This is a genomic window from Nocardia sp. Tas62D01 (genome assembly GCF_055232035.1).
This window is the reverse complement of the sequence record NZ_JBUYUZ010000001.1, coordinates 1,198,628-1,429,313: the sequence shown is the minus strand read 5'-3', so window position 1 is coordinate 1,429,313 and position 230,686 is coordinate 1,198,628. Positions and strand designations below refer to the sequence as shown.

The window sequence follows — 230,686 nt, the reverse complement described above, 5'->3', positions numbered from 1 at the left end:
GATCACGTCCACCGACAGCAACGTCCGGTTGCTTCCCGTGAGACCACGGATACGGTCCCGTGCGTGCTGCATCGCCTTGTCCGAGGGCCAACGAGCGAGGAATTCCACACCCTTGCCGCCGGTGCGTCCTTTCGCGCGCACCCATCGGTGATGAAACCCGAGAAAATCGAAGCCGTCACCACCCACCTCGAGGCGCACGATCCTCGTCTTGGCTTCCTTCGGTTCCAGCCCGAGTTCAGCCAACAGCTCCCGCAGCCGCTCCAGGGCGGCTTCGGCCTGCTGACGAGTCCGACACATCACAACAGCGTCGTCGGCGAAACGGACCAGCACCCCATGCTCGCGCACATCCCACACCCGATCGACCCGGTGCAGGAACACGTTGCACATCAGCGGTGAAATCACACCACCCTGTGGGGTTCCGGTCACCTCACGCCGCACCACACCCCCACTCATCACCCCCGCACGCAGCATCGCACGCAGCAGCTTGAGCACAGCATGGTCACTGACGCGTTCCTCGACCGCTTGTATCAACTTCTCGTGCGGAATCGCCGAAAAGCAGTTGGCGATATCCGTTTCGACCACCCACCTGCGACCGCGCCACGCCTCATCGACGAGGACTTGCAGCGCGTCGTGCTGACCGCGTTTCGGACGGAACCCGAACGAACACGGTAGGAAATCGGCTTCGAAGATCGGCTCGAGCACGATCTTGCACGCCGCCTGCACGATCCGGTCCCGCACAGCGGGAATCGACAACGGCCGCTGTTCCTTCGAGCCAGGCTTGGGAATCCACACCCGACGCGTCGGCAACGGCCGATACGTTCCATCCCGCAATTGCGCAGCCAACTCATCGAGCAGTCGCTCGATCCCGTACTGCTCGACCTCGGCCAGAGTGGTTTTGTCGACACCCGGTGCACCATTGTTGGCGCGCACCGCGACCCACGCCCGCCACAGGATGTCTCTGCGAAAGACCTTGTCCCGCAACGAATGAAACCGTCGCCCGGGATCGGCCTTGGCCGCCCGGTACAGCGCATGCTGAAGATCTCGAACCGGGTCCAACCCGGACCCCACCGTGGCGGAACTAGCCATGACCGGCACTCACCAGGCCCCTCTCAACGAACACGACACATCGACGAAGCAGCGGCCCTTCCCTCACCGACGGTTCTGTTGTCCGTTCGGCTCGATCGGTACTACGACCGCCTCCGACTCCCTCCCGACAGGCCACCCATTTCCCGAGGTCATCGGTTATAGGGCACCACCCTCCAGCGACATATTTCCGCAGGTCGCCGGGCCGGGGAGGGCCTCACCAGTTCCCGCCGTCACTATCCGAACGTTCCGCACCCCATACGCCGGGGAGTTCTTCGACGCCTGCACATTCAGGTCTTCAGCGTCTTCCATGGCCTTCACCGTGATGCTGGCGGCTCGGCACTCCCTTTGCCCACCCGAAGACGGGTAGTTAACGACGCCGCAGGCTTCGCTTAATGCTACGGACCGCTCGGTTGCTCCCCCAATAGGGCTTTCGACACTGGGCTTCGACCCCGCAGGTTTCCCCACGAAGCCGCCAGTCTGCTACCGGGCCTCCTGACAGCTACCCGGACCGGACTCACACCGGCAAGCGACGACGAGCTTACGAACACAGGTCACCTACACAAGGTCACCTCCGTTCCCTGGTCGCGCAACAAAGTACTACTAGTACTCCAGCCGTAGATCGTTATAGCCGACCAGCGGGTATGAACGTACCGATCGGGATGACCCGCATGCTGTGCCTGCCCGCCCGGTCGGCCATCGGCCCGAGCGGATGAAAGTGTAAGCAGTGCAACACTATTGACGCGGCACGGCCTCGATGTGGAGCGGCCAGCACGTGGTTATGTCGGGTTTGTGTTGAACTCAACAGAATTAGTGGTGGCCGCGGGTTACAGAGTAGCGGCACAGCGGTGGAGCGCGGGCCTCGAGGAGGTGGTCGGTCGCGTCGCGGCGCGTTTCGGGCGGGCCGAGACACGCAACACGGCCCGAAAGATGGTGGAGGGACTGGCCTGCGAACTGCCGAGGAAGAGCTGTTGGACGCTGTCCGAACACGCCGGCGACGAAACACCCAACGCGATGCAGAACCTGCTGGCCCGAGCGAGCTGGGACGAGGAGGCGGTGCGGGAAGACCTGCGCGACTACGTCGTGGAACACCTCGGCACCGAGGAGCCGATCCTCATGGTTGATGAGACCGGCGACGTCAAGAAGGGCACCCACACCGTCGGCACACAACGCCAATACACCGGCACCGCCGGCAGGATCGAAAACTCGCAGGTCGCCGTGTATTTGACGTACTCGACCAGCCGGGGACACACCCTCATCGACCGGACCCTGTACCTCCCGAAATCCTGGACCACCGACCCCGAGCGGTGCGCCGGGGTCGGGATACCCGACACCGTGAAATTCACGACCAAACCAGCCCAAGCTACGAAGATGATCACCGAGGCTCTCGACGCGGGTGTCCCGCGAACTGGGTCACCGGCGACGAAGTTTACGGAGCCGACCCAACCCTGCGAGCGATGCTCGAGGCCCGCGGGATCGGATACGTCCTGGCCATCGGCTGTAATCGGGTCCTCGACGACTGGTCCTAGATCGATATCAACGCCGGCAACGACATCCCCGGTCACCGATGGCTGCTCATCCGCCGCAACAGCGACAGCGGCGAACTGGCCTTCTACCGCTGCTACCGCACCCACCCGGTCCCCCTGACCGTCTTGGTCTCCGTCGCCGGGCGACGCTGGGGTGTCGAGGAAGACTTCCAATCAGGCAAAGGCCTCGCCGGGCTCGACGAACACCAGGTGCGGCGCTGGAACTCCTGGCACCGCTGGACGGTGCTGTGCATGCTCGCCCTCGCATTCCTCACCGTCCTGGCCATCAACGAACACGGCACCCAAACAGACGCACCGGGCTTGGTCCCGCTGACCCGCAACGAGATCAGGCACCTCTTCACCGCCCTGGTTGTCGAACCCATCCGCGACATCTGGTACTCGATACGCCGATCCATCTGGCGACGACGACACCAATACCGCGCCAAGATCAGCCACTACAAGCGCAGATCAGAGCAAACCTAGCGGAATGTCACGATCTACGGCTGGAGTACTAGTACTCCAGTTGTAGATCGTTACCGTGCCGAGTGGTCTGTTTCGGGGTGATGATTTGCAGGGCAGGGGGATTCGCGTGGCCGAGTTGGACGAGGGCGGCCACCGCGTGTTCGTGTTGACTGTGTGTGCAATACAACCGAATCGGCGGTGGCCGCTGCCTGCAGCATAGACCCTGCGCGGTGGGACGAGGGTTTGGACGGGTTGATGGCGCGGATCGCGGGCTGTTTCCGCCGCGTGGAACCTCGCAAGACCGCGCGAGCGATGGTGGCGGGGCTGGCAGCGAAGCTTCCGAACAAGAACTGCTGGACTTTGTCCGAACACACAGGTCACGAAACCCCTTATGCCATGCAGCATTTGCTGTCGCGGGCGAAGTGGGATGAAGATGCGGTCCGCGACGACCTGCGTGATCATGTTGTGGACCATCTCGGTACCGATCAGGTGATCGCGGTGATCGACGAGACCGGTGACCTGAAGAAGGGCGCCATGACCGCCGGTGTGCAGCGGCAGTACACCGGCACTGCCGGACGCATCGAAAACGCCCAAGTCGCAGTGTATTTGACCTACTCCACCACACGAGGGCACACGCTCATCGACCGCGAGTTGTATCTGCCGAAATCCTGGACCGACGCCCCGGACCGGTGCACCGAGGCCGGTATCCCCGCCGGCGAGGCGGTGCTGGTGACCAAACCCGCCCTGGCGCAGCGGATGATCACCCGAACCCTCGACGCCGGCGTAGCGCTGGGCTGGGTCGCCGGTGACGAGGTCTACGGCGCCGACCCGAAATTGCGGGCAGAACTCGAAATCCGCGGTGTCGGTTACGTTCTCGCGATCGGTGCCAACCGCCGCGTGCACACCGCTGCCGGGGACCTGCGCGCCGACACCGCCGCTGCGGCACTACCATGCAGCGCCCGGCAGTGCCTCTCGGCCGGTGACGGCGCGAAAGGCGCCCGCCTGTACCACTGGGCATGGATGGACATCGACGCCGACCCCGACGCCTCAGGTCACCGATGGCTGCTGGTCCGACACAACCGGGCGACCGGGGAAATGGCGTACTACCGGTGCTGGGCCCCGCAACCGGTGACTCTGCCCCAACTCGTCACCGTCGCCGGTCGCAGGTGGACCGTGGAGGAAGATTTCCAATCCGGAAAAGGGCTGGCCGGCCTGGACGAGCACCAGGTCACCTCGTGGACTTCCTGGCGGCGCTGGACCATCCTGGCCATGCTCGCACTGGCATTCCTGACTATCACCGCGATCACCGAAAACACCACCCACCCTGCCGCGCCAGACCTGATCGCGTTGATCCGCAACGAAATCCAAGCTCTCTTGCCGAGGAACCCGCTCACCGCCGTCGCCGACCTCGCCTTCCGGATACGCCGATCAATCTGGCGTCGACGACACCAACACCGAGCCAAACAATGCCACTACCAGCGACGATCACAACAGACCTGACGGTACGTCACGAACTACGACTGGAGTACTAGGCGATATTGGGTCCACAGTAGGGTCTGCGCATTGCGGTGACCCTGCGTGTCAGGCTGAGTTGAGTCCACCGGCTCATAGCCAATCGGCCTGACGCAGGGCGAGATACGGATCGACATTTCATGACCAGCACGAGGGCCTCGAGGATCGGGGGCCACAATGGGCGGATGGGTTCACAGGGTCCGCGCGGTGACGAGCCGAAGCGGCGTCGCGCGTTCAGCGCCTCGGACAAGCTCGCGCACCTGGAGGCCTACGAACAGGCGGTCGCACACGGTGATAGTGGCGGGTATCTGCGGCGGGAGGGCCTGTACTCGTCGTTGATCAGCGAGTGGCGCAAGCAACGCGACGCGGGTGTGCTGGCCGGTAAGAAGCCGGGCGAGAAGGTCGGCAAACTCACCGCCGAGCAAGCCGAGATCGCGCGGCTGCAGCGGGAGAACGAGCGTCTGAACAAGCGGTTGGCCACCACCGAGACCGCGCTGGACATCATGGGAAAAGCACACGCTCTCTTGGAAACTCTGTCCGAGAGAGCGGATTCCGACGAGCAGCGCAAGAAGCGTTGACCGCAGCGTATGCGTCGTTGACCGCTGGTGGTGTGTCCACCAGGCAGGCAGCGGTGTTGACGGGGCTGGTGCGCTCCACCGCGCTGCGCCGACACCGGGCCGCCGCAGCAACCACCCCGGCGGTGCCGGTGGCGCCGGGGCCGGATCCGGTCAACAAGCTCCGAGCTGGAACGACGCCGAATCCTGGACACGCTCAACAGTGCCCGGTTCGTCGACCTCGCGCCGTTGCAGGTCTATGCCCAGTTGCTCGATGAGGGCACCTACCTGTGTTCGGTGTCCACGATGTATCGGGTGCTTCGGGACAACAGGCAAGTCAGCGAACGGCGTCGGCTGGCGCGGCACCCGGCGAAAGTGTGTCCGGAGCTGGTCGCGACCGCCGGGGTGGTGCTGCGATCGAAAATCCCCGACGGGTGATCCAAGAAGTCTACGGACACCTCTTAGTGCACTACGCGAACAGAACTCTAATGTATTCGGCCGCAATGGCTTCCGGTCAAGACCCCGATCGGTTGTCGTTCACCCGCACGCTCCGTGCCGCTCGCCGCACCACCGCGAGCCACCCCGGCTTTCCCCCTGACACCCGACATGACGCAGACCGACGCGTCACCGCCGAGATCCTGCACGAACCACTCCCACCACGACGAGCCCGCACCAACGCCCGCGTGGTCAAACGCAAGATGTCGGTATTCCACGTTCAAACACCCTCATCACCGCAACGCACCCTGCATCGACGGCACAACAGTTATCCGGACAGACACCACCACGAAAACCGCTGGTCGGCGGGGAAAACCCGGGCGGACGGCGAGGTACGGACTGATGTCCGCCCCGACCTGTCCGTACCTATCTTCCACCGTCGGCAGCGCTGGACGCACTTCCCCGGTCGGACAGTTGGCTTGGAAAGTCGCACAACGGGGAGTCGCTGTAGAAAGGAAGAAGCTGTCGGTGTTCTCGGATACGCTTGGTTCGGCAAGACCGGAACTCAGGTAGGGGCGGAATGCAGCACGAGAACGACATCCACTATTACTTCAAACAAGCTGCCGATGTCATGGCGCACGAGTACCGAAGAATTAGTGCGAGAGCTTCCGGCGACCCAGGAACTGCCGGTGACGAAGGGGAGGAAAACTGGGCTCACATTCTGCGCGAGTGGCTGCCAAATGGACTCCATGTTGTAACCAAGGGGCGCATACTCTGGCCATCGGGGGATCCCAGCCCTCAGGTTGATGTTCTGATACTTTCGGAAAATTACCCCAAGGGGCTCCTGAACAAACACATGTATCTTTCCGCCGGGTATTAGCAGCCTTCGAATGCAAGAATACCCTCAAGAGGGTTCACATCGAGAAGGCCGCAAACACCTGCGCTCACATTCGACGCCGCTCAAAGCAGTACCACGGATCCAATCAAATCGCCTACGGTCTCCTTGCTCATTCGCACTCGTGGAGGGAGGAGACAGGAAAGGTACTCAAACGAGTTCAAGACATCCTGGAGCGTTATTCATAAGCCTCCGCGAAAAAGTGCAGTGCGACTATCGTTTTCAGGGCAGAGGGGAATTTGTGGACTGGCGCGCGGTAGCGGCCGCCTTCCTCGCTGAGCATGCGCCAGGTCTTCAGGTGAGCGACGGCTCGCTCCACCGCGGCCCGGATTCCGGAGAGTGCGGTATTGAACGCGGCCTGGCTCTCGTGCAGTTCGCGGCCCGGAGGTTTCTTGTAGGGCACCAGATCGATTCCGTCGACACCGACGTAACCGGAATCGGCGACAGTGTCGATCTCGGCGAGAAGGTCGGCGAGTCCGGAGGCGGCGTATGCGTGCGCGTCGTGTCGGGCGCCGTGCACGATCGTCATGCCGACCGCGACGAGCCTGCCGTCGAGGTCGGCGGCGATCTGGATGTTGAACCCCGGATACTGGGTTTTTCCGGAGAACAGGTCCGGGATCGCCGACCAGTCCCAGGTCGGGCAGATTGTGCCGTCCACCAGCACGGACCCGACTCCGATGACGTCGCGGGGGTTGGGAACGAACTCTTCGAGTACGTCAGCGATCACCGGTCGCAGCAGATCCCAGCGGCGGCTCACCGTGGACTGACTGATCCCGAAGAACGCGCCCGCGACATCCTGGACGAGGTTTCTGCGCATCAACGACACCACCAAAGCGACAGACCTGAACAAGCTCAACGCGTAAGGGCGACCGGCCGACTCGAACCCGCCGACGGTCTCGTGTACCCGGGCAGTCAGTTCCGTCAGTTGCCCATCGGTCAGCCCCGTAATAGCCTTGTACCGCAACGGCCCTCGTTCTCGCTCGTAGACTTCGTAACTCCACGAACTGAGATACATGAGGGCCGTTGCCAATTCGGCTGCGACGCGCCGACGTATCAAGCAGTGCGATCACCGTCTCACCGGCCACACAGGCCACGAGAGTTGCTATGCCACAGCCGATTGCGGGACAGGCTTATGAATAAGCCTCCTGGTTGAGTCCGACTCGGTCAGCGCTGAGCAGCCCGAGGAAAGACTCGACCTGCTTTGTGTATCAAACCTCGCGACCTGGCGTTTGGATTCCCTTCATCGTGCAATATTCGAGGCTCCGTACATTCCAGAGTCCGCACGCGCGATAGATTCCGATCCCGGAGTATCCAGTGAATACTTCGGATCCTTCGATTCTCCCGTTGAACTTGTAGGCACAAGCGATGGGATCGCGATCGGAAATATGCTAATTGCCGTCACCTCGTCTATTTCCAAAGAAGATACCGATCTAAGAAGCCTAAGCCAGTATCTAAACTACGCCTTCTACCCCCAAAGGTTCTGTCTGTGCGGCTGTAGAAAATGGGATCCGGCAGCCGATGGCAGCTACATAGAGAAACCCCCCGAAAGTGAATGGCAAGCTATATATTTCGATGTACACAAAGGTCCAAGTTCAATTGCGATTGAGGTAACTTGGCGCCACAATAATCATCCGCATGTCAACGATTATGTGCTAACCCTGGAACCACCGAAGCGATGAACTTTGCGAGCGGTCCTTGATCACCGGGCGGCACTCCCGTCCGCGGTTCGTCCGCAGCAGCTTCGGAAAGGCTCAGACAACGCCAACACCCTCGATCGACGGAACACACTGCTGAGCAGTAGATCCAACGCTTCCAACTTTCGCCAATATCAGACAAACGCCCCCGACCTGTCGTTCGCGTCGAGAAGGTCAGGCAGCGGGCCGGCCGACTTACCCCTCCGTAGCCCGTGCGCACCTTCAGCGACATTCGATTCTTGGGTTGAGCCGTCGGAGACGATGCGTGCCCGCAACCGGCCCGCAGTAGCCTCCGACGCAACCAATCTCACCTACACAACCAGCAACAGAATCGCCTGGTCGCGGGGCAAGCTGGGGCGGTCTTTAGGGGCGGATAGCAAACTCCCCCGCAGTCGCTGCATATCACTTCTCCAGGGCAAGAGCACGATGTAGATCGAGGAGACGGTCGAGTTCGGACTCGCCGAGACCGAGCGCGCTTCCAAGGCGACTACCGACAAGTTCAGCGCGCTGTCTTGGCGTCAGGCGCTGAGCCGGAGATCCTGATAGTCAATCCCGCGTTCCGCGTAATTCCGGTCGTCTGGAGTAGCGATTTGTGCCCTGACGTGCGTGGGCATAGGTGAACGCGCCTCGAGGCCGTGTCTCTAGGCGGGGGTATCGGCGCTGGTCAGGAGGCCGGGGTGAGTTCGATGATCTGCTTGGGTGTGGGGATGTCGAGGCGGGCGAGCAGGTCGCGTTGCGCCTTGGTGAGTTCGGTGGTCCGGCGGAAGGTGCCGGCAGGGCCGGTGAAGGTGCCCATGTGCAGGCGGCCGAGCTCACGTCCGATAGTGGGCCAGGTTGTGCCGGTGCGGGTTTCGGCAATTGCAGTAATTTCCGGACCGTTGGGATCTCATTGGTCTTCGAGGCGACCGCCAACTGGCCCAGGACCAGGCGGGTGTGGTGGGCGAACATCGACACCAGGTGCGGTGCCCGGCCACCACCCAACCGTGCACCTCTCACGGTCTTGCCGTCCAGCGCGACGGCCATCAGCTCCGTAGTGGTGTCGACCGTGGCGGCTATGCCGGCGAAGTAGTCGCCCAACCGTTGGTCCAGGTCGGCGGCGTCGAGGCGGGCCATAATCGTGCGCAACGTCTTCTCGCTCGGGCGTCGGACCCGGATGCCCAACTGCGTCAACACTTCCGTCGGCGCGGTACGGGTCCAACTGGCGATCCCGGCCACCGACCGCATCCCGGCCGCGGTGGCCAGGATCATGATCGCCAACAACGCGGTCAACGGGTAGCGGACCCCGCGTGGATCGCGGGGGTCGGGCACCGTCCCCAACATCTGTAGCAAACACGGCGCGATCACCCGGTCCTGCGGTAGCGGCGACGGTGCCGGTTCGACGCGCCGACGGGTCAACACCTCCACCACGGGCTCGGCAAGCGATACTGGACCAGCGGACATGACCGGTCCCCGATGACGGAACCACCCGGTTTTAGAGCCAGGTTGTTTTCGATCCGTATTCAGTTGATGCCGCAGGCCACCGGGTGGTGGCTGTGGCTGCAGCGGGCAGCGTACTCGGCCGGGGTCAGATAGCCCAGCGCCGAATGTCGATGTCGTCGGTTGTGGTCTACCTTGTAGTCGCCGATGACGACGCGGGCTTCGAGCAGGCTTGTCCAGTGGTTCCGGTCGAGGCATTCTTTGCGCAGCCGACGGTTGAACGATTCGACGAATCCGTTATTCCACGGCGTGCCCGGTGGGATGTAGATGATCCCGACCCGGTTTGCGCAAAACTGTTGCAGCGCATGGGAAATCATTTCCGGCCCGTTGTCCATCCGCAACACCGTCGGCGACCCACCATGAGTGGTGAAGACCTTCTCGAGCTCGGTGACGAGCCGCTCGGCGGTGATCGAGCGTTCAACCAGATGCAATAGTGATTCACGGGTGTGTTCATCGACCATCGACGCGATCTTCACCGCTCTGCCGTCGATGGTGGAATCGAACTGAAAATCCAACGCCCACACCACCTTCGGTGCATCCGCATCGACCGGCGGCATCGACGAAACGCCGGCCCGTTTACGCGGCTGGTGCTCACGCACCTGCAGCCCTTCCTCCCGCCAGAGCCGATGCACCTTCTTCTTGTTCACCGAGCTGCCCTCGTCGAACCGCAACCGCGCCCACGCCCGCCGGAACCCGTGACACGGGTTCTTCGTAGCATACGAGCGCAGCCAGGCCCGCAAACCGGCGTCCGGATCATCCGGGGTCTGCGCGAGGGGCAGCCGCCGATACGTCGAACGAGCAAGCCCAACGACCTTGCACGCGAACCGTTCCGACACGCCCTTCACTGCTGTGAGCATGTCGACGGCACGGCGCTTGGACGCTGGGCTCAGAATTTTCCCCGGCTGATCTCCCGCAGGGCGTCCTTTTCCAGCTCCGCCTCGGCCAGCAGCCGCTTGAGCCGGGAATTCTGCTCCCGCAGCTCCTTGAGCTCCTTCGCCGCATCGGTATCCATACCGCCGTAAGAGCGGCGCCAGTTGTACAACGTCGCCGCCGACACTTCCAGCTCTGCGGCGATCTCCTCGCCCGACTTACCGGCCGCGGCCAGCTCATCGGCACGGCGCAGCTTCCGCACGATCTCCTCCGCGGAATGCCGCTTCCGTCCTCCAGCCATGATCCCAATCGTCCCTTCTGGCCCCTACCAGGGCCAACAGGACTCTAATACCGAGCGGTCTCATTCATTGGGGACGGGCCAGACACGGGCGACTCCGGAAATCGATTCAGGCGTAGGAACCTTCATCGTCACCGAGAAGCCCGTGTCCGCCTCGCATCCCGAACCGGCGTGTCGCGCAACCGGTTTCCGCAGCTCATGACCTAGACCCCGACAACGCCGGAGCCCTGCGGGGGAGGTCTGCGACCTCGCGGACCGGGTTGCGGTCGATGGCGCCGTGGCGGACAGCCGTGCTCATCATCTCCGACAAAATGACCCGCCTGCCGCCGCGCTTCTCCCAGTGTCCGTTGAGAACAATCCGCTTCAGCTGCACATTGATGCGGGAAGTGGTGGCCTCCTCATTGTTGATTGTTGGTTCGCCTGAGGCGGGGCGACGAATGCGGGTGTCCTCGTACTGGTGCGGTCCGTGGCACCATCTGGCTGCACCGCCAGGGGTCGCCTTTATCAGGGACGGCGTCAACTCTTGGAGCGAGGTTACTGAACTTCGTCGCTATCTTCGTAACCTTCCGTCCAATAGTTCCTGTCTATCTCATAGCCTTGAATGACGAAACTATCGGGATAGTCGGAGAATCCCGGCTGAACTCGAAGTCGGTCGATAGCATTCTGGGCGTCTTCTTTCGACGCGTATATGCCGACGCGCTTGCGTTCGTCTGTGTCATCGCCGGCTCGATAAACATGTTCGAGTAGAAAGACTGAAACCATCGAATCTCCTTGGTTTTCATGTGCCCGAGGTGAAGAATCCCTCTGTCCAGTGATCTTTTCCTATTGTATATCGTTCGATATGAAAACTGTCAGGGCGATCGCGAAAGCCCGGCAGGTCCTTCATGTGCTCCGCAGCCTGTTCAGCTTTCGACTCGGTTGAATACATGCCTAATGTTCTGACGATTTCGGCACCATTGTCTAATTCGTACCAATGGTCCAGCACGAAGATATCGCGCATCAGCACTCCATCATCTATTCTCTAGTTCGGATTTTGCCAGGCGCGGTCGCCGTATTTCTTGATCTTACTGAACTCACTACCGGGTCCGGTGCCTTCCCAGTTCCCAGGTCCGTAGTGCTCATCCAGCAGTCGGCGCGCGTACGCTTTGCCGCTTTCGCCAACGTAGGGCGGCCTGCCTTTAGCCCAGCTCGGCGCATCGGTGGCGTTCTCCTTGCCGGAGCCGCCCGATTTGGGAACCTTCGTGGGCCGGTCAGTACCTCCAGCGACCGCCTCGTCGCTATCGACGTAGACCTTCATGGCGATGATGGTCGCCAAGGCCTGGATGCCATCGCTCAGGCTGGGGACTTTGTCGAAGGCGTCGATTACGCCGACGGTGACGCTGACAGCCAGGGTGATCTTGAGGATCTGGAATAGCCGCCTGGTGGTGTAGAGACCGCGGATCGCGGTGATGGTGTCGGTAGCGGCGTCGCCGACGCCGACGCCGGCGACTGCGATGGAGCCTCCGAAGCTGAACAGGGCACCCAGGGCGGCCCCGGCGACAAGTAGTCCGACCGCCCACGCGAATCCCGTCATAAATGATTTGATCGCGTCGCCGACCTCGTTCATCGAACTGTGGTAATCCGCAACAGGTGCGGCGACATTGAGGGAGGATGCGACAAGGCTATCGGCTCCGGCTTTGAGGGTGCCGAAGCTATCTTGGATCAGTTGCCGATTCTGAGCCTCGTCCATGCCATCGAATAAGGCTGAGATCGCGGAGATCTTGGCGCTCGCGCCGGTGATTGTTTCATTGTCGGCGAAGGTCTTCCACGTGGCGGCGGCCTTCGAAAGCTTGTCGACATCACCATTGGCGAGCTTTTCGAAGGTGCTGACGATCTTGGCGACAAGTTCGCTGAAGAACTCTTCCACACCGCCGTTGTGTTTGACACCATTGCCGTTGTCGTGAACCGAGGTCGGGATGGTGACCTTGTACTCCAAGACCTGCTGGATAGTCGGCACCTGCGGTGCCGGGTTGCTTTCGTTGGCTATCCCGTAGTTGTAGCCGCTGGCGTAGAGCACATTCCCGAAGTTGGTGAGCGCGTCGGCCAGATGCGTGCACGTTTGCATTGTTTCCTGCGCGACACGGTCGTAGGTTTCGCCCCACTGTTTACATCCGGGAGCGTCACCAGCCATGCCTGCGCACTCACCCTTGACAGCATCGTGTACCCAGGGCTCCGGCGTTGTCGCCTAACTAGCCTGCGACCAAGGGTTTTGGGTGTTCGTCAGCAGGTGGAGGCCTCTGTTCGGTGAGAAGGCTGTCGTCCGGCAGGCCTCGGCGATGTTGGCGGCACCATCGATGCGGTGAAGGCTTATCGCCGTGTTTCGGAGCGTCGCGGCGACTTGCGGAGCGGTGCCGGTCCGCAGGGTGCTGCGGTCTTCGTCGTAGGTCACATCACGGACCCAGTGGATCGCATTCTCGATTCCCCAATGGTTTCGCAACCATTCGGCTAACTGTCGGGGTTTGGCTTGCTCGAAGGTGACACTGCAGATGGCGTATACGGTCTCGACCGTCAGTTTCCCGGTGGTGACCTGGACGCGTTCGCGGGTGATCTGCATGATCTGGCGGGCGTAGGGAAACCCGATCCCGCGCGGCACGCTCAGCACCTTCATGGTGCGGGTCTCGATCCTGCCGTGCGATGGCTTGGCGTCGGCGTCACGGTGGGCGATGGGGACCTCGGCCCACGGCTGGGCGATAATGCGAGCCAACAGCTTGGGCTGATTCGCCTTCACCGTCATCAAATAGTGCGACTTGAGCTGCCCGCAGATCAGTTTCGCCGTGGCGACCTGCGTGTGCATCGCATCGATCGTGGCGATGAGCCCGGTCCGGTTCATTGCCTTCAGAAGCTTTCGCACCGTGGGGATTTCGTTGGACTTCGCGGCGACTGCCAGCTGGCCGAGGACCAATCGCGCGTGGTGGGCGAAGATCGACACCAGGTGCGGTGCGCGGCCCCCGCCCAGGCGCGCCCCGCGCACGGTTTTGCCATCCAGGGCCACCGCCATCAGTCCGCCGGAGTCCGCGGCAGCGGCCACGGCGGCGAAATAGTCACCCAACCGGCGATCCAGATCCGCGGCGTCGAGTCTGGCGATGAGGGTTCGCAACGTCTTCTCGCTCGGGCGACGCACTCGGATGCCCAGTTCTGCCAACACTTCCGGTGGCGCGGTACGCACCCAGGTGGCGAACCCGGCCACCGACTGCATCCCCGCCGCCGTGGCCAGGATCATGATCGCCAGCAACCCCACCAACGGGTACCGGATTCCACGGGGATCACGCGGGTCGGGAACCGTCTTCAGCACCTCCAGCAAACACGGTGCGACCGTGTGGGTTTCCGGTTCGACGCGCCGTCGATCCAACACCTCCACAACGGGCTCGACAAGGGATACTGAACAGACGGACACGGGCGACTCCGGGGAAGATTCTGGCCTAAGGAACCTTCATCCTCCTCGAGCCACCCGTGTCCGCCTCGCATCCGAAACGGCGTGTCGCACAGCTAATTACCGCAGCTCACCGGCTTGCAGACCGACAACGCCGGAGCCCTGATCGTGTACCGGCTTGTCGGCGCGGTGCAACTCGGCGGCGAGGTCATGGCATTTCTTGGCTGCGTCGTAGTAGGTTTCCCAGTTGACAAGCACTGCTCACCCCCCTTTGAGCATCTTTAGATTCACTTCGATCGCCCGGCTGTAGCTTGTGTGAGCTTTGCGGGCGGCGTCACTCATGTCCTGGATGCCCTCGGTGAATTCCCTTGCACCCGTAGCCCATTCACGGTGTGCATCGGAATAAGCTTGGGCAGCAACACTTTCCCAGCCAGTATTTGTGAGTGTGGCTACCTTGTCGTCTATCTCGTCAAGGTGCTCGGAGATGAAGCCGGCCAGCCCCGTTAGCCTTGCCACGATCTCGTCGAGATGGTCAAGATCAACCTGAAATTCTGAACTCACGGTAGGTCCAAACTGGAGGTATTCAGCCCGGAGGCCTTGTTTTCGTCGCGAGCTTGGTAAGTATCGGCGGTGACGCCAAGTTTCTCGGCCATTTCCGAAAGTGCGGCGATGATCTGACCGCCGCCGTCTCGGACGTCGGTCCAGCCGTCGGCGAATTTGGTTGCCAAGTCGCCAGTCCACGTTCCGTTGGCCAGCGTATCGACGTCCTTAGCAGCAGAATCCAAGGCGGTGCGTAGCGTCTCGGCCAGTTCGTAGACGTACTTGCCGACTTCACGCACCTTCTCGGGAACCACCGAGAGGTGCTGTCCAGAGGCTGGAATCCCCCCATCACTCATGGAGATCGACGCTACCGGACACGAGGCTGCCGCGGCAACGGCGATCGAACGCTGGCGACTGCGTGAATTGCCAAGGGTGAGTGAGGAGTACATCGTCTGCTTCGATGAAGCCGACTGCTCGCGTGGGTGGAATGGGGTCGTGGATGTCTTCTGCTGCGGACTTCCGCCCGATGGCGGCACCACAAGGTTGCCTTGTCACACGTCGCCGTGAATCGGCCGCCCGATCCTGGCGACGATGTTTTCTGCGAGACGGTAGATCGCATGCGATCCGTCGCGAATTGCTTCGGCCCCTCGGGCATCGACGCCGCTGAGCTCGGCTGCGTTGGCCAGTACCTCGCCAGTCGAGGTACTGGCTCCTGTCGAACTCATTGCAGGCAACGGGGGCAGTACTGGCGATGGCTTCCCGCAGTTCGGCCACTTCGGTCATCCGGCGCCGCGGTGCTGCGGCCATCGCGAGTGATGGAGCTCGTTGTGGATGCGCTGCGAGTGATAGGCGGTGGACTGCTGGGTCCCTGCGTGCCGGTGGCTGTCGCTTCGTGGGAATCGCCCAATTGCATTGTCAGGGTAGCTGGCTGCCGGGCGAGCACGTAGAACTCGGGGCGATCTGCAGATCGATGAACGTCGCCGTCGGCGTCCACCTCGCGAAGCCGAAGCCGAAGCCGGGTCGGGTCGGTGTTCGGTGATGCCGCCTACGGGGCAGGTGGGTTGCTGAAACGGGTTGGACGACAACGGGATTGGTAACTGGATCAAGGTGCAGCCCTCGCCGTCGGTGAAGGGCCATTTCCCCAAGGATCGCTTCATCATCGACCTGGACGCGCGGACGGTGAGGTGCCCGGCCGGGGTCACCGCGGCGATCGGCGCCCGTACTGGGCGTGCCACCGGTACTGCCTGTTTCGGTGTCGCCTGCACCGAGTGCCCGCTGCGGGCCCAGTGCACCAGTGCGGCCGGTGGCCGCACGATCAAGGTCGGCGCTTTCGAGAAATACCTGGTCACCGGCCGTGAGCGTCAGCATGACCGGGTCTGGAGGGCCGAGTACCGCTCGACCCGGCCCAAGGTGGAACGCAAGATCGGCCACCTGATGCGCCGCCGCCACGGCGGACGCCGCGCCCGCATCCGCGGGCAAGTCAAGATCGGCGCCGATTTCGGTCTTCTCGCTGCCGCAGTCAACCTCGCCCGCCTCGCCGTCCTCGGGATCAGCCACACCACCGGCGGCTGGACCACCGCCAGCGTCTGATACCCATTCACCAAGCCGTCATGACCGACCAGGACACCCCGAACATCGACGGACACACCCGGATTCGGTCGGCCACCGACACACGCCCCCACACCGGCCAGCTGAAGAGCGCGCACCGGCCAGACCTCGTCACCACCGGAACATGCCCGTTCAACACCAGTCACCTAGCAGCAAGGTGGTCCCACAACGGTGGCAAACGACAAGCATCGAGAGTGACAACCTCAAAACCGCTCCACCGACAAGAATCTCCGCATCCGCGGTCAATACCGTCTCGGCTGCTGACGAGCACGGCCGACGACACATCTGACGACAATGGAGCATCACCACACCATCGCCACCGCGGTGACCAAGGCTCAGTTTTCCCGGATCGGGTAACTCGCCCGTGCCTGGCAGTGTGGTGACGGGCTCCGCGTGCCTCAACGGAATCGAACTACTCGCCAGGAAGTCTCCACTATGTGGGCAGTCGTCGCGGTTGCGTGCAGTTGTCCTAGGTTGCTCAAGACAGTTCGTCGTGCGTGTATCGCATTGGGCAACAATGACTTTGACGTAGTTCTGGATTGTCTTGGGTCGCCTGTGATAGCCCGCAGTTCTGCTAGTCGGCAGGTTTCTGGTTCGAGTCCAGATGGGGGAGCTGTGACCAGGGCGAACGCATCAGTTCGACCCTGGTTTTATCCGTTTCAGGGGTCGAACGACACGGAAACGATACGTTTTCAGCCCGCGAGGCTTCCCAAGGCCGCAGTGAAGTCGGTCGCTTCGGTGGGTTGGTCGATGTAGTGGCGTTTGGTGATGGAGTCGTTGACGTGGCCGAGTTGCTGGGCCGCGGCCTAGGGTTTGAATGCGGCGGTGGCTGAACGGCCCCTTCCACGCTGATCCCGTACAACCCCTGCCTGGGAATCCGGCTGCCCCGCCACCGAGTTGTGCATGCTTAGCGGCGGGCACCGTGACCACGCCCGCCCGCGGTTACGCGCGGCGCTGGGCCCGAAACCTGTTGAACGCAACGGAAACCGCTTCCTCCTGTGTATTCGGAGAAGGTGATCGAGGCGTTGCGGAAGGGGTGGGCGGTGCTCCTGCCGCGCACCGGGCGTGGGTGGTCGTTCGACCCGGACTTCATGGCCACGATGGATCATGCTGTCACTGGCAGGACGGATGAGCGGTTCGGGAAGATCACATCGGGTACACCGGGTGTTTGCGCGGGTTGAACTCCGGCTTGACCGGCGGCTTGTCGCGCAACAGGCGCAGTGCGCGCCGGATCTCCAGACGGGTGTGCGCCGGTTCGATGACCGCGTCGATGTAGCCGCGTTCGGCGGCGATCCACGGGGTGGCGATCGTCTCGTTGTACTGGTTGATCATGAACTCGCGCGCCGCTGCCCGATGCTCCTCCGGCACCGCCGCCAATTGCCGCTTGCCGATGAGGTCGACCGCGCTGTCGGCGCCGATCACCGCGATCCGGGCCGTCGGCCAGGCGAAACTGATATCGGCACCCACCTGCCGGGCTGCCATCATGCCGTAGGCGCCACCGTAGGACTTGCGCACGACCAGGTTGATGATCGGGACCGTCGCCTCGATGATCGCGCGCGGGACCCGGCCGCCGCGGATGATCACACCATTGGCTTCCTGCTCGAGGCCCGGCAGCACGCCCGGGGTGTCGGCGACGAACACCAGCGGGATATTGAACGCGTCGCATAGCCGGATGAAGTAGGTCGACTTGTCCGAGCAGGCGGCGTCGATGGAACCACCCAACACCAACGGCTGGTTGGCGATCACACCGACCGGATATCCGTCGACCCGGGCAAACCCGGTGATCAGATTCGGGGCGAACGCGGCGCGGATCTCGTGAAATTCACCGTCGTCAAAGATTCGTAGCAGGATCTCATGCATGTCATAACCGGCGCGATCGGAATCCGGGATGATCGTATCGAGCTCCCGATCGGCAGCAGTGATCTCCGGCTCCAGACCGGGGTTCACGATCGGCGGCTGCTCGAGACAGCTCGTCGGCATGTAGCTCAGGTAGTTGCGGGCCCAGTCGTAGGCTTGCTGCTCGGTGTCGGCCACGTGATGCAGGGTGCCGCGTTTGGCCTGTACCTCGGCGCCACCGAGCTCCTCGGCGGTGATGTCCTCACCGTTGACGGCTTTGATCACCTCCGGCCCAGTGACAAACATGTAGGAATCCCTGGTGCCGATGAGCACGTCGGTGTTGATCGGCCCGTACACCGAACCTGCGGCGCACTTGCCGAGAATGATCGACACCTGCGGCACATACCCGGACAGTTTCTCCAACACCCGGGAAATATCACCGAACGAAGCGATCGAACCCACCGCGTCCTGGATACGCGCACCGCCGGAATCATTGATCGTCACCACCGGGCACGCGTTGTCGAACGCGAATTGCAGCGCCCGCATGAACTTGCGGGCGGACGTGATACCGACCGACCCGCCGTACACGGTCTGATCGTGGGCGATCACCACCACCGGACGGCCCCCGATCAGCCCGCGACCGGTGACCAGCCCGTCACCGTAGAGAGCATCCGGTTGGCCGGGCTGACGAGCCAACGCACCGGTCTCGATGAACGTCCCGCGGTCGAGCAGCATGTCCACACGCTGGCGAACGCTCGGAACGTCCTTCTTCTCCCGCTTGGCGACACCGGCCTCACCTGCCGGTTCCGCAGCGATCGTCAGGATCTTGACCAGTTCATCGATCTTCGCCTGGGTACCTGCCACGCTCGCTGCCACCTTCCAAACCAACTGTTGTGCCGTCGCGACGTTAAGCGGTATCGACACGGAACGTGTCATTGAAGCGAATATACGGGATAAACCACAGTCGAGGCCGGAGCACACACCTCGATTTTTCGTGGGGGTGCGGGTTGGTGTTCGCCGGGCGGCGATGGCCGCTTCGGCGGGTGTGGGGACGGCCGGGGTCGCCGCGTGTCGCCTGCGGTGACGCCCGGTTTCCACGGTTCCGGGTGGGTGTTCTCCTGCTCCTTCCTGGGGTTGCTGGGTCAGGTTCTGGTGGTCAGGTGATGGCTTTCACCCTGGTGAACGCGTTAGCGAGTTGTGTTGCCCCTGGCCAGGTTTCGGGGATGCGGATGATGGTTTTGCGGGCGTGTCGCACGAGTCGGGCGGCGGTGTGGGGCAGGTGGTAGCGCAGGGTTTTCGGTTCCGCTGCTGCGAGTAGTCCGTCGAGGAGTAGCAGCCGGGTCCAGGCCAGCAGGTCGACCGCGATCGCGACCGCGGTCAGCCAGCCGGCGTTGATCGCCGCGGAGGCCGACGGCCATTTCGCGAAACCGGTCGCTTTGGCACAGCGGATGAACCCTTCCACCCTGGCGTGAACTCTGTGACGGGCCTCGAGGCGTTGGGGCACACCACCTTTGGTGTTGGTCGCGAACGGCTGATACCGGTAGCCGTTGTGCTGTTCGAATAGCGTCAACTGGGTACCGGATTCGATCTTCTCCCGCCGCACCAGCACCCGCATGTCTTTCGGCCAGCCTTTCAACCAGTCACCGCCGGGGTCTTCGCGCAGCAGTCCGGTGAGTTCGGCGACCTGGGCGTCATCGCGGGGATCGCCGCCCGGTTTCAACGCGGCCTCCCATGCCGTTTCGGGCAGCAGCGCCAGCGCGGATCGGACGCGGGCGTCGAAGTCGAACCCGACCGAGTACTCCACGACCAGGTCTTCACGCTGGTTCAACGCGGTGAGGTGGTCGATGACCTCGTGGGACAAGCCAGCGCCGTCGATGGTGAACAGCAGGTGTTTGCGGTGCTTGTGAGGGATGGCGGCGACCGAGTCGTCGATGACTTCGATGTGGTCGGCGGCGGTATTACTGCCCGCGTTCCCGGGTCTGGGTTTCAAGACCAGGTTGTCGCCGGTGTTGTCGCACCAGGAGGTCAGCGAGTGGTGGCCGTAGGTGTGTTTGAAGGTGCCGGCCGCGTCTTGTTTATCGGAGTGGCTGATGGTGATCGAGGCGTCGATGCGGATTCCGATCACGCCATCGATGTCGCCGTAGGCGGTGCGGATCGGTGGGATCGCGCCGTGGCGGGCGACGATGAGGTCCCACACTTTGGCGCGGGTTTTGTTACGCACCACCGTGATTCGCTTCAACTCGGTGTCGCTGATCTCGCCGAGGGCCCGCCAGTACGTGACCGGTGCCGCGAGGGGGCCGAACAAGCGTTGCTGGTCGGACAGGGCGCGGATATCGCTGAGGTGTTCGGCGCCGTCAGCGACGGCCACCGACATATCCCGCAGCATCGCCCCGCGATCGTGCACCAGGCCGTCGCGATTCAACACTTCCGACAACTCACTGGTCAGTCCGGTGTTGTCGGCAAGCATGCGGGTCAGCACGCATCCGGCGTGGGACACGACGTCGTCGCCGCGGACCTCCACGGCGAGGTTACGGGACCATTCTGCGGTAGCCTGCATCTGATTGGTGCGCCTGTCCTCGTCGGAATCGTTGTCTCAGCAACTCCGATTCTCGTTGAGACAGCGCACCTTTCGCTATCTAGAGACCAAATAGCAACCAACCCAGATGAACTATTGAGGCACATCACATCCCACCCAACAAGTTCGAACACAGTCAGAGGTATGCCTATCGCTGACCACCTCGAGAGAGTCGTTCGAGCGGCGGCAGGATGCCACCCCGCCGGCCAACCTCTCTTATCGCAGGCTGCCAACCCGATGCCGCACACATGAGCCAGTCGGCCAGCCGATATCGGCGCGGCCGTGCCGGTGCGGACGATGCGGTCTATGAACGTCGTGCACCTGGTAGCCCAGGTTGTGTTGCATGAGGTAGCGCGGTTGCGCGTCCAGGCCATCGACCAAGATGGCGCGGTCGGGAAGATCTCTTCAGGTTGTGATCAGTGGGCGGCGGCCATGACGAGATCGCGGTAGGGCAGGCCGACGACGGGGTGATCGGCTATGCCGAGTTCGGCTTCATCCTCTCCGAGGTGGATGGTTGCGGCGTCCGTGTCGGCGGCGTCGATGCACTCGTCGGAACCGGGCTGTGCGGGCTTTTGTGCACGGCCCTGCGAGTGGGCGAGCGCGAGCAACGCCACGGTGGCTTGGGTCATCGAGCCTTCGATGATCAGTGGCCACAGCCATGCTTCGCTGTCGGGGACTCCAGCGAGCAGAGCCAGTGCGCGCAGGGCAGTGAACGACAGCTTGAAGGCGGCGGCCGCGATCAGCAGGGTCATGACGGTGGCGATTGCGCGGGTGAGGCTCGCGGTGAAGTGCGCGTGGACAAGGACGGCGACGCCGTGCACCGCGGCGAGCAGGGCGACCGGCGGCACGATGGGCACCGCAGCTGCGATCGCCGGCAGGGCGGGCGCGTGCAGGACCGCATGGGTGGCGTTGCCTGTGACGCTCACCGTCGCGGCGGTGATGAGGACGCATCAGAAGAAGGTATGTGCTCTCGGCTGTCCGTCGCCCGTTGCGGGAGGTGGTGGGGAGCACGCAGGTTCGAGGGTCCTATGGGATAACCCTGGTGTAGTCGAGAATTCGCGAGTGGGGCCCAGCCGCCGACACCGCCGTTGAGCGCGGACCATGTCCGATGTGGCCCGATCGACAATCACCGCTCGCCCGGCATGATGTGGGTGCGATCAGTCCCTGCGCCGCTGTGCTTTGCCTCACCTCGACCGAAGAGAACCTCCCGCATTCCACCGTTATTCAATTCGATCGATGATGTGAGAAATCAGACAGTACCGATCAGTTTTGTTGCCCGATCGACTGTCTGTCGGATAGCCCCTCAATTGTTCCGGCGTACCGTTTCCATAGATATGGATTCCACTGATTTTGATTTCTTTCATTGTTTGAAACGACTCGTCGAAGCCCGGCAGGTTCGACTGCAGACGGCTCACCGGTCGCGTCGGGCTGCACCGTGGAGGTACCAATCGAGCATGCGTCCGATATCACGAGCCGGTATACTCGCGACCGTAGTGGCAGCGATACTTTTCTCGGTGAACATCCCCGCGATCGCGGACAACGACCTGGCCGGTCCAGCGCATACCGAGATCGATGAGGCACAGTTTCTGCCCGATCCGACCGGAGACCCCTATCTCGATCAGAAATTCCCTGTGACGAATGCGATGCCGAACGGCACCATTCTTTCGTCTCGTCCGATCAATGCCGATATCAGTGTCCCGCTTCCCGGTGGCGGTGGCGGTGGCGGCGACGTCCGGGCGTGGCAGGCGTGGTACAAGACCACCGCGGGCGACGGCTCCCCGTCTGCCACCATCGTCACCGTGCTGAAGCCGGCGCGCTGGAACGGTGGGATCATCGCCAACAACTTCGCGATCGACGGTCTCGGCACGAGGTGTAATCCGTCCTATCAGATGACCCACGGCGACTTCACCGAGATTCCTCCGGTCGGCCCAACCCTGCTGAGCCGTGGATACGCCCTGGTGATCAGCAATTACGAGGGCCCGCGGATGGCCTACGCACACGGCCCGACCGAGGGGCGCGCCGTCCTGGACGGAATTCGCGCGGCACTGCGTCTGCCGGCTGCGAATCTGTCGGGCCCGGTTGCGTTGCTGGGCTACAGCGGCGGCGGGATCGCCACGGTGTGGGCGGCGCAACTCGCGCCGACCTACGCACCGGACCTGCATCTGATCGGCGCCGCGCCCGGCGGCGCGCCGACCGACCTGGACCAGCTGCGGCCGCCGATGGACGGAAAATTCGGCGCCAGTGGCTTCTATCTGTTCGGCGCGCTCGGCCTGGCGCGTGCCACCCCCGGCGGGCTACAGCAGCTGAACCCGATCGGCGCCGAGCTGGCCAGGCAATTCAGGAATTCTTGTGTATATGTGGCTATGGCGGCGGGCGTCGTACCCATAAAACTGACTGCCCTTACCGACGGCTCGCTCTACAAAACCGATCTCGCCGACCGGATCTTCCAGGACACCACGCCAGGACAATTGACACCGAACATCCCGATTTTCTTCTGGCACGGCGCGGAGGACGAATTCATACCGATCAGCGGCGTCGAGAAACTCTCCGCCGAATGGGCGGCCAGAGGCGTGAACAGCACGGTCGACGTTCTACACTGCGGCGAGCATGTGACCTGCGCCATGGCGCCCGAGGGCATGCAGGCCATCGACCGATGGATGGCCGCGGCCGGTATCTCTACGACCCGATAGCGCAGCGCGGCGCAGCCTCTGGACCTCCTCTGGACCGCATGACATCGCGGGCATGGGCGGTGTGCGCGCCGTGGCGTGCGGGGAGGGGCCACGATGGCCACAGTCGACGACAGCACGCAGCCGGGCAGGGCACGCCGTTCAGCGCCGAGGCTGCCCTGCACGCCCGCAGGATCGCAGCCCGCAGGCGACGGCTGGCCTGACCAGCCCCGCGCGCTGGAGGAGCTGCTGGCCCGCTGGGACCAGGGCATCGTCGCAGGGCGCCGCGAGCGCAGGATGGCAGTCCGGCTGGCCGCGCTGCCCGCAGTCCGCGGGGCCTACCCGGGACCGCTGCCCGGCGGCGGGAACCCGGAGGCCGGGGGCGAGCCCGGGCCAGGGCACCAGCCCGGCGACGGCGCAGGGCCGCCAGCCGCAGGCGGGGATGACGATGACCCGGCCGAGATCTTCGACGAGCCCTGCTGACCAACCATCTCCGCCTTGTCACCTGTTCGTTGGCGACATTGTCCCTGACGAACAGGGCCCGGTCAGCAGTCCATGACCGCGAATGGCTCGAGATAACGATCGCCGACCTTCTTGCCGTTGTCCCATCCACGCGATCGGGTGGGCACGGTGTCGGCGCCGCGCACCGATTGGGAGTCGATGATCGCCGCCGTCGGTGTGGATTTGCGGCCCGCGCGGATCCGAACCCGGTCGCGCAGTATGTCGTTGATCTGTTGCCACACACCGGCTTTCGTCCATCGACGGAAGGCGTCGTACACCGTTGTTGGGGGCGGTAAGTCGTTGGGCAGCGCCCGCCAGGCGATCCCGCCGCGCACCACGTAGAACATGGCGTCCAGGACGAGGCGGCGGGGATGTTTCTCTGCGCGTCCGCCCTTGCCGCCGGTGTTGCCCGCCGGCGGGAGCAACGGCTCGAGCAGTGCCCACTGCTCATCGCTGCAGGAAGACGGGTATGCCGGGCACGGCTGGACCTGAGTGGGCGACTCGTCGCTGTGGGACGGGCATGACGAACACAGGCAGGTAGGCAATACTGGCACACGAACTCCTGGCGATCTCCGGTCTTCGACAACCGCTGACTACCAGGAGTTCTTCATGTTCAGGGTGCGCCACGCCAGACATGAAATCACTTTGGCTACAAGTGAATTCGACACCCGCTTCTAACCTTGCCATCCGCAGCCCGACACGACCGCCACGGTCGGTTCCCGACCACCGGCATCAGATCCACCGAGTTTCCGGATGCTCACTCAGACACGTTCTGAGCTTGAAGTCGAAAGCTCGACGTCAACGGCGATGAGGCCTACGTGCAGCATTGCCATCGTGCTCGCCTCACCCGCGCCACCGTCTACACCGCAACCGGTCACCCCCACACCATCGAGCACACCGCCGCGCACCCCCTCTCCACCGTCCGCATCGGCGCGCCCGGCCCCGCCCAACAGCGTGACACATTCGCAGATGTCGAAACCCTGCGGAATACCGTCTCGCCCCGCACGGCACGGAGCACGGGCTCAGCCACGCACACGGGTTGTGAGGATTTCCAGGGTCCGGAACGCGGGATGCGGCGCCGCGATTGGGGCTAGCTTTGTTCCGGCGGGGTATCCGGCGCCGTCGAACCCGGCAGCGCGCCCGGCGCGGACGCACCCGTTCACCGGCTGGCGCGACCCACCGGGGCCGGGCCACCCCCACCGCGCCAGAATCCCGACACCACTAGCCGGACAACCGATTTCACCCGCTGCCAAACGGACTCGACCCGGACTGGAGCCCGGTGCTTGATGCCGGTCCGGCGGTGGGAACCGGCCCGAGGGATAAGGTAGGGAGCCGAAGGTTACGCCCGCTGTCAGCCGTTCGATACGGAGAAAAGAGGCGTCATGGAGCTGAGTCTGCACTATTGGAACTTCTCGACTCCGGCGGATCCGGCGCGGATCGCGGTCACGCTGGGGGCGTGCGCGCGGATCGCGGAACAGGCCGGGTTCGTCGAATTCAGCGTGATGGACCACTACTTCCAGATGGAGCTCCGGGGCACCGCCGACGAGCCGATGCTCGAGGCGTACACCGCCCTGGGGTATGTGGCGGGCCAGACCGCGCGGATGCGGCTGGCTGTGCTGGTGACCGGTGTGATGTACCGGCATCCGGGGCTGCTTGCCAAGATCGTGACCACCCTTGACGTGTTGTCCGGCGGGCGTGCACAGCTGGGCATCGGCGCGTCCTGGTACGAACGCGAGCAGATCGGTCTCGGCGTGCCGGTGGTGCCGGTGGCCGAGCGGTTCGAGCGGTTGGAGGAGACGCTGCAGATCTGCCTGCAGATGTGGAGCCACGACAACGGCCCGTACCGGGGTAGGCACTACCAGCTGGCCGAGACGCTGTGCATGCCCGCGCCGCTGACCCGGCCGCGGCCGCCGATCCTCATCGGCGGTAGCGGAGAGCGCAAGACGTTGCTGCTGGTGGCGCGCTACGGCGATGCCTGCAACCTGTTCGCATCCAGTGTCGACGAGGTGGCCCACAAGCTCGACGTGCTGCGTTCGCACTGCGAGGCCGAGGGCCGCGACTACGACGCCATCCGCAAGACCGCCCTCTACGTCGGGTCCGTCCTCGACGATCCGGACGCGTTCGTGAAGGACGCGGAACGGTATGCGGCGCTGGGGATCACGCTGTTCGATGTGATGCCGGACCGGGATCCGGTCGAGTACACCGAACGGGTCGCGGAGCTGGTGCCGCGACTAGCCTCGCTGTAGACCGGACCACCGCCGGTACAACCACCGCCGGTGACAAATATTCAGCGTGGGTAGCTGTGGACGCCGCGCTCACCGTCGTCGCCGGTGAGCGCGGCGTTCGGCATTTTCCGCGATCCGGCTGGTTACCGTCGCTCCGGTATTCCCTTGACGATATACCCCTACGAGGTATATCGCGGTGCGATGGTGCGGTGCGCCATCGCCGCGGACGCCTTTTCGGCGTCGGCTTGGGCTGGCTCGGCGAAGTCGACGACCACTTGTTGTGGCGGTCGAGCGACGCCGCGAAAAAAACGATGCCGATTGCATAATCTCGTTGGCACGCTTAAGTTCTCGGTTCTCAGCGCGCAGCCGCCGCAGCTCCTCGGCGGTGTCAGGCGTCACGCCGGGCCGCTGCCCGGCATCGACCTGCCCCCTTGCTGATCCAGGCTCGCACCGTCTCCAGCCGATCCGATCCCGAGCTTGCCTGCCACCGACGAGATCGCCGCCCACTCCGACTCCTAATCGTCGCGGACCTCGCCGACCATCCGCACCGCCCGCTCACGCAACTCCGGCGGATACCTCTTCAGCGAACCTGACATGGACTCCAACCTTCCTCGAGGAATGAAGTCTCTCGACATACCAGGAGATTCATTCAAAGTGCTGCTGGAGGCTTGGGAGGTGACGTTGTCGGTATGCGGCTGCTCGAACTGCAGGGGCAAGGTGCGCATATGCCCGCGTGGCCAGGGGAGGGGGCACGCGCGTGCCTGCACCGTCGATGCGACTGTGGTTGCGGCTGAGGTGGTGGGCCCGTATAGGCCGGATGCGTAATGATGGTGTCTCGTGGTGGATTACATGATGGTCTTCGACCGGGTCCGGGGTTCTCTGCTGGGTGGGGCGGTCGGTGATGCGCTCGGGTGGCCTATCGAATTCCTGCAGCTGAGGCAGATTCGCGAGCGGTATGGGCCCGAAGGTGTGACGGGATTTCTACCGCAGTACGACGAGGGTGCGCCGCAGCAGATTACCGATGACACTCAGATGACGCTGTTTACCGCGGAGGGGTTGTTGCGGTCGGTGCTGGGCGCTGACCCGGTGCCTGCGCTGCGGCGGGCGTATCTGCGCTGGTTGCAGACTCAGCGACAGGCCGGTCCCGGCCCTCGAATCGATGGCTGGCTGGCAGGTCTGCCGTTTCTGTATGCGGCGCGTGCGCCGGGGAATGCGTGCATGTCCGGGCTGGGTCAGCAGGCGCGGGGATATCTCGCGCCGGGGCCGTTCGGCGCAGCCGGTCCGGTGAATCCGGGGTCGAAGGGATGCGGCACGGTGATGCGGTCGGCGCCGTTCGGATTGGCCGGTGTCGGGCCTGACCTCGCATTCACCACGGCCGCGCGGGGTGCGCAGCTGACCCATGGGCATCCCACGGGATATCTCGCAGCGGGTGCGTTCGCGGCACTGGTCGATCGCATGGTGAGCGGTGTCGAACTGCCGATTGCGTTGCAGCAGACCATTACTCAGCTCGCGGCATTCCCGGCAGGTGCGGAAATAGTGGCGGCACTGACTCGAGCTGTCGAACTGTCCGAGGGTGTGGCGACCGCTGAAAAGGTCGAGCAGGTCGGCGCGGGGTGGATCGCTGAGGAGTGTCTGGCTATCGCGGTGTACTGCGCTCTGTACGCGGCCCGGACCGGCGATACGCGCGGCGCGCTGCTGTTGTCGGTGAACCACTCCGGTGATTCTGATTCCACGGGTGCGGTCGCCGGGAACCTGATCGGCGCCGCCCATGGTGTGTCTGGGCTGCCGATGGATTGGGCATCCGAGGTCGAGGGACGCGACGTGCTGGTCCAGGTCGCCGATGACCTCGTCATGAACTATTTTGTCGGCGACCGGTCCGCACTGGACGCCCGATACCAGTTCGACGAGGGACTGTAAGTGGTCGCTAGCCGTCGGCTCCTGGAACGGATCATGACACCAACACCAGCGGGACCTTCACCGACGTCAATCTGGAGACGCGCCGGCCCCGACCGGCCGGTACCGCCCCGGTCGGGGCGGTTGCGCATCTGCTGGCCACCGCTCATCGAGGAGGGCCGGGACCTGTCCTCGATGAGCGGCATCCTGGCCGACAGACTCCGAATCAGCCTGGCCGGCGCCAACGACAAACTCGCCCAGATCGACCGCCACACATCGGCCGTCGTCGACCTTCCGGCCCCCACATTCGGGTGTGGTGGAGGCGATTACAGGCTGACCGAACCATCCGCGACAGAACCTGTCATGCCTGCGGAGAGCTCGCGTCGGTCCTGGCCGAACGCCACGCCTGTATAGGTGACCACTGGGGTTCAAATAGACGAAAGCTGCTGCAGGGTAACGTGATTAGCGATGTTCCACAGTTCGATCCGACCAATGGTGATCCTGACGAGCACATCATCACCCGGACCGATCTCCAACACCATCGGCTGGGGACCGGGCGCACTTGCGGGCGCCGGAATACGGCCGACCTCGGTCGCTGGGGTGGCGCCGCCGCTCACCCGATACAAGGCGTCGCACGAACCGAAGCGGCGACAGCCCATGCGGCCAACTACGCAAGATGCCTGGCAGCCCGCCGGTGATCAAATGCGCGTCAATGCTCTCAGCCGCGTCGAGTCCGAGAGCGCGATCGACTTCGGCAGGGTTCAGAATCGCAACAGCAACACCCTGCAGGACTCCGCGACACGCTGCAAGCGAGTCCGCAGAAGTCCCAGCTCGGTATTTCGGCCGCGCGGCGGCAGTCCTTGCGGATGTCAGTTCCGAAGTTTGCGTGGGTCGGGAAACCCTAGGGAGGTGTATCCGGGCGCGCGTTTCGGCAGCGAGGATGCGATGACCGGGGTCAGTACGTCGTGGTAGTCATGGACGGTGGCGGCGGTCTTGCCGGGGTGGGGTCGGGTGATGCGTCCGACGTATTGGACGAGGCGGCCTTTGAACGACACTGGAGCTGCGAGGAACAGGGTGTCGAGCGCGGGGCAGTCGAAGCCTTCGCCGATGAACGAGCCTGTGCCCACCAGCATTAGAGGCGACTGGTCGGCTGTGCGAGTCGCAACCTTTTCCGCGAGTGCTTGGCGGTCGCGGACTTTCATGCCACCGCGGAGCACGATGATGTCCTCGCAGCCAGCGGCGGTGAGGCGGTCTGTGAGCGTTTCGACGTGATTCACCCAGGTGGTGAGGACCAGGATGTTGGCGCCAGCGCGGTGCGCGGCCAGTACGTCGGTGACGATCTGCTGCAGACGGCCTTCGTCTGCAATGAGCATTCGGTAGATCTCGGCGATTCCGCCAGGTTGGGTGGGGTCGGCGTCGCCGTCGTAGGCGAACTCGGTTGGGTGCACGTGCAGAACGGGGTGAGGGGCCGGCGCATCACCGTTGATCGGCAGGCTGCCCGGTTCTGGTGCGTCGATGGTGTGGGTTCGTGAGCCGAGCTGGTGGTAGATCAGGTCATCGAGTTGGTCGCGCCGGTATGGGGTGGCGGTGAGACCGAGCCAGTATTTCGCAGGGATCTGATTGAGCACCGCAGTGAAGGCGGAGGCCGCTATGTGGTGGCATTCGTCGACGATGACGAATCCATAGCCGCTGCTGAGCTCCTCGACGTTCGCTCGGCGGGCGAGGGTGGGAAGCAAGGCGATGTCGATGATGCCGGTGGTCTTGGACCGTCCGCCGCCGATCTGCCCGCACTTGACGCCGAGGTGGTCGGCAATTCGGGCCCGCCATTGGTCTGCGAGGGCTTTGCGGTCAACGAGGATAAGCGTCGAGGTGGCGCGCAAAGCGATTGCTGCACAGGCGATGACGGTCTTCCCGGTTCCAGGCGGAGCGACCAACACGCAGGCGTTATCGGTTTCGATGTCGCGTAAAGCGGTGCCCTGTTCGGGCCGTAGCTCCGTTGAACAGGTGAATTGCTGAGGGCTGCCGTCGATCCGGTTGTCGTCGATGTGCAGTGTGCTGCCAGCGGATTCGACGAGGGTCGTCAGCAGCGACAGCAGTCCGCGCGGCAGGATCAGGTCGCCGTCGAGGGTTTCGTCGTAGCTGTGCAGGAATCGTGGTGTGTCCCAGGTGCTTCGGCGGGCGCGCTGGCGGCTGTAGAACTCCGGGTTCGGGATGGACGCGGCGTGTTTGACCGCCGAGATCATGGCGGGGACCAGGTCCGCCGATGTCAGCTGGATGCGGGCTCCGAACGCTGCCCGCACCAAGGCCGCCGGCCGCGGCACGATTTTCGAGGCGGTCGGCAGTTGCAGGCGCCGGACTTCGTGTCCGACTTTCGGGGCCGGGACTGTGGCCGTGAGTGAGGTGATCTGTTTGGACGACAGTCGCGGGATGCTGGACAGGTATGCCCATTGGTCATTGAAGGGTTCGAGGGTGGCCGGATCCAGGAAGAGCGTGGTGCCGTGTTCGCGTCGCGTTCCGTTCAAGGGCGCGGCGATGAGATTGCCCATCCCGCGGCCGGTGTGGGTGTCCTGGGACGGGAAGAGCCGGTCGTAGCTGGACAGGTTCATATTGCCGCGCAATTGGATTGCCTCGGCAAGCAGCCCGGTTGCGATGCGGCGTGCTGACAACGCGGGAGTTGCTTGGGCGAAGAAAATCCACACGTGCGCGCCCCGGCCTGATTGGGAGACCTCGAGGGCGGCGGGAATGTCTTTGGCGCGGGCGGCTTTCAGGTAGGCCAGCGCGTCGAGCATCGCGGTGTCCTTGTCGAAGTCTGCTGCCACCCACCAGCAGGTGTCATCGTCGGCGAGTGGATACAGGCCGACGTGGTGTTTCCCGCGCAAGTGGGTGGCGATGACATCGTTGGTCAGCGGCAAGTAGGGCACCTCGGATCGGGACATCCCTTTGCGCCATCGCCCCTGGATCGCTGGCATCCAGCCCGAGCGGCCATCCTGTCGGTTCTCCCAGCGGATTGCGTAAATATCATGGCGACACCGGAACAATTCGAGGTAGAACCGCACCTTGTCTTCCGGGCTGGAGCGCATGTCGACCGGTGTCCCGGCCGCAGTCTGATCCGGATCGGCTGCGCGCGCTTGTCGTTCGGTGAGGTCGAGTAGCCGGCGCAGCCGGGTGTTGTCCGTGCGCAGGGTCTCCAATTCGCCGGGGTAGTGTTCCACGGCCAACCAGTGTGCCTTGAAAAGGACCGTGTCGTCGACGGCGCGGATTCGGCAACCAGGCGTCGGGCGCGGAACGGGCGTCCTGCGGTCCGCGCTACCGCGTAGACCATTCGGCAGTTTGCTGATTCGTAGCTGAATGCGTGAAAGCTCCGGCGTGTCATTTTGAAACATGCCGGAGGCTGCTTCTTCGAAGAGCGGCGACGACGACGCTCCTATCGCCTCGGGTCACTCGACGAACGACGCGGAAACGACACGCTTTCAGCGGGAATTGACCGGATTCAACAGGATTCGTTGGAATCCCACTGTCTGGCATCCGTGCAGCTCATGGGCAGTTTTGAGAACTGTCGAGAAGTTAGAAACACTGCCGACTCACAATCGGCAGGTTTCTGGCTCGAGTCCAGATTAGGGAGCCGTGACCAGGGCGAACGTATCAGGCCCTGGTTTTTCCGTTTAATGCCCGTGAACGACACGCTTTCAACCCGCGAGCCGGCCCAGCGTGGTCGTGAAATCGGGTGCCTCGGTCGGCTGCTCGATGTAGTGCCGCTTGGTGACGGAGTCGTTCGTGTGGTCCAGTTGTCGGGCGGCTGCTTGCCTTGCTGGTCGGCGATCGGCGATGCGACGATCTTGCGGAAGGTCTTCGGGGTGACCCATGCGGGCTTGTCACCCCGGGCTCGTCGCCACAGCCGGTTGAAGTCATGGGGGTCCCAGAGGCCGCCGTCGCGGTTGCGGAAGATCAGATCCAGCTCGTTGTCGAATTGCCTCGGCTTTGACCCATCGGAGGTGTCGACGACGAACTGGGGGACAACGATGGTCCGGTAGCCGGAGTCGGTCTTGGTCCAGTCCTGGCCGATGAGTCCTGTGCCCTCGAGTCGAACGATGTTGCCGGAGAATGTGATTCGAGGCCGTTGTGCCTCCAGGTCGGCCACCGCGCCCACGGCCGTGGCCGGCCATTTCGACCACGTCCGTTTCGGCGGCTGGGGCCGTCGCGGCGGCGGGGGCTGGGACCCGGGCTGGGGTGGAGGCTGGGGCACCGGTAGCTCTTCAATGACCGTGCGGTGGCTGCGTTACCTGACACAGTCGGTCCGGCAGGACCTGTACGTCTCAAACCCTGGGCTTCCCGGGAGCAGCAGTGATCGAGGAGGGTGTCTCCCTGCGGCACGGCGAAGCCTGACAGGGGCCGCCGTCGCGCCCGCAGGCACACCCACCCTTACTGTCGAACCCCCGCGCACAACCACCCCGGAGGACGCGCGCTGCAAGGAGAGTGAACTATAGAGCTAGCCGACGTAACGTCGGAATCAAATAAAACGACTATTTTGTTTGGAGGCTAGCCATGACGGTGAGACCGGTCACGTCGATCACCCTGGCTCACGCGCGCGTCATCGTTGACGCGGCACTGGAGTACGCACACGGCAACGCCTTTCCCCCGATGACCATCGCGGTGCTGGACACCGCAGGCCAGCTCGTGGCCTTCGTCCGGGACGACGGCTCCAGCCTGCTGCGCGAACGCATCGCCCGAGGTAAAGCCCACGGGGCGTTGAATATGGGGGTCGGCAGCCGCAGCCTGGCCGCACTCGCGTCCGCTCGCCCCGCGTTCGTCGACTCCGTCATCTCACTCGCCGACGGCAATCTCGTGCCCGGCCCCGGCGGGGTGCTCATCCACGACGAGCACGACCACCTCATCGGCGCGGTCGGGGTGAGCGGCCACCTGCCCGATGACGACGAAGTATGCGCGATCCACGGCATCACTGCCGCTGGCCTGCGCGCCGATCCCGGCGTTTGATCCCGGTCCCGTCAACCAGCGGAGCGCACCGCGTTCGACACCGACAATTGACTGCTCGCCCTGCCCGACCATGACTGCTCTCGGCGGCGTCCTCAAACTCGTCGCCGATTTCGGCGACGAGCAATTGAGAGTGAGCTAACAGCCACCCCGGCGGCGGTTCCAGCGTCTACCCGGCGGTCGGAGTTCCGGCTCGGATGGTGCGAAACGCGGCGCGCACCGCTCGGATCGACCACCCGCTCCAGGGCCCGCAGGTCGGCCTCCAGCGCCCGGAACACCATGTACGCGGCCACGAACGCGATGATGCCGCCGACGCAGACCACGCGGACGGCGACGATCACCGCCGGAATATCCATCGGCGGAACGAAAGTCGCGCCGGTCACCGCAAGCAACGGCACGGAAGCGGCGATCGCGAGGTAACCGGTGCACCGCCGGTCCAGCCGACGCATTCGTCGGGCATCCTCGGCGCTGATGTCACCGTGTCGGAGGAACACCGGATAGATGCAGTGCACCACGTAGAACGTCACCAGGAAGAACGGGTACGCCACCGCGATGGCGCCGCACGCTATCAGCGACACCAGGAAGTGCACGACCGCGCTCGCCGGGAGATTGCCGGCCACCAGTTGCAGGGTGATCGGGAAGGTGATGCCGGACAGCAGCCACAGCGCGAACACCACGAACACAATCCGTTCGCTCAGCGCCAGCGCATCGACGCGGGCTCGCTGGAGCGTTTGTGGATCGTAACTTCTGCCCTTCCGCAGTCCCCGCGAAACCGAGATCACATGCCGGGCCAGATAGATGATCACCGCTGCGCCCAGGGGAAAGAAGACCGCATTGATCACCGCGGTGGCGACCGTGAACGTGTGCTGCGCCTCGTCGGTGAGCCGGCTGATGATCAGCGACTGGTTATGATGGATGTTGTACAGCGAGGCAAGGGCATTCGGCAGCGCGATAGCCAGTATCAGCACCGGAATCAGCCACGGCCGCAGTCGCAGTCGCCAACTGTGGGCGGGCGGGTCGACCAGGTCGCGCGCCCGTTCGTCCAGGCACAGCTCCAGCTGTTTGGCCAGTAGCGCGCCGCTGTCCCAGCGCGATTCGCGCTCCGACGCCAGACAGGTCAGCAGCACCCGGCGCAGCGCGGCCGGGCAGTCCGGCGGTACCCGCTCGAGCGCCCCGGCCTCCACCCCGCCGCGCCGGCGCGCCAACATCGCTTCCAACGTGGTCTCGTCGCTGTGGCTGCCCGCGCCGGCGGTACTGTCGTCGAACGGCTTAGCGCCTGTGAGCAACTCCCACAGCACCACGCCCAGTGAGTAGATGTCGGCGCGCGTGTCCAGGTCGGCGGCGTCGCGGTCGTATCCCGGATGGCAGGCCTCCAGCTGTTCCGGCGACATGTACGACAGCGAACCGCCGAAATACGCAACGGGGCTGGTGTCCTCCAGATCTCGGCTGAAACTGATGTTGAAATCGGCCAGCTTCGGCACCGCCTCGGCGGTGAGCAGCACGTTCGCCGGTTTCACATCGCGGTGCAGTACCCCGTGCGCGTCGGCGTAGTCGAGCGCGTCGGCGAGCCGGCGGCCCAGCCATGCGACGGTTTCCGGCCAGCTGAGTTCCGCGATCTCGGCGCGCACGCTGGAATCGGTCGGCCGGATCTCGCCCTTCTCCTCCATCGCGGCGTCGACCGCATCCAGCAGCAGCTGCCCGCTGCGCTCGGACGGCGGTGTGGAACGCACCCAGCGCAGCACGCCGAGTAGGGTGCCACCGGGCAGGAACTGCATGTACAGCAGCCGAAGCCGGCGGGTCGAACCCCCGAGCAGGGTAGCGTCGGCCAGCAGCCGCTGATCGAAGACGCGCACGATGTAGTCGTGGTCGAGCTGGGCGAGGGTCTGCGGTTCCGTGCCGCGGTCGGCGGAGATCTTCACTGCCACCAGGCGCTGTAGGGATCGCTGGCGCGCCAGGAAGACCCGGGCGAACGCGCCGCTGCCCAGTTTCGTCAGCAGATCGAAATCGTCGATCTGCTGGCCGATCTTGATCCGGTCGAGCGCCTCATCGGTCGTCTGCGCGCTGCCGGGGAGTTGGGTGCCGATACCGGTGGTGAGGTCGGCGGTGGTCCGGGTTTCGTCCATGCCGGGGGTTACGTCGACGTCCGCGAGGCGGCGGGGGTGTCCGGCCGGCGTCCGCGTGGAGTCGTCGAATACCGCGCGACGGGTGCTCTGATCCTCGTCGTCCGCGTTGAGCAACTCGCGCAACTCGGCCGCCTGGTAGGGCCATTCGTGCAGACAGGTCTGCGGATCCACGCGCTCGCCGACGTGCCGGCGGATTACGAACTCCTCGTACACCAGGCCGGCCGGTATGTTGTGCTCGTGGAGTTCGGGGAACTCGGCGCTGTATTCGGTCAGCCGCTTGCGCAGTACGGGCCGATTGCCCACAGGCAACGCCTGCGATGTCCGGCGCAGCCAGCGATGCCGCAGATCCACCCGGATCAGTTCGATCAGCGCGGCCACCCGCATGCTCCGCGCATCCGGCAGATATTCGGCAATCTCGGGCGGATCCGCGCTGGCCTTCCACGCAGCGGCGAAGGCGGCCACCGAGCCGTGTTCGATTCCGGTAGTCGGCTGGTCGAAGCCGCTACCGGTGCTGGAACTGGTATCGGAACTGGAGCTCATATCCGTACCCCCTATCGGGCTCGGCACGGATGCCGAGGAATCCGCACCGGTCGGTTGACGGGGCGGAGCGGACAGAATCCGCCGCACCCCACTCCATCATCGAGCAATCGCGGGAGACGATAGCTTGCAGGTCCGCCACGGAGCGGGAAGCCTACGATCGGCGGACATCAGCGTGTCCACCCACAATAAGCATCATGAGACCTTTCAGGTCGAAAAATTCCGGAGAACGAGAAGTTATATGCAACGATTTTCAGGGAAGACGGGTCCGTGGCCGCCTGGTTTTGACCGGCGAAAAAGTGACAGGGCACGGGCCGCTGGTCCGGGGACTAGTGGAGTCCTTGGACAGTCCACGCGCGGGCGCTGAGCGGGATCGCGCCGTCATGCTGTGTAGGCAGCCGTCGACGGAGCAGCTCGCGGATGGCAATCCTGCGCTCCTCGGCCAACGATGCGATGTATCCGGGGGCCGGCCCCGCCCAAGAATGGAACTCGGTAATCGTCGAAGTCGTGGAAGACCGGCAGCAGGACAGCCGACCGATGACAAAGCCGAAATTCAGGCCGCCGACGATGAATTCTTACCGGTTGCCTCGGTTCGTTCTTGTGGCAGTGTGGCGGCGTGGGACTCCGACACTGGAAGATAACTGCCATGGTCTGCGCGTGGGGCATTCTGCTCGGTGCATGTGCGCATGATCCGGTGCGTTCGCAGTCGAGCACGACGACCTCCGGCGGGGCGTCCTCGTCGGCGGCCGGGCCCTCGTCCGCGTCGGTGGTTCCGGTTGCCGATGGACGCGTTGTGGTGCTGGATCCCGGGCACAACGGTGGCAATGCCGGGCACCCGGAGGCGATCAATCAGCCGGTTCCGGATGGGCGGGGCAGAACCAAGCCGTGCAACACCACCGGAACCTCGGCCGACGACGGATACACCGAACACGAGTTCAACTGGGACGTAGCAACATTGGTGCGTGACGCACTCACCGCACGCGGAATCCGTGTCGTGATGACGCGGCCCGACGATGCCGGTGTCGGCCCCTGTGTGGATGAACGCGCCGCCATCGGAAACCGCAGTGGCGCAGCGGCTGTCGTAGCGATCCATGCCGATGGCGCAGCGGCGGGCGCGCACGGTTTCCACGTCGCATACTCGTCCCCGCCGCTGAATGACGCGCAAAGTGAGCCGTCGGTGCGCCTGGCGACGACATTGCGCGACGTCATGGTCCAGTCCGGCTTCGCCACGTCGAGCTACATCGGATCCAACGGGATGAATCCCCGCGCGGACCTGGCGGGCCTCAACCTCTCAGAACGTCCGGTGGCGCTGGTGGAGTGCGGGAACATGCGCGATCCCGGCGATGCCGCGCTGCTCGAATCACCGGACGGGCGTGCGAAATTCGCCGCCGCCATTGCCGGAGCGATCGCCGCGTTTCTCGGGTAGCGCCGCCGCGTTTCTCGGGTAGCGCAGATCAGCGCAGCGCGTCGGCAGCCGCCGCGGCGATCGCTGCGGCGATGCCCCTGAGTGTGGGGGAGTCGAGCCGCCACTGCTGCCAGTACAGCGGGACATCGATGAAGGCGTCGCGGTCGATCGTCACCAAGTGACCCGCGGCCTGATCGCCGCTGGTCTGCAGATCTGGCAGCATGCCCCAACCGAGCCCGAGCCGGACCGCCTCGGCGAAGCCTGCCGAGGACGGGACATAGTGCCGCGGCGGATCGAGCGGCTGTCGACTCCGCTGTCGCAGCTGCCGGTCTTGCAGGTCGTCCTTGCGATCGAACAGCACCACCGGGGCGGCCGCGTAAGCCTTGGCGGTGGCGCCGTCGCCGAACCAGGTCCGTGCGAACCGCGGGCTGGCCATCGGCCGATATCGCATGGCCCCGAGCTTGTCGACCTTGCAACCCTGCACCGGCGCGGCGGTGGAGGTGATCGCCGCCATCACCGTGCCGTCGCGGAGCAGCCGGGTGGTGTGTTCCTCGTCCTCGCGGTGGATCTCGAAGCACACTCCCGGCGGCACCCGGGACAACGCGGGCATCACCCAACTCTCCAGCGAATCGGCGTTGACCGCGATGGGCACCCGGATCTGGGCGGTATCACCCAACTCCCGCACCGTGTCCCCGGCGAGTAGTTCGATCTGTCGAGCCAACCGCAGCACTGCCAGTCCGGATTCGGTGGCGCGCACGGGTTTTGTGCGTTGCAGCAGGATGCGGCCCGCCGAATCCTCCAGCGCCTTGATCCGCTGGCTGATCGCCGAGGGGGTCACGCGCAGGCTGCGGGCGGCGGCATCGAAGGTGCCCTCGGTGACCGCCGCGTTGAGCGCCCGGAGTTGGTCAAGCTGTAGATCCATTAAGAAATCGTAAAGGCCCATCAGAATCTTTAGCTGGTCTTGTGTCTGAAACCCGCCTAACGTCGGCGGACGTGACGGCTTCATCGGCGGCTCTGGCGGCCATTTCGGGATTGGGTTTCGGACTCTCGCTCATTGTGGCGATCGGCGCGCAGAACGCCTTTGTGCTGCGACAGGGCCTGCGTGGCCAGCATGTTTTCGCGGTCGTCGCGGTGTGCGCGGTGTCCGATGTGGTGCTGATCGCCGCCGGAATCGGCGGCTTCGGGATGGTTGTCACCTCCGTCCCCGCGGTGCTGGTGATCGCGCGCTACGGTGGTGCGGCATTTCTGGCCGGATACGCCGTACTCGCGGCGCGCCGGGCACTGTCGACCGGGGCGCTGACCGCGGCTTCCACCGGCGCTTCGGTCGCGCTCGGCGCCACCGTCGCCACCTGCTTGGCGCTGACCTGGCTCAACCCGCATGTCTATCTGGACACCGTGGTCCTGCTCGGTTCCTTCGCCAGTACCTATGCGAGTCCGGACCGCTGGTTCCTCGGTGTCGGTGCGATGCTCGGCAGCATTGTCTGGTTCACCGCACTCGGCTACGGCGCCCGGTTGCTCGGACCGTTGTTCGCCCGCCCGATCGCGTGGCGGATCTTGGATTCGGTGATCGCGCTCGTGATGGTCGGCCTGGCCTTGGGGTTGGTGCTCACCGGGTGACGCGTGCGGCGACCCGACGGGTGAAGGTTCCGTGAGGTCAAGCCCGGTATAGCTCCTGTAGTTGCCGCTTGTAGATCTTGCCGGAGTCGTCGCGCGGCAGTGTGCTGACGATGCGCAGCCGGGCGGGGACTTTGTAGGCGGCGATCTGTCGGGTCAGTTCCGCGCGGACAGCGTCCTCGGTGATGGCGGCCCCGGGGCGGGCAACGATATGAGCGGCGACGGCCTCGCCGAGGTCGCCGGTATGCGGAATGCCGAAGACGGCAACGTCTTCCACGTCGTCGAGCGCCATGATGGCGGCCTCGATCTCGGCGGGATAGATATTGACCCCGCCGGAGATGATGATCTCGCTGGAGCGGCCGGTCAGGTAGAGGTAGCCCTCGTCGTCGAGGTAACCGGTATCGCCGACGGTGAGGAAGCCTGGCACGGGACTGCTCGGGCCGTTGCCCTGGTTGAGGTAGGTGAAGCTGGGCCAGTAGCCGGCGCCGCGGACGAACACCTGCCCGATTTCGCCTGCGGGGAGCCGGGTTCCGTCCTCGGCGGCCACCACCACGCCCGAGCCGTCGACGCCGCGGCCGACACTGCCGGGATGCCCCAGCCATTCGGAGGCGGTGATCCAGGTGATGGTGCCTGCCTCGGTGCAGCCGTAGAACTCGATCAGGGCGTCGCCGAACCAGTCGATCGCCGCCCGTTTGACGGCTGGTGGGCACGGCGCGGCGGAATGGATGAGGTGGGTGAGGCTGGTGACGTCGTAACGGTAGCGCACGTCGGCGGGCAGCGAAAGCAGCCTGGACAGCATGGTCGGCACGACCTTGGCCTGCGTGATGCGGCGTTCGTCGACGAGTTGGAGGAATCGCTCGGCATGCCAGCGGGGCATGATCGTGATGTTGGTGCCCATTCGGAGCGCGAGCACGGCGACCGCGTTGGGGCTGGTGTGATACAGCGGTCCGGCTATCAGCATCTGTCCGCCGGGCGCCAGACCCATGCGCTGTGCGGTGGCGCCCGCGATCGACAGCAGTTGGTGCGGTGTCATGCGTTCGCGGAGAACGCCTTTCGGTGACCCGGTGGTGCCGGAGGTGTAGATGAGGCCCATCGAATCCGCGATGGCGCCCTCGAGATAGCCGAGCGATTCGGGATGGTCCTGGATCAACTGTTCGAGGCTGGGGTGGCGGTGGGTGAGTTCCGCAGGGGCCCAATCAATTCCGGCCTCGTCTAGCAACTCGGCGGGCATCGCCACCTCGATGATCAGCGGGTCCACCTGCGCCTGGGCGATCGCTGCTTCGATGACGTCGATGAACGCGGTGTGGGCGATGATCAGGCGAACGCCGCTGTCGGCGAGCACGTGGGCGACCTCGCGGCCCTGCCACCGGGTGTTGATGGGCACCGGATTCGCCCCGCATGTGGCAATGGCCAGCGAGACCTCGAGGAACTCGATCGCATTGCGCAGCATGACCGCAATGCGATCGCCACGGGTGACGCCGGCGGCGGCCAGCGCGGCCGCGAGGCATCCGGCGCGCTGATGCGAGTCCGGCTGATTCCGCACCCGGGCGCCGCAGGTAATGGTGGGGACTGTTGAACCGGCCGAAGCGTCGTTCATAACCCGCAGTCTGCCACGCGGATTCGGCTCGGGTCGGTGCGGATGGGTGGCGTGATCGGCGGCCGCGGGCGCGCCGGGAAGCATCGGACCCGGCATAACGTGTATCACCGATCCGATATCGGGCGACCCTGGTCAAACTGAGTTAACGGCATTACGCTAACTGCGTTAACTCGACGGCAGCCGAACAAGGGGAGTCGCTCATGCTCGTCCGGATCGCGCACCTGGCCACCCGGCATCCGCGCACCATCCTGCTCGCCGCATTGGCGCTTGCAGTGTTGTGCGGGGCGTTCGGCGCCTCGGTGACCTCACACATGAAGACCGGCGGCTTCACCTCCGACGACGCCGAATCGACGCGGGTATCGCGGCTGATCGCCGACAACTTCGGCGGCTCCGAGCCCAACCTCATCCTGCTGGTCCGCGCGGACGCGGGCGCGGACAGTCCGGCTGCGAAGGCGGCCGGTGCGCGGGTGGTCGACACCTTGCGTGCCCGCGGCGACGTGATCGGTATCCAGTCCTACTGGAACGCTCCGCAGCCGCTCGCCACCGCATTGCGCAGCAAGGACAGTAAGAGCGCCTTGGTGCTCGGCTACATCACCGGCGAGGAGACCGCGGCCCAGAAGGTGGCCGGTGACATCGCCAAGCAGGTCGCCGGCACCAGCGATGGCGTCACCGTCGAACAGGGCGGCCTGAGTTCCGTCTACCACGATGTCAACGAACAGATCACCCACGATCTCGCGGTCGCCGAGGGAGTCGCGATCCCACTGTCGTTCATCGTGCTGGTCCTGGTGTTCGGCAGCCTGGTGGCGGCGCTGCTGCCGCTGGCGGTCGGCATCTTTGCGATCCTCACCACGCTGGCGATCCTGCGCACGCTGACGGTGTTCGCCGATGTGTCGATCTTCGCGCTGAACATGACGACTGCACTCGGGCTCGCACTCGCGATCGACTACAGCCTGTTCATCGTCAGCCGCTACCGCGAGGAGCTCGCCAACGGCCTCGATGTCGAAGCGGCGGTGGTGCGGGCGGTGCAGACGGCCGGGCGCACGGTGCTCTATTCGGCGCTGACCGTCGCACTGTCGGTGGCGGCGCTCGGCGTGTTCAACCTGTACTTCCTGAAATCCTTTGCCTACGCGGGCGTCGCGGTCGTCATCGCGGCCGCCGCGGCCTCGATCGTGATCCTGCCTGCCGTCTTGATGCTGCTCGGACCGCGGGTGAACGCCGCCGATCTGCGAAAGCCATTGGGGCGGTTGCTCGGTCGGGCTCCGCGCGCCGATCTCGCACCCGAGCAGACGTTCTGGTACCGGACGGTGAGCCGGGTGATGCGCCACGCCGCCCCGGTTGCCATCGTGATCATCGTGCTGATGCTCGCCATCGGATCCCCGTTCCTGTCGGTGAAATTCGGCTACCCGGACGACCGGGTGCTCAACGCCAACGCGGGCGCAACCAGTCGCGAGGTCGGCGACGCGCTGCGAAACGACTTCTCCGCCAATGCGGCCACCAACGTCAGCATCGTGCTGGACGGGTACCACGACAGTGCCACCGCAGTCGGCGACTACGGCGCCGCGCTGTCGAAGGTGGAGGGCGTGGCCGGGGTGCTCTCCGGTGTCGGTATCTACTCCGGCGGTATGAAGGTTTCCGCGGGCCCGCCCGCGATGTCGAATGACACCGGCGCATTCCTCACGGTCGCAACGACAGTCGATCCGTTCTTGCCGGCGGGCAAGACGCAGTTGGAGCAGCTGCGCGCCGTACCCAGCCCGGGGCCCGCGCTGTTCGGCGGCGCCGCCGCGACCAATGTCGACGCGCTCGACGCGCTCGGTGCTCGGCTCCCGCTGGCGGGCGCGCTGATCGTGCTAGCCACCTTCGTGGTGCTGTTCCTGTTCACCGGAAGTGTGCTGCTGCCACTGAAAGCGCTTGCCCTCAACACGCTTTCGCTGACCGCGGCGTTCGGTGCGATGGTCTGGATCTTCCAGGAGGGGCACCTGTCGAGCCTGCTCGGCAGCTCTGCGACCGGCTATCTGGTACCGACGATGCCGATTCTCATGTTCTGCCTCGCCTTCGGAATGTCGATGGACTACGAGGTATTCCTGCTGTCCCGAATCCGTGAGGAATGGCTGGCCTCCGGACGCACCGCGGCCGACAACACCCATGCGGTCGCGATCGGCATAGCCCGCACCGGCCGAATCTTCACCGCGGCCGCGTTGTTGATGGCAATCGTGATGGCCGCGATGGTCACCTCGAAGGTATCGTTCATCCAGATGATGGGTCTCGGGCTGACTTTGACGGTGCTCGCGGACGCCACGCTGATCCGCGGTCTGCTCGCGCCAGCACTGATGCGGTTGATGGGAACCTGGAACTGGTGGGCGCCCGCCCCGCTGGCCCGGCTGCACGCCAAGATCGGGTTGCAGGACGAGCCGACTACACCCGGCGCCGACCAACCTGCACTGGCCGGGCGCCGATGACCTTTGCCCGCAGACAACGGTCGGCACGCGGCTCCGGTGAGGAGCTGCGTACCGAAATCCTCAACGCCACCAAGGAATTGCTGGCGCGCACCGGCCGTGTCGATGCGGTGTCGATCCGCGAAATCAGCAAGATGGTCGGCATCAGCGCGCCCTCCATCTACCGGCATTTCTCGGACAAGGACGAGCTCATCGAGGCCGTGGTCGTGCAGGTCTTCGAGGACCTGGAAGCGGTGATGCGGGCCGCCACCGACCCAACGGAATCACCGATGGATCGGCTGCGCCAGCAGGGCCTTGCCTACGTCCGCTTCGCCATCGAGCACCCTGAGCAGTACCGGCTGGCCACCGCACCCGGCGAGACCGCCGGTGCGGTCGATCAACTGCTCGGCAGCGGCGCATTCACGCATTTCGCCGCCGCGGTGAGTGAATGCATGGCAGCGGGATTGATCCAACCGGGTGATCCGGTGCCGGTGGTGCTGGAGCTGTGGGCGAGCGCACACGGTATCGCCTCACTGCTGATCGCGAAACCCTATCTGCCGTGGGGCGATCTGGAGACCATGACCAATCGGGTGCTGCGCGCCGCCTGTGTCGGGCGGGTTGTCATCGACAACGTCCTCGGCGACGACGCGACACCCGAGGACCTCACCCGCTGGGTGATCGAACAGCGTCAGCAGGGCTGAGGTCCGGTGCTCAGTGCCTCGGCGGCCGTGGACACCCGCCCCGACGCGATAGCCGCGAGGAGGGCTTTGCGCCGCGTTATCGGGCAACGCCCTGTCAGGGCACCGGCCCACTAGCGGTGAGCGCCGGGATTGGCGACCTCGTCCGGGATCGACGGGTTCGGGGTGACCTTGCGGCCGTCCGAGCCGAGAGTGTAGGTGATGACCACCGGACCGCCCGAAGGGCAGCAGTTGGCATCGTTGCCGGTCAGCCAGCGATAGCGCACCTGGACACTGCGGTCGGAGGAGCCGACCACGCTCGTGTACGACGTCGCCTTCAGCGTCGCGGTGCCGAGATACCCGTCGTGGTTGAAGAACAGCACATGGTAGGGCGAGCTGGCCGTGCCGCGCGGCGTTGCCGTAAGCACCCAGAGCAGCTGCGGGCAGGAGCCGACCGGCGCGTCGGTGGCGCTGTCGATGATGTACGGGGCACCGCCCACCGAGGGGCCGATCGATGTGATCGCGCTGTTGACCACGCCCGAGTTCAGATCGACGCACCTGCCTTTACCTGCGGTGGCAGGGGCGTCATCGGCCTGCGTGCGAGTCGTCACCGGCGGCCGCTGCGCCGGTGTGTCCTGCGTCGAGTCCGAACCAGGCGGTGCGGCGGTGGCGGACGCGGTGGCCGGGCCCGATGTGCCGGGCGTCGGCTGTCCGGTCGCCGATGGCGTCGCGGTGCTCTGGCATCCCGCGACCGCACCGGTCACCAAGATCGCCGCGAAAACCGTGCCGATGATCCTTCTCATTCGAATCCCCTCCAGAATGGGCTCTGCTGGGAAGGTCGGATCCGGGAGGGTTGCTGTTACGCCGCGAATTCTATGGGCTTGCTCCGGCACGAAAGGCCGCCTCTGCCACGGAAATTGCCGACACCGAGCCATTCGCTGTTCGAGTGCCCGCGCCAGGATGTCGTGCCGGGCCGTATCCCCGGGCCCGGTTGTCCAGCACCAGTGGCAGTTCCGCCACCACTTTTGAAACACGGCCTAGTCGGCAACCAGATAGTTCTGTGCTCGTCCGTGTTCGCGTTGGCGACGGATGACGTAGCGGCCGGGCGCAATTGCGCTGGTGCGAACACGGCACCCTATTTCTTGCCGAGTGCGATCCTGCGCGAGTTCATTGCCGTGCTCGTGGAGAGAGGTGGGTCAATATCATTGCGTGCCTTGCGCTTGCGTCACTTCCGGTGCTCTCGGCGCTGGTTGCGGCGAACTGACCGGTATGCGATCCGCGATGTGGCGGAGTGTTCGATCCGTTAGAAGGTCTTGTGCGGAACCCCGACGGTAAGTCCGCCATCGATGATGAATTCGGCGCCCGTCGAGTAGGACGACTCGTCACTCGCGAGGTAGGTCACCAGTGCTGACACCTCCGAGGGGTCCGCGGCGCGGCCCAGCGGGATCTGCAGGAAATCCGCGGGAATGCCCTCGGTCATCGGGGTCCGGATCAGGCCGGGGTGTATCGAATTCACGCGAATTCCATGCTGCGCCAACTCGAGTGCGGTGGACTTGGTGAGACCGCGGACGGCGAACTTGGTGGCGGTGTAGCCGTGCAGGCCGGGGCTGCCGCGCATGCCTTCGACCGAGGAGATATTGATGACCGAGCCGCCGCCTGCCTCGATCATGGCCGGGGTGGCGGCCCGCATGCCGAGGAAGGTGCCGGTGAGGTTGATGTCGATGATCCGCTGCCACTCCGACAACTCGAAGTCGACCAGCCGGTTGCCGTTGACGATGCCCGCATTGTTCACCAGCACGTTCAACGAACCGAATCGGTCCACCGCCTCGGCGACCGCGGCTTGCCACTGCTCCGGTTCGCGGACATCGAGGTGGACATAGGCGGCGCTGTCGCCCAGCTCCTTGGCCAGCGTGGCGCCCTCCTCGTCGAGGATGTCGCCCAACACCACGCGCGCATCCTCGGCCACCAGCGCCTTGGCGTGTGCGGCGCCCATGCCGCGCGCGCCGCCGCTGATCAACGCCACTTTGCCCGTCAACCGCCCCATCGCGGTACCTCCGTCTCTCGCCTGTTGCCGATTACCCGTCAACCTACTGGAACACGTTACAGAAATGTCCCCGTTGGCTCGGCCGATTAGTGTTGGACGTATGAGCGAGCCCACTTCCTTCACCATGGCATCGCTGCGGCAGGCCGCGGGTACCGAACTCGGCGTCAGCCGCTGGATCGAGATCACCCAGGACCGCATCGACGCCTTCGCCGAGGCCACCGAGGACCGGCAGTGGATCCACGTCGACCCGGAACGCGCCGCGAACGGCCCTTACGGCACCACCATCGCCCACGGTTACCTCACCCTGTCCCTGATTCCGCCGATCATGGCCGACCTGATCGAAATCACCGACGCTACCGCGCGACTCAACTACGGCCTGAACAAGGTCCGCTTCCCCTCGCCCGTCCCCGCAGGCTCGCGCATCCGCGGCCAGGGCCGCATCGTGACCGTCGACGAGGTCCCCGGCGGCCTGCAAATCGTCATGCGGGTGACGATCGAGTGCGAGGGGAGCGATAAGCCCGCTTGCGTGGCGGAATACATCGTCCGGGCGCTGGCTTGAGCGGACACTCCCGTCCCCCTTGGGTCGAATCCTGGCCTTCGCGGTGGAAACTGTCCGCTGTGGCCGGCAAGCCCATGCGCCGCGCTCGCACCCCTCCGCTGCCCCCCCGGGATCATCGATGTAGAACGCGTTCTAATTCTGTCCGGGTGTGAACCGTGCCGCAGGAGGCCAGCGATGACGAATCCGAACGGTGGTGCGGCGGTGGTTCGGCAGGCGCTCCCGGGTGCCCTGCACGCCACGGCCTGCGCCGCTCCAGAGTTCTATTGCGAAGCAGCTGACGTCCGGCCGAGTTCGGCCTCGATAGCCGCGACTCGCCGGGCGTCGATGCCCCACGGGTGGTCGACGCCGACCCTGGTGTCGAGATCCCAGAGCACACAGGTCTCCTCGGGTGCGGTGACCATGGACCAGGCCACCACCGTGCGGCCGAGCTGCTCGCCCATGGATCCATGTGAATTCGTCTGCGGCCCAGCGCCATCCGGGTAATGGTGCAGGAATCGTCCATAGGCGGCGGAACAGAACGCGGCGTAGCGCTCGGTGCACAGGATGAAACCGTGCCACGCCTCGTCCACCGCATGCGACGGCATCCCTATCACCTGACCGTCGCGCATCGCCGCACCGCAACAGCGCAGCCACTGCCGCAGACCGGTCTCCACCAGCTCCCGCGGCTCCCACGGACTGGTCTTGAAGACGGCCTCGGGCAATTCGAGTGCGGCCACGACTTTTTCGACATCGCGCAGATCAATTCGGCGCCGTGGACGATTTCGGGGACGCAAGAGGACCACGACTCACTGTACGACGTTCTGTGAATCACTCGGAGATCGAGATCTCGCGGCTCTCGGTCGATACGATTCCCCCATGATGTCGCTCGCCCTTGTGCTGTTCATCGGGATAATCGTCTTCAGTGTGGTCGGGGGCGTTATCGCGCTCGTGATCGGGCTGGTCAAGAACGCGGGCAGGACGCAGCAGCGCGGGCCGGGCGCTGGGTGGGCCGGGAACAGCGGCGGAGCGTGGATGGCAGGCGATACCGGCGGCAGCAGCAGCGATTCGGGGAGCAGTTGCAGCGGGGGAAGTAGTTGCGGTGGCGGTAGCAGCTGCGGTGGGGGCAGTAGTTGTGGTGGCGGGAGTAGTTGTGGTGGCGGCGGAAGTAGTTGCGGTGGAGGTTCCTGACCGATTCCGGCAGCGCCCGGCCAGGAGATCCGCGGCGGCGACTGCCAGGGGCGATGCCGTCGGTTCCGGTGGTCTTCGTCGGATCGCTGGTAGCGACGAGCGCGGTCGCTCGATCGGGGCACGTGCTGAACGGGTGGACCTGTGTGGTGGTCATTCTGGTGACGAAGCGCTGTCGCCGAATGATTCAGCGCTCAGCGTAATCGGCGTCCGCGGAGTTGACCTCAACTGTGCTTCAGGTTCCAGGCTGGACTACGAACCGATCAGGCAGTGAAACGATGGAGGATGTCATGCGGGCTGTGCAGGCAACGGAATTCGGTGGACCGGAAGTGCTCGTGGTGCGTGAAGTGCCGGTACCGGTGGCCGGGCCGGGTGAGGTGGTCGTCGATGTAGCGGCCGCCGACGTGATGTTCCTCGACACACAGTTACGTACCGGTTGGGGCACCGAGTTCTTCAAGCTGGAGCCGCCGTACGTGCCGGGTGGTGCGGTCGGTGGTGTGGTCTCGGCGGTGGGCGCCGATGTGGACTCGGCCTGGCTCGGCAGGCGGGTTGCCACGGCCACCGCGGCCAGCGGTATCGGCGGCGGGCAGCCGATCGGTGGATACGCCGAGAAGGCGGTTGCCAAGGCAGACACCCTGGTTGCGGTGCCCGAAGAGTTGAGCGTGCCGGAGGCCGTGGCTTTGGTGCACGACGGCAGGACTGCCCTCGCGGTATTCGACAAGGCAGCCATCCAGCCGGAGGAGTGGGTGCTGATCACTGCGGCAGGTGGCGGGCTGGGCACCCTGCTGATCCAATTCGCCCGTGCCGCAGGCGCACACGTGGTCGCCGCAGCGCGCGGTGCCGCCAAGCTGGAGTTGGCGACCCGGCTCGGCGCGGAATTCGTCGTCGACTACTCCGAATCCGGCTGGCAGGTCAAGGCACTCGCCGCGACCGGCGGAGCGGGCGCGAACGTGGTGCTCGACGGGGCGGGCGGCGCATTGGGTGCGGCCGCTCTCGAAGCTGTCGCGGACAGCGGACGATTCATCGGATATGGCGCTGCCGCAGGCGGATTCGCCGAGTTCGATCGAGCAGCCGCGACTGCCCGAGACATCACGGTCGTCGGGCTGTTCGACATCACCGGCGCGGACACCGATTGGCGTGCGCTGGCCGAGCGGGCCCAGTCTGCCGTGGTGACGGGAGAGGTGGAAGTGGTGATCGGCCGAACCTTCCCGCTGGAGCAGGCCGACCGCGCACACGCCGCCATCGCATCCCGCGAGACTCTAGGGCGCACCCTACTGACCGTCTGAACGGTGGCCGGGGTCGTATGTCGTTGGCGGCGTGACTCGCCCGCTGAGGTGACCGGCCGGTTGTGAGTTCGCACAGCGCACTGCCGGCAGTGCGCTGTGCAACCGGCAAAGCCGATTTGCAAGGGCACGCAACTGGTTATCAGACCCACTGCGAACTGCTCGGGTCGGCGCTAATGTGCCTGCGTGGAAACTCTGATCGTCGTCGTAGTCGTGATCGTGGTGCTCGCTGCCGTTGTCGCCATCGTGCAATTCGCCACCAGGCCGCCGAGGGACGAGAGGCTTTGGGACAGTGGTGATTCCGACGGTGACTACGACAACGATGGCTGGGATGAGGCCGACGACTGAGCGCCGACTCAGCCGACCGGCGTCAACACCACTACCGCGATCGGCCGCTTCGTCAGCTTCTGATACGCCGTGTACCGCCCCCGGTTCACCTTGTCGACGATCGCCCACCGCCGCGCGTAGTCCGGATCATCCGGCAGCGTCGGCCGCGCCACGGCCTTCAGCTTCCGCCGACCCACCTGAATCTCGCACTCCGGCTTGGCCTTCAGGTTCGCCAACCACTTCGGCGGCCGCGGCGACCCCCCATTGGACGCTGTCACCAAATAATCATCCCCATCGCGCCCATACGTCAACGCGGAAGTCCGTGCCTGCCCCGTCTTTCGCCCCACCGTCCGCAACAACAACGTCGGATTCCCGAACAACACCCGATGCCCCACCACCCCACGACTGTTCTCATAAACCCACTGATGCACCTTCAGCACATTCGCGAACACGCCGCCCATCGCCAACCCTCCAAACAGTGGTGGTTACGCCCCCACCCTAACCACGACCGGCTATCCGAGTGGTGCCCGTCCCACCGCAGCCGGTAGCATCGCCTACGGCTGCGGTGCATGCCGCAGAAGAGGGGCGGTAGCTCAGTCGGTCAGAGCCGTGGACTCATAATCCATTGGTCGTGGGTTCGAGCCCCACCCGCCCCACAAACCCTCTCTGAACCGCCTGTAAGTGTTGGTGATGGCCGGCCCGGGGCTGGCTGACAGGATCGGTGTCGTCGCCGCAGCCTGGTGTGACTCGTGAACCGCTTTGCCTCTTCGAGTGCACTTGCCGGGATCTGTCCATCGGTTGTGGTGGCGACGCCGGCCCGGTCTTGCTTCGGTGGCTTGATCAGAAGCCTGCCCGACCCCCCGTTGCCGCGGGGTCGTGGCCCATTACAGGCCTGCCTCGAAGTGTTCCTTCCGGGCCGACGCCGACCTACGACGTCGCCCATCAGGAGGACTTTCGCCGCAATGCCTATCGTCGCAGATCAGTACGAACTCGTCATCGGTGTCGACACCCACGCCGCCAACCACGCGCTGGCGATCGTGGCCACCGCAACCGGCGCCGCAGTCGATCAGGCAAACTTCCCGGTAAGCACGGCCGGGCTGGATCGAGCCCGAGCATGGATCACACGTCGGGCTGGTGAACGGGCCACCCTCGTCGTCATCGAGGGCATCGGCTCCTATGGCGCCGGCCTGGCCGAGCGCCTGATCGCGGCGGGGTTTCCGGTAGCCGAACCCTCCGCGATGGCGGCAGCGGACCGGCGCGGCACCGGCAAAACCGACGCGCTCGACGCGGTGCGCGTCGCCAGATCGGTGTTGTCCGTCGATGTCGGCCGACTACGTCGACCACGAGCAGACGGACCCCGCGTCGCCATGCGCGTTCTCGTGATCGCCCGCGAACAGATGACGTGTGAACGCACGCGAGCCGTCAACGCGTTAACCGCTCTGGTCCGCACCGTCGAGCTGGACATCGACGCACGGAAACCGTTGACGGGCAGACAGATCCAAGCCATCGCCGCATGGCGCACACGCCCGTCCGACGACGTCACCGCGCGAACGTACCGGGCCGAGGCAGTGCGGATGGCAACCAGAATCCGAGCACTCGACACCGAACTGCGTGACAATCGCAAAAGCCTCGACGCACTGGTCCAAGCCACCACGCCGGAGCTGACCGCAGTGCCCGGCGTCGGCTCCGTCGTCGCAGCGTCGGTCATGATCGCATGGTCACACCCAGGACGAGTACGGTCCGAGGCAGCGTTCGCTGCACTCGCCGGAACGTCTCCGATCCCGGCATCGTCGGGAAACACGGTGCGCCACAGGCTAAACCGCGGTGCCGATCGCCGACTGAACCGGGCGTTGACCACCATCGTCATCGTGCGTATGCGCATCGACCCCGCAACCCGCACCTACGTTGCCCGCCGACGATCCGAAGGCCGCACAACCAAAGAGATCACGCGAAGCCTCAAACGCTACGTCACCAGGCAACTCTTCCGCATCCTCACCGCTGCCCACCAAACACCCAGCAAGGCTTGACAAATATAGAAGCATCTGTGAGTCGACCCGGGCGGTCAACCGCTGCCCGACGAGATCACCAGGAATGCTGTAAAGCGCTTTGGCGATCTGAACGTGTTCTCTGAACCAAAACTTTGTTCGATCCGACAGTTCTGATCTGTCACTCGGCGACAGGCCGTGGGATGCCGAGGTGTGTGGTTGTGCTGGAGCGTCTTTCGATCTGAGTGAGTTTGTCTTTGGTGCCGGCGAGGCTGATCTGGAGTCCTTCGACTTCGCCGAGCCAGCCCTCTCGTTCGGCTTCGGCGATCCGGGCTTTGAGGTTGTCGTGGATCTCGATCAGCCGGTGCTGCTGGGCGGGGTCCGGCCAGAGGAGCGAGCATCTCACGCATGCGTGTTCATGGATGCAGCTCGAGCCGAACGCGCGCCCGCAGGTGCCGATGGAGACCTTGCGGCGTTCGAAGTGGCCGAGGAACTGCTGCCATTCCTCGTCGGTGGGGCGACGGTATTCCTCCGACGGCCGCAAGGCGCGGCGGCGAGCCAGGAAGCCCAGGTGGGCGGTGATGGCTTCGTCGGGGTAGACGGCCTTGTAGCCCATGGTGACGTTGATGTCGCGGTGCCCGGCGATGATCTGCGCGATGTGTGGTGGGAGGCCGTTGAGCACGGCGTCGGTGATGAAGACTCTCCGGAAATCGTGGGCGGTGAACTTCAGCGGGTCGCCGGTGGCCGGGTCGGTCAGTCCCGTTCGAGCGAGGGCCTTGTCGAGCAGGTCGGAGACGAGACCGTGTGTGAACGAATGGATTTCGGTTCCGATGCGGTGCTGGAACAGCAGCGGCGCCGGTGGATTCCACGTCAGTTCGTGGCTGTCGCGGGCTTTGATGATCGGGACGGCGCCGTCGGGGCGGCGGATGCGGCAGAGGATGGCGCTGAGGACGTCGGCGAGTTCCGGGTTGACCAGCAGCAGGCGTTCGGTATCGGTCTTCGACGGCGCGATCTGCAGCAACGGCACCAGTTCCCCGGTGCTGGGCAGACGATACTGCACGAGACTGTGGTGGCTGAGCTCGAGCAGTTCCTCGACACGGATTCCGGTGTGCCGCAACACTTCGATGGCCGCCCAAGCCCAGAATGCGTGGTTCGCGTCGCGGTTGAGCAGCGTCAGCGTGCCGCCGTCGGGGTTGCGAATCCAGACGTTGTCCGGCTTCGCGCTGGGCCGATGAATCCTGGTGAAGGCCTTGCCTGCGGCGGTGAACGACTGCCCGGGTGGGGTCTGTCTGCCGACTGCGAGCAGTTCTTCGGATTCGCGGCGCCATTGGTTGGTGGTCTCGACGAGGATCGGCAGCACGGGCAGGCGCTCGCGGGTGCGGCTGTCCATGCGGGCCTTGCGGCGGCGGACGAATTTGACGCGGGAGAGGTCTTCTTGGCTGATCGGACACGGTGCGACCCACGGACCCCAGCGAGCCGGGTCTTCCAGAGCCCATTCGGCCAGGTCGAGGTAGAACGCGCGAACCGTGGAGAGGGTGTCGAGGTAGCCGAGGCGCTCACTGTCGACCTCGACGAGCTCACCGTCGCGCAGGACCGTGCTGGTCTTGGTGCGCAACCGCCGCTTCCAGGCTCCGGCGACCTCGCGTGGCAACGCCAGCGAGTCGATGCCAGGGTGATGGTGCTCGAGATCGACCCAGAAGCTGCGGACCAGGTGGTTGACCAGGCCGAGTAGCCGCGAGTAGTCGACCACGGGCTGGCGCTCGCGCAGATAGTCCACCAGCAGCTCGCGCATCGGCCCGCATGCAATCGGATAGCGGTCGACGAGCTGCTCGATGCTGCGTTGCCCGAAACTGCGGATTTCCCGCAGCGACGGCACGTCGCTGCCGAAAACGCCTGCCTCACTGAGCATCCGGAACGTGGCCGCCGCGGAATCGCAGCGTCCGCGGACCTCGCGTTCGACGTCGAAGATCTCCAAGACGTCACCGACGGTGACATCGGCCAGCACTCCGCCCTTCGCAGCGACGATCACCGCGGACCGGAACACGACATCCTGACCGGCGTCCGAGCGGACCGTCGGGTTCTGCTCGCAGAGCCCCCGCAGCCGCGCGAACCCTTCACTGTCACGGGCGTAGACCATGTTGCGGACGAGCTTGCGTTTCTTGCCCGCGGTCAACAGCCATTCCAGGGACGGGCGAACGACGTCGGTGCCGACGACGAGCAGCAGCGAGTTGGTCATCAACTTCAGCATGTGGTCGGAATAGCGGCCATTGCGGCGTAACCATTGCTCGGGGATCTGTGCCCAGTCCTCGCGCGCGTCGTCGGCGCCGCTGGCCAGCCAGCGATCCTGCCAGGTGTCACCGGGCTGGTCTTCGAGCCAATCGAGCAGGTGCGTCAACCCCCACCGGCGAGCGTTGCGCACCTGTTTCGACGCGATCGCCCGATGACTTGTCGACAGCACCAGCGAGTCGACCTTGGCCCGGCTCAACCGGGTTCTCGGCCAGTTGCCGCCCACGATCCGTGTGGGATAGCGTTCACGCCAATCTGGCTGCGCAGCAATCGTTTCCCGCTGTGTGGTGTGGATTCTTTCGGAGGATGTCGTGGTCATCGATCGATCCGTCCGAACAACACCGCCATCGTTTCCGGGCGATAACCGGGTGCCGGCGGCGGGGCGGGCAGGCTGGCTCTGCGGGTCCGTTCGGCATGGTGAGCCAGCACGCGGGCGATCACATCCTCCTGCCGCGGTGTCGTATAGATCTGAGTGGTGGTCAACCGTGCGTGGCCCAGCACGTACTGAACGTCCGTCAACGGCATCGCCGGGTCCTCGGCCATCCGGTAAGCGGCCGTATGCCGCAAGGCGTGCAATGTCACCTCCGAGCCGACAGCGGCGTTGACTCGCTCGAACATCCGATGCGCCGCGTGATAGGTCAAGGGGCGGACCGGCCGGGTTCGCGTCCACCACAACGGCTTGCTGCGCCCGTGCGGGATCAGCGTTCCCATCTCCACCTGATAGAGCCGCAACCACACGAACGCATCCGACGACGCCGGCAACTCCTGAGTCTCACGAGTGCCCTTGCGCACCACCGTAATCAGCTGCCGCCCCGGATCGACACCACCCTGTGTGGCCGACAACAGTTCCGATGCCCTGGCTCCGGTGGACACGTAGAACGCCACCAGCGCCCGGTCCCGGTTCGACGGCAGCCCGGCGAAAATATCGTTGAACTGCTCGTCCGGGATCGCCCGCGGCAGCCGCCGCGGGACCCGCGGGCGATACAAACCTGTCTTCTCGTTTGCATACGGCTCCATCGGATTGTGGTGCGCATGCGCGCGCCCGCCGCGCCGAGACCGGTCCAGCGGGAACGGATTCAGCATCGGGCCCGTGCCGACATCCCGATGAAAGTCGTAGAACCCGCGCAACACCGTCTCGCTGTGCGCACGTACCGACACCGAATACGGCTTGCCGTCGCGGCCGGACACCGCCATCCAGCGGCAGAAATCACGGGCCTCGATCCGGGTCGCCCGACTCCACGACATCTCGACCACCCACAAGAACCGGAACCAGCGCAGCAGATCCATCCCATACGATCGCACCGTCGCCGCGCTGCGCCCGGCAGCCAGCAGATCACCGAAGAACGCCGCCGCCGAGTCGACCGGATCACCGATCGGATCGAGCAGCCGGTAGGGATCCCACTTCGACTGCGTCGCAAGCAGACACCCGACAACCGGCACCTGCAAACCGGCCAAATCCCGCGATGCCTCCGCTTCGTCGAACATGGCAACCGACCGTAGGTGCTCGCCCGAGCGCATGTCCCCCGAACTGCTCGAACACCCTGGTCTGTTCAGTCAATAGGTGCCGGTCCGGCGCAACTTTCGGATGAGACCAGGTCGGGATGTCGAATGCGGTGTCGGGCAATGGTTTCAGCTTCGGGTGCTCGTCGGTGGCGAACACTTCGGCCGGGCGTAGCCTTGTGGTGCCGTGGATACGCATGCCCGCGGTCTCCCGGCACCACCGCTGCGCGCGTTCTCGGCAGTCATCGAGATCCCGGAATTGTTCTCCAGCAAAGAAGTTCGAGCGTGCATACGGAACACAGCGTTCGACCCTGGGTTTGTCCTGGGGGCTGCGGATGTGGGCCGGATCCACGACGAAGCCGCGGGATTCGGCGTATTCGCGGAACGAGTCGTTCAAGCGGGGATCGGTCGCGTTCGCCCGGTCGACGGGGTTCCGGTAGTAATCGCCGAAAAAACAACGGATATCGCGTAATTCCTTGTTCAGGATGGGTGCCGGGTTGAGTTCAGCTCGCTACCGGTCTTCTGGCTGCCCGAGCACCTGGGTCTGGAGGCGGTTGCGCAGGTCGATTTCCTCCGGCGTCATCGGGTCGTCGGGGCGGAGGATGCGAGCGGGTTTGGGCCGGAGTGGCAGACCGTTGTCGGCGGTGGTGTTCTCGGCTTCTGCGAGCGCCCGGTAGAGAGAGGCGACGGACGGGTGCTCGCCCGCGTGCTTCCCGGCCTTGATGGTGAGCTTTTTCGCGATGTCCGGGACCGGGACGCCTTTGTTCTTCAGTGCGAGGGCGAAGGTGAGCGAGTCGTCGTCGATGACTCTGGGTCGGCCGCCGTGGTTGCCTTTGGCCGCGGCGATGGCCTGGCCCTCGAGGGTCTTTTCCCGGATGTAGTTGCGTTCGATCTGCCCGGCGACGGCGAGGACCGCGAAGAACATCGCGCCCATGCCGTTGGGGTCGTAGATGCCGGTGAGCGGGCCGGTGAGCAGTTCGAGCTGGATGCCGCCGGTCTGGAGTTCGGCCGACAGCGCCATCAGCTCGGCGGCGTTGCGGGCCAGGCGCTTGAGCTCGTGGACGGTGAACACGACCGGTGTGCCGGGTGCGGCCTCTTTGAACTGGTGGGCCAAAGCGAGCGCTTTCTCCAGCTCGGGCCGGACCTTGACGCGGGTGCTGATCTGCTCGTGAAAGATCTTGTGGCACTGCGCCCTTCGGAGGGCTTCGAGCTGGCTGGCCAGCTCTTGGCGAGCGGTCGATGTCCTGGCGTACCCGATCCGCACCGGCCGTTCGGCCGCCGGTGCCGGGACGACGGTGAGTGCGGGGCCTTGGGTCCAGGTTCGGCCGGGACGGCGGTCGGCGGGGGTCGGCACGTCGAGTTCCTCGCGCAGTGCGGGCACCAGCACGAAGCGCAGGGTGTGGTATTTCGCGGCGGTCTTGCCGCTGCGGGTGCGGCAGGCGCTGCCGGCGGGTGCGTCGCAGTTGGGGCAGCTGTGCTGTTCGACCGCATCGGCGGCCTGCTCGGGAATCAGCTCCACGAGAGGAATTCTCTCAGAAGTGTCTCGCACAAGAGGCAGGTTTCGAGAGGAGTTTTGCGAATGGTGGCCTGCGGGTTTGGTGGTCGATCCGGGGCTGTCGCAGAACTCTCGTATCTGATCGTTTGTGAGAATGCGTGTCGTCGCTCCGGCGGCGCTGGTTGGCTCCTGACGTCGGCCGTCGGTGAAGTCCGACGCCATCGGCGAGTGGGTCCGGCGCGCCCTGGGTGCTTCCGGCAAACGCCCTCAATTGCCGAGTTGAGGGTGTAGGGGAAGTCCCTGCGGGCGAAAAATCCGTCGCGATTGCTCCGGTGCTCGGGTCAGTCTTCGGTACGGCATCTAGCGCAGGTTTCGCTGTACCTGACCGAGTACATCCGCCGTTTCGGCGAGTACTCGGTCAGGTACAGCGAAACCCGACGCCTGTGGCCCATTCCTGATATCGATCTCACCCGGATCCGCGGCGACGGTTCGCCGACCGATGGATTCAGCCGGGCCGCGTGAGCCAGCGAAGGGTTGGATGCCCGAGCTGGCCGGGTGCGTGTCGGCCGAGCACCTCACCAAGCTCTGGCGCCACGTCCGAGGAGTGATCGCGGGAACCGGGATCACAGCAATCGATCGACGAGCCTGTCGATGTAGTCCGCGGTGAGCGGGCCCATGTCGAATAAGACGCGGATGTACATAGGGGCCAGGATGTGATCCAGCACGTCGAACGCGTCGGGTGCGTGCTCGCCGCGGTCGTGGGCGCGATCGAGCATGGACTGCAGTTGCCGCATGCGTTCGGCGCGGAGGTTGTCAGCAGCCCGCAGGCCCTGCTGACCGTTGCTCGACAGGGCGATGGCCAGGTGCAGCACCGCCGGGCCGTCGGGTCCGGTGATTTCGCGGGCCACTTGGGCCGCGTAAGTGCGCAGGTCGCCGTCCAGGCTCCCGGTGTCAGGCATCGGCGACACCGCATTGAGGCGGGTGAGCGCCACCTCGGCGAGCAGGCTTTCCAGATTGCCCCACCGGCGGTAGATGCTGCTGTCGGCTACGCCCGCGCGGGCTGCGACCTCGCCGACGGTGAAGTTGCCGTAGCCGCGTTCGCTGATCAGGTCGGTGACGGCCCGGTGGACCGCCGCGCCGACGCGGGCGGCGCGCCCGCCGGGCCGTCGGACTGGCTGTCGCTCGTTCACCCTCACACCTTAACGCAGTCAATGCTTGCGTTTGTGCGGCAACACTTTTATACTCCTCTAACGCAGTCATCGACTGCTTTAGTACGCCAGGGTGGAAACGCTCTCCGCGTCAGCCCTGGCCAGCGCAACCAACGATTGAGAGGAATCCTTTTGGCTCCATCGCATGAGGCCGTAGGTAGTCGATCAAGCCGGGCCGCCGACTACTCCGTGGTGATTGCCGGAGGTGGCCCAGTTGGCCTGATGTTGGCGTGCGAGCTGGGGTTGGCAGGCGTCGACGTGCTGGTGATCGAGCGGCTCACGAGTATCGACCAGACGATGAAAGCCGGGTATGTGAACTTAGCGACGGTTCAAGCCTTTTACCGGCGTGACATGTTGCCGCAACTGCAGGAGCGGCACGACGCCGCGGTGGAGCGGACGCAGAAGTTCTTGGCGTCCAAGGGAATCGAGAACGCTGTCGGCGGCGGTCCGGTCGGAGCTCACTTCTCGGGCATTGTGCTCGACATCGGTCTGGTCGATTTCACGGGTCCGATATTCACGCATGCCGGACCGGCGGCCGGCGTGATCCTGGTGTCGCAGCAGGAGATCGAGGCGCTGCTGAATGAGCGTGCGGCCGACCTCGGCGTCACGGTGCTGCGCGGCGCCGAAGTCGCCGGGTTCACTGCCGAGGGTGACGGTGTCACAGTCGAATTGGGCGACGGACGCACGGTTCGAGGCGAATGGCTGGTGGGTGCCGACGGTGGGCGCAGTGTCGTGCGCAAGCTCGCCGGGTTCGAATTCCCTGGTGTAGACCCGGAAGTCACGGCGCGCCAGTTCGTTGTCGACATGATCGGTCACGAGAAACTGCGAGCGGGGTGGAATCGCACCGATGGCGGCGTCTATCTGCATGGGCCATACCCGGGGCGGGTGGTCACCGTAGAGCTCGACGGTCCACCGGAAGACCGTGAAGCACCCATCACGCCGGCGGAGTTGGAGGCGACGGTGCGGAAGGTGGCAGGTGTCGACGTCAAAGTCACCGCGATCCACTCGGCTACTCGCTTCACCGACCACACGCGACAGGCGAACACGTATCGACTGGGTCGGGTGCTGCTGGCCGGCGATGCGGCACACGTGCATTCGCCATTGGGCGGGCAAGGGCAGAATCTCGGCATCGGTGACGCGGTGAACCTGGGTTGGAAACTCGCCGCCGTTGTGAAGGGTTCGGTGCCAGAGGATTTGCTCGACACCTACACCGCCGAGCGGCATCCGGTCGGCGAGTGGGTGTTGGAGTGGACACGCGCACAAGTCGCCGCCATGCGAACCGATGCGCGCAGCTTGGCACTGCGCAACGTGCTCAGCGACCTTATCTCCACGCCCGACGGCTCGACCTATGTGCTAACCAAGCTTTCCGGCATACTGCACCGGTACGACTCCGGGGAGCACGACCTGGTCGGAGCGCCCGCCCCGGACGTCGAGTTGGCCGACGGCACACGCGTTGGCGACCATTGCGCGGACGGACGTGCGCTGCTAGTGGATCTGGCCGACAACGCGGCAGTGCGGGATGCAGTCGATGGCTGGGCAGCTCGGGTACGGGTGGTGTCGATCAAACCAGCGCAGCAGGTGGCGTGGTCCGCGCTGCTCGTCCGGCCCGACGGGTACATCGCTTGGGCCGCCGACGAGAACCCGGATATGTCCGCCCTGTCGGTCGCCCTGCGCCGGTGGTTCGGTGGGCCGACTCTTCGAGATTCTCCAACGCCGGCTCACTGATCTGCCGCGGCTACCACCAAGAAGTCCGGGCGCGTAGCGCCCGGCACTTCTTCAACACGTCTCCTTGATCACCGGAAACGCGCTGTATAGCCGCATAGCGCGCGGTTCGAAACGGCCACAGCTGGATGTCGAGCGGGCGCCGTGACCCTGTCCGGGATATCAGAACAGTGTGTCGCGCATTCGTAGGGGCCGATAGCCGGTCGGCCCGAGCTGCGCCAACTCGGCGTCGATGTCGACCTCGATCGCCCCGAAGAAGTTGATGTTCTCCGAGTGGGCCGGGGACACGTGAGCCAGTACCTCATCATCGACCCGGCGGCCCTCGCGCCGCATCTGTTCCACCGCCAGCCCGAAATACTCTGTCGTCCAGGCGATCACGGCGTTCGTCGCGAGGGTCAGGCACCACATTTGTTCGGACTGGTCTTCGAGATGCCGTGCCCGGATCATGCCCTCGTGGGCGTAGAGCAGGTCACGTTTGAGCGCGTGGACCGACTCGCCCCGGTTCAGCTGGCGTGCGATCTTGCGCCTGTAGTTCGGATCCGACAAATATCGAGCGGCATAGATTGTACGGCGAAGCGCCCCATACTCTTTCAACGCCGCCGCCAGCGCGTTCTGCCGGCTCGATGCCGACAGCTTCCCGACCAGCAACGACGCGGTCGCATGCCCGAACTTCAGCGACCCGGTCAAACGAAGCAGATCGTCATGGTGCTCTGCGATCAGGTCGAGATTCAGTTTGCGGGTCAGCAGCGGACGGCACGCGGGAACCGCGATTCGATGCCGGCCCGTGGTCCCGGCCGGTACAGTGTGATCTTGCCCAGGTCCCGGATGCGGGGTGAGAGCTGCATCCCGAGTAGATCGAACAGGGCAAAGTTGACTAGGGTCACGCCGTGCGTATCGGTCGCGTGCTCGGTGATCGGCAGATCCTCGGCGTTGCCCAGGATCTCGTCCAGCACGTAATGGGCCTCCCGGCGGGTGGTGACGATCACCTTCGTGCTGTAGGTGGTGTGCTGATCGGTGACATGGGTGTAGGTGGACAAGCCCTGGTCAGCGGAGAAATGCGGCACAATGCGGGCGGTGGTCGACTTGCCTCGCGTCGGAAACCGTTGCCCGTCACTGGACGACAGGGTACTGCCACCGAAAGTCGCGGTGAGCGGCAGCCTTTGGTGGTAGTCGATGATCGCCAGGTTCGCCGCGCGCAGCGTCTCCTCCCGCACATACCATTCCTCGGTCCACCGCAGAATGTCGTAGGAGATGCCGCAGGCGTCGGCCATGCTGCGCAGCCCGAGGTTGGTCGCGTTGGCCAGCAGGACCGCGATGAGATTGCGTTTCAGATCCGAGCTGCGGGCCTGTTTGCCGCCCGCGTGGGTGAAACAGTCCAGGTAGCCGGTGCGTTTGTCCAGCTCGATCAGCAGCGACACGATCGGCGCGAACGGCAGCATCTCGGTCAGCTCCGCTTTGAGTTCGGCCGCCTCGGCCGGCACATCCTCCGCGGTCAACGGCGAGATCACCAAGTCACCATCGTCATCGAGGCGGACCGGGCCATCGCCGGTGGCCAAGACCTTCTCCAGCTCGGCGACCGATTCGTGTAGTTCATCGACCGCATCCGCCAGGGCGCGGGCCGGATCAGCGGATTTGCCGACCAGACGGCAGAACTCGGCGCGCTGGGGCTCCCACTGCTCGGGCGTGAGCAGATACGCTGCCGGATCGGCGTACCGGCGTGAACCGGGCACGAACACGTCCCCTCTGCGGAGCCCGTCACGCAGGCCGAGCAGCACGCACAGCTCCCAATAGTGCCGGTAGGCGGTGGGATTGCCGGACTTGCGGGCCTCCTCGAGGTAGCCGCGCCACTTGGTCGGCACGAACCCGGTCGGAGCCTCATCGAACACCTTGCGGCGGCCGGTGGCGTTCAGCTCCCGCAGCATGTCGACCGCGAGCAGCAGTTCGGTCGCCGCGGTGCCGCCGGCGAACCCGACGCTCGACAGCACCGCCGGGGTGAACTGCCGCAGATAGCTGTAGGAGGCGTTCAGGGCCGCCAGATGCCCGTGATCACGCGGCAACCGTGGCTTGGCCTGCGCGGCCGCGGCCCGCAGGCGCTCCAAGCCGATCCGTTCTCCGCGCACCAAGCCCCCGACCTGCTCGTCGGGGATTGCGGGATCGTTGATGATCGCCAGCAGCTCATCGAGAAGGGCTTGCCGGTCCTCACCGGATTTTCCGCGTTCGGCCAGTTCGTCTTTCATCCGTTTTTCGGCGGTACTGAATTTCGCCGAGATCGCCTGGTCGAACAACGCGACCACCTCATCGAGCACATCGGCGGCCGACTGCGCCAGCACCGTGAGCAGGATCGGATGACGCCGCTGCGGTTCCCGCCGCTCCAGAGCCTGCGGCGTCAACCGGCGGCCCATCGTGGCCAGAAACCGGCGGCGCTCGGCGGGCAGCACCGACATGTCCAAGCGATCAGCACCCAGGTCGCGTAGGAACCCTAGCTTGTCGACCTCGGCCTTCACCGCCGCCGCGGACGCCTCCACCGGTCCGGTCGACAGCCACCGCAACCGCGACATCTTCAGCGACACATCGGTGACCAGCAACCCGTCCAGCTGCGCACACCGCTGCGGGGTGAGTTCGTGCGCCAGCTGGTCATAGGTTTCCCGCTGCGCCTGCTCGCGGGCGTGAGCCACGAGCTCCACCAGGACCACCGGGCCCGGCCGGATCACCTTCGCCGAGATCAGATACTCACACGCCAACCGGAACAGCAGCGTCGGCGAATCATGCTCCATCGCCCGCGCCAACAGGAACTCGTCCAGCTCCTTCAGCTCCATCGTCCCCGGCCCCCGCCAGCCCAGATACTGCGCCACCAACCGCAGGTGATCGGTGCGCGTCTGCGCGCGGCGGCCGTACGAATTGATCGCGCTCGCCTCGACATTCAGCTCGGCAGCCAGCCGGGCCACCGCCACCGGCGGCGCCGTCGACACCTTGTCCGGCACGAACCCGAGCCAGGGCAGCGTGCACAGCGCAACAGCTATTCCCAACCGGTCTGCCGGACCCCGGCCCCGGCCCCGGCCCGGCGCGATGAACGCCAAATCCGATGGGGCCAGCTTGAAGAACCGGTACAGCTCCTCGCGACTGATCTCCGGGAACTCGCGTAGCCGCGCCAACTCCTCGTCCGCGAACACCCGCGTCGCCACGAACCCCGACCTCCACCACGCCGACCAGCCTCAACCGCACCCCAGCCAAGCACTACCAGCCGAAACACGCATCCCGAGCACGAAACTGGGCCAATACCAACGGATTACGCATATCCGTTGTTTTCTCGGCGATTACTACCGGAACCCCTCGACGATGGCCTTCATGTTGACCGGAATCGCGACGGCGAACACGCCGTCGAAGAACACCCACGCCGCCTCGAACCTGGCGATGACGTCGTTGAGGGTCTCCCGATAGGTCGGATAGACGAACATGTGCCGCGAATACACCGCGGTGAAAATCAGGCCCTTCACCACCCGCCGCCGGCCCTCGACCTCGGTCAGCAAGCCCAGCCGGCCGAAATCGACCTGCACCTCAGCGCCGGGTTCGCAGTCGTCCACCCGCACCGTGGTGCGCCGCTTCCCGAACCCCAATTCTGTTGTTGCGTAACGGTTCAACGTCCGATACGACACCATCACACCCCGCCGGCCGAGCAGAATATGGATCTTGGTCAAGGTCAGGCCCTGATCCAGCCAACTCAGCAAACTCGGTACGACCCCGACAATGCGGTGAACAACGCCGTCGCAAACTGGACGCTATCGTCTATGAGCTTGTGAAGTCGTCCGGCATACCTGGGATGGCCGTTGCCGTCGTGCACGGCGGGAAGACGGTGTACGCCAAGGGGTTCGGCGTACGCGAGGTCGGCAAGGACGACAAGGTCGACGCGGACACTGTGTTCCAGCTCGCGTCGTTGTCCAAGTCCGTTGCCGCGTCCGTCGTCGCACACCAGGTGGGCACGGGATCAGTGACGTGGGATACTCCTATCGTGTCGAAGCGGCCCGGATTCACGCTGAAGGACCCGTACGTCACGCAGAACGTGACCATCGGCGACATGTTTGCGCACCGCTGCGGCCTCGTGCGTGGCGGCGGGCTCCGGGGCGGAGGTGCATCGCCATTGTGTCGTGCGGCCGGTATCGCCGACGACAACCGTCGTCGCCGACCTCCCGCCGGTGCTACGCGAACCCGCCTGGTCGTCGGTTCGCGGAGTTTTCCGGCGATTCGAGAGGTGGCCCTGCACGCGCCGCAGGCCGTGCGACCGTCGTTGGGCAGGTAGTTTGGACATCGGGACGCTGAAAGTCGCTCCAGCGGCAATCGGGTGATCGGCCCGTCACCAATGTATTTTATGATTATGGTCCGCCGTGAGCACTGTTTATGCAGGTCAGCACAGTGTTCGGAGTGTTTGAACTCATAATCCATTGGTCGTGGGTTCGAGCCCCACCCGCCCCACAGATTCCGGTCCTGACCTGCATTATCGTCAGTTAGGTTCGACACCGTTTCCCACTGCGACACGCGAGGTGGATGTCGGGTCGGCTGTGCGGGCGAGGTTGGTGTTGTAGCGTCGTGCGAGCCATGCGCACACCATGAGCTGCATTTGGTGGAACAACATCAACGGCAGGACCATCAGCCCGACAGTGGCGGCGGGGAATAGGATGCTGGCCATGGGTAGGCCGCTGGCCAGGGATTTTTTGGAGCCGCAGAAGACGATTGCGATCTCGTCTTCGGCGCTGAACCGGAGTCGACGCGCGGCTGCCGTGGTGGCGGTCAGGACGATCGCCAGCAGGACCGCATTGACGGCGAAAAGCATAGCCAGCGAGGGGACGGTGAGTTGGGTCCATATCCCGGCCACCACTCCTTGGCTGAATGCGGTGTAGACGACGAGCAGGATCGAACCGCGGTCGAGGTAGCTGAGCAGTGTTTTGCGTCGGGTGATGAAGTCGCCGATCCATTTCCGCAGCAGTTGTCCGGCGAGGAATGGCGCCAACAACTGCAGCCCGATCCCTTCGACCGCTGCGAGCGATAGCGCGCCGCCGGTCCCGGTGACGAGGAATACCGTGATCAGTGCGGGTGTGACCACGATCCCGATGAGGTTGGAGAACGACGCGCTGCAGATGGCGGCCGCGACGTTGCCTCGGGCGTTGGAGGTGAAGGCGATCGAGGACTGCACGGTCGAGGGCAGGCAGCACAGGAACATCACCCCCGCGTACAACTGTGGCGTCAATACACTCGGCACCAGGACGCGACAAATCAGACCGAGCAGGGGGAAGGCGATGAAGGTCGCGGTAAAGACCAGTGTGTGCAGGCGCCAGTGCCGAAGTCCGTCCAGCGCGGCACGGGTGGACAGGCGGGCTCCGTAGAGGAAGAACAACCCTGCGATGGCGATGGTAGTGGTGTGCTCGGCGTCGACGGCGACAGTTCCGCGGGCGGGAAGCAGCGATGCCACCAGGATGGTGGCCAACAGCAGCAGAATGTAGGGGTCGAGTCGAAGACGCGACATCAACTGCCATCACGCGTTGCCGCGACCTTGTCCGGCAGGTGCCGTGGGTGGTGTCGTGAGATGTTGCGTTCCATCAGATCGATCGAGGCTGCCACACCGACGTCGCCGGCTTGGACTTCGGGGAGCCGGCCGTCGTTGGCGCGTAACTGGCTCAGCGCGTCGGCCATCGCGGTGTGTGCGGCGAATAGACACGGTGTGGAGTAGATCGCGACGTCGACGCCGAGCTCCTCGAGTTCGGTCAGCGACAGTCGCGGGGAGAACCCGCCCGCGATCTGATTGAACAGCAATGGTTTGTCGCCGATCACGCCGCGGATCTTGCGTATCCATTCCCCGCTGCGCACGCCGTCGACGAGCAGGACGTCGGCATCGGTGGCGGCCAGAATCTCGGCGCGCTCCAGGATATCGTTTTCGTCGGTCGAATCCGTGCGGGCCACCACGACCAGTTCGGACCTGGTCTCGAGAACGAGGTTCAGCTTCTCCAGGTACTCCCCGATCGGCAGGATCTGTTTGCCCGAAACGTGTCCGCATCGGCGTGGCCGTTTCTGGTCTTCCAGGATCACTCCGGAGGCTCCGATGTGCTCGAGTTGCTCCACCACGTGGCAGGCGACCTCGGGGTCTACGTAGCCGTCGTCAATGTCGACCAGCAGGTGCTGCCGCGGGAATGCCAACCGCAGTCGTTGGACGAAGTTGACCATGTCGGGCCAGGCGATGAATCCGATATCGGGCAGCCCGTAATAGGAGGCGGCGAAACCGAATCCTGATACGAACATCCCGTCATAGTGTTGCGCCGCGATCGAGGCGGAGTACATGTCGAATATCCCGATCAAGGGAGTGATGCTGTCGTTACTTATCTCGTTCCGAAGCGCATTTCCGTATCTCATTTTTTCACCCTGTCGCTGTCGATGTGGTATTGCCCGAGATCGGTCTATGGAGGATGCTTTTGTCCTTGTTGACATCGGTATTTTCGAGTGTGCCCGGACGGTGCTGAGAGCCCACTGAGAGCGAATTCGACCTCCCGTCGTGAGGGTCGTCACCGCGATAAATCGCTGATCGCGACGCCGTCGTGGTGAACATTCGCGAGAGCGTCGCCACCCGGACCGGCCACGCGGCACGAGCCGCGACCTATGCGAGGTCCGTAGCGAGCATGACCGGCTCGGATTCTTGGAGCTGCATTCTGTGGTTTCCGGACAACGACTGTCCGCTGCACTCCGGCCCGGTGAGGGAATCTAGTGCGCGCGGGGTGGGCTGGCCGGAAGCGCAGATGGGGTGTACGAGGCCGCGTACGACTCTGAACGCCGGCCATGCCGACGGGCACTGGGCGCGTGGGACGGCGGGTCGGCAGGGCTGGGTAGGCGGGAGTATCCCCGTGGCGAGAAGGTGTGGCTGCCGGTGTCGCCGAAAATGGAATGCCCAGGGCATAGGGAGAACGGTATGGTCGAGCAGTTTTCGGCCGATCTGGATCGGCTTCGGACCATCGCGCCGGGGTTCGATCGGATCGGCGCGGATGTGGCGGCGACCGTGCGGCAACTGCGCGCCGTCCTGGCGATGGACGCCGCACCGTGGGGTAACGACGACACTGGCCGCGCATGATCTCAACATCAACCGCATCCGTGCACACGCGTTTCACCCTCGAATCAGATAGTGACCAGTCGGTGCTTTGAGAGGCTGTGCCAGTTGGGCGCGCGTTGGGCACACACAAGATCAGACCCGGTGAAAACCGGGTCTGATCTTGTGAGACGGTGGTGCGCGATACTGGGATTGAACCAGGTACCGCCGGTCCGTCAACAAGATCGTAAGACGACAGCTGAACAGCTTTGTATTTTGTCCTTTTGCTCGGCTGTGAACTGCATCTATGCAGTTCAGGGCAGCGTTCTCAGGAGTTGTACTCATAACATGTTGGTCGTGAGCGTTGTCGCTGGTAGTGACTGTTTCGGGCTCGGTGTTGGTGGCGGCGTCGCCAGATCGAGCGGTGTAGGCAGTGGCTGGTGTCGCGGATCGGTTCGATGACGATCGTGGGTGAACAGGTGCCGGATCTCATTGCGGGTCAACGAGATCAATCCTTCCGAATGTCAGCGGACACGTAGATCTCATAGGCGGATAAGCTCCACGAGCTGCGCCCACCTCATATCAGCCGACGGGGGCGGCGTCGCCGGAGCGGCAGGGGCGGTGGTGACGCCGACGCCGATCGAGCCCGCCGCGATGGGCGTCGGCGGAGTGGCAGAGGCGGTGGTGACGGCGACGCCGATCGAGCCCGCCGCGAGCGCCGCGGCGAAGGCTGCCATGATCTTGTTCCGTTTGTTCATCGGTGGTGCCTTTCCCTTGTGTTCTGAGCTGCTATGGCTGACGGTTCCCACTGTGCTCGCCTATTGCTGAGATGACGCTGTCGCGGGCTGTGAGAACGCTGAGAACGCGCTCGGCCACTCAGCAAACTCGGTACGACCCCGACAATGCGGTGAACAACGCCGTCGCAAACTGGACGCTATCGTCTATGAGCTTGTGAAGTCGTCCGGCATACCTGGGATGGCCGTTGCCGTCGTGCACGGCGGGAAGACGGTGTACGCCAAGGGGTTCGGCGTACGCGAGGTCGGCAAGGACGACAAGGTCGACGCGGACACTGTGTTCCAGCTCGCGTCGTTGTCCAAGTCCGTTGCCGCGTCCGTCGTCGCACACCAGGTGGGCACGGGATCAGTGACGTGGGATACTCCTATCGTGTCGAAGCGGCCCGGATTCACGCTGAAGGACCCGTACGTCACGCAGAACGTGACCATCGGCGACATGTTTGCGCACCGCTGCGGCCTCGTGCGTGGCGGCGGGCTCCGGGGCGGAGGTGCATCGCCATTGTGTCGTGCGGCCGGTATCGCCGACGACAACCGTCGTCGCCGACCTCCCGCCGGTGCTACGCGAACCCGCCTGGTCGTCGGTTCGCGGAGTTTTCCGGCGATTCGAGAGGTGGCCCTGCACGCGCCGCAGGCCGTGCGACCGTCGTTGGGCAGGTAGTTTGGACATCGGGACGCTGAAAGTCGCTCCAGCGGCAATCGGGTGATCGGCCCGTCACCAATGTATTTTATGATTATGGTCCGCCGTGAGCACTGTTTATGCAGGTCAGCACAGTGTTCGGAGTGTTTGAACTCATAATCCATTGGTCGTGGGTTCGAGCCCCACCCGCCCCACAAAGTTCCTCTGAGCTGCGGATATCGTTGAGCGAAGAGACGAGTTGATCCAGTACAGCGCACGTACAGCCATAGATCGATGCGCTGCGCGACGCGGCCATGATCAGGTTGTTCGCCGACACGGGTTGCCGGGTGGGAGAGGTCGCCGGCCTCGGCCTCGATGATCTCGACTTTGAAGAGGACAGCGTGCTTGTCACCGGGAAGGGCGGGCGCTCGCGAACAGCGCCCTTCGGTGACAAGACACGGACGGCGCTGCGGAAGTATCTGCGGGCGCGTGCGAAGCATCCGAAGGCGAAGAACGCAGAGACCGCTCTTTGGCTTGGGCGGCAAGGTCGGATGACGGATCACGGTATCCGGCAGATGCAGTCCGGGATCTGTCGGGCACCTCACCTACCGTGTCGTCGGCGCCCCATTGCTGTCCTCTCGCGCCGTCTTGGGTCGGTCGGTGAGGTCGCGGACCGGCAGCGACTGCTTGACGCACTCGGGTTGGCTGATTGATTCGCCGCTAGACCTTCGCTGCTCAGCTACTCCTTGTCCAGAGACAAGTGGGAAGGCGGACACTGTGATTCGTCGACTTCTGATCGGCGCCGCGTTGGCTGCGCCGCTCATGCTGGTGCCGCTCGGAGCAGGTCCAGCGAACGCCACGACAACCGGCCGAGCCCAAATCACGGCCAGCGGGTACGAGGTCACGGCAACTAGCGAGCACAGGTGGGGAACTTCGGCGAGCGCCGTCAACGTTCACGGATGTGCGGTCGGACTCCGTGACGCCGCCGCACGAATGCCACTTGTTCCTGGTGAAGGAGGGCGGAAGTCCGGGCGTGCCAGGCGAATCCGGGCACGTGTATGTCCCGGTTCCGGCAAGCGGCACAGTGACCGGTACAGCGCACAACGTCCCCAAAGGGGTATGGCGCATGTGTGGGCGGAGTGCACCGAACGGCCGAGCAACAATTTCTACCAGCTGTCCGACGAGGTGTGGAACGCGGTGCCCGCGCTGATGCCCTTCCCCGCGCTGAACATCGCCATCATCCGGCTGCTGCCGCCGGGGATCGGATAGCAACTCCACCGACGCGTACGGGGGCGATGTAGCCACCGAAGTCAGCCTCGTACAATACCGCGGTCCTGGCGAGAACGCGCATCAGCACGCTGCTCTTGCGGTCAAGATTCGAGCCCAACCGGGAGCCTCACTGTGCTGTCCTATCCTGCCGCGATTCCTCCCCGAACCGTCTGGCCGATCTCATACGGCACCTTCTTACTCGGACAGACCCCAGCCAGAGACTGAGAAATACTTCGGATTCGCGTCGACGCCCCAGGATGCCGCGCTTCGGCTGTGCTGGCGGGTTTCAGTCAGCCGGTCAGCAAAGGCCGCGGAGACCGGCGACGATAAGCGATCGGGCTCGGCGGCTTCCGGGCGATCGGTCAGGAAGTGCTGCGCCCATGCATTGGCGGCATGGCTGCGGCGATGTTGTACATGCTCGGACATCGTCTTTAATCCAGTCGGAACAGTTCGCGGCCGCCCCAGAGCGTCATACCCCTGCATGGTCCCGTGGGGATCGTGGCCTGGAACCATCCTGACGGTAGATGGCTGTTCTTGCCGTACCAGTCGTGATGCATTCGAATGGTCTCGATCGTGACGTCGGCCAGTTGCATGAAGAACGCGACGACCCCGCGGGCGTATCCGTGCTGGATCGTCGGTCGGCCGGGGAACGGGTCGTCGGGACCGGCTGTAGTTCTGCCTGATTTTGCAGTGTTGTCGCTGCCATCGCGAAGGGTGAGCTGCGGCCTGTTTGGCCTTCTTGTAGTGCAGCCGGTGTGCGGCGGCGTCTCGGGCCGACTTGGCCCCGAGGAGAGCGCGCCGTAGGACATCGCGATTGTCTTCAGCAGGCAACGCGGAGTATTTGACCCATGTCCATTCGTCTGGGTGGGCGCCGGTCCAGGCATTCGCAACGTGCAGCCTCCAAGTGGAGGTAATTGGTGCTGCGAGAACGCCATCGAGGACATGGTCGTATCCGTCTGGCTTCGGCGCTGCTCGTTCTGCACGCGATCCGGGCCATGGGGCGGTGCGGTCATACTTGGTGTCCCAGCCTGCGTCTTCGATGCGCCAGCCTTGGGCAGAGGCTGCCGACGTGAGATCGACGGCGAACCGTTCCCAGGTCGCTACAGCCGTGAGCATGATGGGTGGGTTCAGGTATGCGCGCCCACTGTCACCACCGTGGAGTTCGATCATCTTCAGGCATTCGCGGAACCCTTGGCGGGCGTTGAGCGCGATGGCGTGGAACGACTCCTCGGTCAGGTGCACCAGGCGAGCCTATCAGCCGAGATGGCAGTTCGTAGATATGTCCGTGAGATATCGAAATGTCTTGGCGGACTGTATGTGTGGAATGGAGTCGGGCTCCTCGTTTGGCCCGAGCTTGGTCGAATGATAACCGGCGTTCCGACTGTCGCCTGACCCGGCGACGGACCAGGGACTCGCGACAGGAAGTGCCGATGGACGAGATCAACACCCTCGCAACGAGGACGAGGATCGTCCGCGCTCTCGCGCCGACGGCGCCGACGTTGCGGGCGTGCTCACCCTTCACCGCAGTCTGCGCCACGGCGGCTCCCGCTGCGGCGAACGTCTATGCAGCGGCACCGAAGCCGTAGTCCTGTTGCGGACGATGAGCCAGCTTGTTGGGCGGCCAGCCGGTCAGGTTGGTGATGCCGGTGATCTCAACGTGCCCCTTGGGAGCTGATTTGGGAACATTGAGACAAGCTTAGGATTCTGGATCCGCCGTAGTCGATACCGAAGAACTCCCGTCCGGCATCCTGGACGGCCTTCTAGTGTCAACGGAGTCCTGCCGCGCGGAGTCGTCTGTTGTGATTTGTCCGTTCTCGGCGCGGCCTGACATTGACTGCTATTCGTTCTCGAATCTGCTCCAGCGAGCCAGGTCTTCGACGATCGGACCGGAGTTGGGTATCCGGAACCACCACCACCCACGCCCGGTTATATCGAGTTCCGCGACCGCCCCCATACGCTTCCCCGAATCTTCGACAGTAATAGACATGAATCTGTCGTCGGCTTCAGCGACATAACCCGCCATCTTGGTGCCGAGTATTTCAGATAGATTATTCATGGCGCTTTCCAGGCGATCCCGGATCGTAAGAGCAGCACAAAGATCGAATTCATTCCAAACAGTGCGGTCTGACCACGGCAGAGCTCTGTCTCGATCAATCTTCTCAACATGAGCCTCCCATGAGTCTGCTAAGCGGATCGCATCGCGTTCCTCGCCCGTTCCCAGCCTGATCGGGCGACTCTTGATATCGGTGATCTCACCCTCGGAAAAATAGTTTCGTGCACGATCCTCAAGGTTTGACATTCGTTCCTCACGGTATCCAGGCACTGGATCTCCAGGGCATTTCGTAGTTCACAACCACCTTGACTCCATTGTATACAAACTGCTCGGCCTGCTCGGCTGTGCGTCCGTCGCCCATCGGTTCCGGTGTACCTTTCGTCAGCGCATCATGAACTTGGGCGGGAGTAGGCCTGTCCATACGCGGATCACCGTCGCCGGTATGGCCGTTGATGAATTCTTCTATCTCGGCTCGAGTGTATTTGCCGTGGCGGAAGTCCGGTTCTGCGGAATCGCCCGAATGGTCGTCGTCGATTGTCGACGTCATGCCGATGATGGCGGCGAGGCTGGCGATGGCTTTGTCGAGGTCGATGGTGGGCAGAGCGTGGAAGGCATCGATGGTGCCGACAGCGCCGGCGGCGAGTTCGGCGAGGCCGATGACTCGGACCATTTGGCTGGCGCGGTAGGAGGATTGGATCGCGTTGATGGTGAGGAGAACGTCGGCATCGATGGCGGCGGCTGCGGCGACTGCGGAGGTGCCGAGGCTGAACAGGAACGCGACGCCGGCGGTGATGGCGATCAGGCTGATGGACAGTTCTAGCGCGTTGATCGATGCGGCGTTGCTGTTGCCGAGGGCGACGGTCGCGTCCTTGTAGTCGCCGACGGGTCCGGCCATTTTCTGACCGGCGGTGCTGACGGTGTCGGCGCCGGTTTTCAGTGTGACGAAGTGGTCTTGGATTAGTTGCCGGTTGGTGGCGTCGTCCATGCCGTCGAACAGGGCTGAGATGGCGGAGATGCGGGCTGCGGCGCCGGTGATGGTGTCGTGGCTGGCGAAGGTGTTCCAGGTGGTGTGGGCTTTGTCGAGTTTGGTGTGGTCACCGTTGGGGAGTTTGCCGAAGGTGGAGAGGACTTTGGCGACGAGTTTGTCGAAGAAGGCCTTGATGCCGCCGTGGTCGGTGAAGCCGATCCCGTTGTCGGCCACCGAGGACGGGATGCTGACCTTGTACTCGCCGACTTCCTGGGCGTGGATGCGGGGCGGGGCGGGGTTGCTCTTGTTGGCGATGCCGTAGTTGTAGCCGTTCGCATACAGCACGGCGCCGTAGTTGGTGAGGGCGTTGGCCACGCTGCTGCAGGCCTGCAAGGTCTGCTGGGCAGCTTTGTCGTAGGCCTCGCCCCATTGTTTGCAACCGGGTGCGTCGCCGGCCATCCCGGCACAGTCGCCCTTGACCGCATCGTGGACCGGTTTGTCGGCTTTGCGGAGGTCGTCGGCGAGGTCGTGGCATTTCTTGGCGGCGTCGTAGTAGGTCTGCCAGTCGACGATCACGCCTGCCCCGACTGCAGCATCCGGCGATTGGTGTCTCGCGCACCGGTGTAGCGGCGATGCGCTGTGTCGGCGACGGCGCTCATCTCCGCGACGCCGTCGGCGAATTCGCGGGCGCTGGCGGCCCACTGGGTGTGGGCGTCGGAGTAGGCGCTGGCCGCGGCGGATTCCCAGCTGCCGCCGGTCAGGTCGGCAACCTTGCGGTCGAGCTGGTCCAAGTGGTCGCGCAAGAAGCCGGCGAGTCCGTTGAGGCGAGAGACGATCTGGTCGAGTTGGTCGAGGTCGACAGTGAATTTTGAGCTCATGGCAGGTCCAAGCTGGAGATGCCGGACGCGTTGCCGGTGTCGGTCGACCGGTAGTTGGCGGCGGTGACGCCCAGCTTCTGGGCGAGAGAAGTCAACGCTTGCATGAGTTGTGTTCCGCCGTCACGGGTTTCGGTCCATCCGGTGGAGAACTCGTCGGCCGCGTCGCCGGTCCAGTCGGAGGTGAGCAGGGTGTCGACCTCGCGGGCAGCGGAGTCAAGGGCCTGCTTCATGGTGTCGGCGATGTTGTAGACGTACTGGCCGATCGCCTGCACATCATCAGGCACGACTGACAGATTCTGGCCAGCTCCGGTAGGCCCCCCGCGATCTCCCATGCACACGACAATAACGGCACAGGTGGTCGGGACCGAACAATCGTAGGCATTCCGTCAGGACGGACTCAGCACGATCAGCGTGATGGCGATGGCTACGACGCGTCGTTGAAGAAGATCAAGCGCTCGAGTCCGCGCTCTGTCCGAAGCGGGCCGGTTCCGTCACGCACGACTTGGTTTCCACGCCGCCGACGCTACTGAGTCGACCGGCCTGCAGCACTCGGCTTGCCTCGGTGATCATGGACGCAGTCGACACAGCGCCTGTTTCGGCTCGATAGCGCTGCCTTCGAACTTCGGTGTGAGTACTGTCCGAGCATGGCGACGATCGCGAACATCCTGGTCGGCTTGGTGGCCGTGCTGCACGGGTACATCCTGGTGCTGGAGATGTTCCTCTGGGAAGGCAAGCCCGGTCGGGGGTTGTCGGGATTCGACGCCGAGATGGCGAAGGCCACCGCGCCGTTGGCCGCTAATCAGGGTCTCTACAACGGCTTCCTCGCGGCAGGTCTGGTGTGGGGCCTTATTGCCGACGACCCCACCGGATTCCGAGTCCAGGTCTTCTTCCTGGTCTGCGTGGTGATCGCCGGGTTGTACGGCGGCGCGACGGCGAATCGCCGCATCCTGGTCGCCCAGGCGCTGCCGGGTGCGATCGCACTCGCCGCGGTCCTCATCGCCGGTTAACCGGTCGCCGACGTACCGCCCACTGCGGGAAGGTATTGCGGTGAACTCGAAAACGCAGGCCCTGTTCATCGGCGGGCGATCCGGGGTCGGGAAGAGCAGTGTCGGTCACGAGATCCACGCGCAACTGTCCGAAGCCGGTGTGCGGCACTGTCTGATCGAAGGCGACAACCTGGATCAGGCGTACCCGCCGCCATGGGAACACGGCCTCGCTGAACGGAACTTGGCGGCAATGTGGACCAACTATCGGGCACTCGGATACCAGCGGGTGATCTATACGAATACGGCCAGCGTCCTGGAGAAAGTCATCGCCGAACTCGCGACGGCGCTGGGAGATCAACCGGCAATCACCGCCGCACTGTTGACGTGCAGCGATGCGACGGCTCGCCAACGACTTGCCCGACGCGAGATCGGCACCGGCCTGGACCGTCACGTCGAGCGAAGCGCGAAAATGGCCCGCGAGTTGGACGCCGGTAGCCCGAACTGGGTGCACCGCGTATCGACCGATGCCCATACCACCACAGAGATCGCGGCGAAGATCATCGGACTGACCGAGTGGCTGCCGACGGTCGTGCTGACACCGGAGTCTTCGGTCGAGTTCGACAAGACGAAATGGGTTGTTGATCAGCTCTATTCGTAGGGCGCTGACGTAGGCTGGGGCCGTTCGGGGCCGTTGGTAATGGCAGGAGTCGCGTGGGCACAGCACTCGTCAAGGGACAGAACGGACCGCTGGCCGCGGCGGCAGTCGTGGTGTCGGTTCGGGTGGCCGCGGCGGCGGACCTCTCGGCGCTGCTGGTGACCGAGTCGGGCCGGGTGCGGTCGGACGCCGATTTCGTGTTCTTCAACCAGCCGAGTGCGCCCGGCGTGGAGTTGCGCAGGGGAACGCCTGCGTCGCTGGCGGTTTCCCTCGCGCAGCTGCCCGCCGAGATCGCGCAGATCCGGGCGGTCATCACGCTCGACAATCCGGCCACGACGTTCGGGCAGCATGCGGCGCCGGTCGCTTTCGTCGCTGACGGAGCGGGAAACGTGCTGTACGAGTATGTGATCGACGGGCTCGGCAGCGAGTCCGTCGTCATCGCGCTCGAGTTCTATCGCCGTAATACGGCATGGAAGGTGCGGGCGGTCGGTCAGGGGTATGCCGGTGGATTCGCGGCCCTGGTCACCGACCACGGTGTGAGCGTCGACGACGAACCCGCCGGTGCGCCTGTGGCATCCGGACTACCGTCCGCCCACCAAGGGGCGCCAGGATCCAGGACACCTACTGTATCGTCCGCACCCGCCGCGCGGCGCTCGCCGCGGCACCAGGCTGTGGTGTCGGACGGGCCCGCGATGTCGCATGCGCCCGCAGCGTCAGCAACATCAGAGTTTCCCGAGATCCGCACCGTGCCCGGCGAGGCGAAGCTCTCGTTCGAGAAGCGCGAGAAATTGGATCTGCGCAAGCGGGAAGTCGCGAAGGTACTGATCAACAAGGATGCCTTCGGGATTCGGGCACGGGTCGTGCTGGTCATCGATAAGACCGGCAGCATGATGGCCCAGTACCGCAAGCAGGTGGTGCATCGGGTGGTGCAGCGGATGATTCCGGTGGCGACCCAACTCGCCGACGACGGCACGCTGGAGGCATACCTCTACGCGCTGTCCTTCGCGAAGCTCCCTGACATCGCCGTTGAAAACAGTGACCAGTGGGCGCAGACATTCCTGCACCTGTCGGGCACGCACGCGGGCATCGACTACAACAGGATCGGCGGTCGCAACGACGAGCTGCCGATCATGCGCGACATCATCGCTTCGCTGCGGCCGGGCGACGCGCCGACACTGGTGCTGTTCTTCACCGATGGCGGATTCGCCAAGAAGCGCGAGATCACCGAACTCATGCGCGAAGCGTCTCGGCTGCCTGCGTTTTGGCAGTTCGTCGGCCTGGGCAAGGCGAACTACGGCCTGCTTCGCGCACTCGACGAGATGCCGGATCGCGCTGTCGACAACGCTGGTTTCTTCGCTGTCGACGACATAGACCAGGTCGACGACGGCCGGCTGTATGCGCGCCTGCTCGGTGAATTCCCGGACTGGATCCGCTCCGCTCGGGCCGCGGGCATCGTGCGCTGATCGCGTGCGTTCTTTCCCTCGGGTCCGATCAGATCGGGTTCACGTGCCGATGACGGCGTTCATGATGGTGCCCGCGCTGGTGGCGATTACGCCGCCGATCATGGCTCCGGCCACCATCTTCGGTGATTCGAGGCCACCGCCGGTCCACTTCTCCCAGGCGAAGCGGCCACCTGCGTAGATGATGGCGCAGATGCCTGCCAGAAGGACGAACCAGGTCAGGTAGCGGACCAGTTGGAGGAACTTGTCGGACACCGGTGGGGCTTCCGGCGTAGGGTTGCCGATCTGCGCCCAGGTGTCGTAAACGGCGGCCAGGATCATCGTGGTGCTGCTCATTCTGGATATGGGACAGGATGGGATTCGCTCCCACGGATGGTATCGGGTTCTGCAACCTTGCGGGAGTAGTCGATGGTGGGATGCGGGCCGGACACCAACGACGGGATCCCACTGTGCCGCCGTCGAAGCAGGTCGTCGACATGGACGCCGCGACCTTCTTCAAGCGAATGTGCGCGGTAATGGCGGTGAATCCGCCTCGCGCGCGTTGCTCGCGCTCTCCGCACCAACTGCTGCGGCTGAACCGCTTCGGCCCGGCGAAGTCGCGGGCGTTCACTCGTCGCCCTCCCACGTCCACCGGGGCACCGTGCGGATGGGGTGCAGTTCGTCATCGGTCTTCGCATGTGAGTTCTGTTGTGCCACTCGCGAACCGAACTCGGCGTGGGAACGCACCGCTGCGCGGAATGCCTCGTTGTCGAGTAGGCCGGCCTCATCGAACGCCGCCATGTACAGTGTCGCGAATCGCTCGCGCTGTTCGTCGGTGATGGCTAGATTGCGATGCACCGCGATGATGTAGTCGAAACCCATTTCGCGGGTGAAACGGTCTGGGCCACCGAAGGATTCGGCGGTGAACCAGGTGAGGTGATCGACGTGGTGCGGGCGCCGTTCGGTGAACTGGGTTTTCAGTACCGGGTCGGCGAGCACCTTCTCGTAGAACGCCTCCTCGACGCGGTGCAGCGCTTCATCACCGCCGGCGTGCTCGTACATACTGGTCATGGTGAAGCCTCCGAAAGGGGAGAGTCGAGCGAACCTGTCGCTCCTATTACAGGCCGGGCCCGCGGGCGCCGTCCACCGTTTCGCGATAAGTGAAGCAGGGCGACACCGGATCCCGTGGCATCGTGCACCTGTGTCCGAACTATGAACTACCTGATCCAGCTGTCCAATCCGGAGATCCTGTTCGACACGATGCTGGTGGAGTTGGGGCGGACGGCGGGGTTGATCAGTGAGTGAGTAGGTGGGTTCGGTGCCGCTTTCGGGACCGGGCAGGCTGGGTGGGCCTGCGCGAGATGGAGGGGCAGGCGTCGGCCTCGTCCGCGCGGCGCTATCAGATCCGGGCACCCTTGGCGCGATTACAAGCACGGCAAAGGATTTGAAGGTTCGTCGCGCTGGTCGCACCACCCCGGCTGAGCGGGATAATGTGGTCGAACTCGAGGTAGTGGCCGTCGCCGCATTCGATGCATTTGCCACCATCACGTTGCCACACTTCGGCTTTGATCTCCTGCGGGATGCTGCGGGTGTCGCGCTGGCCGGGGGTGAGGATCAGGCGTTTGGCCACGCGCAGGGCGCCCTCGAGGGCCGCGGTGACGTAGTCGGGGTCGGTGACCTCGAAGGTGGCGCCGCCGCGGGCGGAGGTGGCGGCGATGACCACCGTGTACTGCTCGCGATGCACGGAAACGACTCGGGACCACGGCAGTTCGATGCCGGTGTCGGGGCCGACGAAGCGGAGCTTCTTGTTGCTGGCGATCAGCCTGCCCTCGGTGAGCTTCGGGCCCCTGGCCAACCGCCGGACGTGGACCGCGGGCAGATCGAGGTGCACCTTCTCCTCAGGATCCAGGTGCAGACCAGGAGTCCGAATCATCGGCAGATCGCCCGCACGCAGCCGAGACAGGGTGCGGCCGCGATGCATTCGCCGACGCAGGTCCTCGATCAGTGGGCCGCTCAGCGCCAGTTCGGTGATGGCGTACTCGAACGCCTCGAACTCGGCGAGCTCCACTTCACCGTCGGCGAAGGCGAAGGTGACCAGCCGCTCAACATAACTGAGCGCGGCACCATGCAGCGCGACCCGGCCCGCACTCTCCTCGATTCGCTGGTACCGCAACGACGCCCACAACGCGGCCCAGTCGTCGCCGCGCGGCCCTGACGCGGTGAGCACCCGCCATGCCTGGGTATGCCAGTGGGTGAGGAACTCCTCGATCTCGATCTCGCACACCTGACACGGCGCGAGACCACCGAACATCTTGCGCCGCCGCGGATTTGCGCACCGGGCGCAGTCCCGGGGACCCGGCTGCTGCCGCAGGTACGTCGAGCCGGTCCATTCGTTCCCATCCCACCAACGCATCCGCGCCGGGTTCTCGGGGTCCGAATGCCAGTCGGCGCGTTCGGGATTCGGTGGCGAGGGCGGCGCCTGCTCGACCGTGTGGTGGGCGCGCGCGAGGTCGACCGGCCTTGCTGCCGATCGCATCGGGGAGCGCTCCGGAGCTGGGGGCATATTCGGGGCCTGGTATCGGGCGGATGGATCGGTCGACTCGGAGTCGGTCGCCATAGGTGATGGGCGGCGATCGGACGGGTCGGTGGATCGAGAGGAGGTCGCCGCCGGTGATCGGCGTCCGTTGAAGGGGTCGGCGGACCGGGATGCGCTTGCGGGAGGCTGGGGTTCGCCGAATGGGTCGGCGGGTCGCGCAGTGTTGGCGGATGGTTGGGGTTCGTCGTGTGGGTTGGCGGATCGTGAGCCGGACGCCTGCGCACGCATCCGCTCGGCCGGATCGTCGACGCTGACGCCGAACTCGGTGACGAGCCCGGCCAGCCCGCTCGACCACCCCTGGCCGATGGCGCGGAACCGCCACTGGCCGTCCCTGCGGTAGAACTCGCCGAACATCATCGCCGCCACCGAGTCGGTATCGGTGATATCGAACTGCGTCACCGGGCCATCGGCGGCATGGATGGTGAGCGTCAAATCGGTGATGTCGCCGAACGTTCCACCGTCGATCGAGCCCGCGACGACAATCCGCTGCACGTCCGCCTCCGTGCGCGGCAGCGAAACGCTCAGCCGCGCAGTCCCCGGCGCGGGTTCCTGATCGAGGGTCACCGCCTGCGACACATGCCGGGGCGCGTTGTAGAACACGAGATCGCGATCGGTCCGTACCACGCCCGACTCGCTCAGCAACAGCGCATGCGCATCCACCACATGGTCCGACCGCCATGAAACAACCACGGCAAGAAGGGATGTCGGTACCGGAGCGTTGGCGCCTTTGCTGAGCTTCATCGTGCTCGAACTATGCCACGCGGGTCCGACACGCCGAATTCCCCGAGCTCATTACTCGGTGCTGCGCGGTCGAGCGCACATCGAAACGACGCCAACGAGCAGGCAAGGCCGCCGACGCATGTGGTCGCATGAGCGGAGATCGTGAGGCGGTGCTGCGCGTTGCGGCTGACGATCGCCGGGTGCGATGCCCGAGGGGGCGATCGACGGGCGCTGCGCTGTGGGGTGACCATCGCCAGGTGCTGTGCTGCGGGGTGACCATCACCGGGTGCGGTGTTGTGGGCTGACGATGGACGATGCGTCACGCTGTGGGCGACGACTGTTGTCGCGGTGGTCGGGATCGGGTTCGTTTGATGCGTTGGTTGATTGCGGAAGTGCGGGTGGGCTCGGAATGACAGTGCCAGTCGCGGGGCGGCCGCCCCGATACCGACACAGACTGACCGGTACGAATTCCTTTCGTTCGACCGTCTGGTACGGCACAGTGGTGTCATGACCACCCCGAAGGGTCCAGGCGGCAAGGTGACGCCTCCGAAGGTGCCCGGATCGCGCGTGCCCAGTCCCGGCGACATTCTGTCGGCCGCTCAGGCCGCGGCCGCGGCGGCGCAATCGGCGGCGGGCCAAGCCTTCGATGCCGCGCAGTTGACGGCAGGCCATGCCTTCGACGCGGCCATCCGGCTGCCACCGGCCTCGGCGCAACTGGCCGCGCAACTCCCCGACCTCATCGAGAACCTTACGATCGCGATCGACCACCTCAACTCCACCATCGACCGCCTCGACCGCACCCTCGCCCTCGCAGATCCCGCCTTCGCCGCCTACGACCGCATGCTGCCCCGACTGGAGGCGATGATCGGACTGGGCGAAGACCTCTTCGGCGCCGCGTCCCGCCTGCCCGGCGTCTCCATCCTCGGCCGATTGACAGGCCGAACTGCTGACGCCGCGACCGAGGCCGAGCCACCCCCGCGCTCCCGCGGCAAGCGCAAGTAATCAGTCGAACTCTCTCTGGGGATCCGCACTCGTCGCGGGGAACTCGCCGAGGCCACGCCGTCTCGGCGGTCATGCGTTGGGTGGACGTAGCCTCTGGCACGACACGCTCATGCGCCGACGGCGTCGGTATTGATGGAGCGCAGACCGACGGTCCGCCGATTGGTGCCGAAGTGAGCCCGGTCAGCGGGCGCGGTAAGTGGCGGCGGCTTTGAGGAGGGTTTCGTGGTACTCGTCTTCGGGGTCTGAGTCCAGGACTATGGCGCCGCCTGCGCCGATGCGCCAGTGGCCGTTGTGGCAGACGGCGGTGCGGATGACGATGTTGAGGTCGGCGGTGCCGGCCAGGCCGAGGAAGCCGATGGTGCCCGAATAGATGCCGCGCGCTTCGGTTTCCAGTTCGTCGATGATTTCGAGGGTGCGCAGTTTCGGTGCGCCCGTCATCGACCCGCCGGGGAAGCAGGCGCGTAGGCAGTCGATGGCGTCGACGTTCGGGCGCAAGGTGCCGCGGACGGTCGAGACCAGTTGGTGCATGGTCGAATACGCTTCGGTCGCCATCAGTTTCGGGACGTGCACGCTGCCGATCTGGCACACCCGGCCGAGGTCGTTGCGTAACAGGTCGACGATCATCAGGTTCTCGGCCCGCGTCTTCGGGCTGTCGGCCAGTTCGCGGCGCAGCCGCTCGTCCTCGTCAGGGGCGGTCCCGCGCGGCGCGGTGCCTTTGATCGGCTTGCTCTCCACGGTGCGGGCCCGATCGACCTTGAGGAAGCGTTCCGGTGAGGAGCAAGCGATTTCGAGGTCGTCGAAGCGCAGGTACGCCGCATAGGGGGCGGGGTTGCAGCGGCGCAGGCGGCGGTAGAAGTCCAGACCGTCGGACTCGGCGGCGGGAAAGGTCGCATTGTCGGTGATGCAGATTTCGTAGGACTCACCCGCGTGCAGCCGCTCTTGGCATACGGCGATGTCGGCGAGGTAGCGCTCCCGGCCCCGGGTGAACAGTGGCGCGACGGCGTCGGCATCGGAAAAGGCTTCGAGTGTCGGCGGATTCGCCCACGTCGGCAGGGATTCCAGGATTTCGCGGGTGTCGCGCAACCAGTCGTCGGCGGCCCGCAGGGCATCCGGCGCGGGGTTGGTGAGCGCGAGCAGATGGGTCAGTCCGCCCGCGTGATCGACCACGACGATCCGGTCGGCGAAGATCCACTGCGCGTCGGGCGTGGGCGCGCGATGGACGGCTTCGGCGCCGCAGTCGGCCTTCACCTCGTAGCCGAGATATCCAACGTATCCGCACGCGAAATCGAAAGGTAGATCAGGAAGTTCGACTTTGCGCCGCCGCAATTCGACGGCCAGGTAGTCGAGGATGGTGCAGGGAACGGTGTGCCGATTGCCATCGGAGGATTCGACGGTGACCGAACCCGCGCCGACCCGGTAGCGAACCACCTCGGCTAGCGGCCCGCTCGCGTCGCCGAGGAAGGAGAACCGGTCGAGACCGGGTTCGACGTGCTCACTGTCGAGCCAGAACGCGGTGCGGGAGTTGGCATACAGTCGAACGAAGGCGGCCTCGGTATCGATGGCGCGCTCGATCACGCTGTGCTGGAGCTGCCACGTGCACGGGGTTTCGCTGTACCGGTGTCCAACGGCCCGGTCGTTGGGTGCTGGCGCGAACCGCTCGGTCGCCCGGACGAATCCCTCGGCGCCGGAAGCCATTTGCTCGCGGGTCCGGGTGATGGATCCGGATCCGGACTGCCCCCCGACAGTCGAGGGACGACTCGCCGCCGATCTACTCATCGCGAACCGGTGAACGTGCGGTCGAACCGACTGGGTCGCAGTAAGTTTCGCGAAGTTTCGCAGCATCGCCGCGCCATACTCGCTGGCGATCGATTCGGGATGGAACTGCACGCCCCACTGCGGTCTGTCGCGATGGCGCACGCCCATGATCACCCCGTCGGCGGCGACCGCCGTGATCTCCAGGCTGTCGGGCAGCGGGCGCTGTGCGCACAGCGAGTGGTAGCGCACGGCGGTGAAGCCCTGGGGGAGTCCGGCGAACAGGTCGCTGCCGTCGTGCTCGATGTGGTCGAGGTATCCGTGCCGGGCGGCGGGCGCGAGGGTGACGATGCCACCCGCCGCGACGACGATCCCCTGATGTCCCAGACATACCCCGAGCAACGGTAGGTCGGTCGCGCCGATCACCGCGGCCGATATGCCGACATCGCGGGCGACGTCCGGTCGGCCCGGTCCAGGGGAGATGACGACGTTGTCGAAGTGGCCGAGATCCAGCTGCGCAAGATCGTCCACCTCGTCGTTGCGCACCACCGTCGGCTCGACGCCGTTCACCTCGCTGATCAGCTGATACAGGTTGTAGGTGAACGAGTCGTAATTGTCGATCAACAACGTGTACATGGTATCTGGAACCCTACGCCCAGCCCGAAATGGCCAAACTGTTGTCAACTGCCTTCAGTTGGTGGGAATCGATGAGGCACAATGTCGGGCATGTCTGTTGCGCAACCGGTTGACGTGGATCGTGACGTTGTCGACTTCACCTTGGTCGGGAAGTGGATGGATGAGCAGGGCCTGCCTGTCGGTGAATTCGAGAGGGTGACCCCCCTCGGTGGCGGCACGCAGAACATCATGCTGTGTTTCGCCAGGGGTGGTCGCGATTACGTGCTGCGGCGTGGACCGAAGCACCTGCGGGCCAAGAGTAATGAGGTCATCCGCCGCGAGGCGCGGCTGCTCGGCGCGCTCGATGGCGCCGGGGTGCGGGCCCCGCGGGTGATCGCTGCCTGTCCGGACGAAACGGTCCTCGGCGCCGTCTTCTATCTGATGGAGCCGATCGTCGGCTTCAACCCGCAAAACGAGCTGCCCGAACTGCATGCGGGCGACCCGGAGATCCGGCGGCAGATGGGCCTGTCCGCGGTGGAAGCCATCGCGCGGCTCGGCGCGCTCGACTACCGGGCGCTCGGGCTCGCGGACTACGGCAAGCCCGCGGGCTTCCTAGAACGTCAGGTGCCGCGATGGCTCGGTGAACTCGAGTCCTACTCGGCCAACGAGGGCTACCCGGGTCCGCAGATTCCGGGCGTCCAGCAGGTCGGCGAGTGGCTCGACCGCAACCGTCCAGCGCAGTGGACCCCCGGCATCCTGCACGGCGACTGTCACCTGGCGAACATGATGTTCTCCTACGACGGCCCGGAGGTCGCGGCAATGGTGGACTGGGAGATGTCCACCATCGGCGACCCGCTGCTCGACCTCGGCTGGCAGATCGCGACCCGTCCAGAGCCTGGCACCACCGGCGTGGCGCTGGTCGGCAAGCTCGGCGCGGTCGGCGGTCTGCCGACACCGGAGGAGATGGTTGTGCACTACGGCCAGTTCTCCGACCGCGATCTCAGCATGGTCCCCTGGTACACCGTGCTGGCCTGCTTCAAACTCGGCATCGTGCTCGAAGGCACGCACGCCCGCGCTTTCGCGGGCAAGGCACCCAAGCAGGTCGGCGACTTCCTGCACGCGATCACCCTGGAGCTCTTCGAGAAGGCGCACCGTCTGATGGAGTGATCTTCGCCGTCGTAGCCGGAGAATCTTTGCTGCCGTGTTGGTTTCGGCGTTCGTCGGGGCATGGTGTGGCGCGGTTGTCGGAATCTTGCCGGTCGATGACTGGATATATGTGGCTGAGAAGATTCAGCCAATCTATGGTGGGCCCATGCCTATCGTTCCCGATGTGAAGAACTGGACCTGGGTGCTCGGGCGTCAGTGTCCGGATTGCGGTTTCGACGCTACCGCGACCGACTACGCCGCCGTGCCAACGCTGGTGCGCGACAGTGCATCCCGTTTCGCGGTGACGCTCGCGCGTGCCGACGCCCGGGTACGCCCCGATGATTCGACCTGGTCGGTGCTGGAGTACGGCGCGCACGTCCGCGATGTGTGCCGCATCTTCGATACCCGGCTCGGCCTGACTCTCGCGGGTGCGGGTGACGGCATCCCGCGCTTCGCGAACTGGGATCAGGACGCGACCGCCGAGGCCGACCGCTACGGCGAGCAGGATCCGGCGGTGGTCGCCACCGAACTCGCCGAGGCCGCGGAAACCATTGCGCGTGCCTTCGAGTCGGTTCCGAAATCGCAGCGCGGGCTCCGGGGCGAGCGCAGCGACGGCGCCGTCTTCACCGTCGACTCGCTGTCGCGCTACTTCGTGCACGACCTTGTGCACCATATCCACGACGTGCGCGGCTGACCTCGGGCAAGATCAGAGCCGGGCCGGGGGCGGCCGGTTGAATTGGAACCGGTTCAGTCGCACGAGCAATCCTTACCGACGAATTTTCGACCCGGCACTAGAACGCGTTCCAGTTTTCTCGTACTGTGGGTGCAGTCACATAGAAGCCCGTGCATGCGAGAGGTCGACAGGAATGAAGACGAAAGGCGCGATCCTCTGGGGGATCGACCAGCCGTGGTCGGTGGAGGAGATCGAGGTCGGCGATCCGGTCGCCGGCGAGGTGCAGATTCGGATGGAAACCGCCGGAATGTGCCACTCGGACCATCACGTCGTGACCGGTGCGACTCCGATGCCCGGCTATCCGGTGATGGGTGGCCACGAGGGTGCGGGCGTGATCACCAAGCTCGGCCCGAACACGCCCGCCGACCTACAGGTCGGCGACCATGTGATCCTGTCGTTCATCCCCGCGTGTGGTCGCTGTCCGGCCTGCGTGAGCGGCAACATGGCACTGTGCGACCTGGGCATGGGACTGCTGATGGGTCAGGCGATCAGCGACGGCACCTACCGGATCCAGGCGCGCGGCGAGAACGTCATTCCGATGTGCCTGCTCGGCACCTTCGCGCCGTACATGACGGTGCACCACACCTCGGTCGTGAAGATCGACCCGAGCATCCCGTTCGAGGTGGCCTGCCTGGTCGGCTGCGGCGTGCCTACCGGTTTCGGCTCCTCCACCCACGTCGCCCAGGTCAAGCCGGGCGATACCGTGGTGATCGCGGGTATCGGCGGCGTCGGCATGAGCGCGCTGCAGGGCGCGGTGCTGTCGGGTGCGTCCAAAGTCATTGCGATCGATCCGAATCCGTGGAAGCGGGAGCAGGCGCAGAAGTTCGGCGCCACCCACACCTACGAGAGCATGGCCGCCGCGATCATGCCGATGATCGACGTCACCGAGGGGCGGATGGCCGAGAAGGTCATCCTCACCATGGGCGAAATGCACGGCGACTACGTCGAAGAGGGCCTGATTCTCACTGCCAAGGCGGGCACCCTGGTGATCACGTCGATGGGCCGGATGGACGCCGGCGACGTCAAGATGAACAGCTTCCTGCTGTCCATGCTGCAGAAGACGGTGAAGGGCTGCATCTTCGGCGGTGGCAACGCCCGCCAGGATGCCCCGCGCCTGCTGTCGCTGTACAAGGCGGGCCAGCTGAACCTGGACGACATGGTGACCCGCAGCTACGCGCTGGAAGAGATCAACCAGGGCTACCAGGACATGTTGGACGGCAAGAACATTCGCGGCATCATCAAGTACACCGAGGCCGACTGGTAAACGATCCTCAGGCGTTGCAGCGCAGCAGTGCCTCGCGCAGGTTGCGGCTGCGCATGTCGTCGTGCTGGTCGAAGTTGCGGCGGAATGCGTCGGCGACGGGTCCGAACCCGGGACTCGAGTTCGCCGTGGATTGTGGGGCGTTCACTCATGGTGCGTCGATGTTGACATCCCTGCTCGCCGAAAGCCCGAGTGGGTTCCTTCGAAAAGGCTGAGCGCGAAAAGGCTGAGCGGGTTCCGCTTCGCCGGGGCGGCCCACGGACAGTGCGAAGGAGTTTCGAGCGGGGTGCGTCAAAAGGCATGAGCGGCATTGCTCGGTCGCGCTGCGCCGATCATCCGGTGGGCGTTTCCGGCGCGACGCACCGGCCCACGTTCCGGTAAGGACGTCCATCTCCTACGCTCGCTGGATGCGTTCATTCGAGCAGATCAAGGATTGGCCCGTTCGGCATGCGTCGGCGGGTTTCGTCGCCCGCGACGGGGTCACGGAAACGGCGGGCGACGTCGATAGGGTATTTCCGCTCGCCTCGGTGACCAAGCCGTTGGTCGCCTACGCCGTGCTGGTCGCGGTGGAGGAGGGCGGGATCGAACTCGACCAGCCCGCGGGCCCGCCCGGTTCCACCGTGCGACATCTGCTCGCGCACACCTCCGGACTTGCCTTCGACACCACCGATGTGCTGGCCGCCCCCGGCACCCGCCGGCTCTACTCCAGCGCGGGCTTCGAGGTGCTGGCGGCGTTCGTCGCCGAGCAGACCGGGATCGGGTTCCCGGAGTACCTGCACGACGCGGTGTTCGAGCCGTTAGGGATGAGCGCGTCGGTACTGGCTGGGGCTGCCGGGCACGCTGGTCGGTCGACCGCCACGGATCTGACGCGTTTCGCGGCGGAATTGCTGAATCCTCGGTTGATCTCCGCGCAGACGCACGCCGAGGCGACCTCGGTCCAATTTCCCGGGCTCAACGGTGTGCTGCCTGGTTACGGTTCGCAGCGTCCGAACGACTGGGGGCTCGGTTTCGAGATTCGCGACGGCAAATCGCCGCACTGGACCGGCGGGAGGAATTCGCCTGGCACCTACGGCCATTTCGGACAATCCGGCACATTCCTGTGGGTCGATCCCACATTAGGAGTGGCGAGTATCGCGCTGACCGACGAGAATTTCGGCGACTGGGCGCGGGAGGCTTGGCCGGTCTTCTCCGATGCGATGATCGCGGAGTCGACACTCGCACGGAATGGGGTACCGAAGTAACACGATAGAACATGCTTCCGAAGTAACACGTGTAACTCCGGGCACTCCAGTACACTCGGGCAACGCCAGCTCGACGGGTCGTTGGGGAAGACGTCCCTCGTCGAAGCTGGAGGTGTTAGTGGTGCGCGCATCGAGTCAGTTCGCGGATACGACGGCGGGTGTGGTCTACATCCACTCGTCGCCTGCCGCGCTGTGCCCACACATCGAATGGGCACTTACCTCGGCCCTGGCCGCACCCGCCAAACTGCGCTGGACCGCGCAGCCCGTCGACGGCCATTTGCGCGCAACCAGTGATTGGATCGGCCCCGTCGGCACCGCCGCCCGGATAGCTCAGGCCTTGCGGTTCTGGCCGGTGCTGCGTTTCGAGGTCACCGAGGACCCCAGCGACGGCGTCGACGGTGAGCGCTACAGCTTCGTCCCAACCCTCGGCCTCTGGCACGGTTCCACCAGCGCCAACGGCGATGTCACCCTGGGCGAAATGCGCCTGCGCGCCCTCCTCCAAGCTTCCCGAAAGCTAGGCAAATACTCCTACGACCTCGCCACCGAAATAGACAGCGCCCTCGGCACCCCCTGGGACGAAGACCTCGAAAGCTACCGCGGCGGCATCGAAACCGGCGCCGAAGTCACCTGGCTGCGCCGCGATGTCGGCTGAAATGCGTAGGGTCGGCCGATGAGCCATAGGAATATCTTCCGGGCTTCAATAGTGGCCACGCTGACATCGCGCCCCTGTTCGTCGAGGCTGATCCATGGGCCGGTGGCCGATACCGGATTCACCGCCCGCGATGACCCAGCTGCTTCGATCGAGCGCCAATCCGTCCAGCGCCCTGGACACCCAGAACCCGGCACGGTCGAGACGCGCTCAGGCCATACCGGAGGGACACCCGGCACAGCCAGCCCGCGCGTCTGGAACCCGCACTGTTATTGACGACTATCGGCTTCCGCCCGAGCCCCAGCCGCCACCCCGGCCGTCACCCCAGCCGCCACCCCAGCCGCCACCCCGGCCGTCACCCCAGCCACCCCAGCCACCCCAGCCGCCACCTCGGCCGTCACCTCGGCCGGCGCCTCGGCCGTCACCCCAGGCGCCGTGATTGCCGCCGTGATCGCCGCCGTGATCGCCGCCGCCGCGGTATCCGGCCGGGACAATATGGCCGGCCACGGCTGACGGCGCGGTGGCGATCGCTGCTGGCGGAGCCGAAACGGGATCGGCCAGGGCCGTCGGTGCGGCGGCGACAGCTACCATGGCAGTCCCCGCCGCCAACACTCGTGTGGTGCAGCTTCTGATTCGCATGGTCGCACTCCTTCGATGGCCCTATCTGTATCCATTCAGAGTTGCGCCCCAGCGAACCCATGTCATTACCGCTGACATCCATCCATGCTTCCCCACCAGCTGGGGTCCCTGCCTCCTGTCAGCAGCCAGCGGCGCCGTCGGAAGCTCGCCATCGCGGCACCGACCGCGCTCATCACGCGCGTGATCGCATGCCTCGGTGATCGGTGGTGTGTAGATGATGAACCCGCACCGGACTGGCGGTAGGCACTTATTCCAAGGAGTTGGGTGCGCCGCTGTTGCAATTCGGCGGTTGGTGTTGCGGCGATGGCGGTGTGGGGGCATCACGGGGGTTTGCTGAGCCGTCGGTCGTTCCGGTTCGTCGCCTTGAACAAGCGCGCCTTGGAAGCCGCGGCCTGGGAACCGGACGATCCCCGCATCGCCGAACTCGCCACCTTCAGTCCTTAGCGATCGCGGCCAAGTCCTTGCGGGATGCGTAGCGGCGTCTTTGGGCGTTGACCACGAGCAGGTCGGGCTCGGCGTGGTTCCAAAGTTGTTGTAGTCGTTGGTGATTGGCCTTGACTTTGCGCCAGTCGTAGGCGACGACGCGTTCCATGCCGGTGAGCGTTCTGGGTGCGTGACTGGTGTCGTCGACTTGGGCGTGGTGGTAGAACGAGTCGCCGGCGTGGAGTATCCAGTGTCGGCCGGCGTCCACCGCGATCGCGGCGTGGCCGCGGGTGTGGCCGGGCTGGTTGATCAGGACGATGCCAGGGGCGATGTGCCGCAGTTGAGGTGGTGTACGCGCACTGGCAGACTGCCTGTCGAGTTTGAGCAGTTCCGGGTCGATGGTGATAACAGGTTGGGACCCGTGACGGCCGGGGCGTGGGTCAGGCGTTCAGGTCGGGTGGGGTGGTGTTGAGCAGGCGCGGGTCCGGTTCGCTGGAGAGTGCGGCCAGGCCGCGTAGTGCCCGAATAAGGGTGGGCCACGACCGGGGGTTCTTGAGGTTGAGTCCGCCGAGGAGCTGTCGGAGCATGGTCAGGCTATCGAAGTAGACGCGCTCGCAGACCAGGTTCTCGTCGGCGTCGAAGATGAAGTAGGCCGTCATCCGCACCCGGAAACGCTGGCCGGTCGGCGGTATGCCGCCGAGTGGGCCCTTATGGGTACCGATCAGCCAAAATTCGACGATGACCGCATCAGCGCTGTGGCGCAGCGCGATTATCTCATGGTCCTGATCGGGGAATGCCGCCCGCGAATCGTGATAGTAGCCACGTACCGCGGCGTCGCCGTCGTGCACGGTGAGCGTCGGGATCAGTTCGTAGTGTGGGTGCGGGAAGGTGGACAGCACGTCGTCCCACTGCTGGACGACCTCGTCGTGGAAGTGGTCGAGCACGAGCTTCTGCCTGGTGCGCAGGATGTCGGGGGCAGGGATGTCGAACTGGCTCATCGGGTGTTCCGGTCCTCCTGATCCAATTTACCCACAACGTGGGTTTTATGAGTGACACATTAATCCACGCTGTGGATTTGTCCAATGGCGGGGCATCATGGGCTTCGTGAGCACGACCGAACGCCGCAGTCCGACCGATCAGGCGCAGCAGGCCCGGCGCGGACGGCCACCGAAAGGGGCGACGCAACTGTCCAGGGAGGCGATCCTCAACGCCGCCATCGAGGTCATCGACACCGCCGGGGTCGCGTCGATCACGATGCGGTCGGTGGCTCGGCAACTGGGGGTAGACGCCAAGAGCCTCTACAACCATGTCGATGGCAAGGACCACCTGCTGGACGTGGTTGCCGAGCGCGTACTCGCCGGCATGGATATTCCCGAGCCGACCGGCGCGACCGGTGACGACCTGCGCGCCATCGCACACGCCTTTCGCGCCCGCACACTCCAATATCCACAGGCCGCGACGCTCGTCCTGACCCGGCAGTTGTCGTCGTTCGCCGGACTCGCGCCCGTCGAGGCGGTGCTGTTCGTGCTGCGCGCCGCTGATTTCTCTCCGGAGGAGGCCGTGCACCTGCTGCGCACCTTCGTCGCCACCCTGATCGGCTCCATCTTGCGCGAGGTCAACGCCGGACCGACATTCGGCGTCAGCGACGCCGAGGGCATCGCCCGTCGCCGCGCTGTGCTCGAACAGTCGGGACTGCCGACCGTCAGCGAAGCGGCCGTCTATCTCGCCCGGTTCGACAGCGAAGCCGAATTCGACTTCACCATCAACCTCACCATCGCTAACGTGCTCGCCCGCCTACCCGCCACGAAAGCCTGATATCGACTGCGGAACCCGGACTCGAAACCGCCTGCTGTAGTGCTGCGTGACGCGCGTTCAACGAACGTCCGGAACTGCCTGGCACCGTCAATCCGACGTTCCGGACCCGCACTGGGGGCAGGTGCCGTAGAGGTCGAGTTGGTGGGTGACGTCGGTGTAGTGGTGTTGGCGCGCAATGTGATCGGTGTGGTGTTCGACGTCGTCGAGGGTGAATCGCTCCGCACGGCCGCAGCTGCGGCACAGCAGGTAGTGGTGGTGGCCGGCGCGGTCGCGGACCCGGTAGAGGAATTCGCCGTCTTCGGTGCGTTGGGTTTCTACGAGTTGCTGGTCGGTGAGCCGGTGCAGAATGCGGTAGACGCTGGTCAGTCCGATGCCGATGGCCGCGTCACCCCGGAGTTCGGCGTGGAGCTGCTGGGCGCTGCGGAAGCGGTCACTGCGCCGCAGCACATCCAGCACGGCACGCTGGCGCACGGTCACGCGGCGGCCGCGCACCGACGGGCGCTCAGCTGGTGGACGGTCCGGTTGCCACATAGGCGCGGGCTCGGTATCGGCGTAGTCGGTTGAGGAGGACAGCGGCGAGGTAGCCGCCCGCGGCGACGGCCATGATGGTGAAGCTGGCCGGTGCGGCAGGGATCGCGTAGGACAGGGTGATGCCGGCCCAGACGGCGATGGTGGCCAGTGCCGCGGACAACCAGAACGCCCGCCACGGTCGCGTGGTGAGTCGCGCTGCGGCAGCAGCAGGGGCGGCGAGCAGGCCCAAAACGACTACCGCGCCGACGATTTGGGTGGCCTCGGCGACTGTGGCACCGACGATGGCGAGGAACAACGCGCCCAGGACACGGACCGGGACACCCGTGGCCCGGGCGACGGCGGGATCGATCGTGGCGAACAACAGCGGCCGCGATATCGCCAGCAGTACGGCACCGGCACCGGCCGCGATGAGGACCGCCGTCAGCGCGGCGGTGCCGCTGATCCCGAAGATGCTGCCGAACAGGACGTTGACGTTCGCGTTGCCGTTGCCGCCGCTGCGGTGGGTGGTGTAGTAGGTCAGGAACAGCACCCCGAGTCCCAGCATCCAGGCGAAGAACGATCCGATCGCGACATCGTCGGCGGTGCCGCGGGCACCACCCGTGCCGAGTGCGAGTCCCGCGACCACAGTGGCGGCGAAAAGGCCGATCCGCGGGTCGATTCCGGCGGCGAGGGCGGCCATGGCACCGGTGTAGGCGACGTGGCCGAGGGCATCACCGGCGAAGACCTCGCCGCGCTGGACAACGAAGTAGCCGACCAGCCCGCACAGGATCGCGACGGCGGTCCCGGCGGCGAGCGCATGGGTGATGAAGGGGTGCGACAGCATGGTCGTCAACCCGGTCAGCGGATCCGCGCTGCGGATGTCCGGCGTGTTCATGCGGCGACCTTTTCCGCTGCGTACTCGGGCTGGGGTTGCGATGTTCGGGCGTGTCGCCGTCGCCACCGATCGACCGCTGCTCGGTAGCCGGCGCAAACCAGGTAGCAGCCGAAAGCGAAACTGCTGACCCAGAACCCGATCGGATACGAGGAGAAGAACGCGAAACCCATGCCCACCCAAGTGACGGTGAGCGCGATCGCGATCGACACGGCGATCCCGATACCGGGGTGGCTGGTGAGCTGGTGCGCGGCCGCCGCGGGTGCGACGAGCAACGCGAAAACCAGCAGGCTCCCGGTGACCTGGCTGGTCCCGGCCGCGGCGACGCCAAGCAGCAGCAAGAACGCCGCGCCGACCATTCGCACCGGAACACCTTGGGCAGCAGCGGTTTCCGTGTCAACGGAGGCCCACAGCAGCGGCCTACCTAGCAACAGGAGCAACAGCAGACACGGGACAGCGGCGAGCAGCAACAAGGTGACCTGGTCGTCGGTGATCCCGGCGATGGTGCCGAACAGCAGGTTCGTCAAACCCGAGAGGAAACCTTTGTAGAGGCTCACGAACAGCATGCCCGTGGCAAGCGCGAAAGCTTGCACGGTGCCGATGATGGCCGGCTGCTCACCGCTGTGGCGGGACCGAGCCGCCGATGGCAATGCGGCGATCACCAGCGCGGCACCGACGCAGGCGGCGAAATAGCCGTACCCGGCCGACACTCCGAGCCAGGTGGCGGCCGCGGCGCCCGGGAAGCCGACCACAGCCAGGGTATGCCCGGCGAAGCTTTCGCGCCGCAACACCATCACCCAACCCACCGCCCCGGCCACCACCGCGACGATCGTGCCCGCACGCAGGGCATTGACCATGAACGGATACGCCATCATCTGCCGCAGATCATGCAGCAGATTCCACGTGGCGACCGGATTCACAGGCCATGCCTCGCAATCGAATCCGAGACGCCGTGCTCGGCAGGCACATCGGGTTGCCCGACGACCACCAACCGGCCGGTGCTGTCACGCAGCACCTCGATCGGAATGCCGTACAGAGCGGTCAGCTTCTCCCCGGTGATCACCTGCTCGGGAGTGCCGCTCAAAGCTGTTCCGCGCGCAACGTATACGAGGCGATCGAGGTAGGGCAGGATCGGATTCACATCGTGGGCGACCATCATGACCGCAACCTGTTCGGCTCGACAGATATCGCGGACCAGGGCACTGATCCCAGCCTGGCTCGGCACGTCGAGGCTGTCGAGTGGTTCATCGAGCAACAGCAGGCGCGGACGCCGAATCAAGGCCTGCGCGATCAACAGTCGCTGCTGCTCACCCCCGGAGCACTGCCCGATCGGCCGATGCGCATACGCGCTCGCGCCGACGAGTTCGATCACCTCACGCAGCCGCTGTTGACGTGCCCTGAACCGTTCGGGTGTCAACAGTCGCGACAGCCACGGGATCGGCGTCCCCCAGCGGGCGCCGTCGAGGCCGAGCCGCACGATGTCGATGCCGCGGATACGCACGTCCGCATCGAACGTGCGGCGCTGCGGCAGGTAGCCGATGCGGGCATTGCGCCGCCCCGAGCGGGCACCGAGGACCTCGACGGTGCCCGCGACCGTCGGTGTCAAACCGAGAATGACGTTGAGCAGGGTGGACTTTCCCGCCCCGTTCGGCCCGAGCACGGCCACGAACTGCCCGGGAGCCACCTCGAAGGACACATCCGACCAAATCCGCTTGCCGCCCAGCACCGCGGCGGCCCCCCGCAACCGAATCGCGGGAGCGGGGGGTGCGGCGTCATCTGCCACAGTGTCCGGAGTTGCCGCGACATCATCCATCGCGGCCCTCGCCTCCATGCCGATCACTTACTTACCGGTCGCCGTGTGCAACGCCTCTTCCAGCGCCGTCAACTGGCTCACTTGCCAATCCTGGAACGACACGTTTTCCGGGGCAAGGGTTTCGGTCACCGTCGCCACCGCGATGTCCTGCTTCTTGACCGCGTCGACCTGGCCTTGCACGTCCGGTGTGCTGTTCTGGCTGTTGTACACGTATACCTTGATCGCCTTGGTGGCGATCTGCTGATCGATGGTGGCCTTGTCCGCGGGCGCGGGGTCGGTGCCCTCGCTGATCGCCTGCAGGAACGTGGGCGGGGTGATCAGGTTGAGGCCCAACGCTTCCGAGAGCGGAGTGACGATCGATTCGCTCGCGCCGACCGGGGTGCCCGCGTACTTGGTCTTGATGTCGGTGATCAGGCTGTGGTATTTCGCCAGACCCTCGTCGAGGAACTTCTGCCGCTGCTGGTCGAAGTATGCCGCGTCGGCAGGATCGGCCTTCTTGTAGTCCGCGGTGATCGTGTCCACGACCTTGGCGACCGTATCGGGTGAGTACCACTGGTGCGGGTTACCGTCATCGGCGACACCGACCTGCTTGCCGACATTCAGCACGGTGCGATCGGTGGCCGGGTTCGCCGTGATCAGCTTGTCGATCCAGGCGTCATAGCCGATCCCGTTGGCTATCACGACTTTTGCGCCCGCGATCGTGCGGGCGTCCGCCGGAGACGCCTCGTAGTCGTGCGGGTCGGTGTCCGGGTTGCTGATGATGCTCGTCGCGTGCACCTTGTCACCGCCCAGCTGGGCGGCGATGCTGCCCCAGGCGTTGATGGTCGCCACCACCTCGAGCTTGCCCGAACTCGGACCGGACGAATCCGGCGACGTACTGCACGCCGTCCCCATCGCGATAATCGCGGCAGCGCATACCGCCGCGCCCAGCAAACGTTTGTTGTAACTCAGACCAGCCATCGTGCATCCCTCATCAGTTCTGAAACTGAAAATCATTGTCAGCAATCTAACAGACCCTCCTCCGATTCGCGAGCCCGGTTTCCGAACTTCCACCTGGAAAGATTTGCAGGCCCAAGCAACTGGTCAGACAATCGTCAGCGACCGAACCGGATGATCTTCCGGGCACCGCCGCGACGCGCGACACCCAACCGCGGCCATCCAAACCGTGCAGCTGGAAATCCCCATCTGGCAGCAGCGCGCGCTGCCGCGTCGTCCCAGGTGCGGGGTGGAGGTCTTGGACGGCGTGGGCGAATTCTTGAATCTTCTCTCGTCCGACCTCGTAGTAGTCGTCGGTGCGATGGTGTCGGTCCATGCTCGAGGGAGTCTCCGTGCGGTGAAGAGTCGCTGGCCGAGCACTGCCAGCGGGTGGTCCGCTGCTGGCAACACGGGCCAAGGATGCAGGTCGGCTGCGGTGAGTTCGTCGAGCCATTCGTGTTCGTGCAGGAAGATCCGTTCGGTTCCGGTGCGGACATCGGTCCGGCCGGGTTGGGTCTGGCCCGGCTTCGCGGACATGAGGAAGTGCATGGAGGTGAGCGAGCCGCCGGTAGGTGTCGGGGTGGTAGGCACTTGGTCGCCCTGCCGTAACCGTCGGCAGTCCCTGACATCGGTTCGGGTCTGGCGTCCGGGACAATGGGGCGCTGTGTCTGCCGAGGAACTTGCCGTCGAACCACCTGCCAGGACGCGGCCGCTTGCAACCGCGGCATCGGAAAAAGGCGTTGCGACCGGACCCACCGACGGCGAGGCTACCTGGATGACCGGACACGAGCAGGATCGGCAGATCCACACAGCTGCCGTATCCGACGCGGCCACCGTCGCCGCGCTGCTGGACGCCTTCAACCGCGAATTCGACACGCCCACACCGGGAATAGAGATGCTCACCGCACGCCTATGCCGCACCCTGGCCAGCGGCGACTTGGTGGCCCTGCTGGGCGGCAAACCGGCCGCCGGCATCGCGGTCGTCTCCTTCCGCCCCGCCGTGTGGACCGACGGACCGGTGGCCCTCCTGGAGGAGCTGTACGTACGGCCCGCCCTGCGCCGTAGACGCCTCGGTCACGCTCTACTGGAAGCGGCTTGCCACTTGGCCCGCACCCGGGGCGCCGAGGAATTGCAGATCAACGTCGATGGCGTCGACACCGACGCCCGCCGCTTCTACGAAGCCCACGGCTTCCGCCACACCGAACCCGGCGCACCCGAACCGATGTACTTCTACTACCGTGACCTCACCGACTGAACGCTTGCGAACAGATCTAGAGACAGCCCTGGCCCGTCGAGCTGGACGACGATGACGACGGCGCGGACCGCCCGATGTAGGACGTGTCCGCGGATGGCTTACTTGGATTCGACTCGTCCGACCGGGTTGGGCCGGTCGTCAGTGCCTCACGTGCCGTGTGCCAGGCGTTGTCGCCGGGGTGGAGTTCGGTGCGGAGGTAGGCCGAGGTGAGCCGCCCGACCTCGGCGACCCGCTCGGGTTCTCGTCCGTGGTCTCGGCGACGTCGTTGCTCCTTCCAGGGACTACACGACCTCAGTCGTCCTGATGTCGACGAGCGACACCGGGGCAGCACGTACCGCCCGTGACGAGGCCCTCCAGCGCCAACGGATAACCCACCCTGCACGACCTGCTTGATCGCATCAAAACCGCATCTGCGGCCCAGCCCGCTCGGACGCCACCGCGTTGACGCTCCAGCGAGGAATTGTGGCAACGGCGGCTCGAACTCGCACACCATCGGATCAAGGAACTCGCCGAGAAAAACCTACGAACCCAACTTGCACTCGCCGCACTGCCAGCAACCAGCCGATCGGATAGCTGCGCACAGGTGGGCGTCGCGGTCCGGCGGTACCGACGGGGCGATGGCATGCTTTGGGGATGGTGACCAACGGATGAGTCGCGGCGTGCTGGTGACTGGTGCTTCTCGGGGGATCGGGCGGGCGATCGCGACGGCGTTCGCCGAGAACGGCGATCGGGTGGCGGTCCACTATTCCTCCAACCGTGCCGACGCCGAGGAGACATTACGGGGGCTGCCGGGTAAGGGGCATGTACTCGTCAGGGGTGACATCGGGTCGGCGGAGGAGGCCGAGGCAATCGTGGCCGGGGCGGTCGAGGCGCTCGGCACCGTTGAGGTGCTGGTCAATAACGCGGCGGTGAACATCGCACACCCGTTGCCGGAGACCAGCTTTGATGAGTGGCAGCGGGTCTGGCGGCAGACAGTGGACGTCAACCTGTTCGGCACCGCCAACATGTCCTATTGCGCCGTCCGGCACATGATCGACCGTGGGGTGGCCGGGCGCATTGTCAATATCGGCTCACGCGGCGCGTTCCGCGGTGAGCCCGATTTCCCCGCATACGGTGCCAGCAAGGCCGCGGTGCACGCGCTCGGGCAGTCGCTGGCAGTCGCGCTCGCACCCTACGGAATCGCCGTGGCCTCGGTCGCCCCCGGCTTCGTCGCGACCGACCGAGTCATCCACCGCGTCACCGATGAGGTCCGCGCACAAAGCCCCTTCGGCCGCGTCGCGGCCCCCGAGGAAATCGCCTCGGCCGTGCGCTATCTCGCCTCCCCCGAGGCAACCTGGACCTCTGGCGCCGTCCTGAACATCAACGGAGCCTCATACATGCACTGACCCTCTGACATGACCGGCGGCTCAGTGGTCGAGCTTCGCCCCGATCAGGTCGGCGGCCCCGACCGGCGGCTGATCACCCACTGCCGCCAGGATCTCATCGCGAGGAGGTCCGGGAGGCCTTTCAGCAGATGGAAGACCACCACAAGCTTGTCCCACAAGAGGTTGCCAACTAGGAGGCCGCTGAATAAGGGAGTTCCGGGATGGCGCTTGCGGCGGCCTGCGGTGCCCGTTTTCGTCCGGGTCTGGCAGATTTTCGGGTCTGGGGGCGGGCAGGGGCCAGCCTGCGGTCCTGTGAGGCCCTGGGTGGGTGGTGACGACGCTGGGTGGCACCCCCCCCCCGGTCACGGCCCGCTCTTTTCAGGCGGTGACCGGGGCCAGAGCCCAGACTCCTGCCGTGCGGGTGAGCCCGCGTTCGATGAGGTTGCGCAGGTTGAGGCCGGCGGTGCGGCGTGAGAGCCACGCGTGGTTGTTGGCGGTGCCGCGGTAGCGCAGTTTGAGGCGGCGACCACCCGGCTGGCGATCTGGGACACGACGCGTTCCACGTTGGGCCGGAACGTGCGGTGTACTTCTCGCGTAGTTCCGGGTCGGCGGCCCAGTCGCGGCGGGCTCGACGCAGTTCTCGATCCCGTTCGTGCAGAACGATCTTGCGGCCGGTTTTGGACTTGGTGCACTGTGCGCGCAGCGGGCAGCCGCCACACAGCGCGCCAAAGTTCGCCGTCCGGTTCGCGCGGATCGGGCGAGTGTGGCCGTCCGGGCAGCTGACGGTGCCTGCGTCTTCATCGACGGTGAAATCGTCGATGGTGAACCCGCCCTCGACCGGGGATCGCAGCGGCGGCGGTTTGATCACCGCGTCATGCCCGGCATCACCGATAGCGCCACGCAAATCGCCTGTGCCGTAAGCGGAATCGCCGAACCACTCACGCGCACCGTCCTGCGCGCGCCCGCCGTCGCCGTGTCCGGTCGTGTCATCACCGGCATCGGCGGCCAGGAACCGCTCGGCGATCGACGCATCGGAGTTCTCCGGCCCGGCGGCCTTGGTCAACGCCTCATCGGTGATGATCCCGGTCTCCGGTTCGGCGGCCACATGCGCCCGATACCCGTCGCGGCGCGCCTCCGGCGACTTGCGGGTATGACGGGCTTCGGGATCGACCTGCGAGATCACCCGCTCTGGAGCGACCCGACGCGCGATACGCCACCGCCCGTCCGTGCCGTCGGACCCCTCGGCGGGCTCCACATCCTGTCCGGTCACCAACGCCAACATTGTCAACGCCACCCGCACCGACTCCTCGGCCTCGTCCAGGTCCACCTGCCCGAACATCGCCAACAACGCGTTCGCGTCGTTGACCAGCGCCGACACCAGGGCGTCCTTCGCGCCGGGCTCGTCCCAGTCGATCACTGGTTTACCCGCGCGACTGTAATCGTGGCCGGTGCACGCCGCCGCGATCGCTTCCTCGCCGCCGGGCACGACCCGCCCGACACGACGGATCGCCGCGATCAACTGGGTTCCTGAGGGCGGTGATCAAACTGGACGCCGGACTGGGACGGCGTGCTCACCGCCGAGGACGAACGCGGCCTGACCCCGCTGTTATGGTCGCACGTACTCCCGTACGGCGAAGTCGAACCGAAACTGAACAGCCGCTTGGCCCTCGGCGGGTAGCAGCGATCGAATTCTCAGCTGATCCGGCGCTTTCCCGCTTGACCTTCACGTAATGGCAACTTTTACCGTCGAAGACGAGGCCGGACGGACCGGCCTCACACAACGATGGGAAGCGCCATGAGCTGGTCGATCGCGGATGTGGCGAGGATGTCGGGCGTCACCGCCCGCACCTTGCGGCATTACGACGACATCGGACTGCTCGAGCCCGCCTATGTGGGCACCAACGGTTACCGCTACTACGAGGAGGAGCAACTGCTGCGCCTGCAGCAGATCCTCGTCCTGCGCGAGCTCGGCCTGAGCCTCGCCGAGATCGCTGCGGCGGTCGACTCCGAGCCGGACACGCTCGCCGCCCTCAAACGGCAGCACATCCGCCTCCTCGGAGAGCGTAACCGCCTGGCGCGGATGGCTGACACCGTGGCGCGCACCATCGCCGAACTCGAAGGGAAGACGGAGATGGCAGTCAAGATCAACCGCCCGGAGAACCTGTTCGAGGGCTTCGACCACACGCAATACGACGACGAGGCCCGAGAGCGCTGGCCGGAGGAGTTCGAACAGTCCCGGCGCTCCACCGCGACGATGACCGCCGAGGACGTCGAGAGCATGCAGCGTGAGGTGACCGCGGCGATGATCCGTATGGCCGAGTTCATGGCCGCCGGCACGCCGGTCGACGACCCGGCGGTCCAGGCTGAGATCCACACGCATTACCAGGGCATGTGCCGCTTCTGGACCCCGAACCGGAGCGCGTACAAGTGCGTGGGGCAGATATACGTGGACGACGAGCGGTTCAAGACGAACTACGAGAAGATCGCCGAGGGCCTGGCCGAGTATCATCGGGACGCGATGGCGGTCTACGCGGACGAGCGGCTCGGCGAGTAGTCCTCGGCCCGGAAGCCCGGGGTATTCCGGATAATGCAGCGTCCCCTCCGCGGCCAGTGCGGAGGGGACGCTCCCATTGTCTCGGCAATCAGGCCGGATCCCGGTCCTCCGCCTCCTCGATGCTGCACAAACGGGTCGTAGAACAGGTCCCGCCGCCGCAGAAGCACCGCCGCGACCAGCGCGGAGGCCAGCAGAACGTGCAGCTGGCCTGGCAGCCGCGTGAAGACTGGACAGTCCTCGAGATTCGGCGGGGCCGGGAAGACCTTAACTGCCTGCGTATTCGTCGCGCTTGCGCGGCCAGGAGCCGAAATCCGCACCGCGACCCTTCGGCGCACGGTCGAGCAGCTGCCAGGTCGCGTTGAGCGCTTCGGTGCCCCGGTCGTAGGTGGAGTAGGTGTGGTAGACGACGTCGTCCTCCAGCGCGAAACAGCTCAGCGCCATCAGCTCCATCGCCGCGAGCATGTCGCCACTCGGCCGGTTCGGCGTCGGCACCTGCATGAACTGCCAGAAGTCCGCGTTGAACCCGTTGTCGGATCCGTCGAGGTCGGTGGACACCCACGCGATGTCCCAGCCGAACCGCTGCTTGTAGGCATTGAGCACCTCCAGCGGCGACCGCGAGGCCAAGATGAACGTCACGTCTCGGTGCGCCAGATGCGGCACCGCCCCGACCAGGTTGTCGGTCTCGTAGGTGCACCCCGGACACCCTTCCGGCGTCTTGGGCCCGTGCATGAAATGGCGGATGATCAGCTGAGAACGGCCGTCGAACAGCTCGGCCAAGGGTTTCGGTCCGGCGTTGGTGGCGAAGACGTACTCCGTGGTGACGGGCACCCAGGGCAGTGCCTGGCGGTGGCGAGCGACCGCGTCACCACTGCGGGTCAGCTCCTTCTCCTCGGCGCGCACCTGCTCGTAGGCCTTGCGCCACTCGTCCCGACTCCCGACTTCATGCGAAGGCATGGTTGTCTCCTCTCGTGTGCCTGAAATGAGGACGGCGCGGGCGGCCGAAATTCATCGAACCAGGCGACGGTGGTGTGCGCATAAGGTACTGATGTGTCTGGCGACCGGGACCGGGAGTGGCAGTCCACGCGGTGCCGGACGCCTGGGAGGAGTGGATGCGATGTCGTCGCACACAGGGTTCGCTGGGCGAACATACATCGTCACCGGTTCGGCATCTGGCATCGGTGCCGCGACTACCGCGCTGCTTCGAGAGCGCGACGCCAAAGTCATTGGGTGCGACCTCAGCGACGCCGAGATCCAAGTCGATCTGTCCACGCCCGACGGTCGGCAGTCGCTGATCGACCAGGCGACCGAGTATGGGCCGATCGACGCGGTCCTCGCCGTCGCCGGGGGCGGCAAAACCGGTCTGCTCGAAACGAACTACTTCGGTGCCGTTGCAACGTTGCAGGGACTTCGACCGCTGCTGGCTCGCAGCCCGGCACCCCGCGCTGTGGCCGTATCGTCGACCTCATCTCTGGCGCCGGCGGACGAGCGCGTCATGCAGGCATGTCTGGACGGCGACGAGGCTGCCGCTGTTGCTCTTCTCGAGTCTGATACCTCTCTGGGAGGCGCTGCCGGTGTCTACGGAATTGCGAAGCGTGCGTTGAATCGCTGGGTGCGCACGATCGCCCCGACCTCCGAGTGGGCCGGCGCAGGCATTGCCCTCAACGTGGTTGCCTCGGGTGTCGTCGACACACCCGCGGCTTCCTGGATCTTCACCGACGAGGCCGTGCGTAACGCCGTCGAGGCCGCCGCGCCGCAACCGTTCGGTGGTTTCCCAGGGCGGCCGGAATGGGTCGCCGAGCTCATCTGCTGGCTTGCCGGCGCGGACAACCGTTTCGTTACCGGTCAGGTCGTATTCGCCGACGGAGGTGCGGAAGCAGCAGCGGTCGGCGACCACCACTGGCGATGACGAGAAGGTCGACAGACCGACCGGCAGATCCGCGCTGATCCAACGTTCACCCTGGCGCAACCCACGCCGCACCATCGGGATCCGGCATTACTCGGCCAGGACGCCGCCGCCGTCGGGGTGGCTGTGCGAGGCGGCGTCGGCCCCTGACATTGCCGAACTGCTGGCGGATCGACGGCAGTCGCAGCATCCGACAGGAGTGGTCGATGGAGAAGGTTCTCCGGCCGCACGCGATCTGCTCGCGAAGAACTACAGCGCCGGACATATCCTCGGCGCGATCAGCATCCCACTCGACGAACTCGCGGCCCGATTGGAAGAACTGCCCGACGATCAGGAGATCGTCGCCTACTGCGAGGGCATCTACTGCGTCCTGGCGCCGTGGTGCGTCTATCGGTCGCTGGCATGAACTGTCGGGAGGGCGTCACGTTGCCTATCTCGACCAGTTCCTCCTGTGCTTGAAGCAGCAGGACCTGGCCGACAACTTCGCGCGACGCCCCATGCAGGTATGGAACTTCGGGCATGTGATCGACGACCAACCGGCGTGCCGGTCGGTGTCGTCTGCGGGCATGGCCGCCGGTGACGAGGATCGAGTGCGCAAAGGAATGCAGACCTGCGGTGACTCCGCCGTCCATGCCAAGGCCGAGAATCCCAGCATGGGCTAGGTCGGCACCGGACCGATGTTGCTGATCTTTCGAATATCTGCCCGGGCAAAGGCACACGCGGCGTTGGAATCGGCTGCGGCGGAGAATCGTCGGGGCTCGGATTATTTCGATGCGTTGGAACCGTGGGTATACACCCCGACTGATGCGAATCTTGCCGCCGCCATGACAATGCTCGAACATGCGCACAACTTCGATGGCTCACCGACGGCCTGACCAATGATCCGTGGGCTGGCCTGCGGGCACGGAACCTTGCGACGCAACCCGGCGATCCCTTCGCATAACCCCGAGTAGGTTGAAGGCGGTCGGCGCGGGGAAATAGGAACAGGTGGGCCCGCAGTAATCGCGCGGGCGCATCGATTCGATCCCCGAATGATCGCCAGGCTGACCGTGCAGGACTGGATCGGGTGAGTCTGGTGGCTGCTGATGGCCGACTCCGAAAACCCCGGGACACACCAACTAGCTGTGGCAGCGAACAGGAGTGATCGATGACAACTGAGAAGGCCGATTTCACTGGCGTGCAGTCCACGATGCTGGTGACGTTGTTCCTTAAGGCGTTGGACAGCAAGGAAAAGCACTCCATCCTCTGCGACCACTTCGCGGCCGAGGCCGTGGACCGGATCGACTACGACTGGACGAAGCTGGACAAGCCGAGCATCACCCGCAACCGGTTCAGCGTCGCGCTGCGCGCCAAGCAGTTCGACGACTGGGCCGCAGACTTCGCCGTAGTAGCGAGTGCTGCGCCTTCCGTCGCGCGGTGTGGTCTTCGCGGTAGGGCGAGCAGTCTCACGACCGCCTCGCGAAGTGTGCGCGATCCGCAACCGCGGCAGGTAAAGCCTCTTACTTCCTGTCGAAGATCGAGCTGAAGAAGGGTCCGGCACCGACGATGGCGCCGTGGCGCAAGCGTCTGTTCATCGCCACGTCCTACATCACGGCCGATGCCGCCGAGTATTTCGGCCTGCCGGGTGAGCGGACGGTGATCATGGGTTCGCGAGTGGAGGTGTAGGGCTACTGTCATTTTCGTGGACTCACACAGCTGACGACCGCACCCTCGGATTGAGGGTGACGGTCGCGCTCGGTATCGGTGTCATCCTCGTGTGGCTGTTCTCGATCGTCGGTGCGGGCGTCGGCTGGCTCGCCAGTTTCCTCGTCGTCATCGGTTTGTTCGTGTGGCTGCGACAGCTCCAACACAGTGTTCCCACGCCGAACTCAACGCAGCTGCAACGATTGAGGTAGTGGAGTCGAGCACCTCGCAGCGACACCGCGCCGCGAGCTACCCAGCTCTCTACTGGCCCGTCTTGACCTGTTACGCAGTCACCATATCGACGGCGTCGGCACGTGCTGCGGCCGAAGCGCACCAAACTTGGTGGTGGATACTGGCTCTGGGCCCCGCGGTGGCCGCGGCCACCAGCTCGATTATCGGACGTGAGCGCAGCACAGTGCCGGATCGGTAGTGTTCACCACGGGTAGCGCTCCACCGATTCGACGCATGGCGTATCGCCGTCGCCGCGAGCGTGGGGGCGAACGGTGTTGCTTTCCTGCGCGCCCTGATCGACTGGTCGGCCGAGCGCCACGGCACCGCGCGGGATCGGACGATCGTGGCCGGATTGTCCGCGGCACGGCAACTCTGACCGGCCGCCGACCTACTCGCCGGCGAGGGCCATCGGCGGTGGTTCGGCTTGGAAAGGCTCCTGGGCGAGGCGCGCCGTAGCATCATTTGGTGCCATCTATTCCGCCGTTGCCGTCGTTTCGTGGTCCTGCACGGGCGGCGACGCCGTTGCCTCGAATACCTGTCCCGACTGCACGCGCGATCGTGGATTGTGCGGTCTATGTCGATGGGTTTCGGCTGCCAGGTCGATTTACCCATGCGGCCGCGCTGGCCGAGGTCCGCGAGCGGGGTGCGGGTTTTTGTGTGGGTCGGGTTGCACGATCCCGACGAGGAGCAGATGACCGACATCGCGCAGACGTTCGGGCTGCACGCGCTGGCGGTCGAGGAGGTTATCAAGGCGCGCCCGCGACCGAAACTCGAACGCTACGACGACACCCTGGTGATGGTGATGCGCACCGTCGCCTACGTGGAGCACGAATTACACAGTGTCAGTGAAATTGTGGAGACCGGCGCGATGCTGGTGTTCACCGCGCCCGACTTCGTCGTCGCGGTGCGACGCGGCGAGCACTCCGGTCTTGCGGGTGTGCGAAGCGCGCTGGAGGCGGATCCGGACCGGCTGCGGCTCGGCCCTGGCGCGGTGCTGCACGCGATCGCCGACTACGTGGTGGATTCCTATGTCGAGGTCACCCAGTCGGTCGAGCTCGACGTCGATGCGATGGAGGAAGAGGTCTTCACCCCGCGCAGCCAGATCGCCATCGAACCGATCTATCAACTCAAGCGCGAGATCGTCGAGTTGCGCCGCGCGGTCACTCCGCTCGCGGTCGCGCTGCAATCACTCGGTAAGCCGGATCTGCCTCTGCCCAAAGAGGTTCGGCGGTACCTGCGTGATGTCGCCGACCATCACACCGCGGTGGCCGAACGCATCAACGACTTCGATGAGTCGTTGAGCGCTTTGATCGGTGCCGCGTTGGCCAAGATCGCGGTGCAGCAGAACACCGATATGCGCAAGATCTCGTCGCTTGTTGCCATCGCGGCGGTGCCGACGATGATCGCGGGGATCTATGGCATGAACTTCGATCACATGCCCGAACTGCGGCAGGTCTGGGGTTATCCAGCGGTCCTCATCGTTATCGTGACTATCTGCACCGGCCTGTTTGTGACGTTCCGCCGCAACAACTGGTTGTAGTTCGCCGAGTGTCACCGGCGTCGTGTACCGACCAGCACAACCACAGCCACCACGACGATCATGATCAGCAAGATCACGGTGCCGATGACGGTCGCGGTGTGGCTGTAGTCAGGGAGCTGCGTCGAGTCGGCGGCCAGCCAGATGCCACCCCGGCTGATCATGTCCATGACAAGCTCCCTCCGTTCCGCGGTCCGAGCGGACGCTGCACCTGAAGTGCGCTTGCCGGTATTTCCGGCGTAGTCCGCGGGTGGCCGCGTTCGCGGAGGCGAAGGCTGGGCAAGGATCTTGTCCGGTCAGGGTGTGCAGCCGCATGGTCGCGCGCCGTTCCCGTCAAGCAAGGTGCGCCCCTCTTGCCGTAATGCCGAAACGGCGGCGAGGGATCGAACCCTCACCGCCGCAGCCGGTTTCGTGCCGGTTCAGCCGGTGATCGACTGGAAGATCTTGACGCCGACCAGTGCTACGGCGACCAGCAGGTAGCCGCGCAGTGCAAGCATTCCGGCCGTGCGCAGTGGCGAGAACGCTGGGCGCTCGAGGGTATCCAGCGCCGGGGTACGCCAGGCGTCGCGGTCGTGCTCGAGGATCGCCTTGCGCTCGGCGCGGCTGAGCTTGGTGGAGTCGAGCTCCTCGACCTGGTCGGGGTCCAGACCGCCGAGCTCCTGCGCGGTCTTCTCCGTCTCCGTGCGCGCGGCGCGGTGGCGGGCATAGGCGATGCCGATACCGCCGAGCACGCCGATCGCGGCGCCGACGCCGAAACCGAGCCCGAGGGTGGCGGTGGACAGGTCGGAGAAGAACGTCGCCGCGGTCAGTGCCAGCGACAGCAGCACCAGCGTCCACACGATGACGCCCGCGATGATGTTCTGCCGCGTGGTGTTCACCCACGGCCCCAGGACGGCCTTGTCGTTGCACAGCAACACCAGAAACACCGTCGCCGAGGGCAGCAGCACACCGGCCAGTGCCTGCACGCCCTGAGTCAGCAGGCCCAGGACATTGTCGGGGCTGAAGGAGATCGCGGCGGCCACGCCGAGCAGTGCCGCATACCCGACGTAGAACATCGGTGCCTCGGAGATCTTCCAGTGCAGCGAGTGCCGCCTACCGAGGGTGTCACCGAGGGTGTAGGTGGTGGCCAGGCCGACGGCGTTAGCGCCGATCAGCGAGGCATCCAGCAGCAGGATCGCGAACAGTGCGCCGACGGTGTGACCCATGTTGTCGGACAGGCTCTGCGCGACGGCGCCTGCGTCGGAGAAGTTGCCGACGGCGTTGGTGCCGGCGAGGCCGAACGCGGCGGCGGTCATGATCGCGGTCGCGCCGATCATGACGACGACGATGCCGATGCGCAGGTCCCAGCGCTCGTAGCGGATCCACTGCGGGGTGATGCGCTTGTCGACGATGTTGGACTGTTGGAAGAACAGCTGCCAGGGTGCGACGGTGGTACCGACCATGGCGACGATCAGCAACAGCAACGTGGAGTTCAACCCGCCCGGGAACGACGGGATGATGCCCTTCGCAGTGTCGGAGACGCTCGGGTGCACCATGAACGCCAGCGGGAACATGACGACGTTGACGGCGATGAGCCCGAACAGGAACCGTTCCCAACGCCGGAACGACCCACCCGCGACGACCGCGAACGACAGCACCGCGGCGAGTGGCACCGAGATCGGCTTGGGCAGCCCGAAAAAGCTCAATGCCATGGAGACACCGATGAATTCGGTGACGAGTGTGAGCGCGTTCACGACGAACAGGTCACCGACGCTGAAGGCGCCCCAGAACTTGCCGAATCGGGAGAAGATCAGCCGGGCGTGCCCCACACCGGAGACCGCGCCCAAGCGCACCACCATCTCTTGGTTGACGTAGAGCACCGGGATCAGCAGTGCCAGTACCCACACCAGTTTCATGCCGTAGTTCTGACCGGCTTGGGAGTAGGTGGCCACACCGCCCGCGTCGTTGTCGCCGACCATCACGATCAAGCCCGGCCCCATGATGGCCAGCAGCATCCGCAACCGCTGCCAGCGGCTGCGGCCCTCGGCCGTGTCGTGCTGCTTGATGGTGCCAAGGGCGCCGACGATGTCACCGGCATGCGCCGAATCCAGTGCCGCGGGCGCGGCGCCCGTGGGTGCCGTAGCGGTGGCGGTGTTGCTCCGGCGGGTCCCGCCGTTCGAGAAGAAGGCCACTGCCATTCCCTCGCTTCCTGAAACTCATTGCTGCACAACAGCAGTGGTGGAACTAAAAGAGCTCGGGTGCGCTCGGTCGCCGGGACGGGGCGACCGCGCGGTGGTTCAGCGGGCGTCGATGCCGGCGGGAGGATCGGGCAGGACATCCGCGACCACTCCGGCTGACCGCGCGGTGTTCCTCATCATCTTTTTCCTCATCAGGTTTCGGGCCAGGCGGGCACGCCGGCGTACGGTCCGCCGACGTGCCCGGATTGGTTGCGGCACAAGGTGTTCAAGCGCCGCAAGGCGGCTACCGGTAGTGCAGGTGGCTGCCCAGGGAAGCGGTGTAGACCGCCGCCTGGTTACGCGACACGCGCATGTTGTGGCGCTCCTGCTCGGTCAGGCTGTGCCGGGCGCGGACGCGCCGGGCCGACTCACCCAGCGCCGACAGCACCGACAGGTTGCGGGCACGGGGGAATGCAACGAAGGTCATGACGAACTCCTTCAACGGAAGGCCAGCTGCCACAACAGATCCCGGGCACCACTGGACACCCGCAAACCTGCCCGTCGACCCCTCACGCGGCGATTTCGATCGCCGAGTTCGTCGATGGTTGGTTCAGGGATGGGTGGTTACGGGACCGCAGCAAGCTGGGAACGAAACGGATGTCGAATCCGGACTCGGATACGGACTATCGCCGGACTTCATATCGTCCCCTCACCTCCTTGCTGCTGGGACGCACGCGGGCGTCACTTCTCATCGCGCCAGACCACGCAGAAATAAAGGGGAAAACCAACGCCGAAACGGCGAGGTAGGCACCCCTCTCGTCAGAGCTTCGGCACTGAACGACGTATCCCGGGCCGGGAAGCCACTTTGGATCCCCCCTTAATCCGGGGAGATCTGTCCTAACCCTGGGCGTCTCTCGACGTCGTCGGATCAGTGGCCTGTGTTCGAACAGGAGCCTCGCCTAGCGAGGTGCTGACCTGGAAAAGACTGGACCCATATTCCCGGAAAGTCAAATCGAGGCCGGTCGGTTCGGTCTTTTGGCGCAGAATCATTGCAGTTCACCGTGTTTCGGCGTCGGGAAGCGCACAGACCCGGCGTCCGGCGGCTCCTGTCCGTGCAGTCGCCTCGCCTAGCTGAGGAAGCTCGCACCGGCAAGCTGGACCGGCGAGCTCGGACCGGCATCCGAGCGAAGTCGAGCCGATTTGCCTATTATGTGCATATGAATGCAGATTCGCGTGTATATCGTCGGCGGCTGCCCGGCGATCAGGCGGATCTGGTCGCCGAGTGGTCGCGGATGCCGGCCGAAGCCACCCTCCTCGAGCCGGCACCAACACCCCGGGTTGCGGGGCTGTGATGTGCAGCCGGAGTGCAGGGTGGCTGGCCGCGGACTCGTTACACCTGCCCACCTACAGCCACACCGCGGCCACGATCGGCACCGTGATCATTCTGATCATCATCGTGCTGGTAGCGGTGGCTGCGATTATCGCTGCGCGGCGCCGGTGACCTGTTTCACCCGAGACGGCATCGGCTCCACACCGCCCGAGCGCGCCGTTGACGGGTCCGGCACTCACTGTTCATCGCGCCGTCACTTCGGTGTTCGAGCTGCGGTGCAGGCTGCGCAATCGTGAGCACGCTGGAGATGATCCTGCGCATCGGTACCGGTGTCGGATTGGGTACCGCGATCGGGCTGGAGCGGCAGTACCGGGCGCGGATGGCCGGGCTGCGTACCAACGCGCTGGTGGCGGTCGGTGCCACCCTGTTCGTGTTGCTGTCCGCGAACGGGTTCGGCGGCGGCACCGCCGATCCCACCCGAGTGGCCGCGCAGATCGTGTCCGGTATCGGGTTCCTCGGAGCCGGGGTGATCATGCGCGACGGGCTCAACGTGCGCGGCCTCAACACCGCCGCCACCCTGTGGTGCTCGGCAGCCGTTGGCGCCCTGTCCGGCGCTGGAATGTATCGGGTCGCGCTCGTGGGGACGGTGGTTGTGGTGATCGTCAACATCGCACTGCGCGCCGCCGGGCGGGTAGTGGACCGGCAGCCGGACACCGGCGACGAACACCCCACCTCGTATGCGTTCGTGGCGGTCACCCGCGACGATCAGGAAGCACACGTGCGGACGCTGCTGGTGAGGCGCTGACCCGCACCGACTTCCGGTTACAGTCCGTCACCAGCACCCACACCGACATCGCCGGGCAGGTCGAGGTCCGCGCCGAACTCGGCGGAGATCAACGCGACGATCGGCAGATGGAGTCCGCGGTCAGCCGACTGAGTCTGGAACCATCGGTCACCAGTGTCGGCTGGCAGATCCAGTCCTGCCCGCTCGACCGCGACGCGGCAGGCACCTGACCCCTGCCACACTGAATCGAGTCCACACTCCGCTGTGGGCGCTGCCGCGCTCACCGATCCGAGGAGAGCTCCGATGACACAACCGCAGACCCCACATCAAGAAGACGCCGCGACACGGCCGGTGATCCATTTCTCCGCTCTGCTGCGGTCCCCGGTTGTGGCCAAATCCGGTGAGGACGTGGGCCGGGTCGAGGACGTGATCGTCCGGTTACTCGGCGACGACAACTTTCCACTGGTGACCGGAGTCGTAGTCGGTGTCGGAGGCCGACGGGTATTCGTGTCGACCGACGACATCCGCGAGTTCACCCAGGACCGGATCACCATGTCGAAGAACAAGGTCGACCTGCGCGGCTTCGAACGCCGCGACCGCGAAGTCCTGCTGCGCGCTGATGTTCTCGACCACCGGCTCATCGATGTCGCGGCCGCCGAGCTGGTGCACGCTTACGACATCGAACTCGAGGACACCGGCCACGGCTGGATCCTGGCCCGGCTCGATACCCGCCGACCGGCCCGACTGTTCGGCCTCATCAAATCCGCGGGAGGACACGCGGCGCGGGATTGGAAAGCATTCGAACCGTTGATCGGGCATACCCAGTCCATGGCCGTGCGCCGCGTGAGCGGGCGGGTCAAAGCGCTCAAACCCGCCCAGATCGCCGACCTGCTCGAAGACGCCAACAAAACCGAGGGTGGGGAAATCCTCGACCTCGTCCACACAGACCCCGAGTTGGAGGCCGACGTCTTCGAGGAGCTCGACCCCGACAAGGCCAGTCGGCTACTCGACGACATGAACGACGAAGAGGTCGCCGGGTTGCTGGGCCGGATGCGGGCCGACGACGCCGCCGACGCGATCACCGACCTGCGCCAGTCCCGCCGCCGACGCGTCCTGGACCTGATGCCGGCCGGGCAACGCACCAAGGTGATCACCCTGATGGGGTTCAACCCGTCCTCCGCGGGCGGACTGATGAACGTCGACATCGTCTCCTGCGCCACGAATGCCACTGCGGCCCAAGCGCTCTCGATCATCGGAGCGGCTCGATCATTGCAGTCGGAGGCACTGCTGAAGATGCATGTCCTGACCGGCAGCGGGCAGTTGGCCGGGGTCGTGTCGGTGATCGGGTTGCTGCAGTCCGACCCGACCGCGGTCGTGTCGGACCTAATGGATACCGACCCGGTGCGGGTGGCCCCGGAGGCCGATCTCACCGATATAGCGCTCCTGATGGCCGACTACAACCTCTACACCATCCCGGTCGTCGACGACTCCGATCGGGTACTGGGCGTGGTGACGGTCGACGATGTCCTCGAGGCCACCATTCCCGAGGACTGGCGCCGCCGCGAACCCGCGCCCCGACCCATCCGTGACACCGTGACCGCGGTGAGCGACGGCGGCACCGTCACCGGCGAGGCGCGCGCTGGAGGCGTCCGGCCATGACCGACAAGGACCCCACCGCCGTCACCGAGACCCCAGCAGTACAGGCACCGCCCGCTCCACCTCGCCAGCAGCGGACCGCCGTATTGGATTCGGCGCATCTGGGTGACATCGAGGGCGCGTTGGGCCGGATCAGCATCAGCGACCCGGACCACCCCCGAACTCTCAAGACGCGGCTGTTGACGATGCTGGCGATCGTCGGGCCCGGACTGATCGTGATGGTCGGCGACAACGACGCCGGCGGTGTCGCCACCTATGCCCAAGCCGGTCAGAACTACGGCTACAGCCTGTTGTGGGTGCTGCTGCTGCTGATCCCGGTGCTGATCGTGAACCAGGAAATGGTGGTCCGGCTGGGCGCGGTCACCGGGGTCGGGCACGCCCGGTTGATCAACGAACGATTCGGCCGCGGCTGGGGCTGGTTCAGCGTCGGTGATCTGTTCGTGCTGAACTTCTTGACCATCGTCGCCGAGTTCATCGGTGTCACCTTGGCCGCGGACTACATCGGCATCTCCAAATACATCGTGGTGCCCACCGCGGCGGTCGCGTTGATCGCGATCATGGCCACCGGCAGCTTCCGCAGGTGGGAACGGGCGATGTTCGTGTTCATCGCGATCAGCCTGGTCCAGATCCCGATGCTGGCGCTCGCGCACCCGCAATGGGGTCGCGCCGCCCACGACTTCGTCGTCCCCGGGGTGCGTGGCGGGATCGGCTCGGATGCGGTCTTGCTGATCATCGCGATCGTCGGCACCACCGTCGCACCCTGGCAGCTGTTCTTCCAGCAATCCAACATCGTCGACAAACGGATCACCCCCCGGTTCATCAGCTACGCACGCGCTGACACCGTCCTGGGTTCGGTGGTCGTGATCGCCGGGGCTACCGCGGTGATGATGACCGCGGACTGGGCCGCCCGCGCCACCGACCGTGCCGGAAACTTCACCGACGCAGGCGAGGTCGCGCACCTGCTTGGCACCACCAGCAACATCCTCGGATCGCTGTTCGCGATCCTGCTACTCGACGCCAGCATCATCGGCGCAGCAGCGGTGACCCTGGCCACCAGTTACGCGTTCGGGGACGTGTTCGGGCTCAAGCATTCGCTGCACCGCAGTTTCAGCGACGCCAAACAGTTCTACTTCTCCTACACCGCGATGGTCGCCGCCGCCGCCGCGATCGTGCTGATCCCCGGCGCCCCACTGGGTTTGATCACCACCGCCGTGCAGGCCCTGGCCGGTTTGCTGTTGCCCAGTGCGAGCGTGTTCCTGCTGCTGTTGTGCAACGACCGCCAAGTCCTCGGCCCATGGGTGAATCCGCGGTGGCTCAACGCCGTTGCCGGGGTCATCGTCGCGGTGCTGCTGCTGCTGTCGGGCATTCTGATGGCCACCACCCTGTTCCCCGACCTCGACGTCATCGCGACCGCCGAATACCTCGCCGTGATCATGGTCGTCCTCGCCGCCGCCACGATGGCCTGGTTCACATGGTGGCAACGCCGCCGACCACAACCCGCCCCCGAACCGGTACCCGTCATCGACTCCACCGAAAAAACGCAGTGGCGGATGCCGCCCCTGACGCTGCTCGAACCCGTGACCTGGTCGGCGGGAACCAAACTCGGCATGCTCGCCCTGCGCGGCTACCTCGTCATCGGCGCCGTCCTGCTCCTCGTCAAAGCGATCCAACTCGGACGCGCATAGACGCACGGGGCGTCGTGTCACGTGTGCACCGGGGGAGGCGCTTGCGCGGGCGAGCTGGGACCGGTACCCCGAGCGAATTCGAGCAGATTCACATAATATGTGCGTATGAATGCAGATTCGGGTGTATGTCGACGGAAGCTGCCCGACGATCAGGTGGATCTGGTCGTCGAGGTGTTCCGGATGTTGGCCGATACCACCCGGGTCCAGATCTTGTGGGCGCTGGTCGAGCGGGAGATGTCGGTGAGCGATCTCGCCGGGCATGTCGGGAAACCGGCCCCGTCGGTGTCGCAGCATCTGGCGAAGCTGCGGATGGCGAGGCTGGTCCGCACCCGCCGTGAGGGCACGACGATCTTCTACACCCTCGAAAACGACCACGTCGCCCAACTCGTCACCGATGCGGTGTTCAATGCCGAACACGCCGGCCCCGGGGTGCCCGGTCACCACCGCGACACCAACGAACTGCGAACACTGCACCCCGAAACCCTCCCCGATGCGGCACCGACGCGACACGCAGGAGAAGGCGGATGACCCGGCACGAAGAACCCAACGCGTCCGGCCACTCACACGACCACGGGCACAGCCATCCCCACGGACACAGCCACGGCGACGGCCACGGGGATGACCACGAGCACTCGCATTCGGGGTGGGGCGGGGTGTTCGGTGCGGCGGTACGGGAGGTCTTCGTGCCGCACAGCCACGATGCGGCCGACGGCATCGACGGTGCGCTCGAATCGAGCGCGGCCGGTATCCGCGCGGTGAAGATCAGCCTGCTCGCGCTCGGCGTCACCTCCGCCGCGCAGTTGGTGATCGTGCTCATCTCGGGGTCGGTCGCGTTGCTGGCCGACACCATCCACAACCTGTCCGACGCCTTGACCGCGGTCCCGTTGTGGATCGCGTTCGCCCTGGGCCGCCGTGCCGCCACCCGCCGCTACACCTACGGCTTCGGCCGCGCCGAAGACCTCGCCGGGCTGTTCGTGATCGCGATGATCACTCTGTCCGCCGCGATCGCCGCCATCGAATCGATACGCCGCCTGTTCAACCCCGTGACGATCGGTCACCTCGGATGGGTCGCCGCCGCCGGGCTGGTCGGATTCCTCGGCAACGAGCTCGTCGCCGTCTATCGGATCCGCGTCGGCCGTCAGATCGGCTCCGCCGCCCTGATCGCCGACGGACTGCATGCCCGCACCGACGGATTCACCTCACTGGCCGTCGTGCTCGGTGCCGGTGGTGTCGCCCTCGGCTTCCCGCTGGCCGACCCCATTGTCGGACTGCTCATCACCATCGCGATACTCGCCGTCCTGCGTACCGCGGTTCGTGACATCTTCCGTCGATTGATGGATGGCGTCGACCCGGAACTCGTCGACGCCGCCGAAGCGGCACTCGCCGCGGAACGCGGAGTACAAGGGGTGCGGAGTGTGAAGATGCGCTGGATCGGGCACCGGCTCCACGCCGACGCCGAACTCGACATCGACCCCGACACCACCCTCACCGCTGCCCACAAGCTCGCACACGACGCGGAACACACCCTCACCCACGTCGTGCCCAAACTCTCCACCGCCCTCGTGCACGCCTACCCGGCCCATACCGAACATGAACACACCGGGCACGAACACGCAGGGCACACCCACCACTGACGACAGGTGGGGCGGATGCGGCTCGGTAATCCTTGCGGCGCTTACCCTTTCGGTACGTGACGACGAATGCTGCGGCACCGAGCACGAAGATCGCGACGATCCCGATCCATACCGCGGCTCCGGTACCCGCTTCGGACTTTACGTTCGACCAGGCGTTGGGCGCTGGCATGGATCCGGCCCCTAGTTGCGGCCGCTGCTGTCGCGGCCGGTACCCAGGCTGCGTGAGAGTGAATCCGGTAGCTGCCCGAGAGTGCGCCGATGCGGTTGCGGGCACGGGCTGGGCGCGACGCTGTGCTGGGCCCGTCAGCCGTCGAGTTTCACGGTTTCGAAGATCAGTTGGAATGCTGCGGCGCAGGGGTCGGGTCGGGCCGTGTGGTTGCGGTTGGTCACCCACCAAGTGACGGTCCCGGCGTCGGCGGCGGATACGCCGCAGGTTCCGGGGTCGTTGGGGTCGTGCCAGTAGAAGCCGCCGAAGCTTTTCGTCACCAGCGCCTCGGTCTGTTATCCGCTAGTTGCTTGCGCAGATCTCGCCACGGTTGGGTGATCCTGGAGCGCTATTCATAAGCCTCTGCGAAAAAGTGCAGTGCGACAATCGCTTTCAGTGCGGAGGGGAATTTGTGGACCGGTGCGCGGTAGCGGCATCCTTCCTCGCTGGGCATGCGCCTGGTCTTCAGGTGAGCGACTGCTCGCTCGACGGCGGCCCGGAATCCGGAGAGAGTGCGGTGTTGAACGCGGTCTGGCTCTGGTGAAGTTCCCGGCCCGGGGGTTTCTTGTAGGGCACGAGATCGATTCCGTCGACGCCGACGTAGCCGGAATCGGCGACAGTGGTGATGTCGGCGAGAAGGTCGGCAAGTCCGCCAAGCGGCGTATGCGTGCGCGTCGTGTCGGGCACCGTGCACCATCTGCATGCCGACCGCGGCGAGCCTGCCGTCGAGGTCGGTGGCGATCTGGATGTTGAACCCCGGATACTGGGTTTTTCCGTCAGAACAGGTCCGCCGATCGCCGACCAGTCCCAGGTCGGGCAGATCATGCCGTCCACCAGCGCGGACCCGACGCCGATGACGTCTTCGGGGTTGGGGGGCGAACTCGTCGAGCACGTCTGCGATCACCGGTCGCAGCAAGTCCCAGCGACGGCTCACCGTCGGCTGAGGGACCCCGAAGAACGCCCCCGCGACGCCTTGGACGAGGTTTCTGCGCATCAAGGCCACCACCATGACGACCGACTTGAACAGACCCAACACATCAGGGCGGCCACCCGAGCTCAGATCGCCGACAATCTCATGAACCCGGGCGGTCAACTCCGCGGAGTTGTCCTTCGGTCAACCCAGTAATAGCCTTGTACCGCAACGGTCCTCGTTCTCGCTCGTAGACTTCGAACTTCCACGAAGCGAGATACAGTGGGGCCGTTGCTCATTCGCATGCGCCGCGCCGACACGTCCAACAATGTGACCACAGTCTCGGATGGGGTCGATGATGCGCGAGAACCGTTACGTGACAGCTGATTATGAAACCGACTTATGAATAACGCTCCCGGCCTCGGCGTCGCCCTCTAGCGGGAGTTTCCACCCTTGGTCGCGACTAGCCGTCGTCCGTGTAGGTCAGCAGCGCTTTTTGCAGGCTGCCGGTGTATTACCCATCTTTGCATTGGCGCAGGTCGGCGTGTCGATGTTTGCTACTGCCGTTCACCCCCGTTCACCCAGGTGAGGCGACAAGAAATGGTATCTGTTCCACCGGGATTGATGTCAACCTCTGGCAGCATATGGGTAATACGCCAAAACTGTCGAATGATGAAGCACCACAACGGATTTAGTGCCGCTCAACTACGAAGGGTGGAAACTCCCGCTAGGTGCTTACTGTCCTTTTGGTGCGTGTTCGGGGGAGCTGGTTTGATCGTTGCGGGAGGTGTCGCGTTTGCGGAGGCGCTCAATGAGTAGTCCCCCGGCGCCAAGGGTGAGCGCGAGGGGCCATTCCAGGGTTCCGGCGATGGCGAGGGCGCCGAGGCCGCCGTAGTAGAGGTAGCCGGTGGGCAGAGTCATGTTGACGGGGCCGACACGGATATTCGCGCCGGGGTGGGGCAGGGTGAGGGATGCGCTGATGAACGGCATTTCGATAGCAGCAGTGGCGGGACGCTGAGGCTGCTCGGGAGGGTGCTGTGGCCGAGCCTTCGACGGTGTGGACGGGTGCTCTTTCGTGGCGGTTCGTCGTGCTGTGGTAGTAGCCATCTTTGGTGTCCTCTCGGAGATCGGTCAGGGATGGCGCGGTGTCTGGGGCGGTGAGGGCTGGCGATAGTTCATCGTCTGGTCAGGCCTGGTTATTGGATGCGGAAGCAGAGGCAAGGGTGTGCTCGGCCAGCCAGGCGGGGGCGAACACACCCACTGCGGCGGTGCCGGCGACGGCGGCGATCACACCTGTCCACGCTACCGGGCCGAGGGGTGTACAGCCGAAGAAATGGCTGATCCCAGGGGTTTGGACGATTCCGGCGAGCACGATGGAGCTTCCGACGGCGGTGGCGACGACCAATGGGCTGTGGGCGCGGGTCAGTAGTGTCTGGGCCATTTGGGTGCCGACGAGCGCGGTCAGTCCCATGGTGGTGGAGCGGCGTCGGGTGCCCGGAGTCGCGCGGCCGATCGTCCAGGCGATGGTGGCGGCAGCGGCAGTGACGGTGCCGCGGCTGATGATGGCGTCCACGAGTGATCGATCCAGCGACGGGGCGGTTTCGCTCAACACCGCGTGCTGGTCTGCGATCCGGGCGGATTCGGGATCCTCATCCGTGTAGTCGTCTGCTTCGACTGGGATGGGCTTTTGGGGTGTGACCGCGACCGCCAAGGCGGGGAACATGTCGGTGAGCAGGTTGACCAGCAGCAGTTGGCGAGTGCCGATCGGGGCGCGTCCGCTCAGTGCTGTGCCGGCGATGGTGAATGCGACCTCTCCGGCGTTGCCGCCGAGCAAGATGACCAGTGCATCGCGGACACTGTGCCACATATTTCTCCCCTCGACGAGAGCGTCGAGCAAGATCGTGAGGTCGTCGCCGGTGAGGACCAGGTCAGCAGCGCCGCGTGCTGCGGAAGAGCCGCGGCTGCTTACCCCGATACCGACATCGGCAGCGCGGATGGCGGCGGCGTCGTTGGCTCCGTCGCCGACCATGGCGGTGACTCGACCGGCTTGCTGCAGGGCGGTGACCACTTGCATCTTTTGTTCCGGGCTGACTCGCGCGAAAACCTGGACTGTGGCGGCGAGTTCGGCGCGGGCCTCTTCGTCGCAGTCGGCAATTTCGGCTCCGGTCGCGACCCGCACGTCGGCGGGCAGTCCCAGTTGTCGAGCGATCGCCCGCGCTGTGACGGGGTGGTCGCCGGTGAGCAACACGACATTGCGTCCAGCAGCGGTGAGTTGCTCGAGCAGTGGCCGCGCGGTGGGTCGGGGCGTGTCGGCAAGGCCGAGGTAACCGACAATTTCGAGGTCTTGTGCCGCGGAATCGACAACAGTGGCGTCGATGTCGAGATCACCATCGAGCAGGTCGGAATCAGCGGTACCTTCGGCTACGGCGATCACTCGGAGTCCTTGCTCGGCCAGGGCATGGACCAGGCTTTCGGCGTGTGCCTGTGCAGCGGGGTCGGCGAAGCGGCAGCGCTGATGCACCACCTCGGGTGCCCCCTTGAGTACCACCATCACCCGTTCCTTGTTGGGAGCGTCGACGCCCGAAGTGCGGTGGCGCACACCGAGGGCGGCGGCATATCCGCGGCTGGATTCGAATGGCACATCGGCGAGGGAGTCCCAACCCGGGTCGTCGAGGAGTCCGGCGGTGGCGGCTGCGGTGAGGATCGCCTCGTCGGTGGCGTGGGCGTGCGGCTGCTCGGCCTCGGGTTGGGGGCTGGCGTGGCGTGCGGCACGCAGCATCCGGTGTGCGCGTGCGTCGGAGGCGTCGGTGAAAGGATCGCGCGGGTTGTGTTCCGCGGTGGCGACGGCGACTACCTTCAACCGGTTTTCGGTCAAGGTGCCGGTCTTATCGAAACAGACCGTGTCCACCCGGCCGAGGGCTTCGAGGGTGCGAGGTGTGCGAACCAGCACGCCCAGACGAGACAGCCGCCGGGCTGCGGCGAGTTGTGCGATTGTGGCCACGAGTGGAAGGCCCTCGGGGACGGCGGCCACCGCGATGGCGACGCCATCGGCGAGTGCTAGACGCAGTGGGTGTCGGCGGATGAGCGATAGCCCGGTGACGAGGCCGCCACCGGCCAGCGTCAGAGGCAGCACCTTGCTCGTGAGATCACGTAGCCGGGCAGCGATCCCGGATGCGGCGGCAATATCGGATACGGTCCAGATCGCGCGGCGCGCGGCGGTGGTGTTGCCGGTCGCTGTGACGATTGCGCGGGCCGAACCGGCCACGATGGTGCTTCCTTCGAAGACCATGCTGGCCCGGTCGACCCCCACCGCCGCGGGCACCGAATCGACCTGTTTCTCCACCGGAACCGACTCACCGGTCAGCGAGGATTCGTCGACTTCGAGGTCCAGGACGCATAGCAAGCGGGCATCGGCGGGGACCACGTCAGGGGCACGCAAGTCGATGATGTCACCGGGACGCAGTCGTGCCGCGGGCACCAGCACCGTGCGTTTGGTGGTCGCGGCGAGCGTCAGGCGGCGGCGGGCATTACCGACCACAGGAACAGCGACGCGACGCGCGTACTGTTCCTGCTCGGCGAACAGTTCTGCCGCGGCGTTGTCGGCGCGTAGCCGCTGAACGCCCCCGACCAGCGCGTTGACCAACATCACCCCGCCCACCAACAGCGCGTCGACACTGCTGCCCAGAATTGCCGACGCGGCCGCGCCGATCGCCAACACCGGAGTAAGTGGGTCGTTCAACTCGCTTCGCGTTGCGACCGCCAACCGGCTCAGTTGCCGCGCCGGTCCCCGCAGTGGAGCGGCGATAGCGCTGTCGGACAGGTCGCCCAGACGGCGTCGCCACGCCGGATACACTGGTGCCGCGGCCAGCGGTTGCACCGCCGCGGTGAGACGGGAGTAGACGATCTCCGGGTCCAGGGCATGCCATGCGGTCAGTGGTTGCGGATCCGGATCCGGCATCGTCAATACTCGCCGCGCCGCGAGCGCACCCGAGGTAAGTGCGATCGCAGCGGCCGCGTTCACCGGGCTGAGTAATCGCGTCAGTCCGAGCCGTCCCCGCGTTCCGGTCTCCCCGGTCAGCAACAACAACCCCGCCAGGGTGCTGCCGCCCTTGGCCATACGGACCGCGGCCGCACTGGCTCGCCGCGCGGCCGGTAGCGCCGAAACAATCCGCACGGCCGCGACGAGGTCGGTGCTGGTGACGATGTCGGCGGTCCACGGAGCCGCAGACCGCGGTTCATCGAGGGCCACCCCGACGTCGGCGATCGCCAACGCGGTCAACGTGTCGGTCGAGGCGAAGTCGGGATGAAGCGCGGTGATCAGCAGCACCGGGCCGCGATCGGTGCGGGCGTCGCGCACCACCTTCAGCAGAGAGGTGCCGGGCCGATGAGTAGCGGCCACTCCCGCGGCGAGGTCCTCGGTGCCTGCGACGTGGCGCAGCACTACACGAGTTCCGCTGCGTCGGGCAGTCTCGATCAGCGGGGCAGCGAACGGGTCCAACTCCCAACCAACCGAGACAGTACCCACGACCTCACCGCGCACCCGTAACTCTGCATGCGCGAGTCCCTGCGCCGGCGTGGCCGCGTTCGCGGAGTTCTGCAGCCACCGCAGCTGGGCCTGCTCGGCCGGCAGTTCGTCGGGATCGGGTTCGGGCGCCTGCTCGCCGTGTAGCAGCGCATCGGCCACTTCGAAGACACGATCGTCGTCCCATCCGATAGCTTGTCCCTCGGCACGCAGCACCGTTTGGGCGTCACCGCGCAGCGCGGCTCCATCGATGACGATCACCTGCACGCGGTCCAGGCGCCGCAACGCTCCCGGGTCGAGGACCAGCTGCCCGCCGCGCGCCAGCCCTCTGCCCAGCACGGCGGCGAACATCTCCCGGCCCACGTGCGCGGCCTTGGGGACCCCAGCCAGGATCGAATCGGCTACATCCTCGAGGTTCCCGGAAGCGACGAGCGCCCCGGCCGCCGCAACCAACGCACCGTTGGCAGACTGCTCGACGTAGTCCTCCACAACACCCGCGGCTGCCCCTTTCGCAGTGTCGAGTGCGGCATCGACGGCAGCGTCGACCACCACATGCGAAACCTCGCCCGCCGCGGCCGCTGCCCAGCTGTGCCGCGGTAGGTCGCGCTCTGCGTGAGCTGAGGAGTTCACCGTGACTGCAGGGGCCTGCGGTCGGCTCGGGCGAGCGAGATCTGGTTCCCGCGCCGCCCAAATCCGCCGATGCTCGACCGCCTCCGCCACCTGCGCGACGCGTTGCGCCAGATCCAACAACGGTCCGCTGGGAGCTTGGCCCAGCCCATGGGTGGCGGCGGTAACCGCGTTGAGAACGAAGTCGGTGCCCACCCGCCCCAGGCGCGCTTCGAATGCGGCGACCACCCGGGGTTGATGATTGAGCACTGCCGCTGCCGCTCGCGCAGCACGGGGAGCCGCCGGCAACCGGCCCAACCCACCCAGCACCGCGGCCCCGACTGCGATCACATCCAGCGCTGCCGCCGTGACAGGCACGATGATCGCCAATCGATCGCCCGGATCGGCAACCGGCGTGTGAGTCCGCGGCAAGTCCCTTTCCGCCTCATCGAGGGTGGCGGCAGCCTTCCGAGCAGCCTGCTGAACATCCTCGACCCGCACATGAGGTTCCCGTTCGACGACAAGTCGCCCCAAAGTCGTTTCCACATGGACTGCGGCGACACCGGGGACCTTCGACACCGCTGCCACCACCTCTGTGGCCACACTGACGGTGTGCGCGGTGGGCACAAGCTGTGCCAGATCCAGATGCAGCCGCCGCCCCGACGACCACGCGACACTCGCGTCGCGCTGCACAGTTGCCAGCACGCCATCGGCCACGCTGCGACCGACACCGAACACGGGGCTTGCCACCGCCAGCGCGGTCCCAGCTGCGGTTGTGGTGGTCCTCGCGCCCGCCCGCAGCGCCCCAAGTCCGGCACCTGCCACCATCCGAGCCGCGAAGGACGGAACGTTCAGAACGTGCATCGTGCTCGACCACCATTCACCGACGACATCCTTACCCTTCATTGACAACCTGGATTTACACCCGCGTGCCTGCGCGCCAACTCTCCGTCCGCTGGGAGCACCGAGCCGCTCGTCACCGCGGTGCGAGTGGGCTGCTGCGGGCCTGTCCGCGACCGATTACCTCGACAAGACTGCCGCAAACGGTGCAGGTAGGGCAGTGCAACACTCGACAACGTCTGAACCCATTTTGGTCGGCCACCATGCGCGCGCCCGACCGTGACCGCCAGCCGTCATGGCGGCCGGACGGTACGGGCGTCGCGCGGGTTCCAGCAGCTTGCCGACACGGTCGATCGGGGCAGATCCGCCGCGGCTGCTGCACACTCGCGGTGACCGGCTTGCCTTCTCCAACGGCATCATCCTGCTCGCCGTCATCGCGGGCACGGCCACCCGTGGGAAGTGGAGCAGTCCGCCCAGCACGGCTACGCGACACCTGTCGATCCGTCATGCGCCAGAGCCAACCTCGCGCCCGCAAACAAGATCGCGGGCTCGTATCCCTCGCGTCGAGCTCGGCTCCCGCGCCGCCTGGGCAGCGTTGCCCTCACCGATCTGCCCGACCGAGAGCGCCGAGCAGATCGGCACCCAGCTCGACCTCCTCCAGACGCACCAACGCCGCGATCATCAGTTCCGAGGCCACCTCGCCCGCGAAATGGCCACCCGTGCCGACGGCCACGGCGAATAGCCGTGCACCTGCGTAGACGGAGTGCTCATTGTCGTGGTCGGACGATCGCTTGGTCTCCGTGCACGGGGACGGATCGGCAATCCGGCACGAGTGGTACACCGATGAATTCCAGCGCCAGGCCAAGGCGGCGGGCGTGCCCGTGATCCGGTTGCACGACGCTCGGCACACCGCCGCAAGCATCCTCTTGGACTCCGGCGCTGCGGTCTCGGCGGTGGCGAAGTGGCTCGGCCACGATCCGGCGGTGCTGCTGCGGGTGTACGGACACGTCTACCCCGAAGCGCTGGAGGCGGCGGGCGCGGCCCTGTTCGGCGACGACGAGAACGAAGCGACCGGAATCTAGTTCGCCCTCCCGTTGGCAAGTTCTAGGCAAGATCAACTTTCCGGGCGGGTGACATATGGGATACGGGGTGGATGAAAACAGGCGATAACCTGCAACTTCATCTGTGGGCGCAGAGGGGATCGAACCCCCGACCGCTGGTGTGTAAAACCGCACCAACTCGTCCGGCTAGTCCGTCTGTGTCCACCGAGCCCAGGTCAGCGGCATGATCACGTCCGGCTAGTGGGGCTAGGTCCGAGACGTATCGGCCCGTCTTGGGACACTGCTGGGACACTGGATCATGTCTCTGACCTGCTATCCAGCCGCTCCAGCTCAGCTGCAGTGCGGCACGTCGGTGTGACTGTCCGCCGTGCGCGGAGATGATGTGGGCACTCATATCGGCGGGGTGCCGTAATTGCTGTGCTCCCCGCGAACGCCGCTTGATGTCATGGAGCCGACCGGACAATATGTTCGCGCGGAAAGGCAACGGAGGCAAAGTAACTCCAGATTCGCCTGTCCTCCGGACCGGGCAGCAGGATCACCTCGGCGCGAGCGGTGCCGCGGCCCGCACGGCCAACTTGCTGGTAGTAGGCGATAGGGGACGACGGCGCGCCGACATGGACGACGAAACCCAGGTCGGGCTTGTCGAAACCTATACCGAGCGCGGACGTGGCCACCAGCGCCTTGACCTCATTGTCCAGCAGGGCCTGTTCCAGCGCCTCGCGCTCGGCCGGGTCGGTCTGGCCGGTGTACGCGCCTACCCGATGGCCGTGTGAGCCCAGCACATCGGCGAGATCGTGGGCGGCGGCGACGGTGAGCGTGTAGATGATCCCCGACCCGGGCAGCTCGTGCAGATATCGGCTGAGCCAGGCGGTGCGCAGCACCGCGTCCTCGATGCGGACCACCGACAGGTGCAGCGACTCGCGGTCCAGGGTGCCGCGCAAAACCAGTGTGCCGGTGCCGATCTGGGTGGCGACATCGGTGACGACGCGGTCGTTGGCCGTGGCGGTGGTCGCGAGCACCGGGACGTCGTCGCCGAGGTCGGCGATCAGGGTGCGGATGCGGCGATAGTCGGGCCGGAAGTCGTGACCCCAGTCCGAGACGCAATGCGCCTCGTCGATCACCACGAGCCCGGCGTCGGCGGCCAGTTTGGGCAGCACGGAATCGCGGAAATCCGGATTGTTCAGCCGTTCCGGGCTGACCAGCAGGACATCGACGGTGCCAGCCGCGACCTGGGCGTGGATATCGTCCCATTCGGTCATGTTGCCCGAGTTGATCGTCGCGGCGACGACTCCCGCCCGCCGCGCGGCCGCCACCTGGTTGCGCATCAGCGCCAGCAGCGGCGACACGATCGCTGTCGGCCCGCGCCCGGCCGCGCGCGGCAGCTTCGCGGCGATGAAGTACACCGCCGATTTGCCCCAGCCGGTGCGCTGCACGACCAGGGCGCGGCGGCGGTGCCGCACCAGCGCCTCGATCGCGGTCCACTGATCCTCTCGCAGCCGGGCCCGGGGCCCGGCCAGGTTCCGCAGCAGCGTCTCGGCGGATTCGCGCAGGTCGGTCGTCGTCACGCCGACCATCGTGCCCGAGCCCACCGACACAGACCAGAATTCACCCGCACCTGCACCCTTTCCCCGGACCTGCACCCGCTTCAGGGGCGATACCGTGCGGATTTGTGCTGCCGGGCGGCGAGTTCACTGTGAAGGGGTGGGCCAGCCGGCGGGCAATAGGCAGCAGGAGGTCGGTCACCTCGTCGCCGGCCGAAGCCAGCTCGGGGAACCGGGATTTGTCGAGGCCCGCGTGGAAGGTGATGTCGAACAGTGCCTGCTCCTCGGCGGCGAACCGGACGTAGGCGGAGGCGAACGACGCCAGTTGCTCCACGGGGTCCTGGCTCCCGCCCACAGCGTCGGCGAAGCGGTTCCGCTGCTCGCGGTATCCCCTCGTGGCGAGTTCGGCCACTGGTTACCCCACCGCGACCGTTCGAAGCTGGGGATGAGCCCTCACCGGGTTAACGGAAGTTGAACGAAAACGGCTCTATGCGGCGGATGCCCGGCGGATGCCCGCAGGCCCGGCTAGGGTTCTGTGAACCGGCTCGACGTTTGTCGCATCAACTGTGCAAGAGGGGTATACGCTGCTCGGCACACCGCGGGCAACAGTCGGGTGTTGTGGGTGGCGCATTGGCGCCGCACCGGAGGGCAGGAGAGTGCGGGTTCATGGCCGACGAAATCATCATCACACCCGGCGACCTGTACTCGGCCGGACGGCAGGTGCTCGAGGCCCAGACCCAGCTGCAAGCCATTGTCGATACGCTGTCCAACGGCGTGAACCAGTACGGCGTGGAGACCTGGGGGAACGACTCCTACGGCCGGAATTTCGCCGATGACTCGAACGGTAACCCGGGATATGTCTCCTCCCGCACGAACCTGCTGAGCGGCGGAAACAGCATGGCCACCGCGATCGGTGAATTCGGAACCGGAATGACCACCGCGGCGAATAATGCGTCGACCGGCGAAGACAATTCCGCATCGTCTTTCTGACGGTGTGGCATGGGTGATGGATCCTTATATTGGCCTCCAGAATTCCGGTGGGCCACACTGATCGTCGGCACCGAATGGCCGGACGGCGACGAGATCCGGCTGTTCGAGATGGCGCAGTACTGGCTCGATGCCGCCGATTCCCTCGAAAAGAACGTCCTGCCGCTGCTGACCCAGGCTCAGACCAGCGCCGTGCAGGCGTACGAGGCGGGCGACGGCGCGGACACCATCAAAACCGAAATGCAGAAACTCATTTCGGGCGATAATTCGGTCGAACAGCTGGCCCAGGACTACCGGCAGGTCGGCACCTCGGCCCGCCACATGGGTACCACCATCGAAGAGACCAAGATGATGATCATCATCTCGGTCACCATTCTGATCGCGCAGATCATCGCCGCCTGGTTGTGGCCGCCGACCGCGCCGGTGGTGGAGGCCACGGCGATCGGCGCCTGCCGGGCCGCGGTCTACCGGATCGCCGAACGGGCCATGGACGCGATCGGCGAAATCGAGGGAATAGGGCCGTATCTCGTCAAATTCCTGAAAATTCTCAGGAGCATTCCGGAGGGGGCGAATTATCCGGGCAAGCTCGCGTCCTGGGCCGCCAAACCATTCACCGAGCTCGCCGGGCGGGGGGCTCCGGCGGTGGCCGCGATGGCCGAGCGGATGGGCGCGGACGAGGCGCTGGCGTTGTCTATCGGCAAGTTTCCGGCGGACCTGACGAAATTCCTCATAGAGAAGGGGATCAGCACCGCGGTCTGGTCGGGCGGCGGGGACGCCTTCGTCCAGGTCATTCAGATTGCGAAGGGCCATCGCGACGGATTCGATTGGACGGAACTGGGGATGTCGGTCGCGGCATCGACCGGCGGCTGGTATGCGGGCGCGTTCGTCGCGGAGAATCTGGAGAAGTACGGCGGCAAGCTGCTCGCGAACTGGGGTCTGGACGCCACGCGCGGTTTCACGGGCATGGGGCTCGGATTCGCCTCCGGTACCGTGCCCACCGTGATCAGCACCCTGGTGGGCGGCGGCATACAGGACGCGTTCACCGGCACGTTCAGCCCGCAGGACGCCCTCATCGGCACGGTGGCCAGCAACTCGATGATGGGGCTGCAGCGCGGCTATATCGGCGAACTCGGCGCCCGCCCCGGAAGCTCCCCCGATTTTCACGCGCCCGAGGTCGAGGTTCCGACGACACCGGATCTGCTGAACGAGCATCCGCTGGCCACGGCGAGCGATCTAGGGACCGACGACACCGCATCCTTCGGTGAGGCGTGGCGGGGCACGCAGGTTCAGCATTACCCCGCGATGCACTCGCCCGACGAGGCCATCCGGGAAGCCGCCGGGAACCAGCAGGCGGACGAGATGCAGAACCTGGCGCAGACCGAAACGCAGAGGAAACAGGCGGAGCTGGCGCTCGTGTCGGCGCGCGCCCGGGCGGCGCGGGCGAACCCGGACGAACAGGAGGCGGCGCAACAACGGGTCGAGCAGGCGCAGAGCCGGCTGGACAGCAGCCGTCGTGCCGCCTCCCTGGCCCGTGCCAACAGCAGTCATGGCTTGGCGCGGCGGAATACGTCGGTGCAGGCGGGGCCTCGGTCGGCGACGGCCCCGCCTGTGGCGCGGCGCGAGGTTCCGGTGGAGGATCAGGCGATTCAGCACCCGGATCGGTTGAACGGTGCGCCGCCGGTGCCGGAGCATCGGAACGTTCCGGAGGAACAGCGGGCTCAATCGCCGGTTGCGCTGGGAGATGAGGTGTCGTCGCCGTCGGAACGCTCGTCGGTCACGGGGCAGGAGCAGGGGGCCGACGTACCGTCGGCGCAGGTGCACGGTGCGCCGCCGGTGCCGGATCCGCAGGAGCAGTGGGTTCAGTCGCCGGTCGAGCTGGGGAGTGAGGTGTCCTCGCCGTCGGAACGCTCGTCGGTCACGGGGCAGGAGCAGGGGGCCGACGTACCGTCGGCGCAGGTGCACGGGCCACCGGCCGTGCCGCTGCACGATGTCCCGCTGCGAGATCAGCCCAACGTCGGGCCGATGCCGCCGCAGCATGATGTTCCGCTGGATCGGCAGCACGCGCAGTCGGAGGCGGAGCAGGGTGACCCGCCGCCGGTTCCGGATCATACGTACGAGCCGCCAGCGCGCCCCGCGCACGAGCAGCCCGGCCCCGCCGCCGGCGAACTCCCCGACGGCCATCCGCGCAGCGAGGTGGAAGCCGGTGCGGACGTGCGTAAAAAGCTTGCGGCCCTAGATAATCGGCTGAACAAGCAGCGCAGCGCCGACGACCGGGTGACGGACCGGTACAACCAGAAGCGCCTCACCATCGATCGACTGTCGGAACAGCGCCGGACCGACGAGGAGGCGCTGACTCGTGCGAAGGACGCCAGCACGGCCGCCAAGGGCCGTCTCGACGAGCTGAACGAGCGTCCCGTACCCGAGGATGAGCAGGCTCGGGCCGCGCTGGGGAACGAGAAGATCCAGTCGGCCGCCGACGTGCGGATCCGGGCGCGGGAGGTCGAGAACCGCGAGGCCCGTATGACATTGACCGATCGCGAGCTGTCCAATGCCCGCACCAAGGTCGTCGGCACCGGACTGGCCGGTGCGGTGGCGTCGCAGGCCAAGGCCGCCGCCGCGGTGCGCAAGGCGCAGGGCGAGCTGGACGAGGCGCTGGTGCACACCGATCGGTATCGCGATCGGCGGCAGGCCGAGCTTGATGAACTGAATGCGGCGCACCTGAGGACCGACGACCATCAGCAGCGGATCGCCCAGGTACGGGAACGCCTTGACGAGCTGAACGGATACCACGATCAGGTTGCGCAGCGCCGGGCGCTGATCGAACGGTTGCGGGCCGAGCGTGAGGATGTGCTGATTCGGTCCGGCAGCGCCGAAGTCCGGGCGCGGGCGGAGTTGGCCAGCCATCAGGCCAATAGCAGGCGCGAGCGCGGGCTGCTGCCCGGCGGATATTTCAGCGGTAAGCCCAGGGCCAAGAAGATGCCGCTGGATGAAAGCATGCCGGATCCGTTCGTCGCGGTGACGGTGCCACCGGCAGGATTCTGGGGCCCCGGATTGCAGTCGAGAGATCCGAAGCATCGGCACCACTCCCATCATCGCAACGGAGGTCTGGGATGAGCGAGGACAGGCTGGATGCCGAGACCGCCACGCGGGATCGCGATCCCGGCATCGAGGACAGCCCGGACATCTTCTTCACCCTGGGCGCGGAGTTCGCCCCCGCGACCAGGGCCGCGCCGTCTCGTCCTCCCGAGGTGCGGCCCCGTACGGGTGTTTCCGCGGCGGGCGCCGACGGCGCCGCGACCGGTTCCGCAATGACCGCGGGCGCGAATATCGTGGTGGGGGCGGTCGACCCCGGTGTGAGGGTGAACGCCGATGCAGCGGTGGGTGTCGGCGATACGGCGGAAGTCTATGCGTTGCAGGATATTCCGCCGCCGGATTATCTGGCGGACATCCGGGTGTACGCGCACGAGGTGGCCCACGATATCGCCGATCTGCTGCTGGTGGATGCGCCGCCGGACTGGGCTCGTCTGGAAATGGCCTGTTCGGTCACCATCGCCGCGGCAGTGGCAGAGGTGGAGTTCAGTACGGCCGCCGGTGATTCGGTGCGGGTCGAGGTCACGTCGGCGGTGATCGAACTGGTGCGTCTGCTGCGTACCGTCACCATCCCGCTGCAGGATCGGGCCTGGTGGCGGATCATGCTGTGGCGCACAATATCCGGCGAGTTCGATGTCGAATTCGACTACGGTGAACGGCCGTTCCCGGTCGGTCAGGCGCTGCCTGCGGCGGCTTACCGGGCGGATCTGGAGGAGTTTCCGCGCGAGCGGATACCGGTGTGGCTCGGCGCCTACCTCGCGGCCGCCGCCGGGCGGATCCCGTCGCCGGGTTCGCGCACCGGGACCGCCCGCGCAGTGGACCTCCCCGATCCCGCGCTGATCTGGGCGCGCTGGGCCACCGTGGCCGCGGCAGCCGTTGCCATCGGAACCCCTTGGGGGCCAAGGATACTCGGCTCCACTGCGGCCTTCGAGTCCACCAACGGCAGCGGCTCCACGCTGCACCTTCTTCCGCGTGATCGGGTGGTGCTGTCCGGCGGCCTGTGGAGCGATCCGGCGCTCGACGCGGTCTACAACGATGATGCGGATCCGCCGGAATACCTTGCCGGAGCGCCGGACTGGGTGGATACGGCGGTGCTGAACCCGCGCGCGCAGGCCGGGCTGCTGTCGTTCTGCTACTGGTGGGACGGCGCCGCCTGGTATTCCGGGGAATCCCCGGCGCCGGTCGCGATCGGGGCGGCGATACCCGGACTGTGGACCGCGGATACGGTGACCGAGGTGGTGTGCCGGGTGCTGGGAGCCTCGGCCCGGCGGAACGCGGTGGCCGATCTGGTCGCCGCGGCGCAGGACGACCTGGTCACCCGCGCGGTCGTCGCGTCGGCGTTCGATCTCGACGAGGAGACAGACCTGGCCGGAGCGTACGCGCAGTTGGCGATGGCCGGGCTGACCGCCTGAGGGCGGGCGGCGGATGATCCGTACGACCGGCGCTCACAGCGGTGGCAGCTGACTGATCTGCACCAGTTCCCGGCCCCGGGTCCGCGAGACGAGCATGCCGCGCCCCGTCGGATACATGGCCGGGCGCACGTCGCCGAGCAGCACACCCTCGTCCTTGGGCACACTCATCAGGAAGCCGTCCACCGACATATCTTTCAGCGGGCCCAGCACATGGTCGAACAGGGCGCGCGACGCGCCGCCGGACCGGCGGGCGATGATCAGATGCAGGCCGACGTCGCGGGCCTGCGGCACCAGGCTCATCAGCGGCAGCAGCGGATTGTTGTTTGCCACCATGTCGTAATCGTCGACGATGACGTACACCTCGGGCCCGCTCCACCAGCTGCGCTCGCGCAACTGCGCGGGGGTGATGTCGGAGCCGGGGATGCGCTCGGCCACGAAACCCGCGACCTCCTCGAGGGTCGGTATGGATGTCTGGGCGCTGGTGGAGTACCCGGCCAAATGCTTGCCCTCGATCACGCCGAGCATGGTGCGCCGATAGTCGATCAGGACGATGCGGGCCTGATCGGGGGTGGAATTCTGCACGATGCCCTGCGCGATATTGCGCAACAGCGTGGTTTTGCCGTTGCCGACGTCGCCGAAGACCATCAGATGTGGTGATTCCTCGAAATCCAGCACCATCGGCTGCAATTCGGATTCGGACAGGCCGATCAGCACTTTCTGGTGGTTCAGCACGATGCCCTGTTCGCGGGCGATTGTCAGCACATGCTCGCGCGGCAGCTCCAGCGGCAGCATGCGTACCGCGGGCGCGCGCCGCTCGCCGTACAGCTCGGTCATCGCCTCCCTGGCCGCGCCCACGCCCTCGGACAGCGTATTCGGGTCCGTCGAGGAGTCCAGCCGGGGCAGTGCGATCAGCATGTGCAGCTTGGACGCGGTGATGCCGCGGCCCGGCCGGTTGACTGGCACGTTGACCGCCGCGCGGCGGTCCATCTCGGAATCGGACGGGTCGCCGAGGCGCAGCTCGACGCGGGTACCGATCTGGTCCTTGATCCCGGGCCGGATTTCGCCCCAGCGATTCGCGCCCAGCATCAGGTGGATGCCGTAGGACAGGCCGCGGACGGCCAGCGCGTGCACCTGCGGCTCAAGGATTTCGAACTCCTCGCGGAAGGTCAGCCAGCCGTCGATGACGAGGAAGACGTCGCCGAACAGGTCGGCGGACAGCGGATGTTCGGACCGCTGGTCCGGAGGCAGCGCCGCGAGCGCGGACTTGGCCTTGCGGAAATCTCGCATATTCTCGATGCCGAGTTGCAGGAAGCGGGCCTCGCGCTGGCGCAGTAGCGTGGTCATTTCCGCGATGGTGCGCCGGACCCGGTCGGCCTCCAGTCGCCCGGCGGCCGAGCCGACGTGCGGCACGCCCTTGAGCCCGGCGAGAGTGCCGCCGCCGAAGTCGAGGCAGTAGAACTGCACTTGTTCGGGGGTATGGGTGCCCGCCGCGGCCATGATGATGGTGCGCAGCGTGGTGGACTTGCCCGACTGCGGGCCGCCGACAACCGCTACGTTTCCCTGGGCGCCGGCCAGATCGATGGTCAGCACATCGCGTTTCTGCTCATACGGCTTGTCGACGATGCCGATCGGCAGCCATAGCTTGCCGTGCCGGTTGTCCTCGGAACGCCAATCCTGGTGGGGCAGAATCATATCCACGGTGGGTGAGACGTCCAGTGGTGGCAGCCACACCTCGTGTGCGGGGCGCCCGCGCCCGGTCAGCCGCTCGACCACCACCTGCAGTAGCGACTGTTCCGACTCCGGCCGGGGTTCTTCGGCGAGGAGTTCCTCGAGACTCGGCAGTTCCACGCGGGTCCGCGCCGGGATCTGCTCGACGGCCACGGCGGCGGCGGTGAAGAAGCCCACCTCGCCGTCCGGGACCCCCGCGACGACGCCGCCGGTGCGCCGCCCCACCGGCGGCGTATACGGGCCGGAGACGTAGGTTCCGTTGAACCGCAACGGATCCGAGGAATCGCTCTTTAGATAGCCCGCGCCGGGCGTGCCGGGCAGGTGGTACGCGTCGGTGATGCCGAGCACCTGCCGGGATTCGCCCGCGGAGAAGGTGCGCAGGCCGATGCGGTAACTCAGGTGCGAGTCCAGGCCGCGCAGCCGGTTCTCCTCGAGCCGCTGCGAGGCCAGCAGCAGATGCACCCGCAGCGAGCGGCCCAGGCGCCCGATCATCACGAACAGTTCCGCGAAATCCGGTTTCTGCGTGAGCAACTCGGAGAACTCGTCGACGATGACGAACAACGCGGGCAGCGGATCCAGCGGTGCGCCGTTGGCGCGGGCCTTCTCGTATTCGGTGACGTTGGCGAAGTTGCCCGCCGCGCGCAGCAGTTCCTGACGGCGGTTCATCTCGCCGGCCAGGGCGTCGCGCATGCGGTCCACCATCGTGAGTTCTTCCTCGAGGTTGGTGATGACCGCCGCGACGTGTGGCAGCGGATCGAGCCCGAGAAATGTGGCGCCGCCCTTGAAGTCGACCAGCACCAGGTTCAGCAGGTCCGGGGAGTGGGTGGTCACCATCGAGAGCACGAGTGTGCGCAGGAATTCGGATTTACCCGAACCCGTTGCGCCGATGCATAATCCGTGCGGTCCCATGCCGTTCTCGGCGGATTCCTTGATGTCGATCTCCACCGGCGTTCCGTCGGGGGTGACGCCGATCGGCACCCGTAGCCGCTCGCGCGGGGAGCGAGGCCGCCAGACCACATCCGCGTCGATGGTGGCCGCGTCCGGAATCCTCAGCAGTGCCATCAATCCCGGATCCCCGGTGGCGTGCTCGTCGAGGTCGACCATCTGCGCGGTGGTGGCAAGACGGAAGCGGGCCATGCCGCGCGCGAAGGCCGATGCCACGGCGAGGCTGACATGGTCGGGCCCGGCGAACTTCTCCACCGAATCGCCCGTGCGGGCGCCGATCACGGTGTCTTCGACCACCAACTGCAGGCCGCGGCGCACGGCCAGGCCCGTCTGCGGCGCGGTGAGATCTAGCACGGTCACCGAGTCCAGCCCGGCGTCGCTGATGATGCGCTCGGAGCCGCTGACATAGCCGTCGTCGATCACCACCACCAGATGCAATCGCCCGCCGGTGGGTGTGGCGTTGCGCAGGAACCGGCCGCGCTCCAGCAGTTCCTCGGTCAGCGAGGTCTCCAGCTCCGACAGCGACTCGTACAGCATGCGGGTCGTCCCGATGTCGTCCGACTGGCGTGGATGCTGCAGGTGCGGAAGCCATTTCGACCATCTCCAGGCCTCGCCGTCCGGATCGGCGGTGACGATGGCGAACACCATGTTGTCGGGACCATGAAAGGCGGCCAGCTCCACCAGGATCGAGCGCGCCAGGGTGCGGCCGTGCTCGCGCGGGCCTTCGATGTTGACCGCGGGGAACGCGCGCAGCGAGATTGCGGTCGGCAGTCCGTGCACCACCGAGTGGGTGCGCACGAAGCGGCGCAGCGCGACCGTGGCCACCGGTTCCAGATCCTCCAGCGGTCCGGTCTCGGGGCGGGCCAGTTTGGTGGCGATGCGATGGCTGCCGACACCGATGCGCACGTGTGCGAAATCCGGATCGTTAGGGCGACGCTCCCACATGCGGCGGGTGCCGATGAGGGAGTGTAGATCCCCGGGGTGCGGGTGGTTCCAGGCCAGCGCCTCGCGCTGGGACGTCCCGGTCTTGCGCACATCGCCGCGCAGCTGCTCGAGGTAGAGGAAGTAGTCCTTGCGTTCCTCGTTGAGCTCCCCGGCCCGCTTGCCGCCACCGCCGCCGCGCCCGGCGAACATGCCGACCATCGACATCAGCATCATCATCGGGAACATCATCGTGAGCGGATTGGACAGCATCGCCTTGCCGCTCATGGTGAACATCAAACCCATCATGCCGACCATCGCGACCACCATGACTACCGGCATCAGCCGCTGCCACAACGGATTCGGGATCGGCGAGGTGATCTCCGGCGGCGCGTTGAGCACGACCTCGCCGCCCGGCGGGCGCGGCGGCGCGATGCGGGCCAGGCGGATGAAACCCTGTGTGGTCACGCTTCTCCAGTTCAGTCGTCGCCGGGCATGGCGAGTGGTTTGCGCTGTTCCCGGCGGAACGGCAGCGACAGGCCCAGCACCAGGCCCAGCAGCGCCAGGCAGGCCACGGCGCCCGCGATGCCGATCCGGCGGGGCCACGGATCCTGCGCTGCGGGCGACGGCGGGGCCGGAATGGCTTGGGCGGCGGGCGGTCCGGGGACCGGCGGCAGCACCGCCGACAGCGCGGCGACCGGGTCGATCATGCCCGCGCCGATGCGGTCGTCGTGGCCGGGACCTGGGGAGTGCGCGGTGCGCACGATGCGTTCGATCACCTGCCCCGCGGACAACTGCGGGGAGTGGGCGCGCACCAGCGCGGCCAGGCCCGCGACGAACGCGCTGGAGAAGCTGGTCCCGTCGACGGGCGCGACCTGGCCGTTGGCCTGCGGTGTGCCGTTGACCAGTCCGGCGCCGCCGGGGGTGCTGTCCAGGGACATCAGATCGCTGCCGGGCGCGGCAACCCCGACCCACGGACCGTTGAGGGTGAACGAGGAGGGCGAGCCGTCGGCCTCGACCGAGCCTACCGACAGCACGTACTGGGCGAACCAGGCCGGGCTGGCGACCGTATTCACCGAATCCCAACCGGCCGTGCCGTTCTGGGTCTTGCAGGCGCCCTGCGACTCCAGGTTGCCCGCTGCGACGACCACGACCACGTCGTGGTCGTAGGCGTATTTCAGCGCTGCGCCTAGGGTCGCGTCGGCCGCGTTGTCCCCGGCCGGGCGGCAGGAGACCTCGGAGATGTTGATCACCGACGCGTGCATCTCGACCGCGTGCACCACGGCGTAGGCCAGGGTGGTGACCGTGCCGTATCCACCGGCCGACATCCCGCCCGGCTCATCCGGGTTGTAGCTGTTCGCGGCCTGGTAGGCCAGGCTGGTCTGGCGGATCGACAGGATCGCCGCATCCGGTGCGACACCGGAGAAGCCGTCGCCGCCGTCGGGGGCCGGATGTCCGGCGATGATGCCCGCGACGAGGGTGCCGTGCCCGTCGCAGTCGACCATGCCGTTGGAGGTGGAGACGTAGTCGCCGCCCGGGCTGACGTTCAGCCGGGGCTGCGGGTTGACTCCGGTGTCGATGACGGCCACGAGTTGTCCTGCGCCGCGGCTGAATTGCCACGCCTGCTGCAGTCCGAGCGCGCGCTGCGCCGCGGGCGCGCCGACCGGCGGGGGACCGGACCAGATCGGATGTGAGCAGACCAGATGCTGCTGTGCGGGTTCCGGCGGGGCGACGGGCGCATTCAGTACCAGCGCACCGGGATCCACCATCGGCGGGGCGACGGCCTGCGCCGCTCCAGCCGGGGCGAGGACAAGGCCCAGCGCGAGGGGCAGCATCAGCACCGCAAGGGCGCTCCGGGCGGACCAGGGGCGAACCGAATGCCGTTGCAGGGCAGGTATCGCAACGGCGCTACGCATTGCGGGCGAGGGCGTAGACGTCGATGATCCAGAAGGTCAGCGGGCCTATCGCGCAGATCAGCAGGTATTCGAACCACTCGCCGGCACGCTGCATCAGCGGTGAGATCTCGAGCTGCGGCCCGACGACGCCGATCAGCATGGCCAGCGCCAGCAGCGCCAGCAGCGCCCCCGCCGCGGGCAGCGCCGCATCGTGCATCCGCAGGCCCAGCAGCACCGCCGGAGCGATGAGGGTCGCGCAGCCGCCCAATATCAGCGCCGAGGCCTGAGCCAGATCGGCGAACGCCCGACCGCGCCGGGTCAGCACGACGCCGACCGCACAGGCCAATGCCACCGCCTGCCAGCGATGTTCGCCCGCGCCCGCGACCGTGATGATCACCCCGACGACCGTGACCAGCACGATCCCGAAGATGACGCCGGTCTGGTAGGCGTTCGCCAGCGTCGCGCGCCTGCCCAGCCCGGCTGCCGACGGAATCGAGGTGGCCCCGATCGCGCCGATCCCCTCGACGGTGGGACGAGGTTCGTGATCGCGCGGATCGATCACCCCGCCGGCGGTCGGCACCGGCGGAACGGGCAGCCGCGCGGCCCAGACCGCGATGCGCGGCGCGAACGTAATGCCAAGCAGCGCAAGTGCGGCCACGCCCACCGCAACCTTCGGCGGGGCGGCGTGCCATATCGTCATCACGGCGGCGGCCCCCGTGGTGAACGTCGCGGTGGTGACGACGGCGGAGAACATCGCCGGGCCGGTGCCGACCACGCGCAGCGCCAGGACCGCCAGCAGCAGCGTGACCGCGCCGCCCAGCAGCAGATGCGGTGCGCCCAGCTGGGCGGGTATCAATGCCGCTGCCCCGCAGCCCATCAGGACCAGCCCGCACAACGACAGCACCGTGGCCGGGCCTTGCGCGGCGTACATCCGGGCGGCGAGGGTGGCGACCACCAGCGCCAGCAGGCCGGCGCCCAAGCCGCCGCTGCCCGCCGCGATGCCCTCGCCGTGTGCCTTGGCCACCAGCAGCAGCAGGCATGCGCCGAAGCTCGCGGCCAGGGCGCCGGTCATGCCCGTCCGGCCTGCGGAGACGGAAGTCCAACCGCGGAAGGAACTTTCGGTCAGGCGAGCCACGGCATCGATGACGTCGTCGAACAGTGCCGGGGCGTCGACCGCGTCGTCCGTGCGCAACACCAGCAGCTCACCGTCGAAGACCTCGGCCTCACTGAGGGTGTGCGCCGGATCGATCGCGCTGTGCCCCAGCCGGGCCAGGGTCCAGTGCTGGGCGGTCAACACGCCCTCGTCGTGCTCGTTCAGGTTCGGAGTGCGAGAGTGGATGAGCTGCACCACATCCGGGACGAAGTCGGCGATCGGCACCGTGGTGGGCAACACCATGTCCGCCTGGGTGTTGCCGCCGATCACCGATACTCGGCACAGCTGCGGCTCGGTGGACGGGGATTCGATCAATGGACTGCTCCTGCATATGTTCTGAGCGTGCGTTCGGCGAAGGTGACATCGCCGCCGCACCGGCTGAATGTGATACTCGGCCGGATTGCCGTATGCCTCCGACGTTTCGGGGTGGGATTGCGCACTGCTGAACCTGAATTCACCGCGAGTTCACTGAGCGGGGCCGTCCGTGCGGACGGAGTTGCGGGCGATGAGGGCGGACTGGCGGTCCAGCATGGGGCCCGGGGGGAGCTGGTTCACGATCTGCCAGGGCGCCGGTTTCGGCCGGGACAGGCCCAGCATGGCGGCCGTGTTGGCATCGGGAATGCCGAATCGCACACCGGTGTCGGTGATGTAGAACAGGCCGTCACGGCGGGTGCTGTCCGGCTCGATCCCGGTGACCTGGACGAATTCTCCTGTGGACGGGGGGATGTAGGCGGCGTCGGCCTGGGCGCCACCGGGGCCGACCAGGGCGAGCGGCTGCGTGCTTTCCGGCAGGGGGAGTTGCTTGCCGATCAGCACCCGCAGTTGCGCCGCCGGATCGTGCGGCCCGCGCGACCACGCCGCGCACGCCACGGGTGCGACGTCCGCCGAGACGATCGTGGGCCGCCGGGTGGGGAACTGGTCGATCGGCAGTGTATGTACCACCGGCACCCCGCGGATGGCATCGGGCGGAACCTGCGTGATCTCGCTGCGCCCCATCGAATTCGCGGTGCGCAGCACCTCGGCGGTGAAGGGCGACACCTTCTGGATGCCGTCGGGCAGCACGACGTACAGCGTGGCCGAGCCGGTCGCCTCGCCCTCGACCCGGATCACCGAGCCGACGGGCGCATTGCTCGATCGCACGGCGTTGGGGGCGCCCGCGTCCGGGATCGCCGGAACGGCCAGATCGGGCGCGGCCACAGTGGCGTTGAGCAGTCCGGTTCCGATGGGCCGCTGGGGCGCCCCGCGCAGCTGCAGCGCGGACTCGATGGCGGCGTTACCCGTATCGACCTTGGCATGCTTGCCGTCGTAGATCAGGTAGGTGGAGCCGCCCTCGGAGGCCAGCAGCGACTCATCGGCCTCCGCCGGGCGCAGCTGCGCGCTGAGTTGCGGATTACCATCCACGACAGTGGTTTTCAGCCCGGCGCCGACGTCGTCGCACAGGGTCCAGTCGGAGTCCGCGGTGGACGGGCCGGGCAGGGCCGCGGGGGCCCCGGGGATGCCGAGCATCGGTCCGCGCGGCCTATCCGCCAGCTTGGAATCCTTGACGGAGACAGGGGATACACCGCCGCCCGCGATCAACCGCGCCGAGGCGAGATTCATCACCGGATGCAGGGTCTTGTCCACCACCGCGTACAGCGCGCCGGTATCGGAGCCCATGACGATCTTGGCGTCGCCGACCTGCCCCTGCGGATGCAGGAATGCAAGTATCGCACAGCCGCCGACGGCCAGGATGGCCAGCACGAATCCGGTGATCCACGACCGGAATTGAATGCGCATCGGATCGTGTAGCATGCGCACATCGCGCCGCACCAGGGCGTGGTCGAAACGACGCAACAGGAATAGATAACCATTCACCTGTGCCCGCGTAGTCAACTGTGCCGGCAACTGCACCTCCTCCACCAATGCCCGGGAATACGCAAACCCGGCGAGCATATGAGAGGCTACCGTAATGCGGGGGTGTGTGCCGATGGGAGATATGCCGAATGAGTGACGTTGCCGCCGGACCGGTGCGTGCCGGGCACAAGAAGACCGCCGATCCGGAAAGCGTCGCGGTGACGGAAAGAGCCGTCGGGGACGAAAGCGCCGTCGGGGACGAAAGCGCGCAGGATATTCCGGAGGTCGCGGCGATCCCGCCGCTGGGCGTGGGCCCGCGCGGGCCGTTCGCGCGATTTCCGTTGCCGGAGGTGCTGTCCGCGGCTCTGGTCGGCGCGACCGCCGGGACGACGGCCGTCGCCTTTCATTCACCGCTCGAAGTGGCACTCGGAGTCGGCTCCGGAATTGCGGTGCTCGGCGCGATCCGAATTCGCGAGCGAAATATTTGGCGAATTCTGGAAATGCGGGTCGCACTCCGGTTGCGGAGTCGGCGCACCGGTGATAGCGCCGCGGCGGCCGAGCCGTTCGATGTGCCGGTGCCGGATTCCGGGGGCGAGCGCTGCGGCATGCGCTGGGATGGGCGTCATCTGGTCACCATGCTGGAGGTCGAGCGCGCCAATGTGGCGCCCACTTTGCTGCGCCCGGAGGAAATCCGCACGGACGACGCCGTGCCGCTGGCCGAGGCGGCGCGATGCCTGTCCCAGTTCGATATTCGCCTCGCCGCCATCGACGTCGTCACGCTCGGTGTGCGCACCCGCGGCGAGCACGAGGTGATCCAGCTGTACGAGCAGCTGCTGGGCCCGCTGCCCGCCTCGACCTCGCGCACGGTCTGCCTGGTGCTGCGCTTCGATCCGGTGGACAATGCCGAGGCGATCGAGAGCCGCGGCGGCGGTCACGAGGGCACCCTGCGCACGATGGTGGTCGCCACGCGGCGCGTCGCGAGCCGGTTGGCCACGCGCGGGGTGCGGGTGCGGGCCCTGACCGCGGCCGAACTCACCGCGGCGGAGGCCGGGATGCTGTACGGCACACCGGTGGGTGAGTGGTCGGAGCGATGGAACGCGGTGCAGCACAACGATATCGAACTTGCCGGATACGCCGTTTGGCCGCACCGGCTGAATTCCGAAGTGCTGGCGGGGATCTGGTCGGTGCCCGGAATGTCCACCCTGCTGCGCCTGCGGCTGACCCCGGCCCCCCGAACGCGGACGCCCGGCCGGGACGGCGGCGACGTGGCGGTGACCGCGCTGGTGCGGCACGACACCGTCGCGGGTGCACGGGACGAACAGCGAAAGATGCTGCAGGAGCTCGGATTACGGCCGTTGACGGGCCAGCAGCGCCGGGTCGTGCTGGAGGGCGGATTCGTCGCGCCGTCCGGGGCCGCCTACGGCCCGCCCGCAGCGCTGGCCGGTCTGGCCGTGCCCGCCGGGGGATGCGGGCAGGTGATCGGCGCGACCGATGACGGATTCGGTGTCGCGGTACCGCTGTTCGGGCCGTCGGTGCGGCGGGTCGAGATCGTGGGCAGCCTGCACCTGATCCAGCAGATGACCCTGCGCGCGGTCGCGGTAGGCGCGCGGGTGATCGTGCACAGCGCGCGCGCGGAGGCGTGGCTGGAGCTGGCCGCGCTGGTCGGCGTGCCGGAGGCGCTGTCGGTGACTCAGCCCGGCGGCGGCGCGCAGCACACCGCGGCGGCCACGATGATCGTGTACGACGGAATCGGTTCGGCCGGACAGGTTTCGGAGGCGACGGTGGTGCACGTCCGGGAGACGGGCAAGGCGACCGCCGCCATCCTGGATGCCGATGTGGTCCTGGTCGAATCCGCGGAGCAGCGCGGCCGGGTGCATATCCGCACCGAGGGCGGCGATGTGGAGGTGCGGGTGGTGTCGATTCCGGAGGAGCAGCGGTATCTGGAGGGTGCGGTGCGGTATCGGGAGGCGCTGCAGCCCGCTTGAGGCGGGAACGGGACTGCCGCGGAGATCGGAAACGACGTCAGGCCCGTCGCCGGGTGGCGACGGGCCTGACGACTTTGGGGCGAGCCGACCCGTCGCGTGGTTGTGGCGACCGACCGGCGAATCGTCCGGCTTACTCGTACTGGGAAAAGGAGTTCTGTACACCTCGGTCGGCGGCCTGCGCGTTCGCGAGGGCCGTGTCGACCGCCTTGGACAGCGTATTGAGCAGGCCTATCGCGGTGTCCTTGCTGGTGTCCCCATCCGGGCCGAAGGCCTTATCCCATTTGCTCACCGCGGTCTGGAATGCGGTCAGACCCGCGTTGCCCTGCCATGCGGTGGCAAGGTTTTTTGCCGCGGTGTGAAAATCATTGGATTCGCTTCCGAGGTCTGTCGCGAATTTAGAGAGCGAGCCGGACAGATCGGTCAGCACACTTTCTTCATACTTCATGAAGTCGGATGACATGATGATTCCCTTTTGTCGAGGTATAGGTTCGCGCGGTTGACTTTTATTAGGCGCGCAGCGATGTATAGGCAGACGATGCGTTGGATTCCGCATTAGCCAAGGAGCTCAAGGCCTGTTGGTTGTCGTTTTCCAGATTATTGTAATTCGTGTTGCCGTCGCCGACGAGCGTGTGAATGTCGTCGAGAATGCTATTCAGCGTCGCGGCCTTGGTGTCCCAGGCGCTGGCGGCGCTCTGGCAGGCCTGGAATGCGGTACCCTTCCAGCCCCCCTCGGCCCCGTCGACGGCGGTGGTCACCTGCTTGATCTTGGCCTGCAGGGCGGCCACGACGTTGGCCATCTGGGTCTTCGCGCTTGCCGCTTGGGTAAAATCACTCTGTACGGATGCCATTACGACTCCACCTTCTGTTTTCGAGTTATTCCGGATGATTGATCACCGGGATCGTTCACTATGTGGTGCGGCCGTTCGGGGACGGCCGGGAAGCGACAGGTTAAGGCATCCACCTGCCTTCCGGCAGTGCCTCGACGAGCGCGGCGATCGCCTGCGCCAGCCGTCGGTCGCCGCCCGGGGCGAGGGTGGTCCAGGCCTGTCCGTCGGCGGCGACGCTGCCGCTTCCGATGATTCGCCCGGACGGGGTGTCGTAGACGGCGGCGCTGGCGGCGGTGCGGACCGCGCGGCCGTCGCGGTGGCTGTAGAGGACCAGTTCGGCTACCGAATAGCAGTGCCGCAGAGCGAGTCCGAGGGTGACGGCGTCGGACTCGGACATGCCCAGGCGGTAGGCGGTGTCCGTGTAGTCGGCGTCGTCGGCGTCGAACCGTTCCTGCAACTCGGCGGTCGGGACGCGCAGGGCCGGGAGGTCTGCGGGCGGGCACGGACCGAGGGCGGTCAGCAACGGGCGCGCCAGCGTCTCGGGGTCCTCCTCGCCCCACACGGCGCTGACCTCCAGATCGTCGCCGATGCGGACCACCAAGGCATGGTCCAGGCCCCTGCGGGTCAGGCAGATCCGAATCAGGGCGCCGTCGCGCCGGATTCGCATCACCAGCTCACGGTCCGGGCGGGACAGGGCGAACAGGGCGGTGGTCAGCTCGTCGTCCAGGACGTGCCCCGCGTCGTCGAGTACGCCGCGTTCGCGCAGCGTGGTCGCGGTGGCCGCGCGGGCGGCGGCGAGCTGCCCGTGGTCGGTGTGGCTCGGGCGCAATGCCAGCACGGCGGGGAAGGTCTGAACGCCGAGTGATGCTGCGATGGTGAGCATTCCGTCGCTGGTGAGTGCTGTCATCGGCGTTCGGCCTCCTGCGCCTCCGGATCCGGCGTCAGGTGGACCCGCTGTTCAGGCTGAGTCGCGCCCCGGCCCAATACCGCTGGGGTGGTGGCGAATCCGGCATCGATCGCGATCTGGTCGCCGAGACCGCCGGCGTCGGCGGCTCGAGCGGTCGGCGGTTCGGTATTCGTCGCGGCCGTTGTCGTCGGAGCCGTTGCGGTCATGGGCGCCGGGGATGCCATGGGCGGCGGTGGGCCGGCTGCCGTCATCGGTTGGACGGCCGCCATCGGTTGCGCGATGGCCGTCATCGGCGCCATCGTGGTCATCGCCGGTGTGACAGGCGGCATGAGCATCGAGTCCACGCCCACCGGGACGGTCGGCGTCACGTTCAGCGAGGACAGATCCACCTGCGGCATAGGGAGTTGCAGCGCGGGCTGTTCCACCGAGGCGGCGTTCGCGGGCGGGCCCTGGGGCTGCCCATCGGACCGGCCCGGGGACTGCTCGGTGAGCAGATTCGCACCGTCCGACACGTCGGGCGCGTGCTGCTGCTGCCACACGTGGGCCATTTTCTCGCTGGCCGCCTCGTAGGTGCGCATGACCTGCGCGGCCTGTTCACGCATGTCATCGAGTTGCTGCTCGGCCGTGTCGAGCAGTCCGGCCAGCGGTGCGCCGAGCACGCTGCCGTGGAGCATGGCTTGGGCGGTCCGCACGGCCTGGGTCACCTCGGCGACGTGCGGCATGGCGACCTGGGCGATCTCGTAGGACGTCGCCTGATGGGCGGCGGTCTCGGCGTTCTGCCGTGCCGCCGTGGCTATCTCGTCGAACCAGTCTGCCAGCCCGCGCATCTGTGCGATGCCGTCCTCGCTGGACTTCGAGCCCCAGGCGTCGCCGATCACCGACAGGATGGAGCGGAATTCCGCGGCGGCCCCACCCAGTCCCGCGCTCAGCCCGCTGTATGCCAGGCCGGTCTCGGCCACCGGGGCCGCGCCCGGTCCCATGGTCAGCTCGTGGGCCAGTTGCTCGGGCGGGACGGCGTCCCATACCGCGCCGGTGAATCCCGGATGCTGCGGTTCGACCATGTCCTCATTCCTCCTCTCGCGGTGCGCGGCGGCCGGGGTGGGCGCGGGTATCAGGCCAGGGGGCGGAAGAAGTCGGCGGAGTCGCCCTCGGTGCTCTCGTGCAGGTCGGCGTGCGTGCGCAGGTTCGCGGCGATCTTGCGTAGCTCGTGCACGCCGCTCAGATACGACTGGCGGAACATGACGCCGACGTTGCCGAGGGTCTGCGAGGTGCGGTTCGATACCGGGTCCAGGGCCGGGGCGGCCGGGTGCAGCGCGTGCTCGGAGTCGTTCATCTGCCCCTCGAGCGAATCGGCGAGCGTGTCCAGGCGGCCGGCCGCGAGTCTGGCCAGGCCGTGATCGAAAGCTACGTGGCTCATGGGTTTCTCCTGTCAGAGACTGAACGGGGTGTCGGGGCCGCTGCCGGTGACGAGCGCGCCGATGACGGGGGCGGCGACGTCGCCGGGCGCGTCGCCGACGAGCTCGTCGCCGTGATGGGCGTTGATCAGCGATTCGGGGGTACTGGAGGTGCCGCTCCGGCCCGCTCCTGCCATGACTCCGGCCGCCGGGACCATCGGGGGAATCATCGTCGCCTCCTCGGTTTGGGTGGCGTCGGCGACGCTGCCGCCGAACGGTAGCGCGGTGAATTCCGACGACTGCGTGGCCGTGGTCGCGATGCCCTCCTGCTGCCACTGGCTCAGCGGCGTCGAGGAGGCGACATTCGTTGCCGCGCCGCTGTATCCGGTCGTGCCGCGCAGCGGCGTGGACAGGGCCGTCCGGGCGGCGACCGAACGCCCTGTGGCGGCGGGGGCCGGGGTGAGCCGCTGACCGATCTGCTGTGCGGCGGACTGCAGCGGCTGCACCACCCCCTGCAGCGCCGACAGCAGTTGCGGCAGTTGCGACTGCGTGCTCGAGGTGCTGCCGGTGGTGCCCGCGCCCGAGCCGGCGGTGGTCGACGTGCCCGTGGTCGAGGTGCCGCCGGAGGGCGTCGCGGCCTTCAACGACGAGAGCTTGGGTTTGCACGTGGGCTTGACCCGGGTGCCCGTCGAGACCATCTTCGCGGTGTGCCCGGCCAGCTCCGCCTTGGTCTTGGCGGTGATCGCCGTCGCCTCGGCGCCGGTCTCCAGCGCGGTGGCAAGCAGCGCCGCCTGACCGGGCGGGGTGACCAGGGTGGGGCCCAGCGCCGCGGCGGTGATCGCGAATTTGGCTGCCACCGCGGCCATCTGGGCGTATCCGGTCGCGACCGTGACGGACGCGGCGCCCATCGTGGTGTGCATATCCAGGGCCTGGCCGCCCACCGCCGCCGACGTGCCCTGGGTCGCCACGGCCGAGGAGGTGGCCGCCTGTGTTCCGGCGCTTTGCATCGTCTGTAGCAGCGAGATGCCCTGCTGAGCAAACTGTGTCGCAGTCTGGATCGCCTGCATCACATTCTGCAGCAGGGTCTGCGGGTTGAGCGCGCCGGCCGCGCCCAGTTGTCCGTTGCCGAAGCCGCCGAACAGGTCGGTGATCGGCTTGACCAGTGCGGCCGGATCCAGCGGCGGTAGTACGGGGGCACCGGGGAACACCGGCAGGGCGGCGGGCACCTGCGGCAGCGCGGGCAGTCCCATGCCGTCCAAAACCTGGGCGGCGGGCAGGTTCGCCAGCGGTGCGGCGGGGGTGTTCCGCAGGGCGTCCAGGACGGTCGGATGCAGCGGCGCCGTCAGGGGCTCGGCGACGGGAATCACTGCTGCGCAATCGTTGTCGTCGCACCGAAGGTGTCGACGCTGCGCTGCTCGTGCTGCTCGTATAGGGCAGCGGACCCGTGCGCGGCGGCCGCGGTGGTGGCGTAGTTGTCGACCAGATCCGCCACCGCGGCAAAGTGATTGGCCTGGGCGTAGGCGAAACCAGCTAGGAATTCCTGGCCGATCAGGCCGAAGATCGGCACCGCGGCGGTCACGCTGGCAGCCTGGTCCACGGCGCCGGCGGCGGCCACCGTCGTGGCCATTCCCGCGGAGATATCGCCGTACTGCCGGAACGTCTGGGGCCGCACGTTGATACCGTCAGCCATGGTGCCCTCCTAGTGATCAGCAATATGCCTGCTACGCAGGACATTTGCTATGAATGGTAATGAGGGCGCGAGGTTGGGCAAGCCAGCGTAAGTGCGAAAGTCAATTGTTCACCTGTTCGTTGAATTCGGTGATCAGCATGCCGCGCCGGGCGAGGGCCTGTTGCGCGGCTGCTGCTGCCGTGTCGAGCACCGCGCGCTCGAACTCGGCGGGGGATAGACGCGAAATATCCTCGGAAAGCAGGATATCCAGCAGTCGAGCGGAGCCGTCGACGATCACGGTCACCGCCCCCTTCGCGCCGGTATGCTGGATCTTGACGGCGGCCAGGTCATCCGCGAGCTGCCGCATGCGATCCAGTCGGGCGCGGGCGGAATCCTGGAGCGCGGCGAAATCATCGACCGTCACCAGATGCTCCCGTCGGGCTCCATCAGGCTGCGCGGTTCGTAGTCGTGGACGACCTCGTCGGCCAGTTCCATGGTCTCCACCTCCTCCTGGGTGGGCAGGCCCAGCAGCTCCAGCGCGTTGGCCGGGATGCCGAGATCGGCGAGGTAGGAGCGGCGGGTTAGGCCCGCGCGGGCTGCGGCGAGGCGGCACAGGCGCAGTAGGTCGTCGCCGACATCCTGCGGATCGCGCCGGAGCTGGCCGGCGGTGACGCGGAGCGCGACCGGGATACCGGAATCGGTTGCGGACAGCTGAATCTCCCCGCCGCGCAGCGACGCCTGGCCGACGGAGTAGGTGGCGAACTCGGGTTCGTCCCGATGCGTCGCGAATTCGGCGGTGGTCTGGTCGGGTCCGGTCGCGGTGGCCTCGGTGGCCGGGCCGTCGGGATCGCTGCCGGTGTAGACGCCGTCGTGAATGATGCCACCGACCGGTGGGACTCCGGCGTCCGGGTCCGCGTCCCAGGATGAGTCAGGCACAGCGCTCGTCCTCCAGTGTCTGTACGACCTTGGCGATATCGGCGGCGATCAGGGCCGCGAGCCGATGCCGGTCCACTGGCACCGCGATCGGGTCGTACGTCTCGGGGACGGCGTAGCGGCCGACGCCGATGAGATCCCGCAGGCCGATGCGATACGTGGTGATCCCGCGGGAACCGTAAATCGAACTGCCCTGGGCCGTTTCGATCGAGCCGGCGAGCGCGACCGGATGCTCGAGCCAGGCCGCGCTGCGGCGGTCGGCATCCAGATAGTCGGCGCTGGCGAGGGATCTGCCGTGGTGGTATTCGGTATGGCCGCGGTCCCGGGTCACCAGTGGGATGTCCGGGCCCTCGGCGGCCGGACACTGCGGCAGTGCCCCGACCACCGCACCGGCCAGGCGTTCGGCGTCGCCCATGGTGATCACAAATCCTCCACTGTGCCAGACGGTTTCGCCGGGCTGCTGGCGGATCAGCACTGCCGACGCGCCCTGGCGGGCGCCGAGCACGCGCACCCGGGTGACGGGATCCTGCTGATCGCGCGGATCGGTGAGGTGCGCGCGCACCCGGACATCGGCCTGCGCCACCCGGCTCAGGGCATCGTTCAGGGCGCCGTCGTCCCGGGTGCGCAGTCCCTCCCATGCCTCGGTGGCCAGGCGCTCCCAGCCGTCGAGATTCCCGCCCCGCTGCAGCGCGAACAGCGGGTGTGGCAGCCGGTCGCGGAACAGCCTGTCCCACAGCACGATCAGTTCGACATCCGTGAGGGTCCAGGACACGCTCATCGCTCGAGCACCGGACGCACGATGCGGCCCATCGTGCCCATCGCCCCGTCGAGATGTTCGGTGGAATTGAGGATGTCGAGGCGCTTGCGCTCCTTCTCCTCGTCCTTCTTGCTGCGCCCGCCGCCCATCGGGAAGCCGGGTTCGCGGCCCTCCTCCTCGGCGAGCCCGGCCTTCGGGAGCTCCTCCTCGGGCGGCATGCTGGAGCGGGGGAACAGCTTCGACTCCTGTGCCAGCTCCCGCTCGGCCGCGGCGAGCCCGCGGCCGAATCCCTTGCCCAGGCTGCTACCCAGGCCGCCACCTAGACCTCTGCCCGGGGTGCCGGTTCCGGTGGGGAGCGAGGACAGTGGCGTTACGAGGGGCGTGGCCCCCAGGGGGTTCGACGGGTTGGTCAGATCCTTGGCGAGATTCTGCGCTGGGTCGGTGACCGAGGATAGCGGGTCCGAGGTGGAACCCGTTGTGCCGGTGGATGTATCGGTTCCTGTCGAGGTATCGGTGCCGGTGCTCGTGCTTGCGCCGGTGCTGGTGTCGGTGCCGGTGGAGGTGCCGGTGCCGGTGCTGGTCGAGGTGCCGGTGCTGGAGGTGTCGCCGGACGTGTTGCCGTTCGTACCGGTCTGACTGTCTGTGGTGCTGGCGCCGGTCGTGGCGCCGGTCGTACCCGAACCGCTCGTCGAGTTGGTTCCCGTGCTGGTGACCTGGTTGGGCTGCGGCAGTGCGACGATCTGGGTGGCGGTGTTCAGGAAATTGGTGGTGTAGTTGGTCGTGAAGTTGCCTTGGAGTTCGAGCAGCTTGGCCTGGACCTCATCCGCGTTCGTGGAGTAGCTGCTCGGATCCTGTGTGGGCGGTGTCGCGCTGGTCTTGGTCTGTCCCAGCCAGCCGGAAGCGGTCACCAGGCTCTGGCCGATCTGGTTCATACCGCTGGTGAGCGCCTTGGAGGCGCCCACGTATTGCGTGGTGGCCGTGATGGCGGCCGTGGCGCCCTGCCCGGTCCACTGGTCCGATGCCGCCGAGATGTTGTCCTGCAGGGTGGTGAAATCCTGGTCCAGCTGGCCCGAGAGCCAATACCAGATTCCGCCGGCGTTAGCCACGGCCTGCGCGTTGATCGACTGCCCGGCGGTCCAGAGCTGGCCCCAGCTGAGTTGTGATCCGCTCTCGGGGCTCCCGAAGATCCACGGCACGTACGTCCCCGACGACGAGTTCGTCGTGCTCGAACCCGTGGGTATCGTCTGCGGCTGCGGGGATCCAGTCGGCGCGCTTCCGGAGCCGTAGGTGTCGAACGAGATGTTGTCGAACATTGTCGTGTTGTTGTGCTCGGCCGTGTTGTACGCCTTTCCCGCCGCGACGAAGGTGTTGCCCATATCGGTGAGGATGTTGCGGTGCTGGTCCATTCGCTGCAGCAACGTGCCGGTCCACTGCGCTTGATACGTCCCCTGCAGGCTCTGACCGGAGTTGTCGGGTGTGGTGGCGATGACCGGGGCGGCTTCGGCGAAATGATCTGTAATCCAGGTGTGCACCCCCGACACGGCATTGAGCATGGTCTCGACGTGCTGGGCGCACTTCTCCGCGATGCCGGATTCGAGCATCAGGTCGCCGCTACCGGCCAGGCCCGACCAGTTCGTATTGTCCGAGATATTGGGATTCGTTGGTGCCACCGTGATTCTCCCATGTGAGCTTGTTACCGCGTGTCACTTATGTTGCGACTCACCGTAACTGGTTGCGAAGATTATCCAGCCCCGCCAATGTCGCTGCAATGCCCGGAAACTGGGAACGGTCATAGGACACGGGCGTGAACAGTGCGGTGGCCCGCCGAGCCACTTCGGCCACCGCTTGCCGGGACGCCTCCACGATGGCCTCGGCGATCTCGTCGTAGTCCAGATCGCTGATGCCGGAGGAGAATCGGATGTCGATGAGGATGCCGTCCGCGTTCACCGTGACCGCGACGCGGCGGCGTTCGGCGGTGCCGGTCGCGATGAGCAGGGCGCGCGCCTTCTGCAGGCGGACGATGTCGGCCATGCCGCCTGGCGGCGCGGGTTCGGGATTCGTCAGTGCGCCATCGGTTCCGGGGGCATCCGACGTCGACTCGCCAGGCGAGGGCATCCTCGCGCCGGTCGACGGCACGCCCTCGCCGAGCGGCGTCGTTGGCATTTCGGGCGGTGTGACATGCTGGACGGCCGACAGCTCGCCCGGCGGTGACGTGCGTTCGCTGGGCGGGGTCAGCAGAGCCGGAGGGGGGATGGGGATTTCGACCGGAGTTAGTCCGCTGAGCATTTCGTCCGGTTTGGGCAGCCGCGCGAGTTTGTCTCGCAGCGGCGCCATGATCTCCTCGGCGCGGCGCTTGACCTCGGCCCCCGCGGCCTGGGCGGCCTGGACGGTGGACCGGGCGATCCGGGCGTAGCCGAGGTCTTCGACGTCGTCGGCGAAGTCGATCCTCGCGACGGTTCCGGAGCCGTCGGCCACGACGCTGATGCGCCCGCGCTCGGCGGTGGCCGTCACGGTCAGCGCCTGGCATCGGCCGCGGGCGTCGGCCAGGCCCGTGATGACCTCGTGAATGCCGTCCAGGACCTCGGCGGTATCGGCGGCCAGCCGGGTACTGCGCTGTATCACAGTGCCTCCCAATCCCTGTCGACGCGACGCTATCCGGATGAACAGTGGGCGTTCACCACTCGTCGTAGACGCTCTCCCGGGCGACGCCGCGCCGCGACTCGTCCTGACCGACGAGCAGTAGCTCGCCGCACTCCTTGTCGATGCGGCCGCGCAGATTGTCGGAGTCGGCCGCGATCGCCGCCATCGGCGACTCCAGATCGATGAGGTAGCAGCCGTCTCCGGGATGTTCCTCCCAGAAGATGTGCTTGGTGACCTTGCCGCGCGGGCCGAACCTGGAACGGCCCTGGGTGATCTGGATGCTGCCCGCGCGCGATTTCGGCGCGGCCTGCCAATTCTTGCTCTGCGAGTCGACGGTGTCTCCGTCGTCGTAGAGGCCGCTGTTTCCGCCGCGGGTCCAGTGGTCGGCTGTGTCCTGCTGGTTGTAGCTGAGCAGTGCGACCCGGGGCTGGGAGCCCGGAGTCATGGGCGGCAGGCGGTCCACCAGCACGCGGGTCATGGCGGCGGCATCGCAGAGGGTTATCTCGAATTCGTCGTGGCTGTACACGGATTTCGGGTTGAAGCCCTGGATCACGACCGCGCGATCGCCGAACCGCTTGGCCACCAGCACATCCCGGGTGGCGTTGCCGTTGCGAGCGCCGAAAACCTGTGCGATGAGCTTGACATCGGGGTCCAGCGATTGCACTACCGCCTCGGCGATGTCGGGATCCCATTTCGTTTGCAGCTCGCCCCAGGCGCGGGCCTTGACGAACTGAAGGTCGTAGACGTTGGCGGCCGTGGTGACCGTCCGGAACGGCCAGCTGTTCGGGCGGCCCAGCAGTCGCTCACGCAGCGTGAGGTATTCCAGACCGGACAGCTGCCAGGTGCGTTCCACTTACTGTTCCTCCTGTACCTGCACACCGGTGGCGTCGAGCTGAATCCGGCGTTCGGCGGCCGGGCCGTTGCGCGTGGTGATCGTGAGGTTCGGTTCGGCATCCGGCGTATAGCCCTGCGGTCCCCAATGGGCCGCTACACCGGCGCGCGGGGACAGCGTCAGATCCAGCTCGTGCGGGCCGGTGAACTGGTCCTCGAACTGCGTCAGCTCCGAGCGGACGTGCTCGGCGGCATCGTGCAGGGCCTGCTTCACGGTCATCGCCCCGTTCTGCACGGCCGTCGCCAGCGCCTGCAGGCCCGGCCCGAGCCCGCCGGCGAGCTGGCTGCCCAGCTGTTCGAGCAGCGGGATGCCCGAGGCGAGCAGTTGCAGTGCCTCGCCGAACAGGGTGAGCAGGTTCGAGGCGTCCATTCCGCTGGCGCCGGTCGCGGAGCTGGTGGAGCCGCCGGTGCCCGCGCCGGCGCCGGTACCCGATCCCGTGCCGGATCCGGAGCTGTAGGTGCCTGCGCCGCCGCCGGAACCGGAACCGGAACCGGTGCCGGAGGTGCCTGCGCCGCCGCCGGAACCGGAACCGGAACCGGAACCGGAACCGGTGCCGGTGCTGGGGGTGCCTGCGTCGCCGCCGGAACCGGCGCCGGTGCCGGTGCCTGTGCTGGTGCCGGATCCTGTGCCTGAGCTGCCGCTGCCGCTGCTGCCCGAGCTGCCGCTGTTGTTGCCGCTGGCGCTGGTGGGGTTGTAGTTGTAGTCGCCGGACAGGTTGCCGCTGGCACCGTCGGCGCTGTTGGGGTCCAGGATGGAGGGGATCTGTTTGAGCAGGGCCTGCATGCCGTTGACGTAGCCCTGGTTGCTGGTGCTGGAATCACCACTGTCCCAGAAGGTATCGACCGTGTTCAGGGTGTACCCGCCGACATTCCAATACCAGTTCTTGTCACCCGAGGGAGCGGCGGTGATACCGGCCACGTCCATGTATTCCTTCAGGGGTTCGATTTCCCCCCACTTGGGCATGTGCTGCCAGACGAAATACAGGAACTCGTTGGTGTTGGCGATCGCGTTGAACATATCGGTCATGGACGTGGCCATGGTCTGAGCGGCACTGCCGTAACTGGTGACCGCGGACTGCGCGACCGAGGCCGCGGACCCTCCCCATCCATCGAACACGGGCCCCACACTGTTCTGGAAGGTCGTGACGCTGCGGGCCCACTGATTGGCCAGCGACTGCCACTGCCCGGCCAGGGTGCCGACCGTGCCGTTGTACTTGTCGATGATGTCGGCGATATTGGCGAAGTCGGGCAGATCGTTCCAGGACGAACTCGGCTCGGGCGCGACCTCGCTCTGGACCGCGGAGTCCATCGTGACCCCGCTGCCCGCCGCGGTCGCAAAGTGCGGGTTCGCACCCCAATACCCGCCGGTCCCCTGGACCGCACCGGACGTGTCCTGAGTCAGGTCGATATGCGATCCCGAGGACGGCGCATTGAACAAGTCCGCGTTAGCCACCTCGACCTGCTGATACGCCTTGGCCGCGGCGTTGAACGTGTCACCCATATCGGTGAGGATCTGCTGATGATTCCGCAGAGCCGTCACCAGCTCGGACGTCTTCCGATTGAAAACACCGAACAAAGCCCCCAGACTACCCACAGTGGTAGTCACATTCCACGGGACGGTTTCCTGCACCCCCTGGTAACTGGTGAACGTCACGGACCCTGTGTTGGTGATCGACAGATTCGTCGGCAACGACGTAATCCCCTGGACCGCAGTGATATACCCCAGCACATCACTCAGCAACACATGACACGCGTCAGCACCGGCCTTCAACACGCCGGGCTTCAACGTCAGATTCAGACCACCGCTATTGCCATTCGTCGCACTATCCAGCAAACCGGTCCAGTCGGTATCGTCCGTACCGCTGCCCGACATGACACTCCTACCAATCCACCAACCACTGCGGAGTACTCAATCACGGCAGGGTATCTCCCGGACCACGAGACGTCCGCGCCGATACCTGAAGTTCACTATCGGAGACGGCGCCGACTGCTCTCGGTAGTGGTGTGACAGAGGACTTTCCGGCCCGATACCGGGTCCGGCCACCACCGCCGCCGGAATCGGTCGCACCCCGCTCATAACGGCGAAATATATTGCCATGAAATAGAATTCAGCCAGCATGCCGCCGCGGAAGCGGCACCAAAGTGGCCGCGACTCGGCGCACGCCGGGAAGCGGGCGGGACGGCAGGCCCGCGGATACCGGCGTCAGCCGGAGTAGCCGGGATGTCATCTCGCCGATCAGTCTCGGTGAACAATTGGTATATAACGCAGATTTCGGCGACACTGAGCCCTGCCGACACCCGGAGGGCATGCTAGAAAAACCTCGAGGGCGTGCCAGAAACGCCCGGAACAGTGGTTGGTGGATTGGTAGGAGTGTCATGTCGGGCAGCGGTACGGACGATACCGACTGGACCGGTTTGCTGGATAGTGCGACGAATGGCAATAGCGGTGGTCTGAATCTGACGTTGAAGCCCGGCGTGTTGAAGGCCGGTGCTGACGCGTGTCATGTGTTGCTGAGTGATGTGCTGGGGTATATCACTGCGGTCCAGGGGATTACGTCGTTGCCGACGAATCTGTCGATCACCAACACAGGGTCCGTGACGTTCACCAGTTACCAGGGGGTGCAGGAAACCGTCCCGTGGAATGTGACTACCACTGTGGGTAGTCTGGGGGCTTTGTTCGGTGTTTTCAATCGGAAGACGTCCGAGCTGGTGACGGCTCTGCGGAATCATCAGCAGATCCTCACCGATATGGGTGACACGTTCAACGCCGCGGCCAAGGCGTATCAGCAGGTCGAGGTGGCTAACGCGGACTTGTTCAATGCGCCGTCCTCGGGATCGCATATCGACCTGACTCAGGACACGTCCGGTGCGGTCCAGGGGACCGGCGGGTATTGGGGTGCGAACCCGCACTTTGCGACCGCGGCGGGCAGCGGGGTCACGATGGACTCCGCGGTCCAGAGCGAGGTCGCGCCCGAGCCGAGTTCGTCCTGGAACGATCTGCCCGACTTCGCCAATATCGCCGACATCATCGACAAGTACAACGGCACGGTCGGCACCCTGGCCGGGCAGTGGCAGTCGCTGGCCAATCAGTGGGCCCGCAGCGTCACGACCTTCCAGAACAGTGTGGGGCCCGTGTTCGATGGATGGGGAGGGTCCGCGGCCTCGGTCGCGCAGTCCGCGGTCACCAGTTACGGCAGTGCCGCTCAGACCATGGCCACGTCCATGACCGATATGTTCAACGCGATCGCCAACACCAACGAGTTCCTGTATTTCGTCTGGCAGCACATGCCCAAGTGGGGGGAAATCGAACCCCTGAAGGAATACATGGACGTGGCCGGTATCACCGCCGCTCCCTCGGGTGACAAGAACTGGTATTGGAATGTCGGCGGGTACACCCTGAACACGGTCGATACCTTCTGGGACAGTGGTGATTCCAGCACCAGCAACCAGGGCTACGTCAACGGCATGCAGGCCCTGCTCAAACAGATCCCCTCCATCCTGGACCCCAACAGCGCCGACGGTGCCAGCGGCAACCTGTCCGGCGACTACAACTACAACCCCACCAGCGCCAGCGGCAACAACAGCGGCAGCTCGGGCAGCAGCGGCAGCGGCAGCTCAGGCACAGGATCCGGCACCAGCACAGGCACCGGCACCGGCGCCGGTTCCGGCGGCGACGCAGGCACCCCCAGCACCGGCACCGGTTCCGGTTCCGGTTCCGGTTCCGGTTCCGGCGGCGGCGCAGGCACCTCCGGCACCGGTTCCGGTTCCGGTTCCGGCGGCGGCGCAGGCACCTACAGCTCCGGCACCGGTTCCGGTTCCGGCGGCGCAGGCACCCCCAGCACCGGCACCGGTTCCGGTTCCGGCGGCGCAGGCACCTACAACACCGGAACCACCGGCCCGACGAGCTACACCAGCCCCTACTCAACATCTTCGGGGTCGAGCGGAACCGGCGCTCTGGCCAGCGGCGTCTCCGGATCGCTGGCGGCGCTGGAGAATATGCTGCAGGGCCTCGCCTCTGGTTCGCTGTTCGGTGCGTCCGGCCCGTTGGGCGCGTCCGGTCCGTGGGGCGCCACCGGTCCGTGGGGTGGGACCGGGGTCAGCGGTCCGTACGGATTCGACACGGCCACAGCCGGTCTCGGTGGTGGCGGCGGCGGTATCGGTTCGGATGTCTCCGGTCCGTCGGCGGGCGCTCTCGACGATTCCACACTGTTCCCCCGGGCGGTCGACAGCGCCGCGTCGGGCCCGGCGACGGTGACGACGTCCGAGGAAAGCCCTGCCCGGGCCGGCGTGGCGGAGAATTCGTCTTCGGCGATGGGCGGCTACCCGATGGGCGGCATGGGCGCCGGTCAGGGCGGTCAGGCCGGTCAGCAGAAGGAGCGCAAGCGCGCGCCCTATCTCGACGGTAAGGAGCATCTGGAGGAGGCCATCGGCGAGGACCCGCTGTCCGTGCGTCCCATTATCGAACGCTGATCCCCGGTGGCCCCGCAGCCCTGACCCCCGAGCCGAATGCGAGCCTGTCCCATGCGATTCCACGTCGTCAACCAGCCCAACACCGAGACCACCCAGTACTACCAGCCGTGCGCCTACACCCAGAAGAACCGGCGCTTCGCGACCATGATGACCAGGCTGGGCCACGAGGTGTATCTATACGGCGGCGAGGAGAACGACGCGGAGTGCACCGAATTCGTCACTATCGTGACCAAACAGGAGCAGGCGCGGTGGTTTGACAACCACGACCCGTACCAGGCGCTGGCCAATATGACCTGGGATCCGCGGGCCCCGCACTGGATGACCTCGAATGAGCGCGCCATCACCGAGATCGCCCAGCGCAGGAAGGATCGCGACTTCATCTGCGTGCTCGGCGGCACGTGTCAAAAGCCGCTGGCGCAAACCTTTCCGGAGATGATGACCGTCGAATACGGCATCGGCTACAGCGGCGTATTCGCCAACTACCGGGTCTTCGAGAGCTACGCCTGGATGCACTCGGTGTACGGTTCGCGAACTACAATCCCCGGGGTGATGAGCACGCGGGGCCGCTTCTATGACACCGTGATACCGAATTACTATGAGGTGGAGGACTTTCCGTTCTCCGCGGAGAAGGACGACTACTTCCTGTTCGTTGGCCGCCTGGTCGAGGCCAAGGGTATTCAGATCGCCATCGACACCTGTAAACGGCTGGGCGCCAAGCTTATTGTGGCGGGTGCGGGGCAGCCGCCCGCGCCGGAGGATGCCGAATACGTCGGCGTGGTCGATCATGTCCGCCGCGGTGAGCTGATGAGCCGCGCCCGCGGTGTGTTCGTGCCCTCGCTGTATCTGGAGCCGTTCGGGGGCGTGCACGCCGAGGCGATGCTGTGCGGCACGCCCGTAATCACAACGGACTGGGGGGTTTTCACCGAGACGGTGCAGCAGGGTGTGCAAGGCTTCCGTTGCCACGATCTGCGCGAGTTCTGCGATGCCGCCGAATCCGTGGACAAGCTCGACTATCGGGGCATCCGCGAGTACGCGATCTCCCGCTTCTCCACAGATGTCGTCGGCCCCCAGTACGAGGCGTACTTCGAGCGACTGGAAACCCTGTGGGGCGAAGGATGGTACGCCGCCTGATGAGATTTTACCCGACCACCATGATGCCGCCGTCGCGAGCGCTCGCACGACAGAACCGGCCACCCCCACTCGATCGGCGGTGCGCGCGGGCGACATATGTCAGGGGGCCGATACTGTGCGCGCCACCGGCTCTCGCCAGCCCGAGCCTGCTTCCAGGCCGGAATTCCCGTGGTCGGCATGGCGGATCGGAGGGGTGGGCCGATGCGCATCCACCCGATGCTCGTGCCGCCCCGGCGATCCGGCACCGGTGATGGGAAGGGAGGCCGATGAGTACGAGTGGTAGCGGTAGCGGCAGCTCTTCGAGCAGCAGTTCCTCGAGCAGCAGCGGCATGACCACCTTCGGCAGCGGCTCCAACACGGTGGAGGTCGATCCTGCTGCCCTGGTCGCGGCGGGCAAGAAGCTGGCCTCGCTACCCGATCTGGTGGGCGGCATCTTCGACACCCTCACCTCGCTGCACAACAACATCAACGCCCTCGGCCAGCCCTGGGGCGACGACGACACCGGAAAGAATTTCGCCCAGGGCTCGGCCGGATATCTGGCGGCGGCGAATTCACTGGTCGGGAATGCGAGCACGGGTAGCAATGCCTCCGGCGCGATACCCGTCTTCGCGCAGATCCTGGTCAACTACGGCGAAACGATCCAGACCGCGGGCCAGACGTTCGCCACCGGCGACGACCTGTACGCGGAGTGGATCCTGAAGAACTACGTCGATGAGAACGCGTCGGGCGACCCGGGGCAGTACACCGGGGCGCTGAGCTCGAATACCAACTCGGGCTCCTCGGGCGCGTCGGGTGCCACGACCGTGAACTACTATGCCGGCGGATCGAATTCCGGCGGTGGCGGCAATTCGGGCGGCACCAACTCCGGTGGCGGGTCGACCAGTGGTGGCGGAACAACCAGTGGTGGCGGAACAACCAGTGGTGGCGGAACAACCAGCGGTGGCGCAACGACCAGTGGTGGCGGAACAACCAGCGGTGGCGCAACGACCAGTGGTGGCGGAACAACCAGCGGTGGCGGAACAACCAGCGGTGGCGCGACGACCAGCGGCGGCGGGACGACCAGCGGCGGCGGGACGACCAGCGGCGGCGGGACGACCAGCGGCGGCGGGACGACCAGCAGCGGTGCCAACGGTGCGGGCTACAGCACCGGCACCACCCAGAACATAACGAATCCTGGCATAACCAGTTCCGACGTCTCGGGCGCAGTCGGCTCGCCGTCCAACGGCGGGGTCAGCGGCCAGGCGATCGGCGCAAACCCGATCGCCGACTACGCCGTCGGCGCCGCCGGCCCGAATAGCTATGCGGGCAGCGCCGGTTCGAGTCCCGCGGGCGGTACCGCCGACGCCGGGGCGGCGGGTTCGGCGGATAACGCGGTGCGCCAGTCCGCATTCCAGGGCGAGCAGCTTGCCTCCAAGCTCGGCCGCGAGGGGCTGGTCGCGCGGGCCGGTGCCGCGGCCTCGGACCTGACGCCCAGCATGCCGGGGGCGCCGGGCGCGGGATCCGGAGGCAAGGACGACGGGAAGGACAAGAAACGCGACCGGCGCAAGTCGTCGTCCGCGGGTGTGGGGATCGAATCGAACGATGAGGGCAAGCAGTCCGGCGACCCGTGGGAACGGTCGGGCTGGCCGACCGGTGGTGCATAGCGATGACCCTGCCTCCCTCGATTCCACAAGGTGACATCACCCTGCCACAGCCATTGCAGTGGCTGGGTGCTGCCACCGGTGGGACGTGGCCGAAGGGCAGCGAGAGCGGCATGTTCGCACTCGCCGACGACTGGAACAACGCGGCGACCGCCCTATCGAATCAGGTGCAGGACATCCAGGATGCGGTGAAGGCGATCCTGGCGGCGTATCCGTCCGCCGCCGCGGTGGATTCGGAGATGGTCACCACCCTGAACGATCTGACGAACCAGTCGAACCAGAACTCGCTGCAGTCGATCGTGTCGTCGATGCGCGGGGTTGCCGATTCGTGCAATACGGTGGGTTGCTCGATTCAGGAAAACAAGATCATGACCATCGCCGCGCTGGTGCAGCTGGCGCTGGACATCGCCCTGGCCTGGATCTTCCCGCCGACGGCGCCCGAGGTGCAGGCCGGGCTCATGGGCCTGTTCCGGGTGATCTTGGCGGTGTTCAAGAAGCTGCTGGAAGAGGCGGTGCTGCACGCCATCGAGGGCGCGGTATCGCAGGGAGTGCTGGATCTGGCCATTCAGCTGGCTCAGATGTGGGGCGAGCACCGCCGGGCGAGCATCGATCTGCAGGAATTCGAGGCCAGCCTCCTGGGCGGCGCATTCGGTGGTGCGCTGGGTAGCGTCTTCGGGCATGCGGCGGGCAAATGGGTGTACAAGCCGCTGGGCAAGATGGTCGACGACAAACTCGGCAAGGATCTGTCCAACGGTGTGGCGGGGAACGCGCTGCGCCACCTGGTCGTGGGCGGCGCCGGTGGCGTGGGCGGCATGGTCGGCGGCGGTGTGGGCAATGAGATCGTCTACGGCGGGCCGTTCCAGGTGAACCCGGACGGCATGGGCGCCGGTGTGCTCGGTGCGCTGGGCGGCGCCGCGCGCGGCGGCCACGCTCGTCCCGATCCCGGCGTCCATGTCGAAACGGCGCCCACCGAGCCTCCGCCGACCTATTCGGAGAAGGATGCGTCCGCTTCGTATGGCGGTGACGTCAAGACAGGTGACGTCAAGAGTCCGCCCGACACGACACAGCCACCGGCCGCCGCCAATTCGAAGGCATCGTCCGGCACCGATGCCCAGGTGTCGTCCGGCACCGATTCGCAGGTGTCGTCCGGCACCGATTCGCAGGTGTCGTCCGGCACCGATTCGCAGGTGTCCTCGGGTGTCGCCCCGCACGAATCGCCCGATGTGGGTTCGCAGGCATCGGACAGGAACGGGCCGTCGGCAACGGATGACACCGCCCCGCAGATACCGCACGACATCTCGTCGGCGAACTCCCGAAACGACCTGTCCGGCAGCACGTCCCACAACGATGTTGTGCAGAACAGCGGGTCGAGCCACGATGTGTCGCCGCAGGCGAATGCCGGCAAGGGCGGTGGCCGGTCGCTCGACGAGCAGATGCAGCAGGGTGGGTCGCAGCAGTTGGCGGTCCCGCCGCGCGATACCGCGAACGGTTCCAGTAACCGGGCATCCGATCCCACTCGGCAGTCGCAGACGTCGAACGAGCGGCTCACCTCCGGTGGTAACCGCGGCACGTCGCCCGTGGATCGGGCGGGTCTCGCGGATAAGGCAGGGGGGACCGAGCTCGAAAATCCCGTCGGCGCGCAGAAGCAGGCCAAGGCCGCCGAGCCCGAGTCGCAGCATGCCGACGAGCAGGAGGTCCAGCAGCAGGCGGACTCGGAAAAGGGAGCGGCGCAGGCGCAGTCGGGACACGAACCGGACGTCGCGGCCTCGGCGGCGAGGCAGGACACCGAGTCCTCGGCGGAGCAGAAGACCGACCAGAGCAGTGCCGAGCAGGATAAGGCCGGACAGCACAAGGCCGAGCGGAACACGAAGGCCGACCCAACCAAAGCCGTCCGGAGCGACGAGGAACGGAACAAGCGGGGCAAGTCCGGTTCGAAGCCGAACACCGCGGAACGGGCGAAGGGCGCGGGCGATGCGAAACAGGACCCGAAACCCGTTGACGCCGCGTCGAAACGAGGTTCGAGTCGACCGGCCGATTGGCGGCAGCGGCTGGACCAGATCGAGGTCTCGGTCGAGCACGACGTGTTCCAGTCGTCGTGGCCTGGCTGGGGACATTTCCTGCTGCAGTGCGCCGGTCTCGGCGCCTTCGGCCAGATCTCCCCGGGTCGCGTCAAGGATCTCCTCAACCTGGGGAAACGCCCCGATCTTCCGGCACATATGCGCGGGCGCAACATCGACAACGACCTGAAGATCGATCCGAAGCACGGCATCGACGACAGCGGGCGCGACCGGCCGCTGTCGCGTGGGGTGCGGCGTTTCACCACCCAGGAGGCGCGGGAGCACCTCGTGCGCTTCAGGAATGGCAAGCTGGTCGACCACGCGCGCGCGGCGGTCGATACCGGATTCGATGTCTCGCCGCTGATCCCGGTGCCGTTCAAGAAGCAGCAGCCCTGGTTCCGCGCCGAGTCCGAATGGCTCATGGTCGCCCACCAGAACTTCAAGAAGGATCGCGGGTTCTACCTCGCTCCCGCCGAGGGGACGTCGATCACGCACGAGTCCTTCCACAACACCGGGCCCTACGCCGTGGCGCACATCAACGTTCGCGCCGGCAAGATCGTCTCGATCACGGACAAGTCCGCGACGTATCACACCCGCAGGAAGTCGGGGCCCGACGGGGAGGTGGACTACTACAACTCCGCGCGCCTGCGGCACGTGTTCACCGAGTTGCTGGGTGAGGACGGCTATGCCGCGATCGAACATCTGGATCGGCACGGCAAGCCGTATTCCGATGAGGCCAAGGACAAGTGGTTCGAACCCGATAAGCCTTCGGCGAAGGCGGAGGAGACGCCCAAGGGTGCATCGTCGGGGGGCGATACCGGCAAGAACGAGAAGGGTTTGTGGTCGGCGATAAAGAATTCGAGGTCGGCCAAGAAATCAGGCGGCACATCGGAGAGTAAGGACGGCCCGTCCCAGACCTTGGAACAGGGCCCACGGCCAGCCCGCCACATTACGTTCGCCGACCTCACTCCGTCCGCAGACGGCACGGCGGATAAGAACCATCACGTCCTGAACGACGAGACCAAACAGAAGTTCGACAACTCCCACGCTACCGTTGCCGCTGCCAAAGAGGCGCTCGATAAGGCGCAGGCCGCACACGATGAGACGGGTGCCGCGAAGGCGCTCGCGAAGCACTCCGAGGCGGTGGCCACTCATATCGAGGCGATGACGAAGATCGTCGATGACTCGCGGGCTACCGTCACCGCTGCCAAAGAGGCGCTCGATAAGGCGCAGGCCGCACACGATGACGCGGGTATCACCGATGCGCTCGCGAAGCATGACGAGGCGGCGGCCGAGCACCTGCGGACGGTGGGGGAGGCGGTTGACGGGCTCATGGAGGTCTCTCACCATGCCGGCGAGGAGACCTGGACTGCCTTCGAGGACGGGCATCTCAGTCAAGAGGTTGCTTTCGCGCAGGTATCAGGTCAGCGGAAGAAGGCCGCGATGGCGTCGGCCGATGCGTTGCTGGAGTACTACAACCTCGTGGTGGGGAAGGACGAGTCCGGTCCGCTGGCGAAGCTCGACGACGATGCGGTGCAGAAGATGATCCTCGAAGGCTCGGAGAAGGATTCCCGCGCGGCCCTGATCGAGCATATTCGCCGGAGGACCATAGATCCGGAAAAGGCGGGCGACAACGGTAAGGTGCTGCGCCCTACGCAGATTACCGCAGAGCTTCTATTGCACCACGGCCTTGTCGAGATGGATACCGGCGAGGGCAAGGAGTTGACCGCCGTCCTGCGGGCGACACGTGCGGTCCTGGAAAACTCCACGGGCATCGCCCACGTGATGACCAGCAGCGATCCGCTGGTGGACAGCATGGAGAAATTGGTCGATAAGCTGGCGGCGGGGAACAACAAGCTCGGAATCGATGTGTACCACCTGGATTCCGACAAGCCGTTCCCGGTCCGGGATCCCAACCGCAAGCTGATCGTCGTCGGCACCGCTCAGGATTACGGATTCCGTGCGGTCAAGGAGGCGAAGTCGCTGCTGGATAAGCTCGAAGATGCCGGAATGTCGGAAGACGAGCTGAAATTGCTGCAGGAATCCCTGAAGGATGCGCCGGCGCTGGGGGAGTACAAGGAGATGCTGGACAGTGCCGCCGAGGCCTGGAATGTATCCGACCGATTCGAGCCGTTCCCGGGTGGCGATCTGATCGTCGACGAGGCCGATGCCCAGATGATCGACGAGCAACTACACTATGTGCTCTCTCCCGGTGCGGCCGAGAAGGCTGATCCGGAAGCCGCACAGCGGGTGCATCAGCTCTGGAATGATTTCCAGAATGCCAAGGATGCGGGAGTGCTGAAGGCCGTCGACTTCGGGAAGGACATGAACACACGTGGCATCTTCAACTCGAGGCTGACCCCCGAGGTCAGGTCCCTGCTGGAAGGTATGCTGGGGCGCCCGATCGATGACGCTGAGGCGCAGGAATTCGCACACGCCGCGCAGGCCGAGTGGGGGCCCGAGGAGAAGACGGACTTTCTCGCCACGGAGGAAAATGGCATCGAGATCATCGCTTCGCGGACCAACGATCAGGTCCAGAGCGATAAGGAGAAGGGCAGCTCCAGCCGGTGGAACGAATTTGCCAAATATCTGGAGGCGAAATACGGCCTGGACATCTCGGCCGAATCGGAGCATTCGATCGAAATCTCCGGGAAACAGCTGTTCAATGGCGGACATTTCAAGAAGTCCGGTTTGTCGGGAACCCTGCTCACGGAATCGAAGGGGAACCCGCGTGGTGTCGAGGATGCTATGCACAACGAGTTCGGTACAGGTCCGATCACTAGAGTGGACCGATTCTTCGATTCGCAGATGATTCGGCATGATCCCATTTCTTTCGATAGTCGGGAGGAGAAGCATCAGGCGATGGCGAACGACATCCTCGGCACCGCATTCGTTGAGAATCCTGACACTGGCGAATGGGAGCAGAAGGGTACGCCGCAGATTGTAGGTTGCTTTGATAATGCGAATGTGCAGCGCGTGATCGATGCTGTGCGCGAGGCGGCCGATGCGCGTGGCCTGAATGTGGCGATTCACCATATCGATTCCGACTGGTCTACTTCGCATTCCAGTACGAAGGAAATGAACGAGAAGGTAGAGGAGATAGGAAAGCTAGGCGGCGAGATGGGCGCCATCGTCATTGGCAACAAGATGGTGGGCCGCGGCTTCGAACAAAAGCTTGTAGAAGCGGTGGCGAAAAGGGGCGGGATTATGCGAACCAATGGCGCCCCGGGGTATTCGAAGCGAGTGGTCCGTCAGATGGAAGGCCGCGTGGCGCGCAGTGGCGACCCGACCAAAGATCGGAAGACCGGCGGTACTCCAGGTGAAGTCTTCCACTACTTCTCGCCCGAAGACTTCCGGACCATCGTGTCGGACGCGAAGGCCAAGACCTTCGTCACGCAGTACCAGACGGCATCGGCCGCCCACGAGCAGGCAGCCGAGGCGTACAAGCAGGATCAGACCGAAGAGAACAAGACCAGCCTCGAGCAGGCCGCGAACAGCCTGAAGACGACCGAAGACAATCTGCGCAATATCGCTATTCCGGAGCTGCAGGCCGCGGTCGAGCAGCATATTCTGAATTCCATTCGCACACATACCTATTCGGCGAACGCACCCCCGCTCATGGACAGTACGACACAACCGATCTCGCCCCCACCCAGAACGACCACCGAGACCCCCGCGGATACCGAGACCACCTCCGCGAAGAATGCCCCCTCGAATGAATCGGTGACCACGTCTCAGTCGCACGACGCCCCCACCGAGCGGCATACCGTCCGCGCCCACGTGACCCCGGTGGTCTCCTCACCGCTGGACGATGAAAACCAGCTCGAGAATTACGGACCACCGCGCCATTCGATACCGCTGAAGTCGCTGCCGATCCGGCAGCCGCAACTGGCGCGGCCCGGTGCACAGCTACAGCAGGCCACCGCACCGCTGTTCGACGGTCTTCCGAAGCCGCAAGAGGTGAAGCAGGGCAGCGACCTGGCGACCTGTTACATCCACACGTCGCTGATCGACCTGGCGGAAAACCATCCGACATGGTTGAAGTCGTTGTTCGAGACCGACGACGAGGGCCGGGTCGCGATGTGGTGGCGCGACGAAACAACCGGCGCCTGGGAGCTGGTACCGAGCTCCCGGCAATTCCCCGTGGTGAACGGCAAGGCGCTCTACGCCGACTTCGGCACGGTGTCGTGGGCCGCGGTGGCCGAGCAGACGTACGCGATCAAATTCGGTGCGGGCAGCTACGGCGCCATCGAGATGGGCAACCCGGGCGTGGTGACCCAGCGTCTACTGCCGCCGAGTGTCGGGGGATCCTTCGGGCAGGACATGACACTGCGCGGCGCCGACAATTTGCACTCGTTCCATCCGCTGCGCCTGGGGCCGGACGAATTCCTGTCGCGATACGGCGATACCGAGGTCGCGCGCGCGATCATGGCCCTGGGTGATGCGTGGCAGCAGGACCTGATCGGCTGGGCCGATCCATTCGGAAAGACGGACGGCGACCCGAAGAACGACCTCCCCGCATGGGAGCCGCTGCGGGAGGTGTACACCAAGCCGGATGGCACCACGATGTCCGCGATCGAGGTACAGGACTGGCTCGTCGCACACGATCCCGCCGTGGCCGCCGGATTCTGGAATGTCGTTGTCTGGAACCTGGATCCGGAATTTCTCGACGCACACGGCAGCGAAATCCTGGATGTGGTCGAACACATCGAGGATGATCTCCGGGCGGTCGAGTCCGCCGCCGCACTGCGGGCCGAACAATTGCCGCTCGCTCACCACGTCGTCGACCAGGCCGCCTGGTTGAAGTCGCGCGGCGACACGGTGTCGTTCTGGGGCCGGTCGACCGTCGGCGTGCCCGACGGGCACCGGCACCGGGGCACCGAGGTGCAGGCCGCGCATCAGTACACCTTCGGCGGCAAGCTGAACGACAACACCGGCCGGACGGTCGGAGCGTGGTTCATCGATCCGGCCAAGTACGCCGACGACCCGGCTCGGGTGCTCGAAATCCCCTTCGAGAATATGAACCACTTCGCCGGGATGTCGTCCGGCGGCGTGGGTGGGTACACGCTGCACGGCGGGACCGAACTCCCGCTCGCCGAGGTGATTCCGGGGTTCGGTCCGCAGTCGATTCCGTCCCGGCGCCCCATTCGGGCCGTCACCCAGGGCATGCGGCCGGAGCCCGAGCCGACAATGCCGGTCAAGGGCAGGCCCGCTCCGCCGGAGACGAGGCCGTCCCGGCGAGTGACCGACTACGCGCTGGTGACGCCGCAGCCGCCGGAATCCATTGCCCACATGTCTGCGCCGGAGATCCTGAACCAGGCGCCGTTCGCAACGCGTGATGCGCGGCAGTTGACGATGGTGCCGGCGGCGAGCGACGATCCGCTGTCCGTTCCATATTTCCGCGCGGTGCGGCCGGTGATATCGAAGGAACATCCCACATTGAATGTGGCGGGTGACGGGTCGATCGCCATGAGTTCGGCCGGTCCGTTCGTGAAGGAGTTCTACGCCGTCCCGGAGGTGGTCGAGAAGGCGTCGAAGGCCCTGAAACAGGCGAACAGCAACGTCGGGCTGAACCCGGACTGGAATACCTACGTCGAGTTCGACCACGAGGGGAAAAAGAAGCGGCTCTTCCGGGTCACGCCGATATTCGGCACCGCGCCATCGGACGTGTGCCGCGATTTCTCGGCTCAGGTTCTGGGCGGACCGCACACTCATACGGTCCTGTTCGACAGCCGTCCCACAGCGCTCGGCGGCAACGGGACGGTGGCGGTCGCTCCGATCGACACCAAGTCCGGCCGCGAGGTCGGCGGCACGCATCATCTGGCGGACGTGTTGACCAAGGCGGTGAGCAATCCTCAGTTCGACTCGGCGACACCGGAATCGGCCGCCACCGTGGTTTCCCGTGCCGTCGACGAACCCGAGGACACGTGGCCCACCCCGGGGCGGATGTACGGCGCCGCGAGGAGCGCGTCGGCGACCGGGGAGCGGACACGGGCGCTGTCGGCCGCCGAGTCGGCACTGGGTTTGAATGCCAAGGCTTTCGCCAGGCCGATGGAGGCGTACCTGCTCCAGTCGATCGCCCTGAAACAGGACAACGGCTCGCGAGTTATCCCCGGCAGGTACGGCTACCATTTCGCGTCGGTCGTGCTGGAAAGCCTGGACGGGCAGCATCAGATCACCCTCGAGAACGTCAACCTGCGCAGCTCGAGCAGCAAGAATCTCGATGAGGTGCTGGACCGGAACCTGGCCCACTACCGCGAACGGCTGGACGAGGTGGAGAAGCAGCTGGTGGCGGCCGCGGCCGCCACCAACGGCGGGGTCGACCACAGGCTGGAGCTCGTCAGGAGCATGCGCAAGATCCGCGATGCGGAGCGGCAGCTTGCAGAGCTCGAGCGAACCATGGCACACGCGGCGACGGTCTCCGACGCGATGAAGTCGGAACATGCCGTGCTCAGCGGTGCCCCGGCTGCCGCGCGTCGTGATGCGAAACGGAGCCTGACCGCCCTTTTCGGCACCGAGCTTGGCTATGGCGGCGATATGTGGTTCTTCCACATGTACGGGCGTGCCCCCGGCGAGTCGTTCTTCGAGTGGTGGAGCGGGCAGCGCTACGACATGGCCATGGTGGTTTTGCCCGGCCACGGGAACCAGCGCCAGGAGTTGGAGTTTGCCCCGCGGAACGCGGCCCTGGACACGACTGCGCAGCGGATTCTGGATCGGATGGCCGCAAAGCTGGCGAAGGTCATGGCGTGGCGGCACGACCACGGCCTGCAACCGCCCTATGTGGAGTTGATGATCGAGTCCATGCCCGGCGAGCAGGGGCTGGCCGCTGCTCGCGCCGAGGTGATCGAGGATTATTTCCTCGGTCGCGTCCGCACCGAACTGACCGGACTGGATCGGCCGTCTGCGGCCACCGATGTCGAGGTGACCGTGCGCCGCGGCAAACGCGATGTGCGGCAGGCACTTGCGATGGCCGGCGATGACGCGACAGTAGTTCGCTCGAGGGCCGTACTGCGGTATCTCCCGGAGGGCAATCCGGCTGAGAAGGTCGGCCTCACGGACAAGGAACTGGCGCGGCTGGCCCGGGATATCGGCGTGCATCGCGCGCGGGGGCGCGCGGGCAAGGCGCGCGGCAGATTCACCGGCGTCCGGCCGGAGGAGATCGCGCGCGCACGGGACATCGTGCGCGCCGCGCAATACCTCGACGGGACCGGCGCGCCGGATATCGGCCGCTTGACCGACATCCGGCGCGCTGCGGACATCGTTGCCCGCGAATACCAGCACACCGGGCCGTTCCGGCTCGAACACCTCGACCCGCTCGTCCGTGATGTGCTCCGGCTGGTGGCTTCGGACGCTTCGGTCGACGACGAACAGCGCAACCGCGTGCTGGGGCTTGTCAAGGCCGCCAAGCGAAGTGGCCGTCCGGTCACGGCGGCCGCCCTGGCGTCTGCGGCCCGAGGTGTCCGTGCGCCCCGATCGGCGGTGCCCCGCGGATCGGACGTGCCCGTCATGGCACTTCTCGGCATTTCCGCTGCACAGGTTACGACGACACGACCCGGCCTGAAATCCGAATCGTCGTCTCCCGATGCGCCTACGACGGAGGGCCGCCGGCCGTGGTTCCTCCGGCCCTCGGCCCCGCCCGTCGATCCGCAGACTCTGCAGCTGCTGCTCCGCTCGGGCGGGGTGCTCGGGGATTCCGGGCCCGGCCATAACCGCGCGGGGGATGTGCTCACCGTGCTGGACCGGTTGTATCGGCTGGGACTTGTCGACGACGCAGTGCATGACGCGTTGCGGCCGGATATCGCCGAGTTGCACCGGCGGAATATCGAACGGATCCAGCAGTTCCAGCGCGGTGACCGCAGGGCCCGCGCGCGGCTGGACACTCGCAACGGATTCCTTACTGTCCCCGCGGAAACCGTTGCCGCGGTGCGGGACCGGGTGGCCGCGGCCCTGAACACCCAGCTGTCGCCCGAGCAGGCCGCGCTGATGGATGTGCGGCTGGAGTCGACCATCGGCAGGGGTGGCGAGAATCGGCTCGCGGACCTGGCGGCGGTGCGCCGACGGCTGCAAGATGCGAATCTGCCCGAGGCCGAGTTGTCCGATCAGGACGCGGTCGACGAACTGGTCACCCGCTACCTGACCGGCGAGCTCGAAGACCCGGTATCCGAGGCGGGCCGATCCATCGTGGCTCTGCTCGACAGCCTCGCTCGCGGCGGATTCGACATGGACTGGAACCAGTCGGGCCCGACTGACAGCACGACCGATTTCGCGGTGTGGGCCCGCGGCGGCGCCCGGTCCGACCGGGCGCCCGAGCTGACGCCCGATACGTCGCTGAACTGCTGGGAGCTGTTGCTGCTCACCGGATATCACCGTGGGGTGCTGTCGAGCGAATGGATCGCCGAGACATACGACCCCACCGATCGGCCGCAGACGTGGAAGCAGCGTCTGATCGACCGTCTGCTCCCGCACGGCTGGACCGCACTGCAATTCCAGGTCGACGAGTCGGGCGGGTACGGATTCACCGGGCGGCCACTGCCGCTGGCCGGCGACATCGTGGTGATCGGGGAGACCGATCACGTCGTGATCGCGACCGGCGAACTCGGCGAGGACGGCACCCCGATGACGGTCGGGATCGGCTGGGGCGACAACTCGAACGCGATCTCGCGGCTGACACTGAAGGAGATCGGCGGCAACCAGTTCCGCTTCGGCAAGGGCCCATGGGCTACGAGCGCCGCCGACGTGTCGCAGAGCCCCATTCGCCCGGCCAGGCAGGGTATGCGGCCGGGCGTTGCCGCTGAGGCCGCGAAGACGTTCGCTTCCGATGTGAAGGCCGAGGACTACGCCGAGAAACTGCTGGGACCGGCGCGGGACGAGCTTGCGAACGTGCACCCCGAGGAATTCGAATCGATCCGCAAGTACACGAACTACGACGGCGTCGTGCACTTCATGCGGTCCAGCGATCCCGAGCGGCTCTTCGGGACGCTACGCGAGGACTACGAGCGGGACTACACGATATTGTTCCGCGACGGCAGGCTGAACGACCTGCCGACGGTGGAGGAGATTCGGGCGCTGCGGGAGGCGGTGCCGACCGGTCCGCGGGCCGAGGTGTACGACCACATCCTGAACAGCCCGGATCCCACCGCCAGATTGACGGAGATACGGAAGAATTCGAGCAGCTACCTGAAACTGTCCGCGGATATGGGTGCGACGACCGACGGTCGGGCGCACGTCACCTTCGAGCGGTTGACCGAGTATGTGCACACCTTCGTCGCCGGCCTGCATCGCCAGACGCTTCCGGAACCCATTCGAGTGGTGCGCGGGATGCGCCGGATCGATTTCCTGAAGGGGGTGGACGGGAACTCCGCCACCCCGGACGATCTGAGCAATCTCGTCGGCTCGGAACAGGTCGAGCCGGCGGCGATGTCCACGAGTATCGCGGTGACGCCGCCCTACGCCTTCCGACATCATCGATACCGGCTGGAACTGGAACTGCCGGCCGGCACGCCGGGTGTATGGATCGGTGCCTCGAGTATCAAAGCGGGGGAACGGGAGTACCTGCTTCCGCCGGGCATGCGGTACGTGATCACCGAGGTGGTGAAGGATCCCGGCGCCACCCTCCCCGGCTCGGGTGATCGATACAGCCGCTTCGTGAAATGGCTGATCAAGGCGAAGCTGGTTCCGGTCGAACACGCGGTGGCCACCGCGCCGGTGGCACGCCCGGACGTCGTCGACCTGAACGAGATCGCCGGCATGTCCGGACCGAGACATGGCGCCGCGCCGACCGAGCCGTCCGCGGCGAATACGGTTCGTCCGGCCGGGGTGCCGCCGAGCGCGGTCGCCATGCCGTATCGCGTGGAGTCCGGCGAGATCGATTCGGCCTGGGCCGAATTCGACGAAGAGTGGCCCGAAGGTACGCAGATATGGTTTACCGGGACGAACGGCCGCGTGATGTGCGCGGTGCTGGGCGAGCACGATGAGGATGCGTTCTTCCGCCCGGTCGCCGTGTATGCCGGTGGCGAGTTGCGGGAGTCGATCGACTCGCGCGAATTGCGCGGTCACCTCGACAACTCGGGTATTGCCTATGTGCGCCAGACTGTTTCGCGAGAGGTAGGGCGGTCCGAGCAGACGCACACCCGCGCGGCGCAGTCTCAGCCGGAGCACACTCGCTCGGCGCAGTCTCAGCCGGAGCACACTCGCCCGGCGCAGCCTCAGCCGGAGCACACTCGCCCGGTACAGTCTCAGCCGGAGCACACCCGCCCGGCACAGTCTCAGTCGGGGCAGATCAACTCGGCGCAGGCACAGACCGCCCCGGCGCAGCCGCAGGCCGCACAGGCGCGGGCACAGGCTGGGCCGAGCGTCGATCACACCTTCGGCAGTGGCGTCCGGCGCGGCTTCGCGCGGATGCTCCGCGGCACCGCGCGCGATTCGATCACCGAGGCGCAGCGCGTGGTCCTGGAGCGAGCGGGAGCGTACATCATCGGCGAAGGCCGGCGCAGCAAGGAGATCAGCAAGGCGATGGCGGTCGCGCTGAGTCATCCCAGCCGGAGCCGGGTTCTGTCCCGGGAGTATCTGATACAGCGCTGGCCGGTGCGAAACAGTATACACGAGTACGACGTCGAGGATGCGGCCAACGTGTTCCCGCACAACACCATCCGGGTGATCCACGGCGACGGGCAGATCACCGATTATCGTGCCGGACACCACCCTCATACCTACGGCCCGGGCCGGACCCCGCGTGCGGTCGATCCCGAATTGCTGGTGACTCTGGTCGATATGGGCGGCAACCGCTACCTGCCGACCCGGCAGGGGGCGCCCGAGTCGCGGCCCGGTCGCTCGGCCCGCAGCTGGGACGACCTGGCGGATCTGCTCGGGCCGAATGCGAAGCGGTACACCAGAAAACAGTTCGCCAAGACCACGGTGGACGCCTCGGATGTCGCCGTGCTCGGCGACGGTGTCGGCGCCCGGTACATCCGGATGCACGACGGGACGGTGCGGGGCATCGACGGCAGTACGGTCTCGGTGAGCTGGGACGATGTGCTGGGCGATGAGGCGATCACCGATATCCGCGTGGTACGCGGTGGTGCCGCGACCTACCTCGATTGGCCGGGCTGGCAACTGCCACAGGGTCCGTCCACCGCGCGACCGAACTATGCGCAGGACCATACGCACCACCCGAAGTCGTGGTTCGGGCGTGATCGCGGGTCGGTGCGGGACGATCGGCCACCGCAGCTGACGTCGGCACAGCAGCGGATCATGGCCGACGCGGGGATCGAGCTACTCGGTGGCGGTGCGGGGCTGACGCTGGAGGCGGTGGTGTCGCAGGCGCTGACCGATGGCGACCGCGGCGACTACGCCTATATGCAGGAGAATGTATTCGCGATCTGGAACCGGCCCGGGAATGTGGGCCGCTTGCGCGACCTCGCGAGTATTTCGGGGGCATTCCCGGGCATGGTATTCCGGCTGATCGATGACTCGGGGTCGATCGTCGACTACAGCGATGGCACGGCGTTCCCGCAACGCGGCAGCCTGCCGAACGATTTCGGCGACCGGCGCGTGATCACACTGGTCCGGTGCGGTGCTGACCGGTACCTGGCGGCAGCGGTCGATTCGCCGCCACTGTACGAGCAGCGCGGCACGGACACGGTGGTGGATGTCGAGCCGCCGCCGGCGTACTCGCAGGCGGGGCCCGATTCCGAGCCGCCGATCGATCCCGCGTGGTCGGTGACACCGAGTCCGCGGTACACCGCATCGCCGACCGGGCAGCAGACATCGCGACCTGACACGAATAGTGGTGTGGCACAACCGGAGACGACCGATTCGACGCCATCTCGCACCACGCCCTCACGGAATCGGCCGCGCTCGCCGATCGCCCTGGCCTCGGACACCGCGCGTATCGACGACGCCCCGGTGACGTTGCCGCCCGCCGGAACCCGGCCGCGGCTCCGGAGCGTCACACTCGTCACCGATCGCGGTGTGGCGCTGGTGCCGCAGCCCGACGGGAGTCTGCGGCACCAGAACAGCCCGCAGATGCGACGCGCCGTCGGCGACAGAACCTACTGGTGGCTGGTCGGCGCCGGGGGGTCGGCCGGTTGGGTCGATGTTCGTCAGCTCACCTCCGCTGGATACCAGTGGAGTCCGCGCCTGGGGGTGGTCGGTCGTGCGGTGACGCTGACCGGCGAGAGCGGTGGCCCGGTGGTTCTGATGGAACTCGAATCGGTGCGCATCTCGTTCGATACGCGCCCCGGATGGGTGCTGCTGGAGCGGGACAGCGGCCCGTCGGTATGGGTGCGGGAGTCCGAGGCCGCGGCGCTCGGGCTGCGGCGTCCGGTCTTCCTGTCGGGCCCGTACTGGCGGCGATCCGGGCCCACGGCGCAGGATCTGCGGCATCTGCCGGATTCACCGGCCGTGCGCCAACTCCGCGATCTGGTCACCAGCGACCCGGGCGCCATCACGCGGATGATCCGCGGCAATCCCGACGCCACCGTCGACGTGCTGCTGCAGGTTTCGGGCAGGCCGCGATGGGTGCGCGTGGACCGCCACTCCGATCTGCCGGTGGAGGATCCGAGCCGCGACCCGATCTGGCCCGCAATGATCCTGCAGGCGAATGCCGCGGTGCAGGCGCAGCGGCACCGGTCCGATCTGAATCAGATCGCTGGAATGACCGACCGCGCCCACCGCGCCGCGCCGGACCATAACGAGGTGCTTTCCGGTGCCGGGCCGATGAATACGACGGTGCCGGAATTGAATACGGCGGTGCCGGAATCGGTGCCGGAATCGGTGGCGGCGAAGCAGCCGGTGGCGGCGGTCCGGGTGCCCCCGGCCGGGGTGGAATTCGTCTCGAACGGCCGGACGGTGCCGCTGGCCGGTGGGTCGGTGGTGGCGGTGCGACGGTATCCCGTTGTGCCGGAACGGATCTGGGTTCGTGAGCCGGGCGATCTGAGATCGGAGCCGATCTGGCATGACGTGGCGGCGAGCGCCTTCGGGGTGCGGGTGCCCCGACTGGCGCATGCCGCAGGCCCGCTGTTCGGTGTGCACGGCCCGCGCCGGCAGGATGTGGTGCAGGGCGGCGGCGCCGGAACCTGTTATCTGCTAGCGGATATCGTCGAGCTGGCACTGAAGCAGCCGGACTGGATCCCGGAGTTGGTGCGCGAGCTGCCGGACGGCGATTTCGAGGTGCGATTCACCGAACCCGACGGCGGCGAGGCTAGGGTCCGGGTGGATCGGTGGTTCTACGCGTACGACGACGGGACGATGACCTACGGCGCGCACGTGCCGGGACAACCGTTGTGGCCGGCGGTGATCGAGAAGGCGTGGGCGCTTCATCGCGGCGGCGACAAGGGGTACGCGGGGATCGACGGTGGCAGCGCGGCGGTGACCGCGGCGGCGCTGCGGCCCCCGACGCTGTTCGGCTCGACGGGCCGCGTGCAGCCGACCCGGGCCGTCGACGACGACACCTTCGCCCACCCGATGACGATGGGCCAGGACGCACTGGCCGACTTGCTCGGTAGCCGCGATGCCGCCCGCGAACTGCTGAACCTGGAGGACTCCTGGCGTACCAGGCTGCTCGCCTGGTCCGATCCGCCGAGCTGGGACGAGGCGCAGGCATTCTGGGCCACCCGTCCCCGGCGGACGCCGCAGGAGTTTCAGCAATGGCTGCGGGACAACGATGTTCGCGCAGCAGCCGGATTCGGCGCCTTCATACAGCACGCCCTGGGTGCGAAGTACGGTGAGCTCGCCGCGCCCCTGCAGCGGATGCTGCAACATATGCGGTCCTGGGAATCCGGTGCACCACTGCAGGATTCGGCACTGACCCGCTGGGTGGGCGACCGGATCCGCTATGCCCGCAGCCGCCACGACACCGTGACACTGGCGACCCGGCCCGTCGCGGGCGGGGTGCATCCGCACACCGGGCTGACCGCCGAGCATGTGTACGCGGTGGCGGATCTGGAGACCGGTCCGGGCGGCGAGGTCGCCGCGGTTCACCTGATCGACCCCAGGGGGCGCGAAGTCCGGGTGCCCGCACGGCATTTCAACCAGTTCGAGCTGCTGTCCTCGGCCGGTGCGGGTGCGCGTGGCATGCACGGCGACAACGAGGTCCCGACCAGGAGCATGCACGGTGCCGCTCCCACCGACCAGGCAGGTGTGTCCAGCGCCGCGCCGGATCCGGTGAACCATATGCGACCTGTGATGGGGCGCACCGGTGTTCGCGTGCCGGGGCCACTCACGGTGCCGCAGTTCGCCGGGATGGCGCGCCGGGACGGCCGCGGGTTCCTCGAACTCACCGACGAGCAGCGTGAATCGCTGCGGATCGTGGTGGGGCCGGATGGGCTGCTGTATCGCGCCGCCGATGGTGGCCTGTTCGACACCACCTGGGGTTCGCAGATGGGCTCGGGTGACCCGCTTGCCTCGCTCGATCCCGACCACAAGCAAGGGCACCAGGATTCGCGGAACCGGCGTGCCGTCATGGCGATGGACCGGTTCGGCAATCTCTACGCCTTCCCGGAGGCGTGGCAGGCCAACCCGGTGGGACCGGGGATGGCGCGAGTCACCCAGGCATCCTTGCTCGCGGGTCGGCCGTCCGCGGCGGCCGCGGAGATCGAAGTGCGCCAGGGTGTGCTGACGACGATGTTCGACCGGGGTGGGGATTACCCGACGTCGGGCGAGCGCAACGACGCGGCCCTACGGCACCTACTCGGCCAGCCGGGCGGGCTGCAGCTGCATCACGAGTTCCGCCGGTTGCGACCCGATGTGGACGGGACGGAGGAGGATCGGACCGGGGCGGAGTTCGTGGCCGCCCGCAATGCCCCACCGGCCCCCGCAATGCCGGGGCCGCTCACGCTCGCGCCTCGCGGTGCGAGACCCACCGATGCGGTGCTGCGGCCGGATCTGCGTGCGACCCTGATTCGGTTGCCGGATCCCTTGCTGTTCACCATGAGCGGCGCCCCGATGGAACCGCTGCCCGGTGGGCTGCTGCACCACATCGACAGCACCGCCTCCGTGCGCACCGTGCGCGGGCGGACCTTCCGGTGGGTGACCGGAGCGAACGGGCCCGGCTGGGTCGACGAGCGGGTACTGCGGCATGCCGGATACGAGCGCGACGCCGAGCACGCACGGTATCTGCGGACCGTGGACCTGACCACGACGAACGGCGCAACGCTGCGCCTGTATGCACACGAACGCGTGCAGGTGGATCGCGAGCAGTGGCGGCCCGGGGCGATCCTGCTGCACACAGCCGCGGGGTCGGCATGGGTGTCCGAGACCCGCGCTGCCGAGCTGGGGCTGTCCCACCCGAGTCCACTGGGCGGTCCGCTGTGGAACCAGGCCGGGCCTTCGGCTGATGACCTGCGGCATCTGCCCGATTCATCCGCCACCCGGCAGCTGCGCGAGCTGGTGACCGCCGACCCGGACGCGATCCGGGAGATGGTGCGCGAGCAGCCGGACGGCGGGATCGAGGTGCTGCTCATGGTGGACGGCCGTCCGCGCTGGATCGCGGTGCCGGAGAATACGGATAAGCCGTTCACCGGATCGGATGACGATCCGATCTGGCCCGTCGTGATTCTCGAGGCACACGACGCCGCTCAACTGCTGGATCTGGTCCACGAGGAGATCCTGGCCGCGGACGACACGTCGTATTCCGGCTACGGTGGATGGCCGTACCGCTACGACCAGCCGATCAGCATAATCCCGCCGGGGCCGGAGTATCAGCAGATATTCGATCGAATCACACAGTGGCAGAACGATATTCCTGCCGAAGGACATCGCGAGGATGTGGTGCCGGGATGGACCGGCGGTGCCACCGTCTCTGCGGAGACGGCGTCCGTACCGGCGAGTGCGGAGGTCTCCGAGACGCAGTCGCCGGCACACGCGCCGGAAACGGTCGATGGTCCCGATGAGCTCGCCGGGTCGGGGTGGTACAGCTCCGAGGAGTCCCTCACCGAGTCCGAGGAGGAGGACGAGGTATTCGCCGACCTCGGCGTGCAGTCGATGCTGGCAGTGGACTGGCTCTACGAGCAGGGCGGATGGCCTGGTGACCGGGCACCGCAGGTGCTGTTGCGGGTGGCCGAGGAACTCGCCGAGGAACCCGATTCCGGCGAGTGGATCGACGAGTCGATCGCCGACGCCGTCCAGCTCTCCGCCCCTCTGCTCGGCGCCGACGCGCAGACCGAGACAGCCTCATCGTTCTTCGCTCCGGGCCGGGCCTTCGTGCCGGGTACGCGGATCCTGGTGCTGGGACCGCGGGGCATCACGGGTGCGATTGCGCTCGGCAACAACATGTTCCGGGTATTCGAGTCTCGATCAGAGACGATCGAGGAACTCGATATGGAGACCTTCGGGGCATCGGATCGCATCGACTCCGCGATTGTTCTGCATGCCCTGCCGCCGCGTCCGCAGACCGCCGCAGCGCCGAATCGTCACATCCAGTTCGCGAGCGCGAGCGACCTGGACGCCGCGATCGGGCACGATTCGGTGGACTGGCCCGCGGGTACCCGGATCCGATTCGACAGCGACAGTGGTCGTTCGACCATCGAACTTGTGCTCGCGGACGATGATTCGGTCCTGGCCACAGTCGCGATATCGAATTTCCTCGCCGATACCGGCCAGCGTGGTGCCGGCCGGTATGCCGTCGACCTGCCCGCCCGGGGCCGCGCTACCGCGCCGCTCCCGCAGGCCACTTTCGGACGGCGTCAGCGGTTCCGGTTCCGCACAGGGGATGTCACCGCCCTGCACCTGGAGGCTTCCACCTGGGTGGCGGGAACCCGCGTGTGGTTTCGGGCATCCGATGGGCGGGGTGCCTATCTCGATGTCGGCGGGAGCCCGGCCGAGATGCGGCGGCGTGTCGACCGATTCCTGACCACAACCACCTTGTACGGCGCGGGCGAGTACATCGCCGATCTGCCGCACCGCGAACCCGGCGCCTCGACCGAGGACACCGTCTCCTCGCGCATCAGGGTTCTCGAGCGGAACGGGGGCTACATTCCGGCGCAGATCCAACGGTGGGGCGGCGAGCGGCTGCGGAATCCCTATCTGCAGGCCTTCCGGTCGGTGGGCGACCGCTGGAGTCTGTGGATCCAGTCGACCGTGGTCGGAGCCGGGCCGCAGCGGGTGGCCGGCCGCGTGGGCGGATGGCTGTCGATGCACTGGCTGCTGCACGTTGCACCGCAGGACGGCCCGTTCGATTTCGATGCGCTGAGCACCGATCAGCAGCGGCAGGCGGCCGAGGTGATCGTGGGGCTCGCCGACCTCGACGACCACGGGCTCTCCGACGCCCTGGAGCGGGCGTGGATGCGCTGGGCGCAGGTATCGCTGGGCGCCGGGGCGCAGCATCGGCCCATCGCGGATGTCGATTTCGCGCATCTGGCGGATGGCACCCGGGTGTGGCTGAGCGGGCACGGAACGAATCAGACGCTGGGTGTGGTGCGCCGGGGTGACCGGTTCGAGGTCTACAACCCCGATACCGGAATGGTCGATGTGCTCGATGCCGAGATGTTCGAGCTCCAGATCGCCTCGGTGGGATTCTCCGACGCGGTGGTCCTGGAGCCGCAGCGGTGGGCGGCGGTGCCCGAGCGGATGGAGATGTCGCAGGCCGTCGGCGTGGTCGGAGACGAGCTGCCACCATATTCGGAAGCCGACGGCCCGCCGGCCTATCCCACCGAGCCGCAGCAGGCGTCGCACACCGCCGGAACACACCAGGGTGCCGACGACCACATCGCGGTCGCCGATCAATCGCCTGACCCGCGGACACCGCGTACCCCAACCGATCCCACCCGATCCGCGGCGCGGTCGCGAACGGCGATAGAGCTAGAGCGATCCGAGGGCCCCACCGGCAATGGCTCCGGGACATACATATTCGACGACCACGAGGCCTTCGACACCGCCATGTGGCGTGATCACTCGGACTGGCCGCCCGGCACACGCGTCAGGTTCGAAGCGGCCGGGACGAGCGAGGATTCGGCCCTGGTGCTGGGCGAGGATCCGTTCGACCACATCGCCGATCTGATGCGATTCCGGGATGAGACGACCAGTCGGGGCGCGGGCCGGTACGTGGTCGAGCCACCGGTATCTGCTCAGCCGCGCAGCAGGCCGCGCAGGCGATTCTTTGGGCTGGGGCGCAGGCGCATCGGCGCTACCGCCGGAAGTGATTCGGGTGCATTCGATTTCGCAGCGGCGATCGAGCAGGATGCACCCGGGACCGAGTTGTCCTCGGAGATGCCGGTCACGATGCCACCCGCGACGATCGACTTCCCGCACGATCAGTTGCTGATCTCCGACCGGGACGGGAACCCGGTCCCGGTGCGGCCCGGTGACTGGCCGAAGCTGCTCTCCCGGCCGGTCGACGCGGCCGGGCAGCAGTGGTGTGTACTCGTGTTCGAGCAGACGCACAGTGTGCGCGTCGTGCGGTCCGATCTGGTCGACGCGGCGTTCGATGAATCGCCGGCTGAGCTGGGCAGTGTGCTGATTCCCCGGCGCACCGGGGCAGTATTCCTCGGTATCACGGGCGCGATCGTCCATATCGGGGGCGATCGTGCGGTTCCGGTGCGGTTGAGCGATTCGGGCTCGGAATCGGTGTCGCTGCTGGATCACAGTGCCGAGGGCACATGGCATTCGGTGCCGTCCAAGTGGGTGGGCGGTCTGCAGGCGCGGACCGTCGCGGGAGAGCTGTTCGGTCCCGACGGTCCGGTGGTGCAGGACATCCTGCAGGGTGAGGCCGAGACGTGTTACGTGTGGGCGGATCTGATCTCGCTGGTGGAGAGCAACCCGCAGGCGGTCCGGGACATGGTGGTCGACAACGGGGACGGCACCTGGTCGGTACGGTTCTATCGAGACGGCAACGATGTGTGGGTGCGGGTGGACCGTACCTTCTACACCACTCCCACCGGGCAGCTGGTGTATGGCGGGTACCGGCCGGGACAGCCGCTGTGGCCCGCGGTGATCGAGAAGGCGTGGGCGGTATTCCACGGCGGCGCCGACGGTTACGCCGGTATTGCCGGCGGCTGGTCGGGAGCTGCCGCGCAGATGCTGCGGCCGAACTGGGCGCCGGGTTCCGGGGGGCGCCGCCAGCCGGTCCGCAGCGTGGACGATGTGGGTTTCGCGCACCCGATGACGCTGGGACGCGACGCGCTGGCCGACCTGCTCGGCAGTGCGGGTTTCGCACACGCGGTGCTGGACACCGAATCACGTTGGCGCGCATACCTGAACGATTGGGCCGACGCCGACAATTGGGATCCGTCGTGGCAGAAGTTCGACGAGCTCCTGGCCCTGCACGGCGATACAAATCTGGCGTACGACGAGCACGCGCGATGGATGCAGGAGATCAGCCCGTTAGGCGTCGGCGGTACCACGACGGTGCTGTGGCGGCATATCGATCGCGCCCTGAACGCCCTGTGGGTTCCCGGTGATTCGCGGCATCCGATGGAGTTGCCGCAGGAGGAATTGGCCGAGCGGGTGGGTGCGGGAATGGCCCACGCGCTGGCGGAATTGCGGTCGCAGTGGCGCGAAGCGCGGGACCAGGGTGTGGATGTGTCGAGTGCGGCGGGGCTGCGTTCGTTCCTCGACGAGCGATTCGAGACCTGGGTGCGGGGGCTGACCGACCACGTCGCGGCCTGGCGTTCCCCGGAGCCGCTGGGGGACACCGGGATTGCCGAGTGGGTCGCCGACCGTATCGATTATGCGTTGCGGCACAAGGACATTCTGGTGCTCTCGACCCGGGAGCTCGAGGACGATGCCGCGCGGCACCCGCATACCGGGCTGCGATCCACCCATGCGTTCGCCGTGATCCGGGTGGTGCGCGACGAATCCGGGCATGCGACGGGTGTGGTGCTGCACGACCCCAACGGCGGGCAGTTGACCGTGCCGCTGCGCCACCTCAATCAATTCGGCATGCTGTCCAGCAGCGGCACCGGCACGCGCGGGATGTTCGGCCTGGACGAGATGCCGGGCTTGTTCGGCGAGGGGACCGGTGCCCGGGACGACGATTCGCCAGGCTCGATGGACGCCGATCTCCTGGACTCCGAACAGCTCGACCCCGATCCTCTCGACTTCGGCCCGTTCGACTTCGGTCTGGTGGACTCCGATCCCGTGGACTCTGCCCTGCTGGACTCCGCTCCGGGGCACACCGATCCGATCGACTTCGAGGCTGCGCCGGACTCGGTCGCCCCACCGCCCGATTCCACCCCGGTCGTGATGCCGCCGACGAGGCTGAAGATACCGACGACGCTGCTGGTGCTCCCCGACGACCGGGGCCAGGGGATCGTGCACTCGCTCGACAGCGAACCGCCGCGGCTTCGCCAGGTCCAGGACATCAACGGAACACGCTGGTACGCCGTCTATTTCGGTGAGAGTGCGGGGACTCGCTGGGTCCGGCACGACATTCTGAGCGCCGCTTTCGAACTGCCGCGCACACCCCTGGATGTTCATGTGAGGCCGCGCGGCAGCGGGATCGTCTTCCAGACCAGCACGGGCGGCGTCATGGGGATGGCCGGTGGCCTCGAGGTGGCTGCCCGGCTCAGCGGTCAGCAGGATCGGGCTTCGCTGCGCAACCCGAACGACCCCAACCCCGAGACCGCCTGGTATCAGCTGCCGCCGGGATGGAATCCGCGGCTTCGGATCCGCGCCGTCGCCGGGGAACTCTATGGGCCGCACGGACCCGTCGTGGATGATGTGCTGCAGGGCGATATGGGCACCTGCTACCTGGACGCCGATCTGATCTCGATGGTGCGCGATCCGGAGCGGATCCGGCGGATGATCTATCAGCACGAGGACGGAACATGGTCCGTGCTGTTCTATCGGGACGGCCGGCCGGTGTGGGTGCGGGTCGACCGCAACTTCTATACCGACACCGAGGGGCGGATCGCGTACTCCGCGAACCGGCCCGGGCAGCCGTTGTGGCCGGCGGTGATCGAGAAGGCGTGGGCGGTATTCAAGGGCGGCGACCACGGTTTCGCCAAGGTTCACGGCGGATGGGCCGGTGAGACCGCGGGGATGTTGCGGCCCGCGTGGGCGCCGGGGTCCGGGGGCCGCAGGCAGCCGATCCGCAGCCTGGACGATATCGATTTCGCGCATCCGATGCGGATGGACCGGGACAGCCTGGCCGAGGTGCTGGGCAGTGCCGGTCTCGCGCATCTGGTGCTCGAGTGCGAATCCTCGTGGCGCGACGAGCTGTCGAAGTGGGGGAACCCGAAACAGTGGGATCGGGCCCAGCGCAAACTCGCCGAACTGCGTGCGGCACATGGCAGCGACTCGGGCACGATCCGGGAGCAGTACCGCCGATGGTTGACGGACAGCTATCCCGCGGGGGCGCAGGGGACCGAGGAAGTCATTGTCCGCCATATCAATTCGGCGCTGAGCGAACTGTGGCCGGACGGTGAGTCCCGGCACCCGATGACGGTGCCGCAGCGGGAGCTGTCCGAGCGGGTGGGGCCGGGTATGGCGCACGCGCTGATCGAACTGAAACCCGCCTGGGAGCAGGCCCGGCGGCAGGGTGCCGACGTCACCAGTCCGGCGGGGTTCCACAGTTTCGTGTCCGGCCGTCTTCTCGAGGGGACGGGGCGGCTGACGGCGATGATCCGGGCGTGGCACTCCCCGGAACCGTTGGCCGATACCGGCGTTGTCGCGTGGGTTGCCGAGCGACTGGATTTTGCGATGCGGCGAGGCGACATCCTGGTGCTGGGTACCAGGGCCCTGGACGACCCGTATGCGCGGCATCGGGAAACCGGGCTGGCCCACCGTCACGCCTATGCGGTGGTGGCCGTCGAGCGTGACGCGCACAGGCGGCCGACCGGGGTGGTGATGCGCGACCCGCACGGGGCGGAAGTGGTCATACCGCTGAGCCGTCTCAACCAGTTCGTCACATTCAGCAGCAGTGGGCCCGGCGCGCGCGGGCTGTACGGCGACGATGAAGCGTTCACCAAGGGGCTGCGGGATCCGTTCCCGTCCGCCGCGGAAAGTGTGGACGACGACGAGTCGTTCGACGAACAGAGCCTGGCCGACAGCGATGCCGACATGGACTGGGGCTGGGACAATTCGGCCGATCGCGGCCCCTTGCAGAAGGTCGGCCCGCTCATCGATGTCGCCCACGCCCACGGCATCGCGGATCTGCCGCCGCGCGATCAGCCGGCCATCTACGTCACCGCGCATTTGGCGCCCCCGGCCGACCTGGTGCCGGAGTCGGCGGCGCCGATGACGACCTGCAACGTCCTGGACGATCAGCTGTATGTGGTCGCCGCGGACGGCGGAGTGTTCGGCATCGGCGAGGACCCGGTAACGGTGGTGCGGGACAACGGCGGCCCGGTCGTCTCGGTCGAATGCGGCGGTGAGGTCTTCGAGGTGCACCGCGAGGTGGGGCGGGTGCTGGTCGGGTCGCGACCGGACCACGGAATGCTGTTCGTCTCCGGTTCCGGCCGGGCGACACATATTCCGGGTGATTCGGAGATTCTCGCGCGTCATGTCACCGGACCGGGTATGCCGCACATCGCGATCGAATACGGTGGCGAGCACTTTTCGCTACCCGTGGAAAGCGCTGAAACGCTGGGCCTGCCAATGCTCGAGCAGCGCGAGGGGCCGATATTCGGTCCGGCCGGTCCGCAGTTCGGCGAGGTACTGACCGCGGGTGATAGCGACCCCCTCGTGATGGCCGCGCTGGCGGGAATTGCCCACTGGCAGCCGGTCGTCCTGCGCAGCATGCTGTACGACTACGGCAACGGCGACGGCGTCGCGATGAAGCTGCATGTCGCGGGGCAGGACACCCCCGTATGGGTGCGAATGTCGGCCGAGCTGTACACCCTGTCCGGCGATACCCTCTACGCCGCGCACCGTCAGGGCGATCCTTTGTGGCCGGCGCTGGTAGAGAAGGGAATTGCGCTCGGTGGGGCCGGATATGCCAAATTCACAGGGGCGAATGACGGTTCGTTCCTGAACGCGCTGCTTCCACCGGTACTGCATCCCGCGGACGGGCGGACGCTGCGACTCGATGTGCGCCAGGAATCCCCGCGGCTGGACCCGCACAGGTTGTCGATCGATACGCTCGTCGCACTGTTCGGCGACCACGAATTCGCCGCCGCCCTGTCGGGCCTCGAGCCTCGCTTCGAGCCCGATACGAGTGTGCCCAGATACGACTTCACGCCCGCGCAGCAGCAGCAATGGCAGACCCAGATCCAGCGTCTGGACCGTTACCTCACCCGGATGCTGGGGTACGCGCGGATGAGCACCGCGACCCCGCGGGCGGTGGCGACCGATTTCGCCCTCGAGATCGGTTCGGCACTGGCCAACGGATCCGTGGTGGTGTTGTCCACGATCAACGCCCCGATGGCCGGACTGGCGCCGGGCGCCCGATACGCGGTGCTGGGGGTGACCGAGCAGGGGTGGTTCCACCTGGCGGATCCGATGCGCCGGCTCCGGGCACCGCGGCAGAACGGGCCCGGAATCGCATATCTCGCCGACGGAACGATCATGGTGCACCCCGCATATGCGAACAGGTTCGACAGCATGACCATTGCCGAGTACCTGCCGGAATTCGGTCCCGCCGGACCGCCGCCGCAGCATCGTCCGGCGGTCCCGCAGGAGCCGGCGCCCGGCGCGATGGACTGGACCGGATCGGACGAACAGCCGGATTCGCACGATCCCGAGTGGCCCGCGGAATGGGACGAATGGGTCGACACCTCGGGCGCCCGGCATCCGGATCTCACCGGTGTCGCGGACCACGCTTCCTTCGCCGCCGCACGGCGCAGCCGGCGGGTACCGGCGAGGGAAACCGTTTCCGCACAGGACCATTCGCACGCCGCGGAAACCCCCGCTGTCGCGCAGGAGATCGATCCGTACGAGCTGACCGGCCCGGAGCAACAGGTGTGGGATGCTCCGTTCCAGTCGCAGGAATCGGCGCAAACCCCGGTGGCGCCGACCGCGTTCGACGACATGGCCGGCCCCGTCGAGGACGATCCGCAGGCGTCGGCTCCCCCCGAGGATCTGCCGATCCAGATGCCGGCCGCCGCGGTTCGGCTCGGGCGTGACGGATTGTTCCTGCGCGATTCCGACGCCCGGTTGATCCGGGTGCCCGGGGATTCCGCGGCGACCATCGAGGATCCGGGTCGCGATCCGGCGGCGTATTCGATCACCTTCTACGACAACGTGGTGCGCACCGTCGACAAGCGGCTGGTGCATGCGCTGTTCACGATGACCGATGCCGCGGGCGGCGGCATGTGGGTGACCCCGAAGTTCCGGGGCTACGGCGAACTGGACGAATCCGGCGTGCCGAGGTTGTCCGCACCGGCGGATACGGCGGCCCTGACCGCGAATCGGGGCGAGGGCATGGCCCAGATCAAGCTCCCCGGGTCCGAAGTCTGGGAGCCGGTGTTCTGGGAACAGGGCGGTGAACTGGAACTCGGTCATGCGCAGGGACCGCTGTTCGGTCCGCACGGTCCGCGCCCGCAGGACGGACTCCAGGGCGATCTCGGTAACTGCTATCTGTTTACGAGCCTGAGCGGACTGGCCCAGGAACATCCGGGGTGGATCGTCGCGATGATCCACGATCACGGGGACGGTACGTTCAGCGTCCGGTTCCGCCGGGGCGAGGGCTCGGTCTGGGTGCGGGTGGATCGCACCTTCTACACCGATGCCGACGGCTGGATGATGTACGGGGTACAGGATCCGGACCGGCCGCTGTGGCCGGCGGTGATCGAGAAGGCCTGGGCGGTTCTGCACGGCGGCGAGAACGGCTATGCGGGTGTCGAAGCCGGCCTGCCCGGGGCGACCGCCGCACAGCTGCGCCCCCCGCGTGTCCCCGCCGCCACCGGCAGGATGCAGCCGACGCGCGGCGCGGACGAATTCCTGTTCATGCACCCGCTGCACCTGGATCGCGACACGCTGGCCGACCTCGTGGGCAGCGGCGGATTCGCCGAGGCGGTACTGGATTCCGAGCAGGACTGGTTCGACAACGAGATGGTGTGGGCCGATCCGGCAGGGATGCATGCGGATTTCGGCGGCTTCATCGAGGAGCGGATGCAGCAGGCCGTCTCGAGGCTGAACCAGCACCTGTCCTCCGGTCCCGATGTGACACATCCGATGGATATGGCACCCGCCGAACTGGCGGAACTGCTGGGCGGCAACGGCCTTGCCCACGCACTACTGGAGCTCGGTCCGCAATGGGCGGCCGAACGCACTGCGCTGCAGCATGATCCGGTCCAGGAATTCCTCCCGTTCGTCTATCACCGTTGGATGGGCTCGGTGGCGGCGCTGAACCACCACTTGCGGGCGTGGCGGGCGAACGAACGGCTGAGCGACACTCGAGTCGCGGTCTGGGCGGCGCACCGGATCGGGTACGCGCTCGATCGCGGTGACACCGTCACCCTCGGAACCAGTGGCGAGCACACCCCGTATGCTGGACTCCGTGCGCGGCACGCCTATTCGGTCGTCCGCGTCGACTACGACGGCACCGAGCCGCGGGTCGTCTGGGTGCGCGATACGAACGGCGGCACCGAGATCGGGGTGCCGCTCGACCATCTCAACCTGTTCATCGTGATCGGGTCGGCCGGACCGGGTACGCGCGGCATGTACGGCCTGGGCCCGGTGAGCGAGAACGGCCCGCAGGTCCAGGCCGCACCCTCGGCCGACGACCTGCAGATAATCCACTTCGTCCCGGTGCCCGACCCTGACGAGGAATCGGGGACGGATGAGGCCGGGGCGGACGCGATTCTCTACTCCGCGCAGGGCGATCCGGTATCTCCGGGACGCCTGCGCACCGCGCCGACCACCTTGCGGCAGAACGACATCCCGCGGATCGGTGCGCTGCCGTCCCCGGCCCCGGGGCACACGGAATCGTCCGCCTCCCAGGTCGATGAGGCGCCGGGCGCGGCGCCGCACATTGATTTCGGCCCGCTCGTCCCTGCCGGTACGGCCGAAACCGCCGCCGACCTGCCCATGGACGAACAGCCCGCCCCGCACGTGGCGTCGGCCGAACCGCCGCCGCGGGAATCATTGCCGCGGGCGCCGCGGCCCCGTCGCGCTAAGCGCGGGCGTACGGAACCTGAAGCGGATCAGGACCCGGCGGCGAAATCCGCCCGCGCCGATATGTCCTCCCCGACGGTGCCGGTGGCTGGTGCAGGGATCGCGGGCCAGGTGGCGGTCACCGATTCCGTGGACGATGTCCGGCCGCGGGTCACCCGGGTCGTGGGTGTGCGCGGGCGTAAGCGACGGTGGGGTGGGGATGTCGTAAATCTGCGCGGGCCCAAGCCGCGGCAGGCCGGGGCGTCGAGTTCGGCGGAGCCGTCGACGGCCGATGCCGCGGCGCTGCTGAGCCCGTATCAGGCAAACGTCGTGTGGCGGCGGGGTTGGAAGGTTTCCGGTGCTGTCGCTACTGCGAAGAAGATCCTGGCTCGGCACGGATTCGAAAACATTCCGGCCGAATTGCGTGAACGCAGCATCGACCGTAACCCGGTGATCGCCGATTTCCTCAAGAGGGAAAGTCTGCACATCACCCTGGTGGGTACGCGGGCGCAGCATGACCGCGAGGCGGGTCCCGACGATGCGATACATGAGATTGTCTTGGCCAACGTCCCGCGGGAGGGTACCAAGCACCTGTATATGGTCGAGTTGGTTCCGTTGGAGCCGGTCGATAAGCCGTCGGCACCGGTCGCGGTCGGTGATCATTGGCTGACATCGCGGCAGCTTCCGAAGATGCCTAGCGGGGTGCGATTGTTCGGTGCGGAGCCTCGTCCGGGCCGGACGATCCTGCTCGAGCGCGGTGAAAACGCTGTGGACACAATGGCACTCAGCAATAATTTCGGCCACGCTGGTGATTACGGTCGGGCCGGTACGTATGCCTCGGAGAGGGGGCTGCACATCGCGATATTGCGGGAGGACGGCACTATCGATAATATCGGGTCCGAGGGGGGCTCGCCCATTTTCCTGGTCGAGGTGCGCAGTAGAACATCCATACGGTTCTTCGATACGGTGTGGGACGGGGATGTGCCACCGAATGTTTTCGGGCCCGTGAATTCGGATGTGCCGCCGAGTGTTTTCAGGATCGTGAATTCGGTGGTACCGCCGACGGACAGTGTCGCGGCGGCCGGTATTCATCAGCGACCGGTGCGTTGGGCCGATAGCCGTGGCCGTGGGCGCGTCGATGTGGCGAAGGGTAAGCGGGGTGGTTCGGCCAGGGTGCAGAACCTTGTTTCGGTGGAAGATGATTCGGTCGTGCAGTCGGCATTTGATTGGCAGGATTGGATTGGTGATCCCGGGGATTTCACTGTTACGTCAGGTGATTCGGACGAGGATCCGCTCTCCAATCTGGAGGTCGTTGACGTCGATGTGGCGATGGGTGAGCAGGGTGGTTCGGACGGGGTGCAGAATCCCGTTGCGGTGGAAGATGATTCAGTCGTGCAGTCGGCATTTGATTGGCAGGATTGGATTGGTGATCTCGGGGATTTCACTGTTACGTCGGGTGATTCGGACGAGGATCCGCTCTCCAATCTGGAGGTCGTTGACGTCGATGTGGCGATGGGTGAGCAAAGTGGTTCGGACGGGGTGCAGAATCCCGTTGCGGTGGAAGATGATTCGGTCACACAGTCGGCAGTTCTCGGTGGAGGGGATTGGAATGTCGATCCTGGGGTTGGAAACATTCCGGACGATCAGTTGCAGGTGGATCCGTTTGCGGGGTGGGTGTTCGATGAGGTGCCGGACAGCGATGTCGTGTCGCGGAGTGAACGGATCGTGGGCAGGCCCGGGCGTGGTAAGCGGGTTTCCGCGGGCAGATCGTCGAGTGCGCAGGTATCGGCCGATGCCGGGGCGCTGCTGAACTCGTATCAGGCCAACGCCGTGTGGCGGCGTAGATTGAAGGTTACCGGGGGGGTGAGTAATCCGTATCAGATCCTGAAAGAACACGGGTTCGAGAACATTCCCAGGGATTTTCAAACAGGTAATATCTGGGACAGTAACCTGAAAGTCTCCGACTTTCTCGCCCGGAACAGCATTCATATCACGATACTGCGTAAAATACGTGGAGACGGTCAAGGGTCGGGTCCGGTGGATGCGCAGCATCAGATCCTTGTGGCCGGTGTACGGGGTAAAACCGGTAGCGCTGCTCGTGTGGTCGAGTTGGTTCCGCTGGTGCCGGGTATCGACAAGCGGCCGGCTCCGACGACCCCGCCGGATGATCATTGGCTGAGTCCGGAACAGCGTAAGGCGATGCCGAGCTGGTTGCAGCTGTTCGGTGTGCAGCCCCGTACGGCCTGGCGGATCATGCAGGAGCACGGGTACGACGCAAGCGGCAGGGAACTGGACGGCCACCTCAGTGGGTTCTTCCAGAATCTGCACACGTATGCCTTGGCGCGGGGGATTCGGGTTTCGGTATTGCGGGAGGATGGCACTATCGAGCCTTTCGGGTCCAAGATAGGTGTGAATATGTTTTGGGTGGAGGTGCGTAAGGGGGCGTCGGTGAATTTTTTCGACACGGCGCGGATTGTTGATGTGCCGCCGTCTTCGCTGGATCTTTCGGGGTTGCCTGATGCGCTGGTCGAGCTCGGTGGTCCTGTTGTGGCTGGGGTCGGTGGCCCAGTTTTCGTTCAGACTTTCGGGGATACGTATGTTTCGGTGCCGGAGCAGGGTTATGTTTCGGTGGCTTCGGGGGGTCATCCCGAGGGGGTCTATTGGGTCGACTTCGGTTCGAGTGGTTGGCGTACGGTGCGCCGGGATTTGTTCGAGAGTGGTTTTGTTCATGTGCGGGATGGTTTCTGGGCGCCTCGTGCGCGCGGTATCCTCCGGATCGGTCACGATGGCACGCCGGTGCTGTTGGCATCACGCAGTGACCGTGTGCAGGCACGGCTCGACCTGGATACGCACCAGATCCTGACCCCGGACCCGCGGCGTCCCGGCGACGACAACGCCCGATACACCGTGCCGCAAGAGGTACTGGCCTGGCCGTTGACGGTCGCCACCGCGCGTGGCCCGATGTTCGGCCCGCGGGGACCGCGCTATGAGGATGTGCTGCAGGGCAGGCTGGGTGACTGCAATCTCATGGCGCCCCTGGCCGCCCTGGCCCGCCAGCACCCCGAGCTGCTCGGCGACATGATCTGGGAGCTGGACGACCACACGGTCGCCGTGCGGTTCTACGACGAAGACGGTGTGCCGCAGTGGGTCCGGGTGAGCCGCGAGTTCTATGTGCATCCCAACGGCGACATGCCCTACGCCGTGCACGATCCCGGTCAGCCGATCTGGCCCGCGATCATGGAAAAGGCATGGGCGGTCTTCGAGGGCGAGCACCGCGGCTATGCCGGAATCCAGGGCAAGATCGTCGCCGACGTGCTGGAAAGCATTCTGCCGCCGGAGTTTTCCGGTATCGGTCGCGACGACTCGCAGGCCCGGGTGGTGGACGATCCGGTCTTCGCGCATCCGATGAACGCCGGTCCGGCGGGGCTCGCCGATCTGATCGGCGGGACCGATGCGCACGAATTCGCCGCGGCGATACAGGATTTGACCCCGCGGTGGCGATCGGACATCACCGCGTGGGTGGAGAATGATCTACCCGACGAACAAGACCCGCGCCGCGCCGCGGGGTTCTGGGAATTCCTGACCACCCACCTGACTCCGGACCATCTCGCCGGGCACGGCGCCGATCCGGCCCGGACCGAGCAGGTGATCGGCACCTTGACCGGCCACCTGGTGGCCTGGGAGACGGCCACGCCGCTCGGCGATATCCGGCCGGCCCGGCAGATGGCCGAGCGCATTGCGCAGGCCCTGGCGGCCGACGCGTTCGTGATGCTCGGCACCCGGCCCGCACCGGCCGGAAATATGTTGCCGGGCAATCTGATTCCCGGGCACGCGCATATGGTGATCGGCGTGCTGCGGGATGCCGACGGGAACCCGGTGGGAATCCGGCTCTACGATCCGCACGGCCGGATCAGGGACGTAGAGCTGGCCGATCTGAATCAGTTCAACGCCGTCATCGTCGCCGGACCCGGCGCCATGATGCTCTACGGTAACGCGGTGGTGGAGCGCGACTTCGACTTCCCGCTGGAGTCCGCGCCCCCGGGAGCGCCGGCCGTGGTGGCGCCGTCCTCGCATCCGCCGGGGAATGTGCCCTCCCCGCCCGCGGCTGTGGTACGGAACGCGTGATGCTCCTATGGATGTCAAGCGGTGGCTTGCGCGGGTTCGGCGGTGATGAGCTGGTAGAGCTCGCCGGCGAGGTAGCGTTTGAGGCAGCGGTGCGGTTGTTCGGTGCGGAGCCCCGTGCGGGCTGGAGAATCCTGGCCGAGCGCGGTGACAAAGACGCGAATTGCGGCACGGCTGGAAGGTCAAGGTCGCCGAGGGGGTGCAGACTCCGTATAAGATCCTGGACGCATACAAGTACAAGGACATTCCCAAGAAGTTTCACATGGGTTATACCAGCGACAAGCACCCGGAAATCGCCGAATTTCTCGCCAGGAACAGCATTCATATCACGGTACTGAATAGAAGAAATAGAATCGGCCCGGGGTCGGGTCCGGTGGATGCGAGGCATCGGATCATCATGGCCAGTGTGCGGGATAAAGGCGGCAGTGCAGCTCATGTGGTCGAGTTGGTTCCGTTGGTGTGGGGGGGTCGATGAGCTGCCGGTTCCGCTGGACCCGGTCGATGATCATCGGTTGAGTTCGCAGCAGCGTGCGACGCTGTTGAGCCAGCCGCGGCGGCTGTTCGGCGCGGAGCCTCGTACGGGCTGGCGGATCCTGCAGGAGCACGGTTACGTGGACGTCGAGAGAAGGGTGCTCGACAGTTACTACAAGACGTTCTTCCCGAGGCTGCGAAAGTATGCCTCGGAGCGGGGGATCCGCATCTCGATATTGCGGGTGGAAGGGAATATCGAGGTTGCCGGACCCGAGACGGGGGTGGACATGTTCTGGGTCGAGGTGCGCAACGAGACGTCTGTGAATTTCTTCGATAAGACGTGGACCGGCGATGCGCCACCACCCGCGCCCGAAACCCCGGCGCCAGTTGTGCGGACGATCAGCCGCGTCGCGCGGGCAGGTGCGCCGAGCGACAACCGTCGCGTGGCGCCGTGGGACGACCGTTGCGCTGGGTCGACCGCGACGGTCGGCGTCGGCCGAATTCCGGCACATCGTGAACGCACCGGCCCGACCACCAGGGAGCGGGCGTCGACTGCGGTCGGCGGCATGCGGATCGGGTGGCGGGCAGGTGAACAAACGGTTCGTCGCCTTGCCGTCGGGTGGCCGTGTGCACATTCGTCTCCTAGGGTCCGGGGCGGGTAGTCGGCGTCGGAGTGAGGATGTATGCCGCGGATAATGGGCAGGCGCGAGGACGGCGCGGTCATCGTCGGCGTCGGTGGGGTTTGCGTGGTGGTGGAGGTCGGGGCGCTCGATGCGCGGGGGCGATGGATGGTGGCGGCGACCGCGCCGGCGGTCGAACCGGCGTATCGGGTGCTGGAGGAGCCGGGGGTGGTCGCGGCCGATGAGGCGATGCCCGACGGGATGCTGACGACCGAGCATGTCGAGGCGATTCTGCGGTGGGAGGTGGGGTTCGTCGAGGGGGTGGCCGGGGACGCCGAGCGGCCGGGCCTGGGCGCCGAGGCCGAGCTGTATTTGCGGTTTCGGCCCGATACCGGTGATTCGTACCTGAAGGATATTGCGCCGCAGGCTGATCCGATCTTCGAGCGGCGCGGTGCGGATGGTCTGGTGCTCGACCTTGCCGAGTTGCCGCCGTCCGGCGGACCTGGCGCGCAGGAGTCGGACGAGGCCGGTCGCGAATCGGGCGATGCCCTTGAGGCGACCGCATCCGGTGGCGACGACGATGGCGTGACCGACTTCGCTCTCGCGGACTACGACGACCCCGCGGACTACGACGACCTCCCGCTCCTGCACCAGTTCTGCGCGTCCATGGCCTACGTCGAGGACCTGTCCGGCGACGAAATCGTGGCCGCCGCCGCGCAGGACCTGATCGATCGGATCAGCTATGCCGCTACCGCCGTCGAGTTCTACCCGGTGCTGGCGGAGGCGGTCGAGACGGGCGCCCTCCCGGACGAAATCGTCGAGCTGACAGACGGTTTCGACGCCGAGTCGATCCTGGACTTCCTGACGCGCCTGGTGACGGAGCTGGACCGGCGACGGCCGTGGCCGGATCCCGCGCTGGTCGCGGTGGATCCGGAGCAGTGGCCCACCATGGGGTCGAGCCGCCCGATCGGCTGGGTGGACATGGACATCGACGAGGTGGAATGGGCGGTGAAGGAAAGTTTCGGTGATATCCCCGAGGACGATCTGCCGCTGCTGATCCTGCGCATGCGCGGGGGCCAGTTGGTGGCGCTGGTCGGGCAGGACGATCCGGATCCGGAGCGGTTCCTGGTGCTGTTGCCCGATGTCGACGGGCAGTGGGATCCGGTGGATGTGATGGATTATCTGGCCCGTTACGCGGGCCTGGAGGTGGAGACCGACGGTCTCGCCGATCTTCTCGAGGAGGCATCGGGGCCGTGATACGACCGGAGAACGAGCGGCTGGCCGAGCAGACCAACCAGATGATCGACAATTTCCAGCAGGTCCTCGGGAAGATCGCCGATGCCCGCCGCATGGGGGAGGCGATGACCGCGTCGGCGGCCGCTGAGTACGGCCGGATCACCGTGACGGTCGACGCATCCGGTTCCATCGTGCGCACCGAGTTCTCCGACGATGTCTCGGACCTGGGCTACGGCGCGATCGCCCGTGGCATCCTGCAGGCCGCGCAGCAGGCCGCGGCGGAGGTACGGCGTAAGCGCGAGGAGTTGACGGCCCCGCTGCGGGCCCTGCGATCGGGCATGCCGGGGATCGAGGAGGGCATGGCACGGCTGGCCGGTCTGCGGGATCAGGTGCCCGCGCCGGTGCCCGCGCCGCTCACCTCGCCGTCGGAGCGCGAGCAGTATTCCGGTCCGGAGTACGGCGACGGGATGGCGCCCCGCCATGAGCCCGAACACGGAATTCTGGATCGCTGAGACCCGAGCACAGGAGGTAGTCACCATGGCCGGGGACGAAATCGACAGCGCCATCGAGGATTTCCAGTCCACGGTGGCCGAGATTGCGCGCTTGCAGCAGGAGCGCGCGCGGCTCACCGCCACCGCGACCGCCGCGCGGCGCCGGGTGAGCGTCACCGTGAACGCCGACGGCATCGCCATCGATATCCGGTTCTCCGGCGATATCGGGGAACTGAGCTACGACGAGATCGCCGCCGCGGTGACCGAGGCATCGCAGCATGCCGTCGCGGACATCGCCCGGCGCAAGGCCGAATTGACCACGCCCGCCGTGGGTCATCAGCAGGCGCCGGATATCGATTCCCTTGCCGCCACGGTCGATTCGTTGCGCGAATTCCTGCGTTGAATTCCGTGGCAGGGATGGCATATCCGCCCCGGCCGTATTGTGCTACACCGGAATGTAGTGCTTACAGGGCCGTTGCTCCGGGAAGAACCATGAGTTCGAGGTAGCGCGGGTCCGTAGCCGCCGACATCATCGACCCGAATTCTTTCGGCGGTCATGCGGATGGCGAAGGTCCTGGCCGGGCGCCCGATCGCCGAGCCTTCCGCGGCGATCTGCCGGATGCGGTCAAAATTACGAAATATCTTCGAGCCGTGCCGATATCGCGCGGCGACGTTACCGGGGGAATGGAATCCGACCATTCGTGTCGACCATATGTTCAGGGCGATTTTGAATATAGGGCACGTCCGGTTCAGACTCCTACGCTTGTCTTATAGGAGCGCGAAGAGATGGTGAGCGGGGTCTGGGACGAGGAGTGGTGAACTGCCGGTGTCGCTGTATCTTCCGCCGCAATGGCGCTGGCTCGCCTGGATTGCCGGGACGACCTGGCCGGACGGCGACGAGGACAGGATGTGGGCCGACGCGCAGGCCTGGCAGACCGCGAGCGCCGCGGTGCAGGCCGTGGTCGAGGACGTCTACCGCGCCCGGGACGCCACTCTCGCCGCATACCCGGCCGGCGACGGCGCGGCGCAGATGACCACCCTGTTCGACAGCCTGCAGGCCGGCGACGGCTCGGTGCGGCAGTTGGCCGACTACCTGGACCAGATCCACAACTCCTGCTTCGATATGGGCACCGAACTGCAGGATACGAAGCTCACCATCATCCTCTCGCTGGCCTGGCTGGCGCTGGAGATCCTGTGGGCGTGGGCATTCCCGCCCACCGCCGCGGCGGTCGAAGCGGCGGCCATCGCCAGTGCCCGCTCGGGGGTGCGGCTGGTCGAGGATGCGGCGATGGACGCCATCAAGGCGGCCGCGGGGCGCCTGGGCGCGTTCACGGGGAAGGGCCGGCTGTTCTGGAAGTCGCTGGCCCGGGGCGAGTTAGTGCTGCCTTCGGCGAAGGGGATCGCCAGTTACAGCATCAAATTGGGTGAGAACGCGGTCGGATCGTTCGGGCTGGACGCCGCCGTGCAGGTGGGTCAGATGGCGGACGGTAAACGGCGCCACTTCAATTGGACGGAGGCGGGGCTGTCGGTGCTGGGTTCGGCGGCCGGAGCCATCCCCTCCCGCGAATTCGCTCGGTACCTGGGGGCGGGGATCGACTCGCTGGCGGGCGGCTACCTGGCCAATGCGCTGGGCCGCGGCGCGCGCGGGGCCGTCATCGGCACCGCGTCGGGCGCCGTGAGCGCGCTGTTCGGCAACGTCGCCGTCGGCGCGGCCACCGGCGACTTCTCCAGCCTGAGCAATCCGGCGGGCTGGGTCGGCGGCATGGCCCGCGGCGGAGTGGTCGGCGGCGCACGGGGTTTGTCGGTCAAGATGAGCCCGATCACGACCGGTGACATTCGCTACGGCCTGTGGGGCAAGGGCCGCGGCGAGGTCAAGTACCTCCCGACCGACGGTTCGGTCACCGACATTCCCGGCAAGCGGCTGCCCGCCGCGACATCGGACATCACTACCTCGGACACTGTCACATCGGACATCACTACCTCGGACACTGCCGCATCGGACACTGCCGCATCGGACACTGCCGCATCGGACACTGCCGCATCGGACACTGCCGCATCGGACACTGCCGCATCGGACACTGCCGCATCGGATTCCGCCGGGCCGTCGAACCGGAACTCGGCCACGGCGCCGCAGTCCGAACCGGAGGGGCTGGACGCCGCACAGCACGCCGCGACCGATTCCCGGCCCTCGCCCGGTTCGAATCATGGTGGGCACGAACCGGATACGAGCTCGGTGTCCTCCGGTGACGGCGAGTATGAGGCTTCGGGTCCGGGGCCGGCCTTTTCGGCGGGGTCCCGGCCCGGGGGTTCGGATCGCGATTCGATCGATTCGATAATCGACATGTACGGGGGTTCAGACGCGGGGTCGGCGCCGGGCCCGTCCCGCGCCGCGAACGAGTCGGATGCCGGCGTGCCGGGCTCCGCCGCGGACGCGCACTCGCCCGGCGGCTCGGGGCGGAATTCGATGCCCGGCGAGGGCGGACCGCCGGACCGTGTCGTGCCGCCGCCCGGCAAGCGCTACCCCACCGATCCGCTGCCCGACGAGCTCGGCTTCCTCGGCAAGGCCACCGATATGAAGTCCAAGACCCGGCCCAAGCGTGAGCCGGAATGGGAACCTCCTCCGGAGGGCTACCGGGCGGGATCGGCTCCGCCGGAATCGTTCTGGCTGCCGGGAGGCGAGGACGCCAGCCCCGATGTGCCCTGGACTCCACCCAACGGCGGGCGCCACCGCGACAAGAAGCATCACCATCATCACTCGCCGGATCAATGAACGAGCAAGGGAGACATTATATGTCCGACCAGATTGAGATCGACCCGGTCGGGCTGGAGGCGGCCGCGGTCTGGTCCGAGAACATCGCCAACGCGATCAGCGTGGCCCAGGCCACCCTGCGGCAGATACTGGACACCAACGGAACCCCCTGGGGCAACGACAGTTTCGGCGGCAAATTCGCCGACGGTGACCGGGGGTACCTGTCCGCGCGCGACAGCCTGCTGACCGGCATGACCGATATGGCAAGCACATTCGAGCAGATCTACCAGGGCCAGTTGGACACCGCACAGTCCTTCGCCGCGACCGACGAGGTCCAAGCCAGGGAACTGTCCGCCGTCGGCTGACGGCGTCCATCGCGCCCGGCGGCCCGTTTCCGGCGCACCGAGGTGCGCCCGGGACAGGTTACGGTCGCGGGTGCGGTAGGTGAACAGACGGTTTGAATCGAGTTCGATCGTCGCGCTCCGCGCCTGCGGTGGCGGGGTCTCGCCGGGGCGAAAATCGCGCTTGTCCTGCGTGATCGCCCGGCCGAGGTCCGCGGATCGGCTGGTAACCCACATGAACGCCGCGCAAACAATCGTCCCCGCTGGATTCTGGGTCGTACTCAGGAGGCGCGGTATGCCTAGTCTTCTTCGGTGTCGAGGAAGGGTGAAGAGCGCGTCTTCCACGTCTCCTATCCTGATCGCTCGGAAATGGTGCTGGTGGTGTGATTGTCAATTAATTCCTGACTTCTCAAGAAGTTCTAAAGATTCCCATGGACTCCTCAAATTCTCCAAGTCTTCCATAATTATTTCCATTCGGCTTGACCCGGCCTGAATTGTGAACATAATTCGGATGTACGCCCGTTTATCGATGCCGACCCCATTGTGACGGCGGATGACGACTATGGAGAGGCTGGACGTCCCGTGGAAGAATCCGACAAGCGTGTACGCAGGAACCGTCGCATCGCACGATCGGTTCCCGCGGCCGAGAAATCCGCATCGAGGCAGTCGGCCGAAGAGGTGTTGCGACGCTCGCATCTCGAGCGCGCCCAACTCGAGCAGGCACGCCTGTTTCAGGCGACCCTCATGGACGAGGCCGCGGTACTGCACGAGGAGATCCGGCTGCTGCAGGACGAATTGCGGGAGATACACCGGAATCTGACCGGCCTGCGCTGCAGGTTCCCGAGCTTGGTCACCGGGCTACGGTCCGGCGGTCTTGCACCGGTCGGTCTGGAGTCCGTGCGCCCGGCAACCCAGCAGCGCGGGAGCGCCACCGCCTGAGGCGAACAACACCGCCTGAGGCGAACAACACTATTTACCCAGGTCCGGTATCTCGCCTCGCGGGCGCTGCCTGCACCGATCGCCGCCCATCCGACTCGGCGGCGATCCTTGTGCCGCCCCTTGTACGCCGATGCGCCGACAAGTCGTCGACGATTCGTTTAGCATCGGATTTGCCAAGGGTCGAAAGGGTGTTGCGGTGCGTGTGGTGTTGGTGGAAGACGATGAAGGTGTGGCCGGAGCCGTCATCGATGGATTACGCGCACATGGATTTCCGCTCGTGGACCACCTCTCCGAGGGGCTTGACCTGCTTACCTCGCATATCAGGTACGACGTGGTGATCCTCGACCTGGGCCTTCCCGATGTCGACGGGCAGGTCGTGCTGCGCCAGCTTCGCAAGGTCAGTTCCGTTCCGGTGGTGGTGCTCACCGCCGATAACGACGAGTGTGCTGTGGTGTCGTGCCTGCGCGCCGGCGCGGATGATTTCGTGGTCAAGCCGCCCCGCGTGGCCGAGTTGGCCGCACGCCTCGTGGCGGTCACCCGGCGCGGGCGAAACGGCGGGCAGCCCCCTGCCGCCGTCGTCGTCCTCGAGGATATTCGGGTGGATATACGCGCCCGCACGGTGGATGTGGCGGGCGAGGTGATCTCGTTGACCCAGAAGGAATTCGAGCTGGCGCGGGTGCTGGCCGAGCGGGCGGGCATCGCCGTGAGCCGGGATCGGATCATGGAGGAGATCTGGGGTGAGACGACGCAATCGGTCTCCCGCTCGCTCGATGTTCACATGGGTGCGCTGCGGGCGAAATTGAATCGTCCCGGCCGGATCGCCACCATTCACGGTTTCGGCTATCGATGGGTGCATTGAGCAGATTTCGGGGCGCTCAGCGGTGTGCCCGGTGATATGCCTGAATGGCACCGGGGTGCAGGGGGACCGGCGAGGTATTGATCAGCGATCCGTCGTCCATGAACTGGGATCCGGCGGAGCCGCCGACCAGCTCGTGCGAGTGCTGCAGCAAAATATCGGTCAGGTCCGCGACGGCGAAGTCCGGCAGGTGGGGATCGACCAGCATCAGCGCGGAGATGCCGACGGTGTGGTATTCGGCGGGGAGTTGGTAGATCTCGCGGCTGATCTGTACCCGGTCGTAGAACTTGCGGTATTTCGCGCGCAGCGGTGTGATCACTTCGTTCAGATCCAAAAGCCTTGTGGTATCGGAGATTCCGAGTTCCGGTGTGGGGATCCCGCCGACCCAGATCACCGCGTCGACGGTGCGGTCGTGCAGCGCGGCCATCGAATTCGGCAGGGGCATGCTCGTGACCTGGACGTCGGTGCCGGGCCGCAGGCCCGCGGCCTGCAGGAGCCGCACACCGGTCTGCGCCGCGCCGGCGCCGTCCGCGCCCGCCACCACCCGGGCGCCGCGTAATTGGCCCAGATGCGTGACCGGGCTTTCGGGCCGGACGACGACCTGGACGTAATGCTCGAACAGCCGGCCCACCGCGCGGTATTTGGTCACGTACCTGGTGATCGCGTCGGCGAGCACTATCGCGGCGTCCACGTGGTGTCGGGTGAGCAGGTGCAGATTCTGCACCGAGCCCGGACTGTGCACCGGCCGGATGCGCACCGCGGTGCCCGCGGCAGCGGCCACCAATTCGTTGCTGAAGACGTCGGACGGGCCCTCGGGCCCGGTGGCGACCCGAAGCAGGTACGGACCGGGCGCGGGCCGACGAGCGATGAATGGCACGCCGATCGCCGCGGTCGCGACGCCGACGCCGAGCGTGAGGAATGCTCGGCGCCCGATCGCGGGGGATGCTTTCACGATGCCCATGGTGCGGCCGTACGTTCGTTCGCGATGGTCATTGCGCCGCCGCGGAATTCGCCGTTTCCGCCGCGAGGTTCGCTGTGCCGGGCATCGGGTCCGCCGTGCGTGGCGTGCGATCCGCCGTGCCTGGTGTGGGATTCGCTGTTCCCGGTGCGGGCATCGCGACGCTGAGAGTCAGCCCGTGCGGTCCGCGCGGCTCGATCAGCAGGGTTCCGCCGTGGCGACGCGCGAGCGCGGCGGCGATCGTGAGTCCCAGTCCTGACCCGCCCGGCACCGCGCCCCGGCCCCGGAAGAACCGCTCGGTCAGGCGCGCGATATCGGCCTGCGACACCCCGGTCCCGTCGTCGGTGACCGCGACCACCACCTGGCCGGGCGAGCACTGCACCACCACCGAGGTACTGGCCTTCGGACCGGCGTATCGACACGAATTGCTCAGTGCCACATCCAGAATTTGGATCAGTGCACTCGTCGGGAAGGCCGCCTCGGCGGAGCGGACCGCGGACTCGAGTACAAGCGTCCGCCCTGCCTGGGCGAAGGCCGTGTACCACGCATCCACCCGATCGGCGGCGGCTATGACCGCCTCGCAGCCGGGGTCGGCGGTGCTGCGGGCGCGCCCGAGCTGGGAGTCGGTGGGAGTCTCGGCGGAAGCCAGTGCCAGCAGCCCGTCGAGTAGTCCGGTGAGCCGGTGCACCTCCCGCACCGATCCCTGAAAGTTCGCTTCGGCATCACTGCGCACCGCGGGTTCCATCGATTCGAGCCGAACCGCCAACGCGGCCAGCGGATTACGCATGGCGTGCGCGGTATCGGCGACCAGTTGCCGTTGCGCGTCGACCGAATCGGCCACTGTGAGCGCCAGGGTGTCCACCGAGCGGGCCAGCGCCCGGATCTCCGGCGGGCCGTTCTCCTCGCGGGTCACCGGGTGATCACTCCCGCGCGGTACGGGCAGCGCCGCAGTGAGCGCGCCCACCGCGGCCGACAACGCATCCAGCGGATGCAGGATCCACTGTGCCAGGCGCAGCGCCAGCACGGTGAACGCGGCGAGCGCGACCAGCACTCCGGCGGCGAGGGCGGTCCAGCCGGCTGTGACATCCGAGCGGGCGGTGGCGGTGGAGGCGACGATGAGCACCGCGCCGCCCATCTGCTCCGCATCGCCCCAGTGCCGGGCGATGAGTATGTGCGCCGGGCCCCAGGGCCGCAGATCGGTTGCGGGCCGGGGCAACTCGTTGGCGCTGGCCTCGACCAATGCCTGCCGCACCGCGGGATTGTTCAGGTCGACCCCGGAATTGCACCGCACCCGGCCCAGGCTGTCGATCAACACCACGCCCTCGCCGTACAGCTGGTCGTAACGCCTGGCCTCCTGGGCGAGCTTGTCGTTATTGCTGGTCGTCATGGCCGCGAACCGGTCGGCATCGCGCGTGCGGTCCAGGATCAACGCCCCGGTGCGGCCGGTAGAGATCGCCCGGGCGAACGGAACGGCGAACCCCGCCACGGCGATCGTCGCCAGCAGGAGCAGAATGATCAGCAGTCGGCGACGCATGAGTACTCGGTCACTGGAAAGCTTCGAGTGGTGACATCGACCCCGGGTCGCACGGGCTCGCGCCGTATCATCCTCGTCCCCCGACGATCACTGCCCGCATCGCCGCAACACCTTTCGATCCAACTTTGTGGAACATTAGTTGTCGGGCCGCTCGCTGTCGAATGCTCACCGGCGTGCAACCCGACGTCCCACCACACAGGACGGGGCCCAGTTCCGGGCACACGCCAGATCGATTGCCGTGGGATTGCTCCAGATGCTCGGCGGCGGATTGCCCAGCCCGGTCCCGACGAACGCTCGCACCACATCCGGCATGCGCACCGGTTCGACCTCAGGTTAATCGTGGGTGTCGGGGCGGTGTTCCCGGCGGGTTCCGGGTCGAAAGGTGCGCCGGGGTGTGCTTGGGTGCTTCCGACCGCTCTCTCCTGGAGGTAGCCACCGCATGAACACCGCCGCCGGTATGCATGATCTGGTGATCGCCCGGCACAATGAATCACTCGACTGGGTGCTGGAGGTTGCGGCCGAATACCGGGTGCACATCTACGACAAGGGCGGGCCCCCGGTATCCTCGCAGGTGCGCGATCGGGCGGAAACCTACGTCCCGCTGCGCAACGCCGGACGGGAGTCGGACAGCTATCTGACCCATATGATCGAATACGGGCCGGGCGCAGGCGAATTCACCGTATTCACCCAGGGCGACCCCTTCGAGCACAGCCCCGACTTCCTGCGACTGCTGGCCGGGCACGCCACCTGGCCCGACGTGCAGACGCTGTCCTGGTGCTGGAAGGAGTCGATCGCGCATCCGCCGCCCACGCTCCTGACCCCGGAACGCTCGATCGTTCCCGGTCTGCGCGTGCGTGAGGAACTGTTCTCGCTCAGCACCTTCCATCCCGTGGAGTGGGTGGACGCCGGCGCCGGGCGAATCGGCCAGGAATACCGGTCGCTGCACCGTCTGCCCGAGGGAGCGAATATCGGCGCCCACTTCCTGGACATGTGCGACCTGCCCGATGCCGCCGAACTTGCCGCGCGGCATCTGGTCGGCCGCCATGCCTACGGAGCGCTGTTCGCGGTCCGCAACCACCTGATCGAGAAGCTGCCTACCCGGGCGCTGCTCCGGTTGCGGCAGGCGGCGCTGGGCCCGGATGTACACGGCTACTTCTGCGAACGGCTCTGGCTGCACATCTTCGGTGCGGCATTCCTGTTACCACTCCAGCTGCCCGGGTAGGACCGAGCGTGGAATGGACGAATTCGGGGCGGCGGAACCTGGTGATCGTCCGTGCGGGCGACGCGTCGCTGCACGAACAATGGCTCGCCGGGCCGCACGCTCGAACCTGGGACCTGGTGGTCAGTTATTTCGGCGACGATCCGGACCGCTATCGCGGCGACGAGGTGACCCGCCTGGACATGAAGGGCGCGAAATGGCCGGGGCTGCACCGGGCGATCACGGTCGACCTGGCCGAGGTGATCGACCGTTACGACTTCGTCTGGCTCCCCGACGACGACCTGGCCGCCGATACCGCGAGCATCAACGCGCTGTTCGAATACTGTGCGCGGCACCGTCTTTCGCTGGCCCAGCCCGCCCTCACCGAGGACAGCTACTTCACTCACGAGATCACGCTGGTGGACCGCCGGTTCGAGCTGCGGTACACGAACTTCGTCGAGATCATGGCGCCGTGCTTCAGCCGCCACTTCCTGACTCAGTGCGTACCGACCTTCGTCGGCACCCACAGCGGCTGGGGGCTTGACAATCACTGGCCCCGCATGACTTCGGACCGATCCTCGGTGGCCGTCATCGATGCGGTCACCGTACGGCACACCCGGCCGGTGGGCGGCCCGAACGGGGCGGCGGTGCGTGCCGCCGGGACGGACCCGATGCGGGAATTCCGCGAGTATGTGGCGGCGCACGGCCTCGTCGACTTCACGCACCGGATGTACGGGGCCGTGCGTGCGAGCGGGCGAACATCCGCGAACGAGCCGACCGCCGTCTGCGTCACCGTCGACCGGCCCGCGCCGGGCTTGGCGACGTGGCTCGCCTACCACGCGGCCAAGGTGGACCTGATCGCCGTCTACGCCGACGATCCTGGTGTCCGCGAACAGGTTCGGGACCTGACCGAGGGGCAGCCCGTACTGGCGTGTGCGAGCGGTGAACTGACCGACAGCGATGCGGGGGATCGGGAGATCGCCAATATCCGTGCGGCCGTAAGGCAGGCGCGGGCCGCGGGTATGACATGGCTGCTGCCGCTGGGCCCCGATGAGCTGTTCTACGACGACGGACGGCGCCGCTGGCAGCTGCCCGGCGCGGGGCATGTCACCTTCCTCTGTCATGAGGCCGTACCGGCACACCATCCGGTCGACGACCCCTTTCACGCCTGCACGGTGTTCCGGGTCAACGGCCGGTCCCCATTCCTGGACGCGCGGTCCGGACGTAGCGCGGTGCGGGTGGGTCCGCGGGTCATCCCGGCGGACCGGCACGGTTTCACCGGGTTCGACGGCGCGAGCGGAACCGTCACCGCGCCGGTGATTCTCCGCTATCCGTATCCGTCCTTCGAGAGCTGGATGGAGCGGGCGGAGGCGATGGTCTCCGGTGCGGGTGAACAGGCGCGGCAGTTCGCCCAGCACTCCCGGGCGCTACTGCAGGTGGCCGTGGCCCACCGGCGGCTGGAGGGGGCGCGAGTGTGCTTCCAGGCCCAGATCCCCTCCGATGGCATGATCGACCAGATGGTGCGCACGGGAGAGTTGACGCGTATCGATCCGATGCGCGCCGACCGCATCCGTCGCCGCGACGACAGAGAATGAGATGGCGCTACCCGACCTATCGAGTATTCCCGAGGATTGGCTGACCGGCCACGTATTCCAGTTCGAGGCAGGCCCGGACCGGACCGTGATCAGCTCCACCGTGACGTTCGATCCGGGCGGACGCATCGGCGGTTACGCCCATCCCAACGAATCCCGCTGGCGCATCGAAGGGGAGCGGCTGATCGTCCAGCGCGATGACGGCGAAGCCAGCTGTGCCGCGCGCCTGCGCCGAAGTGATCGCGGTGCGCTCGAGCTCTCCGGGCCCTTTCTGCTGGGGCGGGCCGGCCACGAACATTATTTCCGCCCCGTCGGCGTGCGGGCGGAGCGGCATGTCATCAGGACGTTCGACCTCTTCGATACGCTGATCGCACGTGAATGCGTATTTCCGCCCGCCGTCTTCGACGCAGTGGAACGGCACAGCCGGGTAGTGGGCTTCGCTGAACTGCGCCGGGAGGCCGAGGGCGCGCTATGGGGGCGGCGCGAGTACAGTTTCGACGATATCTACACCGCCCTCGCCACGCGGACCGGCTGGTCGAATGCGCGCATCGACCAGTTGAAAATGCTGGAACTTGCCGAGGAATGGGATAACATATTTCCGATCGCGGAGATGACGGCCCTGGTTCGCCTGGGTGATATGATCATATCGGACATGTATCTGCCGATGTCTTTTCTGCGTCGGCTGGTGGACGAAAAATGCGGACTTCCGGGTGTGTCGATGCATGTGGAAAATTATGGCAAGCAGCATGGTAAGGTCTGGCCCGGAATACTCGCGACGCACCGGATCGAACGGCATTACGGGGATAACGAATTCGCGGATATCGCCCAGGCGCGCAGGTGGGGTATCGAGGCGGAGCATGTCACCGTGTCGGACTGGTCGCGCGGCGAGTCGATCCTGGTGGCGGCCGGGCTGGCCGGGTTCGCGCGGATCATCCGGCGGGCGCGCCTGTCGACCACGGCCGCGACCGTGCCGCTGCGCCGGGCGCAGCTGGCGCAGTTCGAGGTCAACATGCCATTTTTGACCGTGGCAGGAATTGCGCTGCTGAAGCATGCCGAGCGTACCGGCGCCGATACGCTGCTCATGTGCGGCCGCGATTGCAACCTTTGGGTGGGTCTCGTGCGCTGGCTCGCCGGATTTGCAGACCGGAAACTGGCGATACACTATTTCCCTTCGTCGCGCGATCTGTTCACCGCGGACAATGCCGCCTACCTCGGTTACTTCTGTCGGCTGCGCGGAAATCGCACGATTCTCGTCGATCTGGGAGGAAGCGGCCGCACGCCGACACGGTTCATCGCGAACGCGGGTGCACGGGCGGATACCAGTATATACATCGCGCTGAAATCGGATCCGGCAGACTCCGATCCCCCCGGATATGTCCCGGATTTCTCTGCGGATACCGAGCACGCGATCGATATCGACATCCTGGTCTCGGATAGTGGCAAGCAAGTGCTGTTCGAGAAGTTGAACGCCACGACCGAATGCCGGGCGGTCGATGCAGATTTCACCGGCCGCGAATTCTCGATAATTCGTGAATCGGATTCGCACGAGGGCGGCGCCCGAGTCGTCGTCGAGACGATGCGGGAGGCGTTCGCGGCGGCGCTGTCCCTTTTCCGGGATTCCGCGATGACAGGATCGCTGAGCGACTACGACGACGATCGACTGCTCCGGGCCGCGCTCGAGATCGTCGGCTCGGTCGCACGATTCGAGCCCGTCGTGGCGGAGCTGCCGGAGTGACCCGTCGTGGTGCACAGGCCGGGATGACGTCGCGGGCCGCCGACCATGCTGGGTCCTGTCCTGGTGCCCGGTGCGAGACGGTGATCGGTCATCCTTCCTACGAGCAGCTCACTGCTCTGGTGATGGCTCAGGCCGCGCAGATCAGCCGACTTGAGGCCGAGATGGCCGAGCGGACAGCCCGTTTCGAAGCCGAGATCGCGGAGTTGAAGCGGCAGTTGGGACAGAATCCGCGGAATTCGTCGAAGCCGCCGTCGAGCGAGGGTTTGGACAAGCCTGCGCCGAAATCGTTGCGTCGCAAGTCCGGCCGTGAACCCGGCGGGCAGCCCGGGCCATCCGGGATCGACGTTGCAGCTGGTCGATAATGTGCCCGAGGAACAGACGGTGCGCCACGAGCCACCCGCGTGCGCTGGCTGCGGAGCGGGGTTGGCTGGGGCGCCGCAGGTGGGGATGACGCGGCGGCAGGTGTTCGACATGCCGGCGATCGAAGTGGAAGTCACCGAGCACCAACTGATCACCCGCCGATGCGGGTGTTGGGTATCGACCTGCGGACAAGCTCCACCAGCAGTGTCGGCGCCGGTGCAGTACGGGCCGCGGGTGACCGCGATCGTGCTGTATCCGTATGTGGGGCAGTTCTTGTCGAAGAAACGCGCCGCGCAAGCGTTGAGCGAGTTGTTCGGCACGCCGATGTCGGACGCGACGGTCGCGGCGATGACCGTCCGCGCTGCCGACGCGCTGAAACCGTTCTGCACGGCAGTGGCGGCGGCGATCGCCGCGGCGCCAGTCGCCGGGTTCGACGAGACCGGGCTGCGGGTCGCGGGGAAGCTGCAGTGGGTGCACTGCGCGCGCACCGAGAAGTACACGCTGATCACGGTGCACGCCAAGCGTGGTGTCGAGGCGATGAAAGCGGCCAAGGTGCTGCCCGGGTTCACCGGTATCGCCGTACACGATGCGTGGGCGCCGTATGAGTGCGCCACGAGGCGCTGTCAGTTCCGGATGGAGGTGAAAGACCTTTCATTTGTTCCTCGTCGTAGCGGGGAATTAAAGCTGGAGGCAGCCTGATCCAGGAGTCGCTGGGGAGGGCGGGAGCAGCCTCGACAAAGTCACGTCGGTTCAGTACTACCGGATGGGCCGGGCGTGGTGAGCGAGACGAGAAGGTATACGCAAGGAACCGGTGTTGTTACGCCTCTTAAGAGCCCGCCAGCTCTAACCCGGTGGATTTGGGCTGGAACGCGGTGCATACGATTCGGGATATATATTTCTTTCTTTCCGGGTCGTAACTCCTGGTCGGATCTTCGTAGTCTGGGCTGGGAGGCCATGGTGAATGTCTACGGCGTAGCCGTGGCGATGCCGCAGGGGTAGAGCCGGGTGCCTAACTCGTCGACCGGATGACAGTGAACGTGGGAACCGCCCGCGTCTGTTCCGCATACTCTGCCTTTGCCAGAAGTGGGGTGAGTGGATAGGTGCGACGTCAGCCGAAGGGTGCGGGTGGGGCGGAGCCGCCGTAGTACTGCGAGTGCGGGAAAGCCGTGCACATCGGGAAGTTGCGCCGTCTAACTCGGCGTTGGATCACTCTCGCAGAGAGTAGAGGTTCGGAAGGAGCAGACCCTTTGGGTCACCCGTCTTACCTGGACGCGAAAGCGCGAGGGGACAACAGCATGGCGGGAAAGCGTGGAGCATTGTGAAGGCGTTGATGGTGCTGCCGCGCAAGACCCGTGTGATATGGCGAAGACCAGACTGTTTGAAGCCCAGTTCCCGGTGATGGAAATGTGCATCCTCCGACATACAACGCCCGGAGCGGAGCCACCAGCATCAGGCGAATCCCCTTTGCTTCGCCCCAACCCTTCCGGCTGGTGGGCGGTGGGCAACGAACTCACTCAAGGGAACGGACGGGCCGCCTACGTCGCACTCGATACGTCCAGCGCAAGAGGAATTCGGGATCACCTACCGGGCGCGAGCCCCACGGTGACGGAGTGCCAATAGTAGTCGTGGGAGTGACGCCCCACCAGGGAGAGCGGGAAAGCCGTTCACAGGGCCAAGTGGCACAGGTGTCGAGGTTATCCGGATAGATGAGGTATGCGTAATGCAGAGAGCCGAAGTCCTGAGGGAGATCATCCATGAACGCGGTAAGAGAGGATTGCCACTGGAGAGATTGTATCGGCACTTGTTCAACCCGGAGTTGTATCTGCGTGCCTACGGCAAGATCTACCGAAACGACGGTTCCATGACGCCCGGCTCTAATCAGGAGACCGTGGATGGCATGAGCCTGAAGAAGATTCAGGCGATCATCGAAGCGCTGCGGTATGAGCGCTATCGGTGGTCCCCGGTAAGGCGTGTATATATCGACAAGAAAGGATCGCCGAAGAAACGCCGACCCCAGACCCAATGCCGCTTAGCTCGCCCCCTATAGAGCTGTGACCGGCGGTTTTGCGGATGGTCGTCGTTGTGTCGGCGTGATGCAGCTTTGGTTGGCCAGCCGGATGGTAGCGGGTCCGGTGTGACGGGTTCCCTTGTCTGCCTTGCGTTTTACTCGGAAGCTGTTGTGTCTGGCGCGTTTGACGACGCGGGGGTAGGAGCGGTGGCGGCGGGGGTTGAGGTGGCGTTTTGCGGTGATCTGTTCGGCGAGTTCGGTGTGGAGCTCGAGTTGGCGGTCAGGGGGAAAAACCGTCCGGGCCTGCGATGGTGTCGCGGGCGAGTCGGACGGTCTGGGTGAACTTCACGCGGTCGGGATCGATGCCGGTCTCGACCGCGGCCCGGCAGATCAGCGAGCAGATCGCGTAGTGGGCGATGAGGAATCCGTATATTTCCTGGCGGACCATGTCCGGGGTTTGCGAGCGCAGGGTTTTGGCGGGGCCGCGGAGCTGCGTCTTGATTTGCCTGTTCGCGGCTTCGTGTTCCCAGCGTTGGTGATAGGCCTCGGCCAGGATCAGCGAGGGTGCCTCGTGCGGGTCGAGGATGGTGGTGAGCAGGCAGATCAGCTCACCGCCTTCGCCACGGTCGGTGATCTCGTACTCGATGACGCGGGCGAAACGAGTCCGGTCCCAGTCCAACTCCTCCCCGGCTATGGCCGCCTCCAGCAGCTCGGCCCGCATTTTCGCCGGGGTTTTGGGCGCGAAAAGCAGTGTCACATAGGAGCCGTCACCGAGGCGGTCCACGATCGGCAGGTCCATAATGTCACCGAGACGCCACAACAGGTCGGCGTCGGTGTCGGCGCCCTGGCACCACAGTTTGAAACTGTAGAACCCCTGGTCACACACCAACATCATGCCGGGTTCGAGTAACCAGATCAGTTCGGCCGCGCGGTGCGTTCACCGGTGCCCTTGCCCACGACCGGCCCGATCACCGCGCCCAGGCTCACATGCGAGCCGCATTCGGTCAACGTCACCACCCGTGCCTGTGGCAACACTCCCTTGCTCGGTTTACCGAATTCCGTTGCGTTGGCCTCGGTGTCGGCCACGTCGAACACCATGCCATCAATCGAGACCAGCCTGCGTCGCGCGTAGAACGCGTCCAGGGTCAGCCGCGACGCCACCGGCACCGCGATCCGCTCGAACAGTGTTTTCATCGGCTCGAACCCCAGCCGCTGCCGGGCCTGGGTGATCCCACCCGAGGTCGGCAAACTCCACTTCGGATCCCAACAACGCCAAAGCCGCAGCGGCCCAACCAGTTTCCGCATCACCCCCTCGTAGTCCACACCTGCGAACAACGCCAACGCGACCACGAAATACATCACCAAATGCGGCGGCAACGTCCCACCACGACGCTTGGGCGCCTTGCCGTGCTCGGAAATCGCCATCTCCACCGCATCACGGTCCACCACAGCGGTCAACACACCCAACAACACCTGATCGATCAACGACACCGCACCCACATCCACCACGTCGGCGACGCTAACCCCAGCACCGACACGATCCGGCACCGACACGCCCAAAAACGCTCCACACCAACCAGTCTCACAGACCAACCAGCTGGCACTACATCGCAATCATGCCGATGACCTGCGAAAACACGTCAAGCTAAGTGGCATTGACCCCTGGGTCTGCCGTCGTGGTCGGATAAGCTGTTGCAGGAAGTGATCCGTTCCCTGTTGGAAGCGTATTACGAGCCGCAGTTTTCCGAACGTTCTCACGGCTTCCGGCCGGGGAAGGGCTGTCACACCGCTCTGACGGAAATATCGCAGTCGTGGCGCAGTATGACGTGGTTCGTCGAGGGAGATATCTCCCAGTGTTTCGACCGGCTCGACCATGGGGTGCTGCACTCCATTCTGGTCGAAGACATTCACGACAACCGTTTCTTGCGGTTGATCGACGGACTGCTCCAGGCTGGATATCTAGAGGAATGGCGTTACCACGAAACATTGAGTGGCGCACCGCAAGGGGGTATTTTGAGTCCTTTGCTCTCCAACATCTATCTGGACCGGTTGGACAAGTACGTCGAGACAACACTTCTGCCCGCCTTCAACCGGGGAGCCCGGCGCAGGCCGTATCTGCCGTATATGCGGGTGCACAAGGCAGCATGGAAGCTGGAGAAACGTGGTCAACGGGAGGAAGCGCGGCAGTTGCGTCGTCAGCTGCAACAACTTCCCTCTCATGACCCGAATGATCCGGGTTTCCGCCGGCTGCACTATATCCGCTATGCCGACGATTGGTTGCTGGGATTCTCCGGAACACGGCGGGAAGCCGAATTGATCAAGGAACAGGTCGGTAGGTTCCTGCGGGATCGTTTGAAGCTGGAACTGTCCGAGCCGAAGACCCTGATCACCCACGGGCGGACACAGGCCGCTCGATTTCTCGGCTACGAAATCGTGGTCCACCACAACGACGCCAAGCGCGATCGGAACGGTCACCGCTCGATCAACGGGCAGATCGGCCTGAAAGTGCCGATGGATGTCGTGCGGGGAAAACGCAAACCCTATCTGCGCCGCGGTAAACCTGCTGCTCTGCTCGCGCGTGCGCACGATTCGGACTTCCGGATCGTCGCGCGCTATCAGGCGGAGTTCCGGGGCATCGCGGAGTATTACCAGCTGGCCTACAACCGGCACCGTCTCGGCCTGCTGAGATGGATTATGGAACGGTCTTTGACCAAGACGCTGGGACATAAGAACAAGATCAGCGTCACCAAGGTCTGGAACCGTTACCGGTCCACCTGGCAGACGCCTGCCGGTCCCCGAAGGGGACTTCAGGTCGAAGTCGAACGCGGGAACGGAAAGAAAGCCCTGGTCGCTCGGTGGGGCGGAATATCGTTGGCCCGCAGGACCATGAGGGTAACCCTCAAAGACGAACTCCCGGCGGTATGGAGGAAGCGCTCCGCAGAACTCATCGACCGGCTCATGACCGGCCGCTGCGAACTCTGCAAGAAATACACGGACGTCGAAGCGCACCACATTCGGCGACTGAGCGACCTCCCCTCGGAGAATGAGGCTGAGCAGCCCGACTGGGCAAAGCAGATGGCATCACGCCGCCGCAAAGCCCTTATCGTCTGTCGCGACTGCCACAAAGACATCCACAACGGATGTTCCACCCGGCAGGATTCGAGGAAAACGGCACTGGAGAGCCGGGTGCGGTCATAAGTCGCACGCCCGGTTCGGAGGGGGGCCGTCGGAAAAGGAGCCGCGCACGCGGACACCTCGCCGACGGCCTACCCAGCGGCGGCAGCGTGTCAAGCAAGGAAGGACTGTAATGACCGAAGACGCGCTGGTGAATATCGGCGCTGTGGAGTGGCCGGATGCTGATTCGGCGTACTTCACGGTACGGAGGATGCAGACTAAATTGCATCGATGGGCGGGAGAAGATACCTCCCGTCGGTTCGGGGATTTGTACAACCTCGTTTACGATCCGGCTTTTCTCGTGCACGCGTGGGAACGCGTGTCCGGGAATGCTGGGGCGAAAACCCCGGGAATCGACAGGGTCACAGTGGCCTGGATCGAGTCGGTGATCGGGGTTCAGGATTTCCTGGAGTATGTTCGGAACCTACTGAAGTCGAGTGAGTTCCGGCCGGTCGAGGTCCGGCGGGTGATGGTTCCGAAAGCGAACGGAAAACTCCGCAAGCTGGGGATTCCTACCGTCGCTGACCGCGTGGTCCAGGCGAGTCTCAAGTCGGTGCTCGAGCCTATTTTCGAGGCGGATTTTCTGCCGTGCTCGTACGGGTTCCGGCCGAACCGGCGTGCGCAGGACGCGATTGCCGAGATACACCACTCCAGTTCCGGTAGCATGGATTATCACTGGATTCTGGATGCGGATATCGAGGCGTGCTTCGACGAAATCTCGCATACGGCGTTGATGGAACGCCTGCGGGTGAGGATCGGAGATAAACGTGTGTACGGGCTGGTGAAGGCATTCCTGAAATCCGGTGTCATGATCGGTGCCGGGGAACGGGAAGACACACCGAGAGGGACACCACAGGGAGGAATTCTCTCTCCGTTGCTTGCTAATATTGCCCTGTCGAGGCTGGATGAGCACTTCGACCAGCAATGGCAGGAACAGATGGGCACGAAATGGCAGCGGTCCAAACGTAAAAGGCAAGGGCTGGGGAACTGGCGTTTCATCCGCTACGCGGACGATTTTATCGTCATGGTTTCCGGCACGAAGAAACATGCCGAAGCATTACGCTTGGAGGTGGCGGAGGTGCTCGCCCCATTGGGGTTGCGGCTGTCGCCGGAGAAAACCCGAGTGGTCCACATCGACGAGGGATTCGACTTCCTCTCATTCACGATTCGACGCCTACGGAAGAGGGGGACGAATCAGTATCGGGTTTACACCACACCGTCCAAGAAAGCGATCCAGGCGATCAAGGACAAGGTGAAGGTGAAAACCTACAGATCCACCCGTGTCCTGAGGCTGGATGAGCTGCTCACCAGCCTGAACAGGGTAGCTATTCACCTGGGGTGGTGAGGTTTTCGGTGGTCGGTGTGGTATGCGTGCGTGGTTATGGGGCGGCTGCGGGTGTGAGGGCAGGCGGTAGCGACGGACCGGTGGTGAACAGTTGGGTGAGGGCGTCGAGTTTGTCGAGGCCCCATTTATGGGCGGTGTCGAGGTAGGAAGTGACGATCGCGAAGTCGGTGATTCCCTGCAGGGTTCGCCATGCTCCACCACTGGTTCGTTGCTGTATTTTGACTGGTCGGAGCGTTCTTTCGGCTTCGTTGTTCGAAAACGGGACGGTCAGGTCGGTCGCGAACCGCAAGATCATGTCTTCGTAGCGGGTGAACCGGGCCACCAGCTTGCGGGCGTCGGCGGCCAAGGTAGTTTTCCGGTCACGGTTGTCGTCGCGGCCCAGCCCGATCGCACCGGCGTAGGCGCGGCGGATCCCGGTGAGGGTGTCGGCGTCGAGAGCCGATGCCTCAGCGGCGCGGGCCCGGCCAGCGGCGGTGTGGGCGTCGAGCAGGCAGTCGATCATCGCTTTCGCCCATACCTGCCCGGCTGGATCGGCATCGTGGATCGACCGCAAGTCGCGCAGCAGGTGCGCACCGCACCACGCGTGGGCCGCTTTGAGGTGCGCGTACCCGGCGTAGCCGTCGCGGACCAGTACCCCGGTGAACTCGCCGAGCACACCACCGGCATCAATATCGTCGGCGGAGCGGCCACCGACGTGCATCAACGTCAGATAGTCGGTGCAGGCGACGTGCACGTACTTCAACTCCGCGGCGGCGCGGCCGGTGGTTTCGTCGGCATGCAACACCGGCGCGGTGGCCAGCAGAGTTCGCATGTGGACGGAGAACTGTCGTTCCAGCAGCCGCGCGGCGCGGCCACGCACCCCTGCCAGCCAGCCGGTCGAAATATCGAGGCCGCACAGTGCGACGAACAGATCCCGGCTCCGCCCGATCGGTAGGTAATGCCCGCAGGTCAGCAACGCCGCCCGGGCCAGAGCCACCGGCCCGATCCGCACCGGCGACCCCGCCGCCGCGATCACCGCGACATGCTCGGGTGCCGCATCGGCCCAGTCACCGGCAGTCACTGTCCCGCACCCGCATTCGCGGGCGATACGCCGATACTCGGTGATCACCGGCGCCGCCGCCGGTGCCGTGTCCACGACCTGGCGGCGTTCGCAGGCGACCTCGGCGGCACCGTCGAGCGAACACGAACACCCCTGGCAGCGGGGCGGTTCCAACCGGATCGTGTGGTTCGGGTCATCGTGCAGTGGCCGCGACGTGCCTGCCGAGCCTTTCTGCTTACCCGCCGACCGCCCCGACCGGGTCCGCGACGACCGCTTCTTGGCCGGTTTCTTGTCATAGGGCGAGTCCGACCCCGACGACCACCCCGAGTTCGACGAATCCGCAGCCAACCGCCGCTCCAGCACTGCGATCCGATCCGCCTGCGCCGCAGCCTGTTCGGACTGCGACCCCACCAGCGCCTTCAACTCTGTGTTCTCCGAACCCAACTCCACATTCGCGGCCCGCAACTCCGCATTCGCGGCCCGCAACTCCGCGTTCTCGGCCAGCACCACCCTCACCTGCGCCGTCAACTCGGCCACCCGCTCAACGAGCTGCTCAACCGACGACGCTCCAGACACCCCGCCACTATGCCCGACAGGCCATCACAATCCAACCGACACGCCATCAAACCCCAAGGGGGACAGCTGAATAGCTACTGAACAGGACCTTGACGGGATGGGCGAACCATTTTCGCTACGGTGTGTCGAAGGCTGTGTTCAACGCGGTGGACCGATTCACATGGCTCCGCCTGATGCGCTGGATACGTGCCAAATACAAAGGCAAACACCGGCTCATGATGAAGGAGCTCCGACGCCGCTTCTGCGACAAGGGATGGAGGTTCGCTCACAACGGGGTCGTGTTCACCGGCGCAGCCAGCGTCACCGTGACCCGCTACCGCTACCGCGGCAGCACAATCCCGACCCCGTGGACACCGAAACCGGCAACCGCGAGTTGACCAGCGGGCAAGACACGTGGAGCGCCCGGTGCCTCGAGACAGGCACGCCGGGTGCGGCAGGGGGCCTCGGAAAACGGATCGGCGGCAACGCCGACACCGCGTCCGGGGCCTACCTAACCACTTACACCGACGCCGCTCACCAATTGTGTTGCGCCCACGCACAACGCGAACTGCAGGGCGTCCTCGACAACACTCCCGCCGACACCGAGTGGTGCTGGGCCGAGCAGGCCGCCGACGCACTGGTTGCAGTGCAGCGCCTGGTCAGCGCCGCGGTCGCCCGCGGCGAAATCGATGGCACCACACCACTGATCGATTCCGAGGCCCTCGCCGAGCAGGTACGCCTGTACCGCAACGCCGTCACGATCGGCCGCAGCGAGACCGCCGCCCGCACCACGAAGCTGATGGGCAAGCACAACGCGCTCGCCAAGCGGCTGCTCGCCCGGCAAGACGACTACCTGCGGTTCACCACCGATATCCGGATCCCGCCCGACAACAACGGCAGCGAACGCGACATCCGGATGATCAAACTCCGGCAGAAGGTGTCGGGCTGCCTGCGGACCTACACCGGAGCCGAACAATTCTGCGCCATCCGCAGCTACCTATCCACCGCCGCCAAACACGGCCACCAATTCCTCGAAGTCCTCGTCACACTCACCGAGGGCCGCCCCTGGATGCCCGCATAACCTGACCAGTTACGGGTTGGTTACCCGCAACGTCGCCCGACTGGTGAAGCGGCCCGATATGGCGGACACAGAGATGCAGGTATGGACCCGTGAGCAGAGTCGGGTGTTCCGTGATCACATATGTGAGCACCGGCTCTGCGCCTTGTTCGTTCTTTCGCTGTGTGGATTACGGCGCTCGGAAATCATGGGGCTACCGTGGTTCCGGATCGAGGGAAACACCCTCAATGTCCGCCGGGGGCGCGTCGCAGTCGGCAAGGACGTAGAAGAAGACGATCCTAAGTCGCGGCGTAGCAAGCGCAGCTTGCCCTTGCCGACCGATGTCGTCATCGCGCTGGATCGGTTGAAGATCGCTCAGAAGGCCGAGGCGCTGGGGGAGCGGTGGTCAGATGACCGTCTGATCTCCGTTCACGAAGACGGATCGGCGATCCGGCCGGAGTGGTACACCGACGAGTTCCAGCGCCAAGCTAAGGGGGCTGGCGTTCCCGTGATCCGCTTGCACGATGCGCGGCATACCGCCGCGACTATCTTGCTGGACTCCGGGGCGTCGGTGTCGGCGGCGGCGAAGTGGCTCGGTCATGATCCGGCCGTACTGCTGCGGGTGTACGGACACGTATACGACGAAACGCTGGAGGCGGCGGGCGCAGCGTTGTTCGGTGACGTTCAGAAGGCGACCGGAAGCTAGTTCTCACCGCCCGTTGGGACACTCTTGGGACATTGCGTCGTGTCGGACGTGATGTGCTGCCGGTACTCCAGACCAGGAACTGGTCTCAACCTGCAATATCTTCGGTGGGCGCAGAGGGGATCGAACCCCCGACCGCTGGTGTGTAAAACCAGTGCTCTACCGCTGAGCTATACGCCCGTGCCGTTCCCGGCCGGATTATGAATCTAGCGCGGCGAGCGCTTTCTCCCAAGCCGCCTGGTCACGGGGCTCGCCGGGGCTATTCATTTCGGCGAAGCGGATGACTCCGCCCTTGTCGATGACGAAGGTGCCGCGGTTGGGGTAGCCGGATTTGTCGTTGAAGACGCCGTAGGTTTGGGCGACGGCGCCGTGTGGCCAGAAGTCCGACAGCAGCGGGAAAACGTAGCCCTGTTCGGCAGCCCAGATCTTGTGGGTGGGCGGCGGGCCGACCGAGATGGCGAGGATTTCCGCGCCATCGTTCTGGAACTTCGGCAGCTCGTCACGGACTTTGCACAACTCGCCCTGGCAGATCCCGGTGAAGGCGAGCGGGTAGAACACGATCAGCACGTTCTTCTTGCCGCGGAAATCCGACAGACTGACTTCCTGGTTGTTCTGGTCCTTCAGCGTGAAATCGGGCGCGACAGAGCCGACCTCCAGTGGGCCAACCTCAAGCGGCATCGCGATACCTCCATCGAGTCGGGCTTGCCGGGCGGCGCGATGCCGCCCGGCGAAACCATAGCGAAAGACCGGTCAGCGCTGCTTCGAGGGCGCCTTCGGCTGTACCAGCCGACTGCCTGCCCAATCTCCGAGGCTGATTGCGGAGGTTTGTGTGAAACCGGCCGGTGGTGCTGATTCAGCGATTTCGCTGGGATCGACGTGCCCCGGACTACCGGTCTTGGGAGTGAGCACCCAGACGAAACCTTCGTCCGAAAGCAAACTGGTGACCTCCATCAGGGCATCCACTAGATCCCCGTCGCCGTCGCGCCACCACAGCAACACGACGTCCATGACTTCATCGGAGTCCTCATCGAGCAACTCACTGCCGATGGCTTCCTCGATGTCGGCTCGCAGGTTGTCGTTGGTGTCCTCGTCCCAGCCCAGTTCCTGGACAACCATGCCGTGAGTAATGCCAAGCTTCTGAGCGTAGTTCTGCGCGTCCGCCGCGGCGACCACGGTGGTGTCCTCCTCAACTCCAGACAATAGATAGTTGCAAGCGAACATGGTTATTGGCTCGAGCGCAAGCTGATCGGACGAAATACCCACCGAATGTCGCGTGACAAGTTCGTGGCGGGCGCACTCGATCAGCGTTTCGGGCACCCGTCGCGAACGGCGTTACGTGCGTCGTTGACCCGTCTGCTCGCGTCGTTGAGCGGCCCGACCGGCGCGGTGTAGGTCATCTTGCGGGTCTCCGACGCCAGCAGCCGTGCGGCGGCAACGTATTCGGTGAACTTCGCCGTCAGATCGGTGGGCAGCGCTTCGCTCGCGGAGTTGACTCCGGTCTCGACCTTGTTGGCTGCGTCGTCGAGGGTGGAGGACGCCGCCTCGCGCTTGCTCGCGTAGTCGGCCGCGTTGGAGTCGTGTGCGTTGACGAAGTCGTTGTACTTCGAGACGCCGACGCCGGTGGTGTTGGGGAACTGCCCGCAGTTTTCGTTGATGGCTTGGGTCTGCGCCGCGGCACGGCGTGAGGAGGTGGCCGCAGCCGACGAAGAGGCCGCCGCGGTCTGGTAGGCCGCCAGGTCCGCCGCGTTCGGATTGGCAACCCCCTCTATCCGATTCGCGCATCCAGCCACCGTCAGCCCGGCGGCTACCGCCAAGGTCGCGCACACCAATCCGAACCCGCGTGGGTCCAGCACCTTCATCGTCCTCCCCGCTCCTGTCGTACTACGGCGGCCTCGACTCACGTTCCCTGCAGAACCGTACTGGATTTGCGACTGACATGATGACCAGGGACACATGATCCGCAAGGATGGAGGTGCGCCCGATCGTTTCGTTAAACGGGTGGTCCGCCAACCAAGCGTGCCCGCCCGGGGAAACAGACGTCATCACATGTCCACCCCTGTACGAGGAGCAGATTTGACCGACGTGATCCACTCTTCCGCTGCAGCGAAATCCGCTGTACCCAATACCGAGAACGCCCCCGCTCAAGGCCGCGATTCGCAGGGATCGTCCGCCGCTCCGGCCGGCGGACGCGTCCGGGTGATCCGCGAAGGAGTGGCGTCCTACCTACCGGACATTGATCCGGAGGAAACCAGCGAATGGCTCGAGTCGTTCGATGACATGCTCGACCGGGAAGGTCCGGGCCGAGCGCGCTACCTGATGCTGCGGCTGCTGGAGCGTGCCGGTGAGCGTCGGGTCGCCATCCCCGCTTTGACTTCCACCGATTACGTCAACACCATTCCCACCGAGAACGAGCCGTGGTTCCCCGGCGACGAAGAGGTGGAGCGACGCTTCCGTGCCTGGATCCGCTGGAACGCGGCGATCATGGTGCATCGTGCACAGCGCCCGGGAATCGGTGTGGGCGGCCACATCTCGACCTACGCGTCTTCTGCGGCGCTCTACGAGGTCGGCTTCAACCACTTCTTCCGCGGCAAGGACCATTCCGGCGGTGGCGACTCGATCTTCATCCAGGGTCATGCCTCGCCGGGCATCTACGCCCGCGCCTTCCTCGAGGGCAGGCTCAGCACCGACCGGATGGACGGCTTCCGGCAGGAGTACAGCCACGGCGGTCCAGGCCACGGCCTGCCGTCGTACCCGCACCCGCGGCTGCTGAACGACTTCTGGGAGTTCCCGACGGTGTCCATGGGTCTGGGCCCGATGAACGCCATCTATCAGGCGCGATTCAACCACTACCTGCACGACCGCGGCATCAAGGACACCTCCGATCAGCATGTGTGGGCGTTCCTCGGCGACGGTGAGATGGACGAGCCGGAGTCGCGCGGCCTCGCGCACGTCGCGGCGCTGGAGGGCCTGGACAACCTGACCTTCGTCGTCAACTGCAACCTGCAGCGCCTCGACGGTCCGGTTCGCGGTAACGGCAAGATCATTCAGGAGCTGGAGTCGTTCTTCCGCGGCGCGGGCTGGAACGTCATCAAGGTCATCTGGGGTCGGGAGTGGGACGCGCTGCTCGGCGCCGACCGAGACGGCGCACTGGTGAACCTGATGAACACCACGGCCGACGGTGACTACCAGACCTACAAGGCCAATGACGGCGCGTACGTTCGCGACCACTTCTTCGGCCGCGACCCGCGGACCAAGGCGCTGGTGCAGGACCTGTCCGATCAGGAGATCTGGAACCTCAAGCGCGGCGGTCACGACTACCGCAAGGTCTACGCCGCTTACGAGGCCGCGATGGCGCACAAGGGCCAGCCGACGGTGATCCTGGCCAAGACCATCAAGGGCTACACCCTCGGCAAGCACTTCGAGGGTCGCAACGCCACCCACCAGATGAAGAAGCTGACGCTGCAGGACCTCAAGGATTTCCGTGACCTGCAGCGGATTCCGATCAGCGACGCCGAGCTGGAGAGGGATCCGTACCTGCCGCCGTACTACCACCCCGGCATGGAGGCGCGTGAGATCCAGTACATGCTGGATCGGCGCAAGGCGCTCGGTGGCTACCTGCCCGAGCGGCGCACCACAGCTAAGCCGCTGCAACTTCCGGGTGACGATGCCTACCGCTCGGTGCGCAAGGGCTCCGGTAAGCAGAACGTGGCGACCACCATGGCGCTGGTTCGGCTGATGAAGGAGCTGCTGCGAGACAAAGAGATCGGCAAGCGGATCGTGCCGATCATCCCCGACGAGGCCCGTACCTTTGGTATGGACTCGTGGTTCCCTTCGTTGAAGATCTACAACCGCAACGGCCAGTTGTACACATCGGTCGACGCGGAATTGATGCTTGCCTACAAAGAGAGCTCCGTCGGGCAGATCCTGCACGAGGGCATCAACGAGGCCGGATCGACCGCGTCGTTCACCGCGGCGGGCACCTCGTACGCGACGCACGGCGAGCCGATGATCCCGCTGTACATCTTCTACTCGATGTTCGGTTTCCAGCGCACCGGAGACGGATTGTGGGCTGCCGCGGACCAATTGGCGCGCGGTTTCGTGCTCGGAGCAACCGCCGGGCGAACCACGCTGACCGGTGAGGGTCTGCAGCACAATGACGGCCACTCGCTGCTACTCGCATCAACCAATCCGGCGGTGGTCACCTACGATCCCGCGTTCGCCTTCGAGCTCGCGCACATCGTGCGGGACGGCTTGCGGCGGATGTACGGCGGCGGCACCCCGGAGGTCGGGCCCGGCACGGTGCCCGGGGCCGTTTCGCACGGCGGGAAACCGACCGGCGACTTCGGCGGCGAAGATATTTTCTACTACATCACCCTGTACAACGAGCCCTACCAGCAGCCGGCTGAGCCAGACGATCTCGATATCCCCGGTCTACTCAAGGGCATCTACCTGTACAAGCGCGGGGGAGCGGGCGACGTGCGCGCTCAGATCCTGGTCTCCGGCGTCACGGTGCCCGACGGCGTGCGCGCCCAGGCGCTGCTCGCCGCGGAGTGGGGCGTGCAGGCGGATGTCTGGTCGGTGACCTCATGGGGCGAACTCCGAAAGGAGGCGCTGAGCAAGGAAATCGCGAAGCTGCGCAACCCGGGCACCGATGTGGGCGTGCCGTACGTCACGCAGGCGCTGTCGGCGGTCGAAGGTCCGATCGTCGCCGCGACCGACTGGATGCGTGCGGTGCCGGATCAGGTTCGCCAGTGGGTGCCCGGCGACTTCACCACGCTCGGCACGGACGGTTTCGGTTTCTCCGACACCAGGCCCGCCGCGCGCCGGGTGTTCAACGTCGACGCGCAGTCCATCGTGGTCGCGGCCCTGGCCGGGCTCGTGCGGGCGGGAAAGATCGACCCCGCCAAGCTGACCGAGGCAACGGCTAAATACCGCATCGATGATGTGGACGCCGCGCCGAAGTCGGTGGCAAGCGGCGACGGAGACGGCGAGTAGCGGACGATTGGATGGTGGACCGTAAACCGCCGCGGCCGCGACGGATCTCCGAAGGCTCTTCCGAGCACGAGGTGTATCTGCCGACCGGCGCGCTCTCCCCGAACCGGCAAACCCGTGACCCGCTTCCCGACACGTTGCTCAAACGTGTGAAGCAGTTCTCGGGTCGACTCTCCACCGAGGCGGTGGGGTCGATGCAGGATCGGTTGCCGTTCTTCGCCGATCTGGACGCCGCGCAGCGCGCGGGCGTCCAGATGCTGGTGCAGACCGCGGTGGTGAACTTCCTGGAATGGCTGCAGGATCCCGACAGCGACATCAGGTTCAGTCTCGATGCCTTCCAGGTGATTCCGCAGGATCTGGCGCGCCGGCTGACGCTGCGCCAGACCGTGGACATGGTCCGGGTGGCCATGGAGTTCTTCGAACAGTGGCTGCCCGCGCTGGCGCGCAACGATCGGCAGCTGGTCGCACTCACCGAGGCGGTGTTGCGGTACGGGCGTGAGCTCGGATTCGCCGCCGCCTCGGTGTACGCCAGCGCGGCGGAATCCCGTGGCGCCTGGGATACCCGCTTGGAAGCGCTCGTCGTCGACGCCGTGGTGCGCGGCGACACCGGCCCGGACATGCTGTCGCGGGCCGCGACGCTGAACTGGGACGCGACCGCCCCGGCGACGGTCCTGGTCGGCACGCCGCCGGGCGATCAGGGTGTCGGCATGGTCGGTTCGGTGCACACCATCGCCGCCCGGCACGGCCGCGCGGCGCTGGCGGTGGTCCAGGGTTCACGACTGGTGATGGTGGTCAGTGGCCATCTCGGAGACAGTTCCTATATCTCACCGTTCCTGGCGGACCTGCTTGCCGAGGTGTTTTCGGACGGGCCGGTGGTGATCGGCCCGACCACCCGCACCCTGGGTGCGGCGCATACCAGCGCGGTGGAGGCGCTGGCCGGAATGGAGGCGGTGGTGGGCTGGCGCGGCGCCCCGCGACCGGTTCATGCGACCGAGCTATTGCCCGAACGCGCCTTGTTGGGCGACCGTGCTGCGGTCGAAGCGTTGAACGAGTATCTTGTGCTTCCGTTGGCTGCGGCGGGATCGTCGCTTGCGGACACGCTCGAGGCCTATCTGGATTGCGGTGGCGCTGTCGAGACGTGTGCCCGTCAGCTGTACGTCCATCCAAATACTGTTCGCTACCGTCTCAAGCGGATAGCCGAAATAACGGGGCGCGATCCGATGAGCCCGCGGGACGCCTACGTGCTCCGAATCGCGGCCACAGTAGGTCGTTTGACACGAACCCGTAACGAATCGTCAACACCTACCCCAGAGGCAACTCGCTTTTCCATGGGTCACGAGGGCGTGTAACGGATCTAAGGAACCGGTCGATCGGGACGACTCACGTGGCCTTTTGTGGGACCCCCACAAAAGCGATCGGCAAGCTTCATTCGCGCCGACATCTCCTGCGGCCTACCTCACAGTGTTTTCTTAGAGGTGTGATCGCGTTGTTCGCCCCTGGACAGGGGTCCCAGACACCCGGAATGCTCGCGCCTTGGCTCGACCTCCCCGGCGCGACAGATCGCCTCGCCCTCTGGTCCAAGGCCTCCGGCCTGGATTTGGTTCGTCTCGGTACTACCGCGACGGCCGAGGAGATCACCGATACTGCCGTTACCCAACCACTCGTCGTCGCCGCCGCGCTGTTGGCATTCGCGGAAATCGACGCGACTTCGCTTCCGGCCGCTACCATCGTCGCTGGACACTCGGTCGGTGAACTTGCCGCAGCCGCGATCGCCGGAGTTATCTTCCCCGACGATGCGGTCGCCCTGGCTGCCATCCGCGGTGCGGAGATGGCCAAGGCGTGCGCGCTGGAGCCGACCGGGATGTCCGCGGTGCTCGGTGGCGATGAAGCCGCCGTGCTCGCTCGGCTCGCGGAGCTCGACCTCGTTCCGGCCAATCGGAACGCGGTGGGTCAGATCGTCGCCGCGGGTCGATTGGATGCCTTGGCGGAACTCGCCGCGAATCCACCCGCGAAGGCTCGGGTGCGTGCGCTGCCCGTCGCGGGGGCTTTCCACACCGCGTTCATGGGCCCGGCCCAGGATGCGGTGACGGCAGCCATCAGCCAGATCATGCCGAACGAGCCGACTCGGACCCTATTGTCGAACTTCGACGGCAAGCCGATCGCCTCGGGAGCCGATGCGATCGCTAAGCTCGCGGCACAGATCACCCGGCCAGTCCGTTGGGACCTGTGCACCGAAACCACCAGGCAAGCCGGGGTTTCGGCAGTGGCGGAGCTGCCGCCGGCGGGCACCCTGGTCGGCATTGCAAAACGGGAAATGAAGGGCACGCCGACGCTGGCCCTGAAGACCCCCGATGACCTCCCTGCGTTGGCCGGGCTCACGATCTCCGGCTAGCTTTCCTCGCGGCCGTGCACAGAAAAAGCACGGTTGTGAACGAGCGGACGGTAACCATCGCCCGTCTCGATCCGAAAAACACAATGCCCTACAAAAGTAATCAAGAAGGGAGCTACACAGTGGCCAGCCTGACCCAGGAACAAATCGTCGAGGAACTCGGCAACATCATCGAAGAGGTGACGGGTATCGAACCCTCCGAGGTGACGATCGAGAAGTCCTTCGTCGATGACCTGGACATCGACTCGCTGTCCATGGTCGAGATCGCGGTTCAGATGGAGGACAAGTACGGCGTCAAGATCCCCGACGAGGATCTGGCCAGCCTGAAGACGGTCGGCGACGTTGTCGCCTACGTCCAGAAGCTCGAGGCGGAGAACAGCGAAGCCGCCGCGGAGCTCAAGGCCAAGTTCGACAACGCCGAGTAGGGCCAATACTGTGACCACTCCTTCCACCTTGAACGGGAACTTCCCCAACGTCGTCGTCACGAGCATGGCGGCGACCACGTCGATCGCTGGTGACGTCGATGCGACGTGGAAGGGACTCCTCAACAGCGAGAGCGGTATCGACGTTCTCGAGGACTCCTTCGTCGAGGAATACGACCTTCCGGTCCGCATCGGCGGTCACCTGAAGGTCCGGCCCGAGACCCTGCTGACCCGAGTCGAGTGCCGCCGCATGGCGTACGTCGAGCAGCTCGCGACCGTCCTCGGTCGCGAAGTCTGGCGTAACGCGGGCAGCCCGGAGGTCGACCTGGAACGGCTGGGTGTAGCCATCGGCACGGGTCTAGGTGGCGGCGACGCCCTCATCGACTCGGTCGACAAGCTGAAGAACGGCGGCTATCGCAAGATCTCGCCGCTGGCTGTTCAGATGGTCATGCCGAACGGCCCATCGGCCGTTGTCGGTCTCGAATTGAAGGCCAGGGCAGGAGTGGTCACTCCGGTCTCGGCGTGCTCGTCCGGCTCCGAGGCGATCGCCAACGCATGGCGCATGATCGTGATGGGTGACGCCGACATCGTCGTCACCGGCGGCGTCGAGGGCTACATCGACTCGGTGCCGATCGCGGCGTTCTCCATGATGCGCGCGATGAGCACCCGCAATGACGACCCCAAGGGCGCTTCTCGTCCGTTCGACAAGGATCGCGACGGGTTCGTCTTCGGTGAGGCCGGTGCGCTCATGGTCGTCGAGACCGAAGAGCACGCCAAGGCACGTGGAGCCACCATTCACGCTCGCCTGCTCGGCGCAGGCATCACTTCCGACGGCTTCCACCTGGTTGCCCCGGATCCCGCAGGCACCGGCGCGGCCCGTGCGATGACCAGGGCGCTGCAGACCGCGGGTCTGACCAAGAGCGACATCACCCACGTCAACGCGCACGCCACCGCCACCCCGATCGGCGATACCGCCGAGGCGCGGGCGATCAACCTGGCTGTGGGCAACCACGCCTCGGTGTACGCCCCGAAATCAGCACTGGGTCACTCGATCGGCGCCGTCGGCGCCCTCGAGTCGGTGCTCACCGTGCTCAGCATTCGGGACGGGATCGTCCCGCCGACGCTGAACCTGGAAAACCTCGATCCGGAGATCGATCTGGACGTGGTACACGGCGAGGCTCGCCGCCAGGAGATCGAGTACGCGATCAACAATTCCTTCGGTTTCGGTGGGCACAATGTCGCGCTCGCCTTCGGTCGGGCATAGCCGCCCCATCGACTGCAACAACGATCCCGGTGGGGTCGGCCTACTGAATGGCTCGACTCCTCCGGTGTTCGACATACGCAGCCGCGGTAGCGGCGCACTTCCTTGAGGTGAGGAGAAAACGCGATGACAATTATGGCGCCCGCGTTTCAGCCCGAAACAACGACCGATCCGCGTGACCCGCTGGGCCGGCTGCAGCGCTTCTTCGATCCGGGTACCGTCCTGCCGCTACATCCGCGGGACAAGTCCGGTGTGATCGCCGCGATCGGCGAGGTCGACGGAGTGCGCACCGTGGCCTATTGCTCCGACGCCACCGTCATGGGCGGCGCGATGGGCGTGGAGGGTTGCAAGCACATTGTCGATGCGATCGACACCGCCATCGACTCCGACGTTCCGGTAGTCGGCATCTGGCATTCCGGCGGCGCTCGGCTCGCCGAGGGCGTCGAGGCTCTGCACGCCGTCGGCCTGGTCTTCGAGGCCATGGTCCGGGCGTCCGGCCTGGTACCGCAGATCTCGGTGGTACTCGGCTTCGCGGCCGGTGGCGCCGCCTACGGCCCCGCGCTGACCGATATCGTCATCATGGCGCCCGAGGGCCGGATCTTCGTGACCGGCCCGGACGTGGTTCGCAGCGTGACCGGCGAGCAGGTCGATATGGCCACCCTCGGCGGTCCGGAGACGCACGGCAAGAAATCCGGTGTCACCCATATCGTCGCCAACGACGAGGCCGATGCGCTGCATCGGGGTCGCCGACTGGTGTCGATGTTCGCCGAACAGGGCGAATTCGATCTGGTTGCCGCCGAACATGGTGACGTCGACCTGAAGGCGATGATGCCGGAATCGGCCAAGCGCGCCTACGACGTCAAGCCGATCATTCACGAGCTGCTCGACAACGTCGACGGTGAGTCCTCGTTCGAAGAGCTGCAGGGTGGTTACGCCCGCAGCATCGTCACCGGCATCGGTCGGCTCGCCGGTCGCACCGTCGGTGTGCTGGCGAACAACCCGATCCGGCTCGGCGGCTGCCTGAACTCCGAAAGCGCCGAGAAGGCCGCGCGTTTCGTGCGGCTGTGCGACGCCTTCGGCATCCCGCTGGTGGTCGTCACCGACGTCCCCGGCTACCTGCCCGGCGTCAGCCAGGAGTGGGATGGTGTCGTGCGCCGCGGCGCGAAGCTGCTGCACGCGTTCGCCGAGGCACGGGTGCCCCGGGTCACGCTGGTGACCCGGAAGATCTACGGCGGCGCCTACATCGCGATGAACGCCCGCTCGCTGGGCGCGACCGCGGTGTACGCGTGGCCCGGTTCCGAGGTCGCCGTCATGGGCGCCAAGGCCGCGGTCGGTATCCTGCACAAGAAGGCGCTGGCAGCGGCGCCGGACGACGAGCGTGAGGCACTGCACGAACGCCTCACCGCCGAGCACGAACAGATCGCCGGTGGCGTCGAGCGCGCCATTGCGATCGGTGTCGTCGACCAGGTCATCGAGCCGTCGAAGACGCGCAGCATCATTGCCGCCGCATTGGCCTCGGCTCCGGCCCGCAAGAGTCGCCACAAGAACATTCCGCTGTAAAGGCGGGAAATGAGTTAGGCCCTGGGATTTCCCGGGGCCTATTCTTTTGCCTCGGATCGGGGGGATATCGTGTCGAACTGTGCCACGGAGGGTAGCTCGGATAGGCGTGATCGACCGGGCAGTGGATGCGCCTGGCCGTCCGCTGACCGGGTCGGCCTCGAGGGGGGCTACCTCGGGTCGGCGTTGATGGCGTCGCGGACGGTGGTTTCCTGGTCGCCGAGGAATTGGGGGTCGGGGTGGGTGAGCATGGCGGCGACGGCCTTGGTGGCGGCCAATTGGTCACGGAGCCAACATTTTTCGTAGGTGGTGTTGTGCGGTTGGGCGGTATCGGCAACACCGGTCGCGTCGATGCCAACAGAGCGGCACAAGGCGATAGTGCGGGGGAGGCTGAAGTCCTGGGTGACGACGATGGCCTGGTGTACGCCGAAGATTCGGTAGGCGCGGATGCAGGATTGGTAGGTGTCGAAACCGGCGTAGTCGACGGCGAGTTTGCCAGAGGGGACGCCGTGGTGCATCAGGTAGCGGCGCATCGCGTTCGGTTCGTCGTAGCTCCAGCGGCCGTGGTCCCCGGACAGGAGCAGGGCTTTCACCTTGCCGGTTTCCAGGAGGCGGCGGCCGAGGTCGAGCCGGGCGGCGAGGTAGGGGGAGGGCTCGCCGTTGTCGTATACCTGGGCGCCGAGGACCAACCCGACCTCACTGGGCGGCACGCTATCGGTGGTGTAGTCGTAGCCGCTCGCCTCATGCCGTACCCAGCCCTCCGCGCCGAGTACGACAGTCGATACCGCAACTAGTGCCGCCAACGCCAGCCAGATCAGCCGTTTCGGGTGCGGTAGTGATGTGGTCCGCCCCCGAGTCCGTGTCATTACGTCACGAAATCCCATACACGCAGTGTGCCCGAATTGTGTGGGGTTCACATGCCGTCGGAATCGGGTGCAGCGCGCAGGGGTCCGCGCTGCCGGGGCGAGAGATCGCCGCCGATCCTGAGCGTGCACTTTCCGCAGTTACTGCGCGAATTCTGTCGGCATGGCGGAAAAGTGTCTGCTCAGCCCACGGCTGTCCCACGCGTTGCCACGGATCGCGGCGCTCGAGCGTGCAGAATCCCTGGAATGGGATCCGAGATCACCGCCGCGAGGGATCGTAAGCGGCACGGCAGGCACTACACGCCGCCTGCGCTGGCGCGATTCCTTGCGCGGCGGCTGCTCGAGCATGTGCCGCGGGTTTCGGGTGTGCTCCGGGTGCTCGACCCCGCCTGCGGGGATGGGGAATTGCTGCTGGCGCTGTACCGGGAAGCCGCGATCGGGCTGCCGGAGGTGCGGTTGAAGTTGGTGGGTTACGACCTGGACGACGAGGCGCTGACGGTGGCTCACGAGCGGGCGTCCGCCGAGGGGGTTGTCGTCGATTTGTACCTAGGCGATTTTCTCACGGTGTCGGAGGGCATCGCCGACGGATGCTTCGATGCCATCATCACCAACCCGCCCTACGTGCGGACCCAACAGCTGGGTGGGGAGACCGCGCAGTTGCTCAGTGAACGGTTCGGGTTGAGTGGACGGATCGACCTCACCCATCCGTTCGTCGCTATCGCGCCGCGACTGCTGTGTGCGGGTGGAGTGCTCGGATTGCTGTGCGCCAACCGGTTTCTCACCACCAAGGCGGGCGCGAACATTCGACAGCTGCTGCTGGCGGAGCTGTCCCCAGTCGAGCTGTACGACCTGGGTGACACCAAGCTGTTCGATGCGGCCGTGCTGCCCGCCGTCACCATCGCGAGACGCACGTCCTGTCGCGAGACGTGCCGGTACGTGTCGGCCTATGAGGTCGCCGAGTGCGAAACCGTCAGCGCAGTAGATCTATTCGAGGCATTGACCGGAGCGAGCGGCCGCCTCATCGCCCATAACGGTCGCACCTTCGCGATAGAAATCGGCACACTTGCGACTGATGATCCGATGGTGACGGTGCCCGCCGGCCCATCAGAAGGCGTGGGGCAGCGCGCGGATTTGGATAGTGCCGAGTATGGCCAGGACGACGCTGACTTCAGCGCTGGACCTTCCAATTTTGCTGGGGTGGTGGATGTTTCGGCGTCAGAAAAACAGGCCCGCTTGGTATCCGATAGTTCCCGCTCGCTCGGTTCTGGTGGAGCGCCGGGTGAGGTGGCTGCTATCGCCTCGGGCGAGGGTGGCGATGGGGGTGAAGGCAGGTTGGTGTCGGGGGAGTCATTTGTTTCCGGGGTGTTCGGGGGTTGCGGGGGCAGTGTGCCGCTCGACGTAGGTGAGCCGCGCGGCGCGGCGCTTTCCGGCACGACGGGGCGGGCGTGGCGGATGTCGCAGCCCAGTGTCGACTACTGGTTGGCGCGGATCAAGGCGGGGACGTGGAAGACGTTCGGTGAGGTCGCGCGGATTCGAGTGGGGATCAAGACGACTGCGGACCGGGTATTCATTTCGGATCGGTGGGGTGAGATGGATCCGTGCCCGGAGCCGGAGTTGCTGTTCGACTTGATAACTCATCACGATGTCCTACCGTGGCAGATCCGTCGTGATCGCGGCACTCGGGTGCTCTATCCATACGACACTGCCCAGTCTCGGCGTGTTCCGGTCGATCTGCGCGAATTTCCCAGTGCCGCAGCATATTTGCGAGCTCATGAGGAAACGTTGGCCGGGCGGAAATACGTGACGGCAAGTGGGCGTGCGTGGTTCGAGATCTGGGTGCCGCAGCGACCGCATTTGTGGCGGGTGCCGAAGTTGGTGTTTCCCGATATCAGTACGCGGCCACGGTTCGCGCTGGATCGGTCCGGTGCGGTCGTGAATGGGGACTGCTATTGGATGTCGCTGTCGGACATCGGGGTTCGAGGCAATGCGGAACAGCTGGCGTATCTGCTGATGGGTGTGGCGAATTCGGCGCTCGGCCTGCGCTTTTACGATGCGGTATGCGGGAATCGACTCTATTCGGGTCGGCGGCGTTGGATCACCCAGTACGTGTCGCGGCTGCCATTGCCGGATCCGGCCCGGTCCGCCGGAATCGTCGAGCTGGTAGCCGAATTCGTCGACGGCGGGCGACTGCCCGATGCCGAGGCGATGCGTGTGCTGGACGAGCGGGTGGCCGCCGCGTTCGGGGTGCGATCAGGCGGTGGTGCTGATGCCGACCATCGGCAGCAAGATCCGGCGGGCGAAGTCGCGTCCGGCCTCCACATCCTCGAGTGGGATGAGCCCGTCGGGGGTCAGCGCCAGCGAGAGGGCCAGCCGGGCCATGATCTCGGCGACCAGGTCGGCGTCGAAATCGTCGGCGTCGTCGTCGGGCCGTAATTCCCTCAGCTTCGTGGCCAGATAGGTGCGGCCGACCGCAATGATCGGCCCGGCCTCGGTGGTGAGCCGCGGCAGGATGAGATCGGGTTCGGTGCGCAACAGCCTGCGCAGCAGTTCATTGCCCGCGATCGTGCTGATGAACGCGACGAAGATCTCCACCAGCTGGTTGTCGCTGCCCGCGACCAGTTGCACGCGATTGTCGATCTCGCTGACGAAGCGCTGCGCCTCGCGTACGCTGACCGCCTCGACAAGTTCGTTCTTGGATTCGAACCGGCGGTACAGGGTTGCCGGGCTGATACCGGCGCGCCGGGCGATCTCGCCCATGCTGGTGCGCTTGATGCCGAAGTCCAGGAATGCCGACAGCGCGCTTTCCAGCAACTTCTCGGCGTCCTTGACGGGGTTGTCGAGGATGCGCTGGAGCATGGATGGGACGGTGGGCATCAGGTCTCCGGTCGATTCGGCGCGGGTGCCGATGGTGTGCGCTGCCGCGACGGTGCGGGTGATTTCCGATCATTATTTCATCGGTTGACGGTGGAGTGGCCAAGGGATTCCCGAACCCGTGAGTCGAACGCGTATGAATCATCTCACCTGCTGAGTTGTCGGTGGGCGTCTATGCCCTCGATCTCCGGGCTCGACGTGCCGATCAGTCCGCTGAATCTTTGCGGACGGATGAGTGCTGCGTCGCGCTGATCTGCCCCTCCATTCGGTGGACCGATGGTGCTGCGTGGGCCGTTGACTCGGTGCAATCGATTGAACGTCGCGCCGATCTGCCGAGACGATGCTGTGTGACCGAGGTGAGTCGGTCGCAAGGCGGGCTCGGCTGGCTGGTCATGGTGGACATCCGATGTGGATGTCGCCGGGTGGAAACGATTGTCCCGTGGGGTACTTCACCGACGAACCGATGGCACGCACATCGGATGACGGTTCGAGCTGCGGATGGCGCGCAGCAGTCCGGCGGCCGCGGCGCAGACGATTCTGCGCGCGCGGCGCGCGGGGCAGGCGAAAGTCCTTGTCGGACTGGTGCCGTGCTGGTGGACCTTGTTACCAGTTTCACCGGCTCGCATCACAAACTGGTGCTGGACAGGTGTTTGGGTCCTGGCGACTGGTGTTCAGGGCATCGCACCAGGCTTGTCGATGGTCACCGTGTCGTTGCGACGGAGCGGTGACCCGGTTTTACTGTCGCGGGAGGTCTAGCTCGGCCATTTCTTGCTCGATGGCATTGGCCGCGAAATCGAGGCCGCTGGAACGTAGTTCGTGGACACGGCGCTGTAGCGCCTCGATTCCGCCAGGCTGGGCCGCGATGTCGGCCACGCTGATCCGCCCCTTCGGCCGGTGCAGACTCGTCGATCCGTACGCCACCGTGATACCTCCTGCCTGCACGCTCTGCGTCCGCTATCCAAGCGGGGCCTCTGCGCTACGAGCCGCAAGACGACCGTGTCGGCAGGAGACCCCGGAACACCGGACACGCCGGCGAAATGTTATCAGCGATTCCTACTGGACACTTGATCAGTATGCGCTGTCTCATAGTATCTTCGCGCCGCGGTGGTTGGCCATGTTGTGCAGGTAGCCCGACCCGTTGAGTCGGATGCCATCCTGCTCCGCGTCGCTGAGTTCGCGGCGCACCTTTCCTGGTACTCCGGCGACCAATGAGCCCGGCGGAATTTGCGCACCCTCGGGAATCAGCGCATTGGCCGCGATGAGGCTCCCCGCGCCGATCACCGCGCCATTGAGCACGGTCGCACCCATGCCGACCAGCACATCGTCACCGACGGTGCACCCGTGCAGGATCGCATTGTGCCCCACCGAAACTCCCGCGCCGACGGTCAGCGGAAAACCAGGATCGGCATGCAACACGCACCCGTCCTGAATGTTCGTCCGCGCCCCAATGCTGATCACCTCCCGATCCCCCCGCAGCACCGCGCCGTACCAAACGCCCACCTCACCCGCGAGTCGCACCCGCCCGATCACGGTCGCATTAGGCGCGATCCACGCACTGTCATCGATTTGCGGCGCAAACTCGCCAACCTGAATCCTCATGGAGAGAACGTAGCGACGCCGAAACGCGGCCAACCCAGCGCCCCGTGCCCCGGTCTGGACGGACACTATTCGGCCAAGCGCGTTCGATGGGATCGTCGTCGGCGGCGTCGGGTACCGCAGTCGGGATGTTTTGGGCTTGCGAACCGCTGCGGTGTGGGGCGGTGACCAATGCTCTGGCCAGTTCGGTGGCCTTGTGGCGCGACCTGGCTCACCGATCCCACCTTCGATGCGCCCGATGACTATCGGAAACAGGCGGCTTCGGGTCGAGGAAGCCGCCCGTGGTCGCCGGGGTTCGGTTATTCAGCGCTGGTTTCGCTCGACTCGTCCGGGCTGTCGCCGAGGTACCAGTCGGGGTCGCCGGAGGTCGGCAGGTCGTGCAGCTTGTCGGGGTTGCGGACCACGTCGATGGCGACGATGCGGCCCGCGTCGATGGTGAAGGCGAAGACGCCGGT

General features: G+C 65.9%; 169 protein-coding genes, 2 tRNA genes, 16 pseudogenes and 1 riboswitch (2 of these 188 cut by a window edge). Of the genes and pseudogenes, 90 read left to right on the top strand and 97 right to left on the bottom strand.

Going from position 1 to position 230,686, the window contains the following annotated elements; genetic code table 11:
• Positions 1-1,086, bottom strand: the 5' portion of a protein-coding gene (gene ltrA / locus ACV7NQ_RS06870; RefSeq protein ID WP_463358846.1) for a group II intron reverse transcriptase/maturase. It extends 279 nt beyond the left edge of the window; only the first 1,086 of its 1,365 coding nucleotides appear in the window; the start codon lies at positions 1,084-1,086; its stop codon lies off the left edge, out of view.
• Positions 1,087-1,899: 813 nt separating this feature from the next.
• Between ltrA (ACV7NQ_RS06870) and ACV7NQ_RS06865 the strand changes: the two are divergent.
• The 5 genes and pseudogenes from ACV7NQ_RS06865 (at position 1,900) to ACV7NQ_RS06845 (ending at position 6,452) form a co-directional block, all read left to right on the top strand.
• Positions 1,900-3,092, top strand: a pseudogene (locus ACV7NQ_RS06865) (IS701 family transposase).
• Positions 3,093-3,326: 234 nt separating this feature from the next.
• Positions 3,327-4,571 carry an IS701 family transposase gene (locus ACV7NQ_RS06860; RefSeq protein ID WP_463365563.1) on the top strand — a complete coding sequence of 415 codons (1,245 nt, stop codon included), beginning with the start codon at positions 3,327-3,329 and terminating at the stop codon, positions 4,569-4,571.
• Between the two features lie 197 nt (positions 4,572-4,768).
• On the top strand, positions 4,769-5,161 hold the full coding sequence (locus ACV7NQ_RS06855; RefSeq protein ID WP_463358845.1) for a hypothetical protein: 393 nt from the start codon (positions 4,769-4,771) through the stop codon (positions 5,159-5,161).
• Positions 5,162-5,542: 381 nt separating this feature from the next.
• Positions 5,543-5,733, top strand: a pseudogene (locus ACV7NQ_RS06850) (IS4 family transposase); the annotation flags it as partial.
• 419 nt (positions 5,734-6,152) lie between these two features.
• Positions 6,153-6,452, top strand: a complete 300-nt coding sequence (locus ACV7NQ_RS06845) for a DUF6602 domain-containing protein (RefSeq protein ID WP_463358844.1) — start codon at positions 6,153-6,155, stop codon at positions 6,450-6,452.
• Positions 6,453-6,645: 193 nt separating this feature from the next.
• On the opposite strand, the gene ACV7NQ_RS06840 is transcribed toward ACV7NQ_RS06845, so the two are convergent.
• From ACV7NQ_RS06840 to ACV7NQ_RS06790, 11 genes and pseudogenes are all read right to left on the bottom strand, one after another.
• Positions 6,646-7,482 carry a transposase family protein gene (locus ACV7NQ_RS06840; protein ID WP_463358528.1) on the bottom strand — a complete coding sequence of 279 codons (837 nt, stop codon included), beginning with the start codon at positions 7,480-7,482 and terminating at the stop codon, positions 6,646-6,648.
• 1,343 nt (positions 7,483-8,825) lie between these two features.
• A pseudogene (locus ACV7NQ_RS06835) lies at positions 8,826-9,029 on the bottom strand (IS1634 family transposase); the annotation flags it as partial.
• Positions 9,030-9,076: 47 nt separating this feature from the next.
• Positions 9,077-9,481: pseudogene (locus ACV7NQ_RS06830) on the bottom strand (transposase family protein); the annotation flags it as partial.
• Between the two features lie 179 nt (positions 9,482-9,660).
• Positions 9,661-10,808, bottom strand: a protein-coding gene (locus ACV7NQ_RS06825) for an IS3 family transposase (protein ID WP_463358517.1) whose coding sequence is annotated in 2 segments (ribosomal slippage) — positions 9,661-10,538 and positions 10,538-10,808 — 1,149 coding nt in all. Because the reading frame shifts where the segments join, the coding sequence is not laid out codon by codon here.
• 531 nt (positions 10,809-11,339) lie between these two features.
• Positions 11,340-11,567: a DUF7336 domain-containing protein gene (locus ACV7NQ_RS06820; protein WP_463358843.1), complete on the bottom strand. Its 228-nt coding sequence runs from the start codon at positions 11,565-11,567 to the stop codon at positions 11,340-11,342.
• Positions 11,568-11,583: 16 nt separating this feature from the next.
• Positions 11,584-11,805 carry a DUF7336 domain-containing protein gene (locus ACV7NQ_RS06815; protein ID WP_379062694.1) on the bottom strand — a complete coding sequence of 74 codons (222 nt, stop codon included), beginning with the start codon at positions 11,803-11,805 and terminating at the stop codon, positions 11,584-11,586.
• A gap of 21 nt (positions 11,806-11,826) precedes the next feature.
• Positions 11,827-12,975, bottom strand: coding sequence for a hypothetical protein (locus tag ACV7NQ_RS06810; protein WP_463358842.1), 1,149 nt, complete (start codon positions 12,973-12,975; stop codon positions 11,827-11,829).
• Between the two features lie 54 nt (positions 12,976-13,029).
• Positions 13,030-14,238 carry an ISAs1 family transposase gene (locus ACV7NQ_RS06805; RefSeq protein ID WP_463358437.1) on the bottom strand — a complete coding sequence of 403 codons (1,209 nt, stop codon included), beginning with the start codon at positions 14,236-14,238 and terminating at the stop codon, positions 13,030-13,032.
• Positions 14,239-14,334: 96 nt separating this feature from the next.
• Positions 14,335-14,472, bottom strand: coding sequence for a hypothetical protein (locus tag ACV7NQ_RS06800; protein WP_463358841.1), 138 nt, complete (start codon positions 14,470-14,472; stop codon positions 14,335-14,337).
• 3 nt (positions 14,473-14,475) lie between these two features.
• A complete protein-coding gene (locus ACV7NQ_RS06795) occupies positions 14,476-14,775 on the bottom strand; it encodes a WXG100 family type VII secretion target (RefSeq protein ID WP_463358840.1) in 300 nt (99 codons plus the stop codon).
• Positions 14,772-15,203 carry an ESX-1 secretion-associated protein gene (locus ACV7NQ_RS06790; RefSeq protein ID WP_463358839.1) on the bottom strand — a complete coding sequence of 144 codons (432 nt, stop codon included), beginning with the start codon at positions 15,201-15,203 and terminating at the stop codon, positions 14,772-14,774. The genes ACV7NQ_RS06795 and ACV7NQ_RS06790 overlap by 4 nt, the downstream gene beginning before the upstream one ends.
• A 625-nt stretch (positions 15,204-15,828) precedes the next feature.
• Between ACV7NQ_RS06790 and ACV7NQ_RS06785 the strand changes: the two genes are divergently transcribed.
• Positions 15,829-16,344 (top strand): transposase, encoded by a 516-nt coding sequence (locus ACV7NQ_RS06785; protein ID WP_463358838.1) that lies wholly within the window; start codon positions 15,829-15,831, stop codon positions 16,342-16,344.
• A gap of 1,164 nt (positions 16,345-17,508) precedes the next feature.
• On the opposite strand, the gene ACV7NQ_RS06780 is transcribed toward ACV7NQ_RS06785, so the two are convergent.
• The 3 genes from ACV7NQ_RS06780 to ACV7NQ_RS06770 all read right to left on the bottom strand — a co-directional run bounded on the left by ACV7NQ_RS06780 (position 17,509) and on the right by ACV7NQ_RS06770 (position 21,699).
• On the bottom strand, positions 17,509-19,062 hold the full coding sequence (locus ACV7NQ_RS06780; protein ID WP_463358837.1) for an acyl-CoA carboxylase subunit beta: 1,554 nt from the start codon (positions 19,060-19,062) through the stop codon (positions 17,509-17,511).
• Positions 19,063-19,354: 292 nt separating this feature from the next.
• Complete coding sequence (locus tag ACV7NQ_RS06775) at positions 19,355-20,755, bottom strand: IS1380 family transposase (protein ID WP_463358836.1); 1,401 nt, start codon at positions 20,753-20,755, stop codon at positions 19,355-19,357.
• Positions 20,756-21,189: 434 nt separating this feature from the next.
• Positions 21,190-21,699 (bottom strand): DUF2637 domain-containing protein, encoded by a 510-nt coding sequence (locus ACV7NQ_RS06770; protein WP_463358835.1) that lies wholly within the window; start codon positions 21,697-21,699, stop codon positions 21,190-21,192.
• Positions 21,700-22,287: 588 nt separating this feature from the next.
• Between ACV7NQ_RS06770 and ACV7NQ_RS06765 the strand changes: the two genes are divergently transcribed.
• Both ACV7NQ_RS06765 and ACV7NQ_RS06760 read left to right on the top strand, forming a co-directional pair.
• On the top strand, positions 22,288-23,463 hold the full coding sequence (locus ACV7NQ_RS06765) for a lipase family protein (protein WP_463358834.1): 1,176 nt from the start codon (positions 22,288-22,290) through the stop codon (positions 23,461-23,463).
• A gap of 93 nt (positions 23,464-23,556) precedes the next feature.
• Entirely contained in the window at positions 23,557-23,922 is a 366-nt protein-coding gene (locus ACV7NQ_RS06760) for a hypothetical protein (RefSeq protein ID WP_463358833.1), read from the top strand.
• Positions 23,923-23,984: 62 nt separating this feature from the next.
• On the opposite strand, the gene ACV7NQ_RS06755 is transcribed toward ACV7NQ_RS06760, so the two are convergent.
• A complete protein-coding gene (locus ACV7NQ_RS06755; protein ID WP_463358832.1) occupies positions 23,985-24,494 on the bottom strand; it encodes a transposase in 510 nt (169 codons plus the stop codon).
• A 264-nt stretch (positions 24,495-24,758) separates the two neighbouring features.
• Between ACV7NQ_RS06755 and ACV7NQ_RS06750 the strand changes: the two genes are divergently transcribed.
• Together ACV7NQ_RS06750 and ACV7NQ_RS06745 are read left to right on the top strand one after the other, a co-directional pair.
• Positions 24,759-25,034: a hypothetical protein gene (locus ACV7NQ_RS06750; RefSeq protein ID WP_463358831.1), complete on the top strand. Its 276-nt coding sequence runs from the start codon at positions 24,759-24,761 to the stop codon at positions 25,032-25,034.
• Positions 25,035-25,322: 288 nt separating this feature from the next.
• Positions 25,323-26,186 (top strand): LLM class F420-dependent oxidoreductase, encoded by an 864-nt coding sequence (locus ACV7NQ_RS06745; protein ID WP_463358830.1) that lies wholly within the window; start codon positions 25,323-25,325, stop codon positions 26,184-26,186.
• A gap of 239 nt (positions 26,187-26,425) precedes the next feature.
• On the opposite strand, the pseudogene ACV7NQ_RS06740 reads toward ACV7NQ_RS06745, so the two are convergent.
• Positions 26,426-26,761: pseudogene (locus ACV7NQ_RS06740) on the bottom strand (transposase); the annotation flags it as partial.
• Between the two features lie 241 nt (positions 26,762-27,002).
• On the opposite strand from ACV7NQ_RS06740, the gene ACV7NQ_RS06735 reads away from it, so the two are divergent.
• Positions 27,003-28,082: an ADP-ribosylglycohydrolase family protein gene (locus ACV7NQ_RS06735; protein ID WP_463358829.1), complete on the top strand. Its 1,080-nt coding sequence runs from the start codon at positions 27,003-27,005 to the stop codon at positions 28,080-28,082.
• Between the two features lie 845 nt (positions 28,083-28,927).
• Here the strand turns inward: ACV7NQ_RS06735 and ACV7NQ_RS06730 are convergent.
• Positions 28,928-31,270, bottom strand: coding sequence for a TOTE conflict system archaeo-eukaryotic primase domain-containing protein (locus ACV7NQ_RS06730; protein ID WP_463365562.1), 2,343 nt, complete (start codon positions 31,268-31,270; stop codon positions 28,928-28,930).
• A 278-nt stretch (positions 31,271-31,548) separates the two neighbouring features.
• Entirely contained in the window at positions 31,549-32,205 is a 657-nt protein-coding gene (locus tag ACV7NQ_RS06725; protein ID WP_463358828.1) for a hypothetical protein, read from the bottom strand.
• Positions 32,206-32,600: 395 nt separating this feature from the next.
• Between ACV7NQ_RS06725 and ACV7NQ_RS06720 the strand changes: the two genes are divergently transcribed.
• The gene (locus ACV7NQ_RS06720; RefSeq protein ID WP_463358827.1) at positions 32,601-33,050 is read left to right on the top strand and encodes a GlcG/HbpS family heme-binding protein; all 450 of its coding nucleotides are present in this window, start codon (positions 32,601-32,603) and stop codon (positions 33,048-33,050) included.
• Positions 33,051-33,142: 92 nt separating this feature from the next.
• Here the strand turns inward: ACV7NQ_RS06720 and ACV7NQ_RS06715 are convergent, their stop codons facing one another.
• A complete protein-coding gene (locus tag ACV7NQ_RS06715) occupies positions 33,143-35,710 on the bottom strand; it encodes a serine/threonine-protein kinase (RefSeq protein ID WP_463358826.1) in 2,568 nt (855 codons plus the stop codon).
• 643 nt (positions 35,711-36,353) lie between these two features.
• Between ACV7NQ_RS06715 and ACV7NQ_RS06710 the strand changes: the two genes are divergently transcribed.
• Positions 36,354-37,133, top strand: coding sequence for an N-acetylmuramoyl-L-alanine amidase (locus tag ACV7NQ_RS06710; RefSeq protein ID WP_463358825.1), 780 nt, complete (start codon positions 36,354-36,356; stop codon positions 37,131-37,133).
• A 28-nt stretch (positions 37,134-37,161) separates the two neighbouring features.
• On the opposite strand, the gene ACV7NQ_RS06705 is transcribed toward ACV7NQ_RS06710, so the two are convergent.
• Positions 37,162-38,034: a LysR family transcriptional regulator ArgP gene (locus ACV7NQ_RS06705; protein ID WP_463358824.1), complete on the bottom strand. Its 873-nt coding sequence runs from the start codon at positions 38,032-38,034 to the stop codon at positions 37,162-37,164.
• 71 nt (positions 38,035-38,105) lie between these two features.
• On the opposite strand from ACV7NQ_RS06705, the gene ACV7NQ_RS06700 reads away from it, so the two are divergent.
• Positions 38,106-38,729 (top strand): LysE/ArgO family amino acid transporter, encoded by a 624-nt coding sequence (locus ACV7NQ_RS06700; protein WP_463358823.1) that lies wholly within the window; start codon positions 38,106-38,108, stop codon positions 38,727-38,729.
• A 37-nt stretch (positions 38,730-38,766) separates the two neighbouring features.
• Here the strand turns inward: ACV7NQ_RS06700 and ACV7NQ_RS06695 are convergent, their stop codons facing one another.
• Complete coding sequence (locus tag ACV7NQ_RS06695; RefSeq protein WP_463358822.1) at positions 38,767-40,323, bottom strand: AMP-binding protein; 1,557 nt, start codon at positions 40,321-40,323, stop codon at positions 38,767-38,769.
• Positions 40,324-40,523: 200 nt separating this feature from the next.
• Here ACV7NQ_RS06695 and ACV7NQ_RS06690 point away from each other — a divergent pair, with 200 nt between their 5' ends.
• Both ACV7NQ_RS06690 and ACV7NQ_RS06685 read left to right on the top strand, forming a co-directional pair.
• The gene (locus tag ACV7NQ_RS06690) at positions 40,524-42,779 is read left to right on the top strand and encodes an MMPL family transporter (RefSeq protein WP_463358821.1); all 2,256 of its coding nucleotides are present in this window, start codon (positions 40,524-40,526) and stop codon (positions 42,777-42,779) included.
• Positions 42,776-43,456 carry a TetR/AcrR family transcriptional regulator gene (locus tag ACV7NQ_RS06685; RefSeq protein WP_463358820.1) on the top strand — a complete coding sequence of 227 codons (681 nt, stop codon included), beginning with the start codon at positions 42,776-42,778 and terminating at the stop codon, positions 43,454-43,456. Before ACV7NQ_RS06690 ends, ACV7NQ_RS06685 begins: the two co-directional genes overlap by 4 nt.
• 110 nt (positions 43,457-43,566) lie before the next feature.
• On the opposite strand, the gene ACV7NQ_RS06680 is transcribed toward ACV7NQ_RS06685, so the two are convergent.
• Together ACV7NQ_RS06680 and ACV7NQ_RS06675 are read right to left on the bottom strand one after the other, a co-directional pair.
• On the bottom strand, positions 43,567-44,235 hold the full coding sequence (locus ACV7NQ_RS06680; RefSeq protein WP_463358819.1) for an LppP/LprE family lipoprotein: 669 nt from the start codon (positions 44,233-44,235) through the stop codon (positions 43,567-43,569).
• A gap of 500 nt (positions 44,236-44,735) precedes the next feature.
• Complete coding sequence (locus tag ACV7NQ_RS06675; protein WP_463358818.1) at positions 44,736-45,476, bottom strand: glucose 1-dehydrogenase; 741 nt, start codon at positions 45,474-45,476, stop codon at positions 44,736-44,738.
• Positions 45,477-45,576: 100 nt separating this feature from the next.
• On the opposite strand from ACV7NQ_RS06675, the gene ACV7NQ_RS06670 reads away from it, so the two are divergent.
• Positions 45,577-46,035, top strand: a complete 459-nt coding sequence (locus tag ACV7NQ_RS06670; protein ID WP_463358817.1) for a MaoC family dehydratase — start codon at positions 45,577-45,579, stop codon at positions 46,033-46,035.
• 260 nt (positions 46,036-46,295) lie between these two features.
• Here ACV7NQ_RS06670 and ACV7NQ_RS06665 read toward each other — a convergent pair whose 3' ends face one another.
• Positions 46,296-46,751 carry a glycine-rich domain-containing protein gene (locus tag ACV7NQ_RS06665; RefSeq protein WP_463358816.1) on the bottom strand — a complete coding sequence of 152 codons (456 nt, stop codon included), beginning with the start codon at positions 46,749-46,751 and terminating at the stop codon, positions 46,296-46,298.
• Positions 46,752-47,489: 738 nt separating this feature from the next.
• Here ACV7NQ_RS06665 and ACV7NQ_RS06660 point away from each other — a divergent pair.
• Positions 47,490-48,485: a zinc-binding dehydrogenase gene (locus tag ACV7NQ_RS06660; RefSeq protein WP_463358815.1), complete on the top strand. Its 996-nt coding sequence runs from the start codon at positions 47,490-47,492 to the stop codon at positions 48,483-48,485.
• Between the two features lie 183 nt (positions 48,486-48,668).
• A complete protein-coding gene (locus ACV7NQ_RS06655; protein WP_463358814.1) occupies positions 48,669-48,830 on the top strand; it encodes a hypothetical protein in 162 nt (53 codons plus the stop codon).
• Positions 48,831-48,838: 8 nt separating this feature from the next.
• Here ACV7NQ_RS06655 and ACV7NQ_RS06650 read toward each other — a convergent pair whose 3' ends face one another.
• On the bottom strand, positions 48,839-49,270 hold the full coding sequence (locus tag ACV7NQ_RS06650; RefSeq protein ID WP_463358813.1) for a nitroreductase family deazaflavin-dependent oxidoreductase: 432 nt from the start codon (positions 49,268-49,270) through the stop codon (positions 48,839-48,841).
• Positions 49,271-49,391: 121 nt separating this feature from the next.
• Between ACV7NQ_RS06650 and ACV7NQ_RS06645 the strand changes: the two genes are divergently transcribed.
• Positions 49,392-49,465 (top strand) — tRNA-Ile (locus tag ACV7NQ_RS06645).
• Positions 49,466-49,771: 306 nt separating this feature from the next.
• Entirely contained in the window at positions 49,772-50,836 is a 1,065-nt protein-coding gene (locus ACV7NQ_RS06640) for an IS110 family RNA-guided transposase (RefSeq protein ID WP_463358812.1), read from the top strand.
• A gap of 139 nt (positions 50,837-50,975) precedes the next feature.
• Here ACV7NQ_RS06640 and ACV7NQ_RS06635 read toward each other — a convergent pair whose 3' ends face one another.
• The 4 genes from ACV7NQ_RS06635 to ACV7NQ_RS06620 form a co-directional block, all read right to left on the bottom strand.
• Positions 50,976-53,399 (bottom strand): tyrosine-type recombinase/integrase, encoded by a 2,424-nt coding sequence (locus ACV7NQ_RS06635; protein ID WP_463358811.1) that lies wholly within the window; start codon positions 53,397-53,399, stop codon positions 50,976-50,978.
• Positions 53,396-54,565, bottom strand: a complete 1,170-nt coding sequence (locus ACV7NQ_RS06630) for a tyrosine-type recombinase/integrase (protein WP_463358810.1) — start codon at positions 54,563-54,565, stop codon at positions 53,396-53,398. Before ACV7NQ_RS06630 ends, ACV7NQ_RS06635 begins: the two co-directional genes overlap by 4 nt.
• A gap of 526 nt (positions 54,566-55,091) precedes the next feature.
• Entirely contained in the window at positions 55,092-56,099 is a 1,008-nt protein-coding gene (locus ACV7NQ_RS06625; protein WP_463358809.1) for a recombinase family protein, read from the bottom strand.
• Between the two features lie 599 nt (positions 56,100-56,698).
• A complete protein-coding gene (locus tag ACV7NQ_RS06620; RefSeq protein ID WP_463358808.1) occupies positions 56,699-57,265 on the bottom strand; it encodes a TetR/AcrR family transcriptional regulator in 567 nt (188 codons plus the stop codon).
• 21 nt (positions 57,266-57,286) lie between these two features.
• On the opposite strand from ACV7NQ_RS06620, the gene ACV7NQ_RS06615 reads away from it, so the two are divergent.
• Complete coding sequence (locus ACV7NQ_RS06615) at positions 57,287-59,008, top strand: FAD-dependent monooxygenase (protein ID WP_463358807.1); 1,722 nt, start codon at positions 57,287-57,289, stop codon at positions 59,006-59,008.
• Positions 59,009-59,167: 159 nt separating this feature from the next.
• On the opposite strand, the pseudogene ACV7NQ_RS06610 reads toward ACV7NQ_RS06615, so the two are convergent.
• Together ACV7NQ_RS06610 and ACV7NQ_RS06605 are read right to left on the bottom strand one after the other, a co-directional pair.
• Positions 59,168-62,187, bottom strand: a pseudogene (locus ACV7NQ_RS06610) (Tn3 family transposase).
• A 147-nt stretch (positions 62,188-62,334) separates the two neighbouring features.
• Positions 62,335-62,724 (bottom strand): annotated as a pseudogene (locus tag ACV7NQ_RS06605) (IS21 family transposase); the annotation flags it as partial.
• A 39-nt stretch (positions 62,725-62,763) separates the two neighbouring features.
• Between ACV7NQ_RS06605 and ACV7NQ_RS06600 the strand changes: the two are divergent.
• Positions 62,764-63,101: pseudogene (locus tag ACV7NQ_RS06600) on the top strand (serine hydrolase domain-containing protein); the annotation flags it as partial.
• 399 nt (positions 63,102-63,500) lie between these two features.
• Here ACV7NQ_RS06600 and ACV7NQ_RS06595 read toward each other — a convergent pair.
• Both ACV7NQ_RS06595 and ACV7NQ_RS06590 read right to left on the bottom strand, forming a co-directional pair.
• On the bottom strand, positions 63,501-64,520 hold the full coding sequence (locus ACV7NQ_RS06595; protein ID WP_463358806.1) for a bile acid:sodium symporter family protein: 1,020 nt from the start codon (positions 64,518-64,520) through the stop codon (positions 63,501-63,503).
• Positions 64,520-65,401, bottom strand: a complete 882-nt coding sequence (locus ACV7NQ_RS06590) for an isocitrate lyase/PEP mutase family protein (protein WP_463358805.1) — start codon at positions 65,399-65,401, stop codon at positions 64,520-64,522. The genes ACV7NQ_RS06595 and ACV7NQ_RS06590 overlap by 1 nt, the downstream gene beginning before the upstream one ends.
• A 550-nt stretch (positions 65,402-65,951) precedes the next feature.
• Here ACV7NQ_RS06590 and ACV7NQ_RS06585 point away from each other — a divergent pair.
• The gene (locus ACV7NQ_RS06585) at positions 65,952-66,110 is read left to right on the top strand and encodes a hypothetical protein (protein ID WP_463358804.1); all 159 of its coding nucleotides are present in this window, start codon (positions 65,952-65,954) and stop codon (positions 66,108-66,110) included.
• A 497-nt stretch (positions 66,111-66,607) separates the two neighbouring features.
• On the opposite strand, the gene ACV7NQ_RS06580 is transcribed toward ACV7NQ_RS06585, so the two are convergent.
• Positions 66,608-66,823, bottom strand: coding sequence for a hypothetical protein (locus ACV7NQ_RS06580; protein WP_463358803.1), 216 nt, complete (start codon positions 66,821-66,823; stop codon positions 66,608-66,610).
• A 137-nt stretch (positions 66,824-66,960) separates the two neighbouring features.
• On the opposite strand from ACV7NQ_RS06580, the pseudogene ACV7NQ_RS06575 reads away from it, so the two are divergent.
• From ACV7NQ_RS06575 to ACV7NQ_RS06565, 3 genes and pseudogenes are all read left to right on the top strand, one after another.
• Positions 66,961-67,319, top strand: a pseudogene (locus ACV7NQ_RS06575) (serine hydrolase domain-containing protein); the annotation flags it as partial.
• Positions 67,320-67,765: 446 nt separating this feature from the next.
• A complete protein-coding gene (locus tag ACV7NQ_RS06570; RefSeq protein ID WP_463365561.1) occupies positions 67,766-68,188 on the top strand; it encodes a tyrosine-type recombinase/integrase in 423 nt (140 codons plus the stop codon).
• Between the two features lie 406 nt (positions 68,189-68,594).
• Complete coding sequence (locus ACV7NQ_RS06565) at positions 68,595-68,744, top strand: hypothetical protein (protein ID WP_463358802.1); 150 nt, start codon at positions 68,595-68,597, stop codon at positions 68,742-68,744.
• Positions 68,745-68,939: 195 nt separating this feature from the next.
• On the opposite strand, the gene ACV7NQ_RS06560 is transcribed toward ACV7NQ_RS06565, so the two are convergent.
• Positions 68,940-69,986 carry a hypothetical protein gene (locus tag ACV7NQ_RS06560; RefSeq protein WP_463358801.1) on the bottom strand — a complete coding sequence of 349 codons (1,047 nt, stop codon included), beginning with the start codon at positions 69,984-69,986 and terminating at the stop codon, positions 68,940-68,942.
• Positions 69,987-70,174: 188 nt separating this feature from the next.
• Between ACV7NQ_RS06560 and ACV7NQ_RS06555 the strand changes: the two genes are divergently transcribed.
• Entirely contained in the window at positions 70,175-70,330 is a 156-nt protein-coding gene (locus tag ACV7NQ_RS06555; protein WP_463358800.1) for a hypothetical protein, read from the top strand.
• A 251-nt stretch (positions 70,331-70,581) separates the two neighbouring features.
• On the opposite strand, the gene ACV7NQ_RS06550 is transcribed toward ACV7NQ_RS06555, so the two are convergent.
• The 4 genes from ACV7NQ_RS06550 to ACV7NQ_RS06535 are packed head-to-tail and all read right to left on the bottom strand — an operon-like array spanning position 70,582 to position 72,974.
• Complete coding sequence (locus ACV7NQ_RS06550) at positions 70,582-71,043, bottom strand: hypothetical protein (protein ID WP_463358799.1); 462 nt, start codon at positions 71,041-71,043, stop codon at positions 70,582-70,584.
• 7 nt (positions 71,044-71,050) lie between these two features.
• A complete protein-coding gene (locus ACV7NQ_RS06545) occupies positions 71,051-72,340 on the bottom strand; it encodes a hypothetical protein (RefSeq protein ID WP_463358798.1) in 1,290 nt (429 codons plus the stop codon).
• A complete protein-coding gene (locus ACV7NQ_RS06540; protein ID WP_463358797.1) occupies positions 72,337-72,642 on the bottom strand; it encodes a WXG100 family type VII secretion target in 306 nt (101 codons plus the stop codon). The genes ACV7NQ_RS06545 and ACV7NQ_RS06540 overlap by 4 nt, the downstream gene beginning before the upstream one ends.
• Positions 72,639-72,974 (bottom strand): WXG100 family type VII secretion target, encoded by a 336-nt coding sequence (locus ACV7NQ_RS06535; protein ID WP_463358796.1) that lies wholly within the window; start codon positions 72,972-72,974, stop codon positions 72,639-72,641. Before ACV7NQ_RS06535 ends, ACV7NQ_RS06540 begins: the two co-directional genes overlap by 4 nt.
• A 312-nt stretch (positions 72,975-73,286) precedes the next feature.
• On the opposite strand from ACV7NQ_RS06535, the gene ACV7NQ_RS06530 reads away from it, so the two are divergent.
• The 3 genes from ACV7NQ_RS06530 to ACV7NQ_RS06520 are packed head-to-tail and all read left to right on the top strand — an operon-like array spanning position 73,287 to position 75,746.
• The gene (locus ACV7NQ_RS06530) at positions 73,287-73,649 is read left to right on the top strand and encodes a DUF1304 domain-containing protein (protein ID WP_463358795.1); all 363 of its coding nucleotides are present in this window, start codon (positions 73,287-73,289) and stop codon (positions 73,647-73,649) included.
• Positions 73,650-73,689: 40 nt separating this feature from the next.
• Positions 73,690-74,286 (top strand): ATPase, encoded by a 597-nt coding sequence (locus ACV7NQ_RS06525; protein ID WP_463358794.1) that lies wholly within the window; start codon positions 73,690-73,692, stop codon positions 74,284-74,286.
• A 53-nt stretch (positions 74,287-74,339) separates the two neighbouring features.
• Complete coding sequence (locus ACV7NQ_RS06520; protein WP_463358793.1) at positions 74,340-75,746, top strand: VWA domain-containing protein; 1,407 nt, start codon at positions 74,340-74,342, stop codon at positions 75,744-75,746.
• Between the two features lie 39 nt (positions 75,747-75,785).
• Here the strand turns inward: ACV7NQ_RS06520 and ACV7NQ_RS06515 are convergent, their stop codons facing one another.
• The 3 genes from ACV7NQ_RS06515 to ACV7NQ_RS06505 form a co-directional block, all read right to left on the bottom strand.
• Positions 75,786-76,064 (bottom strand): hypothetical protein, encoded by a 279-nt coding sequence (locus ACV7NQ_RS06515; RefSeq protein ID WP_463365560.1) that lies wholly within the window; start codon positions 76,062-76,064, stop codon positions 75,786-75,788.
• A gap of 285 nt (positions 76,065-76,349) precedes the next feature.
• Positions 76,350-76,793, bottom strand: a complete 444-nt coding sequence (locus tag ACV7NQ_RS06510; RefSeq protein ID WP_463358792.1) for a group II truncated hemoglobin — start codon at positions 76,791-76,793, stop codon at positions 76,350-76,352.
• 328 nt (positions 76,794-77,121) lie between these two features.
• On the bottom strand, positions 77,122-79,059 hold the full coding sequence (locus tag ACV7NQ_RS06505; protein WP_463358791.1) for a TerD family protein: 1,938 nt from the start codon (positions 79,057-79,059) through the stop codon (positions 77,122-77,124).
• Between the two features lie 486 nt (positions 79,060-79,545).
• On the opposite strand from ACV7NQ_RS06505, the gene ACV7NQ_RS06500 reads away from it, so the two are divergent.
• The gene (locus ACV7NQ_RS06500) at positions 79,546-80,040 is read left to right on the top strand and encodes a hypothetical protein (protein WP_463358790.1); all 495 of its coding nucleotides are present in this window, start codon (positions 79,546-79,548) and stop codon (positions 80,038-80,040) included.
• A gap of 180 nt (positions 80,041-80,220) precedes the next feature.
• Here ACV7NQ_RS06500 and pabB read toward each other — a convergent pair whose 3' ends face one another.
• Complete coding sequence (pabB, locus tag ACV7NQ_RS06495; protein ID WP_463358789.1) at positions 80,221-82,428, bottom strand: aminodeoxychorismate synthase component I; 2,208 nt, start codon at positions 82,426-82,428, stop codon at positions 80,221-80,223.
• A gap of 81 nt (positions 82,429-82,509) precedes the next feature.
• On the opposite strand from pabB, the gene ACV7NQ_RS06490 reads away from it, so the two are divergent.
• From ACV7NQ_RS06490 to ACV7NQ_RS06480, 3 genes are all read left to right on the top strand, one after another.
• Positions 82,510-83,574: a phosphotransferase family protein gene (locus tag ACV7NQ_RS06490; protein WP_463358788.1), complete on the top strand. Its 1,065-nt coding sequence runs from the start codon at positions 82,510-82,512 to the stop codon at positions 83,572-83,574.
• Positions 83,575-83,719: 145 nt separating this feature from the next.
• Entirely contained in the window at positions 83,720-84,247 is a 528-nt protein-coding gene (locus ACV7NQ_RS06485) for a DinB family protein (RefSeq protein ID WP_463358787.1), read from the top strand.
• Positions 84,248-84,419: 172 nt separating this feature from the next.
• Complete coding sequence (locus tag ACV7NQ_RS06480) at positions 84,420-85,550, top strand: NDMA-dependent alcohol dehydrogenase (RefSeq protein ID WP_463358786.1); 1,131 nt, start codon at positions 84,420-84,422, stop codon at positions 85,548-85,550.
• 7 nt (positions 85,551-85,557) lie between these two features.
• Here the strand turns inward: ACV7NQ_RS06480 and ACV7NQ_RS06475 are convergent, their stop codons facing one another.
• Positions 85,558-85,695 carry a hypothetical protein gene (locus ACV7NQ_RS06475; protein WP_463358785.1) on the bottom strand — a complete coding sequence of 46 codons (138 nt, stop codon included), beginning with the start codon at positions 85,693-85,695 and terminating at the stop codon, positions 85,558-85,560.
• A gap of 259 nt (positions 85,696-85,954) precedes the next feature.
• Here ACV7NQ_RS06475 and ACV7NQ_RS06470 point away from each other — a divergent pair, with 259 nt between their 5' ends.
• Positions 85,955-86,788: a serine hydrolase domain-containing protein gene (locus tag ACV7NQ_RS06470; RefSeq protein WP_463358784.1), complete on the top strand. Its 834-nt coding sequence runs from the start codon at positions 85,955-85,957 to the stop codon at positions 86,786-86,788.
• 121 nt (positions 86,789-86,909) lie between these two features.
• Complete coding sequence (locus tag ACV7NQ_RS06465) at positions 86,910-87,440, top strand: DUF3145 domain-containing protein (protein ID WP_463358783.1); 531 nt, start codon at positions 86,910-86,912, stop codon at positions 87,438-87,440.
• A 276-nt stretch (positions 87,441-87,716) separates the two neighbouring features.
• Here the strand turns inward: ACV7NQ_RS06465 and ACV7NQ_RS06460 are convergent, their stop codons facing one another.
• Entirely contained in the window at positions 87,717-88,076 is a 360-nt protein-coding gene (locus ACV7NQ_RS06460) for a hypothetical protein (protein WP_463358782.1), read from the bottom strand.
• A gap of 303 nt (positions 88,077-88,379) precedes the next feature.
• On the opposite strand from ACV7NQ_RS06460, the gene ACV7NQ_RS06455 reads away from it, so the two are divergent.
• Entirely contained in the window at positions 88,380-88,520 is a 141-nt protein-coding gene (locus tag ACV7NQ_RS06455) for a hypothetical protein (RefSeq protein WP_463358781.1), read from the top strand.
• Here ACV7NQ_RS06455 and ACV7NQ_RS06450 read toward each other — a convergent pair.
• Both ACV7NQ_RS06450 and ACV7NQ_RS06445 read right to left on the bottom strand, forming a co-directional pair.
• A complete protein-coding gene (locus tag ACV7NQ_RS06450; protein WP_463358780.1) occupies positions 88,510-88,767 on the bottom strand; it encodes a hypothetical protein in 258 nt (85 codons plus the stop codon). The genes ACV7NQ_RS06455 and ACV7NQ_RS06450 overlap by 11 nt on opposite strands.
• A 172-nt stretch (positions 88,768-88,939) precedes the next feature.
• Positions 88,940-89,497 carry an ester cyclase gene (locus tag ACV7NQ_RS06445; RefSeq protein ID WP_463358779.1) on the bottom strand — a complete coding sequence of 186 codons (558 nt, stop codon included), beginning with the start codon at positions 89,495-89,497 and terminating at the stop codon, positions 88,940-88,942.
• Positions 89,498-89,594: 97 nt separating this feature from the next.
• On the opposite strand from ACV7NQ_RS06445, the gene ACV7NQ_RS06440 reads away from it, so the two are divergent.
• Complete coding sequence (locus ACV7NQ_RS06440) at positions 89,595-90,314, top strand: TetR/AcrR family transcriptional regulator C-terminal domain-containing protein (protein ID WP_463358778.1); 720 nt, start codon at positions 89,595-89,597, stop codon at positions 90,312-90,314.
• An 87-nt stretch (positions 90,315-90,401) separates the two neighbouring features.
• On the opposite strand, the gene ACV7NQ_RS06435 is transcribed toward ACV7NQ_RS06440, so the two are convergent.
• The 5 genes from ACV7NQ_RS06435 to ACV7NQ_RS06415 are packed head-to-tail and all read right to left on the bottom strand — an operon-like array spanning position 90,402 to position 94,489.
• Positions 90,402-90,791 (bottom strand): Fur family transcriptional regulator, encoded by a 390-nt coding sequence (locus ACV7NQ_RS06435; protein ID WP_463358777.1) that lies wholly within the window; start codon positions 90,789-90,791, stop codon positions 90,402-90,404.
• Positions 90,792-90,816: 25 nt separating this feature from the next.
• Positions 90,817-91,719 carry a metal ABC transporter permease gene (locus tag ACV7NQ_RS06430; protein WP_463358776.1) on the bottom strand — a complete coding sequence of 301 codons (903 nt, stop codon included), beginning with the start codon at positions 91,717-91,719 and terminating at the stop codon, positions 90,817-90,819.
• Complete coding sequence (locus ACV7NQ_RS06425; RefSeq protein ID WP_463358775.1) at positions 91,716-92,636, bottom strand: metal ABC transporter permease; 921 nt, start codon at positions 92,634-92,636, stop codon at positions 91,716-91,718. Before ACV7NQ_RS06425 ends, ACV7NQ_RS06430 begins: the two co-directional genes overlap by 4 nt.
• Positions 92,633-93,547 carry a metal ABC transporter ATP-binding protein gene (locus tag ACV7NQ_RS06420; RefSeq protein ID WP_463358774.1) on the bottom strand — a complete coding sequence of 305 codons (915 nt, stop codon included), beginning with the start codon at positions 93,545-93,547 and terminating at the stop codon, positions 92,633-92,635. Before ACV7NQ_RS06420 ends, ACV7NQ_RS06425 begins: the two co-directional genes overlap by 4 nt.
• A 9-nt stretch (positions 93,548-93,556) precedes the next feature.
• Positions 93,557-94,489 carry a metal ABC transporter solute-binding protein, Zn/Mn family gene (locus ACV7NQ_RS06415; protein WP_463358773.1) on the bottom strand — a complete coding sequence of 311 codons (933 nt, stop codon included), beginning with the start codon at positions 94,487-94,489 and terminating at the stop codon, positions 93,557-93,559.
• Between the two features lie 790 nt (positions 94,490-95,279).
• On the opposite strand from ACV7NQ_RS06415, the gene ACV7NQ_RS06410 reads away from it, so the two are divergent.
• Complete coding sequence (locus ACV7NQ_RS06410; RefSeq protein ID WP_463358772.1) at positions 95,280-95,759, top strand: GNAT family N-acetyltransferase; 480 nt, start codon at positions 95,280-95,282, stop codon at positions 95,757-95,759.
• Between the two features lie 647 nt (positions 95,760-96,406).
• The gene (locus tag ACV7NQ_RS06405) at positions 96,407-97,144 is read left to right on the top strand and encodes an SDR family NAD(P)-dependent oxidoreductase (RefSeq protein ID WP_463358771.1); all 738 of its coding nucleotides are present in this window, start codon (positions 96,407-96,409) and stop codon (positions 97,142-97,144) included.
• Between the two features lie 169 nt (positions 97,145-97,313).
• Here ACV7NQ_RS06405 and ACV7NQ_RS06400 read toward each other — a convergent pair whose 3' ends face one another.
• Entirely contained in the window at positions 97,314-98,642 is a 1,329-nt protein-coding gene (locus ACV7NQ_RS06400; protein WP_463358770.1) for a transposase, read from the bottom strand.
• 276 nt (positions 98,643-98,918) lie between these two features.
• Between ACV7NQ_RS06400 and ACV7NQ_RS06395 the strand changes: the two genes are divergently transcribed.
• Complete coding sequence (locus ACV7NQ_RS06395; RefSeq protein WP_463358769.1) at positions 98,919-99,677, top strand: MerR family transcriptional regulator; 759 nt, start codon at positions 98,919-98,921, stop codon at positions 99,675-99,677.
• Between the two features lie 264 nt (positions 99,678-99,941).
• Here ACV7NQ_RS06395 and ACV7NQ_RS06390 read toward each other — a convergent pair whose 3' ends face one another.
• Positions 99,942-100,631: a DUF899 domain-containing protein gene (locus ACV7NQ_RS06390; RefSeq protein WP_463358768.1), complete on the bottom strand. Its 690-nt coding sequence runs from the start codon at positions 100,629-100,631 to the stop codon at positions 99,942-99,944.
• Between the two features lie 160 nt (positions 100,632-100,791).
• Here ACV7NQ_RS06390 and ACV7NQ_RS06385 point away from each other — a divergent pair, with 160 nt between their 5' ends.
• From ACV7NQ_RS06385 to ACV7NQ_RS06355, 7 genes and pseudogenes are all read left to right on the top strand, one after another.
• Positions 100,792-101,583 carry an SDR family oxidoreductase gene (locus ACV7NQ_RS06385; protein WP_463358767.1) on the top strand — a complete coding sequence of 264 codons (792 nt, stop codon included), beginning with the start codon at positions 100,792-100,794 and terminating at the stop codon, positions 101,581-101,583.
• 196 nt (positions 101,584-101,779) lie between these two features.
• Positions 101,780-101,956, top strand: a pseudogene (locus ACV7NQ_RS06380) (rhodanese-like domain-containing protein); the annotation flags it as partial.
• 79 nt (positions 101,957-102,035) lie between these two features.
• Entirely contained in the window at positions 102,036-102,242 is a 207-nt protein-coding gene (locus tag ACV7NQ_RS06375; RefSeq protein ID WP_463358766.1) for a hypothetical protein, read from the top strand.
• Between the two features lie 485 nt (positions 102,243-102,727).
• Complete coding sequence (locus tag ACV7NQ_RS06370; RefSeq protein WP_463358765.1) at positions 102,728-103,105, top strand: hypothetical protein; 378 nt, start codon at positions 102,728-102,730, stop codon at positions 103,103-103,105.
• A pseudogene (locus tag ACV7NQ_RS06365) lies at positions 103,069-103,245 on the top strand (KUP/HAK/KT family potassium transporter); the annotation flags it as partial. The gene ACV7NQ_RS06370 and the pseudogene ACV7NQ_RS06365, both read left to right, overlap by 37 nt.
• A 56-nt stretch (positions 103,246-103,301) precedes the next feature.
• Complete coding sequence (locus ACV7NQ_RS06360) at positions 103,302-103,475, top strand: hypothetical protein (RefSeq protein ID WP_463358764.1); 174 nt, start codon at positions 103,302-103,304, stop codon at positions 103,473-103,475.
• A 484-nt stretch (positions 103,476-103,959) separates the two neighbouring features.
• A pseudogene (locus ACV7NQ_RS06355) lies at positions 103,960-105,034 on the top strand (magnesium and cobalt transport protein CorA).
• 11 nt (positions 105,035-105,045) lie between these two features.
• Here ACV7NQ_RS06355 and ACV7NQ_RS06350 read toward each other — a convergent pair.
• The 3 genes from ACV7NQ_RS06350 to ACV7NQ_RS06340 all read right to left on the bottom strand — a co-directional run bounded on the left by ACV7NQ_RS06350 (position 105,046) and on the right by ACV7NQ_RS06340 (position 107,674).
• Complete coding sequence (locus tag ACV7NQ_RS06350; RefSeq protein ID WP_463358763.1) at positions 105,046-105,201, bottom strand: hypothetical protein; 156 nt, start codon at positions 105,199-105,201, stop codon at positions 105,046-105,048.
• A gap of 249 nt (positions 105,202-105,450) precedes the next feature.
• On the bottom strand, positions 105,451-107,202 hold the full coding sequence (locus tag ACV7NQ_RS06345; protein WP_463365559.1) for an NRAMP family divalent metal transporter: 1,752 nt from the start codon (positions 107,200-107,202) through the stop codon (positions 105,451-105,453).
• Between the two features lie 289 nt (positions 107,203-107,491).
• Complete coding sequence (locus tag ACV7NQ_RS06340) at positions 107,492-107,674, bottom strand: hypothetical protein (protein WP_463358762.1); 183 nt, start codon at positions 107,672-107,674, stop codon at positions 107,492-107,494.
• A gap of 317 nt (positions 107,675-107,991) precedes the next feature.
• Positions 107,992-108,161: riboswitch (M-box (ykoK) riboswitch) on the bottom strand.
• Positions 108,162-108,538: 377 nt separating this feature from the next.
• Here ACV7NQ_RS06340 and ACV7NQ_RS06335 point away from each other — a divergent pair.
• The 6 genes and pseudogenes from ACV7NQ_RS06335 (at position 108,539) to ACV7NQ_RS06310 (ending at position 114,276) form a co-directional block, all read left to right on the top strand.
• Complete coding sequence (locus tag ACV7NQ_RS06335) at positions 108,539-108,688, top strand: hypothetical protein (RefSeq protein ID WP_463358761.1); 150 nt, start codon at positions 108,539-108,541, stop codon at positions 108,686-108,688.
• Between the two features lie 121 nt (positions 108,689-108,809).
• Positions 108,810-109,531, top strand: a pseudogene (locus ACV7NQ_RS06330) (MgtC/SapB family protein).
• 73 nt (positions 109,532-109,604) lie between these two features.
• Positions 109,605-110,960, top strand: a complete 1,356-nt coding sequence (locus ACV7NQ_RS06325; RefSeq protein ID WP_463358760.1) for a magnesium transporter MgtE N-terminal domain-containing protein — start codon at positions 109,605-109,607, stop codon at positions 110,958-110,960.
• Positions 110,957-112,642, top strand: a complete 1,686-nt coding sequence (locus ACV7NQ_RS06320; protein ID WP_463358759.1) for an NRAMP family divalent metal transporter — start codon at positions 110,957-110,959, stop codon at positions 112,640-112,642. Before ACV7NQ_RS06325 ends, ACV7NQ_RS06320 begins: the two co-directional genes overlap by 4 nt.
• Before the next feature lie 105 nt (positions 112,643-112,747).
• Entirely contained in the window at positions 112,748-113,170 is a 423-nt protein-coding gene (locus ACV7NQ_RS06315; RefSeq protein ID WP_463358758.1) for an ArsR/SmtB family transcription factor, read from the top strand.
• Positions 113,167-114,276 (top strand): cation diffusion facilitator family transporter, encoded by a 1,110-nt coding sequence (locus tag ACV7NQ_RS06310; protein ID WP_463358757.1) that lies wholly within the window; start codon positions 113,167-113,169, stop codon positions 114,274-114,276. Before ACV7NQ_RS06315 ends, ACV7NQ_RS06310 begins: the two co-directional genes overlap by 4 nt.
• 303 nt (positions 114,277-114,579) lie before the next feature.
• On the opposite strand, the gene ACV7NQ_RS06305 is transcribed toward ACV7NQ_RS06310, so the two are convergent.
• The 5 genes and pseudogenes from ACV7NQ_RS06305 to ACV7NQ_RS06285 form a co-directional block, all read right to left on the bottom strand.
• Complete coding sequence (locus ACV7NQ_RS06305) at positions 114,580-114,762, bottom strand: hypothetical protein (protein WP_463358756.1); 183 nt, start codon at positions 114,760-114,762, stop codon at positions 114,580-114,582.
• 184 nt (positions 114,763-114,946) lie between these two features.
• On the bottom strand, positions 114,947-115,168 hold the full coding sequence (locus ACV7NQ_RS06300) for a hypothetical protein (protein ID WP_463358755.1): 222 nt from the start codon (positions 115,166-115,168) through the stop codon (positions 114,947-114,949).
• Positions 115,169-116,126: 958 nt separating this feature from the next.
• The gene (locus ACV7NQ_RS06295) at positions 116,127-116,498 is read right to left on the bottom strand and encodes a hypothetical protein (RefSeq protein ID WP_463358754.1); all 372 of its coding nucleotides are present in this window, start codon (positions 116,496-116,498) and stop codon (positions 116,127-116,129) included.
• 79 nt (positions 116,499-116,577) lie between these two features.
• Positions 116,578-121,383, bottom strand: a complete 4,806-nt coding sequence (locus tag ACV7NQ_RS06290) for a cation-translocating P-type ATPase (RefSeq protein ID WP_463358753.1) — start codon at positions 121,381-121,383, stop codon at positions 116,578-116,580.
• A gap of 580 nt (positions 121,384-121,963) precedes the next feature.
• Positions 121,964-122,182: pseudogene (locus tag ACV7NQ_RS06285) on the bottom strand (hypothetical protein); the annotation flags it as partial.
• On the opposite strand from ACV7NQ_RS06285, the gene ACV7NQ_RS06280 reads away from it, so the two are divergent.
• Entirely contained in the window at positions 122,130-122,441 is a 312-nt protein-coding gene (locus ACV7NQ_RS06280; RefSeq protein WP_463358752.1) for a tyrosine-type recombinase/integrase, read from the top strand. The pseudogene ACV7NQ_RS06285 and the gene ACV7NQ_RS06280 overlap by 53 nt on opposite strands.
• 431 nt (positions 122,442-122,872) lie before the next feature.
• Here the strand turns inward: ACV7NQ_RS06280 and ACV7NQ_RS06275 are convergent.
• Both ACV7NQ_RS06275 and ACV7NQ_RS06270 read right to left on the bottom strand, forming a co-directional pair.
• A pseudogene (locus tag ACV7NQ_RS06275) lies at positions 122,873-123,994 on the bottom strand (RecQ family ATP-dependent DNA helicase); the annotation flags it as partial.
• A gap of 31 nt (positions 123,995-124,025) precedes the next feature.
• Entirely contained in the window at positions 124,026-124,373 is a 348-nt protein-coding gene (locus ACV7NQ_RS06270) for a WHG domain-containing protein (RefSeq protein ID WP_463358751.1), read from the bottom strand.
• Between the two features lie 254 nt (positions 124,374-124,627).
• Here ACV7NQ_RS06270 and ACV7NQ_RS06265 point away from each other — a divergent pair, with 254 nt between their 5' ends.
• From ACV7NQ_RS06265 to ACV7NQ_RS06255, 3 genes are read left to right on the top strand one after another with little or no spacing between them, the layout of a single operon-like run.
• Positions 124,628-124,951 (top strand): hypothetical protein, encoded by a 324-nt coding sequence (locus ACV7NQ_RS06265; RefSeq protein WP_463358750.1) that lies wholly within the window; start codon positions 124,628-124,630, stop codon positions 124,949-124,951.
• 9 nt (positions 124,952-124,960) lie between these two features.
• Positions 124,961-128,062: a WXG100-like domain-containing protein gene (locus ACV7NQ_RS06260; protein WP_463358749.1), complete on the top strand. Its 3,102-nt coding sequence runs from the start codon at positions 124,961-124,963 to the stop codon at positions 128,060-128,062.
• Positions 128,059-129,450: a hypothetical protein gene (locus ACV7NQ_RS06255; RefSeq protein ID WP_463358748.1), complete on the top strand. Its 1,392-nt coding sequence runs from the start codon at positions 128,059-128,061 to the stop codon at positions 129,448-129,450. Before ACV7NQ_RS06260 ends, ACV7NQ_RS06255 begins: the two co-directional genes overlap by 4 nt.
• Before the next feature lie 33 nt (positions 129,451-129,483).
• Here the strand turns inward: ACV7NQ_RS06255 and eccCa are convergent, their stop codons facing one another.
• From eccCa to eccB, 4 genes are all read right to left on the bottom strand, one after another.
• On the bottom strand, positions 129,484-133,512 hold the full coding sequence (gene eccCa, locus ACV7NQ_RS06250; protein ID WP_463358747.1) for a type VII secretion protein EccCa: 4,029 nt from the start codon (positions 133,510-133,512) through the stop codon (positions 129,484-129,486).
• Between the two features lie 11 nt (positions 133,513-133,523).
• On the bottom strand, positions 133,524-134,879 hold the full coding sequence (mycP, locus tag ACV7NQ_RS06245; RefSeq protein WP_463365558.1) for a type VII secretion-associated serine protease mycosin: 1,356 nt from the start codon (positions 134,877-134,879) through the stop codon (positions 133,524-133,526).
• 73 nt (positions 134,880-134,952) lie between these two features.
• Complete coding sequence (gene eccD, locus ACV7NQ_RS06240) at positions 134,953-136,407, bottom strand: type VII secretion integral membrane protein EccD (protein ID WP_463358746.1); 1,455 nt, start codon at positions 136,405-136,407, stop codon at positions 134,953-134,955.
• A gap of 150 nt (positions 136,408-136,557) precedes the next feature.
• Complete coding sequence (gene eccB, locus ACV7NQ_RS06235) at positions 136,558-137,982, bottom strand: type VII secretion protein EccB (RefSeq protein WP_463358745.1); 1,425 nt, start codon at positions 137,980-137,982, stop codon at positions 136,558-136,560.
• Positions 137,983-138,074: 92 nt separating this feature from the next.
• On the opposite strand from eccB, the gene eccE reads away from it, so the two are divergent.
• Positions 138,075-139,910, top strand: coding sequence for a type VII secretion protein EccE (gene eccE / locus ACV7NQ_RS06230; RefSeq protein ID WP_463358744.1), 1,836 nt, complete (start codon positions 138,075-138,077; stop codon positions 139,908-139,910).
• 130 nt (positions 139,911-140,040) lie between these two features.
• Here eccE and ACV7NQ_RS06225 read toward each other — a convergent pair whose 3' ends face one another.
• The 14 genes from ACV7NQ_RS06225 to ACV7NQ_RS06160 form a co-directional block, all read right to left on the bottom strand.
• The gene (locus ACV7NQ_RS06225; RefSeq protein ID WP_463358743.1) at positions 140,041-140,370 is read right to left on the bottom strand and encodes a WXG100 family type VII secretion target; all 330 of its coding nucleotides are present in this window, start codon (positions 140,368-140,370) and stop codon (positions 140,041-140,043) included.
• 46 nt (positions 140,371-140,416) lie between these two features.
• Entirely contained in the window at positions 140,417-140,758 is a 342-nt protein-coding gene (locus tag ACV7NQ_RS06220) for a WXG100 family type VII secretion target (RefSeq protein WP_463358742.1), read from the bottom strand.
• A gap of 100 nt (positions 140,759-140,858) precedes the next feature.
• Positions 140,859-141,644, bottom strand: coding sequence for an ESX secretion-associated protein EspG (locus tag ACV7NQ_RS06215; RefSeq protein WP_463358741.1), 786 nt, complete (start codon positions 141,642-141,644; stop codon positions 140,859-140,861).
• Positions 141,641-142,705: a PPE domain-containing protein gene (locus tag ACV7NQ_RS06210; RefSeq protein ID WP_463358740.1), complete on the bottom strand. Its 1,065-nt coding sequence runs from the start codon at positions 142,703-142,705 to the stop codon at positions 141,641-141,643. Before ACV7NQ_RS06210 ends, ACV7NQ_RS06215 begins: the two co-directional genes overlap by 4 nt.
• A gap of 50 nt (positions 142,706-142,755) precedes the next feature.
• Positions 142,756-143,061, bottom strand: a complete 306-nt coding sequence (locus ACV7NQ_RS06205) for a PE domain-containing protein (RefSeq protein ID WP_463358739.1) — start codon at positions 143,059-143,061, stop codon at positions 142,756-142,758.
• A 12-nt stretch (positions 143,062-143,073) separates the two neighbouring features.
• Positions 143,074-144,405 (bottom strand): hypothetical protein, encoded by a 1,332-nt coding sequence (locus ACV7NQ_RS06200; protein WP_463358738.1) that lies wholly within the window; start codon positions 144,403-144,405, stop codon positions 143,074-143,076.
• Positions 144,402-144,728 (bottom strand): type VII secretion target, encoded by a 327-nt coding sequence (locus ACV7NQ_RS06195; RefSeq protein ID WP_463358737.1) that lies wholly within the window; start codon positions 144,726-144,728, stop codon positions 144,402-144,404. The genes ACV7NQ_RS06200 and ACV7NQ_RS06195 overlap by 4 nt, the downstream gene beginning before the upstream one ends.
• A gap of 100 nt (positions 144,729-144,828) precedes the next feature.
• Positions 144,829-145,131 carry a YbaB/EbfC family nucleoid-associated protein gene (locus ACV7NQ_RS06190; RefSeq protein ID WP_463358736.1) on the bottom strand — a complete coding sequence of 101 codons (303 nt, stop codon included), beginning with the start codon at positions 145,129-145,131 and terminating at the stop codon, positions 144,829-144,831.
• Entirely contained in the window at positions 145,128-145,643 is a 516-nt protein-coding gene (locus ACV7NQ_RS06185) for a hypothetical protein (RefSeq protein ID WP_463358735.1), read from the bottom strand. Before ACV7NQ_RS06185 ends, ACV7NQ_RS06190 begins: the two co-directional genes overlap by 4 nt.
• Positions 145,636-146,418: an ESX secretion-associated protein EspG gene (locus tag ACV7NQ_RS06180; protein WP_463358734.1), complete on the bottom strand. Its 783-nt coding sequence runs from the start codon at positions 146,416-146,418 to the stop codon at positions 145,636-145,638. Before ACV7NQ_RS06180 ends, ACV7NQ_RS06185 begins: the two co-directional genes overlap by 8 nt.
• Positions 146,415-148,067, bottom strand: coding sequence for a hypothetical protein (locus ACV7NQ_RS06175; protein WP_463358733.1), 1,653 nt, complete (start codon positions 148,065-148,067; stop codon positions 146,415-146,417). Before ACV7NQ_RS06175 ends, ACV7NQ_RS06180 begins: the two co-directional genes overlap by 4 nt.
• 49 nt (positions 148,068-148,116) lie before the next feature.
• On the bottom strand, positions 148,117-149,019 hold the full coding sequence (locus ACV7NQ_RS06170; RefSeq protein WP_463358732.1) for a YbaB/EbfC family nucleoid-associated protein: 903 nt from the start codon (positions 149,017-149,019) through the stop codon (positions 148,117-148,119).
• A gap of 52 nt (positions 149,020-149,071) precedes the next feature.
• The gene (locus ACV7NQ_RS06165; protein WP_463358731.1) at positions 149,072-149,890 is read right to left on the bottom strand and encodes an ESX secretion-associated protein EspG; all 819 of its coding nucleotides are present in this window, start codon (positions 149,888-149,890) and stop codon (positions 149,072-149,074) included.
• Positions 149,891-151,801, bottom strand: a complete 1,911-nt coding sequence (locus tag ACV7NQ_RS06160) for a hypothetical protein (RefSeq protein ID WP_463358730.1) — start codon at positions 151,799-151,801, stop codon at positions 149,891-149,893. It abuts the gene before it with no gap.
• Positions 151,802-152,304: 503 nt separating this feature from the next.
• Between ACV7NQ_RS06160 and ACV7NQ_RS06155 the strand changes: the two genes are divergently transcribed.
• The 12 genes from ACV7NQ_RS06155 (at position 152,305) to ACV7NQ_RS06100 (ending at position 197,025) form a co-directional block, all read left to right on the top strand.
• Entirely contained in the window at positions 152,305-154,398 is a 2,094-nt protein-coding gene (locus ACV7NQ_RS06155) for a WXG100 family type VII secretion target (RefSeq protein WP_463358729.1), read from the top strand.
• 51 nt (positions 154,399-154,449) lie between these two features.
• Positions 154,450-155,529 (top strand): glycosyltransferase, encoded by a 1,080-nt coding sequence (locus ACV7NQ_RS06150; protein ID WP_463358728.1) that lies wholly within the window; start codon positions 154,450-154,452, stop codon positions 155,527-155,529.
• Positions 155,530-155,858: 329 nt separating this feature from the next.
• Entirely contained in the window at positions 155,859-157,172 is a 1,314-nt protein-coding gene (locus tag ACV7NQ_RS06145; protein WP_463358727.1) for a hypothetical protein, read from the top strand.
• Between the two features lie 2 nt (positions 157,173-157,174).
• Positions 157,175-189,322: a C2 family cysteine protease gene (locus tag ACV7NQ_RS06140; protein ID WP_463358726.1), complete on the top strand. Its 32,148-nt coding sequence runs from the start codon at positions 157,175-157,177 to the stop codon at positions 189,320-189,322.
• 509 nt (positions 189,323-189,831) lie between these two features.
• Complete coding sequence (locus ACV7NQ_RS06135) at positions 189,832-190,452, top strand: hypothetical protein (RefSeq protein WP_463358725.1); 621 nt, start codon at positions 189,832-189,834, stop codon at positions 190,450-190,452.
• A gap of 21 nt (positions 190,453-190,473) precedes the next feature.
• The gene (locus ACV7NQ_RS06130; RefSeq protein ID WP_463358724.1) at positions 190,474-191,667 is read left to right on the top strand and encodes a hypothetical protein; all 1,194 of its coding nucleotides are present in this window, start codon (positions 190,474-190,476) and stop codon (positions 191,665-191,667) included.
• Positions 191,664-192,158, top strand: coding sequence for a YbaB/EbfC family nucleoid-associated protein (locus ACV7NQ_RS06125; RefSeq protein ID WP_463358723.1), 495 nt, complete (start codon positions 191,664-191,666; stop codon positions 192,156-192,158). The genes ACV7NQ_RS06130 and ACV7NQ_RS06125 overlap by 4 nt, the downstream gene beginning before the upstream one ends.
• Positions 192,127-192,540 carry a YbaB/EbfC family nucleoid-associated protein gene (locus ACV7NQ_RS06120; RefSeq protein ID WP_463358722.1) on the top strand — a complete coding sequence of 138 codons (414 nt, stop codon included), beginning with the start codon at positions 192,127-192,129 and terminating at the stop codon, positions 192,538-192,540. Before ACV7NQ_RS06125 ends, ACV7NQ_RS06120 begins: the two co-directional genes overlap by 32 nt.
• A gap of 423 nt (positions 192,541-192,963) precedes the next feature.
• Entirely contained in the window at positions 192,964-194,907 is a 1,944-nt protein-coding gene (locus ACV7NQ_RS06115) for a WXG100-like domain-containing protein (protein WP_463358721.1), read from the top strand.
• Between the two features lie 20 nt (positions 194,908-194,927).
• Positions 194,928-195,251, top strand: coding sequence for a hypothetical protein (locus tag ACV7NQ_RS06110; RefSeq protein WP_463358720.1), 324 nt, complete (start codon positions 194,928-194,930; stop codon positions 195,249-195,251).
• 558 nt (positions 195,252-195,809) lie between these two features.
• Positions 195,810-196,166 carry a hypothetical protein gene (locus tag ACV7NQ_RS06105; RefSeq protein ID WP_463358719.1) on the top strand — a complete coding sequence of 119 codons (357 nt, stop codon included), beginning with the start codon at positions 195,810-195,812 and terminating at the stop codon, positions 196,164-196,166.
• Between the two features lie 196 nt (positions 196,167-196,362).
• Positions 196,363-197,025, top strand: coding sequence for a response regulator transcription factor (locus ACV7NQ_RS06100; protein ID WP_463358718.1), 663 nt, complete (start codon positions 196,363-196,365; stop codon positions 197,023-197,025).
• 16 nt (positions 197,026-197,041) lie between these two features.
• On the opposite strand, the gene ACV7NQ_RS06095 is transcribed toward ACV7NQ_RS06100, so the two are convergent.
• Together ACV7NQ_RS06095 and ACV7NQ_RS06090 are read right to left on the bottom strand one after the other, a co-directional pair.
• Positions 197,042-197,974 carry a TAXI family TRAP transporter solute-binding subunit gene (locus ACV7NQ_RS06095; RefSeq protein WP_463358717.1) on the bottom strand — a complete coding sequence of 311 codons (933 nt, stop codon included), beginning with the start codon at positions 197,972-197,974 and terminating at the stop codon, positions 197,042-197,044.
• 37 nt (positions 197,975-198,011) lie between these two features.
• Positions 198,012-199,514, bottom strand: a complete 1,503-nt coding sequence (locus tag ACV7NQ_RS06090; RefSeq protein ID WP_463358716.1) for a sensor histidine kinase — start codon at positions 199,512-199,514, stop codon at positions 198,012-198,014.
• Positions 199,515-199,953: 439 nt separating this feature from the next.
• Here ACV7NQ_RS06090 and ACV7NQ_RS06085 point away from each other — a divergent pair, with 439 nt between their 5' ends.
• The 6 genes from ACV7NQ_RS06085 (at position 199,954) to ACV7NQ_RS06060 (ending at position 206,446) form a co-directional block, all read left to right on the top strand.
• Complete coding sequence (locus tag ACV7NQ_RS06085) at positions 199,954-200,736, top strand: hypothetical protein (protein WP_463358715.1); 783 nt, start codon at positions 199,954-199,956, stop codon at positions 200,734-200,736.
• Positions 200,737-200,744: 8 nt separating this feature from the next.
• Entirely contained in the window at positions 200,745-202,307 is a 1,563-nt protein-coding gene (locus ACV7NQ_RS06080) for a DUF707 domain-containing protein (RefSeq protein ID WP_463358714.1), read from the top strand.
• Between the two features lies 1 nt (position 202,308).
• Positions 202,309-204,039 carry a hypothetical protein gene (locus ACV7NQ_RS06075; RefSeq protein WP_463358713.1) on the top strand — a complete coding sequence of 577 codons (1,731 nt, stop codon included), beginning with the start codon at positions 202,309-202,311 and terminating at the stop codon, positions 204,037-204,039.
• Between the two features lie 80 nt (positions 204,040-204,119).
• A complete protein-coding gene (locus ACV7NQ_RS06070; protein ID WP_463358712.1) occupies positions 204,120-204,401 on the top strand; it encodes a DUF6444 domain-containing protein in 282 nt (93 codons plus the stop codon).
• A complete protein-coding gene (locus ACV7NQ_RS06065) occupies positions 204,346-205,098 on the top strand; it encodes an IS66 family transposase (RefSeq protein WP_463358711.1) in 753 nt (250 codons plus the stop codon). Before ACV7NQ_RS06070 ends, ACV7NQ_RS06065 begins: the two co-directional genes overlap by 56 nt.
• A gap of 1,075 nt (positions 205,099-206,173) precedes the next feature.
• On the top strand, positions 206,174-206,446 hold the full coding sequence (locus ACV7NQ_RS06060) for a hypothetical protein (protein ID WP_463358710.1): 273 nt from the start codon (positions 206,174-206,176) through the stop codon (positions 206,444-206,446).
• Positions 206,447-206,687: 241 nt separating this feature from the next.
• Here ACV7NQ_RS06060 and ACV7NQ_RS06055 read toward each other — a convergent pair whose 3' ends face one another.
• Together ACV7NQ_RS06055 and ACV7NQ_RS06050 are read right to left on the bottom strand one after the other, a co-directional pair.
• A complete protein-coding gene (locus ACV7NQ_RS06055) occupies positions 206,688-207,302 on the bottom strand; it encodes a transposase (RefSeq protein ID WP_463358709.1) in 615 nt (204 codons plus the stop codon).
• A gap of 20 nt (positions 207,303-207,322) precedes the next feature.
• Positions 207,323-207,961 carry a transposase domain-containing protein gene (locus tag ACV7NQ_RS06050; RefSeq protein ID WP_463365557.1) on the bottom strand — a complete coding sequence of 213 codons (639 nt, stop codon included), beginning with the start codon at positions 207,959-207,961 and terminating at the stop codon, positions 207,323-207,325.
• A 108-nt stretch (positions 207,962-208,069) separates the two neighbouring features.
• Here ACV7NQ_RS06050 and ACV7NQ_RS06045 point away from each other — a divergent pair, with 108 nt between their 5' ends.
• Positions 208,070-209,605 carry a reverse transcriptase/maturase family protein gene (locus ACV7NQ_RS06045; protein ID WP_463365556.1) on the top strand — a complete coding sequence of 512 codons (1,536 nt, stop codon included), beginning with the start codon at positions 208,070-208,072 and terminating at the stop codon, positions 209,603-209,605.
• Positions 209,606-209,714: 109 nt separating this feature from the next.
• On the top strand, positions 209,715-210,926 hold the full coding sequence (gene ltrA, locus ACV7NQ_RS06040; protein WP_463358708.1) for a group II intron reverse transcriptase/maturase: 1,212 nt from the start codon (positions 209,715-209,717) through the stop codon (positions 210,924-210,926).
• Positions 210,927-210,960: 34 nt separating this feature from the next.
• Here ltrA (ACV7NQ_RS06040) and tnpC read toward each other — a convergent pair whose 3' ends face one another.
• Positions 210,961-212,451, bottom strand: a complete 1,491-nt coding sequence (gene tnpC / locus ACV7NQ_RS06035; protein WP_463365555.1) for an IS66 family transposase — start codon at positions 212,449-212,451, stop codon at positions 210,961-210,963.
• Between the two features lie 179 nt (positions 212,452-212,630).
• Here tnpC and ACV7NQ_RS06030 point away from each other — a divergent pair, with 179 nt between their 5' ends.
• Genes ACV7NQ_RS06030 through ACV7NQ_RS06020 form a run of 3 tightly spaced genes read left to right on the top strand, consistent with a single transcriptional unit; the run spans position 212,631 to position 214,283 of the window.
• Positions 212,631-212,918 carry a group II intron maturase-specific domain-containing protein gene (locus ACV7NQ_RS06030; RefSeq protein ID WP_463358707.1) on the top strand — a complete coding sequence of 96 codons (288 nt, stop codon included), beginning with the start codon at positions 212,631-212,633 and terminating at the stop codon, positions 212,916-212,918.
• The gene (locus ACV7NQ_RS06025; protein WP_463358706.1) at positions 212,888-213,601 is read left to right on the top strand and encodes an IS66 family transposase; all 714 of its coding nucleotides are present in this window, start codon (positions 212,888-212,890) and stop codon (positions 213,599-213,601) included. The genes ACV7NQ_RS06030 and ACV7NQ_RS06025 overlap by 31 nt, the downstream gene beginning before the upstream one ends.
• A 58-nt stretch (positions 213,602-213,659) precedes the next feature.
• Positions 213,660-214,283: a site-specific integrase gene (locus ACV7NQ_RS06020; protein ID WP_463358705.1), complete on the top strand. Its 624-nt coding sequence runs from the start codon at positions 213,660-213,662 to the stop codon at positions 214,281-214,283.
• Between the two features lie 105 nt (positions 214,284-214,388).
• Here the strand turns inward: ACV7NQ_RS06020 and ACV7NQ_RS06015 are convergent.
• The 4 genes from ACV7NQ_RS06015 to ACV7NQ_RS06000 form a co-directional block, all read right to left on the bottom strand.
• Positions 214,389-214,460: transfer RNA gene (locus tag ACV7NQ_RS06015), tRNA-Val, on the bottom strand.
• Between the two features lie 18 nt (positions 214,461-214,478).
• Positions 214,479-214,958 (bottom strand): peroxiredoxin, encoded by a 480-nt coding sequence (locus ACV7NQ_RS06010; RefSeq protein ID WP_463358704.1) that lies wholly within the window; start codon positions 214,956-214,958, stop codon positions 214,479-214,481.
• A gap of 72 nt (positions 214,959-215,030) precedes the next feature.
• Positions 215,031-215,453, bottom strand: a complete 423-nt coding sequence (locus tag ACV7NQ_RS06005) for a DUF3052 domain-containing protein (RefSeq protein ID WP_463365554.1) — start codon at positions 215,451-215,453, stop codon at positions 215,031-215,033.
• A 128-nt stretch (positions 215,454-215,581) separates the two neighbouring features.
• Positions 215,582-216,139 (bottom strand): hypothetical protein, encoded by a 558-nt coding sequence (locus ACV7NQ_RS06000; RefSeq protein ID WP_463358703.1) that lies wholly within the window; start codon positions 216,137-216,139, stop codon positions 215,582-215,584.
• 214 nt (positions 216,140-216,353) lie between these two features.
• On the opposite strand from ACV7NQ_RS06000, the gene aceE reads away from it, so the two are divergent.
• The 6 genes from aceE (at position 216,354) to ACV7NQ_RS05970 (ending at position 224,904) form a co-directional block, all read left to right on the top strand.
• Positions 216,354-219,275, top strand: a complete 2,922-nt coding sequence (aceE, locus tag ACV7NQ_RS05995) for a pyruvate dehydrogenase (acetyl-transferring), homodimeric type (RefSeq protein WP_463358702.1) — start codon at positions 216,354-216,356, stop codon at positions 219,273-219,275.
• 11 nt (positions 219,276-219,286) lie between these two features.
• The gene (locus tag ACV7NQ_RS05990) at positions 219,287-220,621 is read left to right on the top strand and encodes a PucR family transcriptional regulator (RefSeq protein ID WP_463358701.1); all 1,335 of its coding nucleotides are present in this window, start codon (positions 219,287-219,289) and stop codon (positions 220,619-220,621) included.
• Positions 220,622-220,749: 128 nt separating this feature from the next.
• Complete coding sequence (locus tag ACV7NQ_RS05985; protein WP_463358700.1) at positions 220,750-221,664, top strand: ACP S-malonyltransferase; 915 nt, start codon at positions 220,750-220,752, stop codon at positions 221,662-221,664.
• 119 nt (positions 221,665-221,783) lie between these two features.
• Complete coding sequence (acpM, locus tag ACV7NQ_RS05980; protein WP_463358699.1) at positions 221,784-222,086, top strand: meromycolate extension acyl carrier protein AcpM; 303 nt, start codon at positions 221,784-221,786, stop codon at positions 222,084-222,086.
• A 10-nt stretch (positions 222,087-222,096) separates the two neighbouring features.
• Positions 222,097-223,347 (top strand): KasA/KasB family beta-ketoacyl-ACP synthase, encoded by a 1,251-nt coding sequence (locus tag ACV7NQ_RS05975; RefSeq protein ID WP_463358698.1) that lies wholly within the window; start codon positions 222,097-222,099, stop codon positions 223,345-223,347.
• A gap of 123 nt (positions 223,348-223,470) precedes the next feature.
• On the top strand, positions 223,471-224,904 hold the full coding sequence (locus ACV7NQ_RS05970; RefSeq protein ID WP_463358697.1) for an acyl-CoA carboxylase subunit beta: 1,434 nt from the start codon (positions 223,471-223,473) through the stop codon (positions 224,902-224,904).
• Between the two features lie 167 nt (positions 224,905-225,071).
• Here ACV7NQ_RS05970 and ACV7NQ_RS05965 read toward each other — a convergent pair whose 3' ends face one another.
• Positions 225,072-225,767, bottom strand: a complete 696-nt coding sequence (locus ACV7NQ_RS05965) for a SanA/YdcF family protein (RefSeq protein WP_463358696.1) — start codon at positions 225,765-225,767, stop codon at positions 225,072-225,074.
• A 51-nt stretch (positions 225,768-225,818) separates the two neighbouring features.
• On the opposite strand from ACV7NQ_RS05965, the pseudogene ACV7NQ_RS05960 reads away from it, so the two are divergent.
• Positions 225,819-226,622: pseudogene (locus ACV7NQ_RS05960) on the top strand (HsdM family class I SAM-dependent methyltransferase); the annotation flags it as partial.
• Between the two features lie 1,392 nt (positions 226,623-228,014).
• On the opposite strand, the gene ACV7NQ_RS05955 reads toward ACV7NQ_RS05960, so the two are convergent.
• From ACV7NQ_RS05955 to sigJ, 4 genes are all read right to left on the bottom strand, one after another.
• Positions 228,015-228,638, bottom strand: a complete 624-nt coding sequence (locus ACV7NQ_RS05955; protein WP_463358695.1) for a TetR/AcrR family transcriptional regulator — start codon at positions 228,636-228,638, stop codon at positions 228,015-228,017.
• A 732-nt stretch (positions 228,639-229,370) separates the two neighbouring features.
• Complete coding sequence (locus ACV7NQ_RS05950; protein WP_463358694.1) at positions 229,371-229,556, bottom strand: hypothetical protein; 186 nt, start codon at positions 229,554-229,556, stop codon at positions 229,371-229,373.
• Positions 229,557-229,718: 162 nt separating this feature from the next.
• The gene (locus ACV7NQ_RS05945; RefSeq protein ID WP_463358693.1) at positions 229,719-230,234 is read right to left on the bottom strand and encodes a gamma carbonic anhydrase family protein; all 516 of its coding nucleotides are present in this window, start codon (positions 230,232-230,234) and stop codon (positions 229,719-229,721) included.
• A gap of 296 nt (positions 230,235-230,530) precedes the next feature.
• On the bottom strand, positions 230,531-230,686 hold the 3' portion of the coding sequence (sigJ, locus tag ACV7NQ_RS05940; RefSeq protein WP_463358692.1) for an RNA polymerase sigma factor SigJ. Its footprint extends 822 nt past the window's final position; only the last 156 of its 978 coding nucleotides appear in the window; its start codon lies beyond the right edge, outside the window; the stop codon is at positions 230,531-230,533.

Excerpts from the sequence above, each read along its gene's own strand:
- ACV7NQ_RS06370 (WP_463358765.1), top strand. The coding sequence starts at position 102,728 with ATGACAACTGAGAAGGCCGATTTCACTGGCGTGCAGTCCACGATGCTG.
- ACV7NQ_RS06210 (WP_463358740.1), bottom strand. The coding sequence starts at position 142,705 with ATGGTCGAACCGCAGCATCCGGGATTCACCGGCGCGGTATGGGACGCC.
- ACV7NQ_RS06810 (WP_463358842.1), bottom strand. The coding sequence starts at position 12,975 with ATGGCTGGTGACGCTCCCGGATGTAAACAGTGGGGCGAAACCTACGAC.
- ACV7NQ_RS06220 (WP_463358742.1), bottom strand. The coding sequence starts at position 140,758 with ATGGCATCCGTACAGAGTGATTTTACCCAAGCGGCAAGCGCGAAGACC.
- ACV7NQ_RS05955 (WP_463358695.1), bottom strand. The coding sequence starts at position 228,638 with ATGCCCACCGTCCCATCCATGCTCCAGCGCATCCTCGACAACCCCGTC.
- ACV7NQ_RS05970 (WP_463358697.1), top strand. The coding sequence starts at position 223,471 with ATGACAATTATGGCGCCCGCGTTTCAGCCCGAAACAACGACCGATCCG.
- ACV7NQ_RS06695 (WP_463358822.1), bottom strand. The coding sequence starts at position 40,323 with ATGAACGACGCTTCGGCCGGTTCAACAGTCCCCACCATTACCTGCGGC.
- ACV7NQ_RS06335 (WP_463358761.1), top strand. The coding sequence starts at position 108,539 with ATGTGCAGCCGGAGTGCAGGGTGGCTGGCCGCGGACTCGTTACACCTG.
- ACV7NQ_RS06350 (WP_463358763.1), bottom strand. The coding sequence starts at position 105,201 with ATGGACATGATCAGCCGGGGTGGCATCTGGCTGGCCGCCGACTCGACG.
- ACV7NQ_RS06630 (WP_463358810.1), bottom strand. The coding sequence starts at position 54,565 with ATGTTCGACGAAGCGGAGGCATCGCGGGATTTGGCCGGTTTGCAGGTG.
- ACV7NQ_RS06145 (WP_463358727.1), top strand. The coding sequence starts at position 155,859 with ATGACCACCTTCGGCAGCGGCTCCAACACGGTGGAGGTCGATCCTGCT.
- ACV7NQ_RS06320 (WP_463358759.1), top strand. The coding sequence starts at position 110,957 with ATGACCGACAAGGACCCCACCGCCGTCACCGAGACCCCAGCAGTACAG.
- ACV7NQ_RS06550 (WP_463358799.1), bottom strand. The coding sequence starts at position 71,043 with ATGTCAAACCTTGAGGATCGTGCACGAAACTATTTTTCCGAGGGTGAG.
- ACV7NQ_RS06845 (WP_463358844.1), top strand. The coding sequence starts at position 6,153 with ATGCAGCACGAGAACGACATCCACTATTACTTCAAACAAGCTGCCGAT.
- ACV7NQ_RS06410 (WP_463358772.1), top strand. The coding sequence starts at position 95,280 with ATGACCGGACACGAGCAGGATCGGCAGATCCACACAGCTGCCGTATCC.
- ACV7NQ_RS06615 (WP_463358807.1), top strand. The coding sequence starts at position 57,287 with ATGCTTGCGTTTGTGCGGCAACACTTTTATACTCCTCTAACGCAGTCA.
- ACV7NQ_RS06855 (WP_463358845.1), top strand. The coding sequence starts at position 4,769 with ATGGGTTCACAGGGTCCGCGCGGTGACGAGCCGAAGCGGCGTCGCGCG.
- ACV7NQ_RS06715 (WP_463358826.1), bottom strand. The coding sequence starts at position 35,710 with ATGAGCTCCAGTTCCGATACCAGTTCCAGCACCGGTAGCGGCTTCGAC.
- ACV7NQ_RS06215 (WP_463358741.1), bottom strand. The coding sequence starts at position 141,644 with ATGACAGCACTCACCAGCGACGGAATGCTCACCATCGCAGCATCACTC.
- ACV7NQ_RS06710 (WP_463358825.1), top strand. The coding sequence starts at position 36,354 with ATGGTCTGCGCGTGGGGCATTCTGCTCGGTGCATGTGCGCATGATCCG.
- eccE (WP_463358744.1), top strand. The coding sequence starts at position 138,075 with ATGAGTGACGTTGCCGCCGGACCGGTGCGTGCCGGGCACAAGAAGACC.
- ACV7NQ_RS06260 (WP_463358749.1), top strand. The coding sequence starts at position 124,961 with ATGGGTGATGGATCCTTATATTGGCCTCCAGAATTCCGGTGGGCCACA.
- ACV7NQ_RS06315 (WP_463358758.1), top strand. The coding sequence starts at position 112,748 with ATGAATGCAGATTCGGGTGTATGTCGACGGAAGCTGCCCGACGATCAG.
- ACV7NQ_RS06815 (WP_379062694.1), bottom strand. The coding sequence starts at position 11,805 with ATGCGCGATATCTTCGTGCTGGACCATTGGTACGAATTAGACAATGGT.
- ACV7NQ_RS06440 (WP_463358778.1), top strand. The coding sequence starts at position 89,595 with ATGGGCTTCGTGAGCACGACCGAACGCCGCAGTCCGACCGATCAGGCG.
- ACV7NQ_RS06680 (WP_463358819.1), bottom strand. The coding sequence starts at position 44,235 with ATGAGAAGGATCATCGGCACGGTTTTCGCGGCGATCTTGGTGACCGGT.
- ACV7NQ_RS06670 (WP_463358817.1), top strand. The coding sequence starts at position 45,577 with ATGAGCGAGCCCACTTCCTTCACCATGGCATCGCTGCGGCAGGCCGCG.
- pabB (WP_463358789.1), bottom strand. The coding sequence starts at position 82,428 with ATGTACACGTTGTTGATCGACAATTACGACTCGTTCACCTACAACCTG.
- ACV7NQ_RS06565 (WP_463358802.1), top strand. The coding sequence starts at position 68,595 with ATGGCGCATGTGTGGGCGGAGTGCACCGAACGGCCGAGCAACAATTTC.
- ACV7NQ_RS06255 (WP_463358748.1), top strand. The coding sequence starts at position 128,059 with ATGAGCGAGGACAGGCTGGATGCCGAGACCGCCACGCGGGATCGCGAT.
- ACV7NQ_RS06160 (WP_463358730.1), bottom strand. The coding sequence starts at position 151,801 with ATGTCGGGCAGCGGTACGGACGATACCGACTGGACCGGTTTGCTGGAT.
- ACV7NQ_RS06745 (WP_463358830.1), top strand. The coding sequence starts at position 25,323 with ATGGAGCTGAGTCTGCACTATTGGAACTTCTCGACTCCGGCGGATCCG.
- ACV7NQ_RS06290 (WP_463358753.1), bottom strand. The coding sequence starts at position 121,383 with ATGCACGTTCTGAACGTTCCGTCCTTCGCGGCTCGGATGGTGGCAGGT.
- ACV7NQ_RS06505 (WP_463358791.1), bottom strand. The coding sequence starts at position 79,059 with ATGAAGCTCAGCAAAGGCGCCAACGCTCCGGTACCGACATCCCTTCTT.
- ACV7NQ_RS06180 (WP_463358734.1), bottom strand. The coding sequence starts at position 146,418 with ATGAGCGTGTCCTGGACCCTCACGGATGTCGAACTGATCGTGCTGTGG.
- ACV7NQ_RS06590 (WP_463358805.1), bottom strand. The coding sequence starts at position 65,401 with ATGAGATACGGAAATGCGCTTCGGAACGAGATAAGTAACGACAGCATC.
- ACV7NQ_RS06500 (WP_463358790.1), top strand. The coding sequence starts at position 79,546 with ATGACCACCCCGAAGGGTCCAGGCGGCAAGGTGACGCCTCCGAAGGTG.
- ACV7NQ_RS06530 (WP_463358795.1), top strand. The coding sequence starts at position 73,287 with ATGGCGACGATCGCGAACATCCTGGTCGGCTTGGTGGCCGTGCTGCAC.
- ACV7NQ_RS06390 (WP_463358768.1), bottom strand. The coding sequence starts at position 100,631 with ATGCCTTCGCATGAAGTCGGGAGTCGGGACGAGTGGCGCAAGGCCTAC.
- ACV7NQ_RS06010 (WP_463358704.1), bottom strand. The coding sequence starts at position 214,958 with ATGCCGCTTGAGGTTGGCCCACTGGAGGTCGGCTCTGTCGCGCCCGAT.
- ACV7NQ_RS06595 (WP_463358806.1), bottom strand. The coding sequence starts at position 64,520 with ATGTCGCGTCTTCGACTCGACCCCTACATTCTGCTGCTGTTGGCCACC.
- ACV7NQ_RS06085 (WP_463358715.1), top strand. The coding sequence starts at position 199,954 with ATGAACACCGCCGCCGGTATGCATGATCTGGTGATCGCCCGGCACAAT.
- ACV7NQ_RS06000 (WP_463358703.1), bottom strand. The coding sequence starts at position 216,139 with ATGAAGGTGCTGGACCCACGCGGGTTCGGATTGGTGTGCGCGACCTTG.
- ACV7NQ_RS06635 (WP_463358811.1), bottom strand. The coding sequence starts at position 53,399 with ATGACCACGACATCCTCCGAAAGAATCCACACCACACAGCGGGAAACG.
- ACV7NQ_RS06470 (WP_463358784.1), top strand. The coding sequence starts at position 85,955 with ATGCGTTCATTCGAGCAGATCAAGGATTGGCCCGTTCGGCATGCGTCG.
- ACV7NQ_RS06055 (WP_463358709.1), bottom strand. The coding sequence starts at position 207,302 with ATGATGTTGGTGTGTGACCAGGGGTTCTACAGTTTCAAACTGTGGTGC.
- ACV7NQ_RS06790 (WP_463358839.1), bottom strand. The coding sequence starts at position 15,203 with ATGTACTCCTCACTCACCCTTGGCAATTCACGCAGTCGCCAGCGTTCG.
- ACV7NQ_RS05990 (WP_463358701.1), top strand. The coding sequence starts at position 219,287 with ATGGTGGACCGTAAACCGCCGCGGCCGCGACGGATCTCCGAAGGCTCT.
- ACV7NQ_RS06860 (WP_463365563.1), top strand. The coding sequence starts at position 3,327 with ATGGCGCGGATCGCGGGCTGTTTCCGCCGCGTGGAACCTCGCAAGACC.
- ACV7NQ_RS06720 (WP_463358827.1), top strand. The coding sequence starts at position 32,601 with ATGACGGTGAGACCGGTCACGTCGATCACCCTGGCTCACGCGCGCGTC.
- ACV7NQ_RS06555 (WP_463358800.1), top strand. The coding sequence starts at position 70,175 with ATGGACGAGATCAACACCCTCGCAACGAGGACGAGGATCGTCCGCGCT.
- ACV7NQ_RS05965 (WP_463358696.1), bottom strand. The coding sequence starts at position 225,767 with ATGACACGGACTCGGGGGCGGACCACATCACTACCGCACCCGAAACGG.
- ACV7NQ_RS06515 (WP_463365560.1), bottom strand. The coding sequence starts at position 76,064 with ATGATCCTGGCCGCCGTTTACGACACCTGGGCGCAGATCGGCAACCCT.
- ACV7NQ_RS06840 (WP_463358528.1), bottom strand. The coding sequence starts at position 7,482 with ATGTATCTCAGTTCGTGGAGTTACGAAGTCTACGAGCGAGAACGAGGG.
- ACV7NQ_RS06430 (WP_463358776.1), bottom strand. The coding sequence starts at position 91,719 with ATGAACACGCCGGACATCCGCAGCGCGGATCCGCTGACCGGGTTGACG.
- ACV7NQ_RS06690 (WP_463358821.1), top strand. The coding sequence starts at position 40,524 with ATGCTCGTCCGGATCGCGCACCTGGCCACCCGGCATCCGCGCACCATC.
- ltrA (WP_463358708.1), top strand. The coding sequence starts at position 209,715 with ATGACCGAAGACGCGCTGGTGAATATCGGCGCTGTGGAGTGGCCGGAT.
- ACV7NQ_RS06225 (WP_463358743.1), bottom strand. The coding sequence starts at position 140,370 with ATGTCATCCGACTTCATGAAGTATGAAGAAAGTGTGCTGACCGATCTG.
- mycP (WP_463365558.1), bottom strand. The coding sequence starts at position 134,879 with ATGCTGCCCCTCGCGCTGGGCCTTGTCCTCGCCCCGGCTGGAGCGGCG.
- ACV7NQ_RS06325 (WP_463358760.1), top strand. The coding sequence starts at position 109,605 with ATGACACAACCGCAGACCCCACATCAAGAAGACGCCGCGACACGGCCG.
- ACV7NQ_RS06510 (WP_463358792.1), bottom strand. The coding sequence starts at position 76,793 with ATGACCAGTATGTACGAGCACGCCGGCGGTGATGAAGCGCTGCACCGC.
- ACV7NQ_RS06580 (WP_463358803.1), bottom strand. The coding sequence starts at position 66,823 with ATGAACAAACGGAACAAGATCATGGCAGCCTTCGCCGCGGCGCTCGCG.
- ACV7NQ_RS06265 (WP_463358750.1), top strand. The coding sequence starts at position 124,628 with ATGGCCGACGAAATCATCATCACACCCGGCGACCTGTACTCGGCCGGA.
- ACV7NQ_RS06775 (WP_463358836.1), bottom strand. The coding sequence starts at position 20,755 with ATGCAGGCTACCGCAGAATGGTCCCGTAACCTCGCCGTGGAGGTCCGC.
- ACV7NQ_RS06020 (WP_463358705.1), top strand. The coding sequence starts at position 213,660 with ATGGCGGACACAGAGATGCAGGTATGGACCCGTGAGCAGAGTCGGGTG.
- ACV7NQ_RS06295 (WP_463358754.1), bottom strand. The coding sequence starts at position 116,498 with ATGGCTACTACCACAGCACGACGAACCGCCACGAAAGAGCACCCGTCC.
- ACV7NQ_RS06205 (WP_463358739.1), bottom strand. The coding sequence starts at position 143,061 with ATGAGCCACGTAGCTTTCGATCACGGCCTGGCCAGACTCGCGGCCGGC.
- ACV7NQ_RS06385 (WP_463358767.1), top strand. The coding sequence starts at position 100,792 with ATGTCGTCGCACACAGGGTTCGCTGGGCGAACATACATCGTCACCGGT.
- ACV7NQ_RS05945 (WP_463358693.1), bottom strand. The coding sequence starts at position 230,234 with ATGAGGATTCAGGTTGGCGAGTTTGCGCCGCAAATCGATGACAGTGCG.
- ACV7NQ_RS06460 (WP_463358782.1), bottom strand. The coding sequence starts at position 88,076 with ATGCGAATCAGAAGCTGCACCACACGAGTGTTGGCGGCGGGGACTGCC.
- ACV7NQ_RS06490 (WP_463358788.1), top strand. The coding sequence starts at position 82,510 with ATGTCGGGCATGTCTGTTGCGCAACCGGTTGACGTGGATCGTGACGTT.
- ACV7NQ_RS06150 (WP_463358728.1), top strand. The coding sequence starts at position 154,450 with ATGCGATTCCACGTCGTCAACCAGCCCAACACCGAGACCACCCAGTAC.
- ACV7NQ_RS06155 (WP_463358729.1), top strand. The coding sequence starts at position 152,305 with ATGTCGGGCAGCGGTACGGACGATACCGACTGGACCGGTTTGCTGGAT.
- ACV7NQ_RS06405 (WP_463358771.1), top strand. The coding sequence starts at position 96,407 with ATGAGTCGCGGCGTGCTGGTGACTGGTGCTTCTCGGGGGATCGGGCGG.
- ACV7NQ_RS06685 (WP_463358820.1), top strand. The coding sequence starts at position 42,776 with ATGACCTTTGCCCGCAGACAACGGTCGGCACGCGGCTCCGGTGAGGAG.
- ACV7NQ_RS06140 (WP_463358726.1), top strand. The coding sequence starts at position 157,175 with ATGACCCTGCCTCCCTCGATTCCACAAGGTGACATCACCCTGCCACAG.
- ACV7NQ_RS06585 (WP_463358804.1), top strand. The coding sequence starts at position 65,952 with ATGGTCGAGCAGTTTTCGGCCGATCTGGATCGGCTTCGGACCATCGCG.
- ACV7NQ_RS06540 (WP_463358797.1), bottom strand. The coding sequence starts at position 72,642 with ATGAGCTCAAAATTCACTGTCGACCTCGACCAACTCGACCAGATCGTC.
- ACV7NQ_RS06420 (WP_463358774.1), bottom strand. The coding sequence starts at position 93,547 with ATGGAGGCGAGGGCCGCGATGGATGATGTCGCGGCAACTCCGGACACT.
- ACV7NQ_RS06480 (WP_463358786.1), top strand. The coding sequence starts at position 84,420 with ATGAAGACGAAAGGCGCGATCCTCTGGGGGATCGACCAGCCGTGGTCG.
- ACV7NQ_RS06415 (WP_463358773.1), bottom strand. The coding sequence starts at position 94,489 with ATGGCTGGTCTGAGTTACAACAAACGTTTGCTGGGCGCGGCGGTATGC.
- ACV7NQ_RS06195 (WP_463358737.1), bottom strand. The coding sequence starts at position 144,728 with ATGGCTGACGGTATCAACGTGCGGCCCCAGACGTTCCGGCAGTACGGC.
- ACV7NQ_RS06130 (WP_463358724.1), top strand. The coding sequence starts at position 190,474 with ATGCCGCGGATAATGGGCAGGCGCGAGGACGGCGCGGTCATCGTCGGC.
- ACV7NQ_RS06120 (WP_463358722.1), top strand. The coding sequence starts at position 192,127 with ATGAGCCCGAACACGGAATTCTGGATCGCTGAGACCCGAGCACAGGAG.
- ACV7NQ_RS06705 (WP_463358824.1), bottom strand. The coding sequence starts at position 38,034 with ATGGATCTACAGCTTGACCAACTCCGGGCGCTCAACGCGGCGGTCACC.
- ACV7NQ_RS06310 (WP_463358757.1), top strand. The coding sequence starts at position 113,167 with ATGACCCGGCACGAAGAACCCAACGCGTCCGGCCACTCACACGACCAC.
- ACV7NQ_RS06455 (WP_463358781.1), top strand. The coding sequence starts at position 88,380 with ATGGCGGTGTGGGGGCATCACGGGGGTTTGCTGAGCCGTCGGTCGTTC.
- ACV7NQ_RS06090 (WP_463358716.1), bottom strand. The coding sequence starts at position 199,514 with ATGCGTCGCCGACTGCTGATCATTCTGCTCCTGCTGGCGACGATCGCC.
- ACV7NQ_RS06535 (WP_463358796.1), bottom strand. The coding sequence starts at position 72,974 with ATGGGAGATCGCGGGGGGCCTACCGGAGCTGGCCAGAATCTGTCAGTC.
- ACV7NQ_RS06395 (WP_463358769.1), top strand. The coding sequence starts at position 98,919 with ATGAGCTGGTCGATCGCGGATGTGGCGAGGATGTCGGGCGTCACCGCC.
- ACV7NQ_RS06640 (WP_463358812.1), top strand. The coding sequence starts at position 49,772 with ATGCCTATCGTCGCAGATCAGTACGAACTCGTCATCGGTGTCGACACC.
- ACV7NQ_RS06675 (WP_463358818.1), bottom strand. The coding sequence starts at position 45,476 with ATGGGGCGGTTGACGGGCAAAGTGGCGTTGATCAGCGGCGGCGCGCGC.
- ACV7NQ_RS06760 (WP_463358833.1), top strand. The coding sequence starts at position 23,557 with ATGGCCACAGTCGACGACAGCACGCAGCCGGGCAGGGCACGCCGTTCA.
- ACV7NQ_RS06660 (WP_463358815.1), top strand. The coding sequence starts at position 47,490 with ATGCGGGCTGTGCAGGCAACGGAATTCGGTGGACCGGAAGTGCTCGTG.
- ACV7NQ_RS06650 (WP_463358813.1), bottom strand. The coding sequence starts at position 49,270 with ATGGGCGGCGTGTTCGCGAATGTGCTGAAGGTGCATCAGTGGGTTTAT.
- ACV7NQ_RS06485 (WP_463358787.1), top strand. The coding sequence starts at position 83,720 with ATGCCTATCGTTCCCGATGTGAAGAACTGGACCTGGGTGCTCGGGCGT.
- ACV7NQ_RS06110 (WP_463358720.1), top strand. The coding sequence starts at position 194,928 with ATGTCCGACCAGATTGAGATCGACCCGGTCGGGCTGGAGGCGGCCGCG.
- ACV7NQ_RS06445 (WP_463358779.1), bottom strand. The coding sequence starts at position 89,497 with ATGAGCCAGTTCGACATCCCTGCCCCCGACATCCTGCGCACCAGGCAG.
- ACV7NQ_RS06820 (WP_463358843.1), bottom strand. The coding sequence starts at position 11,567 with ATGGTTTCAGTCTTTCTACTCGAACATGTTTATCGAGCCGGCGATGAC.
- ACV7NQ_RS06340 (WP_463358762.1), bottom strand. The coding sequence starts at position 107,674 with ATGACCTTCGTTGCATTCCCCCGTGCCCGCAACCTGTCGGTGCTGTCG.
- ACV7NQ_RS06075 (WP_463358713.1), top strand. The coding sequence starts at position 202,309 with ATGGCGCTACCCGACCTATCGAGTATTCCCGAGGATTGGCTGACCGGC.